This window comes from Paenibacillus agricola (assembly GCF_011440305.1).
Classification (GTDB): Bacteria; Bacillota; Bacilli; order Paenibacillales; family NBRC-103111; genus Paenibacillus_S; species Paenibacillus_S agricola.
Map to the genome: position 1 here is coordinate 173,014 of NZ_JAAOIW010000004.1, position 230,686 is coordinate 403,699.

Sequence of the window (230,686 nt, forward strand, 5' to 3'; positions counted from 1 at the left end):
GTCGATTTACCGGAGCCGCTTGGTCCCACAATCGCCACGAATTCGCCTACACCAACGGATAGTGAAATGTCCTTCAATATGTGGAGCTCCTCGACACCTCGAAGATACGTTTTTTTAATTTGCTTCAGCTCGATCATTTTCATAGGTTCTCACCCTCCCTTCATAGTAGAAGCTTGATAATTAGCAGCCTCATCACATACTGCTTAGAAGCCTGCTGGAGGACCTCCGCCGCCTGGGAATCCGCCTTGACCGCCTCCGCCGCCACCTGTTGCACCTCCGTTACGAGCTCCCTGCTGATATTGATTCCTCAAGGCATCCGTCTCAGCTTGAGTTAGTTTTTTGGTCGAAGCGGCAGCTTGAGTCACCAGGATATCGCCTGCTGCTAGTCCCTCTGTGATTTCGATTAGTGTAGAGCTGTTAGCGCCTATCTTTACTTCGTGCTCGGCTTCAATCGTACCGTCCGCCTTTTGCAAGGAGACCACTTTTTTACCATTTCTTGTTTTCACATTGGACACGGGCACCACAATCACATCTTTTTTGTCCTCAATTAAAATATCGGCTGTTGCCGTCATTGTATATTTAAGCTCACTGGCATTCGTCAAAGTAACTACAGCGGTATAAAAGGAAACCCCGTTCGTCACGGTTCCAACCGTTGAAACCTGTGTAACTTCGCCAACAAACACTTTTCCGGCAATGGCATCGACCTTAACCTCTGCCTTTTGTCCAACTTTAATTTTCGGCAAATCCAGCTCATCCACCTTCACAGGCAACTGCAAGGTATCTAGGTTTGCTACAGCCCCCAGCTGAACGTTGCTCAGGATTGTCGTTCCCACTGGGTAAGAAGCCAGCACATTTTTTTTCTGATCGACAAAATCTGTAGAGAACACGCCATCAAAAGGTGCATAAACTTTCAGCTTTTCCAACTGCTCCTCCATGTCTTTAATGCTTTTCAACGATTGGTCGATTTGATTTTGTTTATTGGTGATATCCTTTTGCAAAGTGTCACTTGCAATGGTTGCAATCAGGTCACCTTTATTAACAAATTGATTTTCTTTAAATTCCATGCTGTCGATCGTCCCAGACACACCCGCCATTACATTGACCGATGTTTTATACTGTAGCACTGCTTGTGTTTTAGATTCGATTTTTAAGCCGCCAACGGTGAGCGAGCCTTTGACAATTTGTCCGGCATCCAGCGTTCCGTCGTTGTCTACCCGTACCGTTACATCCAGAAGATGATTGCCTTTGGTATCGGATTTCACTGCCTGGGAGATTGCTGTAACGGCACCCGACTTCGTCAATAAGTAACCGTCAAGCGTTAACTGTACCTGGTCACCTATTTGAATTTGCGCCGCTTCCTCCTGCATGAAAGGTAGGGCTACCGTTAAGTTATCTTGACTGGATATGGTCGCGATCTTTGTGTTTTTGGATATACCCGAGCCCTCACTGATGGTAGTGGATAAAATCAATTTCCCGCTAGCGGGCGCAACGGCTTTAAGAGAGGCGGATTGCGCCTGTAGGTCCTGCATATCCGATTGGTAGCCGCTAAGCGTTAGCTTCGCAGCATCAAGCTTTTCATCTAGGCTCGAATCCGATATCTCTAGGAGAAGATCACCTTTCTTAACCGTTTGATTCCTTGTCAGGTTTAACGTCTTGATCATGCCTTCCTTCGGCGGGACAATCGTCTGCTGCTCCTGGGGCTCTAACTGCGCGGTTCCCGAAATCGCGGTGCGGACATTTCCTTTTTTCACTGTATAAGTAGTTTGTTGGACAACGGCTTGCTTCGTCCCGAAAAGCTTATCTTTTTTCACGTAGGCATATGTACCGCCACCGCAAACGAGCAGTGCCGCGAGCGTTACTATGATTACTTTTTTCATCTTCATATGAAATGCCCTCCCCGACTGTCAATGATAATAATCCACTTCAATTTCACTCCACTTGGTTCCGAGCGAAGCTTTATTGCCATAATAATGAAGCTCACTTTCGGTTGTCAGAAGCAGAGCTTCACAGTGCGCTGCTTGCTGTGCTAGCAGCGTCAATCCCTTATCAACGCCTAGCTTTCTGACCGCTTGTGCCCAAATCCCACATTCAACGGCATCATTACCAGTAACCGTAATTTGCTTTAGCTCGCCCCCGTCGTAGTTGCCTACATTTTGTTCATCCAGCATCCTATTTTCTTGCCCCTCTACGATGTAAGTAACAACGGCTCCTTCTGATATAGACAATGAAGCCGTAACCTCCATACTTCCTTCAGGCTGATGAATCTCAATTAACCAGGGATCGAAGCTTTCGCTCGGCCTCCCCCACACTTGATAGGAACCGCCTACCTGCAGCAGCCCTTGCTTTAACTTCAAACGGTGCTGCAATAAATCAGCAAGCCGCTGTAAAATCCAATTTTGCACGATGCTATCCAAATTAAGCTGTGCCTCAGTGGGCAGTCGAACCGATTTCGTATCCGAATCCAGCGACAGATGCAACGAGGTATCAGCAGCCGATAGGACTAAAGGATTAAAAGCATCATGTGTTATTTTTCGATAGGTTTCGGTCAATGCCAGAACCTCTAGCATCATATCGGAAACCTTGCACCGTTCACCTGCTAATGTATTTAATAGGTTCAACTCACTTTGAGGATGATGGCGGCTAAACCTGGCTTCTGTATCCCGGAACCATTCAATCGCCATTCTCTCGATAACGGCTATTTCATGCGATTCAGCCCAAATCAACAGATCCACATTCGTGTTTAACGCTTGAAAATGAAACCGGTAAAATCTTTCAGAAGATTGATCTGATGGTTTGGCTATCATGGCCTTCCCCCGCTTTCCTGTTGACATTGCTCAGCTGATAAACTCATTATGAGCGGTGTAGCTGAATTAAACTTGATGATTGCCTGAGAAGTTGCTGAAAAGATTTAGGCATCCCATCAACTAACATTCAGCTAACGTTCAGCTAACGTTCAGAAAACTCAAAAAGCCCGGTCTGTGTAGACCGGGCTTCTATGTATTTCTGCTTAAATTCTTACATCAATCGTTGAAGCATAGGCCGGATCTTTAATGGCATTTGCACTTACATCGGTCGATTTATTTTTGGCGCTGCTGCTTTCGCTCTGCGCCGCTGTGCTTTCACTGCTCATTTTAACTGCGCTGTTTGCGTTGCTTCCACTTTCTGTCGTGCTGGCACTCTTACTCTTTTGGGCAATCTGGCTATCAATCTGTTGAATTTGTGCTTGCAAAACCTGAACCTTCTGCTCTTTGGTTTTCGCGTCACTTTTACTATCCTGCACTTTCTGCAATTCACTTTGCAGGGTTGCCTTCTTTTTCTCAAGAGCGTCTGTGTTGGTACTCCCCGAAGTATACGAGGCTGAGTTACTTGATGAAGCAGATGAAACATTCATGGATATTACCACCTTGTCGTTGATGTATGTAGCACTTGCGATTAAAGTGTACGCCAATAAATGCTTCTTAACCTGAGTCCCCGCTGAAACTTAGCTGAACGCTGGCTGAATTCTTATTTTCAACGTATTTTCAGTTATCATTCAGTGGTAATTCAGTTGAGAAACAGATACTATTACCATAGGACTGACTTTCTCTAGGAGGAACCCGTATGCAACCGTTAAAAGGGATTAAAATATTACTTGTAGATGATGAACCGAACATCCTCCAATTTCTGGAATTGGGTTTGCAAAATGAAGGCTTTGAGGTCAAATGTGCACCGGATGGTATTACAGCTATTAATATGATTAAAAATTTCCAACCCCATGTCGCTATTTTGGATGTGATGATGCCGGGTATGGACGGCTTTGAGGTATGCCGGATGTTGAAAAAAACAGAAACCATCGCCGTTATTATGCTAACAGCCAAGGATGAAGTCGACGACCGTGTCAAAGGGCTTACACTTGGTGCTGATGATTATATGGTCAAGCCGTTCAGCTTCGATGAGCTGCTTGCTCGCATTCATGCCCGGATCCGCAACCAATTCCCGAATTTATTCGGCGAGGTCGTGATTGGTCCCTTCCGTATCGATGACCGCCGCAAAGAAATCAGCCTGGAAAGCCGGGTGCTGGAGCTGTCTCCTACCGAATATGAGCTGCTTAAATTTCTTGTGCTAAACCATGGGCTCGTTCTAAGTAAAGCTATGATTTTGGAAAAGGTGTGGAGCTATGATTTTGGAGGCGAGGAAAATATTGTGGAGGTTTACATTCGCTCCTTGCGCGATAAATTGAACGATAAAGACCGCCAAATTATACGTACCTTGCGGGGCTCCGGATACCGAGTTGATCTTTCATGAATGCCAAAAAAGGATTTCAATGGAAGCAATTTTTTGCACCCCATTCATTGAAAATTCAGCTTTTATCCCGTTCTTTGCTGATTTTGGGAGCGCTCTTGGTGCTAATTGGCCTGCTGCAATATGTATTTATGAAGGAAATTATTTATAAAAATAAAGCAACCAGCGTGCAGAGCCAAATCATGTCGATGCCCCGCGATGCCTGGCTGCAAACTACTAGGACAGAGAATGGCGGCATCTCGCGGGCTCCCTTCTTTTTTATGCCGGAAACAACAATGGCTTTCATTGATACTAGCGGCAATCACACAGTATTTCCCAGCCGTTCAGGCAATGGTAACCCGCCTAAGCTGAGTACAGAAGATTACCTCGAAATTCTGAATGAAAAAAGAAGAAGGCCCGGGCCGATCTACCGAATTATGTATGATGATAAAGATGTTGAACAATTGGTTGTTCTTCAACCGGTTTCCACATCTCCTGGACAAATCAACGGGATCGTTCAAGTCAGCACAATGACAGGACCACTTAAGGAATTGCTGATTGGACAGATGCTTACATTTTTATTGCTATCTCTGGTGGCTATGGTGTTTGGCTTGCTCGGCTACTTGCCCGTGCTTCGCAAGACGCTAGTCCCTTTATTTAATATGGTCAACACTGCAGAACAAATTAACGCTGGCAACCTAGACAAAAGGTTTCCAACCCGGCAAGGACAGCAGGAAGTCGACCAATTGGCGGAATCCTTCAACGGCATGTTAGAGCGGCTCGAGGATTCCTTTAAAGCCGAGAAAGAAACTCAGGAGCAGATGCACCGGTTCATCGCCGATGCCTCCCATGAGCTGCGTACACCACTTACCTCCATCCACGGATTTCTGGAGGTTCTCCTGCGGGGAGCAGCCAACAATCAGGAGCAGCTTCAGAAATCGTTGAAAAGCATGCATGGAGAATCAGGGCGGCTCAATAAGCTGGTTAATGATCTGCTCATGCTGGCCAAGCTTGACCGTGACCGCAGCCCGCAATTCCAGCTTAAAGAGGGCATACTGGACACCGTGATCCGGGAAATGGAGCCGCAGCTGCGCATTTTGGCTGGCACCCGCAAGCTTACATTTCATATTGAACCCAATATGAAATGCCGGTTTGTTACCGACAAAATGAAGCAGGTTGTGTTAAACCTGTTCCAGAACGCAGTCCAGCATACGGAGGCGGATACAGGACATATCAAGGTTGCCTTAGTAAGTAAGGATTCAGGAGTTGAGCTATCGATTAAGGATAATGGACCCGGCATAAGCGCCTCCCATCTTCCCCATGTGTTCGAACGGTTTTATCGAAGCGATTCATCCCGCGCCCGCCAATATGGAGGAGCTGGATTAGGTTTATCGATCACCAAATCCATCGTCAATTCGCATGGAGGGAAAATCCACGTTACCTCTAAGGATGGTGAAGGCTGCACCTTCTATGTTTGGATACCCCAGTGATTAAGGGCGTTAATTATTAATGCTCTTGCTACATTTAAAAGAACCGTTCAAGGAACATATGACCCTTGGACGGTTCTTTATTATACTACATAGCTATACTTTCCTAATTAAAAAAGAGGACGCCAGTGCAAACAAACTAGCAATAAAGCCATAAACGAATAAGGCGTGGAAGCCGCTATACACATCGGCTCCTCTGGTAAGAAAGGCACCCATCACAGTAACACCAACCGCTGTGCCGATATTACGCGAAAACAGCTGGAGAGAGGTTGAAATGCCCTTCTGGTCGGCAGCAACCATCTGCTGCGATCCAATTGTAGACACTGTAAAGATCAAGCCAAACGCCAGCCCTTGGACGACCATTACCGCAAACACATACCAAAACCCCGTACCCTGCTTCATAACCAACAGCATCGCCCCAGCGATTACACTTAAGACATTACCTATCCTGACCAGCCTTCCGTAGCCCCACCTCAACGTCCATTTGCCACTAGGCACCGCCACTACCATCCAGCCGAAAGATACCCCCAGCAGCGCTAACCCGCTCACAAACAAGGAATAATTTTCTTCCTGCAAAAATAACGGCACATAGCTGGATACCCCAAACAACGCGGCGCAGGACAGAAATCCATTGATATTAAGGGCTGCAATCGGACCGTTGGCAAGTAAGCTTAAAGGCACAATCGGTGATGAGTGCTGCTTCTCATAGAAATAAAAAGCTACCAGAACCACAATACCAGCTGCCGTATAAGCAAACATATAGCTCTCTACAACCGTAGTGAGCAGCAATAAACTAACACCCGTTGCAAATAGGCAAGCGCCAAGTACGTCCACTCTGGATTTCCGCGGCACATATTGCTCTTTATATGCATACAGCAACGCCAAGGAAATCAAACAAAGCGGAATATTGATATAAAAAATCCACCGCCAGCTCGCGTATTGGACAAACAAAGCTCCTAGCAAGGGAGCCAGAATTGCTGACAAAGCCCACATCCCTGTGAAGACGGCCTGCACCTTGCCTCTCTTTTCCGGTGGGTATAGATCTCCAGCAATAATATTGGGAAAAGGCAGCATCACGCCGGCCCCGATTCCTTGAACTGCACGAAACAGAATTAACTGGATCATGGTATTCGCAAATCCGCATAATAAAGAGCCTAACATAAAGATTAAAATGCCAATCGAAAAAATAGTTTTTCGCCCATATAAATCAGAAATACGCCCAGCTACCGGAGCCACAACTGTCGAGACTACCATGTACGAGGCAAAGCTCCATGCATATAACTGAAAACCGCCTAATTCCTTGGCAATAATCGGCATGGTTGTATTAATTATAGTCGTGTCCATAGAAGCTACTAGCATAGCAATAACGACACTTGCCATAATGGGCAGCTTACTACTACTAGCCAGAACACTTACTGCTGGTGCTGGTGCTGACAACAAAAGCTTCCTCCTTCAATCCGTATGTGACGGTTAAAGCTCATCATATCTAGCTAGCTAATTTTATTAAGCCCAGCATATTTGGAAATGACCAACAGCAGCTCGTCCAATATAGGCAGAATAAATTGGACATGGCCCATCTGGAAAATGCCGCTACGATTATGCAGCGATGCATCCTGCACATAAAAACGATAGTGGGGGATGCCGTAAGACATATTAATAATTTCACTGCCCGAGGACCTGCGGTTATGAAAGGTGATCGCTTTGAATTCGGAAGTATCAAAGGGCATAATGCTAATAATATTTTCCAGCTTGATAAAATAATTGGCATGCGGCTTTTGGTAAACCAGCTCTTTAGTGGAAACCGTGATCCCAAATCCGCTTTTTTTGTGGGAAATTTTCAAATCGCCCTCAAGTGATTTAATTTGAATAAAATGCTCGCTCATGGTTCCTTCCTCCTTTTGCGCCTATCCGCGGGATGGAGAAGCTTGTCTACCTTTACGGAAAAGCAAATAACCCGTTTGGCTTAGTTCTGGCTCAGTTCTGGCTAAGTTCGTTTGCCAAAAAGCATACCATATTACGAGTTAAGACGCTACATGTCTCTTATTACCTTTTGCATTCGCTCTCCCTATGCTACAATACTTGGATTAACGAGAGCGATTATTCATTGAATTCGGGAGGCTTCACCCATATGCTCATTATCGGAATTGCCGGAGGTACCGGATCAGGCAAGACTACCGTAGCCCGCTCCATAATTGACAAGCTCGGCAGCGAACTTATCACTTTTATTTCCCAGGATAACTATTACCGGGATGTTAATGAGCTTGATTTTGACCAAAGGGCAGCCATTAACTATGACCATCCTTTGGCTTTTGATAATGAGCTTCTGCTCCAACAGCTCCAGCTTCTGAAGGATGGCGTGACTGTACAGTCTCCCTCGTATGATTTTGCCAATCATTCACGGGCGGTTCAAACCTTTGAACTGATTCCCAATCCCATTGTGATCGTCGAAGGGCTGCATGTCTTATATGACGAGCCTGTGCGGGGATTACTCGATATTAAGGTTTTCGTGGACACCGATCCCGATGTACGGATTATGCGCCGCGTGCTGCGGGATATTCAAGAACGGGGGCGTAGCATCCAATCCGTGTACGACCAATATTTATCTACGGTTAAGCCGATGCATGAGGCTTTTATTGAGCCGTCCAAAAAATATGCCGACATCATCATACCCGAGGGTGGGCACAACGAAGTCGGCATTAGCTTGCTTACGATATTAACGGAGAAATACTTGCAATACCCGACTGCTTAACTTCGTCCCAGTGAAGCTTGAACTTAGGGTCATTTTTAAGCTTTACATTGCACATCTTTAGCTGGTTCTCTGAGAGCTCCAGCAGTTCCCATTCCTCCAGCTCCGCTTCGCCTTGGGCGACCAGGAATTGAGCGTAATCCGCCTCTGCGTCTTCTACATACTCCCAGTTTTTGGTGCCATAATAGGGCAAGCGGTAACCATTGACCATGGTACAGGTGTATAGCTCGGATGTTTGCTTATGCTTGATCACATAGGGCAAGCTACTCGCCTCCATTTACAAATGCGGATTCTCGTGCTTCGCTTTCAGCATATTCCAGCGGCGCTCGACCTCACGCTCGAATTCTTTGTAGGAATCCTCATATTCCGGCTTCGTCATATGCTTGGTTTTGCCCATCGTCGTTAACCATTCCGAAAGCGGAATTTTTTTGCTCTTCTCTTCCGGGTTATACGTCAATGTGGTTACCCCATGCTCGACCTCATACAGCGGGAAGAAGCAGGAATCGACAGCCGCGCCCACGATATTGGAGCCCTGCTCGTCATCAGACAGCCAGTTCAATGGGCAGGCAATCAGGATCTTGCCGTACACCAAACCTTCGTTCTGCGCATACCATTGTGCCTTCGCACCTTTGCGCACCAAATCCTGCGGGAACGCCTCTGACCCCGTGAATACATAAGGGATATGCGTGGCAGCCATAATTTGCGCGGTATCCTTGTGGTGGAATACTTTGCCGCCTTGCTTAGAGCCTACATTAGAAGTAGATGTACGGTGCCCCATCGGGGTCGAATAGGATAACTGGGCTCCTGTATTCATATATCCCTCATTATCATACTCAAGAATGATCATCTTATGGTTTCTTAGTGCAGCCCCGATCGCAGGCCCCATGCCGATGTCCATACCGCCGTCGCCAGTAATCATTACAAATGTGAAGTCGGCAGGCAGATTGTAGGCATCCAGCTCACCGCGACGTTTACGCTCCCAGAACATCTCCACGACACCTGACATCGTCGCTGCTCCATTTTGGAACAGGTTATGGATGTATGTCGCTTTATGGGACGAATACGGGTAGCCCGTTGTGACTACCATCGCACAGCCCGTGTGGAACAAGGCGACTATATCGCTCTCGATCCCTTTGAAAAACAATTCAAGACCCGAAAAGATCCCGCAGCCCGGACAGGCTCCATGACCTGGTGCAATCCGCTTCGGTTTCTTCGTTAAGGAGCGCAGCGGCGGGATGCGGACATTCAGCTTCTTGGTCGTTTCGTCTTGTTTCACGGTAATTAAGCCTGTATTCAAATCCTCGTATTTCATCGGGTTTAATACCCGCTTCATCGCCCGGTTAGGGTCACCTACCGAATGCCCGTAATAATCAAACGGCACCTCGACCTTACCTTGGTTAACGGCATCAATCGCAAACTGGAACATGGCATGCCCGTCCTCATTGTAGAAATCTTTGCCGCCAAGCCCATAGATACGACTAATGACCATCGTTGTGCTGTTGCCATGCGTGAACAGTGCCGCTTTAATCTCATTGACCATATTGCCGCCATGACCGCCATAAGAATCGGCACGGTCACCTACTGTAACCGCTTTAACGTTCTTCAAGGCTTCAGCAATCGCCTTTTGTGGGAAAGGGCGAATAATATTCGGCGCCAGCGAGCCCGCTTTAATGCCTTGTGCCCGCAATTGATCCACCACGTCTTTAATGATTTCTGATGCTGAGTTTAGCAGAAATACAACAACTTCGGCATCCTCCATACAGTATTGGTCCAGGATCGGATAATCCCGTCCTGTCAGCACTGCGTATTCCTTGCGAATCCGGTCAAATACATGCTCTGCATTATACATCGCCATCGATTGCTGGTAGCAGTTATTGATGTAGTCCGGCTCATTCATGTACGGTCCAACCGTAATCGGGTTATTGCGATCCAAGGTATCCGGGTAGCCCATCGGTGGCTGCGGCCCGACAAATGCCTGCACGTCCTCACGTTTAGTAAATGTTTGCACACGACGCTTTTGATGGGAGGTAAAATAGCCGTCAGAAGCAACAAGGACCGGCAAACGCACTTCCGCATCCTCTGCAAGCTTAAGTGCCATAATATTCATATCATAGACGGCCTGCGGATCACGGCACATCAGAATCGGCCAGCCTGTATTCAGAGCATAATACAGATCGGAATGGTCACCATGAATATTCAACGGACCGGATACCGAGCGGCATACTAAATTCATGACCATTGGAAAACGAGTACCTGATTGCACAGGCATTTGCTCAAGCATATACAAATAGCCATTCGCGCTTGTTGCATTAAATACACGTCCACCCGCTGTAGAAGCGCCGTAGCAAATGCCTGCCGAGCCGTGCTCACCATCCGCGGGGATCAGCTTGATGTCATGCTGGCCATTGGCCTTCATCATATCAAGAAATTGTGCTACCTCTGTAGAAGGCGAGATCGGGAAATATCCCATAACATGATAATTAATCTGGTGTGCTGCATAAGCTGCCATTTCATTGCCGGATTCATAAACCATCCGTTGCTCCACTGTTCCCTGAGGCATCTCTTTATTAATCTCAATAGCCACCTGCTTCTCCACCCTTCAGTTTGCGTTTGTCTGATAGACCTTTATTCGCTTCCTGCACTTCTACCCCATTAGGTAGTAGCTAGATCAAACCGATGCGGCATGCGATGCTCATCAGCATAACCATCGGCTTCCCGCGCACTTGTTAGCGCTTCCGTAGGACAGGCCTGGACACATTTCAAGCAGCCTTTACAGTATTGGTAATCGATCCCTTGAAGAAACATTTGCTGCCTGCCCTTTTTATCCGCTTGCTCATCCCACACAAAGCAGAAATCTGGACAGACATTGTCACAGGCTGCACAGTGGATACATTTATCATCATCGAAGTGAGGCATCATGCCCGCACGCGAAATACTAAGATCCTTCAAGATGCTATTGCCAGGATTCGTAATAACGCCTCCCATCGCCTGTGTAGCATAACCAAGCACCGGAGTATCCTGACGTAAAAAAGATGGCATCACGTCCCCTTCATCCAGAGTAAAGGTTTGGAACACAACCTCATTGTAACCCCTTTCAAAAGTATTAAGTGCGGGCTGTACGGCGAGCGGGTACTTCTTCTCCAACGATTTACGGATGACGTTTTTCATCGTATCGGGATTTAGGAAGGGACATAGCCGGAATAATGCACCCAGCATCGCCATATTCACCCTGTTTTTTTCTTCAAGTGAAATGCCAATTGCATCAATAACAGCTACCGTTCCGCCTTTCATATTCATCTTTTCTTTTAACTGCTCTGGAGTTTTGGTCGAATTGACCAAGACCAGTGAATCCTCGTAAATGCCGCTGGTGACATTAATCGTTTTGGACAACGCCTCATGAAAAACACCTACCACATGTGGGCGTTCTACAGGTGATGTATCCCTGATGTTGGTATTGATTTCACAGAATCGGATATGCGCCTTAACAGCAGAGCCCTTCTTCTCAGAGCCGTAGGAGGAAAAGCTCACTCCATTTAATCCTGCCCCGACTACACCTGCTTCCGCCAACATTTTTCCAGCTAGATTGGCGCCAAGCCCACCTATGGATTCCAATCGGATTTCAAAAAAGCCCAGCTCATTCGTTCTTGGTAGCGTAACCATTGCATGACCCCTTTCGAAAATAGACTGAAATAATAATTAGTTTTCCAAATACTTATTATATTCTGAATAGAACGACAAATTCCTCTATTAAAAAAATATTTATTTGTTAATAGAGGAATTGCTTTGCCTACAAAACTCTAAAAAAGCCGTTCCCATTCGTTGGCACAATGGGCTCTCGATCATGCATGAGGCCTGCACCTTTGCCATTAAGCGCTGCATCAATCAGCCACTGTGTGAAGCTGGCCACCTTCATCGTCTGCATATCCTCAAGCGAATAAAACCCTGCCGCATCAACCTCTACGCCATCGGGAATCGGCTCGCCGCTAATATAATCCATCTCAAAGGCGACATATAAATTATGAACGGACGAACGCGGCTGGTCACGCAAAGCAATAATGCCTTTTACACGGGTTTCCACGCCTGACTCTTCTAATACCTCACGAACAACGGTTTGCTCAATAGGCTCCAACTGCTCGATATAACCACCGGGATTTGTCCAATTCCCTTTGCCTGGCTCCTGCGCTCTGCGGACTAACAGCACTTTATCATCTTTAATAACAAGAGCGCCAACGCCAATACTGTAAGATCCCCAATGGACATACGTGCAATTGGTACATGCTCGCCGCTCTACCCCATCCATGGTGCGGACTACCATGGCATGTCCGCATTCTGTGCAAAAATTAATCGACATTGCTTTATTCCACCTCTCTGTAAACATCGCTTGTCTGTGCCACTAGTGGCAGCTATCAGTAATAATAGCTTTTTTCAGGTTATCTTTCTAGTACCTTATTAGCATAACTCCCTACCATGGAGCGTTGGCGATGGCAGGCGGAAGTCATAACTTCTACATGGAGCGTTGACGATGGAAGGCGTATGGGATTCCAGCCGTTCTTGGAGTCATGTCCCCTTGATTAGACTTGGTGGTGGGAAAATGGCTTTAAAGACAGCCCGCAAGCTTTCCATCCCTCACGCCTGCCCTCTTCTCCCTCGTAAACCCAAGGTCTGCTGAGTTGATTTTGCTAACAATTCTGCCATTTGGCGATTTCCCTAGTAAAGACAACATTGCTTTTGTCACAGCAAACATGCCAAAAAGCCTTACGCAGAAAAGAGCGCAAGGCTTTTGTATCATTCATACCTCATACCATCCAAACCTGATAAAAACCAAGCTCTGGCACAGGCGGATTACATCATATAAGGCTGATACTGGGAATTTCCATTGTTACTGTTAGTGTTAGTGTAGCCAAATACCGAAGTCTGGCTGTTAACCGATTGCCTTTGCAACCTAGCTTGTACAAATTGCTCGGTTTCTTGCTGCTCACGCTTGAATTGATTGAATTGCTTCTCCATTTCCTGGCGAAGCGCTGGTGAGGAGGTATTGTACATATTTTGCTGCTTCATACATTGATATACCTCTTCTTGCATCTGCATTGTGCTTTGCAGTAAGCCATTAAATACTTGACGGATATTGCTGCAATTCGATTCATTGGCGGCAATCGTATATTCTCGGCTTGTCCGTTTTAATTCACAAAGAATCGTATAAAGCATATCTTTCTCCGGCAGCATATGTTGCTGTTGTTGCTGTGTTTGTTGTTGTTGATTAAACAAAGCCTTCACCTCTTTTTAATTTTTCAATTCATTATTGCGTTGGTTGGGTTGGAGCCATAGCGATATGCTCGTGAAGGGTCTGCATAAGCTTATGGTAATGCTGGTTATGTACGTTTAACATTTCCATACATAAGGAATAAGTAGCAGCCTGCTGGGTGGATGCGGCAAGTACCGTGCATTGTTTAATAATTAAGCTTTCATTAGACATCGAATCCGCTACATACTCTAATTCCTTGGCAGTCATAGGTTGCATCATCACAATTTCCTCCTTGAACAAATTTAATCCCTAGATTATAATGCCAACTCCCGGCAATTTTTATTCTTACGATAGTGACAAATCGAGATAAACTTCATATTTTAAAACACTTTTGTTCAATTTTCTAAAAAATCAATTAGGCGAAAAGCCGTTTTCGTAGTATGATAGACACTAATAAAAGCACTAGGTAATGAAGGACAGCAGGAAAAGCCAGACTTTAGTCTAGTAGGATATGGTACTCTGGTCTATTGGCAAGCATTAACAAACTAGGTATGCTTACAATTAACTGTATAGAGCCGAAAAGGGGATATCAACAATGAACGCAAATGAGACAACGACACTTCAAAAGATGTTGTTCTTGTATAAATTTATACGAACGCCCAAAGCAATTGGAAGCGTTACACCTAGCTCCCGCTATTTGGCAAATAAGATGGTAGCCGCTGCACAGTGGGATGAGATTCATAGCGTCGCCGAGCTTGGAGCAGGAACCGGTGTTATCACCCAAGCGATCCACCGCTCACTGAAAAATGATACCAAGGTCATGTTATTTGAGCGGGATTCGCATCTCCGTGACCAATTAGAGCAGCAGCATCCAGGATTTACTACCCATTCAGATGCCAAAAATATTCATGCTGTCGTCCGCAAGCAAGGCTTGGAGCATGTTGACTGTATTATTAGCGGTCTTCCTTTTGCGAATTTTCCACAATCGTTTCGTGATGACCTGATGGAGGAAATCGTCAAATCGTTGAAGCCCAATGGTCTTTTTATCGCTTTTCAATATACGCTGCAAATGAAAAAGCAGCTTAGCCAGCATTTCGATATCGAAGCCATTCAGTTCGTTATGCTGAACGTACCTCCAGCCTTCGTCTATGTATGCCGCAAAAAACAGTCCAGCACCAACTAAACTCACAAGCCTGAGGCTTAACTGCCAACACTTCCTTGACTTGACTGTAGCATCCTATTCTCGAATCGGTTACTATGGAATTTGAAGCTTGTAGCTTCACTCTATTCCCAATCGATTACTGACGAAATGAGGTGCTTGCTTTGGAGGAAGTTGTCATTATAGGGGCAGGACCCTGTGGACTTTCAGCAGCCTTAGAGCTGCAAAAATTAGGGTTTGACCCTTTAATCATTGAAAAGCATTCAATTGCTCACTCCATCTATTTATATCCGACTTATATGCAATTTTTTAGCACCCCAGATTTACTTGAAATAGGTGGCATTCCTTTTACTACCCCCAATGAGAAACCATCGCGCTTAGAAGCGCTGCATTATTATCGTAATGCTGCATTACGCAGCAGCGTGCGTATTCAATCGTATCACGGTGTAGAAACCATAACCAGACAAGAAAAAGGATCTTTTGAGCTTATGCTTTCCAACCGTTTTGGAGCCACTTCTGTGATCGAAGCCCGTTATGTCATTGTAGCAACTGGTTATTTTGATTATCCGAACTTATTGGGAATTCCAGGTGAGCAATCGTCCAAAGTCTCCCATTATTATCGGGAGGCTCATCCCTACAGTGGAACCAAGGTAGCGATCATCGGTGGTAGCAATTCAGCCATTGATGCCGCTATGGATTTACTGCGTGCTGGAGCCCATGTAACCATTGTTTATCGGGGTGAAGGGTACTCGCCAAGCATCAAGCCATGGGTTCGCCCAATATTTGAAAGTATGGTCAATAAAGGCAGGATCACGATGCTGTTCCGTTCGCAAATCGTCCAAATCGACGACCGTACCATAACCGTACGTTCCGCAGAAGCCGAACACATACTCGATAACGATTTTGTATTGGCCTTAACCGGATTCCGCCCGGATCGCGGCTTACTTTTGTCAGCAGGTGTAGCGATGGATCCAATCTCAACAGCTCCCGTACATAACCCAGCAACAATGGAAACCGCCGTTCCGGGATTATTCATTGCTGGTGTTGCCGCCTCAGGCAGCGATGCCAACGAGGTATTTATCGAGACTGGCAGGCTTCATGGCGGGATGATTGCCCAGCGTATTGCCGAAGCGCGCCTATAGCTGCATTTTGAGCTTCTGCACGTATCTTGAGCTTCTGCACGCGCCTGCGTGCAAGCCTCCTATTAGAAATAGCAAAAAAAGCCTCAACAACCACAAAATGAGCTAGGTTCCATTAAATGAGCTTTTGAAAGCTCTTCTTTTGGATGAAAGTTCAATGTGGTTGTGAGGTTTTTATTTGGGATTAGTTAATTTGGGAGCGCTTAACCAAAAACCAGGTTTTTTTCGTGTTGTGTTAATCTTCTGCCAGCAATGTCCACCACTAGCCTGCCTTCAGCAAGGCCCCAGATACGTGATCCGAATTTCTCTGCCATCTCCACCTGGTGAAGGCTGCAAAAAATCGTAACTTTGTCTTTGACACAAATCTCTTTTAAATCCTCCATAACCCTTAAGGCTGCCTCAGGATCCAGCCCCGAGATCGGTTCATCCGCATAAATAACCTTGGCGCCTCGAATTAGAGCCTTAGCAATTGCAACACGCTGCTTTTCGCCACCACTCAACCGTTCAACAGGGTCATGCGCTTTATCCAACAGACCGACCTTATCCAAATAATCCATCGCTGTCATATGATCATCGCCAGAGGTGGTACCCGAAAGTATGCGCCACCAAGCCTTGTGAAAAAACAAACCACTCAGCACGTTTTTCAAAGCGGATTTACGCGGATTCAAATTCGGTTTTTCCTCCAAAAATGCCCAATCCTTGCGTAGCTTAAATTGCTCCAGGCCACGCACTCCCGAGATATCATTACCTTTGTATATATACTGCCCTTCATCCCATGTAAGTTTTAAAGATAGACAGCGAAACAAGGTAGTTTTCCCACTGCCGCTGCCTCCGATTAAGGCAATGAGCTCTCCCTCATCAGCCTGAAAGCTAAGCCTGGATAATATTTCATGATCCGGTGGAAATGATTTAGATAAATTACGTACAATAATCATCCGATTCCTTCTCCCTTTCCTTATAACCCAACATTTCCTCATAACCCATCACTAATCTTTATTATATAACATCTTGGCCCTACAAAAAAACCTTATTTATAAAACACCACCAAATCAGCTCCTGCACACATAAAAATCGCCTAACAACACACAGTAAAGGCAACCGCTCTAAAGGAAGGATGAACTGGCTATGAACCATGCCACATTCAAAAAGGGTTATATGCTCGTCGCAGCCTCCATCTTATTATGGACAACAGGTGCTTGCGGATACAAGCCACCACAGCAGGCAGGGCCAAGCCCACAAAGTCAGCAGCAGCCTACAACTCTTGATGGTAATTCGACCTCCTATGAATCTTTAAGTGAAGGTGGGCCACCCAAGGCATTGCCCAGCACCCCTGCTACTTCACCAAAACCAACACCCAAATTACAGGAGGGCAAGGAAAATCAAGAGCGGGAAAACGTGCCACTCACATTGGCTGATCTGCACCAAAAATATCGAAGCACCTTTTTGTTCAATGGACCGTCGGATGTGCGCCAAGCCGCACTAACCTTCGATGATGTCCCTGATACGGTTTATACGAATCAAATATTGGATGTACTTAAACAATATGGGGTAAAAGCGACCTTCTTCGTCGTGGGGAATCGAGCCGAGGCACATCCCGAGGTCGTCACGCGTATTATGAAAGAGGGCCATGCCATTGGCAACCATAGCTATAGCCACCCGAACTTAGCCAAAACCGATGATGACAAATTCCGCGATGAGGTTTTGCGCACGGAACAGATTCTTGCCGGGATAACCGGCTATACCCATAAGCTGTTTCGCCCTCCCTATGGCAACGTTACGGAGCCACAGATCCTTTGGCTCGCCAGCCAGAACTATCATATCATTAACTGGAATGTGGATTCCTTGGACTGGAAAGGACTGACCGCTGAGCAGGTTACCGCCAATGTCCTTGGCCATGTTGTGCCGGGAGCTGTAATTTTGCAGCATGGCGCTGGTGGTGAAGGCGAGGATTTAACCGGCACTGTACAGGCACTGCCGATCATTATAGAAAAGCTTATAGCTTCCCATATCCAGCTGGTTACGGTTCCCGAAATATTCAAGCTTAACGAAAGTACGAAGGTAAACAGCCCGATCCGAAATCCGTGATACTATTAAAAAGGAGAACAGCCTAGTGTTTAGTCTAGGAGGCTCTCCTTCCTTTTTTTGTTCGAGCATGCATTAAGCTTATTTACTCTCTTTATTTATCCTCTAACGGATAAAAAATAATATCTACCGGAAATGCGGAGCCGGCTGCAGGCGTAAATTCAATATCCAATGATGGCTCCGTGCCATCTGTTCTTGCTAGTATGGTATAGCCTTGGTAATCCATCATGATGCCTGATGGCGGTGCTTGAATGATCGCTCCATTAATTTCGAAGGGACCACGGAATACCCCGCCGCGCGGCAGCAATAACAGTGACATTTTCGGTGGATTGGGAATATGGATTTTGTACACAACCCCATAGTTGCCCAAGTTTAATGATTTCTCTTTTTCGTAAAAGTCCGAGCCTGTAACGAACATATCTGAAGTCCCGTCGCCAATTGCAAGCGAGGATGGCTTAGTAAGTGCTGAAGCATCCACCTCCCATGATACATCCGAACCACTGAAGGTTCCCCTAACATTACCTGAGAAGGGCAATTGCTTGTACATCCCAACAGATTCAATACCTGCTCCTGCATCCATCGCGACAAATGAAAAATATACCTCGCCATCGGTCTCTACATCGTACATGACATTCATCCCTTGGTCTGGGTAAAATTCAGGCATTTTTTTATAATAAACCGTTTGATAGGGTCCTACTGTAATTGATTCTGGTGTACTATCGCTTTGCAGAAACTCAATGGAAGCTTCATTACCGATCAGATTGGCATAAATGGACGGATATACCTCGCCGTGGCGGGTCGTCTTAATCGTTACCGTCTTATCGGGATTTGGGTTACGAACGATAATGGCGAACTGTACCTTTTCCTTCATACCATTTACATGGTCTGCATACAGCCTTGCTTTTCCATTCACTTTTTCCTGATATAGAAAGCCTTTTTCCGTAAAGGTTTCCGGGCTGTCGCTAACAATCAACGGCCGCTCCTCATCCAGCTTAGCAATATTGGGCAGCTGTGGAATGCCGCGTAAATAAGCGCGGAGTGTTGGCTCCTCTTCCTTCACATAGGTGCCGACCGGCTCGTGATACACCTTATAAACGAATTCATCGAGGTATGGCTCATCCACGATTTCGACATTATACGAAAAAGGCTCACTGGCAGTACCTTTGCTATCGGTAACCGATAAAGAAACCTTGAATAGCCCTGGCTGAAAAATGGCATCGGCCTTGCCTGTCCATTCGACGCTTTTAATGATATCGCCATCCGGGTCAAAGCTCAGATCCGTATAAACGATGGGTTCTCCCAAACGATAGGATTGTTTATTCACCGAGAATGTAGCGATCGGCTTCGTATTAGGCATCGTGTCATTGAAAAAGCTGCCGGATTCAGAGTGTTTGATGTACAACAGCTCCAGCCGCTTCAGATCTTCGTTGAACGTAGCTTTAAAGCCGATAAAACGGTTAATCCAATTTAACTCAACATATAAACGATTATTCAAGAGGAAGGCTGCCTTCTCAAAGTCTTCAAGCTGCCCATTGACTCGCAATTGTTTGCCTGATAGCTGCAGTTGGATAAAAGCGGATGGCGTAGTGATCTGGACACTCCCTGTAGAGTCTTCCCATTGCACAGGTATACCCAAGTAAGACTGGAGGCTTGCTGCTGGAAGGTAGGTGCGATCTTTTAGCCTGATCACTGGCGCTTCCATCTGCACCTTTGCCCCGCTCAGAAATGCCTCGTTACTTCCCACATACATAAGCAAGGAAATGCTTTCGGGTGCTAACGATGTAAGGGATGGGGCGGGTGCTTCTGAAACGCTAGCGTCTGCTGCAGGCGCTGTTGTTGCAGCTCCTAGAGTTGCTGTTGTTGGTGCTGTTGGTGCTGGCGTTAAGATTGCAGCTTCAGCCGCCGCGGTGGCTGGAACTGTCGAGACTGGAGGTGTTACAGCCGTAGATGTAGCAGGGGCTACTTCAGCAGCAAAGCCGGGCAGTAGACTGCCAAGCGACATCGTGAACAAAGCCAAACCCGTAAAGCCCAATTTATATACAAATGAATTTATTAATGATTTCACTGCGAGAACTCCTTTATAATGAAATACTATCGCTCCGATTACGATTATTGCTTATCTACGAGTGGAATTAACATCATATCCAGCGGCAATTGGTTATTGCCTGCAGCCAGCAATTCGAACTCAACCTTTTGCTCAGTGCTCGTTGTCCGATGAATCAGGATCGCCTCATTGGAGGTGATCCCACCCGCTGGCATTGTGATCAGGCTGCCATTTACACGAATGGCTCCTTCAAAAAATCCGCCTCGTGGATAAAAAGCAATCGCTGTTTTGCCGCTCACATTAAGCGTAAACCGGTAACGGACCCCTGCATGGCTCTCATTCACAACCTCTTGTAGCTCCATGTCTTTTCCTTTAACAAACCCTTTTAATAAAGGCTCCACCGATAGATCGCCGATTCCTAGTGCAACAGGAGCGTTTAGACCACGTGAGTCGATGTCCCATGTCACCTCAGAAACGGGATACGTACCCCGAAACGTGTCACTTAATTGAATCTGGCGATATCCGCCCAATTCATAAGGCTGCTCTCCTGGCGAAACCATCGCATAAGAAACATCGACTAGCCCGTCTGTTTCCAGGTCATAGATCGCTTGGAAGCCTTGTCCCGAGCTAAGCGTCGGGCTAACCTTGTATAAGACGGCTGAACCCGGGTTCACCACAAGCGGCTCGCCTATTGATGCTGCGGGGGTAGCCAAAAAATTCTCGGCCAGTTTATGCCCAAGCAAGGGCGTATATACAGAAGCTTGTGATTCAGATACAGCGGTTGTCCCTACGTTCACTGCATAAGTATCACTAAGATTGCGAATCATAATAACAAGCTGGGCATCATTGGCCATCCCATTCACATAACTTGGATACAACCGGGCATGCCCTTTTATTTTTTCTTGATACAGGAAGCCTTTTTCGAGGATGGCTTTGGAGCTAGTACCTCTTAACAGCTTCCTATCTTCGGAATGCTTTACGAGGACTGGCACCGTTCTGTCCATCGTCGTTTGCTTAGGAATCGCTGAAATCATCTCTTTGGGCAATAGGCTGCCAATCGGTTTGTAATAAAAAGCATATTCCTGCTCCGTCCTATATGGAACATCCAGAACGGTCACAGTTTTGGAAAAAGGCTCACTTACATTTCCCTTCCCATCCTTAACCGTAAGCGTGACATTATAGATGCCCGCTTTAAAATAGGCATCTTTTTTGCCAGCCCAGTCGTAGCCAGGAAGGCCTTCAGAATCGGGATCATAGCTTAAATCTGTTATATGGATAGGCTCTCCAAGTCGGTAGCTGGCTTTTCCAAAAGCAAATTTGGCAACTGGTCTTGAATTTTGTTGGGCATCATCATTACGGAGCGTCGACTCCTTATATGGAGTTAACGGCTCGCCGAGATCATTAATCTCCACGCTTTGCGAATTTGCATGGTACACGTAAGTCATATTCGTATAAGTAGCCAACCAAGACAGCTTCACTAGCAGCCGTCCATTGCGTATTTCTGCAACCGTATGAAAAGGAACCGAATTGCCGTTAACTTGAATCCGGTCATGGGAAGGATCAAATTGAATGTAGGCTTTAGAGGTGAGCAGATGCGCAGTCTCCGTTAATGAATCCCAATAAAGCTGAATATTTAATGTGTCTGAAACCCATTTGGCGGGTAAATAGAATTGACCATCTATCAGCGTGGGTGGCTCGTCCAATTTGACCTTTTGGGTATTCACGAAAGCGTCGTAATTTCCGGCAGTTAACTGAATTTGGGTTGAGGATACGGATACAGCCGAAACGGTTGTCAAAGATGTAAAGCCTATAGCGATTATAGTACCAAGCAAAGCCCCTGTCTTGGCAACAGCAGCAACAGTTCGAAGCATCTGCGGTAACTCCTTTTATTCCAAAATTTTGTTTTTACTTTTTATTTGGGAAGCACTATCTTCTAAGAATAGTACCATGTTCGAAATGAGCGCGTCTACTGAAACGAACAAACCCATGATAAGGAAAATGATACCGGCTATATGTAAACGTATCCATTTTTGGTTTGAAGATTCGTCTGTTCCTCTTGCCCGTGCAAAAAACAGGCATATTTATCTTAAAAATAATTTCGAAAAACATTCACTTTATTTCAAGAATCACTTGCAAAACATTACATGGTATGTTATATTGAAATCAAGCAATACCAAGCTTTTCTTACAAATTCAGCACTCTACTCGTCGCTATGAACCTATATGTTTTTGCAGCAATATTGTGTATTTCAAATAGCTTTTAAGGGAGAGATGACTTATGACTATGAACCAACAAAATGCCCAAGAACAAACCATTTCCGTTGAGCTTACTTTGAACGAGGCGCTTGCATTAACGGGTGTTCGTTTTCGCGAAAATCACCAATTTGAAATTGATGGCATGCACAAAATCAAACGCTCTTTGGAAGACCGCCTGATTACCGAACCTAATCGCAAAAATATTCAATAAGATTAAATCATTATTCAATAGATTTGATTTGATAAAACTAAGACCTGCGCAGCTCTTGTTCCCACGAGCTATACGGGTCTTTTTTGTGTTCACTAAACTCCTTTTGTATAATAGACGAAAAGCTGGAATGAAGGGCGGGTTACCAATGAAACAAACCATCTCCGATACGATCGATGAACACGCCGAAGCGTTAATTGAGGTTGCCCATTTTATAGGTGAAAATCCGGAGCTTGGCCATGAGGAATGGCTGGCCTCAGCAAGGCTTATGGAAGAGCTTACCGCATCTGGCTTCCACATCGAGAGCCCCGTTTTGAATTTGCCAACGGCTTTTATTGCATCCTACTCGTCCAGCAAGCCAGGCTCTACTGTCGCCTTTATTTGTGAATATGATGCTTTGCCCGAGCTAGGGCATGCATGCGGCCATCATTTGATTGCAACTATGGGCTTGGCCGCCGCCATTGGGCTTAAATCCGTCATCGACGAGATTGGTGGAACCATCCGCGTATATGGTACACCGGCCGAGGAAACCAAGGGTGCCAAGGTTCCCATGGCGGCAGCTGGCTTATTCGATGATGTTGATATTGCCTTAATGGCCCATCCTTTTCATTCCTATGAGAAATCGGGTCAATCGCTGGCCATGGATGCTTTGCAATTTGAATTTACGGGCAAATCCGCCCATGCAGCTGCGAGCCCTCACGAGGGCATCAATGCGTTAGATGCTGTTTTGTTGCTGTTCCAATCGATTAATGCGCTTAGGCAGCAGTTCGAGAGCCATGCACGTGTCCATGGCATTATTAGCGATGGCGGCAAAGCACCTAATATCATTCCCGATAAAGCGGTCGCGCAATTTTATATCCGTTCCTCCAATCGCCCTTACACCGATCAACTGGTTCAAAAGATTAAAAATTGCGCAGAAGGGGCAGCCTTGCAAACCGGATGCCGCTTGGCGATCAGCAATTATGAGTATTCCTATGATGAAATGATTACGGACGAGGGATTATCCGAGCTCTTTACCGCCAATTTAATGGCGCTCGGCATTGAACAAGCCGACATCCGCATTGGCAAAGACCATGGATCGGTTGATTTGGGCAATGTATCCCGCCGTTGCAAGGCGATCCATCCCTACGTCAAGGTGGTTGATGGCGGTGAGCTGCTGCATACTAAGGAATTCCGCGACCAAGCGATGGCCAAGCGTGCCTTTGAAGGTATGCTGCTGGGTGCCAAGGCGCTGGCTTGGACGGGGTATGATTACGTTGTTGCTCACCCTCCCAAACCCTCCCTGTAGGAAGGGCTTGGGAGGGCTGTGCCCTCTCTCTGGACTCCCCCCGCTGGGGCGAGGCTGTGGTGTTCTCGGGGCGCTTTCGTCCCTACGGGACATGCTTGGGTTGGGTGGTAGGCTTGGAGTGTTTCTGCGCGTGCTCGGGACGCTACCATCCCTTCGGGACACGCTTAGGCTTAGGTGGACAGGCTTGCTTCTTAAGGAGACGCTGTCCCTGCGGGATTCGCGAAGTGCCTGCGGACGGAGCGGGTGTTGATTCGCTTGCTCGGGGCGCCGCGCTTGGAGTGGCGGCTTGGGATTGCTTTCTTTCTCACCATTCTTTAATATGTTGCTTTAAAATATGGAAACATCCTTTTTGCTTGCATAAACATACAGGCCGTTGTTTGCCTAAATCGCTTTATATCAGCTTATTCGCGGACAGAGATGCCTCTATCATAGGGAAATCTCGTTATTATTCCTGCCTAAAAAGGTGAATAACGGCTTCTCTGTCCGCCAAACCTTTTAAGGATGACAATACCAACTTTAAGGGCTCAACAGTCCGCCTCCCTTATCTGACACGCCATTAGTTACTCTTCACCCGTCATTATCGCCTAACTCTGCCTACTCATTAGCTTTAAAGCCTGCATAGATACAGTGGTTTTTATTAAAGATAATCGCCTCTTGTTCTTTTGTGAAGCCAATCTTTTCTGCCACACGAATAGAGGCGGTATTTCGGGGATCTATGATACTGACTAATTTGCTCACACCCATCTGCTCAAAACCGAAATCCCTGCAAGCTAATGCCGCTTCCGTTGCATAACCGTTTGACCAAAAGGCTTTGCTGATATGGTAGCCAACTTCGATTTCGGTTTTTCCTTGGATTTGCTGCTTAATGAGACCACAATCGCCAATACATTGCTTCGTCTCCTGCAAACAGACTGCCCACAGTCCAAAGCCATCCTTGTTGTATCTTTCGATATTTCTTTGAATCCACGTTTGTGTTTGTTGAAGGCTGAAAGCCGCCGGATAATATTGCATGGTTACCGCGTCTGAAAAAATAGGATACAAAGCATGAATATCCTCGTGGGTATACGGTCGTAGAAACAATCTGGCTGTTTGCAGTAGGATCATATTCATATATTCCCTCTATTGATTAATTTGGATTTTTAGCTGATTGGTTAAATCGTCTTTATGGATGGTTTGTGATTCGGAATTGACTAAAATTTGTAAGGAGATTGTATAATTACCTGACGGGACTGGCTTGCCTTGATCATCTTGGAGATTCCAAACTTCCGTATATGAAAGCTTTTCATCTTTTTTCAAATCCAGCTTGCTCAAGGCCGCGGTAAAAGCTTTGTTATTGGACCATCGGTATACCTCTTTATTTTGCTCGTTGTACACGAAAAAGTCATATTTTTTGCCTATCTTGCTCTTGTAAGAATTCCGATGAGGTTTTGAAAAGACCGGAAACTGGCTGGGCTCGTTGCTCTTTTAGCTTCCGTAATTGGTTTTGCTGAGTAGGCTCGATCTGTACGCCCTTTTGCACTCCCTCAGAGCAGCTAGCTAAAAAGACGCCTATTATCCCGGATACCAATAATTTGCTCATCATGTTTAATACGACGAAAATCAATTATTTTTAAAGTCTTTATAAAATGAACTTTGTAATACATCAGCAAGGAGGCACTGGCAAGCTATACGTTGTTTGATTATTCTTCCTCTCCGTAAAATATTTGGAACAATTGCCATACCTCTTGCTGCTTCAATCCTAGGGTACGACTTTCTGCAACAATTCCCTTAATTTGCTCTTCGAGCTGCCGATATTTAATTTCACGGATGGCTTCTTTATTAGCGCCTGACACAAAGGTTCCTTTACCCAAAACCGAAGCAACAAGTCCTTCCTGCTCTAATTCATCATAAGCACGTTTGGTGGTAATTACGCTAATTTGCAATTGCTTGGCCAAGTTGCGGATCGATGGCAAAAGCGTCTCTTGCTGTAGTTGACCTGACAAAATCCGGTTCTTGATCTGCTCCTTAATTTGCACATAAATAGGTTCTCCGGATGTGTGGGATACAAAAAAATCCATGATATCACTCCCTACCAACTGTATATGTCGTATATGTACAGTATATGTGAAGCTGCAAATTTATCAATAGCTCTTTTTCAAAATCCAAACCTGATGCTTAAACACAAATAACGGCCATCCCTTTACGGATGTCCGCTATTTGTGTTTTAAGCATGGTTATATGATTTATCTTAATTCATAGTTGAAATATTAATAATATTGCCTGGTCCTCTAGTTCTCATAAAGTGAAGCAAGAGATTTTCTTAACTCACTGTGCACCTCAACCTCAGGTCTAATTCCCCTTACCTTGGACTCTGCGTCTTTCACACTGTCGCTTAGCCCTAATGCAAGAAGGACACCAACAGCCACACTACCCGTTCGGCTTCGCCCTGCTGCACAATGGATCGCTACCTTCTTCCCTTGGCCCACTCCTTCCACTACTCCATCGATCGCTTTTTTCAATAGTGCTTCCTGTCCAGCTAAGCGATCTACTAAAGGAATGTGAACCCGCGTAATTCCATCAGGCTGTTCTTCATTACCATGCTCTACCTCAGCACGAAGGTCAATGATAATGTCTACCGCTTCTTTATCTATAAATTGTGCTACGTCCTTTTCTCCGCCAATAAAAATTTGTTGTTCATATAAAGATTGATAAGTTTGTTTGGAATCGGGCATGCGAATCCTCCTTATTAACAGTTAGCTGTATAAAAATACGGACTTGGGCAAATGAATAAAATCATGCAGTTGTTTGGTTAATCCACCTTTACCGAAGCGCAGAACGTTGCTGCGGTCTTTGCCATGCTTGTTGTGGATGTCTTTCAAAAAATTGACCGTAATTTGTCGGCGGCCGATAATCTCTTTGTATCCAAAGGAGAAAAGCCACTGATCTATTGTATTATAGATACCGCGGTTTAAGCCATACTCCTGAAAGCAATAATTCACAAACTGGATATCCGGCAAATGCAAAGCCTCAGCTTCGTTCACTTCTGTGATCAGATTAGTAGAGATCATCATACCTGTCAACTCCTTAAATGTAATAAGACCTCGCCCTGCGAGAACTAACCTCCCGCAGTTCGAAGCCTCCCGATTCCAGGTGGGCAAGACCGTTCCTTTGCATCGCAATCGTTGGCAGCGTCAAGACGAGCATTATGAGACCGGAAGCTCATTAACGGTCGTTACTGTATCTGCTCTTTGCTTACGCCATATCGTTTCAGAAATAAAGGATTGCACCACACCGCCAAGCCGCTCCTCAATTTCCGGAGCTAAGCTGAAGCTTCCACCTTCACCTTTTAGCACTTGGCTGTCCAAGATGAATGCCCCTGATAAAATATGATGGGCCCCTAGCGCCGACAGTACAGGCTTAAATGCATGGTCGATCGCCAGCAGATGGGCAATCGTTCCGCCAATCGCCAAAGGAAGAACCACCTTGCCATCAAGCCCCTTTTGCGGAACCAAATCCAAAAAGCTTTTGAACACGCCTGTGTAGGAAGCTTTATAAATTGGTGAAGCCACCACCACGCCATCGGCCTCGGCAATAATCCGGTTCGCTTCTGTTATCGAAGGGCTGTCAAAGCGTGTATAAAATAAATCCTCCGGCGGCAAATTTCGCACATGAATCCATTTCACTTCCAAGCCCTTATCCAGAATAGCTTGGCTTACAAAATTAAGAATTCCATCCAAGCGTGAGGTAGCTGACGGACTTCCTGATACGATCGCTATATGCGCCATAACCTTTTTCCTCTTTTCGAATAATATGTAAAGCACTCTGCAACGCGAAGACTCTGAGTACTAGTTGTTTCGCTACAGTTGTTTCTTCGCCTGCTGATGCCGACCCACGACTGATTGCTCGCGTTCACGTGAACCCGCATCCCCTTCAAAGCGTTTGCGTTCGGTTCTTTCGATCTGTACAATTCTGCCATCGTGAATAACAATTTGCACGGTACCATATTCAAGCCCGTTCACTGAACCAATAATACGTTGTACCCACAATTCGTCTACTTCCAAAGGTTTAGACATAAATTCCCCTCCTATCTCCTGACTTATGCCTGCTTTTAAGCTTCTATCCATGTCCGCCTCTAAGCTTCTGGCTGCTTTTATATTAAATCGTCCAATCATGCCATTCACTTTTTTGCTTTTCAATCGTACTTAACCAATCCTTGGTCGTGGATATGAGCTTGGCATAGGCTGTGCTGGAGGAATACGTATGGTCTGCCTGAAAAATCACTTCTTTATCGCACTGCCCCTGGGATCGCATCCAGAACAGCTTTTGATATAAAAAGCAGTAGTCAACAGGGATTAGCTCATCATTGGTTCCATGCACCACTAATACATCGCCAGTAAATTTCCGCGTCTGCTCAAGGGGTTGATGCTTAGTTAAGGAATCGAAAAATTGCGGCTCAAAGGTATAACCCAAATAGTCTGCGGTCCCAAACTGCACGGCGTCCTCATACAGCTTTTTACCGGTTATTTTAATAATATCACTGAACGGATGGGCTACCGCCGACCAAAGAACGAGTGATTTGATTCTTTTATCCCTTGCGGCCGTTAACACCGCAATGGCACCACCTAAGCTATGCCCAAGCAGGATGACACGTGTCGGATCCACGCAGCCGATTTGCAGCGCATAATCAACCACATGGCGCGTTTGGTCGATCATCGAATCCACGCTGCTGGCTCCGTATTGGCCTGTGCTTTCGCCGCAGCCAGCATAATCAAAGCGCAGTACCATATAACCCGCTTGGCTTAACTCACGCGCCGCCTTAATAAACAAGCGGTCAATTCCAATTCGATTGCCGATAAATCCATGGGCAATAATAACAATCGGATTTTTGTCAGCTGTAGTTGGTGGATAATGCAAAGTCGCGGCTAGCTCTACCTCGTTGCTACGAATAGTTTTATGATGCTCCATGGAATGCCCTCCTTCATTTTTGTGTGAGCCTGACAAATTTATATTAAATATGAACCGGCATCGGATCGGTTTTGAGTGTGTTTTCAACTGTAAGATGCTCTTGGTCATGGAATAAATAAACCCGATGGATCAACACGTGGACAGAATCAGAGGGCGTCAAAGCACCAAGCTCCAAGGAGCGGTAAGCGAATAAGGATTGTCCGTTGACCTCTACCTCTACTTGCCAGTTCGTACCACGGAAATAAATGTTTTTGACGGTACCACGCTCCGCAGCAGATGGAAATGAAATCTCATGGGCAAAGCCGATCTCGACAAATTCGGGTCGTATCGTAGCTTGCGCATCCTGGACTTCGACCTTCTCAAAGCCTTTAAATTGGTGGATATCGTTAACCTGGTTGGATTCCCCAATGAAGCTTGCGACAAATGGAGTTTGGGGATGCTGATAAATTTCGATCGGTGAGCCTTTTTGCTCCAGCCTGCCTTGGTTAATGATCATGATCTGGTCGGCAACCTCAACGGCTTCCTCCTGGTCATGTGTAACAAAGATGGTCGTAATGCCCAAACGGTTGATCATGCTTTTCAGCCAGGTTCTTAGCTCTTTGCGAACCTTGGCATCAATAGCGGCAAACGGCTCATCAAGAAGCAGCAGCTGCGGCTCTGGAGCAATCGCTCTGGCGAAGGCTACCCGCTGGCGCTGCCCGCCGGATAGCTGATGCGGCAGCCGCTTCTCCAAGCCATTAAGTCCCGTCAGCTCAACCAACTCAGTGACGCGTTCTTTAATTTGTTGCTTCGTGCGCTTTTGTACCGTCAAACCAAAAGCAATATTATCATATACGCTCATATGGCGGAACAACGCATAGTTTTGAAAGACGAGCCCGATCCCACGCTTTTGTGGGGGAATATCGTTGACTTTTTGTCCGTGAAACAGAATCTCTCCCGAATCCGGATCCTCCAGCCCTGCAAGCATACGGAGAACGGTTGTTTTACCTCCGCCGCTCGGACCCAGCAAGCCAATAAGCTTCCCTTTTTCGATTTCAAAACTGACATCCCTGGTAGCCTGAAAGCTGCCAAAGCTTTTCATCAAGTGTTTGGCTACAATATGCATGCTCTCCTACTCCCCTTCCTTATGCCGCTGTCCGTCATATTTCCATTCAATAATACTTTTGACCGCTAGGGTCACTACCGCTAATAAAAGCAATAAAGAAGCCATAGCAAATGCTCCTGCCGAATTGTATTCGTTATAGAGGATCTGGATGTGTAGCGGCATCGTATTCGTTGACCCCCGGATATGTCCGGATACAACCGAAACGGCGCCAAATTCGCCCATTGCCCGCGCATTACATAAAATAATTCCGTAGAGCAAGCCCCATTTAATATTGGGAAGTGTCACCTTCCAGAAGATCCGCCAGCCTTTGGCACCAAGCGTTACGGCTGCTTCCTCCTCCTGCACGCCTTGTGCCTGCATAATCGGCAGCAGCTCACGGGCAATAAAGGGAAAGGTTACAAACACAGTCGCTAGTACAATACCCGGTAAGGCAAAAAGGATTTTAATGTCATGGTCAGACAGCCAAGGTCCAAACCAGCCTTTGGCACCAAATAATAGTACAAACACAAGCCCTGAAATAACGGGTGATACCGCAAAAGGCAGATCAATTAATGTGATAAGCAGGTTTTTTCCTCTAAAATTAAACTTGGTAATCGCCCAAGCTGCGGATACGCCAAATACCAAATTTAAAGGCACGGCAACGGCTGCGGTTAGCAGCGTTAATTTGATCGCAGAGGCCGCATCTGGATCCACCAAAGCTTTTACATACACATCGGCACCTTTGCGAAAAGCTTCAACGAATACCGAAACGAGTGGCAGCACAAGCAGAAATCCGAGAAATAATAAAGCAATACTGATTAATATCCATTTTACGACCGCCGGTTCGGTGACATGCTTCGGTCTATCCCGAAACCCCAAACCTGTCTTAGCGGTTGCCACATACCCGGCCATGGTGTTTCCTCCTTAGGTTACATTAAAACGATTAGCCCGCCATTGCAGGAAGTTAATAACCAGCAGCAGCAAAAAGGAAACGACCAGCATCACTAATGCTATAGCTGTGGCACCTGTGTAATCGTATTGCTCAAGCTTGGTCATGATCAGCAAAGGGGCAATTTCTGTCTTCATCGGCATATTGCCTGAGATGAAAACTACAGAACCATATTCGCCGACCGCCCGGGCAAAGGCTAAGGTAAAGCCTGTCAATGCTGCAGGCAAAAGCTCAGGAAAGATGACTTTCCTAAAGGTTCGCCAGCGGCTGGCTCCTAGGCTAACTGAAGCTTCCTCGGTTTCCTTTTGTAATTCTTCAATTACCGGCTGCAACGTCCTGACGACAAAAGGAATACCGATAAACGTCAGTGCGATCATGATTCCTATGGGGGTATAAGCTACCTTGAAGCCCATCGGCTCAATAATGCGACCTATCCAGCCATTTTGCGAGTAAATTGTGGTTAAAGCTATTCCAGCTACTGCTGTAGGCAAAGCAAAAGGAAGGTCTACCAACGCATCAACAAAACGTTTACCAGGAAATGAATATCTGACCAATACCCATGCTACAATAAATCCGAATATCACATTAATAATGGCGGCACCGAAAGAGGCTCCAAAGCTGATTTTGTAAGACGCTACAACCCTGGGATCACTGATCGTTTCCCAGAATTGCAGCAAGGTCAAACCGGATGTTTTAATGAAAATAGCGGATAAAGGAAATAAGACAATCAAGCTAAGGTAAAGCACGGTAAATCCCATTGATAACCCGAATCCGGGCAATACACTTCGTTGTTTCCATTTGCTTGCCATGGATTCCTCTCCTCTGACTCAAGAGTTTTGCTTTTAGCAAAACTCACATCGTAAGCATCTTCTTAGCTTTGCTTCAGCAATACTTACATCGTAAGCTGCCTCAAATTATGGTTTGTAAATTTGGTCGAAAATCGCTTTATCGCTGAAATGTTTCTTTTGTGCTACTGTCCAACCACCGAATAACGGATCATCAATCGTGATCAGGTTTAATTTCGGGAATTGGGCTTCAAATTTCTTAGCTACTGCTTCCAAACGTGGACGATAGTAGTTTTTGGCAGCAATATTTTGCCCTTCTTCGGTATACAGGTATTCCAGGTAAGCTTGGGAAACCTCGCGTGTTCCTTTTTTATCTACAACCTTGTCAACAACAGCTACAGGAGGCTCTGCCAAAATACTCATCGAAGGATAAATAATTTCAAATTTATCTTTACCAAACTCATTGATCGATAGATAAGCCTCGTTCTCCCATGCCAGCAATACATCACCAATACCGCGTTGAACGAATGTATTTGTGGAATCACGCGCTCCTGAATCCAACACCGGTACGTTTTTGAACAGCTGTTGGACAAATTCTTGAGTTTTCGTTTCATCTTTGTTAAATTTCTGCGAGGCGAATGCCCAAGCTGCCAAGTAGTTCCAGCGTGCGCCACCTGATGTTTTCGGATTCGGTGTAATGACTTGCACGCCTGGCTTGATCAAATCATCCCAGTCTTTGATCGCTTTGGGATTGCCTTTTTTGACTAGGAACACGATTGTCGATGTGTAAGGTGTACTATTTTGCTGCAGCTTTTTTTGCCAATCCTTTTGGATCAAGCCTGCCTCTTGCACCGCATCGATATCATAGGCAAGTGCCAAGGTGACAACATCGGCTTCCAAGCCATCAATGACAGAGCGCCCTTGCTTGCCAGATCCACCGTGAGAGGCTTTAACGGTTACTTTTTGTCCAGTTTTCTTTTCCCAGTAGGTGGAGAATGCTTTATTATATTCTGCATATAATTCACGGGTGGGATCATAGGATACGTTCAGAATTTCTACGGGTGGTTTGGGTGTAGCTGCTGGAGCCGGTGCTGGTGTAGCAGCGGATTTGGTATCTGTTGTCGCGGCAGGTGCGGCAGCCGGTGTTGGTGTGGCAGCTCCCCCGCAAGCTGTAAGCCCGAATAGTGATAAAGTAAGTGCGCTCAGTAAAGTTAATTTTCCCAATCGAATGTTCATAAGTGATCTTCTCCCCTAATATAAACTTATCTTATAAATAAACCTTTTAAAATAGTGCCCACTAAGCTTCGCAAGCTTTGGATGGATCAGATACGGTCTAGTATAAAAAGATTTTAGCTGGCGTCTCCGGCTGTCCGGTAGTCGTTTGATAATTCCGATCTGTTTACTATGTTTTATAAAAGTATATTAGCATCGCAGAAGAATTGTGTCAATAAGTTTTGGAAATTATTTCGTAATATCAATAACAGCGCTTAAGAAGCACTGGTTACTTTAGCTTATAAAGTAATGAAATACGCTCATAATGCAATATATATTGTACATATTGCAATTTTCAGTGTATACTAACAGTAGCTTAGTAACGAAAACAAAGGAGATGACTGTAATGAAATGGTTCAATTTTGAGAACAAGCATACTGACGAAAGGATCATAAATACCCGTAATTCGATATACAAAGAAATATATAGTCTTGTGGCGATCCTTTGTATAGCTTCAGCTATCTTTAAAACCATTAAATATGGAACGCAAATAGAAGTTATAGCCACCGAGCTCCTAATTTTAATCGTATCTGCTCTTTATTACACCTACCGCTCGGTACGACTTGGCGTATATTCAGATATAGTTGAGGTGCATGATCGAACAAGCAAATATCCGATGAGTATTAAAAATGTCGTTATGGGCTTAGGCTTGGGTATAGGTTTAGCTATTTATTTCGGGGTAAGAAGCGCTCTTCTTTATGCAGAAGGAGGCCCACAGGCGTTGTATTATTTCATGATTGTGTTTGTTGTGGCTTTGATCATTTATATTCCTTTTCTCGTTACAATTATGACGCTTCCTCATGCATGGGCTAATAAGGTGAGCAAACGTAGGAATCGAGAGGAGTTAGATGAGTAGGTACGCGATAAAAAGAGGTGAAGTCACATGAAAAACATTAAATTAAAGCTGGCCCGTGTTGAAAAGGATTTGTCCCAAGAGGCACTCGCGCAACTGGTCGGGGTGTCTAGACAAACTATAGGGCTTATAGAACTGGGCAAGTATAACCCGAGCCTATCCTTATGCGTTTCCATCTGCAAGGTGTTGTCCAAGACTTTGAATGATTTATTTTGGGAGGAGTAGGAATACCTCCAACACTGTTCGCTAGAGGCGGTAATTGCCTCCAGCGATAAATGATTGGTATGCAAGCAGGCCATAGTAAAGCGCCACTCTTCTAGCTTTCCACGGATACTGCTTGCTCCAAGGCTATTAAATCTGCTGCCAGCTTCGATTTGGAAAAATGCTCGCCAATAAATACAGCCACATTGGGAACCTGCTCTTTAGGCGTAATTTTCACAAAATCCATTTCTCGATAGGCAAATTGAAATAAAAACAAGCTCGACGTATCCGTAAACTGCAAAATGCCCTTTGCCCGGTAGATCTCAGCCGGAAGCTTGCTGACCAGCTCTTCAAACTGTTCACTATTCACAGGGTTGGCAAAATAATGCGTGTATACCATGACGTGATCATGGGAGTGGTGGTGCTGGTCTTCTTCCGCGTGAGCGTGCTCATTGTGGGAAGGGTGGGTGCAGGCAGCACCTTCATGATCATGGTCGTCATGCTTATGGTCATGTGCATGGGCATGCTCCATAGCCGGCTGCTCTGCTAAAGCGCCTGTAGCTTCATCCAAGCGATCCAGCATCGTCAAGTCGATTTGGCACTTAACCGTTGCTGTCATTGGAGCTACCTGGTTCCATTCACGAATCGTATGCTCCAGCATAAGCAGGTCGGCTGCACTGACCAGATCCGTTTTATTTAAAATCAGCTCGGAAGCGCAGCGAATTTGATCCTGCATTAAGCGGTACGTTTTGCCTTGTCCCTTCTTATGCCGCTCCAGCAGCTGTGCAGCGTCTACAATCGTAATAAGCGACTTCAGCTCCATCTCTGTAAGCAACGAGGCATCCGTCACCCCATCAAGGATTTCAATTGGATTGGCCGCCCCTGTGCATTCCACGAAAATCACATCAGGCTTGTGCTCCAGTATCAGCTCACGTAGCTCCATGCCCAAGTCGCCGCGGATCGTGCAACAAATGCACCCGCTCAGCATTTCCGTCATCGGTACCTCATCATCCACGAGCATGCCGTCCAAATTCACATCACCCAGCTCATTCATCAGCACAGCCGGCTTTTTCCCGCTAAGTCTATAATAATCTAAAGCCTGTGTTAAAAATGTCGTCTTACCGCTTCCCAAAAATCCTGATAATATATGTACAGGCACTATTGTATTCATGGTTAGTCTCCTCTATGGAATATTGTGGAATGTGGTGAATTAGTTGCGCTGCGTGGCCAGGGTTTTCCTCCGACTGCTGTTGTTCAAGGATTTTTTTGAATATATAAATGCTTTAGCGGTGAAAAAGCCATGAACAAAGGCAACGCTACGCTATCTCCAGAACACCCTGGCCACTCCGCTATTATTCACCGCACTTCTAAAATTAGTGATTCATCGTACTTTTAAAAGTGTAGCTATGTATGCAGGGAAAGTCAATTAAATGTAATTGTTACATATACCGTACGGAAAGGCAGGGAGCCCATGATTCAAACCTTACAAGGATCGTCTATACAAATCGACCCCGTCTTCCCCTACTACCAAAACCGTTCGGAGTCAAGCATTGTAGATGAACTGGAGCTGGCAGGGTATCGGACTGTGCATTATTTTGTTACTGATGAGAAAAAGGTAAACATCAAGCTAGTCGAGCTGCTTCGTGCGCGTGGCATGATGGTTTGGGCTACAATACTTGGGAATGGCACTTATATAACCGACCATTTGCCCAAGGATTGGCCGGATTGGCAAATGGCTCTTCTAAAGCCGGTCAATGACGGGTACGTTCGCCTCTCCCCTTTTAGCTATCGCTATGTGGAATGGAAAAAGCAGGCATTAGCAAATTTGGTGAAAACCGTCCCGTTTGACGGATTGGAGATTGCCGAGCCTTATTTCCCAGAATGGAACGGGCTTTCCAGTGGCACCTATGGCGATGTGGGCCCGTATGCGCGGGCAGCGTTTAAGCAGCAATTTGGCAGTGATATTCCCGATTTTAAATATTGGACATCCGCTAACTATTACAAAAAGAACACGGCGCTCTACAGACAATGGGTCGAATTCCGGGTGACTGCCGTCAATCGATTTTTGAATGAGCTGATCAATGGGTCTAATGGCGTCCGGGATTCAAGACCAGGGATTAAGATTGCGACGTGGTCGCTCGGCGTACAGGCAGGAGCGGCTTCTGTTGAAAAAGTGCGTGAATTTCACGGACTCGACGCTGCCGCGATGATATCGATTGTAAAGCCTGATATGCATGTCATTCAGACGCATTGGCCAGATTGGATGCGCTGGTGGCTTCCTGCCGATTATATTAAGCATTATGAGCCCTTTGTCGCCCAAATCCGTTCCTGGCACCCTACATTGCCCCTTAGCGTACAAACAGATGTTGGTTCACTTCGCCCTATGCGGCGCAGCCGTGCATGGCTGGACGCATTCTCAGCATGCAGTGAACAGCTTGGCTATCTCAGTTGGACAGCCTATGAATATCATTTGGGTACCTATATGTATGAGGAGAAGCCCGCCTTACAACGTGTTAAACGGCTAGGAGCTCATCAATTGCTGCTGCAATTCCAAAAAAGAATCGATTCTGCCGCAGCTGAGCATAGTGGAAACTATTCCATTATTTTTGAAGGAAAAGTGTTATCTGATATCAAGGTCAAAGTCTTAAAGGTCGATGGCAGCAATATATGGCTGGAAAGTGCACAATTTCCATTGGAGCGATTCGAGCTATCGGTAGCCAAGCTCAAGGATACGCCAGCGCTTTGGCTATTTCCAAGTCAGAAGGCTAATGAAATGAAGGAGCCTTGTGTTGTTGCTGTTGAGCGGTATCGATAGGACTGCGCATACACCCCGCATCCAGCTATGTAGCAGAAGATGTTTATCAGCTATATTAGAAGGTAGAATGGGTTGGGCGTTAGCTGGCGAATGTACATGTTATACGATTGGACTTGCCTCTATAAAAAAAACGCTAATCTCCTTTTACATACGGAGATTAGCGTTTTTTTGGAATAATGGAGATCTGCGTTATCCAATACAAACAATAAAATCGGATACGATGTTTGTGAAAAGCTGATGCTTATCGGATGTTATTAGCCACGCAATTGGGGCTTATTTTTATTGTAAGCAGCCCTAATTATCTGAAACTGCGCTTCCACTGATAGTATAGAAAGCAGCCTACGCAATAACCGCAAATAGCGATAAAAGCAGCTACTGCGACCATGCCAGCAAATATATAACCCGCGATAGAGCTCGAATTGATACCAAAGCAGATGACTGAAATGGATAACAAGGTTACAGCAATCGAGTTATTGAAGCGCAGCAATTCTTGGGATTCCGTAGACGCCCCACTAATCCTTTTTGTTAAGAAGGGCTTAGCAATAGCAACAAATAGGTTGGCGCGGATTCCCAGCACCATTGGTAAAACTTCAATAATCCATAGCAGGGCAATTAACAAAGGCTCCTGTAATAATATTGCACAAAGGACGAATAGCACTATGCCTACCTGGTTAGCACGGACATAAGGAATCGGTATCTCTTTCATTAATCCTTCCACCTCTACTTCATAGATAAATCCGGAGCCAAAGTAAGCTCGCCGGTATTTCGGTTTGCCAGATACAGCCGGGCTTGCTGCGAATTGCCGTTTTCATCGACCAACGGGATAGGCGCGGTATTGCCCCGCTCGATTAGAGAGCGGGCATCTGCTTCAGACAGCGAGGCGCCGAGGCTGTCCTTCCAGATCACAAAGCCGCATCCGGCTTTGTAGGCTGTGCAGCCATAGCCGCGCTTGCCGGCTATGATGCGCCCGGTGCAGCCGCTGCGCGGGCAAGCCGCGAGGCTGGCGCGCGTCGCGAGCGCGCTGCTTTGCGGCGGCGCGGGCTCGCCTGCGGCTGGCGCAGCGCTGCTGCGCTTAGCGCGCGGCGGCTTTGCCGCCGTGCTCGCTCCACGCGTGCGCACCGCTGCTTCGCCGCTTGCGCTAGCCGTGCTCGCTCCTCGCGTGCGCACTGCTGCTTCGCCGCTTACGCTAGCCGTGCTCGCTCCTCGCGTGCGCGTCGGTGCTTCGCCAGCGGCCGCACCGCTGCGCTTGCGCACAGGCTTCGCCGCACCAGCGGGCGCAGCCGTGCTCTCGAAGGCTTCCTTCGCCGCCTTCGACTGCACACGAACCTTATCGATGATCAGGTTCGTAAACTTCTTCACGTTTTCCATAAACGTTTCGTCAGAGGCAGAGCCACGGGCAATTTCATTGAGCCTGCGCTCCCATTGCCCCGTCATCTCGGGCGATGTCAGCAGATCGACACCTGCCGAGCGGATGAGCTCTACTGCCATTCGCCCTTTTTGCGAAATAACAATCCGCTTGCCTTGCATTGTAATATACTCCACCTGCTTCAGGCGCTCAATGACCGAGGCTCGCGTGGCCGGGGTGCCAAGACCTGAATCCTTCATCGCATCACGCAGCTCTTCATCCTCCACCTGCTTGCCTGCACCCTCCATAGCTTTCAGCAAGGTGCCTTCCGTATAAGACTTCGGTGGTTGTGTCTCCTTCTCCTTCGCCGCAACCTTCGCGCATTTTACAGCTTCCGCTGCCTTCAAGCTAAAAGGTGTCGTAATCTCCTCCTCTGCCACTTCGTCGTCGTCCGTCTTCTCCGCCTTGCCGCGAGGCGTCGGCTTTGCCTTCTTTTGGTCGGAATAAATGATTTTCCAGCCAATTGACAGCAGCTGCTTGATGGTGCTCTTGAACATTTCCCGCTCAACCTCGGTCAAAACAGTATGAATTTTATATTCCGCAGGCGGATAAAACTGTGCCAAAAACCTGCGAACTACCAAATCATAAATTTGCTGTTCATCGGCTGAAAGCCCGCTGGCTTTTTTATGTGTTGGTAAAATCGCGTGATGGTCCTCAACCTTTGTCGGATTACAGATGCTCCGATTATTTTTGTGCACAAGGCGTTTGTCTGCCTGTTCCGCAAGGTCGCCATAGGAGGTTCCGCGCAGCTGGTCCAATGCCCGGTGCATTTCCGGAATATTCGCTTCGGTTACATAGTTCGAATTCGTTCTTGGGTAGCTAATTACCTTATGCTTCTCATAAAGCGCTTGGGCGGTGTCCAGCGTTTTTTTGGCGGAAAAACCAAGCTTGGCATTAGCTTCCCGCTGCAAAAGCGTCAAATCATATAGCTTGAACGGATACTCCTTCGTATCCTTTACCTCGTAGCTGGCAATTTTGCCGATTTTGCCCTTCACCTTTTCCACAATTGCATTAGCCTTCGCCGGGTCGGTCAGCCGCTCACCCTGCCACATGCCTTTATACTCGCTTTCATCCTGCTTAAACAAGGCCTCCACATCATAAAATTTAGCGGAGCTGAACGCCTCAATCTCTTTTTGCCGGTCATATAAAATTGCCAGCACTGGCGTCTGGACACGCCCCACAGACAACAGCACCTGATGCTTGGTTGTAAAAGCACGCGAGCCATTCATCCCAATGAGCCAATCTGCCTCACTGCGGACGCGGGCTGCCTTGGTCAAGTTCTCATATTCTACTCCCTCACGAAGCTCGGCAAAGCCTTTACGAATGGTCTCGGGCGTCAAATCCGAAATCCAAAGCCGCTTAACCGGCTGCTTCAGCTTCAAATGCCGCTGGATCAAGGAAAAAATATGCTGTCCCTCACGCCCAGCATCACAAGCATTAACAAGCTTCTCGCTACGCTTGGCCAGCTCCCCAATCTGCTTGAGCTGATCCTTGGTCCTAGCGTTTGGAATGAGCTTAAATGCATCCGGTATAATCGGCAGATCATTAAAATTCCATTTTTTATATTTATCATCATAAGCATCCGGCTCGGCCAAACCGATCAAATGCCCGATCGCCCAAGTTATAATATAGTGCTCGCCTTCTATATAAGTTCTGAAGTTCTTAGCCTTTGGGTCGATGGCGGCAGCAATATTGCGGCCCATGTCGGGTTTCTCAGCTATAATTAACGTTTTAATATCGATTTCGCTCCCTTACACCTACAAGGTCATGCTGAGCCCATCGTATCGGAAAATAGACGGCTTGTAAACATCAACCAACAAAAAACCATCTGGAAAGCTCGCCAGACGGTTCTAATCTAAACGAATCTCTTAGCATTTCCCCTAAGTATGATAACTGCCTGTTGGCTCATTAAGCACCCATTCCAGCAGCGTTACCATCGACTCAAGCTGTTCGGCTCTTGCCCGGAGCATATGGGCTCTTGTTTCATTTCCTGGGTCTGCCTGGGCACCTTTCTCCACTTCCGGTTCTGCTAATTTCAATTGGGCCTCTGCTGATTTGAGCTGTACCGTCAGCTCGTTTAGCTTTCTTTTGATTTGATTTTCGGTTCTCATGCTCTGTTCTCCTCACATTAGATTAGCTACTGTGCCTGTGACCCGCACCTCGCCGCCCATTTTTTCTATCGATGCTACAAGTCCTTTAACTGTTTTAGAAGTCACCGTTTCCAATTGGGTCAGCTCCACAAACCGGAAGGATACCTTTAAATGGGGCTCGCTGGAAAAGGCTTGGATAACATCCTTCATTTCACTAGCTAAGGCTGCGTCTAATTGTTTATAAATGGCTATCAAATACCAGCCGTTTTCTTTTTCCACAGTAAATGGCACTATGCTTACAGGCTCAAGCGGTACAGATTCTGCACTTTGCGATGCTTCCAAGCCGTTGAGTTGGCCACTACTTTCTGCTGTTGCTAGCTCTTCCCGCGCTGGTATAAAGACGGTCTTTCCGACGATTTCTTCAGGCAATTGCAGCACCTTGTTGATCTTTTCCAATATGACCTTCTCGGTAACAGGTTTTATCACATACTGCTTAGCGCCCAGCTTAACAGCCTCGAACACACTGCTTTTTTGGTCAATCGCGCTAACAATAATAATATTTGCCAACGGATCCATAAGTATAATTTTTTTGATGGCCTCCAAGCCATTTACTCTTGGCATCGTAATATCCATCGTTACCAGATCGGGCTCTGTCCGCACATATTCTGAATAGGCTTGAACACCATCACTCGCTTCACCTACAACCTGATGGCCGGCGTTTTCCAATATATACTTTAAATTACGGCGCATTAGGCTCGAATCATCGACAATAAGAATTTTGGCCATCTATTGGTCTCCCCCTAAATGTATCATTATTTCAATCGGAATAATTTTCACTCATCAGCACAAGCCTGATCCCCATTTGGCTATGGGCTTGCCCACTGGACAATTCAGAAGTCCATATCTCGGCTGACGGATAGGTAAGTGCTGCCGTAAGAGCGGCAACAGTGACAGGCGGATCGATTTTGACATAAGGATCATAATCCTCGAACGCGGCCAGCGAGTTGCCCACAATCGTATTGACGGCTTCCGCCATGGCATCCTCCCTATCGCAGGACTTGATCTCTTGACCCTGAGTGCCCCCGATAAGAAGCTGCTGAAATAGCCGGTTGGCCGTACCCTCATCTGCTGTCAGCACGAACAAGCCTTTTAAGGTTCCCTTTAATTTAACATAAGCTGTAACCGGAAGCAGCATTAGCTTGCCGGCTGGATCACTGCGCAGGTCCTGCTTGTAGACCCACTCCTCCTCCTCCATCGCCTCATTGAGGTAGGAAACGGTCTTTTGGAGCAACGGCTGCATAAGATCAGGTACAGCTAGATTTGGAATATCTTTCATCTCCATATAGGGAATACGGATAATAAATTTCGTACTGGTACCCGGAAGTGTTACAACCTCAATGGAGCCACCCAGCTCATCCGTCTCTGCGCGGACTGCAGTTAACCCAATCCCTCTGCCTGATAATTCCGTAATTTGGTCGTTTGTCGATAGCTCCTCGCGGAATATAAGCTGGCTAATCGCTTCCATCGTCATATGCTGTAATTGAGCCTCTGTGACAATCCCTTTATCCAACGCTTTCTTCATGACCTTGTCCAAATCCAGCCCATTCCCGTCGTCTTCCAGCTCAATGATGATATGCTCCTGCTCGATAAAAGCAGCACATCGCAGATTGCCCGCTGGCTGCTTACCAACAGCAGCCCGATCTTCCGGCGTTTCGATACCGTGGTCTACCATATTGCGAATGATATGGATAAGCGAACGCGCTAAGGGGTGGTAGGTTCCATAATCGACGTAAAAGTCGCCCCCCTCAATCGTAAATGGCTTAATTTCTTTATCATTGCGCTCTGCCAAGCTAACCGCATAATCGGGATACATTCTCAGCAGCTCGGTAAACGGCTTATGGCGCAGGCGGCGAAGCTCGGGAACCAGCTTACGGGATTGGAGCGGGTCCAGCTCCTCAAGAATGAGATCTTCAATTTTAATGAGCTGCTCCTTGTCAATAATAAGCACATCGCGCCGCTCAGCCATCGACTCACCTAAGGTAGTGCTTAAAATATCGATATCGGTTTCCGTCCAGGCTTTAGGGTTCAAGGCTTGCATCCGTTCTGCTAAGATCCGCGGTGTCAAAGCCTCCTCGTCCTCATGCATCCAAACTGAAAGCTGGTCTTCTGCCTGGTGTAACTCCTTAACGGTATGGACAAGATTAAATATAGCGAAATTCCCTTTATATGTATGTAATTCGCGGTAAAGCTCGGAAAGAATGGTTTCCATTGGCTTATTCGAGATTAGCAATTCGGGAATTTCATGGTCGCAAAACGATTCATAATCGGCAAGGCATTCTGTAAAATCCTTATAATGGCCAACAATGCTTACGACCATTTTCAATCTTTTGCTTTCCTCCTCCATCAGCTGCTCCAGCCGTCGTGTCTCGGTTATATCTGTAAGGATGACCATCATCGTCTTCTGCATTAGAGCGGCGCCTTCGTGCTGGAGCTCCTCCGTCAAAAGCTTGTATTCAAAATGGATCACTTTATTATGCAATTGCATTTCCTCGGTAAGCAGCCCCAAATAAAGCTCAATCTGAAATTCCTCGGGCTCTTCAAAAATTTTCAGTAGCAGCTCGCGCAGGAACGCAATCTCGCTATCCTCCTTTAATAGTAGCTCGGGAAATAGCTGGTTGGCAATATCGGCTTGTAGCATATCACGGCATTCAGCGCTATATTCGGAATGGATCAACAAATTGCTGCCAAAGCTCAGGAAGCCTTGGCCCGCATTGTCCAGCAGCCTGCGGACGGATTGCTCCTTAGCTCGTACCAGCTCTTGGGTATTCCTGATCATCGCCTGAGAGCCTTCGAGCGTTTCATTTTGCGCCTCCAGCTCTTCTTTCTGCGCTTCCAGCTCCTCTTGGTGTGCTTTCAATAATTCAGTTTGCTTGCGCGCTGTTTCGAGGTATCCCCGAATATTGGTCACAATTTTGTTGGCTTCCTCAGCAATTTCCAAGGTTTCCACATAGGGACGGTCCAGTTGAATACCTTTCTCCATGAAGACGGCTGCATCCTCAGAAGCAACCTTGCGGATTCGGTCACGCAATTGCTTCAGCGGGCGGACCATCGGAACGGTCAAATATTTGCATAACAAATAATTGATCAGGAAAGACAAGGACCCAAGTGCTACAATACATGCAGTGATCAGCCATAATATCTGCACCATCAGCGGTGGATAGATACCAGCAATGACACTGCCCACCTCTCGTCCCTCTGCATCCATTAACGGGATCGTTAATTCGGTGCTAAAATACTGGATAAGCCATTGGTTCCATGGCAATGAAGAAGGTTCTGTCAGCAAGGCGACACGCTCCGGGCTTTCGTAAAGGATACGGCTTTGTGCTGTAATTTTGAAAGTAACTGTATAAATTTCTCTCATTGGATCACTGGATTTATCAATAAAAGGAAACCGATATCGTGTTCTTTCGTTTTTTTGCAGCACATCTAACCATGCCTTGCCAGCCAGCGTATCTGTGGATAGCTGTTCAAGGCTTTGTATGGATTGCTCTCCCAAGAAGGATGGGGCATTCATTTCACGGGCTACGGACTTGGCAACCAGCTGCGAGCCGAGCTGGGATAAGGGCTGCATCAGCCATAATAAGATGAGAACGATCATGGCACTAAAAATAAGAATCGTAAACAAGGTGGAAACATTCATCAGCCGCCTGATTAGTCTTTTTAGGCTTCTTCCTTGATAGGATTTTTCCAATGTGCAACACAATCCTTTTTTAGATAGTCCAGTTGAACTAATTTTGTTGTTTGTCCTATGTATTGTAATACGAAATGATACTACGTTATCTTAAGTTTTCATTAAATGCAGCTAATTTCTGTTTAAGTTTGTCAATTCCGTGCAATTCTTGAAGCAATAGCTAATAGGCACCTACCCTTTTCTGAAGGTTTTCGTCTCTCAACCTAACTCCCGAAATAGACGTTGCCAAACATTTAAGCGTTATGATATGATATAAGATCGTGAAATCAGAAGTATTCGGAAAGAGCGGAGGTTATTTCTTGGAAATCAGTGTGCAAAACGCGTATGACGAAGAAATGAAACGTTTGGAAGACACATTCACCGAGATTAACCGACAGCTGGCGGAGCTTAAAAACATACCGCCCTACACAGGACATGACCATACAGAACAGGTTCTTGATTCGATCCGCGACTCGCGGCGGCGCAGCCTGGCTGTAGCCCAGACAGAGCCTTATTTTGGCAGGCTGGATTTTCAAGAAGCGGGGCAGGAGCAGCCCACTCCCCTCTACATCGGCAAGGTCGGGGTCGAGAAGGACACCACGCTGCAGCTGCTCGTAGTCGATTGGCGCGCCCCGGTTGCTTCGTTGTTCTATTCCTATACAGGAGGGCTGGACCCGGTTGAATATGATTCACCCGATGGGCTTGTAGCGGGCCTGGTCTACCTGAAGCGAAATCTGGTCATACGCAAACAAATCCTGCAGCGTGTGGTAGATACGTTCGACCGTACCGGCAATAACATGGCAGTAACGGATGAATTCCTGCTCTACCGCTTGGGAGAGAACAAAGACAATAAGCTGCGGGATATTGTATCGACGATCCAATCCGAGCAGGATTCGATTATACGTGCTGTGAAGAATAGCGCTATGCTTATTCAAGGGGTCGCAGGCAGTGGGAAAACAACGGTTGCTTTGCATCGGCTTGCTTACCTGTTATATCAATACCGCGACCAGGTTCGCGCTGAACGGATGATCATATTTGCACCCAACCGGATGTTTCTTGATTATATATCTGGTGTATTACCTGAGCTTGGTGTTGGCGATATCCAGCAAACCACCTTTGCGGATTGGGCACTTGAGCTGTTGGAGCAGGAGGTTAAGCTCGTCGATCCCGTGGAGCAATTGCGCTACTGGTTCCAAACCGGCCCAGCGCGCCCCATCATGGATGATTCGGCCGCCGGTCGTTTTAAAGGCTCGGTTCGCTTTATGCAATGGCTAGAGCAGGCAATAGGGCAATACGAGGCTTCGGCTGCTCCTAAGACGGACTTCAGCCCTTGGGCTGGCGCCAAGCTAAGCCAGCAAACGATGCAGGAATGGTACGATGTGGAGTATAGATTCGAGCCTTTAATGAAGCGACGCGATCGGGTGCTTGCCCGCGTCAAGCGTTGGCTGGAGATGGAGCTGGACAAAGTTTGGGAGACCAGCTTAAAGAAGGACTATAAGAAGAACGGCTCTGCTAGGCTTCGTGAGTTTACCAAAAGCTGGATGGGTTACACGCCCTTCTCCTTTTATAAGGAGCTGTTCCAAACCGCAAGCAAGGCGAAGTTCCTCACGGCAGAGCTTTACAATGAAATTCCACAGGAACTGCTTGCTTCCACGGAAGCGCTTCTTAAGAAAAAACGGGTGATGCCTGAAGACTTGGCTGCCCTCTTGTATATTCGCAGCAAATTTGTTGGGATTCATGGAGATCTTACCTTTGACCATACCGTTATTGATGAAGCACAGGACTTTTCGCCCTTCCAGGTGGCTTTGTTAAATCTGCATACACGTAACCAATCTTTTACGATCCTTGGGGACCTGTCACAAGGCATACATGCGTATATGGGCATTCGGAAGTGGGAGGAATTTACAGCTCTTTTCGAAGAGGGAAAAACCGCCTATTTCCAATTAAACCGCAGCTATCGGTCCACCTTGGAAATCATATATTTCGCCAATGAAGTGCTAAAGCTTGGGCTAGAGCAGCCAGTGGCTTTGGCAGTTCCTGTATTCCGCAGCGGGGACGCCGTGAATATCGTACAAGTGGAAGAAGCGGCGTTGATCCCTTCTCTGATTGCAGCTATCCATAAGCTTCAGACGGGGGATATTACAACCGTTGCCGTTCTGGCGCGAACCGAGGCGCGGAGTGAGGCTTTATTCAAACAGCTAAACGCCGCTGGCTTGCCTGTGAATTTGATCTCGGCTGGCCAGCAGCATTATGAAGGTGGCATTTCTATCGTGCCGACGTTTATGTCCAAAGGCCTGGAATTTGATGCCGTTATGATTATGGATGTCGACGGCCTGAATTATCCGGCCACCGAGCAAGACGCCAAGCTGCTTTATGTTGGCTGTACCAGGGCGCTTCATTCTTTGCAGCTTTGGCATACTGCTACAGCTTCGCCCTTGATTGAGACGATCCAAGGTGATTTTGTAGTCCGTTAAAAAAAACCGTCCGCTTTGGTCAGGGAGCCACTACAATTTCGTGTGGCGTCCTAACGCAGCGGACGGTTCTTTTATGGTCATCTTATCATCGATTAAGATTTAACCAAACCTTTTAATTCTTCAACGATATAGGCTTTGCCGCCAGTTAGAGCACCGACCAAATTTTCGGCAGCCAGCATCGTCATATCATAACGTGTTTTCTCAGTAGCAGAACCGATATGTGGCAGCGTAACCACGTTAGGCAGCTTAAGCAACGGATTGTCGATTGGTGTAGGCTCCTGCTGGAATACGTCCAGGCCTGCTCCGCGGATCGTTCCATTTTGCAATGCCTCAATCATCGCTTGCTCATCCACAGTCGCTCCACGCGATGCGTTAATAAAGAAAGCGCTTGGCTTCATCAGGCTGAATTGCTCCTTGCCAATCATATTCTCCGTTTCTGGCGTTAAAGGCGTGATCATGACGACATAATCAGATTCCTTGAGCAAATCCTCTAACGAGCGATATTGGGCACCATAAAGCTCTTCAACATCAGGCTTGCGGCTGCGGCTGTAGTAAAGCAGCTCCATATCAAAGCCGTTAACTGCTCTCTTGGCAATCGCTTCGCCGATTCTTCCCATTCCAATAATGCCCACTGTTGCGTGATGAACATCCATCCCAAACAAATCATTTCCTTTAACGGCACCTTTTTGCCACTTGCCTGCTTTGACAAATGCGTCTAACTCCGCGATTCTTCTTCCGGCGCTCAGCATAAGGGCAAGCACCAAGTCCGCTACCGTTCCATCCAGCACATAAGGTGTATGCGTGCCAATAATTCCTTTGCTTTTCATAGCCTCAATATCAAAATGATTATAGCCAACAGAAGCTGAGCTTACTGCCCGAAGCTTGGGCGCATGCTCAATAAATTCAGCATTAACAGGACTCCCAGATAAAAATACTCCCTGGACCTCCTTCAGCGATTCCAACATTTGGGCGCGTGGCATAACACCCTCTTGTTCCCAACAGGTACAGTCAAAATGCTCGTTTAAATAGGCTTGAATGTTCTCGTGCACCTTCTGCGTAATTAATACTTTCGGTTTACTGGACATGGTTATCCCTCCAAATGTAAATTTACATGCAAGCTATCGTTATTAAACGGTCTCGGCATGAACCGATTGCTGCTCAGGGCTTAATACTTCATTCAAGCTCCCGGAGCGGTAGCCTTTCAAATCCATCGTTACATAAGCGTAACCAATTTCTTTCAGCTTGGCATGTACCGTTTCAGCTACCGTTAAAATTTCAGCTAAATCGGCAACAGGCACTTCGATCCGCGCTAGGTTTTCATGTTGTCTAACCCGCACCTGGCGGAAGCCTAGCTGGATCAGGAAATCCTCGGCTTGGTCAATCATCGACAATTTCAGTGCGGTAATGGCTTCACCGTATGGAATTCTCGAAGAAAGACAAGCAAAGGAAGGCTTATCCCAAGTGCGAAGCCCAAATTGGCGGGACATATGGCGAATTTCCGATTTCTTAATACCAGCCTCTAAAAGAGGAGCGCGTACGCCTTGGTCATGGGCAGCTTGAAGGCCTGGACGGTGCTCGCCCAAATCATCGGCAATCGCTCCAAAAATAACATGGTTGTAGCCTTTTTTCTCGGCAATCGGAATTAAATGCTCGAACAATGAATTTTTACAAAAATAACAACGGTTCGTCGGATTCTCCGCATAACCAGGAATATCCAATTCACTTGTATGAATAACCTCATGCGGTGCGTTTAGCTCCTTAGCTAGCAGGATCGCCTCATCCTTCTCGCGCACGGGATACGTTTCTGAATCTGCTGTTATCGCCAGAACCCGCTCAGGACCTAGAAACTCCAGTGCTGCCTTCAACAAAAATGCACTATCCACACCTCCGGAAAAAGCGACGACTACCCGATCCATATCCTTTAAAATACGGCCAAGTTCAGCGTATTTTTGTTCAATTGTTTCCATTTGGGCTCCTCCTAAGAGTTTTTGCCTTTAGGCAAAAACTGGCATCTTCAGTATTTACTTTGTTTTTGTCTTCATAAAAAATCTGCATCGCAAGCATTTATTTAGGTTTTGCCTACATACAAATCTAGCAAGGTAAGCGCATACGTTAATAATACCGCTTTATTATAGTCCTTTTTGTGGTTAAGAAAAAGAGCTTATTCCACTTTAGCAGCAAAAATTCTGCTAAAGCGGCTCTTTTTTCAATAGAATCCGCTCAAATTGCCCAGCAGGCAATGGTTTGCTGAAATAATAGCCTTGGGCATGCTGGCAGTTTTGCTGGAGTAAAAATTGCAAATCCTGGATCGTTTCCACGCCTTCAGCCACGACCTCCATACGCAGATGGTTCGCCATCGCAATAATCGTCGTAACGATTGCCGCATTATCATGGTCCTCATTGATCCCACGAATAAAGGACTGGTCAATTTTTAGCTTATGTAATGGCAGCTTCCGCAAGTACTGCAATGAGCTATAACCCGTTCCGAAGTCATCCATCGAAATCTGGATACCCAAATCCTTCAGCTCGTTTAATTTGTTGATTACACGCTCGACATTATCCATGGCCATGCTTTCGGTAATTTCAAGCTCCAAATAGGAGGGATCCAGCCCCGTTTCCTTTAATATTTTTACAATATCGCCGATGAGGCTATGCTTCTGGAACTGGCGCAGCGAGAGATTAACGGAAACGGATAATTTCTCGTAACCTGCTGTTTGCCAAGCTTTATTTTGCAGACATGCTGTACGAAGCACCCATTCCCCAATGGGTACAATCAGCCCCGTTTCCTCCGCAAGCGGGATAAACTCAGCAGGAGACACCATGCCATGCTTTGGGTGGAACCAGCGAATAAGCGCTTCAACCCCAACCAGCTTATTATTTTGGATATCATATTGAGGCTGGTAGAACAGCTCAAATTCATCCTGCTCCACTGCTTTACGTAGATCATGCTCGAACTCCAGCCGCTTCAAAGCCTTCATTGTAAAATCCTCATGCTGGAGGGTATACATGCCTTCCCCATTTTCTTTCTCCATCACTTGGACAGTAGCTGCATGCAGCAGCAGCCCATTCATATCCAAGCCATCCTGTGGATAAAAAGCCAGCCCGATATTGCCAACTACAATAATCTCCCGATCTCTAATAAAAAATGGGCTCAGTAGCTTCTCATGAAATTTACGCGCCTTCTCTACAATGCTGTGGGTGCTCTCGATGTTTTTGAACAAGACGGCGAACTCATGGTTACCCAGCCTGCTAACGATATGCTCGCTTCCAACCAGCATTTGCATCCGATCGCTGACCTGCTTGATTAGCAAATCCGCCAGATTATGCCCTAAGGAATCACTTACGATATGGAAGCGATCCAGATCAATTAATAAAACCGCAAAATGCTGCTCCACCGATTTATTAAAGGACGCTGCGATCAGCTGCGTTAATTGAATTTGGAACATGGTGCGATTGGGCAATCCGGTTAATGTATCGTGATAAGCCATATGCTCGATCAGCTGTAGCGCTCTTTTCAGGTCCGTTATATCTCGCAATACCAAATAAACGAACTTCCCGCCACTAGATTCCACCGGGATAAGCCGCAAGCTTAGCTGCAGGGATTGACCACTGGACTGCGAAAAATCCACCTCCATATTGCTGGATAATCCACGTAAAGCTCCTTGTAAATGGCTCATAAAAGAGTTGCCATCGTCCGGCTTTAATAAAAGCTTAAAGGGGTGGCTCAGCATTTCCACAATCTGAATACCTAATAGCCTGCTGCTCTCCTCATTAAACTGTACAACATTTCCATTTTCATCCAGCAACAGCATAGCGTCGCCACTGTGTAAAAACAAAGGCTGCTGAATTAGCGACGTCCACAACTCCGAAGGCTCCATGATCATGCTCTCTCCCAATCTGATGCTAGCTCAGCTTTTCAGCGTCCATTATAACACAGAAAAAGCCAAAAAAGATTGTGCTTCTATGCACAATCTTTTTACATGGGATCGCAACGGTTACAGCAATTTTTCGATAGCACCTGTTAATTCCGCATCCTCTGGAGCTACTTTACTGGAAAAGCGGCCGGCAACTTCGCCGTCTTTGCTAATCAAAAACTTTTCAAAATTCCACTTCACATCCCCTTGCGGCTCAGCCTTTTCAGTCAAAAGTGTATACAGAGGGTGCTTATGATCACCCAAAATGCCAACCTTTCCCAGCACGTTAAAGGTTACCCCATAGTTCAAGCTGCAAAATTCCTGGATTTCTTCAGATGTTCCCGGCTCTTGGCCTCCAAAATCATTGCAGGGCAGGCCTAGAATAACTAAGCCTTGATCTTTATATTGCTGATGAAGCTTTTCAAGCCCGGCATATTGAGGAGTGAAGCCGCATTTGGAAGCCACGTTCACGAGTAAAACAACCTTACCCTTGTATTCACTTAGCGACTTGCTACCGCCGCTTGCAGTTGGTACGGAAATATCATAAATAGTGGACATGGTCGAACCTCCCTAGAGTTTCGCGTAGCCAAGTTTACTTTGTAAGCATCCGCTTGAGTTTTCGCAGAAGACTTACTTCGTAAGCATACGCTGAGTTTCCCTTTATCATAACATGATGTTGCTACTTAATAGAAATCCTGCGTTATTCGTATAAGTAAACCTAATTTGTTACAATAATAGCTGAGCTAAGCAATTTATGACACATTCGCAGGGGAGGCACCGACCGCTCACAGTCCGAAACAGCGGGCTAGCGTTTGGTAAACACATATGAATGACATTCAAATGATCCAACATAAATTAGAGCAGGCCATGGAATTACTGGAAAGCCGCTTTCTGGAACGAGAAGAACTAATACGCCTGCTTGTGCTTGGATTGATGGCCAACGAAAATGTGCTGCTGATCGGTCCGCCAGGCACCGCCAAATCGCAGCTGGCAAGAGCGATCTCACAAATTTTCGGCAGCGGCCAGTGGTTTGATTACTTGCTTACACGCTTTACGACACCCGACGAATTATTTGGTCCTGTTTCGTTGCAAAAGCTAAAGCTGGATCAATATGTACGTCAAACCGAAGGCTATTTGCCAGCCTCAAATTTCGCCTTTTTGGATGAAATCTTTAAAGCAAACAGCGCTATCTTGAATGCGTTGTTATCTATATTAAATGAGCGAATCTTTTTTAATGGACGGGAAAAAGAGCAGTCCCCTCTTCTCTTCCTAATGGCCGCTTCCAACGAATTGCCGGAAGAGAACGAGCAGCTCTCGGCGTTGTATGACCGCTTTCTTATTCGGTATGAGGTCGGGTTTCTCAAGCATATGTCTAGCTACGAGCAAATGTTTCAATTGCCCAGTGAGCCTTTACCAGCCCTGCTCACGCTAAAGGATGTGGAAATCGTAAGAAATGCCGCTGAGCGAGTGCGTATTCCGGAAACATTGATTTATATGCTGTACCAGCTGAAAACAGCGATGGATGCCAGACAGTTCACCCTCTCTGACAGGCGATGGCGCAAGATAGGGCAATCCTGGAAAACGTCCGCGGCCTTAAACGGACGCGAGGTTGTGAATGTATGGGATACGGTATATACGCCCCATATGCTATGGGATTTCCCCGAGAATCTGGAGGTGCTCCAAGAAATGTTCCAAAGCGCATTTCAGGAAGCGCTCAAGCAGCAATCCGAGCGCGAGCTTCCTTTACGTGACTATGACCTCACTGCGAAGCGGTGGCTGGACATGGAGGATGAGCTCCATGCCTTCCAATTCAAGAAGGAGGTCGGCGGCTCCTTAACCAAGGAAGCGCAGGAGCAAACCAAGGAGCGGCTGGAGCAATGCCGGCACGAGCTGGAGGAAACAGCGCGGAAGCTGCGCGGTCAATTGGTGCAATGGCAGCAGCGTGAAAAGGATTGGCCCGGTTATATCCGCAACCAAAATTTCCTGCTGATCCACACCGATCGTTACGCGGTAAAATATACACATTTGCGTATTCAGGGAGAGCGTATTTTGCAAACGCTACAGGGGCTGTTTCGGACGTTGTTTGACCGTGAAATTCCCGGAGTTCAATATGACTATACCTTATAAATGATCCGCATTCCGCAGCGAAAGCCTTAGGATCTGCAGCTGCTTTCCTACCTTACCAAGACCCCAATAGGCGGTGACTAATCATGATCATCCAATGCGCTCGGATCGACCGCTTTGTGTTTGATGGATATGTACACTCTTCTCGAACGGCACAGGAGTGGATGCGCGAAACGAAAAAAACGGCAGCCTGGTTTTCAGTGGAGCTGTTTGCCGATTTTTTCATGTGCTTTTATTTGGCAAAGCCGGATATCGACCGCTCCCAGGAGGCTACACCGTTCCATCGGTGGCTGGTTGGCCAATTGCGCAAGCAGTTTTTTTACCGCACGATCCGCCCACGCACCGTTGGCGAGGTAAATGCCTCCTTTAAAACCGCGCTGAAAGCGCTCATGTGGCTAACTGCAAGCTACGCCGACGAGGTGAAGCAGCGCAAGCAAGACGAGCAATTGCTGGCCGTTGGCATGCAAAACAAGCAGCTCGGCCAGGGCCAAAACAGCACGGACAGCGCACAAATAAGCGAGCATCTGTCCGACAAGCAGATGGAGCAGCTAAAGCTGGTTGGCTACACCTTGCAGCAAGGTAAACGCAACGTCGAAGACAAACAGGCGTTGCTGGATACGAGGCCTTTGGTGGAGGCGGAAATTCACTTATTAAAGGAGCGTATCGTATCCTTGCAGGATGAAATGCGCACGGATTACATCAGGCGTGATAAAACCAAGCTGAAGCTTCGCAAGTCCGAAGCCGAGCTTGAGCAGCGCGTACGCCAGCTTGAGCGGCTTACGAAGCGAGAGCAGGAAACGTTTCGCCAGCTTGAGGAGCAGCTAGGCGCTTGGCTGAACCGCTCCCTCAAGGAGTCCTTGGAGCTTGAGGAGCAGGAAAGCCTGGATGTCCATGAGCTGCTGCAAGCTAGCCAGCGTGTTGCCAACAGACAGTGGGGCCAAGACCTTGGACGGCTGCATCGCCAGGAGTTTGCCCATTATATGCAATGGCTCGATAAGCTTAAACGCCATCCCGAGCTAATTGCGTTCCTTCAGGAGGTTGGCCGTAATTTGCAGCATTTAAAGCTGCAGCGCAAAAAGATGCGTTCTCCGCATATTCCAGAGGCTTATGACAACCTGCGGCAATCAGGCGATATTTCGCATATGCTGCCAAGCGAAGCGAGCCTGCTCGCCGATCCCGATTATGAGGCTTATTTTACGATCAAATGGTTGGATCGCAAGCTGTTGACCTACAATATAAGCGGACGTATGGAGGAGCCGCAAAAAGGCCCGGTTGTGTGTATGCTCGACACCTCCCACTCGATGCGCGGCAGTAAGCTTCGGGTGGCGCAGCTATTCGTCGCCACCTTTGCCTCCTTCAGCCTATTGGAGCGCCGCGACTTTGTGCTGCTTTTGTTCGGGGCGCGCGGCGAGCTGATCGAGCAAGCGTTATATTGGCGCAAGCCGGATTGGCCCGGCTTTTACGCTTTGGCGCAGCTGGCGTTCGGCGGCGGCACGCATTTCGATGCGCCGCTTAGGCGCGGCATCGAAATCGTAGAAGGCAATCCCCGCTTCGCGGATGCCGATTTTGTGATGGTGACCGATGGGATAGGCACCATCAGTGCTCCCTTACGGCAGCAATTGGCCGAGCTTGGCGCGCTCAAGCAAGTAAGGCTGCACTCGCTTATTGTCGGTAATGCCCGCCAGCACCTGGTCAACCGCTACGATATTCTCGGCGTCTCGCACCAGGTCCGCTTTGCCGCAACGTGGGAAGCACAATCCTCGGCCAGCAATGAGCTGCTGCTTGATGTATTTCGCAAGCGATAAGGAAGCATTGAGCCTGACCGCTTGAGGGAGTGTCGACGAGAGCAGGCGTAGATGGTTCCAGCTGCCCTTAAGGTCATGTTGCTTAGATCAATTTTGGAATTTGGTAATGAGGATACGACTTCAAACCCAGTGATTGACGAATGCTAAGTACCTTGTGGAAGGTAAACTGGAAAAGCTACCGCTATATATGCTGAAATAAAGAAAAAATAAGAAAGTAAATGGATAAACTCCAGCTAAATCACCTCTGTCCTTCCACTTTCTTACTATTCATCACCACTTCTAGCCTCCTTTTCCTCCGTCGAGCACTAATTGTGGCAAGAGCCAAAAAAGCCTTCGTCCCACCGTTTGTCACAGTGGAGGAAGGCTTCTTCGCGTAGATTTCCTTTTCTTTTACAGGCTTCTTACTTCTTATACTTGCTTTGCTTTATGTGCTTATTATGCTTGTTTCGTTTGTTTACTTGCTTCAACTCTTACTCTTCTTGCGCTTCTAACACCTCTCACGCAGGCTTCGCGGTAGGCATAATCTTCGCCTGCTTCCATTTCCCAAACCTGTAATACAGCAGGTTGAGCAGCATAGCTATGCCAAAGCTGGCTGGAAAGCTCCACCAAATGTAATCAAAGCCGAATTGGTACCCAAGGAAATAAGCGAGCGGAATGCGTATAAGCAATAACGCGATGAATGACACAACCAACGGTACAATAACCGCGCCAGATGCCCTTACAACACCCGCTACCACACTAAAAACCCCAAAGAGGATAAACGACCACAACGTAATATTGTTAATATGTACGCCAAGATCAATCGCCTTGCCTTCAACCGGCAGGAACAAGCCGACAGCTTCACGGTTGAAGAAGTGAATACAGATCACGACCAGACCTGTTAGCAGTACATTGAACCCAACCCCTGTCCAAGTAATGCGATTGACTCGATCCCAGTTGCCCGCACCTATATTTTGCGCTGCCATCGAGGTTACCGCTCCTCCGATCGCCATTGCTGGCATTTGCACATAACTGGAAATTTGTGTCGCCACCCCGAATGCAGCAGACGCTTCAGAGCCATAGGAATTCACCAAATGAATCAGGAAAAGGTTACTCACGGAAACTACCACCATATTCAAGCCCATCGGCAGCCCCTTTTGAATGAGTGAACGCACAATATCCCATTTTAAACGAAGCATATGAAGGTCGTCCTTCGTGATACGTAAAAAATACTTTTTCCAGTACAAATACAGGAGCAGCAGCGTAAAGCTGACAAATTGCGAAATAAACGTCGCCAACGCCGAACCGGATATCCCCATTTCAGGAAAAGGTCCCATACCTACGATTAACAAAGGGTTCAAAATAATATCTAACCCTGCCGAAAGCAGCAGGAAGTAAAAGGGCGTTTTGGCATCACCAGAGCCACGCAATACAGCCATCACCAGATTATAGCCAAACATAAAAGGAACTCCGGCAAAAATAATGCGTGTATAATCAATCGCAAACTGTCTTGCATCCAAAGGCGTATTTAATAAATCCAAAATTTCGGGTGAAAAAATTAAGCCTATCGCCGAAACAATAATTGAGAGCAATAAAAAAAAGACAGCACTGGTGCCGACTACTTTCTTGGCCTCGTCTACCTTTTTGGCTCCCAAATTTTGCCCAATTAAAATGACTGCCGCCATAGCAATCCCGAATATGGCGCTTATTAACAAAAACATGATGATATTTGCATTTGAAGTAGCGGCGAGCGCCTGCTCCCCCAGAAACTTGCCAATCCAGATCGCATTGATCGATCCATTCAACGACTGAAGCACATTTCCCATTAGTATAGGCAACGAAAATAAAAAAAGTGTTTTAGCAATCGGCCCCTCCGTCAATGTAGGGCTTGCTTTTTTGGGTTCTGCAGGATTCATAATAACGCTCCTTTGCTTTCTTGTAGCTTGCAATCGAATACTTATTTAGAAAAGGGTACCTCAATAAATCGGACAATGCTATAATACCTAAAGTATTCATTTTAGAGAAAAATAGATAGGAGAACAACTGTGGTTAACTTCAGGATTCAGACAGCCAGACCCCTGCTTTACACATTATTAGTTGCGAGCTTTATTATCCAGACCTTAACCGGTCTGCAATGGGTGCAATTTATTGAAGGTATTCTGGCTCTTATTTGCTTCTTTATTTCCATTCGGGATGCACGCGGAATGTTTCAAATCGCCGCTATTGTTTTTATTACGGCAGGTATAGCTTGCATGATTTGGGGGCAAATTCCGCTATCACAGCTTCCCTTGCTAATGACATCCAATGTGATGCTCATTTCTTTATTGTATATGCTGCCCTTCATTAACCGAGTCATTCGGGTTGGTGGCTATGACCGGCATTTAAGCCGCTGGCTTCACGTTAAGTCCGGAAATCTCGGAAATTTGTACGTGCGTTCATTAGCGGTCAGCTACTTGCTCTCGCTTTTTTTGTTTTTCGCTGCACTTCCCCTGCTACACCGAGTGCTAAGCAAGCATTTACAGCATCAGGAGCAAGAGCTTAAGAATCGTTTCCTGGGGATTTCAATTCTTCGTGGCTTTGGTATCGTCGCCCTCTGGAGCCCTGTCGAGCCCTTGGTTGCAACAGCCGTTGTGCTGACCGGTGTCTCCTACATGTCTTTGCTGCCATGGATGTTCGGATTGTCGCTTGTATTGCTTGCTGCCGGCAGCTTATGGGGGCTGAGCTTTCGCCACGTCACGCTTGCCACAACACAAGGAACCGAGCCCAAGGCTCCTTCCTGGTCAAAAACCATCACTTTTTTATTCGCGTTGGTATTGCTCATTACAATCGCCTTTGGGCTGCAAGCGGTTATGCAGATATCCTTTTTCGCGGCGATGACGTTTCTGCTGCTGCCTTTTTCCTTAATATGGGCAATCACTTTGCGTCGATTTAATCGCTATATAGGCTCAATTCGCTTGCACGGAAAAGAAAGCATTGATGGGCTGCGCCATTTATTAGTATTGTTTCTGTCCTTTGGTTTCTTCAATAGCGCGGTTACCCAGAGCCCCCTGTTTCATTTGGTTGAAGGCTATGTACAAGCTATTGCCCATTTCCCGGCACTGCTATTAATTTGTATTTTCCTTGCCTGCTTTCTATTACCCGTTGCCGGTATCCATCCGTTGGTCGTTATGGGCTTGATCGGCTTTATGCTCCAACCCATTTTGGCAATCATGAACCCGCTAAGCATCGCCATTGTGCTGATCAGCTCATGCCTAAGCGCTTCCTTTATGGGCACCTTCAATACGACAGTTACGATTATGAGTGGTCTCTTACGGGTCAATCCTTTTCGCATTACCATTTGGAACTTTGGCTACGGGTTGGTGTTCGGAGGCATAGGGGTTATCGTCGGTTTATTGCTGCTGTAAGACAAACAGCTTCTTACATTCTCTCCGAATGTAAGCCATACATGCAAGTGCTTCCTGCTTACGTTTTACCTTAGAGCGGTACAACGAAAAAGAAACCCCTCGCCTTGCTAGGATCGCCTCCTCAATAACGCGGTGCCACTGCCCAGGAACATGTTCCAAGGCGTAGTGGCCAGCCGCTGCTTTGGTCGTAACATCCCGCTCACGGAGCGTATAAAATAACCGGCATATGCCAAGCACGCCCCATTCCAGATCGGCTCGCCGAAAAAATTTCCGTTCCGCATATGGCGAGCTAAGCCGGTGCGCTCGGTGGATCCAGCCCTTCCAATAGGTATCGAGATTGGTCAACAAACTGCTCATCAGCTGCTGCTCATCGACCTGGAAAGGCAGCTCTGAGGTTAACGGTCCCTTAACCGCTATCCCATATTTCTTCAGCTCAAACCATGTTACCAGATTTAGCTCAAAATATCCCGCTTCGTGCATCTGCCCATCGTGAAAATAAGGAAAAGGAGCCATTTCGTGCTGAAGCTTACCCAAGTCCGCCCAGGTTACATAAATACCACTTAAGCTAGGCAAAGCATATTGGCGCTCTACATCTTCATGAATGGATCGTATAAGGGCTATTTCCGCTGCTTCCAGTCGCTTGCCTGTAACAGCAATAAAATCAATATCACTTTTTTCGATCGAATAATCGTCCAAAGCGACAGAGCCATATAAATACCAGCCTTCCAATAAAGCTGGGCTAGCTTCTTCTATTTGTCCCATATATAATTGTATAATTTCCGAAAAACGCGGATGGAGCTTGGAGATCATGCAATTACGCCTCCTTTCAATCATGGCTAATTATGTGTTTCTTATAGCCCGCTCAGTCGTTCAATTCTTCCTCTGCTCTGCTTGTGATACGCTCTACAATCTGCTCCAAAGGCTCAGGCTGCAGCAATTCAATAGGCAAGATGCCTTTGTCAAACAGCAGGTCCTCGCCCTCCAAAACCACCACATAACGATTTCCCAGCTTCGCAATATGCAGCCTGTCTCCGAAATCTGCCAATAATGCGCGTACGGTCATATTACCCAATTTCAATTTCATTTCAATCTCCGGCTGCTGCTCAATCAGGATCGAAGAAGCTTCCATAACCTGCACAGGCGACCACTTTTCCTGAAGCTCTCGTTTCTCGCTATAAGCCCATGTTTCCATCTCCAACGTTTCCTGCTCGCGTCCTTGCACATTATCCACATAGGCCTCTTCAATATATTGATGGACAAAGCCCAGCACCTGTTCATTCAAAATTTCCGGCTGCGACTTCTCATACTCCACATATTTCAAAAAGTCCTCGAAGTAACGTGCGTGCGAGGATTGATGGATTTTCAGCTCCCATGGCTCCAGCATACCTTCCTCAGGCATATGTGGATACATAATCGACTTCATATTTTTCGCATTTATGGCCATTTCCACCTTTTTCAAAAGGCTGCGTTCATCGGTTATGCGGGCGATTTTTTGCTCAAAGTCACATTTGAGTACAAAAATAAAAGGCTCATCAAAAAGCTGGCTTAGTTTAGCGCGAGCAATAAATACGGCTCCTCCACGAATCGCACTCGTATCCATATAAGCTTGGACAAAAGCTTCCGCATGCTCAATGTAGGCATCCTGTGTCTCGGCAATACGCAAGCGGGCAAATAAATTATAGTTGGGGTTGCTATCCAGCTCAAAGCCAGGCTCAACAACAAAACGTCCGATCTTGGTCGGCACCTGCTCGGCTTTCGGATTGCGTTCGGCATGGCGCTTGGCGATTTTGGCGAATTCTCCGCCCAGGAACGAGCTCAGCTCACTCTCCGCGTAATCCTCACCATCCATCGTCTGGTAATGCTTGCAGCGCTTCGTGCCCTGCTCTTCTTCACCCTCGGCTTGTATTACAAAAAAAGATATCGTATCGATGTCAAACTTCATCTCTGCAGCTCCCTAACGAGAATAAACGGCTATGACCACATATAAAAACCCACCCCTAGGCATAACAAGCCAGCAAGGCGGGTTTTTACATTTTAACATAGGTTTAATAGAGGCGGCAATGCCAAGTAGACACCCTGTTAGACAATGGCACCACAAGCAATACGCGCTCCGGAGTTGCCTGCAGGATCTGTTTTATAGTCGTCAGCGGCCTCATGAATAATCAATGAGGTGCCACCCGCCTTCAAAAGTGAATTCGCCTTGTCCTTGCTTAATGTCACCATCTTGTTCAGAAGCTCAGCTTTGCCGGTGCCATCTGTCCCAACCTCAAGGTTCATCAGATCTCCGATATGCGGACCTTGCGGATTCTCAAAGCCATGCTGTTTCCCGGTTGGGTTCAAATGTGCTCCCGCCGATGTAAAGTCGGGGCCGGTGCATACGCCATTCTGGTGAATATGGATACCATGCTTACCGGGTGTTAAGCCCATAACCTCGACCTGTATCTTAACGCCATCAGCTACCGCGGAAAGCGTGGCTGTTCCGGTCTTGGCTCCACTGCCGTTTACAATGTCGATATGCTTGACCATCTCCGCCGACTCCTTGCGTTTGCCCATCTCCGTTGAAGCAGACTCCGCTGATGTCGCCTTACTCTCGTCATGCTGCCCGGTTGGATGGCGTTCAGCCATTGTAGGCTGGTTCTTCCATTCACAACCCGAAAAAAGCAGGATACAGCTCAGCAGCAAGACCCCTTTTGTAGTCTTTGTGTTCATCATTCTACCTCCATAGGTTCAATGTACCGTACCATTGTTGACCTGTTGGAGGTGAAATAAACCCTAACCCTCGTGATAAGTCGCAGCGAAGGTTTAGTTTTCGTCGATAATCGGCTCTGGTGCTAGCTCCTCAATCGGATCAAAAAATAAGATATGTGGCTTTTTCAGCACCCAGGTCGTCATACAACGCTGGTTGGCTACATTGACGGTTTTGATGGGGTCAAGTAGGATGCCTTGCAGCTTATCCGTTGTTTTCATCAAGCGTCCTTCATCGACCAAGTAACGGATACTGCGGTCCGGTAGCCGGTAACGGTTTTGCCCAAGCGGAATCACCTTCTCCTCGATCCCGATCGAAGAAGCGAGCCGCACGAATAACAAGCCGCCCGGCTTTAGCACCCGCCACAGCTCATGAAGCATCCGCTGGAAATGCGCATCATGGTCGGCAAAATGTAGCACGGCGCTACTGATCACTACATCAAAGCTATCGTTGGCGGAGTTGATTTTCTCAAGCGATTCGACCCGGGCATATTCATCCTTCCAGCCCGGGGCAAGCTTGGCTCCTAGCCGCCTTACCTCCTCGATCGCTTCCTCCGAACGGTCAATCGCGTTGATTTCAAAGCCGTTACGCATAAAATAAACCAGGTTGCGTCCCGTACCGCAGCCCGCGTCCAAAATGCGCATGCCTTTAATAATTCGCCCCTTCAAAAGCTGGTCGAACAAATAAATATCGATATCACCGAACAGTTCACGAGGGTTCATCCGTTTATCAGCCCGATTCTACTAATTTTCCATATTTGGTGCTGATATTATATCATCTATAAACGAAGAAAACTATGCTTACCCCAGCAAAAGGTGTAACGGTACAGGGGAACAAGAACGTTTCAGACAGGATACCCAACAAAGGGCTGCTAAACAATCTTAGCAGCCCTTTGTTGGGTACGTGTAAGGATGAAATCTCAATTTGCCAAACGCTACGCTCTGTGAAGAGCCGCATGCAATTGGCCCAATAAGCCCATTCCCATCTGCGATAGGACGCGATAGCCGCCACGCTGGAGCTCTTCGCCGTTGCGGTTGCTCTGGGCAACTCCCTTAAGTAGGCCGTCAGGGGTGAGATAAGCCGGCAGTGCAGCATAAGCGGCTTGAGCGGCTTGCTGGGATAACTGCGCCTCCGCTAAGGCTGCGGTGCCAAGCGTTTCCTGAGCCAGCTTCCCGCGCAGAAAACGACTTCCAATCGCCAAGGCTGCGGCAATACCTGAGCTGCCTGACGTATCCACGCCTGTTTCCGGCTCTCCAACAAATACAGCCCAGCATCCATCCGCTTGCTGGCTTCGTCTTGCCGCTCCGGCAACACGTACCCACTCCTCCAATAATGTGCGGAAAGCGGCAGAGCCGGCTACCTCCTGGATCGCGCTCGTCGCACCCTTGTCGGTGAATACGGCGATTGAGCGGCTCAAACCGAGCATATACCAAGCATAGGCTCTTGCCCAGTTTCGAAATGAACGGTTGCCGTTGGTATGCCAGCGTAAATAGACGTCATCGTCTATGACCAGCAGCTTTTGGCGGACCGTTAGCTGGCGCACAGCTTCCTCAGCCAAATCCTTGCGATCCCATGCCGCAGCAAACTGGGCTAAAGGATAGGCGATTGTGTACGAGCCTTCTGCCGATAACGTGCTGCCATCCATAATCGCACCACCCTGCTTAAGCTCCCTGTAAAAGTAATCAATCGCCATTTGAATCGAAGGATGTGCTGGCCAGAGCATCGCCACAGACGCAAACGGCAATGTGCCTTCGATGCCATAAATATGGCCGTCGACAGGCTCGCTTCTTGGATTTTCGTACACAAGCTGTCCCTGAGCATCGAAAAAATGCTGCAGATGAAAAGCGGCGGCTTCTGAGTAGAAAGCACGTTCTGCTTCGCCTACAGCTGCTGTGGATAAATCCAGCAGCCCATCAAGTACGCAGCCCTCCATCCATCCAAAGGTTTGCAGCGAAGCCGTACTTGCAAGCGCAGATAATAACGCTTCTATCCGTTGCTCATGCGGGCCTTCATGCTGTGTTAGCAGCACATGCGGCTGTAACAGATCAGGTGCATCTGCTGATGCGGTGTTAGCCTCTCCTAGATTGGCAGCAGCTTCATTGATCCCACGAGTGCCACTTTCATACCCATCGCCACTTACATCTTTGCTGCTTCCAGCCATCATGCCATCGTCCCCATCAAGCTTCGCGAATATCCAAAGCGGCAGCTCGCCCTGCACCATCCGCAGTGCAACCCCCTCTTTGAGGGCAACCTCAACAGCTTCCTTAGGTAGCTGTATTTCAAATGGCTGGAGTACATACGCATATTTAATGTCGAAGCTTCCCAGATAAGCCCCACTAACAGCGCTTACAACATCAATTATTTTTTCTTCACGTACATCCACGGCCACAGTTATACGTAAAAACGCCGAGAAGGACTGCTGCGCATACCATGCGCCAGCAGCCTTCTCAGGATGTACCCAATGGATGTGTGTGGACTCATTCGCGGAAGCCTGCAGAATCGGAACCGCCGACCAGCCAAAGGGTACTCTTTTCCCTTCGGGCTTATTATCAAATGGTCGTTTCCCTATACATGGAGCGTCGATGCTTGCAGGTCGGACATACTTCAAATTGGCATTCACAGTTTCCATTGCTTCACACTCCATTGGGATAATTAGGCTGGCCTTAAGCAAATTGTAAATAAAGCTGGTCGCCTTCAACTTCCACTTTACAGCCGCGAAGCTTGACGGAGCCATTAACCAAATGCTGACCTGTTATCAAATCGAACTCCCAGCCATGCCATGGGCAACGAACGATTTCCTGGTCACGTCCATATTCATATTCATAAACAAGAGAAGGCAATCGCGTTCCGCAAACCGTGCCTTCACAAATAGGAGCCGCTGCATGCGGGCATACGTTACGCCAGGCATAGTAATTGCCATTAACCAAAAATATGCCATATTCCATATTTTTGACTGTTACGATTTTCCGACCTTTTTCAGCTAATTCCTGCACAGTTGCGGCTGCGAATCTTGTGGATGTTGTCATGCTGGTTATACCCCCTTGGCTGCTGCTGGCTTGGTATGGAGGCCATAAAGTGCCATTGCGTTTTCAACTAATATTTTTTTTCGCAATTCCTTACGAATAGGCTGCAGCGCCATCTTCGGGTTATCAAAATCCCAATGCGGATAATCCGATGAGAACAGGATCATATGATCGCCACCAATCATATCGAAAATTTGGTTCAAATGGTCAGGATGGGAGGGCTCTTCGATCGGCTGCGTCGTAACATAAACATGCTCACGAATATACTCGGATGGCAGCTTTTTTAACCAAGGCACCGTATCGCGCAGGCCTTTAAAATTTTTATCCATCCTCCACATCAAATGCGGCAGCCAAGCGATTCCGCCTTCGATCGCAACGAATTTAAGCTTCGGAAACTTCTCGAATACCCCCTCACAGACGAGGCTATTCACATGGGCCATATAGTTGGTTGGCAATATATTATGCCATTCCAAATATTTGGAGGGATAACCCGATGGCGTAGGTGCACCCGAGATGCCTCTGCCTTCCGTTCCTGGATGAACCGCAACAGGCAATCCATTTCGTTCTGCGGCTTCATAGATCGGATGATAATACCGATTTCCATACAACATTCTTGATCCGCTGCACATGATAATTTGCACCATATCCTTATGCTTGGCCATCCGATCAATTTCCTTGGCCGCTTCCGCAGGGTCGGAATTGTTGATCAGGATGGAGCCTTTGTATTTGGGACTAGCTTTCAGCCAGGTTTCTACCAGCCAGTCATTGTATGCGCTCGCTACGGCAGTCGCATAATCCGTATCCGGGTTAAGCGAGATCCCCAACACACCCGATCCCGTCAAGATGCCATAGTCGATTCCGAATTTGTCAAAATGATGCCTAATCATGTGGGCTGGATCACTGCCTGGTATCCCGCCGTCATCAGGAACAGCATCCTTGCGCATCACACCAATGGGTGAATGCCAACCTCCCCCATATCCTGGACCACTTGACAGCCATTGCTCATGCCAAGCTCTCGGTAAATATGGAATTAAATCCTTTGAATTCCGGATGGCGTTATGAACGTCTGAATCGATAATATTCGGGGCTTGTTCCATAATAATTCCTCATTTCTCACTATATAATATACATAAAACCGTTATATACGTATTGTACTGTGAGCCGACTGGAAGGTACATGCAATTCCATTCTGAATTATCTGGATTATTGTTAGATGACTATTTCATTCTTTTCATGCAAAAAAGCTATCGGACTGGCTCCCCGATAGCTTTTTCGCACTCATATCTTATTGATTTTTCATCGATCTGGCTAATTGCTCCATCCGTTTATTACTTTTCGCTTCACTTACGACCATAATTGCATGAATCACGCCTGGCAGCCAAAAGCATAACGTTAAGATTAAATTAAGTACCGCTTGAATCGGCTTGCCGGATAATAACACAGCAACGGGTGGAAGTAGAACGGCCAATAAATACATGGTAGACCCCCCTTTAATGAATCAAATCATTACGCATTTCTGTAATCCCTCGGTGACATTCCTGTCTCTTTGCCGAAAACTCTGGAAAAGTAAAACGAGTCGGAGAAGCCGACCAAGGCAGCAACCTGTTTAATCGAGATTCGGCTTGTTCTTAGCAGCTCCTTGGCGCGATCCATTCTTATCTTATTCAAATAATGGATCGGTGAGATCCCGGTGTGCTTTTTAAACAAAATGGAAAAATAGCCTGGCGATAATGCAGCATGCTGCGCCATACGGTCACGGTTTAAGCTTTCGTCCTCAACATGTTGCTTAATATAATCTATCGAAGCCTGGATAATTTGGCGCGCTTGAAGATCCTCATCGTTTTCCAGTAGCTTATAACGGGTTAACTGGTACAGGATATCAAGAAATCCGACCTTGACTTGCCACACATAACCGCTATGCTTCTCCTGCCAAATTTCATATAAGCGAATGAATGCATCCCTCAATACCGATTGCTCACCCATGTGCTGGTATTGCTCCAAAGGCACAGGCGAATCGGATTGCTTCCATATGGCCTCCTGCCCCTCCCACCGAAGCAGCCCCGATTGGTAATGAATCGAATAAAAAATCAGGGTATCCACGGGTGAGGTAGTAATAACCATTCGGCGTCCAGGATGAATATGGAATAAATCGCCACTTTTTAAATCCGTATGCGTTTCATCCAATTGCATATTTCCACGGCCCGCATACACCCATGCCATAATATACAGCCCTGTTTTTTCCTTCGCCAGCACATACTCAAACGATTCAAAGAAGCTGGCATCCCGTTTGACCACATCCATGATGCGCGGCGTGAAGGCGTTAAAAAAATCGTAATCCATCCCTTTACTCCTTCAATTGTTGATGCTTAAGCTACACCAGCTCCTTGTTATCCTTTGGAAGCAGCAGTGCAAGGATTCCCAAAAGCGGCAAATAAGAGCAAAGCTTCATAATAAACGTAATGCTTGTATAATCGGCAATCCAGCCTAGCGCCGCCGATCCCAAACCGCCAATCCCAAACGCCAGCCCGAAAAACAAGCCGGAAATCAGGCCCACCCTGCCAGGCAGCAGCTCTTGGGCATACACGACAATAATCGAAAAAGCCGACGATAATACAAAACCGGCACAAACGCATAACACACCCGTCCAAAATAAATCGCCATAAGGCAGCAATATCGAAAAAGGTGCAGTTCCAAATATCGAAAACCAAATAATATTGCGCCGTCCATAACGGTCAGCGAGTGGACCTCCGAGAAAGGTGCCTGCTGCCGATGCAGCCAGAAAAGCAAATAAAAACCATTGGGCATTCGCTACGCTGACCCCATAATCCTCAATCAAATAAAATGTATAATAGCTGCTGATCCCTGACATATATACATGCTTCGTAAATACAAGAAATACAAGAATCACGATTGCCCATGTAATTTGCGTTTGTGATAAGCCCGCTTTACTGTCTGTTGTTGTGGGCTTTACGCTCCTCACCTTTGGTTTAATATCCTGCTGGCTGTACCAGCGAGCTACATAATATTGAATAATAATTGCCATAATCGCGGCAAAAGTAAACCAGATCACGCCGAACTGTCCGACTGAAACGAAGAAAACGGCCGTCATAATCGGCCCCAGTGAGCTTCCAATATTACCGCCTACCTGGAAAATCGATTGCGCCAAGCCTCTTCTTCCACCTGCTGCCAAGTAGGCAACCCTTGAGGATTCCGGATGAAATACCGCAGAGCCTATACCCATGGCAATAACCGCGAGCAATATAATCGAATAATAAGGAGCCAATGCCAAACCAATGACACCAACCAGAGTAAAGCAGACGCCTATTGGCAAAATATAAGGCCTTGGCCTAATATCTGCGTAATAACCAACGAGCGGCTGGATCAGAGAGGCGGTTACATTCATCGCCAAGGCGATCATGCCAATTTGGGTGTAGCTAAGTGCCAATGAATCTTTCAAAATAGGGAATAACGCAGAGACGCTGGATTGCATCGCATCATTCAATAAATGCACAATACTGATTGCAAATAAAATAGGAAAAACGGTGTTCATATTAGCTGATGCTTTCGTTTGTGCGGTGGCCATGTTGGTTCTTGTTCCTTCTTTCTATGGTTTATACTTAAACATCATGGCCCACTAACCAATCCAGGCGCTTTATCTGCATGGACGCCGGGATCATCCGCAGCATGAGGTTGCGTACACCGATGAACGCAGCGTTATCCATTTGCACGAGGCGCGCCATACGCCTGGATTGGACGACCACCTTCGTCGTACGTGGGATGCGCTGCTGCTCGTAAAGCTGCAAGGCGGCTGGCACATCCGCAGCAGATACCTGTTCCTGCAAGCATTGGGCAAGCACCCAAGCATCCTCCATCGCTTGCGCGCCGCCTTGCCCCAGATTAGGCAGCATCGGATGGGCGGCATCGCCAAGCAATGCTACCCTGCCTTCTGTCCACCTGCGGACAGGAGCGCTATCGTAAATATCATGCGAAAGGATGCTGGACTCGTGCGTTGCGGCAATAACAGCCTCGATGGGCTGAACCCATCCACGTAAATGTCCGAGCGCCACCTGTTTACGCACACCAGCGGGGCAAATAATGCCGGCTGGCGAATTAATCGCGGCAAACCAATAAATTTGCCCACCCCCAAGGTGGGTGTAGCCAAACCGCTTGCCGGGTCCCCATGCTTCAAATCCGCCCCCTACCTTCATCGGGTAACGTTCGTCAGCGAAATCGGAAATCCCGCGAAGCGCCGTAAAGCCTGAGTATCGCAGTGGCGCGGCACCTAGCAGCTGCTGCCTTACAACGGAACGAATACCATCCGCGCCGATCAGCAAATCACCTTCGGCATGGCTGCCATCTGCAAATTTCACGGTTACATTGTGCCGCTCCTGTTTCCAGGACACCAGCTTTTTATTAAATTGCACCACAGGCGTATCCCCTAATTGCTCCATCAATATCGCTTGCAGGGCGGCACGATGAATGATGTAGCTGAATGTCCCATAAAGCTCGGATTGCTGCTTCGTTGGCAAGTCAACAAGCAGCTTGCCTTGCCAGGTGCGAATTTCCGCCTTGCCTACAGCAGCACCTTGTGCACGAACCTGGTCGGCCACACCCAGCTTCTGGAGCACCTTCATCGCATTCGCAGCCAGCACAATTCCAGCTCCTGCCTGTCTTATGGCAGAAGAACGTTCATAAACGGATACCTGCCACCCAGCATCCTGCAGAGCGATAGCGGCACAAAGCCCGCCAATTCCAGCTCCAATAACCAATACTTTGGGGGGTGCTGGCCTGCTTCTTTCCATGATTAATCCTCCTGCTTGGCTAACAAAGCTTCGTTTTCCCCTTTAGTTTACCACAGGATGGCTATCCAGTCTGCCCGAAGACTCACGAATCATCAAGGTTCCTTCAAGCCGTTTGATCGGCGATGCCAGCTCATGGGTAGGGTCATCCATAATCGCAAGCAGGCTTCGAGTAGCAAGCTCAGCGGCTTCGGGACGCGGGAAATGGATCACTGTAAGCGGCGGGTTCGTCTGCGACGACATCAATATATTCTCGCAGCCAGCAATCGCCAGCTGTTCAGGCACTGGCACACCCAGCTCACGGCATGCTGCCAGGCTTCCTGCAGCCATCAGGTCGTTGGCGCATACCAACGCCCCAAAGGGCAGCTTTCCAGCGCCATTAGCCAGCAGCCGCTGTACGCATTCCTGCGCGTTTTCGAAGCGCCCTCCGCCATCAAGCCTGTCCTCAGCATGAAAAACCAAGCCCTCACTCGCGATCGCAGCCAGAAATGCGCGGAACCTGCATTCATTATAATGGCGAAGATTGCCACCACCCATAAAGGCAATACGTTTATGCCCCTGCTCACGCAAATGGTTGATTAGCTGCCGCATCGCAGCCATCCAATCGATATCTACAAAGCTTTGCTGCTCCAGCAGCTCTCCCGGCTCCATAATCGAGACAACGGGAATATCCATCTCCGTGAAATAGTCAAGGGTAGCCCTTTTCATCGATTGTCCCAAGAGTAGGATGCCGTCCACGCGTCCCATAAACAGCTCTTGCAGCTGTTCCTCCTGTTCCTCCTCATAGGTTTGGAAAAACACAAAATAGCCGCTAGTCTTAGCTACAGATTCGATTCGCAGCAGCAGACCGGCTTCGAACGGGTTACCTAAATATTGAACCAGCACGGCAATTTGCTTGGACTTCTTCGTCTTAAGGCTGCGCGCCAATAAATTAGGCTTATATTTAAGCTCGCGTACAGCATCCAGCACTTTTTGCCGTGTTTGCTCCTTCACGATTTTGCGGTTGTTTAAAACATAAGAAACGACCGCAACGGAAACACCCGCGCGGTCGGCGACATCTTGTCTTGTTACCATATACTAGCCACCTTACTCCTTAAATTCCGAACGTATTGCCTCCATTAACGGATAAGCATTGACCCGTAATGAATTTGGCTTCCTCCGACGCAAAAAAAGCGACTGCAGCGGCAATGTCCGAGGGCTCGCCCATTTTTTTAAGCGGTACCCGTTTTTGGTATCCCTCTGTATTCGAATCTTTATGCCGTTCCACAGGAATCCAGCCCGGTGCTACTAGGTTAACACGAATTCCAGCCGGAGCCAATTCGTTGGCCCAAGAGCGGGTCATCCCGATCATCGCCGATTTAGCAGTTACATAGCTGGAAAAGTTCGCATTGCCCAGTTGCACAACTTCACTGCCAATATTGATGATGCTGCCGGAGCCTTGCGACTTCATGCCCGGTAGCACCGCCTTCGTCAACAGCAGAGGCGCTTTGACGAAAAACTCCAATTGGTCCGTGAACGCCTGCCAGCTGATGTCTTCGATCGACAGCTCGGGCTGAGGCCCGGTCGCATTGTTGACCAGCACATCCACATGGCGCCCGAACCGCCGAACCGCTTCCTGGATAAGCGATTGAACCTCCGCTTCCTTTGTAATATCGGCACGAATCGCCTGCGCGGTTCCACCCGCCTCGGTGATGAGGCGGACTGTTTCCTCTGCGTCTGTGGTGCTGTTCGCATAATTAACGGCTACAAGCGAGCCGTGGCTTGCCAATTCAACGGCAATCCATCTGCCTAGTCCACGGGAAGCTCCCGTTACAACGGAGAGCTTGCCTTCAAGCTTGCCAATCTTCGTATGATTAATGAGCATATCCACCCCTGCTAACCTCACCCTTATATAAAGCTTTTAATGGTACCATAGATTCGTTCGGAACGTAATTTTTAAATGGATTATCGTCGATAACGCCCAGCAGCTGCTTGCGGAACGGGCTGGCATCCTTCAGCTGCTCCTCAGATGCAACGCGGTAATCGATCGGACGCATCCAGATCGGGCTGTAGCCAAGGAATAGCTGTCTGCGTGTGAAGCTGGATAGGTTAGGTGCACCCGCATGCCATATATTTTGGGCAAAAACAAACACGTCGCCCGGTTTGCCGCAGACCTGCATTTCGCCTGGCAGCTGCTCGCTCACATTTTTCGTATCGGGCTGGTAAATGCGGTTGTGCGAGCCAGGAATAATCTTCGTATTGCCGCGATCTGGCTCCGACATATCGCTTAGGATGTAGCAGGTTTTGATATAGTAAAGGGGCGTAATGCCGCCGATTGACGGGAATTTGGGATGCGGGCCATCCTGATGCCAATTGATAAAGCTGTTGGTTTCCGTTTGCACTTGCTTAGGATTGGGATGGCGGATCGTTAAATGTGAAATATGCAGCTGTATATTGTAGCCCATCAAATTGACGATTAATGGCAATATACTAGGTTCCTCCATCAAGGAAGCTATCTCTTCGTCGCGTGCCACACTGTTGTATATATTATGGGCTAAGGTTTCCGGCTCTTGGGTAACCAATTCGTCAATCGCGGCGTTCAGGCGTGTTACTTTTTCCTGCGAAAGTACGTTTGGTATCAATAAGTAGCCTTGCTCGTTAAATTGCTCCATTAGCTCCGTGATATTCAATTGCGTTGTTTGGGTTGTATCCATCGTTAAACACTCCTCATTTTCATATTATTTACTCGTGTAAATTTTATTCTAAAAGATAAGGGAGGATAAACCTCCCTGAAAATCTCAGACTGATTATAGCATGCTTTTTTTAAAATAACAGCCTTAATTTTTATCCATATTTATTTCAGAATTATTTCAAATAACCGAGATCTTTGATTTGCTTTTGTGCACCATCCATATAAGCTTTATAGTTCATTGAGGTTTCTAGCGTCTTTAGGAAGCTATCATATTCCGTTATCGGACGTTTGCCATATACGAACTTGGCCAGCTCCTCCTCAATATAACGCCCAGCATCTGCTGCGTTGTAGCCCGCCGGGAAATCAACAAAGCCATTTAATGCCTGGATTCGAGGCTGCTTATTGGCGAATTCGATAAAAGGTGTCTGCTTGGCAAATTTCACCTGCAAATAGTCCATTTCAGGTCGACCGGTAAATTGGTACAGCCAGAAATATCCGCCTTCCTTGCCCATCAAATCCGTAGGTACCACCTTCGTGCCCTCCAGATTGTAATGCTTGCCTTTTACGCCATATTGGACGAGAGGGGAGCCTTCTTTACCGGATACATAATTCAGTAAATCGAATACCTTTTGCAGCTTTTCCGGATTTTTCTCAAGCGCTTTCGGGATTGCATACAAACCAGGCGTTTTTCCGATATCCCAAGCACTGGCTGTTTGGCCGCCTGGACCTTTAACTGCATCCATCTGCACCCAATTGGCGTTAGGATTGACCGCTTTGATTTGCTCGACGAAATTATCCTTGGTCATATTCGGCCAGTCAATATAGATGATGCCTGCTTGCCCTTTGATCGCTTTTTGTTGGTGCTGTAAGCCAGTCATAGCCAGTATCTCGGGATCAACTGCCCCAGCATCGGTCAGCTTTTTAATAAAGCTAAGCGCATCCTTCATATTAGGATCATAAAGCGCATTGACGAGCTTATTATCGCGTACGTACAAGCTTGGTGTATTCTCTGCAAAACCAATACCATAAGCACCAAATATGGTGTTAAAGGCGGAAAGCTTGCTGCCCGTAATGCCAAAGGTATCTTTTTTTCCATTGCCGTCAGGATCTTTTTCCCCAAAAGCTTTAGCCGCCTCTAACAATTCCTCGGTAGTTTTGGGTACCTGCAAGCCCAGCTTATCCAGCCAATCCTTCCGTATAAAATACGTATCGTAAGGGATTGTAGGCGTTTTCGAAATCGCATATACCTTGCCATTCATCGTGCCCTTCTTCAAGCTATCCGCACCAATGAAATCGGTAACAGGCTTCAGTTTATCCATATACGCTGTTAAATCAAGCAGCAAGCCTTGCTCGGAGAACTGCTTCAGCTGCTGGCGGTCAACCGCGAACAAGTCAGGAAAGTTAGCTGATGCCATACGTACGTTCAACTGATTTTTATAATCATCCCCGGAAGCGTATACCGTCAAGTTCAAATCGGTATTTAATGCCTTATCTATCTCTTGTTTAATAATATCCTGGTCAGGCGACGGCAGCCCGTTACCTGTTTCTATGATGTCAATTTTGATTTTTTTTGTACTAGCAGCTGGTGCTACAGGTGCAGTTGCATCCTTGGGCGCCATCGTTTGCTCTGGCTTTGCCGTAGTGCCCCCGCAGCCAGACAGTATCATGCCACCCATCATTAAGAATGCTAACGAACCCGTCAATGTTTTCTTTTGTATCATGGACTAACCCCTTCTTTCTTTCAAAGTTGATAGTTATATATTGAAGCGGAGCTGCCCCAGCTGCAGTCCGGAGCAATCAATCCGTGGTTCAACCCTTTACGGAGCCAAGCAGCATCCCATTCGTGAAATGCTTTTGTATAAACGGATAGACTAATATAATCGGTAAGCTGGCCATAACGACCGAAGCCATTTGGATCGTTTCTGTAGGCATCATATTTTCCGCATTTTCCATCGGCTGCTGAGTGAGCATCAGAATTTCTCGAATGACAATCTGTAATGGAAACAAGCTGCGGTCGGTTACGTACATCATGGCTTGGAAAAACTCATTCCAATGGCCCACCATATAAAACAAGCCAATGGTTAATACAGAAGGTATCGATAACGGAATGACGATTTGCCATAAGATACGGAATTCCTTGGCACCATCCATTCGCGCCGATTCGAACAGCTCTTCAGGTAAATTTTCGAAAAAGCTTTTCATAATCAGCACATTAAAGCTCCATACCGCATTAGGCAATATCATCGACCAGATCGAATCCAGTAGCCCAAGCGATTTTACAATTAGGTAAGTCGGAATAATACCGCCGCTGAACAGCATCGTGAATACAACCATAAGCAGGAATATATTGCGGCCTGGAAGCGCCCTACGGCTGAGTGGATAAGCCATAAGTGTGGTCAATATCAGATTAACAATCGTTCCGACCACTGTGATCACTATCGTAACCCAGAAGGCATTGGGGATATTCGATTCCGTAAATAGCTTTTCATAAGCGCTGAATGTGATTGCTTTGGGTATCAATATAAAGCCGCCATTCTTAAGCACCTCGGTAAAAGGCGTAATCGATACCGTCACTACATACATCAATGGCAATATAGCAGCCAAGCCTGCTAAGCCAAGCACGGTATAGACGATTGTGTTCATAATGCGATCCTCTATGCTTTTTACCATATGCCATCACCCCATTTCTTGGATAAATGGTTGGCGCCGAGCACCAGCACTAGACCAATTGCTGATTTGAATAAGCCAACTGCCGCACCCAGACTGAAATTCAACTGCTGTAAACCGGTTCTGAATACCCAAGTGTCGAGAATATCGGCAACCTGGTACACCTGAATATTGTACAAAATATAAATTTGATCAAATCCAGCGTCCATAATATGACCAAGCTTCAATATAAACAGCAATATAATGACATTGCGTATACCCGGGAGCGTAATATGCCAGATCATCCGTAAGCGACCTGCGCCGTCAACGCGAGCAGCCTCATATAAGGTGGGATCAATCGCTGTCATGGAGGCCAAATAGATGATCGCTCCCCAGCCAAGATCCTTCCATATTTCCGAACCGACAAGGATCGAGCGAAAATAATCAAGTGAGGTCATAAACCCGATCGAAGTACCGCCACTTTCTTGAATCCAACGGTTGAATAAGCCGGAGCTTTGGGAAAATAAGGAAATCAAGATGCCGTATATAATGACCCAGGACAGGAAATGTGGCATATAGGTTAACGTTTGGATCAGCGTCTTCAGCCAGCGCACTCGGCATTCATTCAGCATTAACGCCATCATAATCGGTGGAATCATTCCGAAGATGAGCTTGTAAAAGGAAATGAGCGACGTGTTCACCATCAGCTGGACAAAATAAGGTGAATTGAAAAAGATTTGAAAATGTTTGTACCAAGGGTCCGCCCATGGGCTGCTGACGATCCCTTCAAGTAAATTAAAATCCTTAAACGCGATAATCACGCCATACATCGGCACGTAGCGGAACAAGATGTAATAAATAACTCCCGGCAGCAGCATCATATAAAAGGCTCGGAAGGCCCATATATTTTTGCTGGCTAGTTTAAGCTTGGCTTGTTTATTTTTGGCTTCGGCCACGTTTCTCATCGATAATTGCTCCATATATGCCCCTCCTAAAAGTTTTCTGTAAGAAAACTCACTTTGTAAGCAGCAGCCGAGTTTACTATGCATACTTACTTTATAAGCATCTGCTGAGTTGCTTAGCAAACCTGCTTCGTTCGAACTCGCTTACATACTTTCTATATCTGTAGTATAGCAAGCGCTTTCTTTAGGGAATATACAGCAATTATGCGAAAGTGTTTGAATTCTTGCAAACGCTTTATTATTTACTGATATATGGCAGCTTGATACGGATTAAGGTGCCTACCTCTGGGATACTGGCAATACGAAGTCCAAACTCTTCGCCAAAATGCAGCCGGATACGCTCCTGTACATTCATAATGCCAATGCCCGTAAACCGATGCTTGCTGGGAGTCCGGTGGCGCTCGCTAAATACGCTGCTTAGCTGTTCGGGGTTCATCCCCAAGCCGTCATCCCTAATAACAATACAGAGCCGTTCTCTTCTTACAATCGCATGGATACGAATATGACCCTGCACCTTCTGGGGAGCGAGGCCGTGAAAAATCGCATTTTCAACCAAAGGCTGCAGTGTAAGCTTTAATATTTGGCAATGCAGGGTTTCCGGCTCTGCATCAATCGTCATGACGAACTTTTCCCCATAACGAACCTTCTGGATATAGGCATACATCCGCAGTCCCTCAATTTCCTCCTCCAGCGTTACGAACTCGCCGCTTTTATCGAAGCTAAACGACAATAGCCCCACAAGAGCCCGAATCGTTTCGCGCACGGCTTCAATTTTTTGCTGCTTGGCCAAGCTGCTTATGCAGGCTAGCGTATTATACAGAAAATGCGGCGCAATCTGGCTTTGCAGCATTTTTAGCTCATATTGATTTTTGCGCTTTTCCATTTCCTTCGTTTCCAGCAGCAAATGATGAATTCGCTCCATCATCGCGTTATAGCTCCTGGCGAGCTTGCCAATTTCGTCCTCTCTGGTTACCGATATGCTTGGGAGCACCTCCATGTCGTAGACGCGGTCCATTTTGGCTACCAGCGTACGAACCGGATAGGTTATATAACGGCTCATCATATAAGAGCTAATGAGCAGAATCAGAACCCAAACCACAGCAGCCGTTTTATAATTATTGTAAAGTATGAGTATATTTTGGTAAAAATAGCTATCCTCGATAAAAGCAATAAAATACCAGCCCAGCTTGTTCATCCCTGATTTAACGGCAACGAGCTTGCTTTTAGCTCCTTCAATTTCAGTAATCCCAACGGGCAGTTCTTGGATCCTATCAACAAAATCCTCATTCAATTCTGGCGGATACACACGAGTATTGTAGGGCAGCAGCTTATAATAATCCAACGGCCAGCTGGTGTCTAAGGTATTGACAATATTACTCTTGTTCGTAATGATCGCGAATGTCTGGTTGCGCGTGTTCATAAACTGGGACAGCAGATCCGTGAGCCGAATCAAATCGATTTCAACCACGGCTATGCCTTTGATCGTATCCTCTCCTATTGCGCTGATCGGCAATACAAAAGCAACGGTTTTGCCGGATAGCGGTGAGTGGTAAGGCTCGCTGATCATCACCCCATAGTTAGCCGTGGACATCTCGTACAGCTTCGCCAAATTCGGATTTCCAATAATGTCTAAGTAAACCTGTGTATTAGACATGACCTTGCCATCAGCCCGCACCAAATAGAGCGTTTTGTAGAGGGTACTGTTTTTTTCAGCATATTTGCGCAATACCTTGACAGCCTCTTCTTCCATTCCTTGGTCTAATAAATCATCACGAGTTGAGAGCAGCAGCAAAATATTTTGCACATTGTCCAAATAAGCATCCAAATATAGATTGGTACGGTCGATAATGACCGTCGCATCTGAGAGTACCTGCTTGCGGAATAGCTGCTCCGCTTCCTGCAGATTATTCCATGCAAGCAAACCGAAAAGCACCAAGGTCCCTGCAAATAGAAACAGGAAATGCTTAAAGACCATGCTGCGGCTTTTCATCCAATGGTTAATCCGGCTTAACACTAGGGCCCACCCTTTCTCCTTGGCTTTATTCAATTAATTTTTTTGAAATCCGTAGGTGCTACACCGGTACGGTTACGAAACAGCACAGAGAAATAGCGGTAGCTTGGGATACCCACCTGCTCGGCAACCTCGTACACCTTCATATTCGTCGTTTGCAGCAGTTGGATCGCTTTGTCCATCCGCAGGCTGGTTACATATTCATTAAAGGATTCGCCAACTTCCTCACGGAATATACGACTCAAATAATAGGAGCTTAGCTCCACCGCTTCAGCAATTTGTGTCAAGGTAATCGGCTCCGCCAACCGTTCACTTATCAGCTGCTTAGCGAACTGTACCTCCTTGCGGCATTTACTCTTCAAACCCGCCGCCGACTCCAGCTGATGGCTAAAAGCAGCCGTTAATTCCGATAAGGTTCTTGCTTGAGTCAGCTTTTCTACGCTTTTGTCGTCCGCCGCATAACCGCCTTGCTTGAGTAGCTCCTTGCACATCGCCACACTCCATGCCCTTAATGGCTCTGGGTCTGGCCGTTTGGCATACATCGAAGCTGTAAAATCCTCGCGGATATGGCGGAATAACGCCTCCTGCGATCGGGCTAATGCGGAATGAAATTGCTTGGCATGCTGCTGCTTCTCGATTTCATCCATAACATTCGGAAGAGCTTTTGCGACAGTGGACGCTTCATATACCGTTCCCGGACTATCATAAAAAATAGCAGCGGGATTGATCTGTGTTTCATTTAATGCTTTAAACAATACTGAAAAATCCGTAATTTCATTATTTAAAAGTGCGTAAATCCGCACGGCCTGACTAATAAAAGACAACCGCTGCTCTAACGCAGCCTGTATAGTTTGCAGAGCTTGTGCGATTTTAACCGGCATCGGCTGCAAGGCATCGGTAACCCATTGGTGAAGGAGCAAATAAGTCGATTTATTCAGCTGCACCCAACGAAACGAAAGCTTGGAGGTCTGCTCCCATTGGCTAAACAAGGCTTGCAGCTCGTGGTGCACGAATATTTCATCCTCGGCTTTTGTGCTGATATGCAATTGGGTAACCCGCAATGGAAAAGAAAGCCGCCATTGGTCGAAAATTTGCTGTGCCTCCTGGGTGGCATGCTGCAGTGACGTTTGCTTATCTGCCGTTGCACTTGTCGCCCGATTAAAGCTTTTCACTAGCTGCCAGCGCTGCTTATCCAGCTCACTGCGTTGATGGCTTTGCTCCCTTAGGATCGTTGAACGGGCTTTATCCAAGGCCTGCTGCAAATCCGAATCCAATAAAGACACTTTGATCAGGTATTCCAAAGCCCCTAATCTTAAAGCATCTCTTACATATTCAAAATCATTATGGCAGGTCAAAAGAATAACCTGGGTAAGCGGAAATTGTTTTTTAATCGCGCGGAATAGCTCGATGCCATCCATCTTGGGCATGGTAATATCCGTAATCACAACATCAGGCAATAGCTTGTGGCAAAATTCCAAAGCCTCTTCCCCATTCTCGGCTTCACCTACCAGCTCAGCATTGCAGGTAGACCAAGGAAATAGCCGCAGTTCTTCACGTAATGGCAATTCGTCGTCTACGACCAACACTGTCAAAGTATTTTCCAGCATACTCGCCCTCCTCACTTAATTGCAAGCGCTTCCATCAAGTATTTCTCATCATAGCATAAGTTTTCTAGCCCTCCTATACATAAATCATGCTAAAAAGTACAAAAATTCTGAATATCCAAGACAACATTTGACGTATTTAGGGGTTATGAAGGACGATACATCTTTGCCATCCTCTCGACTACCTTTTCCACTAGCTCTACCATAATAGGGGGTTGTATAACCTGTATCTCTGCCCCGAATCCTAGAAAATAAGAGGTGAAATATTCAATTTCAGTTGGACTAATAACCATCCTGATCGTCCCCGTACCGTCTTCATTCACTTCCATACCAGAGTCCATCCCTGACTCCCGTTGGTACTTACGGACACCTTTACTAGAAAGAATAGCTTCTACCTGAAGCTTATTATCCATTGATCTTTGCTTCTGCTCCGGTGGCTTGAACCAGTCCATAATCGGGAATCCACTTAAATCAACCGTCCTATGCCCTTCCGGTGCAAGCTCTGCGGCTAAAACCCGGTCGATGCGGAATAACAAATACCTCTCCTTCCAAAAGCAGAAAGCAGGGCAATACCAATACCCATTATAGGAATAAACACCGACTGGTTGGATCGTCCGCTCATTTACCCCTTCCTTGGAATCATACTTAATTTGTGTGGGCAGCTGCTCCAGAGCAGAGTCCAACAGAAATTGCAAATAAGGTGTAGGCGCATGCCGTTTTGATGTCCAAAAAACAACCCGCTGCTTCATTTTATCGATTTTCAGCTTCGTATCGTCAGGCAAGTAATAATAAAATTTATTTAAAGCCGAGACCGATTCAGCTGCGAAGGGCAGCGCTCCATAATGCTGCAAGGATTGATATGCAAAAAAAATCGCCACCGCCTCTTGCTCAGAAAATGTGATCGGCGGCAGCTTCCGCTCTTTCAAAACACGATAACCCCCATGCGGCCCATATTCGGTGTAGAGGGGCACGCCCAGTTCACTTAACACTTGTAAATCACGCATAATCGTTCTTACGGATACGCCAAATTCCTCCGCTAATTCACGCGCAGTAAACTTTTTACGTTGATTAATAGCTATCATTAGCTCCATGAGCCTTTTGGATTTCGCCATTCTGGAATCTCCTACTTACTTTGCATTTATAGTTTATTATATCATAATTCCATGACAAATAATGACATAGATATACCAAAAGTTAGATATTCCTTTCTTGAGCGATGATAGGGTTAGCCGATTTATAACTATCGGTTACTGGTTTATTTGCTTCAGAAGATGGAGATGATGGATGGTATTCAATGAGTGGAGGGTACAGGATGGGCTTAACGTCAACGATAAAAAAAATGTTAGGCTCCACTAGTCATTCCATCCAACCGCAGCCACTCCCTCAAGAAGTGACTACATCTCTGCACAAAGAACTTGCCCTTAATATAACGGATATTCAGCTAACGATGGGACACAGTCCGGATCTCGTTATACGAGAGCTTAAATTTGGACAAAACAATATTCAATTGGCGCTACTGTACATTGAAGGCTTAGCCGAGCCTAAGAATGCTTTGGAGTTTCTTATGAAAAAAGCTTCAGAGCCTGAATATAAGGCTACGATTGCGAATTCTGATTTTTTCACCTTGTTAACCCATAAACTGCTTGCCGTCGGGGAGCTCAAGCAGATCTCTACCCTACAGATGCTGTGCCAGTCTATCTTAAATGGTGATACTGTCTTGATGTTAGATGGTTTTGCGACTGGTTTATCACTAGGAACTAAACAATCAAAGGATCGAAATGTAGAGGAACCGGGCGCACAAACTGTCGTTCGGGGTCCTAGGGATGGGTTTACGGAAACTCTCCGCACCAATATAGCTCTAGTTAGGCGGAGAATCAAAAGCACGGATTTTAGAATGGAAATAAAAATCATTGGCAGGGTTACAAAAACGGATATCGCGATTATTTATATTCAAGGAATCGTGAATGAGAAGGTTTTGAGTGAGGTTAGGAAACGAATCGATCGGATCGATATCGATGCCATACTCGAAAGTGGTTATATCGAGGAGCTCATTCAAGATGAAACTTATACGCCCTTCCCAACGGTTTATAACACAGAGAGACCCGATACTTTGGCTGCTGGTATTTTGGAAGGCAGAGTAGCCATACTCGTTGACGGAACACCATTTGCATTGACGGTACCCGCCTTGTTCACCGAGTTCTTTCAATCTGCTGAGGATTATTACCAACGAGCAGATTTTGCAACATTACTACGTATATTGCGATATTTTTGTTTTTTCATTACATTGCTGGCTCCCTCTATGTACATCGCGATCACGACATTCCACCATGAGCTGCTGCCGCCGGAACTATTGATCAGGCTTGTGGCTGCTAGGGAAGGGGTTCCTTTTCCCGCCTTCGTTGAGGCTCTACTCATGGAAATCACCTTTGAAATCCTAAGGGAAGCCGGAGTTCGTATGCCTCGGACGATTGGGCAAGCGGTTTCTATTGTCGGGACGCTGGTCATCGGTCAAGCGGCTGTTGAGGCAGGTCTTGTCTCCCCGGCTATGGTTATTATCGTGTCCATCACGGCTATTTCCAACTTTGTTATTCCGTCTTTCAATATGGGGATTTCACTTCGAATTCTCCGCTTCTTCATTATGTTTCTCGCGGCTTCCTTTGGATTGTTTGGAATCGTTGTTGGATTGATAACCATCATTCTGCATTTATGCAGCTTGCGTTCCTTCGGAATTCCTTATATGAGTCCATTCGCGCCCTTAATTTTCGAGGACCAAAAAGATTCTATATTTCGATTCCCGCATTGGGCTCTAGTTTCAAGACCACATTTACTCAGTCAAAAAAATAACAAACGCGGGCAAACTCCCAAACCAAGTCCGGAGGAACAAACATGAAAACTCGCACAATTGCCTTATGTTGTGTAATGCTTCTAACCTCATTATGGACTACCGCTTGCTGGAACCGAAGAGAATTAAATGAGCTCTCCATTGTGATGGCGATGGGTATTGACCAGACTAAGAATGGTTTTTTGATAACCATTCAAATGGTCAATGCTCAGGAAATCGCATCCAAAGGGGGAAGTGGGTATTCAACGCCGATTACTGTTTACCATGCAGAAGGGGATACTATTTTTGAAGCCTTACGGCGATTAACGAGCAAAATTGGTCGTGAAGTATATCTTTCTCATATCCGGGTTATTGTGATTGGTGAAGCGCTGGCACGAAAGGGTATTGCAGAAGTACTCGATTTTCTATCAAGGGACCATGAAATAAGAACTGACTTCTATATGACGGTCGCACGTGAATCACGAGCCGAAGAGGTACTTAAGATACTGACTCCGGAGGAGAAAATACCTGCTAATAAAATGTTTTCTACTCTCGAAGTTAGCCAGAGAAACTGGGCTGTGGTCTCGAAAGTCACGATCGACAACCTGCTGTCGAATATACTAAGTGAGGGCTCAAACCCAGTCTTAACCGGCATACAAGTTAACGGGGACCCAGAGGTTGGCAGAAATAAACAAAGTGTAGAAATGACCGATCCTGAGGTTATTATTCAATATATCGGCATGGCCGCTTTTCAGAAAGACAAATTGGTTGGGTGGTTGAATGAAGATGAAAGCAAAGGATTGAATTATACCCTGGGAAAAGTGAAACGCACTGTGATTAATGTGGCTTGTCCTCAAGGTGGGAAGGTAGCCGTCCAATTGATACGTACAGACCGAAAAATAAAAGCTACAGTAAGCGAGGGAGAACCAACGATTCTCATTGAGCTTAAAGCGGAAGGGAATATAGGGGATGTGGAATGTCAATTAGATGTAACGGACGTCAAAGCTTTACCAGAAATACAAAAAGAGATAGAGGATTCCATACACAGTAAAATACAGGCGGTAGTTAATAAATCGCAACAAAAATTAAAAACCGACATTCTGGGTTTGGGTGAGGCGCTACATCGTGACCAACCGAAGCTTTGGAAGCAATTAAAAGAAAATTGGCAACAATCCTTCGTAGATCTTCACGTTGATATTGAAGTCAACGCAAAAATCCGAAGAATTGGGACCGTCGCGGAACCTATCTTAAAGAAAAAAGAAGGCTAACGGGATGATATGGCCTATTTTGGGAGTACTGTCTGCCACTGGACTCATGATCTGGGTTGAAGTACCTGGATTATGGAAGAAACAACAGTTCAAAGAACTCCTTATATTTAGTGTTCTGCTCATAATGGGAACTAGTTTAGGCATTGCACAAGCTGCAAAAATAGAAATAGCAAGTCCTCTGGATTGGATTAGCTATGTGTTCGAACCTGTGGGGGAATGGATTTTACGTATGCTCAAGTAAAGGGAAGGTGCTCTATGCAAACGGTTCGTATTGGGATCCGACAATTCACGATTCTTGTGATTCTGTATACAATCGGCACTTCCATCCTTATTATTCCGTCTGGATTAGCGATTGCAGCCAAACAGGATGCCTGGATTGCTGCAGTTGCGGGGACATGTATCGGAGTCGGGTTAGCTTGGTTCTATGGGATTCTGGGCAATATGCTGCCAGGATTAGCCCCAGTCCAATACTGTAAGGTGGTATTCGGTAAATGGCTGGGAGGGCTTGCAGCGATTTGGTATATCCTGTTCACCTTTATTTTAACAGCCTTGGTTACAAGAAATCTAGGCGATTTTTTAATTACTGAAATATTGCCGGATACCCCTATCCAGTTTATTCATCTCCTTATTTTGATGTTGGTCGTATTAGCAGTCAGACTGGGACCAGAGACGATCGCGCGAACAGCCGAAATATTTTCACCTTGGGTAATGCTGTTCGGGATCTTGCTTATCACCCTGCTATTGCCCAAAATAGAAATGCAGCGGATCATGCCTGTCTTTGAAATGGGGTTCAAAGGCGTGATGCGGGGAGCCTTTACATTAATTGGGACTCCATTTTTGGAATTGTTCCTCCTTTTGTCCATCTTCCCCTCCAAAAAAGGTAATATCCAGGCTTTTGTTATTGGATGTCTCATAGCCGGTTTATTGTTGCTCATTGTATCCTCACTAGCCATATTGGTGCTTGGTGCTGATTTGACGGCAAGACAAATCTACCCCACTTTTACGCTTGCGAAGAAAATCAGCATTGGAGATTTTCTACAAAGGCTTGAGGTCATCTTATCCGTGATGTGGTTCATTACGATATTTTTCAAGATTACCCTTTGTTTTTATGCAACTGTACAAGGAATATCCCAGCTATTGAGCTTATCTGATTATCGTGCGATTACACTCCCACTTGGCATGGTATTGCTCAGCTTATCAATTATTGCTTATCCGAATACCCCCTACTTCATGCATTTTTTTGCCGTGGTATGGATGCCCTATGCGCTTACTGTTGGTTTTCTGCTGCCTCTGCTTCTTATAGCTACTGCCAAATTACGGGGAGTCAAATAAGCAATTATCGTCCGCTGACTTTTCCACTCGACATGGTGCTCGTGATATTGCCATTACACCCTTATATATAAACAAATAAAGAAAAAACCTGCAAATAGCAGCCGCCTTAAAGGCTCGCTATCAACAGGCAACTATTAAATATAAGCAATTTAAATATTTTCCAACCAGCTGACTTCGTCAGCCGTCAGTTCAATTTGGGCTCCATCTACGCAGGATTCCAGCTCGACTTGGTTCTGGGCACCAATCAATGCTGCGGTTGGGAAGGGTTGGTTCAACACGTACGCCAAAGAAATTTGCACGGTGCTGACGCCCTTCTTCTCGGCGAGTTCGGCTGCGCGGCGCAACCGCTCCCAGTTAGCGTCGCTATAATAAACACGAACCGCTTCCTTATCCTCCAATTTGTCAGGGGCGAACCGGCCAGTGAAAAATCCGCCGGCCTGCGATGACCATGACAATAACGGCAGCTGTGTAGCTTCATGCCAAGCACAATCCTCAGCTCCAGCGGATACGCAGCCTGCCCAGCGTGGTTCGTTGGGCTTCGCCAAGCTCAAATTCGGGCTGCTGAATGAGAAGCCCACCAGACCATTGCTGGCTGCATAATCATTCGCCTCTTGCATCCGCTGATGGGTCCAATTTGAGGCTCCAATCGCCAAGATCCGTCCGGCCTTGATGTGCTCGTTTAACGCGTCAATGATGACGCTAACCGGGATGTTCGTATCATCACGGTGCAGAGCGTACAGATCGGTATAGCTGGTTTGCAGCCTGCCCAAGCTGATCTCCAAATCCGCTGCAATCGCTTGCGGATTTACGCGTGGACCGTCAGCGTTATGATGTGCGCCCTTGGTCAATATTACGACTTGATCACGATTATCCCGTTCCTTCATCCATTTGCCAATCGTTTCCTCGCTTTGTCCACCCCGGTAAACATAAGCAGTATCAATCGTGTTGCCACCAATCGCGAAAAAATTGTCCAATACACTGCACACTTTATCATAAACCTCATGGGTAAAAAAATCGGAGCCTTGAATCAAATGAGTAACCGGCTTTTGCAGCCCTGCAATCGTTAACGTTTTCATAATATGGATAAACTCCTCTCAAAATTAAGAAATAACTACACGTGCACGGTCTCTAGCAGATTTTAGGCAGGCGTCAACGACACGCATGTTAAGAACTGCATCGGATGGCTCAAATTTAAGCGCTTTACCTTCAAGCACACTACGTCCAAAATCATCGGCTTGCAGCGCATATTGATTCCTATAGGGCACTTCCACTTCTCTTCGCTCGCCTTTGACGGTTACAAAGAAATGGTCCTCTGCATTTTGTTTCGTTACATAAGCACTCGGCACTTCAATTCGTCCCTCTGTACCCAGAATCTCAAGCGTATTCCGGTTGGCTGCCCACATGCCACAATCAAAGGTTAAGGCTACGCCACCGGAAAATTCCAGAATACCCGAAGCCATCATATCCACATCATCATGCTCAGGCGAAAAGAAAGCGTGGACCGTTGCAGCCTCTGGCTCTTGCCCAAGAATCATGCGGGCGGTACTGATCGGGTATACACCCACATCATATATGGAGCCTCCGCCCATCGCTTTATCAAATCTTACATTACCGAGATTGCTTGAGCTATTAAATGTAAACGCTCCATGCATGCCGCGGATTTCGCCAATTTCACCGGACTTAATGATCTCTTTAATCCTTACATAACGTGGATGCTGGCGGTGCATAAAGGCCTCTGCCAGCTTTACTCCAGCCTTCGCGCAGGCGGCTACCATTTCTGCTGCTTCTTCAGCATCCAAAGCGATTGGTTTCTCACAGAGGACATGCTTGCCAGCCTCGGCAGCTTTAATCGTCCATTCCTTATGCAAATGGTTAGGCAGCGGTATGTAAATCGCATCTATACTATCATCATTTAAAAGTGCCTCATAACTGCCGTATGCGGTTGGAATATGAAGAGCCTCCGCCGTTTTCTTGGCATTCTCTTCGTTGCGGCTGGCAATTGCAGCCACTACACCTGTTTCCGATTGTTGAATCCCCGGAATGACAGCCCTTTTTGCTATGCCTGCACATCCAAGTATTCCCCAACGTAGTTTATCTTGACCCATTTCCCTTACAGCTCCTTTTCAAAAAGTTATAGTAAGACTATATTGCTATTATATTGAAAGCTAATTAAAATGAAAATAGTAGTTTTTTGCACTACACTAACACAATATTGTTCTTTAGAAAGGCAAAACATATGAATAAACAGATGAATAAACAACGAATGCTTCCGACATTGGCAGACCATGTTTACTTTTGCTTGCCTGAATCTGTAGGCTGGTACCAGCAGGACCCGTTTCACTCCGTGGAACGCCATGTTGGACTGCAAAACAACTTTAGCCTGCATCTGATTATTAGCGGTAAAGGTTATGTGGAAACGGAGCATGATACCTATACCTTAACCACTGGCGACGCTTTTCTCTACTTTCCCATACAGCGGCAGCGCTATTATTCCTCCAAGGATGATCCTTGGGAGGTTCGATGGGTGCATTTTTACGGCTCCAAGGTAGGCGACTATTTACTGGAACGAGGCCTTCACCAATCGAATTTATGGACGACCCGCCAGTTGAAGCCGCTGGAGCAGGCGCTGTGTGAGCTATTGCTCGAAGTCGAGGAAAGCACGCTGGCGCACTTAACCAAGCTGTCCACGCTAACCTATGCGGTCATCGCCGAGTTTGTCAACCAAGCGATCCCTTTATCCACCCAGAAGCAAGCCGCCACCTCCGAGCTTATTTTACAGCTATTGCCGCGGATCCAACAGGAGGCCTGCAAGCCCTTCGAGCTTGATTATTGGTCTGATGCGGCTGGAGTCAGCACCTATTACTTTTGCAAGCTGTTTCGCAAGGTGACCCAAATGACACCTATGACTTATGTGACGTTATGTCGCCTGCAAAAAGCCAAGCAATGGCTGCTGGAGAAAAAGGATACCACCATTCGCCAAATTTCCATCGATGCAGGTTATCCAAGCACCAGCTACTTCAATAAAAGATTTTTGGAGCAAGAGGGCATGACGCCTACGGCGTATCGGGAGCTATGGGGGAATTTTTCACCCACCCCACCCTCCCTGTAGGGAGGGCTCCAAAGGGCTCCGCCCTCTGGACTCCCTGCTGGATGCGATACGACCGTGTTCTCGGGGCGCTTTCGTCCCTATGGGACACGCTTGGGTTTGGGTGCTGCTGGTCCGGGTGCAGGCGCTGGTGTTCTCGGGGCGCTTCCCTCCCTTTGGGACACGCTTGGCTCCGAGGTGGCGCAGAAAGGGAGTGCACAGGTGGTGAACGGCGCATCGTCCCTGCGGGACATCGCTTGGTGCAGTGCTGGGCGGGGCTAAGATTAAGGGCAAGGGCGGAGCAGGGCGAGGCGGGCTGCGGATACGGCGGCATCGTCCCTGCGGGACATCGCTTGGTGCAGTGCTGGGCGGGGCTTGGATTAGGGGCAAGGGCGGAGCAGGGCGAGGCGGGCTGCGGTTACGGCAGCATCGTCCCTGCGGGACATCGCTTGGTGCTGTACTGGGCGGGGCTTGGATTTGGAACAAGGGCGGAGCGGGCTAGGGAGCGGGTGTGAAGTCTGGACTTTACTTGGGTTTTTGGGTAAGGTAAAGTTCATGGGATACGACTTACTATTAATGAGTATGAAGGAGAACGAGATGAAATCACTTATACTGGCTGAGAAGCCGAGTGTGGCTAAGGAAATTGCGCGCGTTCTGGGCTGTACCCAGAAGCAAAAGCATTATATAGAAGGACCTAATTATGTGGTGACCTGGGCGTTGGGGCATTTGGTGACTTTGGCGGAGCCTGAGGATTATGATACTAAATTTAAAGCTTGGGAGCTTGAGCATTTGCCGCTGCTTCCTGACAAAATGAAGCTTAAGGTCATTAAAGAAACGACGCCACAGTTTCGGGCGATAGCCCAATTGGCTAAAAGAAGCGATTTGAAGCAGCTTATTATTGCTACTGATGCGGGGCGTGAAGGCGAGCTTGTGGCGCGGTGGATTATGGAAGAGATCAATTGGCGCAAGCCTTTTCAACGACTATGGATATCCTCGCAGACGGATAAAGCGATTATCGAGGGATTTGCCAAGCTGAAGCCGGGCAAGGATTATGATAGCTTGTATCAAGCGGCGGTATGCCGCGCAGAAGCAGATTGGCTGATCGGGCTTAATATGACGCGGGCATTAACGTGTAAATATAATGCGCAATTGGCTGCGGGAAGAGTGCAAACCCCTACCCTATCGATGATGATGGAGAGGGAAAATGAAATTCGCGCTTTTCAATCCAAGGATTATTGGCTGCTGCATGCACATCTCAGTGGTTTTCAAGCGATGTGGCGCTCGAAGGAGCATCCAGATGGGCGGTTATTCGACAAAGTTCAAGCCGACATCCTGTTAAATAAGATGAAAAGTGAAAAAGCGAAGGTGACGCATTTAAGAATGGTGGAGAAGTCTGAGCCCCATCCATTAGCTTACGACTTGACTGAGCTGCAGCGTGATGCCAACCGCAAATATGGCTTTACGGCCAAGCAAACCTCCAACCTGCTTCAGCGCTTGTATGAGCAATACAAGATCGTGACCTATCCACGAACCGATTCCAGATATTTAACATCGGATATGATCCCTACATTGAAAAGCCGCTTGGATAGCATCTGTGTACAAACGTATTCGGCTCTGGTGAGGCCGTTGTTGAATAAGCCGCTGCCTGTGACCAAACGGATCGCAGACGACAGCAAGGTGTCCGACCATCATGCGATTATTCCAACGGAGCAAACGCCGTTATTGCATATCTTGAGCCATGACGAGCGCAGGCTGTACGATTTAATCGCAAGGCGGTTTATCGCTTTATTTTATCCGGCTTATCGTTATGATGAGACCTCAGTAACTGTTGAGATTACAGGCGAGAGCTTTTATGCGAAGGGGCGGGTCACGAAGGACGCTGGCTGGAAAGCCGTCTACGGGCATGATGCCTCTGGTTCCCTGATTAGTTCTGGATCAGGCGAGGAAGACGACTTGGGTGACACGGATGCAGGTAGTTCACAGAACCTGCCCAAGCTGCAAATGGGAGATGAGCTGAAGGATGCCCGCCCTTCATTAGATAAACATATGACCAAGCCGCCTTCCCGTTACACCGAAGCTACGCTGCTGTCCGTTATGGAGCAGCATAAATTAGGTACACCAGCGACTCGCGCCGATATTATCGAGAAGCTGCTTTCGACCGATACCATCGAACGAAAAACGAACGTGCTCCAGCCCACGGGTAAAGGCGCGCAATTGATCGAGCTGGTAGTCCCTTCGTTGCGTTCACCGGAATTAACGGCAAAATGGGAATTGGAGCTTGAGAACATTGCCAAAGGATCGGGAAATATGAAAGCTTTTTTACAAGGGATCCGTGAACAAACCACCGAAATGGTACGCACGGTCAAACAAAGCACAACCGAATATAAACCGCATAACCTGACTCATTCTAAATGCCCGGACTGCAGCAAAAATCTTCAGGAAATTAAAAGCAAACGGGGAAAAATGCTCGTATGCATGGATCGGGAATGTGGCTATAAACGGGCTGCAGAGCCTATGCTTTCCAACAAACGTTGTCTGCAATGCCACAAAAAGATGGAAATTCACACCGGGAAAGCGGGTAAATATGCACAATGCCGCCATTGCAATATTATCGAAATGCTGGGCGATGAGCCGCGTGCAGGTGGCAAGGCTGCCAAAAGAAACAGCGCTCAGCTCATCAACCAATTTAGCGACAAAGCCACAGGGGGGTCGAGTCTAGAGGAAGCACTTAAAGCTGCGATGCAGAAGAAAACAGAGCCTAAACAAACATAGACCCAGATTGAACATTTCTTATTTCTACTTTTAAAAGTGCGCCGCTTCATTGCCATAAACAAAATTTTCAATTATGGAAAAGGTAGCTTCAGATAAAGGCTGGGAATTGTTAAAATAAAGGATGGAGGAGCCAGGCAGCTCCCAATGGATTTGACGGATTTGCAGGGATTGGCTGAACTCGCTCCAATTGCCCAGCTTCCAATCATCCAGGGAGGAGCCTCTTTCCTTGATCCTTTTTTTATAGCTTGCAGCACCATCTAAATGAACAAAAACGACCTTGACATCAACATCATGGATGGAGGCTCCAATCCGCTTAAGTTCATTTTCGAGCCAGGCATGGGAATCGCTCTCTTTGGTGAAAGGACCGACTACGTATGCATCTGACCCCAGCTCTATATTTTCCAGCGCTGCATCCATCGTAATCCGGTAGCCCAAATCCCGGCAATGCGCCTTATACGCAACAGAATCGCGGTCTTGCGGATCAAGCCCGGCAAGCGCCATAATAGCCTCGGCCGCAGGTCGGCTTAACGTATCCATATCAAAAAAAGCAGCTTTCCGCTTTTTCGTTAAGGCTTTGGCCAGTGTGGTTTTCCCGGCTCCGGCGGGGCCTAAGAAAAATACAAGTTTTCGCACGCTGCTCCGATCCCCCTTGATGTTTTTATTGAAATTAGCTTGGAGCATCATTAGTCTTAGCTTAAGCTTTAGCAAAATTGCGCTTGAAGCTCCTGCTTGACGTTTTGCTCATAATAGCCGAGCAGTTGCTCCTTCTCATCTTCCGTAAATTGAAACTCACAATCACGACCTTCATCCTGCGGCACAATTTGTGCCACTGCACCTGCGTAGGTACAGATAATTAAGGCACTCAACTCCGTTAAATCCTCAGGCAGCACAGATCCCTGCTTTAGCTCGAAGCGGAGCAGCACATCAATCCACTGGGCATCACGCAGCTCAGTCGTGGCGCGGATTTGCTCAAATTTTAGTTCTGCATAATGTAAAGATCCAAATTGGATCATACTTGCACCTCCTTATGGTTTCTTCACAATTTCAGCCAAAGCCATATCGATTGTTGGGTATAAGTACTGGAAATCATAGTCAATAGCTAGTAACGGAAGCACTCGTTGTCCTTCTAATATCAGAATGGACATTTCCCCGAAAAGTAGTTTCATCATAAAAGCAGGTACCGGAAACCAATGCTTAGTGTGAAGCGCTTTAGCAATTGATTTTCCCATATCATCAATGGTAACAGGCTGCGGGGCAGTCGCGTTCACTTGCTCTATAATATCTTCATTGTTGATGCAAAAATCAATCAGACGACAAAGATCTTTAACATGGATCCAGGATATCACCTGCCTGCCGCTGCCAATCCGCCCGCCTACTCCGAGCTTGTAAGGCTTCATCATTTGGGGAAAGCTTCCACCATCACGCCCTAGTACAATTCCTAACCGCAGCTTAACTAATCGCGTTTGTTGAATAGCATCCATCGCCGCTTCCCATTGCTCCACAACCCCAGACAAAAAGTCCATGACATTCGGCTCACTGTGCTCAACAAAGCTGTCAGTTTCCGAGGTTCCGTAAATTGCCACGCCTGAGGCGTTGATCACAACAGCCGGCTTCTTTTCCATCCGCTCGACAATACTGGCAATCCAGCCTACGGTATCCAGCCTTGATTGCAAAATTCTTTCCTTTGCCGCATTGGTCCAGCGCTGGTTAATGGTCTCGCCAGATAAATTGACAATTACATCGGTGCCCGTCATCAGTTTTACATCCACTTTCAATTCATTCCATGTCACATGCCGGATCAATGGATTCGTGGACACATTTTTTTTGCGGGAAATTAATATCAAAGAATATTTGCGTTCCAAAAAATATTGCGTCAAATGCTGTCCGACAAATCCGGAGCCGCCTGCTATAGCAATTTTCATTCGTGCTACCCCGCCTTCGAAATATATATGTGCACCCTATTATATAACAAAAAGCTATTGGAGCAAAAACGAATAAAAACCGGTGCCCTGGAAAACAGCATACTCAAGTTAACGAAACTAGAAAGTACAACAAGCAATAAGAAGTAAAAAAAGCCCCCGTTTTGAAAAGAGAGGGCTGTTGGAGCATCGTAAATTTAGGATTTCACGTCAGGTGTCTCTTATTTTCTCAACACAATTAGCTCAACACAGCAGAGATATGCGCTTCGGTAACCGCCCAATGGGAAGTATTCCAGACCGTTTCTTTATTTTTCACATATAAAATTTGTGGGGAAGCATGCTTGACGCCAGTGTCCTCAGCGATTTGATTGGATACAGGACGCGATTCAATCACTTTAACCAGCACATAATCAACATCGGCGTTAGGCTGCTTTTTTAAATAGTTTTCATATTCCTGAAGGGCATTGGCGCTCACTGGGCATGTGGTGCTGTGCTTAAGAACGACAACGGGTTTCTCCGTCGATGCCTCAAAAAGTGTGTCCCATTCGGCTTCTTTAGTAATTTCTTTCCATTCGATCATTGTCATTACCTCCATAGGTTTGTTGTAGCTACTTGATTAAAGCTTATTTGTCATAATAAAAGTGCTCAGCGTCTATAGCTTCTTCCAAACTAAGGATCGCAAAGGAAAAACGCGGCTGCCGCCTTTTGTCGGTAGGTGAGCCGGGATTCAACAGTAAAATACCTTGATGAACCGCTTGATAAGGAATATGGGAGTGGCCAAAAATAATACAATCGACCTTGGTATCACTGAATTCATCCATGGCGCGGTCCATCGTGGTTTTTCGCCCACCATCTCCATGCACAATCCCGATCCGATATCCCGAAAGCTGGAGTATTTTGCTACGGCCAAAACGCTGTACAAGCTCTATACCGTCGTTGTTGCCGGCAACTCCATCTACAGGCGCGATGCGCTCGAATAAATCCGGAATATGCTCATCCATCCAATCCCCGGCATGAAGGATCAAATCGACACCCTGAAGTCCCTCAGTAAGTGCTGACGGCAGCTCCCTGGATCTGCCATACATATGCGTATCGGATACAACGCCTACACGCACGACGATCCCCCCTTTACTCCCGTTATCGTTTTATTTTAACATAATACATGCATTAATAAAATTATTCCGTTACGCCGAACCAATTCATCGTTTGCGACCCCAACAATTTGCGTTTCCCTTGAAATTCATGGTAAATATGAAGCTTAAACTGCTTAAGAGATTCGATTTTAAAAACAAGGCTTTCATCCTGCCTCGTTATCCGGTAATCGTGCTCGCCAAGAGAAAGCCGTTTATCCTCATCCTCTGGAGCCGTTTCCAAATAAAACACTTCATCAATATGCACGTTGCCATTGCCATCCTCGAATTGAATAATCAGCTTGCTGCCCTCGTTGCTCGTTTCGTAATAGCTGTCTTTCACCAATTTATATTGAAAATTAACCCTTAGCTCTTTGCGGTCTAGCCACGTATTGATATTGCTTAATGAGATCGTATACGGATAAAAGACAAGCTCCTTCAAGATCGGACTGACCGTTGTATGCTCGATCGGCAGCTCCATTTGCACAACGTTCATATAGGCATCGGCTTTATCGTCCGGACCGCTAATTCTTTGATCCGTAATCGATTCGCCAATTACCAGCTTCATATTAGTCACATCCAAATCCTTGGGCAGCTTATTGGAAAAGGATAAAAGTGCCTTGCCTTGCGGGTTTAGCTTTTGCTTGATTTCACGAATTTTCGTCGGATACATCGAATCATCGGCTGTTTTGAAAAAAGCGACCAGCTTCGGGATGGCATTGGAGCGCTTCTCCAGGTTAGAAACCTCCACTTGGACTTCAAACAGGTTGCTTACCCCATCTGTGAAGGTATGGATTTCACGAGGGGCATAGCTGGCGGCACGACCGGCACCTACAATTCTTTGTGAATCTCCAAAGGCTAATGTCGGGAGATCGATCCTAGAAGGCGGCAGCTGGAACTGGGCGATGTCCTCGCTTGCCGATTCACTTGTTTGTTCCTTAAGCACCAGCTTGGCTGAAGCAAATGGATAGGTGTACGGAATTTTGGAAACCAGCTTCACATGGACGCTCGTTGTGGGAGGAACACCAACAGCCCGATCGATTGGCACCACCTTAGCCTCTACTTTCACTCCCCCATCCAGCTCAAAGTAAGCGATAAGCTCAGGATACGGCAGCGCCTCCTTATAAGGATGGGATAAGGAGACATCCGCTGTCAAAATATCTTGATCCTCCCAAGGTAATCTATCTACTTGATTGGCATGGAATGTATAGGTTCCATTCGAGTTGGTATAATCAACACTTCCACCGAGCATAGGCACGACGGGCGGCTCTGTCGAAATCCTTAAAGCAGCTATCGGATACTGAAGCTTGGTATCGGCTGTAAGGACCAGTGGCTGGGTGACTACCAGATCCCAGCTATGGCCCTCAGGGGGCGCTGGCAGCTCGTTAGCCTTTAATTGTAGCTCCACCGCCATATCTGGCTGTAGCGACTGTTTATCGCTGTCAGGCACGATTTCTAGTGGATACATCGCCCCGCTGGATGTGCGCAGCACATATTGATAATCAACCATACGAATACTGGCTTTGCCTTTATTCAACAACCGTAAAGCCAGCTTGGGTGAAGTATGGCCGTTCACTAAGGTCTCTGCCCAACGCACGACCTCTAATTCAACCGGCATTCCGGACATTTGAACGGTTTTGGTTGCTGTGGTCGGTACCCATAAAGCAGAGGCGGCTTCTGGGAATTGAATCTCGCCAAGCGTTTGCTCAAGCTCGGCGCTTGTATAGTCCCAGCGTATAACGCGGTAAGCAAGTGATTCCAGCACTGTTGAATCGTTAACAGGTGCATAAAAGGAGAAATCCACCCGCTGTCCTGCTGGAACCTCCTTTTTCAGCTTATCCTGCAGAAGCAAATCCGCCTTATATTCGGCCCCACCAGAATCGAACACGCGGATCCAATAATCGAGGAAGGACAGCTTGCTGCTTCCGCCATTGGCAACTGACATGGTGAACAACAGCACCCTACCCTCAACTGACTGGATGATTGTGGCACTTTTCAGCTGGATAGAGCTATCACTCCCCAAGGATAGGCCTTCAAGCTGTAAAGTGCTATCCAGCTCATCCCTTTGGTAGATCTCCCCCTCGGCGAATACCGATGGCGGGATCGGCCCCAGCAGTATCGCTGCTGCCATTAGAAGCAGCAACCCCTTGGGGATCCCCTTGTATAGCTGGCGTTGCTTCTGTTGCCTTTGACGGTATGGAAGCTGCAGCAGACGTTGAAGGCATAATTGCAGCAGCTCGCGTAGTGATTGCATTGATATTCCCCTCCTTCTCCTCCGGTGGCAGCAGGACAATTCGCCCTTCCTCCACCTGGACTCTAACTTTATTCGTCGATTGGATGCCGATTGATTTCAGCATCTCTGCCGGTATTTGCAGCCGCCCGGCTTTGTCCAGCACTGCATACTCCGTATGGGTCTCCTCTTCGGCCTGCTGCATCCCTAATTCCAGCTCAGCCAATTCGGCAGCATAGGATTTGCGCCGAATCATCTCGGAAGACGTCTTGCCATCACGGATGGCGACGACCCGGTCCACTTTCTTCGCGAGCAGCGGATCATGTGTCACGATAATGACGGTCAGCCCCATCCTGCGGTTCAAGTCACGGAATAAATCAAGGATTTGCTCCGCCATCTTGGAGTCGACCGAGCCTGTCGGCTCATCGGCAAGCAGCAGCTTCGGATTGTTCGCCAAGGCGATTGCAATCGCCACACGCTGCTGCTCGCCGCCAGATAGCTGGTTCAGCCTGTTTTTGATCCGATGGCTCAAGCCGACGGCTTCCAGCAGCTCCAGCGCCCGCTCACGCTTGCGCTTTCCTTGAAGCAGGATTGGCAGCTCCACATTTTCCTGGGCGCTCAGGTAAGGGATTAGGTTGCGAGCATTATTTTGCCAAACGAAGCCGACAATTTCTCTTTTATAACGAACAAGGTCGCGCTCCTTGAACTTCAATAAATCTTGTCCTGCCACCTGTAATTGCCCCGCTGACGGGCGGTCCAATCCTCCCAGCATATTCAGCAGCGTGGACTTGCCGCTCCCGCTGTTGCCGATAATCGCCATCAGCTCACCCGTCTCAACATGCAAGTCAAGCCCTTGCAGGGCTACAACTTCAAGATCAGCAACCTTGTATATTTTCACGAGGTTATCGCAGTGAATCATCTTAATCCTCCCCGAGCTTAACAGCCTGATGAATTTTGATCCGGGACAGCATCGTGCCCAATATGAGCAGCCCTGTGCCTAGCATCACCGTAACAATAAGGTAAAGCTGAAGCTGATCACGGGGGTCGAATATAACCTGGAAGGGCGGAACCTGGCTTGTTGTTTGCATCGATAATTGAAACATCGGTACGAATAAACGGCTTGTCAAATTGCCGATAACCAACCCGATTCCGATCGCCGCGCCTGAGGTAAGCAGTTGCTCCCCAACCAGCATCAGGACCAGCTGCCTGAAGGAAATGCCCATCGCCCGCAATATCCCGAACTGCAGCACGCGGCCTGATAAGGATAAAACCCAATATAGCAAAAATCCACAAAAGCTGATCACCATCGAAATGATAAAACCAAGCGTCATGACGCCATTAATCGCAAGCAGGAAGGGGTCGTTTTTAGAGCGGATCAGCTCCTGCTTAGCATCAACCAGCTTCGTAATCGGTATCTTTTTATCCTCAATGGACTGATATAGCTCTTGGCTTGTCGCTTCGGGCTTCATTTTCATCCAAACCTCATAAGGCTCCAGCGCCATATTGTTCTGCATATAAGATAAATGGCCAACGACCAGCATCGGGTCCTTTACCTTTTTATTGTTCGCAGCATTAGCAGAGCCTGAGCTTGTATTATTACTTCCGACTGCCGATTTGTCGCTAAACAGCGGGTTAGGATTCCACGAGGGCCAATACGAAATAATGCCATAAACTTGAAACATCGTGCTTTCCACGCCGCTCCAGCTCACATATAACGTATCACCGACCTTGAGGCTATGCTGCTCAGCCATCGACTCGGAAATGAGCACAGCAGCGGGATTACCCGCCATCAGGTTCAAATAATCGTTAAAATGATGCTCAAGCAATCCATCACGCAGCCATGCGGTTTGCCCGAATTCATCGGTATCGATGCCCATTAGCGTGACGGTGCCTTTTTCTTTACCTGCGTTAAAGGCTGCTTCCTTCTTCGTAAATACCTTGGCGGTGGTTTCGGCTCCTGCCAGCTGGGCAAGCGGCAAATAAGGCGGCTCGGAAAATTGCACCTTTTTCGGTGCCATGGGAACCACAGCCTGTGCTTCGGCGGGGTCACCCCCGCCTCCTTCCCCACCCATATCAGGTGGAGGGGCATCATTCTCCCATTTGAGCTGCAGCGCAATGTCTGCCCCGTTGCTGTACATAATTTTCTCGCCAGCATTGTTATTGATCGTCCTCGCCGCACTGGCACTGAATAAGCCGGTGGCTAGTGTAACACTCAAAAACACCATAATCGCCTGGTATTGCGTAGGCGACCTGCCCACCTGCAGCAACGTCGCATATAGGGCTGGTGGCCACCATCGCCGCCCAAGCCTATATAGCAGACGAACCAAATACGGATAAATCCGCAGCACGAGGAAGCTTGCTCCTAGCACAAAAAGCGCAGGCACCAGAAACAGCAACGGATCCATCTGCAAATCCGTCACATCCAGCCCCAAGGCCTGCATATCGGACATTCGGCGGCGAAACGTATACAAGCCGTACAAAGAAATCGCCAGCAGCACCACATCAATCCCATATTTATGCCAAAATGAGAGCCCGGATTGCCTTGCCATCTGCTGTTTATGTCCAACAATCGTTGCTTTCATTGCAAAAATAACAGGCAAAAGCGTCATCACAACCGAGCAAAGCACCGCGTATAAGCCGTATTGAAAAGCTTCTTCGTTCAAGCGGACATCCAATGCAGCACGCTGGACAAATTCAAGAAAGCCATTAGAGGCTCCCAGTGCTTTGGTCAGCATCAAGCCGATAAAGGGGCCGCAGACAAAGGCGATTCCGCCCAGGAGGGCTCCTTCGATGACGTAGCCCATTACGATTTGTAAGCGGCTTGCACCGCGGCTGCGCAAAACGGCGATTTCCGTTTTTTGCCGATCCACGATCAGGTTCGCTACCATAAATAAATAATAAGCAAGCATAATCATCACAGGTACATTCAGCGACCAAAGCATCAACCGTAATTTTTCTTCTTTGGCATAATAGCCCGTTAACGTTTTCAATCCAGGAGCTTTGATGGATAAGTTCGTAAAGGTGTTGCTGAAATAGGCTTCCGTACGCTGGTAGTTGTTTATAAAGCGCTCAATAGAATCCAGCTTCATTTCGCTGTAATCGACCGCCATATACCAGCTGCTGGAACGTAGCATAAGCTGTTGCTCCTGCGTAATCGCTTTTTCAAACCAATCATAGGCTACGAGCAGGCTCGAATTGTAGCTCGACAAAGCGCTGTACCAATAAAGGTCATCATAGCTTTTCCGATCGATCACACCAACGATAGTGACAACAAGCGGGGTTTTCGCATCATCATCTTCAATCTTATACTGCTGCCCAACGACCAGCTTCAGGTTGGTTAGCCCTTGGTCCACAACAACCGCCTCCACGGCGCCATCGACAGGTTCGGCAGATGGCAGTCTGCCATCTATAAGCCTTACATGCGCATCCATCCCACTTAATGCGGCAATGTTCGCTGTGCGATTGACCTTACTATCATTGCGGCTGGCATCGACGGGAATCCATTTCCAGCTATCCGTCGACCTTTCCGTTACATAAGCTTTTAGCGGAAGCTGAAACCTTTGGGCGACCACATCTCTCATATAAGCATCGGCATCAACAATTTCCTGCTTGGCTTGCTCAGGCTTCATCTCACCGGTAAGATAAACCGAATTCCAAAAGATGCCCGAATATTGCTGGTTATTCGTTTGCAGCTGCTCCAGGTCTTTAATCAGCAGCCGCTGAAGAATCGCGCTTGTATAAATCGGCATGCTGCTCACAAGGCCCACAGAGATGATCAACCCAAGCAGCAGGCTAAGCTCCAGCCATTTGTTTTTGATCATTTTGCGCATGATCATGACAAGAATTGCCACAAGGCACCACCTTAATTGTTTAAAATCACTTTTTGGCCTTCCTTAAGCCCTTTACGGATTTCCACCTCGTTTGCCGAAACGATCCCTTTCTCGACATCAATCTCCTTGCGCACCTCGCCTTCAAGCACCTGCACATAATCCCGACCCATATAAGATCTTAAGCCCACCTTGGGAATGAGCAATACATCGTCTCGTTTTTCCGTCACAATGGTAATATCCGCGCTATTGCCAATTTCAATAGTATCCGGCAAGCCTTCTGTCACGACCACAATCGACTTGGCGTTTTTCTCCGCAATTGCCTTTACTTCATTAAACGGTGCCGTTGCAGGAATTTGTGCGACTTTCCCCGTATAAAGCCCATCTTTGATTTTAACCGCCGCTGTGAGGCCAACCTGAATCCCGGTTAAGTCCAACGCATTGTTCGTCTCATAGACAAGCTTCATCGACTTGGGATCAGACACCGTGAACAGCGTTTTATAGGCGACTACAGCATCGCCTTGCTTGATCGGATCGATATATGTGACAATACCTGAGACATCGGACACCAGCTTGGTTCTGTTTAATTGTTTTTTTAACATATCCAGCTGAATTTCTTCCTTTTGCATTTCAAGCAGCTTAATACGGATTGCAACCGGCTCGCCGCGCATCTCGTCTTTGGCCTGCTCCAAAATAAGCCTTGCCTTCTCGACCACCAGCTCCTGCTGCTGAATTTTGCCCTCGATCTCGCCTTTATCTAATTCTGCTACCACATCGCCCTTGCTTACGACTGAACCTAACGAAACGTTAATGGCAATAAGACGCCCTCCAGATTCCGCATAAAATAAGGATTGCATTTTGTCGGAAGCAAATACGCCTATCCCGCTAATCTGCTTGGTGATACTCCCCTTCTTCACTTCAAACAGCTCGAAGCTTTCCTTGACTGGCTTCACTAGCGGCGGCTTTAGCGCCTGCTCCTCCTGAGGCAAAAGACTGCATCCGGTAAACATGCACGCAATCACTAAAACAAGGAATGTAAGCGCGGCCATTCTAATCCTGTAAGTAACGCTGCAGCTATGATTGACTTTCTTCCACAATGTGCCCATCCTCCAATGCATAGACTTGATCTACAATTTCCATTATCGCCGGATCATGTGTGGTTAAAATAATGGTCATCCCTTCGCTCTCTACCAAATCCTTGAACACCTTCATCACCTGCAAGCCCATCCGGCTATCCAACTCGGCCGTTGGCTCATCGGCGAGCAGCAGCTTCGGCCGATGGGCAATGGCTCTGGCAATCGCCGTCCGCTGCTGCTCCCCGCCGGACATTTCGTAAGGCCTATGCTTCATCCTCGGCTTCAAGCCAACAAAATCCAGCGCTTGCTCGGCATATTCAAGGTGCCGGGCTGCAGGGATACCTGCAATACGCAAGCCGAATTCGACATTCTCATAGGCTGACATATAAGGAACCAAGGCAAAGGATTGAAAGATCAGTCCAAGCTCTGTACGCCTCAGCACATTGCGTTTTTTATCGGATAAAGCGGTTACATTTTCTCCTGACAAATAAATCTCCCCATCTGTAGGCCTGTCCAGTAATCCGAGCATATTTAACAGAGTAGTTTTGCCTGACCCTGAGCGGCCTCGAAGTGCTACCAGCCTTCCGCTGGTGATGCCGAGGTTAACTCCACGAAGTGCATGGACCGCACCTGCACCTTTTCCGAAGGTACGGGTTACTTGGGCCGCGCGGAGGATTAGATTAGGTTCAGCTGGCGATTCTTTATTGAACACAGGCTGCATAAGGACCTCCATTGGGCTGCTTGTTTGGCAGAGATCGTATAAAAAACCCATGAGCTGCGAGCCCACGGGTTTCTATACTTGATGTTTTCATGACCTGATGTTGTTACGGGGTTCCCACTAACTCTAAGGCTTGCTGTGAAATATCTTCCTTGTACTTATTCATGCAGTTACACAAAAAGTCTTTACGGCAAATCGGGCAAGGCTCATACAACAAACGGTTAATATGTGAGGCAACTGCGGTTCCCGTAGCTGTATCCTTTCCATAAGTGAGTCTGCAAGAAGTCCGATCTTTCAGATGGACTAAGACTTCAAACAATCCATTTTTGGTGTTGTTGCTTACGATCTCGGCTTTCATTACTTTGGGTTGATATGCCATGAATTTCGGCACCTCTCTTTATATGGGTTGTCTTGTATCATGTGTATCTTGAATAATAGCTTGTTTTAGTTCCCCGCGTCAAGCAAACGAGACTAGACGCGTTGAAAAACCTTTTGCCAGCCTACCTTTTACTCACTAATCTTTTATTCATTAATGCTCATAATTCAGCTTTAATTCCCCAGCCGCGTCGGCTGCAACCTTGCGCGCTTCCTCAACATTGTCCGCGGTGCTGAGTGTTACTGCCATCCTACGCCCCACCTTGGTCTCCGGCTTCCCAAAAATACGAACCTGTGTATACGGATAACTCATTGCCTTTTCTACACCCTCAATGCTGAATACCTCGCGTTCCTCTGTCGCTTTTAAGGTGTGCGAAGCACCTGATGACAGCAAGCGGATTGTTGGAATCGGGAAGCCAAGAATCGCCCGCACGTGAAGTGCAAATTCAGACAAGTCCTGGGTAACCATCGTGACCATACCCGTATCATGCGGCCGGGGCGAAACTTCGCTGAAATAGACTTGATCCTTAGCCAAAAAAAGCTCAACCCCATAAATGCCGGTGCCACCCAAAGCGTCCGTAATGGTTTTGGCGATATGTTGGGCCTGCTCGATTTGGGCATCAGCCATCTCGTGAGGCTGCCAGGATTCTATGTAATCCCCTTCCTTTTGCACATGACCGATAGGCGCACAAAAGGTCGTTCCCGAAACGGAACGTACCGTAAGAAGGGTAATTTCCGACTCAAAGTGAATAAATTGCTCAACAATAACCCGTGTTTTTTTGGCTCTTCCGCCTTCCATCGCATAACTCCACGACTCCTCCACATCAGCAAGCGACTTACAGACGCTCTGCCCTTTACCAGAGGAGCTCATAATAGGTTTAATTACACAAGGTGTACCGATTACTGCAACTGCCTCCTGAAGCTCCTCCAGGCTGTCTGCGAACGCATAGTTAGCGGTTGGCAGATTCAATATTTCTGAAGCCAGCCGGCGAATGCCTTCCCGATCCATAGTTAATTGTGCAGCCGTAGCGGTTGGGACAATACGTATGCCCTCCTTCTCCAGTTCCACTAGGACTTGAGTAGCGATCGCTTCGATCTCCGGTACGATTAAATCAGGCTGCTCTTTCCTGATCACTTCCCTTAGCTGGTCTTCATCCAGCATGTTGATAACATACGAGCGATGGGCAACCTGCATAGCTGGCGCATTGGCATAACGATCTACAGCAATCGTTTCAACTCCAAGTCTTTGCGCCTCTATAATTACTTCTTTCCCTAGCTCCCCTGAACCAAGAAGCATCATTTTTTTAGCTAATCCTGACAATGGCGATCCATACATAATTTGAGTTCCTCCTATAGATAAAAGCTAAATATTTTACGCTCTATCGTTGTTATACTTTACAATGAGATATTTTTCAATCTTTCTTGCAAAAAGTCATTAAATTTGCTTTAATGATAGCTTAATAATAGCTTACTTTTATTGAGTAACTTATGCTACAATGTATGTAGAGAAGGAGATGATAGCAATGGCTGATCATCAGCTTTGCCCAAAGTTTGAAGCAGCATTCGGAATATTGGGAAAACGTTGGACTGGCTTAATCATTGAATCCCTGTTGCATGGTCCAAGAAGGTTCAAGGATATTTCTGAAATGATACCCGGCATGAGCGATAGAATGTTGGCTGAGCGGTTTAAGGAGCTGGAGGCCGAAGGACTTATCCATCGCCATGTTTACCCGGAGACTCCTGTTCGCATAGAATATGAATTGTCGGAAAAAGGAAAAGCACTGCGTCCTGTTATGGAAGCCGTGCATAATTGGGGCGAGCATTGGGTTATGTAAGTAGTCAAGGAATGCACGAACAAAAGGCCATTTACTGGAGATTCATACTAATCCGAGTATTGGCTTCTTTTTTGTGCTGTAAGCGCTTATAATCTAAGGACATCGCTGAAATAATTAATAGATCAAGCTCCATCAAGCTCCATGCTTTTGTCAACCACTTTAGAATGTGTTAATTCATAACCGTTTAGAGTGACCAATTCATACAATACTTTATTGAGCATTTGGATCTCCTGTTCAATATGTGGGGCAATATTCATTTTACTCGCCTCCTGCTCGTAGATGTTTTCCTATTGAGTTAATTTCAGAAAATTTAAGTTTACGATATGCTTGTCCAAAAACCACTTTTAAGATAAAGTTATTAATGGCAGTAATTTGTTTCCCTTACCATCAATTGTCTATCTATCTATAAAACATATTATGAACCATTTCTTTTATAAAAGTTGCAAGCTGCTGTTAAATTATTATTAATTTATCTAACCATTTCTTAACAAGTAGGGAGGAGGGAACCCATGTCTACCGTCTTGCTTATTGAGGACGATCAAAGCATCGCTGAAATGATCTCCATTTATTTATCAGAAGAAGATTATTCGGTTCATTGGGGTGCAAACGGTAAAGAGGGAACGAAATTGTTTCATAGCATCGAACCTGATGTTATTATATTGGATATTATGCTTCCAGATACGAATGGCATGGAATTATGCAAGGAGTTTCGAACCGTATCGAATGTCCCAATTATGATGATATCTGCCAAAAGTGAGGTTTCTGAAAGAGTGAAGGCACTTATTATTGGTGCTGATGATTATTTATGCAAGCCCTTTAGTATGCGTGAGCTCGCTGCCAGGACAAACGCACTATTAAGGCGGTCATCTTTAACTAACACCGCACAGTCCCATGCTGTAACTCTCGAAGAAGAGTCGACGATTGATATGCAATCCATTAAGATTGATATGGAAAAACGATGTATTTACTTGCTTAACCATCCGGTCGAAACGACATTTTCGGAATTTGAGATTATGAGGCATTTTTGGATGCATCCTGGAAAAGTGTTTTCAAGAGAAGAGCTTCTGAATAACATACGTGGCATTGATACCTTTGTTACCGAACGCTCGGTTGACGTCCATATTACTAACCTTCGCAAAAAAGTTGAAATCGATCCTAAAGAGCCCAAGCATATTAAAACCGTTTGGGGGGTAGGTTACAAATTCGAACCTTAATATAAGCTCCTGCAAAGTTTGTGCATCCCCGCACCTTTGATCAGGAGCTTTATTTATTTTTCAAAGCGCAAACCCCTGCTGTGGGGCGTGAGCGAGGGCGTAAGGGATTGAAACGCCCTTATTTTTCATTTTGTCCATTTTAAACAACTCGCTTATTTTTCTTTCATACTGTAAAAAATATGGAAACATCCTTTTTGTTTGCATATTTTCATCAAACAAAAAAGAGCCGCTTCCTCAGCAGGCTCCCTTCCTAACTAATAACGCTCGACTATTACTTATCCAGACCGTCACGGGTACGATCCAGCTCTAGTAGCAACTTTCTTACGCCTTCTTCGGTCAGCTCAGAGGATTGCTTAAATTGCAGCAATTGCTCGCGAAGCTTGCGTCCAATCTGCTCATTGTCCTCTTCCTGATCGGTATAAGCTGGATCAAACCATACGTAATCGCCATCCGGTCCATTTCTTAGAAAGGCTTGCGTCCAGCATTGTGGATAGCTGTAATCCTGTTCGCCTAACACAATAGCAAGCACATCGTCATTTTCAAGCGGCATCAGCTGGTGGAAGGTTTCTTCACCGTTGCTCTCTGGCCCCAGCGCCGCGACCTGCTTGTGCATATAAGCATAATGAAGATAATGCTCTCCCGTCAATTTGTCCTTGGATACCTCGTATCGCTCCAAGCCATCATCCGCAAGCTGTTTAACCATCTCCAACCGCTCCTGCAGCAGCTCGGAAGGCACTCTTTTGATAGACTGCAATGATTCAATCATTTGTGACCCTCCTTAGAGTTTTCGAAGAAAACTTACTTCGTAAGCATAAGCTAAGAGTTTTGCTTGCAAAACTTACTTCAAATTAAGGCTGCGTTTGGGCAGCCGCCATTTAAAAAATACGGATACCATCCGAAGAAAGACAATCAGCACGAATAGGGTAAGCAAATGGTAGGAGCCTTGGAACCAGCCGAGACCGATCAATAGCCCCGACAGCATACTCCATACCGCATAGATTTCATCCCTAAACACCAATGGCTTGCGTCCTGCCAGTATATCTCGGATGATGCCTCCACCAATGCCAGTCATAACGGCAGCAACAATGATAGCGCTAATCGGATGCCCCATATTACTGGCGTATAAGGCTCCTTGGATGGAGAAAGCACCTAGCCCTATCGCATCAAAAATCAATTCCCATGTTTTCCAGCGGCGTATCCAGCTAGTCGGGACAATAAAGACAAGTGCAGCAGCGATTATTGCCGTGTTTAAATACAAGCCTTGTTCCCATAAGGTAGTGACTGGAATGCCAATCAGTATATTCCGCACGACACCCCCGCCAAAAGCGGTCACAAGCGCCAATACAAAAACACCCAATATATCATAATCCTCTTCCATCGCCACAATAGCTCCGCTAACTGCAAAAGCGACCGTTCCGATAATGCTGAACAGCTGCAAATTAATTTCCAATAAGTTCATCTTAAAAAATACCCATATCCTTCGCTCTTTGTGCCGCTTCTTTGCTGCTACTGCTACCCAGCTTACGTAAAATATTGCCGACATGAACCTTGATCGTCCGGATAGAAACGACATAAATTTCAGCAATTTGCGTTTGCGTATGGCCTTTTTCAATTAAATCTAAGACTTGGATTTCCATGGGTGTAAGTAAGTCACGTAGCTCCTTGACCCTTACTTCATGCTCCATATGCTTCAATCGTCGGAACTCCTCACGCATTTTCTCAGCCACACTTGGGTGGATCGGACTACGGTTCACATAAGCATTACGAATAGCCTGTGGGATTTCTGAAAAATTGGATTTCACCATATAATCGACGGCTCCAACCTTGAAGGCTTCAAAGATCAATTCCTTTTCCTCCATCGAGGTTAACATAATAACCTTGGCGCCTGTACACTGGACGATCTCTGCTGTTGCCCATATACCCTCAGGACTATCCGACATCATAATATCCATTAATACCACATCAGCCTCCACACGCTCCAGCAGCTCTACGCCTGATTTTCCGGAGGAAGCTTGGCCCACCATTTCGAAATCGGGTTGTTTGCCCAGATAGCTCACCAGCCCACGTAGCCAATCCGGGTCATCTTCCACAATAGCAATTCGGATCTTGTTCATGTGTTGCTGACTCCTTTCCGATTGGGGAAATTGATGAATACCGATGTCCCAACACCCAGCTTGCTATGCATGGTCATCGATCCCTTATGCTTTTGAATAATGGTATGACAATAAGAAAGTCCAAGTCCAAAATTCATTTTTTTGCCGCCCTTGGTCGTATAAAAAGGATCGAAGGCCTGCCTAAGCTGGGTTTTGTCCATCCCGATCCCGCTATCTTTTATTTCTATCGCAATGTTACGTTTCGTCTCTGACAAGCGAACCTGTAATTCTCCGCCCTGTGGCATCGCTTCCAGCGCATTCATCAAGACATTACTGAAAACCTCAACCAATTGCACCTTATCTCCCCACATTGCTCCTTGGCAACGATATTGTTTAATAAGGTCTACGTTTTGTAAGCTGGGTGCAAGCATTGCCAGACACTCATCTATAAGCTCTGTTAGTACGATGGCCTCTTCTTTCAAAGCTACATCCATCGTCTGACCTTGTATACGGTAAATCATATCATAAATATGCTGGGAAGCATTCATAATCACATCAATATCATGAACAAGCTGCTCAGGATCGGGCTTTTCGGATTCGGATTTTATTTTCTCACTAAATAAACGAATTTTGCCTACATCATTTTTAATCGCATGGTTAAGAATAGAGGTGCCTGATGTGATCGCCCGCAAGGTATAATCCAAACGTTGATTTCGAATCGAAATCTGCAGACCCATAAAGCCATAACGAAAGCTGGAAAAGAAAATAACGACTAATGTAAATCCGATCAACCATGCGTTATAGCGCCACCACTCACTATTCCCATAAACAGCAGGCAGCACATAAAGGGTAAAAAGCGCAAAAAACATCGTAGGTGCCGCGGCTATCGTCGTCAGCATCCGCAGCTTGCGCAAATAGGAATTCCGTTCCTTCCATGTCGCATGGACGAGCAGTCCGATACCAGCCAATATAAAAGGCGCTGTCCATACAAGCACCATCCGATAAGGAATAGGATCATTGACATCGGGATCAAAAGCGAAGGAAAGCAGGGCGGGCAAAAGCAGTAGCCAAGCCATCCCCTTTCTCCAACGCCATCCTCCACTGTCTGGGTGGTACACGGCAGTAAACATGATGAAGGTATAGGGCAAACCGTAGTAACAAATAAGCGAAGCTACGCGCTCAGCGTAGTTGATCATTTCCTCCAAGGCTGGCGTTAACCAGCCCATGCTTAATAAATAAGGGGAAATTTCTTCATTTAAGACAGCAGACAAGCCACCAAAGCCGCCAGTAAAAGCAATACTCGCTATCCATCTAGTTGTGGTGCGTCTTGGATCTGTAACGATCAGAAGTGTGCCAATCGTCCATAAGCCTATCAGTACAAACATCATAAAGATCGGCACATCCGTTCATTTTATAGATTATATTCCTGCTTGAGCTGTTCCAATTCTTGCAGGGAACGCTCGACCCATTGGGCATTTTGCTGTAGGCTGCGAATCTCTGCATAAAGCGCACGTTCGAGTGATAACCGGTATTCTTGTACAATGCCATTAAAGGGCTTCACTGTGTAGAGCGGCATCAAGGCAATTTCTCCATCGGCTAATGCTCGGCGTTGGTGAAAGAAAGGAACATTCGGATCCATAGGGTTATGTAAATCACCTTGCGTAGGATGCTTTAGCACCGCTTTAATTTTAACAGCCGCTTTACCGGAGCTTGACATTTCAACGATTTCGCCTAAGTATTCGCCTGTTTTGTATGTAGCACTAACGATGGTTCCGATTTCAAATTGACCGGCCATGATTTGGGCCTCCTTAAGGTTTCAAATAAAGTGATTTCACAAGCTTATTCTTCGAAGTGCGGTGATGAGCGGCTGATGCGTTGGTGCGTGGCCAGAGTATTCCTACGATTGCTGTTGTTCTCGAATTTCTTGATTGGATAAGAGATTTAATGGTAGAAATTAATGAACAAAGGCACCGCATCGCTATCTCCAGAACACTCCGGTCACTTCGCTGGATTATTCACAGCATAATAAGCCTTTATTTAATAGTGTCCTGGAACCAGCGGAGTAAATCGTCCACGCCCTGCATCCGGTAGCGTTTATCTGTAATCCTATGCTGATGAAGGCTTACAATGCAAGGAACGCTCTCGATCTGCCAGCTTTGCACGAGCTGCGGGCAAAAGTTCACATTGCTTTTGACTATGGGCAGATTGGGCATGATGGCCAAGACCACACTTAACATTCGATCGGTCATTTTGCAGGTACCACACAAAGGGGTATACAAATAAACGAACTGGCGATCTGCAGATAAGCTTATTCTTGTCCGCACCTGCTGTTCCGTCCATTCCATGATAGCCGTCATGATACATCCCCCTTTTTATGAATTAATCAAGCAGCTTATCCAATCGCTCCAGGCTAAGAAGCATATGGTCGAGCAGGCTTGGAATATCGTCGATGTGGCTTTCATTCAGCTTAGCGGGAAAGCGCAGCACCAATTTACTTTTCATTGGCATGGGCTGCTGTCCATATTCCATAATTACATGCTGGGACATTTGCGGGTCTGTTCCCCATATGTCTTCAAGCAATAAAGCGGCATGGGCACAATCCCGATCGGCATCACCAACGCGGAATACAAACATAAGCTCCAGGCTACAGCCTGGCTTTTGCCGGGGAAGCGCCATCAGCTCTGCGGATAAATCGGCTACCGTTGCCATTAAGCTGAAGCTGCCTTCGGCTAGCCCGCCTTCAGCTCGTTTCATTGCCATTTCGAAGCTGCGGGACATGGAGGAAAGCTCGACACGATCCATCCGCTCGACAATTTCAATGATCCCGCCGAGATCCATGTCATACACAGCCCCTTCAAACACTACCTTTAGGTTGTCAAAAATCGTCGGGTCAAACATCTCATTCTCCCTTATTTTAATTTAAACTTGCTTACAGCTGGACAAATCAGTACAATGAATTCAGTATGAACAAGGAAGAAGGTGCAATCCATGTCCGACGAAAACCAAACTAACGACTCCGTTCAAGAGGAGCCAAAGAAGGTCAGCTTGGCTGACGCCATTAAAAACAAGCTTGCCCAGAAGAAGCAAGAGCAAGCTGATGAAAAGGCGAACGCCCAGCTACGCGGTGGCAACAGCGCCGTGATGAGAAACCAAAATAACAAAAAGCCGAATAACCAACGGCGCCGCACGGGCGGCAGTTAAAGAGAAGGATGAGCCTTTACAAGCTCATCCTTTTTTTATTACCATTCCTTATACGTACAGCAGCTCGCGTTGTTTTTTCACATCTTCATTTTGCAGGTATTCATCATAGGTTGTCATTTTATCAATGATGCCATTTGGAGTAATTTCCATAATTCGGTTCGCCACAGTTTGGATAAACTGATGGTCATGGGAAACGAATAACATCGTGCCGTCAAAATCGACCATGCCGTTATTTAATGCGGTAATGGACTCCAAATCCAAATGGTTCGTTGGCTCATCCAACAGCAATACGTTCGCGCCGCTCATCATCATTTTAGATAACATGCAACGCACTTTTTCGCCCCCGGACAATACGCTGGCCTTTTTCAAAGCTTCTTCGCCCGAAAACAGCATACGTCCTAGGAAGCCGCGAAGATACGATTCGTCTTGCTCCTTCGAATATTGGCGCAGCCAATCCACAAGATTAATATCGGTGTTAAAATAGGATGCGTTGTCTTTAGGAAAATAAGCTTGGGTCGTCGTTACTCCCCAATTGAACTCACCGGAATCGGCCTCAGCCTCGCCCATAAGAATTTGGAACAGCAGTGATTTGATATTGCCGTTAGGACCCACAAGTGCAACCTTATCCCCTTTATTCAAGGTAAAGCTAATATTGTTCAGCAAGATTTCACCGTCGATCGATTTGTTCAGCTTATCAACCGTCAATAGCTGCTTACCCGCCTCACGCTCAGGAGAAAATTTAATAAATGGATATTTACGTGTAGAAGGCTTAATGTCCTCAAAGGTCAGCTTTTCCAGTTGTTTTTTCCGGGAGGTAGCTTGCTTCGATTTGGAAGCATTCGCACTAAAGCGTTGAATAAACGCTTCTAGCTCTTTACGCTTTTCATCGGTCTTTTTGTTGGACTCGCGGCTTAGCTTTAGCATCAATTGGCTGGATTCGTACCAGAAATCATAGTTACCTACATATAATTGAAGCTTGCTAAAGTCAATATCGGCAATATGCGTACATACTTGGTTCAGGAAATGCCTATCATGGGATACAACAATAACGGTGCCTTCAAAACGGGAAAGAAAGTTTTCCAGCCAGTTGATCGATTCGATGTCCAAGTGATTGGTAGGCTCATCCAGCAGCAAAATATTCGGGTTACCGAACAAAGCTTGTGCCAAGAGAACACGAACCTTCGCGTTACCATCCAGCTCCTTCATCTTCACTTCGTGCATATCCTTGTTGATTCCTAATCCAATCAATAGCTCAGCTGCGTCTGATTCAGCCTGCCAGCCATCAAGGTCCTGAAATTCACCTTCCAGCTCTGCTGCACGCATACCATCCTCCTCAGAGAAATCAGCTTTGCTGTACAATGCATTTTTTTCCTCAGTAATCTGAAACAACCGCGTATGACCCATAATCACGGTTCTCAAAACCTCAATATCATCAAATTCAAAATGATCCTGCTTCAGTACAGCCATGCGCTCGCCTGGGGTAATGCTAACCTCCCCTTTATTGGCATCCATTTCACCGGATAAAATTTTCAAAAAGGTTGATTTCCCTGCGCCGTTCGCACCGATCAAGCCGTAGCAATTGCCAGGCGTAAACTTAACATTAACGTCCTCGAAAAGTGCTCTTTTACCATATCGTAGTGTCACATTAGAAACTGTAATCATTGTATTCCCTACTCTCTTAGATTTAGGAGCAACCGGATCATTCTCAACAGTTGTTACCAGTTGTCCTTAGTGCTGAATAAATCCTGATCATCCGAACATAAATTATACCATAAAAGCCTTATTCCTTCACCCTATTTAGTGCCGGAAATTTGCTCAACAAGCTCGGATAGCTCCGCCCATCGATTCATTGCTTGCTCCATCTGGCTATTTACCTTCTGCTCCTCGGCAAAAAGCTCCTGCACCTTGTCATAAGCGCTTCCCGCTTGTTCAATACCCTTTTTTATTTGAATCAGCTTTTCTTCGAGTGAGGCGATACTTTTTTCGATTTGATCCCATTCCTTTTGCTCTTGGAAAGTAAGCTTTCGAGGACGTACTTCCTCTTTTTGCTCCGTTACCGCGGGCATGACGGCATTCAGCTTTTTGGGCTCAGGAGATGGTTTGCTGGTTTGCTGCTTGCGCTCATTGGCAAGGTCTCGTTCTTCCTGCTTGGCTACCGCCAAATAATCGGTATAATTGCCGATAAACCGGTTGATCATGCCATCCTCAAATACGAACAAATGGTCAGCTGTCCGATCCAGGAAATACCGGTCATGGGATACCGTAATAACAGCTCCCGGGAAATCCTCCAAATATTGCTCCAAAATGGTCAGCGTCTGAATATCCAAATCATTCGTAGGCTCATCCAGTATCAGGACATTGGGCTCGCCCATTAAGGTGCGCAGCAAATACAATCGGCGGCGTTCCCCACCGGAAAGCCTGCTGATCGGCGTCCATTGCAGAGAGGAGGCAAACAAAAACCGTTCCAGCATTTGTGAAGCTGTGATGGACTCGCCGCTCGCTGTTTTGATCACCTCGGCGCCTTCCTTGATATATTCAATAACCCTCATCTTCTCGTCCATTTCTACACTTTCCTGGGTGTAGTAGGCGAGCTTAACGGTAGTTCCTACATCAACAGTACCTTCATCCGGCTGGAGCCTGCCTGCCAGCATATTCAGCAGCGTCGATTTGCCACTTCCGTTGGGGCCAATAATGCCAAGCCGATCGTCTTTCATCACGATATAGCTGAAATCCTTAATAAGCTGGCGGCCTTCAAAGGATTTGCTCACGTTTTCGAGCTCCATCACCTTTTTGCCAAGACGGCTTGCACCCAGCGCCATATCCATTTTCTCAGCTGGCCCATCTACCTTGCGGTCGCGTAATTCGACCGTCCGGTCGATACGGGCTTTTTGTTTGGTCGAGCGTGCTTTTGGGCCTCTACGCAGCCAAGCCAGCTCATGCCGCAGCAGGTTTTGGCGCTTATCCTCCTCCGAGGCTTCCCGCTCCATACGCTCTGCTTTTTTATCCAAAAATGATTCATAATTGCCCTCATAGCTGTACAGTTTGCCTTTATCGAGCTCAAGGATACGATTCGTCACACGATCCAGAAAATAGCGGTCATGCGTAACTAATAAGAGCGCGCCCTTCCACTTCGACAAAAATTCTTCCAGCCATTCTACCGTAATATGGTCGATGTGATTGGTAGGCTCATCCAAAATGAGCAAGTCCGCTGGTTGGATCAGTACTCTAGCCATCGCAACACGCTTGCGCTGCCCGCCGGAAAGCAGGCCGACCTTTTGGTTGAAATTGGTGATGCCCAGCTTAGTCAGCACGATTTCGGCGGTTGTGCTGGCTTCCCAGGCATTCAACGTATCCATCCGATGCTGCACGGCATAAAGCCGGTCCAGCATTTTTTCATCTTCAGGTGAAGTCTGCAATTCCGCTAACGCTACCTCGTAGTCGCGCAAGGTTTTCATAAGTGGGGTATCTCCGTAAAAAACCTGCTCCAATACGGTAGAATCCTTATCAAACTGCGGATTTTGTGGGAGGTATTCAGCGCGAAAATGGTTCGAATGCGACATTTTCCCGGAGTCGACAGGCTCAAGCCCAGCTAGCGCTTTTAATAATGACGATTTGCCGGTACCATTTACACCAACGAGCCCAATACGCTGCCTTTCGTCAATTCCGAAGGAGACATCATCGAAGAGCACCTTTTCTCCATAGCTTTTGTTAAAATGTTCAATTGACAATATATTCAATGGATACAGCTCCTTAGTTTCATTCCTTATAGGGATGGATTTATAGTCTGTGCAGGCTCCTGGACATAAGCGGCAAGCAATGCTGCTGTGCCCACAATCGCCTCGATATGTGTACGTTCCATTCCATGTGATGCGTGCACGCCAGGCCCGATCAACGCCGCCCTTATATCGCTTCCGCCGCGAAGCGCAGCAGATGCATCGGAGCCATATTGCGGGTAAATATCTACGGCATACTTAAGCCCTTCACGCTTGGCTAGCTCGATTAGCTTGGAGGTCATATGAAAATCATAGGGACCGGAGGAGTCTTTGGCACATATTGAGACATCATGCTCGGTGCAGGTAAGGTCATCGCCCATCGCCCCCATGTCAACAGCCAAAAGCTCATCGATCTGAGGCGGCAAATAGGCGGCACCATGCCCGACCTCCTCATACGTGCTAATCAGCACCATCAAGGTATTAGCCGGTTGGGTCGCTGTTCTTGCCAATAGCTCCAGCAGCCCGAATATAGCGGCAACTCCTGCTTTATCGTCCAGATGGCGGGATTTAATAAATCCGTTGCCCATCACTTGTACACGTGGATCGAAGGAAATAAAGTCTCCCACGCCAATACCCAGCTTAGCCACATCATCTGCGCTTCGTACTACTTCATCCAACCGTACTTCCATCGCCAGCTCGTCTCGCTTTAGCTCCCTAGCCTCTGGATATACATGAACGGAAGGCTTCGTAGTTAAAATAGTCCCTTCATAAACGTGTCCATCTCTCGTATGCACCTTGCAATACTCATTCTCGATGGAGTTCATCATATAACCGCCAACCGCTGTAAGGCGCAGCATGCCGCTCTGCTTAATCGATCGGACCATCGCTCCTAGAGTATCCACATGTGCAGACAATCCAGTGACGCGATTGGGGTTTGCTCCAGGTACCGTAATTAACCCCCCGCCTTTATTCATATAGCTCATGCCCAAGCCCAGCTTTTTCGCCTCTCGTTCTATTACCTGCATAATCTCATGGCAATAGCCGCTGGGGCTTGGTATCTGCAAAAGCTGCTCCAAAAAAGCAGTAACATACGCTTGGTCAATTCCCTGTTTCATAGAGCAACACTCCTTCATAGATTAGTTTCCTAACTTGCGTAAGGCAATTTTTTCATGTAAGCTTACTCTTGGACAAAAATTTTAGGAGGATTACCCCATGACCGAAGTATTAGCACCTAAGACCTGTACCATCGAAAGACTGGTAACTGTAGAAGATGATGTGAAGAAGGTGATTGCTGGCGAAAAAACAGCAACACGACGTAACGGCCGTTATGCCGATATTGGAGAAATTATGGAGCTTCAAGGCCATAAATTCGAGGTTCATAAAGTATACCAGCAAACGCTGGGAGAATTAACGGATGATTCCATTCAATCCGAAGGTTTTGCTAATGTGGAAAGCTATAAAAACTATATTCTTTCCATGCATACCGGGATGCCATGGCTGCCTCATATGAAGGTATGGGTCCACGAATTCCGCGCACTTTAAAACCAAGATACAAAAACAGTGTAGTACTCATTAAAATGAATGCTACACTGTTTAATTTATCTTTTCAAGTTTAGGAGGCATTCAACTTGTATCCCTGGCTCGTCTTTATTCACGCTGTTAGCGCTATGGTTGCTATCGGTCCTTTTTTTGTGCTTATTCCTATGCTATCCAAAATGCGCCAAGCTGAGGGCACCTTGCTTAGCGCCTATCTGGATTCGTTCCATTTTACCGTCCGCCTATCCAAGCATACCGGCCATGTCCTTGTAGGCTCAGGGCTGCTATTGATGTGGCTAGGTGGATGGCCTTGGACTACTCCTTGGGTCGCAGGTACTTTCATTGTACTAATAGCTTCATTATTTTTTATGGCTCGCGCTTTTTCACCGACAATCCGGCGTTTGCGCCAGCCCGACCACGACCGGGGCCAGCTCGTCAATAAGCTGTCCAGAGCTTTGTATATGTATATGTTTGTTTTATTTCTGATGCTGTACCTGATGATAATGAAACCGGCTCTATGGTGAAATTTATTCACCTTGGCCGTTTTTTTGTGTTCTAAAATTTAGGATTGGAAATCAACAACAACACTTGTGCCATCCAATACTTTCTTCATATGCTCTTTGACTGTCAAATGTAGCGGATGGATATCATAGGCGGCCAAATCATCCAATGAATCGAACTTAGTGATCAAAGCGATATCGTAAGAGCGTGCAGAATGGATCACGTCTTTACCTACCTCAATCGATTTCAATACAGGAATTTGCCCTTCCATATTGCTAAGCACCTGTGCGGTTTCTTGGATAGCTTCTGGGCTGCGGTCTTTTAGCTTGAAAAATACGATATGAGTAATCATGTGGATTCTCCTTTTGTGCCGTGTCAACGGCGGATTTTCACCCTCCCAAACCCTCCCTCTAGGGAGGGCTCCAAAGGGCTTTGCCCTCTGGACTCCCTATTGGGGGTGGGACCGTGGTGTTTTTGACGCGCTTACCGTCCCTGCGGGACACGCTTTACTTTTGGTGCGATGGTGCTTGGAGTTGCTGGCGTGTTCTCGGGTCGCTTACCGTCCCTGCGGGACACGCTTGACTTTGGTGCAGGTGCAATACCAAGTGCTTAAGGGCAAGGGCTCTGGGTGCGAGACTGCGGCAGTTGAGCGACGCATTGTCCCTGCGGGACTCGCTGGGTTGGTTCAGGTGCGGTCATGCCGGTAAGAGACTGCGGCGGTTGAGCGACGCATTGTCCCTGCGGGACTCGCTGGGTTTTGCAAGTGTGAAACTTAAATATTTAATTGCCTAAGGCTTTATTGGACCATTCTTCGACGTCCCATACCTTGGTTACCCAATCTGCATAGAAATCAGGTTCGTGGCAAACGAGTAGAATGGTTCCTTTGAATTCCTTTAGCGCTCGTTTTAATTCATCCTTGGCGAAGACGTCCAAATGGTTCGTGGGCTCATCGAATAGGATCCAGTTGCTTTCAAGCATCAGAAGCTTGCATAGACGCACTTTAGCTTGCTCGCCGCCGCTTAACATGCTCATTGGGCGTGTGATATGCTCGTTCTTCAAACCACATCGAGCTAAAGCGCCACGTATTTCATTCTGAGTCATACTGGAGAACTCGTTCCATACATCATCGATAGGTGTAAGATTAGGCGCTTTGACCTCTTGCTCAAAGTAAGCAGGGAACAAATAATCGCCACGATAGGTTTTACCGTCAAAGACAGGTACTTTGCCTATGATTGTTTTCAATAGCGTTGATTTCCCGACCCCGTTACAGCCGACGATTGCGATTTTATCGCCCCGTTCGATGATCATATTCATTTCAGGCAGAAGTGGACGGTCATAACCTATGACCAGCTTTTCGCCTTCAAATACAACTTTACCACTTGAGCGGGCATCCTTGAACTGAAAGACCGGTTTGGCCGCTGTTTCTGGGCGATCTATACGATCAACCTTTTGCAGTTGCTTTTCGCGGCTCTTTGCTCTTCCCGAAGTAGAAGCACGCGCTTTGTTACGCTGAATGAAATCCTCTTGCTTTTTGATGTATTCCTTTTGTTTCTCATAAGCATCTAGATGCAGCTGTTTATTAACCCCTGCCATTTGCAGAAATTTTTCATAGTTAGCGGAATAACGAGTAAGCTTGGAAAATTCCAAATGGTAGATGATGTTAACTACCTTATTCATAAATTCCGTATCATGCGAAATCAGCATAAAAGCATAAGGATAATTTTGCAAATAGTTAATTAACCAATCGATATGCTCTACATCCAAATAGTTCGTTGGCTCATCGAGTAATAAAGCGGTTGGTTGTTCAAGCAGCAGCTTCGCCAGAAGCACCTTCGTACGTTGTCCACCACTTAATTGGGAAACATCGCGATCAAGACCAATAGCATCCAAACCAAGGCCATTAGCCATTTCTTCAACCTTGGTATCCAGCAAATAAAAGCCGCTGTTTTCCAAACGATCCTGAATTTCGCCCATTTGCTCCAATAACACTTCAAGCCGATCTGGATCGGCATCTGCCATTTGGTCTGTAATGCGCATCATTTCTTTTTCTTCTTCATACAACAGTAAAAAAGCGTCCTTGAGTACATCGCGGATGGTTTTGCCTGTTGTCAGCTTCGTATGCTGATCCAAATAACTATATTGAACACGCGGAGTCCATTCGACCTTCCCGCCATCCTTAAGCAGTTGTCCAGTTAATATATTCATCAGCGTCGATTTGCCCACACCATTCGCGCCTACGATCCCAATATGCTCGCCTGCAAGCAACCGAAAAGAAACGTCCTTAAACAATACACGATCGCCAAAGCTATGGCTTAAATCTTCTACAGTCAACAAACTCATTGTGCTTCGATTAGCTCCTGTCCAGTAATTATAAAATGTCTGACACTTTATTATATCACTTTCGCCATTGAACAGGGAATAGCATATGAAAATTTTTCGTGCGATACCATAATCTTTCCCAAAATGAGTAGCTAGAGCTTAAGGAACGTACTAAAATAACGCTAATATTGTCATTGGAGCGTTTATCCAGTGCCCGATCAATCAGCATATCGCTCATTTGCTGTAAATCCTGCCCTTCCTGGTTGCCCTCTTGCAAATATCGCTCGATTCTCGGATCTGGAAGGCGATCATAAAACCCGTCACTGCATAGTAAAAACAGATGATCCTCCGTAAAAAAACCGGTGCGTTGCACCAAGTTCAGTTTTTTCTGGTAGCCCAGGCAATGCATGAGGATATGGCGTCTTGGATGCGTTCGCGCCTTTTGCTTGGACAGCCTTCCTTTTCTTACCTGCTCAAATATCCAGGATTGGTCCCGGGTGAGCTGGTGAATGTTTAGTTTGTGATTAGCTTTGTAAATACGGCAGTCACCAATATGGCATATGTAATAGGTTTCATTCAACAGAAAAAGCAGGGTCAGCGTTGTACCGATCTGAGTCCCTGCATCCTCACCAAGCCGAATAAGCCTTTGATTAATCTCATAAAAAAGCTGTTCGATGGAAATATTTAATTGTGGGAATAAGGTTTTACGGCGCAGTAAAGCAGGAAGCTTCTCATCCAACCAAAGCCTCGCAATATCTATCGCCACTTCGCTGGCCTTTTCTCCATCACCGCTTCCACCCATGCCGTCAGCTATAACAGCAACTGCGTACGGCTCCCCACTATGAGTGGAACCAATTCTTAGAAGCGATCTGTCTTCATTAACCATCCGAAACCAGCCTGGATGGCTCGCTACTCCATACTGCCAGTTTACGGCAAAGGTTGTTTTCAAGCCAATAACCCCATTTTACATACAAATTCAGTGCTAATTATCTTAACTATATCACCTTCCTGCAAATTATACATCCGGTATGGCACCAATATTTCACCGTTTATAAAAGTTCCATTTCGGGAGCCCAAATCTTTGATTGCCGTTTGTTCATTCTCTCTCGTAATTTCTGCATGAATTCTTGAGGTTCCTGTTTCCTTGTGGACGTAGTCTACTCCCTGCCCTTCCCGACCAATAACAAAAGGGGACTTGCTGATATGAATCGTATTTTTTGCTCCGTTTATGGAGACTTCTAAATAAGGCTGGGCTCGCTGTTTATCAAGCTGCAGCATAGAACCATCTAGCAAAACTGTTGCATCCATTGGAGCCAGCAAGGTTGTACGCTGCTCAAGCCCTGAATAATAGGATTCAGGAGTCTTGGCTTCTGTAGTGTCCTGCCCCAGCCTATCCAGCCTGGACTCTGACCGGGATTCCAACCTGGGGTCCGATCTGGAGTCCGACCTAGAATCCAGCCTAGATTCAAAGTCGGATTCTTCAAACGCTGCAGCTTCAGTACCAGGACCATATCCATTAAATAATGGGGCTTTAGCAGTTTGCGGCGTAAAAAAAGGCAATAGGGGAGCCGAGTTCGGATGCTGCTGCCTTTCCTTGGACAAATTCTGGTGCACATCAGCCCATGTTACAGCTTCACTATCCTTGGCCGCAGGCTTCCAGATCTGCAAGATTACATATACGATATCGACCACAAGCAACGACAATCCACCACATATCAACAGCCAGCCTTCGCTGGAATGATCCAAATACAGCTTCCATATGAGCACCAGAACAAGAAAGCAAACCAACAGCACAGGCATCCGCAGCTTTTGGCCCTGTTTGGCCAGTTCCTTCTGGTCATCCTCTTCGAACCAAGAAGGTGAAAAAGCTGGCGGTGTCAACGATGGCTCGGGCTGTTTGACAGCTGTATCAGCAGCGGCAGTAAATAGCGGTTCGGGTGTTGGAATTGTAGCCGTAGAACCGGCTGCCTGAGAAATTCGCGAATTCAGGACACTTTCCTGCTGACCAGCCGAAGCTTCAAGGCGGTTTCTATGTTTCTGAAGCAATTGCTTACAGCCAGTAATCGTAAAGGATTCTTCCATCAAGTAGCTCATAAGCTCTTGGTAGCCACTACCCGACAGCTCGGACACTTTATGGATGAGCCTTGAAGCCAGCTGCTGCAAATCTACAGCCAAAGGGCTTTTATCGGGAAGAACTTCTTTTGGGAGGTAAGTCAGATGAACGTCGGTGATTTGCTCCCCGCAATATATGTAATCTTCTTTGAGCACATAACATCCTTCTTGCAGCATATAAATGTTGCTTTGGCTTATGGTATCAACAATTGCGTATAGCAAGGAATAAAATTGCTTGAGGCTGATATTGCCCATCCTTAGCCAATGTGCCAGCATCTTTTTGTCAGAAATCGGATAATAAAGATATACCTGATCGTTACGTTCCTCCACCTGCAAAGCGAGCAGATGAGGAATTTTATTGGCGATTAGCATATTGACTTGAAACGTTGCTAAATGCTCCTTCCTCAATCCCTCGTCCGGAGCCGAGAGAACCATATAATGCCCGTTGCTTCTGACGAAATCTACCTTTAAACCATATAAGAGTGGGTTCAAGCCCCCGCCCTCCTTTCCTCTAGCTGAATTGCCAAAAAGCAGTTGCTGTCGCCGGAAGCACAGCCCACATAAAGGGAAAGCGGAGATGGTACACCGAATTTCGATAAGCGGCTAAGGGCTCCACCTGTTTCCAAATCACAAAGTGCATCAGCATCTTCCATGCACCTCCACCACGAGACTTCCACTCTCGCCTCCAGCATAAAATAAAGCAGCCAATCAAAGCAGCATAGAGCAGCGAATACATAATGCTTTGCAGAACAATTTCCGCACCCGTTAATGCGCCAATTGCCGCAAACAGCTTAACATCACCCGCTCCCACCGCGCGCATCCCATAGAGAATAAGCAAAGGGACAAAGCCAAGCAGCGAGCCGAGTAGTGCATAGCCAATTCCTGCTGTACCTGAATTAACCGTTTGAAGCACTAGACCTGCAAGGAATCCGATTGCACATAGCAGATTAGGAATTTTTTGCTTGGTTACATCCGACATAAAAGCGAGCCCCAGCATACCTCCAGTCAGCAGCATCACGTCCATCAGCTTCCCCCTACCCAAGCATGCTCATAGGCATGCTTACGAATCTGGATCGATTTGTTGAAAAATGGAATAGCCAACTTAAGCTCATATTGTGCCTCTATGCCGATAAAAGCCTGCTCTTTATCATTTAAATCAGGAAGAATCACCCTCGTTACTTTCAATCGCTCGGGCTTTAACCGAGTCTTATTCGCATAAAGCACAACCATCGGTGTCAAAGCAGCGTTTAACCGCGGCTGGTAGAAGTCTTTGATTTGTTGCTTGGCCTCCTCGGTACCTGCTTGGCTGAGCGCCTCCAGCTCTGCTCTTTGATTTTTTTCCCAGCCCATTAGCATAACAACTGGCTCGGGGATCCATCGCTCATATTCGTCAACGAATTCCTCGGCTTGGACGACTTTTTCCTTGGCTGTACCGATCTTCTCCAAGGCTTGGTCCATCCAGCCCTTGGCAGCGGTTTGCTCCCACCTGCTTTTAGCCTCCTGATATACTAAATCCAGTGGGTACATATTGGCTGCAATGACCTTTGTTGTGTCCGAGACTGCCGATTGTAGTGCCATCTCTGCTAAGGAAACCTGAATAAATCCAACTAGTAATAAAATAAAAGATAAAAATAAGGGCAAAACAATCGCAGCCTCCAGCACGATGCTTCCTTCCTCCCGACGAGCTAGCCTCATGGCTTCTCTTCCCATGTATAAAGGCGAACCCTTAATAAGCCATCACTCCTGTACGAACCATTTGACATCGATTACCAACTACCTCACATGGATAGAGCCCACTGATTCCCAAAATTTTGCTTAAGCCTGGTACAAACCATAATTTAATCGAGGTTCCTCCCGTTCCTGAAACATAGGTTGTGCTTTGCAGCAAGTCCATTCCCGTGTTTAATTGGATCAAGGCTTGCATTCGGGACAGCAATACCTCGTCACGGCTATGCAACAGCAGAAAGATCCGCAAATAATCTTTGTACGTCAAAGTTACAAGACTGCCCAGCTTTTTGGCGAGCGGAACGGCATCCCCCTGCACAAGCTTGACCATATCCAGTTGGGCTTTAACGGCACCTTCTGCCACAGCAGCCAATAAAACGAGCAGCGGTGATCCCACATTCATAGCTTGAATATGCGGCTCCAGTAACGCCTCAGCCGTACCTATCGCCAATCGAAAGGCAAACATCTCTCCATAAGCCAAGGAATAATTGCCCAGGCAAGAATTGGCTCCATACAACAAATATTCGACCTCTTGATTGGTAAGAGGATGGCTATCGGGACGCGAAGCTTCCTTGGACTGTTTAATATTTCCACCGAGATCCTTCTCCATGCCCAGCGTCCGGTAATTGAATTTGCTAAGCGCATATTCATCCACATAAAATTCATCCCGCACATCCGTCAAAATGGACTCAAACCCCGTCAACAGACTCATAGCGCTAGCATTCGCCTTGTCTGCATCTTCAAAATCCAGCTCAGGCACGGGCTGAGCCAGGTCTGCCTGCTGGTTCGTTTGCATATAAGCCTGATAATAACCGACACTTCCTTGGGAAGGCTCCCCCTGCAAGGCCGCATAGCTTGCTTTAAATGGGTCTGTCGCTGCCACTAGGCTGCAGCTGCCCATCGCTTTCATAATTTGATCCAGATACGGCTGTGCTTTGTTTCTTTGCTCTCTTTTTGATGTCTTCGCACTTGCTTTATTCGCATTGCGCTGTGCTTCCTTGGGGCTCTGCCCGATAAAAAGCCCATTCTCCTTTTGCCAAAAGGCTTCAATCGCCTGGCTCGCATTATTATAATTAGCTGCGTCGAATAACCAAACACTATTAAGCTGCGCCTGCAAACCGGAAAACAAGGCCACGCTTGCCGCTGCTTGCGCACCGTAATCATCCAGTTCCTCCCGGCTAATCAAATGAATGCTTTCGAAGACTTGATTCGCAGAATACGTAGAGTCGCCGCTATTATTCGATGTTACCGTTCGAAGCTCCTCATTCAAACGGTCATTCGCAGTTTTGGCTCGGTTAAGCGCTTTGTCGAACTGCTCGATCGTTTTCTTTAGGAAGCTCGCATCTGATGTCGAACGTACCTTGAGCAGCGTCAACAGGCTGGCATAACGGATCGTATCATTCAAAAGCTGCTGTAAATCCGCTACCTTGTCGAACATTTCATCCACCTGTAGATTAACTTGGTTTCTGCTCTCCATCAGTCCTTTTATCGCATCGGCAGCGCCTTGCGTCGCCTTGCTGACCGATTGAATATTGTCGTCAATGCTCTCCAGCTGCTGCTCCAGGCTTTTTAAATGATCCTTGGCATCCTGCAAGGATTGCCTGACCTCATCCACTTGATGAATCCCCACGTTACTGCTTAGCTGGTTCAGATCAGCCAATTGAGTCTGGTAAAATGGATAAATCGCAGTTGCCTTTTGATGGATCGCTTTCCATTCCTCCCACGTCTCATCCATCGCTTCATCCCGCTCATCCAATACCTTCTCAACAGAAACTGCATGTTTGGAAAAGCTTTGCGCCTGTGACAACACCGTGGAAAGCCCTGTTTTTTTGAATTTATCGACCAGCTCCAACGAATAAATCATCGGCGCCCGATATTTCATATCCTCCAGAATTTGTTTTTTGAACACCGTATGGCTCGCCAAAGTGTACATGGAAGTCAAACTGGAATTCGTCTCTTCCAAACGTTGGTCAATAAATCGGAAATGCTCCGCTTCAATCGTGCCCGACAGGTTGCCTGATACAGCCTTCAGAAAAAAAGCTTCAGCGTTGTCCTGCGCTTGATCCAATGCAAACAGCCCATAATCATGAAGCGAAAGCGAAAATGCAGACAGTACAGAGCGAACGCCCGTTTTCACTGCATTCTCGGCCTCTTTCTCGGCAACCTTAATTCGCGAGAAATCAATCAGCAGCGCACAAAATAAAAATATCGGCACCAAAATCATTATTAAATATAAGGAAACCGCACCTCCCTGCTCTTTTATGAGCCGCCGCAGCCACTTCACAGAACTACCTCCCAATACCAATCTCCTAATACCGTTCTTTAGAATGCTCATATTGCAAGCTTAATCTGCCTCTCCCCTTACTCATGGATCACAATAACGATACCTTTACGCTGTAATTCTTGCCGAAAGCTTGCGGATAAAGTAACGGTATCCTTGCTCGATTGCTTAAAAAAATGCCAGACCACTCCTTTTATTTGTGTACCCGCCTGCAGCAGTTCGGCATCCTTAGGCATTTGGACATTACGCAATTGGCTTTCATTAAATGTATAAAAAGCCTGGTGCGCGACCTCATTGGCATCCAATGCGTCTACCTGCCGATCCGTTGTGCCGTGGACTCTGACCGTCTGCTCCGAACCATTCACAAGGGCTTGCAAATATCTTGCAGCACTTGCATGGCTGTTAATGACCGTCCGCTGCTGCGGCGCTGAGCGAGGCTCCACAAAGGTTGCCAATGCCGCACGTGGCGTGATTCTTCCTTTGACCTCACTAATAAAGGTTCGTGTAAGGTCGATGATGCGGATGGATTCCACCGGGTCAACCACCTGCGAATAAGCACCCGATTGCACCTCGCTAAGCAGCCATTTGTCCGCATAAGCTGGTTTATGGAATGGCCTATTCACATTAACAGAAACTTCTCGGGATAAGCCTTTATTGCTGTATTGCATCAGCCCGCTCCAATCCTTGGCAATGGCTGCACCCACACGCCGCAGCTTGTTTTCCGGGCTGCTGTCATTGCTTGCACCCGAAGTAGGCAATACGATTTGAGCACCCGCATTCGGAACCAAAAACGCAAACAAATCCGAGACACTGTCGCTATGCAGCCGCCAATAGAGACCGTCATCCTCGCCTGGATTAAAGGCGCCTGTAATAGGGTCTCGCCTGCTATTGTCCCATATAAAGGCAGTCCGGTCAGCAGCGATCCCCGCAGTATGTTGTGCGGATGAGGATTGGAACACAAAAAGCGCCAAGAACAATAAAGAAAGCGTGCAAATGAGTATAAGTGGCATAACAAAGCTGGCTTCTATCGTAAATGTACCTCTGGAATCAAGGAGTAGGCGACGTATACGACGTAGCTTGTTCACTTTGGACTAATGGAGGTGGCATCGCCCTTAATAGTCGTCGATTGGTCCGTAACTTCCGATTGTGTGGCATTAAACATTTCCAGCACCCATTTCATAATCCATTTTCTAAACGCGATCGCTATAATAACTAGAACAGCGACAATCAGCAGGATCTCCAAAGTGCCTAAGCCGTCCTCGTCCCTCCAAAATTTTTGCATCATTTTAAAGCTTCTGCTTAGAATCATCATTAACATCCACTCCATCCTTATATTATTGCTCCATCATCAAAATAGCGGGAGCGGCAACCACAACCATAACGACAAGAAATATAAATACCATCGGAAACACCATTTTGGAGGAGGCTTCCTCGCCAAGTGTTTTGGCAATGGCCTTTCGTTTCTCCCACAGGGTAAAGGAAAGCTCCTTCAGCGACATCACAAGCTCATCGCCGCCGCGTTTATAATTGAGCAAAAGGGTAGTCGTAAATAACGATACCTCCTGGACGCCACAACGTTTATTAAAGTCCTCCATCGATTTGGTGAAGGAAGCATTTATGCTGATCTCATAAGCAACGACCGCCAATTCCGATAGCAGCGGACTTTTCATGACGTTGGGATTACGCTCGATGCAGCGCATTAGTGCCTTTTGCACCGATTCTCCAGCATTGACAAGCAATACAATTTGATTGACCATTTCCGGCAGGTCGAGCAGCATTTGCCTTTTTTTCTTTTGCAATTGGCTTGCCAGATTTTTGTACATCAGAAAGGGTAAAAATAACATCAGCCCTCCACCATAAGCCAGCATCTCTGCACCGGTTTCCGTCACCCATCCGAGTAAGGTGCTCCCAACAATAATAAGCAAGCAAAATGATAAAATCTGGACGATAAAGCATTTGGTGCGAACCACTGCTACCTTGCTCCCATGTAGACCAAACATCAGATGATGAACATTGGAGATGCTCTCTGGAATCCGATCCGTTATTCGAAAATAATCAATTAGCCATAGCGATAACGGCGCTAGCCAATAAGGATTAAGATAGGACTGGTATTCCTTCGAAAAATGGCTGTAGGATCGATATACCCGCGCCAGCAATGTCACCATGACCAGCAGCTCGACAACTAATAAAATGAGCATAGTTTTGCTTGCTCCCTCACACCTTAATATTCATAATCATTTTTGTGATGCCAAAGCAGCCAAGAAGCACTACAAGGGCTACAGTCATAATCAAATAGCCGGTTATCCCTTGATAAATGGGTTCCATGTAATCCGGTGAACTAAAGCTGAGCACAGCAATCACAATAACCGGAGCAAAGGCGAGAACTCTGGATTCGAAGCGCTTTTGAGCCATCATCACGGAAATCTCCTGCTGAATATCCAGCTTCTCCTGGATAATGGAAGCCGTCCGCCGGATCACATGGACCAGATTGCCCCCTGTACGTTTGCAGGTGACAAATACTTCGGTAAATTGTCCGATATCATCGATCTGCGATCTTTCGCTTAAATCCTTTAGGGCCAGCTCGATCGTCTCCCCATTTTCAATGCGCCGGTTGATCGTTTCAAGCTCCCTCACAATAAGCGCACGGGGGTCAGGATATAATAGCCTTAAATCAATAAGCGTGTCCTGGAAAGCATTTTCGACCGATTTACCGGCACTAAGTGCCGAGGATAAAGAGGCTAATGCTTGCTTAAACTGCAATTGAAGCAGCGACTTACGTTTAATAACTAGTTCTTTTTTACGTAATCTCGGAGCATACAGACCCAGCATGGCCAGGAAAGCTGCGGCAATCAGATGCTGGTAAAACACATAACCAATACCACCTAATAGGAACATCGCGACCAATATCGTCAAAGCGGTTTCCAGCGTCGTCATTTCATAGTCGTTATATTGGATAAAAGTCGGCCCTTTGGACGTTTTTGCTCGTTTGGAAATAAAAAGCTCCATATACACCTCCCCCATTAACTAATAAAATTAGGCAGCCTGACACAGCTAATTATGGCATTATTGTAATTCCCGACATCCTTAGCTTCTCTTGTTGAAGCAGCATTTTTCCGGTTGGCTGAAGCTCGCCCATGACCCGCCCCTCCTTGTCCTCCCCGCTTTCAACAAATTCGAACAAGCGATTTAACTTCACCTCGCCCCCTTCCATCCCGATAATTTCATTAATTTCGGTAACTCTTCGTGTGCGGTCTCGCAGCCGCTGAAGGTGAATCATCACATCGATAGCCGAGCAAATTTGCTTGCGCACCACCTCAACCGGCAGCGCCGCGCCGCTCAGCACCATCGTTTCTAGCCGGCTTAGCATATCTGTGCTTGAGTTAGCATGGCCAGTCGATAACGAACCATCATGCCCCGTGTTCATCGCCGATAGCATATCGATCGCCTCCGCTCCACGAACCTCGCCCACAATAATTCGATTCGGCCTCATCCGCAGCGAGGAGCGGATCAAATCACGGATCGTAATTTCCCCCTTCCCTTCCGTGTTGGCATTTCTTGTTTCCATGCGCACCAGATTGGGCACCGTAAGAATTTGCAGCTCGGCCGAGTCCTCAATCGTAATAATTCGTTCATCGTCAGGAATATATTGCGATAAGGCATTGAGAAAGGTCGTTTTTCCTGAGCCTGTACCTCCTCCAATAAACAGATTGTATTTGGCTTTTACCAGATCGATCAAAAACGCTGCGGCTGTGGGGGTTAGCGCCCCTTTGGCAATCAGCTTATCAAGCGTTAAGGGAGACTCCGGGAATTTGCGGATCGTCATCGCCGGTCCCTCTAGAGCGACAGGAGAGAGCACCACATTAACCCGCGAGCCATCCATGAGCCTTGCATCAACAATCGGATTCGCTTCATTAACCGCCCGATTGACCTTGGCGACAATCGCTTGGATCACATCTTCCAGCTTTTCCTTGCTCTCGAACTTTACCTCTGACAGCCTTACACGCCCACCCTCCTCTATAAAAATTTGATCATGGCGATTGATCATAATTTCGGTTATGGCCGTATTGTCCACCAAGGGCTGCAATACATCCAAGCCACGAAAGGAATGAAACAGCTTGAGGATGAGCGTACGCTTGCTTCCAGCTGTTTGGTATTGGTCAAACGAGAGCTGGAATACCTCATGCTCAATCATCTCCATTAGCTGTTGGTCGGTGACCGAATAAGAGAGGTCCAGCTTTTCTTTGATCAGCTGCTTCAGCCCAGTAAAGATATCATCTTGCAACATACACTTGAGCCTCAGCTTTCTTTAAGCCAAGCTCGCCAAGCTTGCTGAGGCTTTCACTAAAGGCTCCTCTTGCCTGCAGCGCTTCAATGCTGCCGTAAGCCTTCCATTCAGGAACATAGGGCAGGAACCCGGATATGGCAGCCGGAAATGCATCGCGGTTATTAAGCAGCACCCCATTGAATTTATTCACTAGGATCGTGATCTTACGCAGCCATTCTTCATTCTCTTGTGTTGCCCTCAGCTTAAGCTGCTTCATTAAAGCATCCGTCTTCTCCAGGTGGACACGGTCATCGACAACTAGCCACATCACCTGGTCACTTAAGCGAAGGGCGGCTAGCGTCCTTGGCTGCACGGTCGAATCCAAATCTATCACGACCTTATCGTACACCCCGGTTGCCAGGATAGAACGTATTAACGATTCCGTATCCTTCGCGGTCATTTCCTCCATCTCGGCCGGCTCCACCATGCCGGGGAAATAGTCAAAGCCCATCAGGGGATGGCGTCTTTTATAAAGCTCCACCTTTGCCGTTTGCAATTGCACATCCGCTTTTCCGTAATACAATATCCTGGAAAAATACGTTTCCTCCGGCTTTGATCCCCCCTCAATCCATGAACGTGAAGGTAGCTGCTCCAAATTCAAGTAAAATACACGTGCTCCCTGGTGAAACAGCTCGCGGGCAAGATGGACGGCGGTTAACGTTTTACCGCTTCCACCAACTGCTGAATACACAGAAATGACAGCAGCAGATCGATTTCCTTTTAATTTCGAGCTGCTTGTATACTCGTTAAAATGTGAAATCATATGGGACAACAACTGGTTAAGCGGCTGGTATTTGCATAAAACCGGATATTCGACAATATCTGCTGCCGTAAAAGTATCGCTCAGGATGATCAAGCATCCACTTCGCTGTTGGAACACCTGCTCAGGCAACGGCAAGAAGCCTTCATGGACGAGTAAAATATAGGGCTCCTTCGTTTGCTCCACATAAGCAAAGCCTTGCTCCTTATTCGTAAATACGGCCAGCATAAACGTTTCGGCATGCTCTGAGGTACGAATATAGGAGGCGCACATATCAACAAAATAATGATCCTCTTCCAGCAAAACCAGTTTCATTTTGACCATAACACCACTCCTTGATTGTTGGCTTTATTGTTTCGTTCTCGTCACACCTCTCCCATTAGCTGCATCACTCCACTCACCACAAGCACGACTCCAACAATAGCCAGCACGATGGCTACACTAACCTTACTGGAAATTCGAACACCCCCATGCCCAAATGTGGACGCAAAAAAAGCACACGCTGCCAAGAAAAATCTCTTGAACAGCGGTGCTTCCGCGTTTGCATTTCATATTTACGTTGATTATAACATAATTTATGGGTTTATCAACTTATTTTTGGAAAATGATGAAGGCAAGCTGATTACATCATAATTTGAATGAGCAATCCAAATAGCAGCTCTAATTCCTGAACTGAAATATTAAGCGTTTTGGCCTGCAAAAAAAAGCTGAGCTCAGGATTTTCTTTGAGCAAATTCATTAAATCCAGCAGGTGGTCTATGGGTGTTTGTTCATATTCGGAGATAACTGTTTTGTAGGTAAAGCTATTACCAACCTGCTTGATAATGCCAAATTCAATTAATTTTTCAAGCCATTTTTGAATATGCTCTTGGGTAGTATCGAGGAAATTAGCCATTACTTTATGTGGAAGCGAGCACGCTCCATCCTCTACGCTTTTGAGCTCGATTAATTTAATCAGTCTGCGATAATTTTGAATACGAACCACGATTTGATCGACACTATCTGCCGAAAACATTTCCTTCATGGCCTAATACAACCAAACGAATAAAAAAGTAATAAACGCAGGCAAGCCTTGAACGACAAGGATCGAACGTTTCGCCGTCATTCCCCCGAAGATGGCTGCAACCATAATACAGCCCAAGAAAAATAACTGAAGCTCGCGCGCTACCAAGTCATTGCTATAGAGCAGGCTCCAAATTAAACCCGCGGCTAAAAATCCATTGTACAGTCCCTGGTTAGCTGCAAGCGATTTGGACGCCTCTGCGACCTGCTGGGTCATTCCAAAGGTTTTTAATCCTTTAGGCTTCGTCCATTGGAACATTTCCAAATACAAGATGTACAAATGCTCAAGCGCAACAATGCCAACTAAAATTGGGGTGATCAGCACGATACTCCTCCTTCAAATAATTTAGAGCCGAGCTCGAATGTGCGTAGAGGAGCACTAAGTGGTAGGCGGACTTGCTTCCTGTAAAAAATAAATGGCTTTATCATATCCATCAGGTGTCATATAGTTTAGGGCAAGCGTGTGTTTCTTCGATTGAAAAAACATCCTGACCAAAGAGCTGCTTGTTTGCATATAAGGTGTATAGGGAGATAAGTAAATCGTGTCTGCCTCAGTGGAATTGCGTACAAACTGCTCAAGCTGCAGCTCATAATCCAAATCAGTGGCATTGCGAATCCCCCGTATCACAACATCGATCTTTTGCTCATTAATGTAGTTGGCCACTATGCCTTCGAAGGGTACAATATGGGCCCGTTGCCGAAATTCCGCAGGAACCGAAACCTCCACCAGCTCCGTTCTTTGCTGTAGGTTGAAATAATGCGATTTGGCCCGGTTGTTGGCAATAATAATATGAACCTCATCAAACAGGTTAAACGCACGCTCAATAACAGACACATGCCCCAAGGTGATCGGATCGAAGCTTCCTGCATATACGGCTTTCATTAAGAGCCCTCCCCAAACAGCTTATGACTTAATAAAAAATAAGGTTAATTCCTCGCGGTTATGGAAAAGCTGCTTTCCTTTTTGCAAGGAAAGCTCCGGCGACAGGTCGCCCACAAGCTCCCGCACCGTTTGGAACGCTTTTTTGTGCATTAGCTTAACAGTCAAAATGGCAGTGCCGCCCGTTCTGAGCGATGGCAGCAGCTCTTTAATAAGCCTCGCCATTTGTCTGGGGCTCCAGCTCATATCGCAAACGAGCAATTCATAGGCATCGGCCAACAGCTTCACATCAGAAGCATTTTTCTGGTGGAAGGTCAGGTTCGGGTGCTTCAATAAAGCTTTATCCAGCTTGGCTGGATCAATCGCCGTTACCTTCACTCCCCGCTCCAGCAGCAGAGATGTCCAGCCTCCAGGGGCTGCACCCACATCGAGTGCCATCTTGTATTGCGAGAAATCCAAGCCAAATACCTGCTCAGCCTCCAACAGCTTGAACTTGGCTCTGGAAAGCTGCCCTTCCTCTTTGCGAAAGCGAATGGCTCCACCAGACCAGTCCGACAAATTGTGCTCTGGCGCAGACAAGCCGATATAAGCTTTCTCAGGTGTCAGATAGAGCGACAGGATGAATTCGCCGCCTTTGGCTACAGGCTCCGTGGCATAAGCTTTGGTCAACGCAAGATCCAGCGCTTGCTTGTATTCGCCTTGAGACACCTTGGTAGCTAGCTGCTCGGTTTTACGAACCTGCACGGCAATAAGCGTGCCTGCCTCCAGCTTGATGCTGCTTGTCGCCCATTCCAGCAAGGAGTCCAGCTCGCCATCCCAATCCAGCTCTGCATCAACCGGTTGAATGTGGCGCAAAAACATCGGCTCCTGCTCCACCAGCCTTTGGGTCGCTTCGGCTTTGCCAAGTGGAAGCTCAAACCGGAAGGTTTCATTCGGCACCAGCTGGCTAAATTTGAAAGGAGGACCAAACAAGCGGATGATTTCCTCCTGTGCCTGTTGTCCATAACCACGGTTAGCTGTACCAATAAAAGTGCTGCTTTGCAGCAGCTGCTCCTCCATCATAGCACCTTGATCCAAGGGCGTCCTTGGAACCATTCCAGTGATACCGGCACCTGGAAGGCTTTCAGCAAATTGTCTTCATTCAGTACATCTTCCTTACGGCCTGATGCTACGAGCCTGCCTTCATCAATCAACGCCACATGCGTAAACATCGGCATAATTTCTTCAATATGATGGGTTACATATAAGACGGTAATATTTTGTTTGCCCAGCTGGTTAACGGTTTCCAGCAACCGCTCCCGCTCATATAAATCCAAGCCTGAGCAAGGCTCATCCAGAATCAGGATCGAAGGGCTGGTCATCAGTGCCCGTGCCAGCATCACTTTTTTGCGCTCACCTTGGGATAAGGTCCCTAACGGCTGATTAGCAAGATGGGAGAGGCGAATTTCGTCTAGCATGCCAAGCGCCTTGGTACGAACCTCAGGCGAAATTTCCTGGTAAAAACGCAGAAACGCATACTCACCTGTAGCAATAACTTCCCAAACCGGGTCAGCTGGATTTAGCTTTTCATATAAAGATTGGCTAATATAACCGATTTGCTTACGTACTTCCCGAACATCGCATTGTCCATAAATATGGTCCAATACTTGAACCTCGCCTTTGCTCGGAAATTGATAGCCGTTAATTAATTCCAGGATCGTCGTTTTCCCTGAACCGTTCTTGCCAAGAATAACCCAATGCTCGCCTTGCTGGACATGAAGTTCGATTTCGGACAAAATCGCCCGTTCCTCACGTATAAAATGAATATTGCTTAATGATATCACTTGCTGCATAGTACAAGATCACAACCTATTCTTTGCTGTTTTGGCTAGCTTACGTACATATTCTACTTCCTGGGCATGTGATCCGTGCTCATCCTTTGGTGTCTCCAAAAAGATCGGTATTCCCTGAAGAGCTGGGCTCTGAAGAAATTCGCGAAATCGCGCTTCACCAATAGTCCCTTGTCCAATTGGCGCATGGCGGTCCTTCTTCATGCCACCAGCATAAAGTGAATCGTTCAGATGGATAGCTTGTACATGGTCAAAGTAGCCTAAAAGGTTTCCTTTGGCCTCTAATTGGGTCCAGCCTTCCTTATGTGATGGCCATAGTCCACAAGCATACGCATGGCAGGTATCGAAGCAAAAACCGATATGCTCGCGATGCTCGGATAAGCTGCGAATTTGCACAAGCTCCTCCAGCATCGTTCCCATTAAGGTGCCTTCCCCCGCTTGATTCTCAATCAGTAGCTTGGCTTTACCTTTCCAATCTACAAGCACGGCATGTAAACATTGTATAATATTTTTGTAGCCTTGTAACGGGTCTACGCCTTTATATTTGCCAAAATGCACCACAACCCCAATCGAGCCGCAGGCTTCAGCGATTTCAAGATCATTGCGTAGCGAAATAATGGTAGCTTCTCTTAGCTGCAAATCCTCGGAAGCCAGGTTCGTTGGGTAAGGCGAATGGGCTATAGAAACGATCCCCTGCTGGTGGCAATAATCGGCGCAAGCCTGGGCATCTGGAGCATTCCAGCTTTTGACGCTTAAGGAGCGCGGATTTTTCGGGAAATATTGAAAAGCATTGGCATTTAATGTTTTCGCTATCATAGCGGCTTTAGTAAAGCCTTGGCGAATACTGAGGTGGCAACCGATATTCATCCCAACCCCCCTAAACCTGGCATAACAAGCAGCAAAAAGATTTTTTGGACGAAACGTCCATACGGCTCAATGGAGTGCCGCAATTCACGCACGGCTCTCCTTCACGGTCATACACACGGCAACGGGCGTCCGCCCCTCCGGTCAGGGTATCGCCGACAAATAAAGGCATTTCCATATAACCGCCATATTGTATGGCCTCGTGCAACACATTCTGCATCGATTCGTACAAACGCCGAAGCTCGTCCTGATCAAGCTGGCTGCAGTGTCTGGCTGGAAGCAACCCGGCTTTAAAGCAGATTTCATCCGAATAACAATTACCGATACCCGATAATACGCTTTGATCCACTAATGTGGATTTTAAGGTGCCTTTTTTCGTATGTAAGAGCTGTATACATTTGTCCTCAGTAAACTGGCTGACCAATGGCTCAGGACCCAGCTTGCTGAGTAAAGCATCTACATCTTGAGAGCTATGCAAGTGAAAGTAGCCTAGCCTTAAGCCGATAAAATACAGATGCTGCTCATTCCAGCTTATCGTTATTTGTACGGTTCGTTCAGGCTTCTGCGCTGAAGTTCCATAAAACATCATACCTCCAAGCATCAGATGCAGCACAAGTACTTTAGAGCTGCTCAAATGAAAGAGCAGATGCTTCGCTCGCCTTTCAATTGAAACAATGGCAGCCCCAATTAATTGCTGCTGAAATTCGTCCACAGGGACGTTAATCGATTTCTCGCGCTCCACTTCGACCCCAGTTATGGGCTTCCCTACTATTCTCTTGGATAACAGTAGCTTATAGTTTTCCATTTCAGGCAATTCCGGCATAGGTATCCACCTCCTTACTAAACTGTTTGCCCAAAAAGGCCACATTTTAATATAGGAGGCTATTCCTAATTTGCGTATGGCTTCGCTTAAATGAGGCTATCCATCACGGCAACTGCCTCAACTGGATTAGTGGCCACGCGACTGCGGCGGCGAGCTGGCGGCTTGCTATCGGATAAGGCAGCACGACTCTCGGCCTTAGCTATTTTTTGGCGCAGCCTCTGGATTCTTTTTTCCAAATTAGCTGCTTCAGCCAGTTGGGCCTTATCCACGGCCTTGGCAGCTTGCCCTCTTCCCTTAGCATGAAACCCATTGTCTTTAGCTTGAAGCCTATGCCCGAAGGAGCGTTTTAACGCTTGCTGGCGCCAGCATTGGTCGACGGCCTGCAAAGCATATTGAAGAGCTAAGCTATATTGCTTCTCACGATGCTCATAATGCATAGATAGCTCGATATAGGGCTCTACAGAAGCGGTTGTCCTCTCGCCTTTGCGCTCCACATACAGCATCCACAAGCTCCGGGCATCCGCATATCGCTGCCGCTGCTTATACAGCTGTGCCAGAGGCAGCAAATAGCTATCGGAGCCCTCCTGCGGTTCTGGAGCTTCCGTGCCGCAGATCCGTTGCTCCAGCAGCTCCAAGGCTTGAGCCGCTAACTCGGACAAGCTTAACTTATCCAGCCAGACCCCTAAGCGGTACAGCTCTTCAAGCCCCATTGCCGAGAGCTTGCTTTGCCCGCTCAATACCTTGGCGAAATGGACAGATAAACCTGCTAAAGATAAAATATCAAGCTCGTTATGGATAAATACCCCTTCAACGATTGAGACATCACGCTCAGCCAAATATTGAAAATACAACGCAGGTGCCAATGAGCCAGGCACATCGTCCTTTCTAATAACGCCCAGCTGCTCCTCCTCTACCTTGCCTAGACGGCATGAAGGCATGGTATGCTTCCACAAGCTTCGGGAGGGATATAAAAAATCAAAATGTCCGGCAATCGGAATTTCCGCTCGAATCCGGTTTAAAATATAACGATTTTTAATAATTGGCCAATCAAAGGTTTTGCCATTATAGGTGACCAAGTAAGGATGGCTTCCAAGCTTCTCCTTCAAGTGATGGAGCATGCTGAGCTCCTCGCCGGGGTCGCGTATAAACATTTGCTCGACAATGAATTGCTCGCCTTCATAGAACCCGATACCGATCATAAAAGCAACATTGCCTGCACCAATACCTAACCCCGTTGTCTCAATATCCAGATAAAGCAATTGCTCATGGGAAAAGCCGGCAGTAGCTTCCGGTTCACCGCCATTTGCCGGCAGGAGAGCTAGCAGTAGCTCGGCTCCGCCTGCCAATTCACTAAGCATATAATCGCCGTGCAAGGTTTGGCTTGCATAAGAGCATCGCCGCATAACGAACGAGCCCCATTCATTACATTCCATATGTGCCCCTATCGTTGCCCATTCACCACCTTGGGCCACATCCTGCTCGTTGCTTAAAGCCTCAGCCTGCAGGCTATTTGCCGGCACAGCCGTTGCCACAGCCTCCAATGCGCCAGCCTCCGCTCTAGGCGAATTGCCAGACGGCTTATTATGTCGCAGCAGCCTTTCACGCAGCATACTCATGGAAACACCCCCAGCTTATTTATTAGGCTTAAGCCGACCCCATAAAGCGGCGCAATATACACCGGCACCTTGGAGTGGCCGAGCAGGGCAAGCTGCAAATCATTCGTTGAGCTGCCTGCTGCTACTTGCACAGACCCTCGTAATTGTATGGTTATCATAAGAGCTCCAATAACTCTATACTTTTTATCTTAGCGTTAATACCTTCTATTTCAGTTCCTATACAGGAGGGGCAACCGTCTTCGCACGGGCATTTATTTATGAGATTTTTGGCAGCGGTCTTTACTTCGTCGAATCGTTTAAATACATCTTCAGCTAAACCGATACCGCCAGGGTAATGATCGTAAATAAATACGGTAGGCAAGCCCGTATGCGCCGCCCGTATTTGGGAAACGACGTGGATATCATTACGGTCGCACATGACATGGATGGGTACAATATGGCGTAAGACATTAGCGATTCCCAGCAATAATTGCTCTATGACCTTTACTCCTATTTCCGGGTCTACTTCCTTCAACTCTACCCAGGCGGCGCTAGTATGCAATTCTTCTTCAGGTAACGTTATGGGGCCATACCCTATATTTTCAAAAGTGGTAAGCTTGATTTTTTTAAACATAGTAGGCATGACATTGACTACCACATCCCCATAATTTACAGTTGTCGTTCTTCGGCTAACGGTCCTGTCAATTTCTAAAACCTTTAATTGCACCGCCAGGTTAGCGTCTGTGTAATATTCTACATCCACTTGTCTTACATAAGCCTTTTTATGCTCCCAATCTAGTTTCTCTACCTGGAATTGCGTGCCCTCGTGTAAATAGATCGCTTCATCATGAAGCAGGGTCATAGCGCTAAAGCGGTCCATTTCCCCAATAATCCGTACGTTAGCGATATCCGATTGGTCCACAATAACTACATTCTCCTGGGCAGCCGACCGCAGACTAATATTACTCGCTGGGAAAGAGTCGCTAGCCCAATAAAATGTCGCATTGGAATGGTGCAGCACACGTTCTTCTACCAAATATTCCATAATATCTGTTACGTCTAAAGGTCCAAATTCTTCCCCTCGTTTAAACGGAATTTCATATGCCGCGCACCTTAAATGATCCACTAAAATTATTAAATTTTCGGGGTTAATCCTAGCGGATTCTGGCGACCTATCAAAAAAGTATTCAGGGTTCTGAATAATATATTGGTCAATAGGCGTGGAACTAGCAATCATTAAAATTAGGGCTTCTCCATGCCTTCTTCCCGCACGACCCGCCTGCTGCCAGGTACTAGCTACGCTTCCAGGATATCCAGTCATGATACACACTTGTAATTGCCCAATGTCTACCCCTAATTCTAAAGCGTTGGTACTGACCACTCCCAGAATGTCGCCGTCCCGTAATCCTTTTTCAATTTCTCGCCGTTGCTTGGGCAGGTAGCCCCCGCGATACCCTCTTATAGTTTTGGCGCCCAGCTCGTTTTTAACAAGCCCCTGGAGGTGGCTGAGAATAATTTCTACCCTCACCCGACTCCGGGCAAAAATAATAGTCTGTATGTTATTCTTCAAAAATTCTTTGGCAAGAAGATTAACCTCCACCGTAGCACTTTTTCGAATGTTAAGCGGCTTATTAACAATAGGCGGGTTATAAAACACAAAATGTTTACGCCCCCTTGGCGCCCCGTTATCGTCAATCAACCTCATGGGGGTACCCGTCAATTGTTCCGCTAATTCCTTCGGATTTGCAATGGTGGCGGATGTACAGATAAATATAGGCCGGCTGCCGTAAAATTCACATACCCGTTTAAGCCTTCGTACCACATTAGCTACATGGCTACCAAAAACCCCACGGTATGTATGTAATTCGTCTATCACAATATATTTTAAATTGCTAAACAGGCTAACCCATTTTGTATGGTGTGGTAAAATCGCCGAATGCAGCATATCGGGATTTGTTATAACAATATGCCCTGATTTTTTTACGATTTGGCGTATTGCAGGGGATGTATCCCCATCATAGGTATAGCTTTTTATATCCATGCCCATTTCCTTAATGATTTCGTTTAGCTCGCTTTTCTGATCTTGTGCCAGAGCTTTTGTTGGGAATAAGTATAAGGCGCGGCTGGTATCATCTTCAGCAATAGCTTGTAACACAGGTAGGTTATAGCATAGGGTTTTACCTGAAGCTGTTGGGGTTACCGTAACAATGTTCTCCCCTTTTTGCAGCGTTTCGTAAGCTGAAAACTGGTGAGTATAGAGTTCTTCTATGCCCCGTTGGTTTAAAGCTGATTGTATTCTAGGATCTACGCTTACGGGGATGGGTCTGGTTTTGGCTGCTTGCGGTTCAATTTCATGCCAATTGCTTATATTGTCGTTGGCTCTTAATTCAGTTATCAATTCGGAAAGTGACTTTTTTCTCAGCATGTGATTTCACCTCTTAAAGATACAGTTTACCGAATATTTGTTCGGTTGAACAGACCTTTATTAAACAAACACAGCTTTACGGCAATAACGGCATTTTTTACAGTCTATAACAACGGGCTGCTCTCTGTAATCGTACTGAAATAGCCCTGAACGGGATCGCTGATCCGCCAGGGCTTGAAGGCAAATCTCGACTTGCGAGAGTTGCGGGCTGGTATACATATGGGGTCACATCACAATTACAATATGGCACAGTTACAGCCTTACAGTAAATCCGAGGAGTCGTCATAATCGTACCTAATGCCATCTTGCTCAACCTTTTGTAAGTAGGATACACCTTGTGCGGCAACTGAATTATTTTGCAGCTTAAGTAATACCTCGCGATACTGCTGGGCTCTAGAGCCATTCGATTCTTTACTCATAGCCAAATGCAACGCCTGCTCGATTACGACAATATCATGACTGGTAAAATCCATACAGCAGCCCTCCTGGGTGTTGTTTTTCACCTGAGCTAGTATATCCCTGGAGGGATGGGGATATGCATTTCCCGCTTGATCCGCAACTTATTTCCTGCTTACTGTCCACGCATCAACGCTAATGGTTGGACGTGAAGGTATAACCGGGTCTGGTACAGGTAAGGGTGTAGGTGTAGGTAAAGTACCCCCACCTGCAGTTGCATTTGCCGGGGGATGATATTCCAGATTTATCCAAGCATTTTTATCATTTTTTGCCCAGTCTGCAAAATTGATATTGCCGCCTGTAGTAATTCCACCGAATAAAGGCTTTGGACTGGTTCCTAGACCACTACTAAAAGTAATGCTTCCAATAGCCCCCATAAAATCGGATACCGTCATATTGCCAATCGACTTAAAGTTTAATGAGCCTTTAGTCAAGATCGAACCTTTAATATCCATATCCGAAATCGTGTTGTTAGTAACAAGGGCTGTCGCATAAATATTCCCTGTATCCATACTTGTTATTGCATTAAAGGTTAGCGTCCCTCCTGTATATATTGAACCCGTCATCGCCATCTTTTCAATTGTATTGCTAAAGTTCACATTGCCAGGCGTGCTTATACTCCCAGTCATAGAGATATCTTTAATGGCATTAAATACCGTCTCGCTCCCTGAAAGTATCGACCCTGAGCCCGTCATTTTCAAATATTCAATGGTGTTTGAGAAATTCACTTTGAGCTTGCTGCTAATATCTCCAGCTACATGAAGCTGCTTCACAGCATTAAATACAACATCACCGCCAGAAATTATCGAACCGTCTAATACATTAATAGTGTCCAGCGTATTTGCAAAATTCACCTTGGTCAAGCTACTAATATTTTTCCCGACATCCAGCCTTGTAAAGCTATTAATAATAAAATCTTTACCCGTAATGATTGATAAACCTACTTTATTAGGGGGAGCTATATTACCTAGCGTATTGGAAAAGTTAATGGCTGTAAGGCTGCTGAAATACCCATCAATCTTTAGCGCATCAATCCCGCTGAATCTAATCCCATCATTTCCCGATACCGGGGTTCCTACTATAACGGAATCCTTTACATTCAATTGGTTTAATGTATTGGTGAAGTCGATATTTTTTTGTGTGCTTAAGCTTCTTCCCACGGACAAAAGCGCTACCGTATTAAAGCTCATTTGCCCACCACTGACCATGTTACCGCTTATTTGAATCGTTTCGTTCCAATTAGTCATCCTAATCTCGTTTTTGGCTACCATATTGCCAGTCACATTGATTATACAATTGTTACAATCCAATATAATATCGTTCCCAGATACGATATCACCTGTAATTGTAACGGTTTGATTGCTGCCTGAAATCGTAATATTGCCCGTGTGTAAAGCAGAGCTCTGAGAGCTGCTGATCGTCTTGGTTCCTGGGGTTAGTGTATAGGAAGCAGGAACTATATTCAATGTAGAATCATAAACAACAGGCTGCCGATAATTGACCGTAAGTGTATTTCCACTAAGGGTTAGCGGAAATGGGATTAATGGGGTTAATGGCTCCCTAGGTAAGGGTCTTATCACCATCTGGGCATCAAAATATTCATTAAATTGTGTTGCAAATTGTTGGGCGGTTATCGTTTTTATACGCGTCACACTAGTTCCGTCTTGACTGCCCAGCTTATCCTCACTATATCCTACGGGTGCGCCATAATAGCTAGGAGTTGGCGTTATAGCGCCAGATACCCCTTCTGCACCAAAAATCCCCGTTGCCGGATCCGTATATTTACTTTGTGTTGGGGTTGGTGTCGGTGTAGGCGTTGGTATCGGTGTGACAGCCTGTGCAATAGCTTGCGTACAAACTAATGTTAAATTAATATTCTGGGTTGATGTAATATGGGCTCGATTGCTTGTCCCTGCCGAATTTATTGCAAAGGTATCGCTGCAATCTCTGGCACCGACAATAGGGATCGTCCATACCGGTTTATTAGTATTATTATATAAAAAGTTACCCTGCGCGTTTAGATCCTCCACCATTCTCGCAACATTATTAGGTCCGAGATTAATGGGGTCAACTGCACGGCCAACGGCTTCGAGCATAATACGATTCGCCACAAGCGCTCCCGTTTCGGCAATATAATAGGCTTGCTCCTTAGTTTCCCCCTTTACTGTATTATTGGCTCCCTGTAAGGTGCTCATAATCAAAGGAGTGGAAAGCAAGCCAACAATAGCGACCAGAAATAAAACTAAAATCAACGCTGCTCCACGTTCATTTTTCATAATATTCATACGCTTCCCCATTCCTTCTTTGCAAATTTTCGACTATAGTTAGTTTATACTACTTTTGAACTACGCATAAAGGAAGTGCTTATCATGAATAATCAAAAAGGCTTATCATTATTGGAAGTGCTTGCTGCTGTCACTATACTTGCCATGGTTATTTTATCAATATCCTATTTTTTCACAAAAAATTATGAATACTCCAACCGTGAAGAAAGCAAGGATATTTCGGTTAATGTTGCCAGAAATGTTATTGAAGATTTAAAACCAGGTTTAATGAATGGAACTGCTGTTACCTTATTTAGCAATAGTGAAGCCGCCCATGCTTTAGCTTTAAATGAAATTGAATTACTGCGAGATAATCAGGATAACACCTTTACCTTTGACTATATTACCGACCCTATCAGCCATCTAAAAGTAGCCATCCGCGAAATCAATATTCCTAATAATAGAACCTATACGATAACCGACGAATTAAATACTGAGATCAGATTCCCGTTCGTGATGAACCATTATTTCTCTCATATTGAGGTTACAGTCACAGATACCTTATTGAACAATACAACCTACACCTTGCAGAGCTATCTAGAAAAGAGGCCAAGATAATGAAAATACTCAATCAAAAAGCCATTTCATTGATCGAGGTTCTAGCAGCTATTACATTAACAGCCATCGTTATCGGGGTGATTACAGCAGTTATTTACCAAACAAATCAAGGCTTTTCTAAGATTACTACGAGGGAAAGCGTTCAGGAAAACGGTAGAATAATTACTGAGCATATTGTTAACCAGGTACGTTCAGCTCGATATTTGGTTACTAGTACTCATGATGAAAACAATCATCGCCACAGTGTACTAACACTTCAAGCCATTAATGCTCAAGGGGCAGCAACAGGAGATACTGTTCGATACAATTTTGTCAGCCCCAACCTGACTGTAACCATCACTATAAATGGGGTAGCCCACACGATGACTCTAACGACTCAACTAGAGCAAGCGGATTTTATTTATTTAGCTCCAAGTGTAGTTGACATTAACCTACAATTCAAAGCCAATAGCAAGCCTTATTATACTAGTGTCAGGCTTCCTAGTTGGTAATACCTTATTTTGTAGTATTCGCAGCACCAGTTGAAGCAAACGACGAACTATTTAATCTTTCCTTCAGCATCTTGTTCATCAGATCCGCATTAGAGCCGTAAATTGACCAAGCCACCGCGTAGCCATCTAAATTTTTGCTCTCCCAGCCGCCTCGTAGCAGCTCTACAGCAACCCCAAGCTTATTAAGTGCCACCTTCATCTCTTCATCCTTTAAATCCTCTGCCACAAGCTGAAGAGCGTGATAACGGTCGCGCATTCTCCCCATGTTCTCTCCATCATTCGTTTTCAGCGCTTTGATCAAATCCGTCATAATGCCATTATTCTCAAGCGCGATATATTGATAAATCCCATACTCCGAGGAAGCTAGCACCTCTTTGGTTTTATCAGCAATAAAATCCAGATTGACCGTTCGCGAAGTGTTATTCCAGCTAACCTCTGCCCCAAGCATTTCAGACATACTACGCAAAGGCACATAAACAGAGCCATTATAAACAATCGATTCCTTCGCTAATTCGGCTTGCTGGCCGTTGATCGATACATTTAATTTTTCCATCAACACTTGGATCGTTTGCAGCTTTCCTTCCGCCCACGCAGTAGCTCCGAACAGCAACAACGAACCACCTACAATTGCGATCATCCATTTTTTGTTCATCATGTCGCCTCCTCTGTAAACAAATGATGCTAATTATTAGTTTCCAGCAATCTCATAAATTGTTGCTCCGACCAAGTTGGATCAACTCTTCGTTCTACTTCTTTAGTTGGAATTGGTGCTGCTTCCTTAAATTTCCCTACATATCCATTGGCAGCAAATAACGAAAGCTTAAGATTCAAACTAATCTTATCTATAACGACCGAATACGCCTCATTGGCTACGAATTCATTAGAGGATGGTGTCGACACAGTCCCTGCTGTAGCTTGGTCACTGCTTTTACTCACCTGCAGACTCCACTCGCGTATGGCAATTAATCGTTCCGATTGATCCAATAGCTGGATAAATGAGGTGATCTGTGCGTACGTTCCTGAAACTACAGCCGTCATATGGATCTCTTGAATAGCTGAGCCTGTATTAGGTGCTACCGCTCCCGTCGCAGCATTAGGTGCTATATGGGCCTGAGGAGCTTGGTTGGCGCCGGCAGCATTCTTAGCTCCTGCGCCATTCATAAGCATGGCCAGACCATCCGAGCCCTGGTTGCCCTCCCCATATTGGATATTATTTAAGGTTACACCCGATTGTTTCTCGATCTCCTTGAGATTCAGATAAAACCGTGGCATTTCCTCTTTGATGGGAACCTGGCGCAGCTGGGCTTCAATTTCTGCATCCGTTGCTTTCATGGGTGTCGGATTGCGCAGCTCGTTCTCTTTAAGTTTGGCAAGTGATTGAACCCGTGTATCGGCGGTTTCATGTCCAGTTAATACAGGCAGGACAAAAAAACTGAGTACATACACATTAAGAAATAACCCAATAACGATACTAGCACCTATTAAAAAAGCGGGGGATCTTAGCGTTTGTGCATATTCTTGAAGTTTTTGCTTGTTCATAAGCTCCCCCTACTTTATTTGGTTTGGTACCTTTAAGGTCAGCTCCAATTGGACTTGAAACTTCGTATATTTTTTAGTTTGGACAACCGTAGGAGCAACTGCCACTGGTGGCAAGGTTGTTACGGGTTGCTCGGGAAGCTTATATTGTTTGAAAAGCTCGAGATTTTTTTTAGCCTCATTAAGCTCCTTTAATGTAATGGGGGAGTCTTGAATGATTTCCTCAAAAGACATACTCACGTCAGCACTAGTATCCTCTGGGGTAATCAAGCTTTGGTCTGGCACTTCAATGCCAAATTGCTGCTCAACCATCTGTTGGTTAATCGTCCAGCTTAGCTCATTTAACAGCTCATCCCCCTTGCTTTCTGCAGGGGTGAGCTTGGTCTCCATGATTCGCTTAAATTCTTCTTCCGGGGATAAGGTTGTCCCACTTGAAGGAGGAATCGGCGGAATAACTTCGATAGGTGCCGGAGGTATCGGGATTTCACCATCAACACGCTGGATGCTTTTTATTAACACATTCTCAAGAAGCGGAGATTGCTGCAGGCGCAGCACGTATTCAGCGGTTTGCTCCAGTGCTCCGAATTCAGCCGTTATCGCCAATTTTTGTCCAGTACCCGCCACTTGGCTGCCCGCTGCAGCCGCTTGAGGCGAGCTCACCGCTATCTTGCCATCATTAGCTCCAGCCACTACACCCATAGATTGAATGCGTGCCACCTCTGGAAGCTGGATTGTAATAAGCTCAATCAAAGGCAGCCAAAATTGCCGCTCCTGTTTGAGCTTGGCAATATCTGCTGTTAAAGCCTGATAATTTTTCGTTTGCTCATCCATCGTTTTCTGCAAGCGCAGCGATTGAATCGAGTTGCTAAGCTCCTTCGACTGGGCTTCCTTCTGAGCAATGCCCGCTTTTAAATAAACACCATATAACATCAGACCTCCGGCAAAAAGCACAGATACGGCCAAAGTGCTAATAACAAGCGGAATATAAATGCGACGAATGATGGGGATTTTGGGCAACAGGTTAATATTTCTCATCGTCCCGTACCTCTTAAAGCCAATCCAATCGTAACCGAATACGTAGAAAACAGCAGATTCAAGGGTGCCGCAGCGTTCGTAATCTGGTCGGTTCCGAATAAGGCTACTTCAATTCCGAGCTTTTCTTGCAAAACCACAGCCAATTCCGGCAAACCATTGACATCACCGGAGAGCAGCACACGATCAAATACTTGGGTGCGGTTATTTAAGGTATATCGATAAAAATTCAACAAGCGCTCCAGCTCATGAGCCAAATCATTGCTTGCATGATGCGTAGCTGAAAAATCTGTATTAAAATCAGTAAACAAGCTGTCAAGCGGTGAACCTTCTTCGTGAGTAACCTCTGCCTTTTTCTCCTCAAAAAGGATCGGGAGATTACGGGTTATTTTCAACTGGCTTTCATGAAAAATACTGACATCCGTAGCCTTCGGATTCACATCGACAACGAGAAACGTACCATTGGAATTGGTAATCTGGATTTGATGGATAAGCCGAAATAGCGATAGCGCTTTGATTTCCAGGCTCTTAAGCTTTAATCCAGCCGATTTGGCGATCTCCGAGTATTCGTCAACCAGCGCACGCGGTGCAGCGATAAGCATCACATCACATTGCAGCTTTTCCAGCGCTTCTGCATCCGCTTCAGGCTGCTTCGAATTACCGAATAAAAGATCATGTTCCCCACCCAGCCCTAAGCTGTCCTGCTTGCCTGTAGCAGCTTGACCTTGCCAATCCCCATCAGAGCCTTTGGGCGATTTTTTAGACTCTTTTTGCTTCTTAATGGCCGATTTGGGCTTGGCAGCGCCCTCCTCCGTTCCGTTTAGCTTGACGAAATCGTAAACCGGTTGGTCAAAAGGCAAATGGATATTATGCTTCACTTCAAAATCAACCAGCTTTTGCAATTCTTTTAAAGGAATATCGGGAAATTTCAAAAACCGCACCATGATGGATTGGCTCGGTACAACCATATGCACATGTTTACTTTTCGGATTGAGTTTGGCAACCAATGTCTGTATCGTACGAATAACGCTATACAGCTCCTTAATACGTCCATCGTCAATAGCCTGGTCGGGCAAATATTCCGTCTCATAACCGTGTAGGATCGGCTTGCCTTTGGAGCCAGCCGTCATTTCTACGGCTTTTATAGAGGAATCAGTAATCTCGATACCTAAGGAGCGTGTCATAGGTCGTACAAGTTGTAACAAGCTAGTAAAGTGTCCCAATGATGACTGACCCTCCTTTGATTCTCAGGAAAACTGCTAATGATCGAGCATAGTGTTAACTGCGAATGAATTGTACGTAAAGCTCAATGAGGTCCATACCCCACACATACACGAACAAAGCGCCTAGTGCTATAAAAGGAGCAAACGGTAAATGCCGCTCTCGGGACCAACGTCCAGATACCAGCAAGGAGCCGATAATAATAGTGCCTAAAAAACAAGCTATAAATAAAATAAATAAAGCCATTCCAGGTCCCACGATTAATCCGATAAACGCAAACAGCTTAATATCGCCGCCGCCCATTCCTTCTTTATGCAGCATATTTTCAGAAATCCAAGCAATTCCATACAAAACCCCGCCGCCCACAACAAAACCAAGCGCATATTGCCATAAAGGCAATGGATGAATAAACAGCCTCAGCAGCAGCCCAACGCCCATTGCAAAAAAAACAATACGGTCAGGAATTAGCATATACTTCAAATCGGTTAAAGTTACAGCGACCAGCACCATTACGAAAAAAAGTCCCACGAACAGCTCGGCTACAGGTCCAAAATAGGCTGCCAAAATCGCAAACCAGACTGCAGTAGACAGCTCACCTATCGGGTAAATCGGAGAAATCGGCTTGCCGCAATAACGGCAGCCACCACGAAGATATATATAGCTCAGTACAGGGATAAGATCCCCTGCCGATAGCTTGTGCTGGCAATGCACACAATGCGAGGGTGGGTATACAAAAGACTCCTTCTTAGGCACACGCAACGCAACCACATTCAGAAAACTGCCGATCAATAGCCCAAACAGCCCGATACAAGCAACCCAAACGAAGGGATAACGTATAAAAAAGTCCACATAGAGCTGAGTAATATTGTGCAGCGAGTTCATGTTGAGCCCCCTTCGTGGGTGAAGCAGTTAGTGAAAGAAAGGTAACCCGGTAAAGGGTTACCTTTTATTAAAAGGGAAATTAAGTTGTTTTATTTAAGGTGCCAATGGAGCATACGTAAATACAAGAGTAAAATCAGTTGTACTCGTATTATTCATGGATACACTTGTTATAGCCACGCCATTACTCCATTTAGGTACTGAAACAAGGTTACCTGCTGCTATAAGCTCCGCCATAGTTATCACAGATGGAGTAGTTCCTAAAACCATACTTTTATCCATGATATAACGTTGTGCAGCATCCGCTACAACAGATTTTGTGGTGGCATCTGCACTCGTTTTAGACTTATCAAACCCACCCATAACCGCAGCCCCCGCTACCGCTGCCAAAATCCCCAAAATAACAACGACCGCCATTAACTCGATCAACGTCATCCCTTTTTGATTACGTGATAATTTCCATTTCTTGCGCATAATTGCTTGCATGCTGATTCCTCCTTTGGATGTGTAAACCACTCTCTATATTTTGTTGCATTGAAGCTTGAATTAATGAAGATTTTCCATCAGCTTAAACGAAGGCAGCATCACAGCTAATACTATAAATCCGACAACTACGGCAAGGATTAGAATCATAATGGGCTCTAGCAACGACTTTAACCTGTCCGCCATGGCATCCACATCCGCCTCATAGAAATCGGCTACCTTTTCGAGCATCGTATCCAAGGCACCCGTCTTCTCGCCGACCTGGAGCATCTGTACAACCATCGGTGGAAAAAGCCATGTATGTTTAAAAGGCTCGGCTATGGAGCTACCCCCACGAATGCCTTCACGAGACTCAAGAATTAAGCGGGATACCGCTTCATTGCCTACAACGGACGAAACAATCGTCATCATCTGGAGCATCGGAATTGCAGCTGCGAATAAGGAGCAAAACGTTCTGCTAAAACGCGAAAGTGCTTGCTTATGCCACAGCCTGCCGAAAACCGGCAGCTTCAGCTTGGCGTAATCGAGATAATACACACCATTCGGCAGTTTTTTAATAATCGCCAGCAGGAGGGAGGGAATAAATAAACAAGCAATAGCCATATACCAATACACTTGCATCCACTTGCTAATCGCTATGACAACAAGCGTGGGAAGCGGCAGTTCAAGTCCCATCGTCGCAAAATTGCCAACCAGCTTAGGCACGACGAATATCATCAGAATAATAACGACAATGACCGTCACGATCGCCATAATGACCGGATAAACCATCGCGGATTTCACCTTTTGCTTCGTGTAATATTCCTTTTCGTAAAAGATGGATAAACGGTTAAGCATCTCATCGAGATTACCACTCGCTTCACCTGCACGGATCATATTAATGAAGATGCCGGAAAAAACACTCGGATAATGGGAAGCCGCCATCGAAAATTGGGTACCTCGCTTCATATCCTCGGAAACACCCAAAAGCACCTTTTTAAACACCTTGCTTTCTGTTTGTTCACCCAGCACCTGAACGGCTTCAACCATATTGATTCCAGCTTTATATAAGGTTGCTAGCTGCCTGCAAAACACCGTAAAATGCTCGACCTTCACCTTGGGTCCGCCGCCAAAATTGATTTCTTTGCGCAACAGGCTTTTGCTCTGGTCAACAAGGTCGAGAATCCACAGTCCATTGCCCTTGAGCTCCTCCATCGCCTGTTGGAAGTTAGGGGATTCGAAGGTGCCTTTGGAATAGTTGCCGTAGTCGTCCACAGCTCGATAATTAAATTTCGGCATCACGTTCAACTCCAGATGTTATGATTGCAGGTCCGCAAAGCCGAACAACGCCTCTTTCGCTGAATCCACTGTTATTGCCCGTCTTTGTAGCAGCTCACGCAATGCCATCTCCATCGTTTGCATGCCTTGGGCTTTGCCTGTTTGCATGGTAGAGCGAATTTGATGCACCTTCTCCGAGCGGATCATATTGGCAATTGCTGGTGTGTTCACCATCACTTCGATCGCTGCCACTCTGCCCAGTCCATCCACCGTAGGCAGCAGCCGTTGTGCCATCACACCTAGCAGCACCGAGGCAAGCTGTACGCGTACCTGCTGCTGCGCTGCGGTGGGGAACACATCGATGATGCGGTCAATCGTCTGGGGAGCATCGGCTGTATGCAGAGTGCCGAACACAAGATGTCCAGTTTCCGCTGCTGTGATCGCCGTAGAGATTGTTTCCAGGTCCCGCATTTCGCCAACCAGGATAACATCCGGATCCTGCCGCAAGGCAGCGCGCAAGCCCGAAGAGAACGAGTCTGTATCAATGCCAACCTCGCGTTGGTTCACGATACAGGACTTATGGGGATGTACGAATTCGATCGGATCTTCCAGGGTAATGATATGGTCATGACGTGTGCGGTTAATGTAGTCCACGATGGCGGCAAGCGTAGTTGATTTCCCACTACCTGTAGGGCCAGTGACGAGCAGCAGGCCTTGTGGCTTTTTGGCAAACTCCTCAGCCATTGCCGGCAAGCCCAATGATTCCATCATGGGGATTTTAGTCGGAATAAGACGAATCGTCATACTGACAAAGCCCTTTTGCTGAAAAACATTGACGCGAAATCGGGATACATCGGGAATCCCATAGGAAAAATCGAGATCGCCCGTGCCCATAAACATTTCATATTGCTCGGTGGTCATCAATTCTTTAGCTAAATCCAAAGTATCAGACGGCGTTAAAGGCTTGTCGTTAACCGGTTTTAATTGGCCATGAATCCGCAGCATCACCGGTGAGTATACCGTAATATGGATATCCGAAGCTTTTTGTTCAAAAGCGAGATGTAATAAAGCTGTCATACTCATCGTTCCGGCAACCTTTCTGCTAGGGGAATGCTATCATAAGATGGGACTATTTACTCAATTATACTACATCAATCTACCAAATCATAGGTATATATAGGAAATTAGAACTAAACATATAACATTTTATGTAAGATATAATTTCATTCATTCTTTTCCTGTAACTCTAAACACCTCGGCAATCGTTGTATGGCCCGCGACCACCTTTTTCAAGCCATCTACCATCATAGGTATCAAGGATTGTGATAACCCATAAGCACGGTATTCACTATCCGATCTTTTTTGTAAAATCATCGACCGCAGCTTATCATCCAGCATCAGCACCTCGTGGATAGCCATCCGCCCCCGATACCCCGTCCTCCCGCACTCCTCACAGCCTTTGCCTTTATGTAGTGTTATAGCTCCAGACAATCCGTGATCGCCCAGTAATTTAAGATCATCTACAGATGGAGTGTAAGCAGCTGTGCAGCTGGAGCATATTTTACGAACAAGTCGCTGGGCAACGATACAATGCACGGAGGATGAGATTAGGAAGGGCTCGATGCCCATATCCACAAGTCGTGTAATGGCGTTAACTGCGCTATTCGTATGTAAGGTGCTCAGCACCAAATGCCCCGTCATTGCCGCCCTAACCGCAATCTCTGCAGTTTCCGAGTCACGGATCTCACCGATCATCACAATGTTGGGATCCTGCCGCAATATGGCCCTGAGACCACGGGCAAATGTCAAACCGGTCACATTGTTCACCTGCACCTGATTGATACCATGAAGCTGATACTCAACAGGGTCTTCAACGGTAATCACATTGACTTCATCATTATTTAAACGGGACAAGGCTGAGTACAATGTGGTCGTTTTACCGCTGCCTGTAGGTCCTGTTATTAAAACAACGCCATGGGCGTTATTGATTCCATTCAGAAATAGCTGGTAATTATGCTCAGAAAAATTAAGCTTTTCAATTTCAGTTAAGGTGCTGCCCATATCCAGAACCCGCATAACAACCTTCTCGCCATGGATCGTGGGCAAGGTCGCGATTCGAATATCTACCTTGCGGAATTCGATATCCATCTCGACCCGCCCATCCTGGGGCAGACGCCGCTCAGCAACATTCAGGTTGGCCATAATTTTGATCCGTGCAATAATTACGCTTTGCATCGTAGGTGGCAAGGTTCGCTCGGTTCGCATCACACCATCCACCCGGTAACGGATACGCAAGCTATCCTCTTGGGGATCTATATGGATATCACTCGCACCGATTTGTACGGCTTGAATAATAATTTGATTAACTGTCTTGACGACCGGAGAATCCTCTTCCTCCTGCGTAGTCTTTACCTCTTCCGTTTCCCGCCCTTGCAAAATTTGGTTGATTTGCTCAACTGACTCCTGAAGCCCGTAATACCGTTTAATGGCCCTTTGCAGCTCATCTCTAGCGGCGATCGTAGGTTCAATCCTCATCCCAGTGCTCATGCGAAGCTCATCTATGGCAAAATAATCAAGGGGATCTGCCATCGCTACGATTAATTTATTGCCTTCTGTCCGTATCGGCAGCACCTGATGCTGCTCAGCAAGACGTTGGGAAATAATGTTAATCACCTTGGTCTCTATTTTCTGGCGGTACAGCTGAATATGCGGAATGCCTAACTGGAATTCCAGCACCTCAATCAACTGCTGCTCCGTCAAATATTGCCGGTCAATTAAAAATTCGCCAAGCCGCATTTTCGATTCACGTTGTTCCTTTAATGCATGTTGTAGCTGCTCTGCCGACAATAAGCCCGCTTCAACCAATAAATCACCAATACGTTTGCGTGGAGCCATATTTAATCCCCCAATCAAGACTAAAAAAAAACTGCCGCAAACAGGCAGGTTGAAGATTAAATATCTCATGCTGCCCATGCGTTCTCATCGTGTAGGAATGCTTATTTATTCCATTTAAACACAGCATATGCACAATGGTCAACGGGTTTTTTAAGATAAATAATTGGAATTCGACTATTTACGACAAAAATTAAAGTCTAAACACGAACATTTTTTGGGTGATTACCAATAAACATACGGATACCAATGAAATTCCGGGCAAACCTTAACACCGCCTTAACACTCTTTTATTTTTGGCCTCTGATGGGATCGTTCAGAGAAACGAAAAAAAGAACGCATCCCTGCGCTCTATTCTCATAATTTCCTATAAAACACCTAATGGCAGTCCCGTTTTGGCTTCGCCACCTCGAAGCTCCAGTGGTCGCGCGCCAAATAAACCTCTGGAAACGTTTGTTTAGCCTCATCAACCAATAGCATGGCTTCGTCCTTCTGGTAACGGGAGCTGATATGGGTCAAGATCAAAGCTTGTGCCCCCGCATCCCGTGCTGTTCGTGCCGCATCAATCGCTGTTGAATGGTCATAGGCTACTGCCAGCTGCTTTTTCTCTTCGGCAAAGGTCGCTTCATGCACTAACACATCAGCATCCCTGGCAAGCTCCAGTGAATATAAGCAAGGCTGCGTATCCCCAAGTATGGTTATTATGCGTCCCGGAACCGGAGGGCCAATAAAATCCTTTGCGCGTAGCACCGTGCCGTCCTCAAGCGTAATATCCATGCCTTGCTTGATTCGGCCGAGCATGGGTCCAGACGAGATGCCAAGCTTTTTTAGTTGATCTGCACGCAAGCTGCCCTGCTGCTCCTTTTCAACAATACGGAAGCCATAGCTGCTGACGCGATGCACCAAAGGTGCCACATAGACAGCAAACTCCTGATCCTCGTGTAAGAGCTCCTGCTCCTTGGGCGCAAATTCTATAACCTTCATTTCATAGGTTAAATGTGCCTGGCTGACATCAAGCGCAGTGCGGATGAACAATTCCGTGCCTACCGGCCCGTAGATGGTCAAAGGAGCATCTCCGCCTTGGTAGGAGCGGCTGGTGAGCAGCCCGGGAATCCCATATATGTGATCACCATGCAGATGGGTAATAAATAATTTTTCCAGCTTGCTGGTACGTACAGGCGAACGTAAAATCTGCTGCTGGGTTCCTTCCCCGCAATCAAACATCCAAAAGCTATTATTTTCGGCAAGCAGGTTTAAGACGATAGCGGATACATTCCGCTCCTTGGAAGGCATTCCTGCGCCTGTTCCGAGAAAGTAAATTTCCAACCTCATCTTCTCCCTTTCATTCGCTGGGCTTGGTTAGCTTTGTTGGTGCTTGTCCCTAAACATAGGGAAAGAGTGGAGCCGCTGTGCCTCCACTCCTCCTAGTATAACCTAAACTTTATCGACATTAAAATAACGTGCCTCTTGATGTGAGAATACAATAGCGGACACGGATGCCTCCGGCTCCATCATGCAGCCCTCGGTTAATTCCACGCCAATATCCTCCGGCTTCAAGAGCTCGAACAACTGCTGTTGATCCTCAAGGTTAGGGCAGGCCGGATAACCAAACGAAAACCGTTGTCCACGGTATTTGGCTCCGAATAGCTCGCCCATCGTCATATTCGCTGGATCCGGGAAGCCCCACGCATCGCGCATCATCTGATGCACGCGTTCAGCCAATGCTTCCGCTGTTTCGAGCGCAGTAGATTGTAATGCATGCGACCGTAAATAGTCGCCCTTAGCCCGCCAATCTGCGGCAATTTCATTAATGCCATGGCCCGCCGTAACGACCATAAAGCCGATGTAATCCATCTCGCCGCTTTCTGTCGATTTCAAATAATCGGCAAGGCAGAAATACGGGTCTGTTTGCTGCCGTGGAAATGAGAACTTCTGTAAAACCTTCGTTGTATCCGCAGGATCATAAACGAAAATATCGTCGCCCGAGGATTGCGCCGGGAAAAACCGATAAATCGCGTGTGTCTTAATAATGCCCTGCTTTTGCGCTTGAGCCAATATTTCATCGACGGTTTCTTTTAGCTGCACAGCTTTAGGCTCTTTATCAGCGAGCATTTTCTCAACCTTGCCCTTTAAGCCAAGATGATGGCCTAGCAGCATTTGCATATTGATATAAGGCATAACATGGCTGATCGGGTAATCGCGGATGACCCGCCGCTCCAGGCTATTAGGCACTTGAACCGGTAACGTGCGGTCGATCGATGATTTAAGCACTCGTGTCAGCACAGGCATGGCTTCCTGCTTCTTACCGGATTCCATCACATCGGACTCCATGCTCTCCCGCAATTCCTTGATCAATTGCACCTTTTGGATCGGGTCGCTCAGCTTGTTCGCTATGTCCAAGCCGTCCATCGCATCCTTCGCATATAGCACTACACCTTCATATTCCGGTGCAATCCGCGTTTTCGTGAACTTGCGTGTAAGCGCGGCGCCACCGACCAGGATCGGAACATCGATACCGGCGCTTTTTAAATCCTGCGCGGTAATGACCATTTGCTGTGCGGATTTAACCAGCAAGCCAGACAAGCCAATCGCATCAGGCTTCTCCCTGTGGAAAGCAGCTATAATTTGATCAGGCGGTACTTTAATGCCTAAATTTATGATTTTGTAGCCATTATTCGACAAGATAATCTCAACGAGGTTTTTACCGATATCATGGACATCACCCTTAACAGTAGCAAGCATAATCGTCCCTTTGACGGCACTATCCGCTTTTTCCATAAAAGGCTCCAAATGGTTGACTGAGGCCTTCATCACCTCCGCGCTTTGCAGAACCTCCGCAACGATCAGCTCATTGGCGTTAAAGAGACGTCCCACCTCTGACATCCCGGTCATCAAAGGTCCATTAATGATGTCCAGTGGTGCTTTTGTTAACATCGCTTCATTCAGATCGGGAATTAAGCCTTCTTTGGTGCCTTCAACGACATAGGAAGCCAAACGCTCTTCAAGGGTCAAATTGGAGATTTTTTCCTTCTTATCGACCTTTTTCTCACGGAAATGGGCTACGAATTCAGCCAAGGTGTCATCCGTCGTGTCAAAGATCAGCTTTTCGGCAAGCTCCTTCTCGATAGCACCAATCGAGGCATACCGTTCCAGATTTTCCGTATTAACGATAGCAAAATCAAGCCCAGCTTTGGTAGCATGGTACAAATAAACCGAGTTTAATACCTCGCGTCCAGCCGGCGGCAGCCCAAACGATACATTACTAAGCCCAAGAATTGTTTTACATTCCGGAAACCTTTCCTTGATCATTTTTATGCCTTCAAGCGTCTCAACGGCAGAACCTATATATTGTGGATCTCCAGAGCCTACCGGAAACATATTCGGATCAAAAATAATATCCTGTGGGTTCATACCATACTTCTTGGTCAACAATTCATAGGAGCGCTCTGCTACCTCTAACTTAGCTTGGCGCGTTACAGCTTGTCCTCTTTCATCAATGAGAATCATAACGACAGCAGCGCCATAACGGTGAATTAACGGAAGAATCGCTTCGAACTTAGCTTCGCCATCTTCAAGGTTAATCGAATTAATAAGCGCCTTGCCTTGCGAATACTTCAGACCCAGCTCAATAATATGGTCATAGGTAGAATCGATCATCAAGGGAACCTTAACTTTTTTGACGACTTCCTTCAAGAAATTTTCCATCGCATAAGCTTCATCAATATCGGTATCCTGAACGTTGATGTCGATAATATAGGCACCATTTTTAACCTGTGCGCGGGCTACCTCTGCCCCTTCCTCGAACTTACCCTCTTTCATTAATCGCTTAAATTTGCGTGAGCCGGATATATTGGTACGTTCCCCGATCATGTAGGGGCGGTTCGCATCCTCGATAAATACCGTTTCTATGCCTGATACAGCAGATAAGTGAGCTTCTGCGTAGACCCTTGGCTTAAATTTGGATAATTCATCAACCATCGCCCGGATATGGTCAGGCGTCGTTCCACAGCAGCCACCTGCAATATTCAACCAGCCCTGCTCGGCAAAGCCGGATAGCTTTTTGGCCAAGGAGTCCGGCGTTTCGTGATAGTTACCGTTCTCATCGGGAAGCCCAGCATTGGGGTAACAGCTTACGGCTGTCATAGCCAGCTCGGACAGCGAGCGAATATGGTCACGCATAAACTCAGGTCCTGTTGCGCAGTTAAGCCCGATAGAAATCGGTTTAAGATGCTCAAGCGAGATATAAAAGGATTCTATATTTTGCCCAGCTAGCGTTGTGCCCATCGGCTCAATCGTACCGGAGATCATTAAAGGCAACGTAATGCCAGTCGTTTCAAAAGCCTTGTGAATACCGATGCTGCCCGCCTTGACATTCAGTGTATCCTGCGAGGTTTCAAGCAGCATCGCATCCACTCCACATTCAATAAGAGCTACAGCCTGCTCATAATAGCTGTCGATCAATTCCTCAAACGTAACACCGCCAGTTACAGACAATGTCTTCGTAGTGGGCCCAAGCGCACCAGCGACGTAACGCGGCCATTCCGGTGTGCTGAATTTTCGGGCAGCGTCAACAGCCAGCTTGCCGGCGATGAGATTAAGCTCCCTAGCCCGATCCTGCAAATCATATTCGGCCAATACGACACTTGTCGCACCGAATGTATTCGTTTCAATAATGTCGGCGCCAGCTGCAAAATAAGCCTCGTGTATTTTGGAAATGACATCAGGCCGAGTAACGACAAGGTATTCATTACAACCATCCAGGTCTTCCCCACTGAAATCATCCTCGGTCAAGTCTTCCTGTTGGATCATGGTACCCATCGCACCGTCCAAAATCATTATTTTATTTTTCAACTGTTCTACTAGTGGTAATTTATGCATGATAATCTTCCTTTCAGGCGATATCCGTCCAATTGTAAACCTAAGTGTATCAGAAACCACTCAGCATGAAAAGGTAATGCCTAGGTATGAGATAAAATCTATGTAAAAAGACGGTTAGAAGCTGGTTTAAATGGACAATTTTAAAATCTTATTATTCGCATAGGTTTTATTTATTCAATCAATCGACAGAATACTGAATTTCCATTATACTATAGGGTAGAAACATACAATGGAATGGAAAGAGGGATGATCGTGGCTGAAATCCGCATTCGCAACAGCAATGAACGTATATCCGGTGAACATAATGTAAAATCCTTTTTAGAAAAACAGGAAGTTCTTTACGAGCATTGGGAAGCCAGCAAGCTTCCTGCTGAGCTGCATGAGAAATTCAAGCTTACTGATGAGGAAAAGGCGCAAATCCTATCCACCTTTGATGAAGAAATCAAAGACCTGGCCGCAAGACGTGGCTACAAAACCTGGGACCTGATCGCTTTATCCGATGCCACTCCCAACCTCGATGATCTGCTGAAAAAGTTTGAGCAGGTGCATACGCATGTCGAAGACGAGGTTCGCGCCATTACTGCCGGCAAAGGCATCTTTATCATTAAAGGCACCGATGATGTTGGTTACTTCGATGTGGAGTTGGAAGCCGGGGATGTAATTTCGGTTCCTGAGCATAAGGCCCATTTCTTCACCCTTATGGAAAATCGTCAAATCGTGGCAGTACGCTTATTTATTGAAACTGAGGGTTGGATTGCCCACCCTTATGAAGATGCGACCTTCCAAAAAGCTTAATTCTTTATTAGCATATTCTCAACAAAAAACCCGCCATTTTACATGCAAATGTTGGCGGGTCTATTCATGTCCACGAGATGCGTAATGGATGAGCAAAACTAGTCCATAGAATCGATAATGCCTTGAATTTCACGAAGGCTGCCTATCTCATAACTTGCCCTAATCTCATTATCCCCTTGCATCTTATGCCGGTTGACCCACATATTACGCATCGAAACTTTATTAGAACCCAATATATCCGTTGTCAGCTTATCTCCGATCATAACGGCTTCATCCGCATGAACTTCTAGCAAGCTTAGGGCATGGTTAAAGATCGAAACTGCCGGTTTACCTTCGCCATGATTGCCGGAAATCACAATATGGTCAAAATAGGGGGCAAGCTCAGGCACGCCTGCCAGCTTTTCCTTTTGTAAGTCAGGCGAGCCATTCGTCAGCAGCAGCAGCTTGTAGCTGCCTTTTAACTGCTGTAGCACTTCAAAGGTTTCTTCATACACAATAGGACGCGCCCGCCGTTCAGCCGGGAATCGTTCTCCAAGCTCGTAGCCAAGCTTAGCATCATCAATCCCCAGCACCTTGAGCCCTCGTGTCCATGATTCCGTTCGGTAGCCTGGTGCTAAACGCTCCAGCTTGCGAAAATTATCATTTTCACCTTCAGTAAAATGAGCCCAGAGCCCCTCGAAGGGATTAATCCCAATCATTTTCGTAAATTCATAGGTTTCGTAAGATTCGTACAGCTTCCTTGCCTCTTGGCGTACCGCTTGCTCCAATTCCGCAGGATTAACACCCGTTTCATCGGCAGCAAACCTACAAGTAGCTTCAAACGCTTCTTTTACACTGCGGTCATCCCATAATAACGTATCATCCAAATCAAATAATAGTGCTTTAATAGCCATTTTGATATCTCTTCCTTATCCGCTGAAATTATAATAGTTTGTTTCTTATTTTTCCATTTTCAAGGTTACTGCGTTGTTCTCGGCAAATTCCTTCAGTTTCTCGGAAATTTCAGCGATATTCATCCGGTGGTAAAATCGGGTAAATGCCCATTTCCCTTTGTTGCTGGTAAACGATATCGATACCGTATCTTTCGAAATTGCAATGTCTTTAATTTCTTCAGCTTTCATTCTTTTGTCTCCCGTAAAACGCCGGGTTCCCAAATAATCCTTGCCGATCTTAAGATGAGGACGCCTTACAAAATACATAAATATGCTTAATAGTATGTAGCTTCCGCCTGTAATCCAATATAAATTATCTTCTTGTGATGTACCTCTGAAGGTTATGAAGCAAAAAATGCCGACACAAAATAGCAAGAGCGACAATGTCCAGTTCCGCCCCTTAAGCGTGATCGCACCATCAGCAGATGTGGCTTGGCTAATCGTTTCTTTGCCTTGTTTGACCCTAGTTTTATTGATCGTTTTCGTATTCTTCTTCACCATGCGTTCCCACTTACGTGACATAAGCAATCTCCTTTACCAATCCCACTTAAAATTCGCGTCTAAACTTTTTAATAAAACGATAGGGATAATCATCCTCAAGCGCACTAATTGTATCCAAACGATTCCAATGGTCATTCGACAACTTCCAACCCACAGCGCCCATGTTCTCGTCAAATTGCTCCAATGTCCTTGCCCCAAAAATAGGCGAAGTGATTCCTTGTTTATGGATAAGCCAATTCAGAGCAACCTGTGCCGGTGTTTTGTCCAATTCCGCAGCCACCGCAAGCACTTCATCCAAAATACGGAAATTTTTCTCGGAATTGCGTAGATCCCAGCTGCTTTCGCCCGCTTTGGAAGTTAGCCTTCCTTCAGTTGGAGCTTCGCCACGGCCATATTTACCTGTCAAAAAACCACCGCCAATAGGTCCCCAAGGCAATACAGCGACATTTTCCTCTATGCATAATGGCAGCACTTCTCTATCCATCTGGCGAGAAACTAAGCTATACTGAGGCTGGTTGGATATAAACCGGGTATATCGGTTGTGGTCGCTGACCCCAAGAGATTTCATAATTTGGTATGCCAAAAAATTGGAGCAGCCGATGTATCGGACTTTGCCTGAGCTAACCAAGTCATCCAAAGTTCGCAGCGTTTCTTCAATAGGCGTGATATGATCCCAAACATGCATTTGGTACAAATCAATGTAATCCGTATTTAGCCGTTTTAAGCTGGCTTCTACCCCATCTAGAATATGCTTGCGGGAAAGCCCAACATGATTAACATTATCGGCCGTCGAAAACCGTACCTTAGTTGCTAAAATCAGATCGGAACGCCGGCTTTGAATCGCCTTGCCCACAATTTCCTCAGAACGGCCTGAGACATAGACATTAGCTGTATCCAAAAAATTACCGCCTTGATCCAAAAACCGGTGGATCATCGCCATTGAGTCTTCCTCATTCGTTGTATTGCCAAATGTCATCGTTCCCAAACATAATTCCGATACGACAATGCCACTTTTGCCCAATACGCGATACTCCACTGCTCGTCTACCTCCGTTTCATTTCTTTTGTTCGTCATCTGCTTCCACTTCGACCTCATCGACAAATTTAATCGATTCCAATTGGTTGCGAAGTGAGCCTCTAAATGCTTCAATGTAAAGCTTGCGAAGCTCATTACGCTCTTCCAATTCCTCATCGGTTAAGCCTTCGGTCTTGGCTTTATTGGCAAGTTCATTAATGCGTTTAATATACTGTTCGGTTCCCTGATTCATGCGAACACTCCCGGTTATATTATTCTCAGCGCATAGGAAGCCGCTGGACTCTACGATAACAAAATAATTCTTCGTTATTGCATCAAAGTATACTTTGACATTGTAGGATTGCATTGTCAAGAGTCAGGCTAAAAGGAAGCGGGTTATCTGTACTATTGCCAAAAAAAAGTCATGGCTCAACCCCCTACAACGGAGTGTCGGCGAGTACAAGCGTTGGGGATTTCAGCCATTGTTGAAGCCTTGTCCATGCAAATAGACAACAAAAAATAACCATCAGGACAGATCATCCTAATGGTTATGGGGGGCCATATAATAAGAAAGCTTCAAGGCAGCTTTAAGATTTGCCCTTCCTGGATCACACTTGAGGTTAGTCCGTTCATTTTCTTAAGTTGATCCAAATATTCTCTGATCTTTTGTCCTTTATGTACATGTTCACTTGCTATAGCCCATAAGGTATCACCTTTTACAATTTCAACAGTTTGTGCAGTTAGTGGTAGTTCGGAGGACGCATATACCTCCTGCTCAGCACCTATCAAAGATAAGGATAAGGTTATAACAAGTATCAATAAAATGGCAGCAAATACACCAATGATTCTAGCTTGTTTTTTACGGGATAAAGAGAAAGTGAAAAATCTCGGAAAACTAGTAGGCTCTGGCTTGGATAAAAGTTGTTCATTCATATACATAGTGTTGCCTCCCCAAACGTTTGTTCTCCTTTTAAAATAACACGAACAAACGTTTGTGTCAATGCAAAATTAGAACTTATGTTTGTACGAACCCGAGTTCTATGTTATACTTTCGGTAGTTATTACCAAGCACTGGAGTGATACTAATGAGTAAGCTATCCATTCGGCAATTGGCTATCCTAGATTTTATTAAGAATGAAGTGAAAGATAAAGGCTATCCGCCTTCCGTGCGTGAAATCGGTGAAGCAGTAGGTCTGGCTTCAAGTTCTACCGTGCACGGCCATTTAGAGCGATTAGAGAAAAAAGGTCTTATTCGCCGCGACCCGACTAAACCCCGAGCAATTGAAATTACCGATGGCTCTTTAACAGAAGGCAGCAGCTTCGCTTTATCCGTTGTTCGCGTTCCTTTAATAGGACGAGTTACTGCTGGTCTACCCATTACCGCTACAGAAAATATTGAAGATTACTTCCCTCTTCCAAGCCATTATGTCGGTGATTACAACGTATTTATGCTTAGCATTGTAGGAGACAGCATGATCGATGCCGGTATACATGACGGCGATTATGTCATCGTAAGGCAGCAACAGGCTGCTGACAACGGCGATATTGTTGTTGCTATGACCGAGGATGATGAAGCAACGGTTAAGCGTTTTTTCAAGGAAAAGGATCATATCCGCCTCCAGCCAGAGAACAGCACTATGGAACCCATCCGCTTAAAAAATGTCAGCATTTTAGGCAGAGTAGTCGGATTATTTAGGGATATTGTATAAGTCATAACACCATCCAAAAAGCCAGCAAGCAGGTTTAATCCTGCTCGTTGGCTTTTTTATGTGTGACTCCATATTCATTCCTCAACCACTATAACTTTACCAATAGATTGCAGAGATGGGCTGGGTACCTTTCAATCACAAAATTTTCCTCTTTTTAGCATCACAAAAATAGAATTGCCATACCTAGATACCTATTTACATATAAGTACGGGGATAGTAAATTGAATAATATGCTATACCTAATTCGTCGATATTTTAAGGAGAGTGCTGAATACTACCTCGATAAATCTACTATATAATTTGGCTATTCAACTAACTATGGAGGAATTATACGGATGGAAATGAACAGCAATGATCTAGGGGAACCATACAGAAATCACACAATAGAGGAATTTCATTTTATTAGACTACTACAAAATAACCAGGATAGAATCATACATAAATGGATTAATGAGTTTTATCAATGCTGTCCTGAGATTTACGATGAAACTAGCCTGTATCTGGGAGCGCGAAGATTCTTTTCGTTTATGATGGATATAGACATACCTATTGAGAAACATGATCATATTAAATCCGTCCCCGATTTTTGTGAGGCTTATTTATCAAAAAACTTATCGATCCGCCATGTCCTGCATAGCGTTCTAATATGGAGAAATTCAGTTTTGTTATACATTGAGGAAGAACAAAATAATCAGGTAATTCCATTTCGTGTAGTAAGGAAAATTAACCTGCGATTGGATCAGTACGCCTTGTATATTTTTGATTATTATAACGAAATGACTAAGCGACAATTAGAGGAAAAAAAGAGCACAATATCCAAGTTGCATGAAGCTCGAATGACCGACCTCGGAAAAATGGCTGCAAGCATGGCACATGAAATTCGGAATCCTCTCACTTCGATTCTTGGATTTGTAAAATTAATGCGCGAACAAATATCCAGCCATTCTTATGAAAAATTAACCTCATATTTAGATATTATTGAAGTTGAGTTTCAAAATATACAAATGCAAATCTCTGGGATGTTAAGCTTTTCAAAAAAAGAACTGAAAGAAGAGCCTTTTGCTGATGTATCTTTGACAACAGTGATCGACAGTGTAGTTTCACTAATCATCCCACGTCTTGTTAATGAAAACATCTCACTCACCATAGAAACTATTCAGAATGTAAAGATAAATATTCAAAAAATCGGGATTCAACAAGTCCTATCAAATATATTAAATAATAGTATCGACGCGTTATACCAGACCACCAAAGTTGAAAGGGAAATTACGATTTCGAGTTGGATTGAAGGAGATATTTATAAACTTGCTCTTTCTAACAATGGGCCCGAGATACCTTCAGAGATTAAAGACTCCCTCTTCTTTCCTTTTGTAACAAGTAAAACCGATGGTACTGGGCTTGGATTAGCGATCTGCAAACAGATCATGAACAAAAATAATGGAGATGTAACTTTTACATCTGACACTAAACAAACGGTTTTTGTTATCTCGTTTAAACTTAAGGGAGATCTTACTAATAGTGAGTTCGGATAATTCCTCAAGTTGGAATAGATTCGAATATAAATGGAAAATCTACGGAAGACAAATAAATTCGAAGGAGTTTTCAACGTGACTGACAATAAAATTACTGAACAAACAGCTTTTGAAACAGCAGGTATTCCAACTCCATCTGATCAAGAGAATATTTCATCAACAGATAAAATTAGTGAAGTGATCGAAAGTATTATGGATAATATTGAAGATGCCATTTACCCCGAAGCAGATAGGAAACATCGATAGATTGATATTATGTAATTGACAACACTGTTAAATTTCCACAAATAATATAAGCGCAAGCAATTAGCTTACGCTTATTTTCTCATTCTTATCCACTTATAGAACAGGCTGCTCGTCTTCCCCATTCTAGCGGAAGAGTACTCGGGATTTTTTACTGATTTACTTACCTAATAATTAAACGAAAAAGAATGGTAAGGCGAACAAAAATGCAAGTGCTGCAAATGGTAAGATGAAGCTATTAAATCCAAATCCAGGAAAAAATGCTGATGTTTTAACTTTCTTAGTCTTTTTATTGGATTGCTTATTCTTTAAAGCAAGTGTTCCAACTTCACCTGGTTTTCTAATGAATCCGTTAATATATATTTGATCACCGTCAATTTTCTCAATATTTCCAAAATATTGCGTTCCGTCATGTAAGACTGCGCAAATTTGTCTCCCTACGTAAGGCGTTACAGTTTCTTTACAAATAGGAAATATTCTCTCCACCTTATATCTTACCTCCTCTAAGATAAAATCCTAATCTTATCTTATGTCAGCAGTTACTTGGTGGTTGGATACTAGCCCTTCTCTAATGCCCAATTTGATCGATATTTCATAATTGTTTACAAATTCGTAATTTTTGACGATATCCATCAATGAAATGTAGCTACTTAAGATCCTGATCTTCATCCCCTTTAAATACCTGTTATTTGATTAAAACACCTTTAAATTGGTTATAATTTAGAATCATCTCAAATAAGGGGTATACAAATGGACATCATTTATCACTGGATTACTGTAATAAAAAACGCCTATTTATTGATTGGAGTAGCTCTAGTTATTTTGTTCGTATTAAAGTCTCTCGCAGGCAACATACTGAATAAATTTGCAGAGGTAAAGAAATTGAACAAAGATAAGAATGAATAATTTATCACCACGTAAGAGGCAACTGGTAGGTAGGATCTCAGATTTACCCTCTCCGATCCCCATTTGTTCTCCTTCCAAGGCAGTATAGCCCTGTTCGTTTACTTGCTTCTAGAACATTAGCTTCCCAAACATCTAGTATACGAAAAAAATACTTTGTCTTAGTTCTTCTCAATCTTTTCAGTATAATATCCCAAGTATTAGATTAGACTACGTGAAAAGGTGGTGATTATTTTGAAAGAAACAGAAAATCATGAACCAACAATTGCACCTGGTTTGAATAATTATCAAGAGTTAGAAGAAAAAGCTACAGAAGAGGAAATTGAAGACGATGATTCAACCTCAGTGACTCAACTATATTTGGACCGTACTCCAGATAAATGATTAATCATCGAAATGACCATATCCAAATGGTTTGTTTAAGCATGAACCCACCAAACAAAAAAAATCCCCCAACGCTTAGAGCGCCAAGGGATTCCTCGATTTAGTAAAGCGTCAAATATTGCTCGCGCTCCCAGGTATGAACCTGTGTGCGGTAAATATCCCACTCGATCTCTTTAAGCTCAATAAAATGAGCCAACGCATGGTCGCCCAATGCATCGCAGATCACATCATCGCGAAGAAGGTCTTCAAGTGCAACCTTCAGGTTTTCTGGCAAGCTTGGGATGCCTTGATCTTCACGTTCTTCTTCCGTCATCACATAGATATTACGATCTGTCGGAGGAGGCAATTGCATTTTATGCTTGATGCCGTCCAATCCAGCTTTTAACATAACAGCCAATGCTAGGTATGGATTAGCTGCCGGATCGGGATTACGTACCTCTACGCGTGTGCTTAGGCCGCGTGATGCCGGGATACGGATCATTGGGCTTCTGTTGCTTGCAGACCAAGCTACATAACAAGGTGCTTCATAGCCAGGCACCAGACGTTTGTAGGAGTTGACCGTTGGGTTGGTAATCGCTGCGAAAGCACGTGCGTGGCGCAGGATGCCTGCCATATAATAACGCGCTGTTGAGCTTAAGCCTAGCTTATCGCTCTCATCATAAAACATGTTCGCGGATCCATTAAACAACGATTGGTGACAATGCATGCCTGAACCGTTAACCCCAAATAACGGCTTGGGCATAAAGGTTGCATGTAAGCCATGTTGTCTGGCAACGGTTTTGACAACCAGCTTAAAGGTTTGGATTTGGTCGGCAGCTTTGACCGCATCTGCATATTTAAAATCGATTTCGTGCTGGCCAGGTGCTACTTCATGGTGAGAAGCCTCGACTTCAAAACCCATTTCTTCAAGCGTTAAGACGATTTCACGACGGCAGTTTTCACCCAAATCCATAGGAGCTAAGTCAAAATATCCGCCTTGGTCATTTAGTTCCAACGAAGGATTGCCTTGATCATCCGTTTTGAACAAGAAAAATTCAGGTTCTGGTCCTACATTCATCGCGGTGAAACCCATTTCTTGGGCTTCCTTCAACGCATTTTTCAAAATGCCTCGTGGGTCTCCGGGGAATGGGCGACCATCTGGAAGGTATATATCGCAGATTAGGCGGGCAATGCGGTTTTCGACTACCCATGGAAATACGACCCATGTGTCCAAGTCCGGATATAAGTACATATCGGATTCTTCGATACGAACATAACCTTCGATGGAAGAGCCATCAAACATCATTTTGTTATCTAAAGCTTTTTCCAGTTGGCTAATTGGAATTTCCAGGTTTTTAATCGTGCCTAACAAATCGGTGAATTGTAATCGGATAAATCTTACGTTCTCGTCCTTGGCAAACTTAATAATATCTTCTTTGCTATAATTTTTTTCAGTCAAAGTGAATTCTCCTCCTTAAAATTAGGCAAAACAAAGTTACGCCCTACAAATGTTGGAATAGATGCGTTTTCAATACGCCCATGCTTATTTTTTGAAAAACCTTGAGAGCTCACCCTGAATCAAAGAAACTTGACCCAAACGTTTGCCTCCGCCGAGCAATTGCTGCTTCAGCATTCTGTGGAGCTGTGAATCTGTCATTTCCCTGCGCTTAACCTCGGATTGCTCGTTAAGGATCGTAGCATCTTCCGAATCTTTGGAAACAGGCAATAAAACTTGTTTAATCCCGGCTATATTTACACCTTTTTCAATCAAGTCTTTAATTTCCAACAGCCGCTCTACATCATTAAAAGAATAGAGCCGTTGGTTACCGCCTGTTCTTGCCGGTATAATTAATTCGTGCTGCTCATAATACCGGATTTGCCTTGCTGTTAAATCAGTCAACTTCATTACAATACCAATTGGAAACAGCGCCATATTTCGACGTATATCATCAGCCATGATTCATCACCTCTGCGGACTTATAACCTAACTTCATTCTACTCTCCCAACATAAACGTGTCAAGTTATGTTAGGTTCATGCAACATCTAGGTTATAATTCCAACAGGTTTTGATCCAGCATATTTTGCAGTGCAGTCAGCACACCAAGCTTGCAATGCGAATAAGTAAGCCCACCCTGCATGTAGGCAATGTAGGGTTCCCGGATCGGTGCATCTGCCGATAATTCAAGGCTGCCACCTTGAATAAACGTGCCAGCAGCCATAATAACCGGATGCTCATAGCCGGGCATCGCCCATGGCTCAGGCACCACATGCGCGTCTACAGCCGAAGCCTGCTGAATCCCTTGAACAAAGGCAATTAAATGCCGATCGCTGGTAAAGCGGATCGCTTGAATTAAATCGGTGCGGCTATCGCTCCAGTGGGGATGTGTTACAAATCCTAATTGCTCGAATACGGCCGCCGCGAAGATTGAGCCCTTCACAGCTTGTCCCACCATATGGGGGGCTAAAAACAACCCTTGAAAGATGGCGCGTGTAGCGTCCAGCATCGCTCCAACCTCGCCGCCTATGCCTGGGGCGGTTAAGCGATAAGCAGCAAGCTCCACATAGCGCTGCTTGCCGGCAATATAGCCACCAGTGGCAGCTATGCCACCGCCGGGATTTTTAATTAAGGAGCCAGCCATTAGGTCTACGCCCACCTCTGTAGGCTCTTGAAGCTCTGTAAATTCGCCATAGCAGTTATCCACAAATGTAATTAGGTCAGCTTTTACTTCCTTGACAAAACTGCACATCTCAGCGATTTGGGCAACATCAAAGGAAGATCGCCACGAATAGCCGCGGGAACGCTGAATACCGATAACTTTTGTCCGGGGAGTGATGCTTTGGCTAATCGCTTCATAATCGGGGGTACCATCCTCCAGAAGCGCTACCTCGGTATAAATGATGCCCCAATCCTGCAAAGAGCCATTGCCATCACCTGGCTTGCCAATCACCTTGTGGAGCGTATCGTAAGGACGCCCTGTGATCATCAGCAGCTCGTCACCTGGGCGTAGGACGCCAAATAAGGCAGTGCTGATCGTATGTGTCCCTGACACGAAATGAGGCCGCACCAAGGCAGCCTCTGCTCCGAACACATCTGCATACACCAGATCAAGCACCTCGCGGCCACGGTCGTTATAGCCATAGCCGGTAGAGCCGGCAAAGTGGTAATCACTTACTTTATGCTTTTGAAAGGCACGAATCACCTTCCACTGATTCTGGTCAATGATCCGCTCCACTTCCTTAACTCTGCCTTCAATTTGTTGCTCGGCATGCTCCATCCATGCCGTTATGCGTTCATTAAACATACAGATCATTCTCTCCCTTAACTACCAGATCCGCATCTAATGTATAAGAGGCTAGCAAATGTCCGATCTTTTCGTATTCATGCTTGTCAATCCTTACTTGAAACAGCATGTCACTGCCATCCACTTCATTTTCCAAAACCTCGCCAACCCGATACATCAGCGATATTATATCACCCTTCTCGGCAGGGATGCGAAAGGCAATGCTATCTCCCATCAAGCGGGATTCAATCTCATCGCAAAGCATCGCCAGGTCATTGTCATTGTAAGCGGAAATTCGCATAAAATCGCCTTCCGTAGACAGCAATTGCAGTTGCTCAGGTGTACATTGGTCAATTTTGTTAAACAATGTTATTTGGGCTTGGCCATGCGCCCCCAATTCTTCAAGCACTTGAGCCACTACGCGCATCTGTGTTTCCATCATATCGGAGGAGCTATCTACCACATGCAAAATAAGGTCTGCCTCACAAACCTCCTCAAGCGTAGCGCGAAAAGCAGCGACCAGCTTATGGGGCAAATTTTGAATAAAACCGACCGTATCTGTTAAAATAATTTCTTTGCCGCCTTGTAGCTTAAGCATCCGTGACATCGGATCCAGCGTAGCGAACAGCTGGTTTTCTACATAAACATCTGCACCCGTTAACTGCCTTAGCAGCGTCGATTTACCCGCATTCGTATATCCAGCGATCGCCACTTGAAACACACCGGACTTCTTACGGCGTTCCCTATGCAGGCTGCGGTGCTTATTAAATTCTTGCAGTTGCTGATGAAGCTCGTCAATGCGGTCTCGAATATGACGGCGGTCGGTTTCCAGCTTGCTCTCCCCCGGTCCCCTCGTACCAATTCCCCCGCCCAGACGAGAAAGATTACTTCCTTGGCCAGAAAGCCGCGGCAGCAAGTAGCTGAGCTGCGCCAGCTCGACCTGGATAATACCTTCACGCGTCTTCGCCCGCTGTGCAAAAATATCCAGGATCAGCTGCGTCCTATCGATAATTTTCACATCCAGAAACTCTTCGAGATTCCTTACCTGGGCTCCAGATAACTCCTGGTCAAATATCGCAGTATTGGCTCCATGCTCATCGATTAGCTCCTTTAGCTCAGCGGCTTTGCCTTTGCCAACAAACCATTTAGAATCAATCTTTTCTTTATTCTGTGAAAGGGAAGCTAGTACTTCAACGCCTGCCGTTTCAGCCAGGCTGACTAGCTCCTCCAAAGAATATTCCGCCGAGTACGATTGCTCCCTCTTTTGCTGCGGGGTAACAAGGCTCATTAATATCGCCCGTTCCTTTTCAATTTCGTTACTATGTGTAGTGGTTTTCATAATTATTTAATGGTCTCCTTTGATGTTTTTCTATCAAGCTTTATATCCTCCGCACGAAGCGTCATCAGCTCCTGCTTGCTGGGGTGTTGGATATGGCTATTTAATAATCGGACGGCATGGTTACGCATCGCTTTTTCAATCATATTGCGCACGAAACGGGCATTGCTAAAGGAGGCGTCGGAGTCCAGCTGCTTTTCACTTATAATTTGCTGGCGAATTTTACTCTCCGCTTGCCCATTTAACACATATTCGCGTTCCTTGATCATCATATCTGCAATCTGCATAAGCTGGTCCACCGAATAGTCGGGAAATTCCATATGGATCGGGAACCTGGAGGGCAACCCAGGGTTTGTCAGCAAAAACTGCTCCATTTCCTCCGAATACCCCGCCAAAATCAGAATAAAGTGATTTTTGTGATCCTCCATCGCCTTAACCAACGTATCGATCGCTTCTTTGCCAAAATCTTTTTCCCCGCCGCGTGCCAAGCTGTAGGCCTCATCAATAAATAATACGCCACCTAATGCTTTTTTAACCATCTCTCTCGTTTTTAAAGCCGTATGGCCTATGTATTCGCCTACCATATCAGCACGTTCCACCTCGATCAGATGCCCCTTGCTTAATACACCCATCGTTTGCAGCAGCTTGGCTACGATCCGGGCTACCGTTGTTTTACCTGTACCTGGATTTCCTTTAAAAACCATATGATACACTTGCGTATTGGCAGTCAAGCCTATTGCGGCGCGGTAACCGGCAACACGTAGCAGCGCATAAATTTCAAACACTAGCTCTTTGATGTTATCGAGCCCGACCATTTGGTCTAGCTCCTTCATAATTTCACCAAATTGCCCTTGCTGTGATAAAGGTTTCCCATAAAACTGAGGCTCGGATTCAGGCGTGACACTCGCTTCCGAATTACGCAAGATCACATTGATTTTATGGGCATTTTGGGTTATTTGGATCTGGTCTGTCGGCAAGACACGTCCACTCATGCGTATCACCTCTTTACTTGGTGTTAGCAGTATACGCAGGAGCCTAGGCGAATGTGCTCTTTTTCTTCTTCTATTGTATAGCGAAACGTTGAAATTTCAAAACCGGTCTATTCTTACCAAAAGCCCCTGGCAAAAGGTTAGTCGATATACATCCGGGTTGCTTAAGCTTTTCCATGCTGAAAAACCAAATTGATCGTCATAATAAGCCAAGAGCAAAGACAGGAGGTTGCCATGGGTTGATAAGATAAAGGTTTCCCCCGCGGAAGCAAGCACATCCTCTACTACCGATACAATCCTCTGCATAGCAGAGCGGCTGGACTCTCCCCCTGGGTAACAAAGCTCCAGATCATTGAAGGTTTGCTCCAAGGCTGTTAACCAATCCTCCATCTGTTCACCGCTCAACACCCGTTCTGCAAGCCGCTCATCTGTTTGAATGGGCAATCCCGTACGGTTGGACACATTCAACATCGTTTGCACAGCCCGGGTGAAAGGACTCGATAGGATGCTATCCACTTGACAGATCGCTAACCCTGTATCCAGCAGCTGTGCCTGAGCCCAGCCTTCAGAGGTAAGAGAAGCTTCTGGAGCCTGCCCTTCTGCTTTGCAATGGCGGATTGCATAGACGGTCTTAAAGCCTGCTTGCGACCTGTTGTATGCTTCCCAGACGGGACGTGTCCATGCATCCCACCTTTGCTCATCTGAAAGCAGCACCCACTCTGCTGATACAATGTCCGCATTATCAGGATTCAGGGCATCTGTCTCCAACTGGCCGCCAACGATTTGCACTAAATAAGTAGCCTTTTGCGGTGCGTAATGAAGCAAATGTGTGATTAACACATCATAACCGGTTTCTTCCTTAACCTCGCGTACACAAGCTTGCTCAGGAGTTTCCCCTTGTTCGACCCCGCCACCAGGGAAATTCCAAACAAGCTCACCCCGTTGCACATATTCTTGCAGCATCAGCACCTGATGATCTTTTACAATAAACGCTTGAGCCTTCATTTAATTCGCCTCCACCTTGACTACACCCTCACGTGTTCGAGTACATTTGAAAATATTCAATTGTTATAACTCTGCTGCATATGTCGGTTCCATCGTCTGGAAGGAATTTTCGGGGACAGCAGAATAGCCGTAGCAGACAAAGCTTTGGTAAAATCATCGTACATGGTTCCCGCCGAAGATGCTAGGGATTTTTCTTATATAAGCATGTCCGCACATAAAATTAAGTTCATTAACATTGAACAAATATTCATATAATAGTATATTTATTCAAAGATGGTTATTGGAGGGTTATTTATGCAGCAAGAAATTGAACGTTATGCCTACCATACTTGGCCAGCAGCCACGACCCTTCCTTACGGAGACTGGATTTTGCGTGCTTCGGGCGGCATCACGAAAAGAGCGAATAGTGTTTGGACAGCATCGGGGAACGAAATGCCACAGGGAGATTGGCTTAGGGAAGTCGAGCAGTTTTATAAAACTCAAAACCTACCTGCCTGCTATCATATTAGTGATGCCTCTCCTAAAGGTATTGAAGCTAGCTTGGAAGTCGCGGGCTACAGCAAGCTATTCCCTTGTTCTGTACTCGTTGCTGACACGAAGCAGGTTATCCAATTAAGCAGCTATGAGCCCAAAGCTATCACCATTCACTTTCAGCCTTTATGCGCTGATCGATGGCTTAGCGACTTTTTGCGATTGGAAGGGTTCTCTATGGACAAATATGATTTTTATAGTGCACTCTTCTCACGTATTACCCAGCTTAAAAGCTTTTGCAGCCTATACCTGGACGGGGAATGTATCGCTATTGGAACCGCGGTTGTAGAAAACGGCTGGGCTGGTTTTACGAACATAGCCGTAAAAGCTGAGCTGCGCGGCCAAGGGATTGGCAGGCTTTTGCTTCATTCACTGGCACAATGGAGCCAGAGCCACGGGGCTGATCGACTTTACCTCCAGGTGTTGGATAATAATCGACCCGCACATCGGCTGTATCATAAATCAGGCTTTTCCCCTCTTTTTCACTATCATTACCGCGTGAAAGATTAAGCTAACGGCTTCCCTACCTTATCCATGTCAAGTCGTAAAAGTAAACAACCTACTATTCCTTGTCCGTATATAACGAAGAAGGAATAGTAGGCTGGATTAGGCTTGGAACCCCATCAACAAGAATAGCTGATCCTGCAACCATTTCACGTGTGCCGCCGTTTCATAAAGCTTGCTCCAGAACTTTGAAAGCACCTTGGAGTCAACCGGTGAGGCCTGTGGTTGGTCATAACCTAGAAATTCGGCCATTTCCATAGCTCTTAGCATATGGTACCGATGGGTAATAATGACCGCAGTATGCCAGTTGTTCTGGCTCATCAATCGCTTGCTGAACCGTAAATTTTCATAAGTGTTGGTAGCCTTCTGTTCCATGACAATATGGGAATCCGGGATACCCCGTTCAATCAAATAGGCTCGCATGCCTTCTGCCTCTGAAAGATCAAACTCGGTGCGAGTCAGCCCTCCAGAAACAATAATGGAGCTTATTTTCCCTCCCTGAAATAGCACAACAGCACGCTCTAAACGCTCCTGTAAGGATGGGCTTGGTTGATTCTGCTTTAATGCAGAGCCTAGTACAATGCCAACATCACCATCCGCTGAAGGGTTATCCGGGAATGTCTCCATCCGATATTGCAGCACAAGAACCCACAACAATCCCAATACAGCCAATAGGATACCAGCTCTTCGCATCCACTTCCATGGTGTCCTTTTATTACTCATTTAGTCAAAAATCGTTCCACAGAACGAAATACATCCTGAGCCCCAGGCTCAAGGCAAATCAAATGGCGTGCATCCGCAAAAATCTCAAGCTGCTTCTCACCTTGTAGCTGTCGATATAAATATTGTGCGCTTTTGGGATGAATAATTCCATCCATTCCCCCTTGTGCAATCAAGGTTGGCACCTTGATTTGCGGTAATTCTGGGCGCATCTGCTTATTTAACGCAATAAATTGTTGGGTAGCTTTTAGAGGCGTCCTCTTGACCTTGCTCCAATGAGCCCAATCATCCGTGCGAATTCTTCTCACTACATCCTTGACGAACCGTAAAGGGCTAAAATAATACACGGCCGCATTCAATAACACCAGCCTGCGAATCGGAAAGCGGTTCGCTATATAAGCGGAGAGCAGCCCACCCATCGAAAAGCCCACCAGATCTATTTCTCCATACAAGGTCGTCAATCTGGAGGCTTCATCGGAAGCGGCAACAATCCACTCCTTCCATTGGGTTTGCCCTAATGATCGGAGATCAGATTCATGCCCGGGCAATGTAGGAACATGGCAAATTTCACCCAGACTCGTTAAATGCTCGGCAAGTGGAGTTAGCTCATAAGGACCGCCAGTAAAGCCATGAAGCATTAGACAATGTCTGGATTCCATATGCAAACCACCTCTTTTAGATAAGTTCCCCTTACTTTTCTGCGATTGTTACGGTTTGAATGAACACTTTTTCAGTAGGTGTACTGCCTTTAACCGGTGTTGCTGCGATTTTTTTGACAACATCCATACCTTCTACCACCTTACCAAAAATCGAGTAGTCTGGTTTTTGATCCAAATTGGCACAATCCGCACCTGAGCATATGAAAAATTGGCTGCCATTCGTATTCGGTCCCGCATTTGCCATTGCCACGGTTCCTGGCTCATATTTGTAAGGGCTTTTCAGCTCATCCTCGAACATATAGCCCGGACCACCCGCACCTGTGCCCAATGGGTCACCCGTTTGCACCATAAAGGTATCTATAATACGATGGAAAATAATATCGTTATAAAAGCCCTCTTTGGCTAAAAAGACAAAATTATTAACCGTCTTAGGAGCATCCTTGGCATATAAATCGATCTTGATCGCACCTTTATTGGTTGTCACCGTTGCTTGATAATTTTTGGCAGTGTCAATGGCCATCGCAGGTGGAGTTGTCCAGCTTTTCTTGGCAGGAGCAGCAGGGCTACTGTTAGCCGGTGGTTGTGCGCTGCTAGCGGCAGGCGGGGTTGCTTGGTTTGCTGGCGGTTTACTTCCACAAGCCGATAGCATAAGTGTGCATACCACAGTAAGCGCGGCCCACTTGGCGATTTGAGTTACAGCTTTTAATTTCATCATTGTTTCCTCCATATTTCTCTACTTGTATTTTTGGGAACACCCCAATCGTATTATACTACGACCTGGTACCTATAACAAAGACTACGAAGGAAGCACACCGAAGGATCGACGAGGTGGCAGATAGTGACAAACTAAAAACCCCCACCTCGCAGAGCTATCAAGGTTCACGAAGTGGGAATATCATATTATGCAAGCTGATATTGATGAGCTTCTATAGCGTGCGTGGTAGGTTACATGGGCAGATGGGCCTTTTGTACCCGCTCCAAGCTTCAGAAAGCGAAAAAGCCTCCAATACCACAGTAAAGTGGAGTTGGAGGCTTTTTTGATTGTATAAGCACCATAGTCACTGCTTAGGATTAGGAAAGGTGGAGCTCATCGAATTCACGCTGACCAATGCCAACTCACAAGAACGCAGGGTTTCGATTCAGGCTTCGATTTAACTGGAAATCCTCCCGTTTTTCAAGTTTGAATAAGTTTTAATATCGATATAAAAGGGGAAAATCCTGCTAATTTGCCTCCTTTTCGAAATCCCCTCTAATTGGGCTTGAATGAACAGGATTTTGTCCAGATAATTGGATAAAAAGATCGTTTGGTGTAGGATTAACTGGAGGTTTTCCAGCTTCTCTACAAGATGATTAACGTGTAACATTATTAATGGTACCTGTAGTCCCTGTTCCCGCCGGTGTTGTTGTGTTCTGCTGTTGTGGAGAGCTAGTGCTTGCTCCATTAGTAGGTGTCGTGCCCGTAGGCGGCACCGTCCCTGGCGTTGCCCCAGTGCCCGGCGTGGTGACCGTCCCCGGCGTCGTTCCCGTCCCTGGCGTTGTACCCGTACCCGGCGTCGTTCCCGTACCTGGCGTTGTACCAGTACCCGGCGTCGTTCCCGTACCTGGCGTTGTACCAGTACCCGGCGTCGTTCCCGTACCAGGTGTCGTACCAGTACCCGGCGTCGTTCCCGTACCCGGCGTCGTTCCCGTACCAGGTGTCGTTCCCGTACCCGGTGTCGTTCCCGTACCCGGCGTCGTTCCCGTACCAGGTGTCGTTCCCGTACCCGGCGTCGTTCCCGTACCAGGTTTCGTTCCCGTACCCGGCGTCGTTCCCGTACCAGGTGTCGTCCCCGTACCCGGCGTCGTTCCCGTACCTGGCGTTGTACCAGTACCTGGCGTTGTCCCGCTGCCCGGGGTTGTTCCCGTCCCTGGCGTTGTCCCGCTGCCCGGCGTCGTTCCTGTCCCTGGCGTCGTTCCCGTTCCTGGCGCATTATCCGCAGGCACTGCCACGGTCACAGGCGAGGATTGATCTCCAGCCTTGTTCGTTTTCGCATCAAAAGGCACTACAATATATTGGTAAGTTTCCCCCGGCTTCACCAAATAATCCTTAACTTCCGTTGCCGGTGTAGCTATCATAGGCTCCTGCGGATAGTCCTTATCCTTGTCCCCTTTTCGGAACAATTGATAAGTTACGCCTTCACCCACTGCGGACCAGCTTAGCAAAACGGTTCGCGAATTCTTGTCATACTCACCTTTGATTTCACTCACATTAGTTGGTGCTGGTGCTACTGGTTCAGGCTTTACCAAATCTGGCACGCCCTCCGGTTTCACAAATTTCGTCATCGGTACCTTTGCCAAAGCCTTTTGCATAACCTCCTTGAAAATAACGGCAGCACTGCCGCTGCTCATGGTCACATAATGCTTGGCATCGGATTTATCAAAGCCTATCCAAACAGCCGCGCTCCATTCCGGCGTATAACCGGTGAACCAAAGGTCACGATTGTATTTCTCTAGACCTTTAATAACGGTTTGTGTCGATCCGGTTTTACCCGCTACGGGACGCTCGAATTTCGCCGCTGTGCCTGTCCCTCCCGGCTCTACAACGCTTTGCATCAGCAGCGTCATATAGTAGGCGGTTTTAGCGCTCATCGCAGGTGTACCGCGTTCCTGCTTAAACTCTTGAAGCACAACCCCTTCATCATCCACAATTTTCACAATCGAATGGGTGGTGTTCAGGTAACCATTATTGCCAAAAGCACCATAAGCCGTTGCCATTTGTAAAGGGGAAGCTCCCTTAGTCATCCCACCCAGCGAGATTGCCAAGTTATTATCCTTGCCCGCCTCAAAAGGAATACCTAGCTTGGAGGCGAAGTCCATCCCGGTTTTCACTTTAATTTCATTAAATAACCAGACTGCTGGTGCATTGATCGATTTTCTCACGGCTTCAAACATGTCTACCTCGCCTCGATAAACACCATCATAGTTGCGTGGGGCATAGCCGTTATAATTGCGTTCATTATCCTGCAGCATGCTGTAAGGTGTATATTTGCCACTCTCAATCGCTGGTGCATAAATCAATAGCGGTTTAATGGAGGAGCCCGGCTGCTGCGGAATAACCGCACGGTTCAGACCCGTTTGCACATAATTACGTCCCCCAATAATGCCTACTAAGCCACCATCCTTATGGTTAACAATTGCCATTGCACCTTGCATTTTTTGCTCGGGGCCATCCTTTTGAAAAAATTTATCGTTGGCAAAGGTTTGCTCCATAATTTTCTGGGCATTGGCATCCATCGTCGTATAGATTTTATAGCCCCTACGAAGCAATTGATCCTCAGGAATTCCATACATGTTCTCGGCTTCACTAATTACATAATCGATAAAGGTTAAATAATCCTTATTCCCTGTTGCTGCCGGAGCTTCATAATCAACTTCAGCAGCCTCGGCTCTTTCGGCCTCAGTAATATACCCCTGATCGGTCATCAGCCGTAGGACAACAGCGCGACGCTCCTTTGATTTTTCGGGATTAGCAATCGGATTGTATACACTAGGCGCCTTGGGGATCGCTGCCAAAGTAGCCATTTGCCATATTTGCAGCTCCTGCAGGTTCGAGACGCCAAAGTACCTTTTTGCCGCAGCCTTCACGCCAAATGTCCGGTTACCAAAAAAGATCCGGTTTACATATAGCTCCAATATTTGATCCTTTGTGCGCTGGTCCTCCAAAGCAACCGCAATGGACATTTCCGTTGCTTTACGGAAGAAGGTTTTATCGTTATTTAAAAACATATTTTTGGCAACCTGCTGCGTAATGGTGCTGCCACCTTCAACAGCACTGCGAGCGACCACATCCTTAACCAAAGCGCGTCCAATCCCCATGAAATCGACACCTGTATGCTGCTCAAATCGACGATCCTCCGTGGCTATAAAAGCCTTCTGCAGCTTAAGAGGAATTTCATCAATCTTGACGATTTCACGATTATCCGCCTCACGGTACAGAACAGCCACTTCGGCTTCCTTATTATCGTAAATATGGGAGGCCTCATCCATATCCAATTTATCTATATTTGCTGCCAGTATTTTGTTGCCGTTAATAATAATCGCGATATAAACGCCTAAGGCACATATGATGCCGAGCACTGCCGTGACAAAAGCAAACATGAAAAGCTTTCCAATGCTAAACTTCTTTTTTTTCTTGCCTGGAGGCTTTTTAACCGTTGTTTTAGTTGTAGTTGATTTTATTGGTGTCGGTTTTTTGTCAGTTGCCATCCTCTGCCACCCCTATTCTCTCTTTAACAGTAAAAGAACAACCCTAACGGATCGGGTTGCTCTCAATAGTTTATTATATTCAATATGACGTTATATCTGCATAAAAGGTTGCTCTCCATAAGCAGATAAAGTTAGCTGTCCGAACCGTGGTCTGTTTGTTGCATTAACGAAACGGAACGTTGTGGTGTAAAGGTCGAAATCGCGTGCTTATAAACCATTTGCTGGCGGCCTTCGCTATCAATAATAATGGTAAAATTATCGAACGCACGTATGACCCCACGGATCTGAAACCCATTGGTCAGATAGACGGTAACCGGAATGTTTTCCTTGCGCAATTGGTTCAAAAAAGTGTCCTGAATATTAATTGATTTATTCATCTTGGGCCCCCTTGTAGGTTTAACGTTCGATTGTAAACTTATCTGCTATTATAGCATGAACTGCATCGTATTGGGCATCAGAATTTGCCTGCCCATCCATATCTACCCACTGAATATCCTTCATGTGGCGAAACCAGGATAGCTGGCGTTTGGCGAATCGGCGGGTGTCTCGTTTCAACAATACCACCGTTTCTTCCCAGTTCGTCTTGCCTTCCATAAAATCAATAATTTCCTTGTAGCCAAGTCCCTGCATCGATATGTATGGCTTGCCATACCCTTGGTTTACGAGCTGCTTTACCTCAGCAACCAAGCCTTCCTGAAGCATGAGCTCAACACGTTCTTCTATACGTTTATATAGCAAAGCTCTATCCATTGTCAATCCAACGATACATAGTTCGTAGGGAGACTCTTTTTTCTGTACCTTCAACCGCTCAGACAGCCGTTCACCTGTCAGATGAAATAATTCCAAGGCCCGAATAATTCGCCGTTGGTCATTTGGATGCAAGCGCTCCGCACTTTCCGGATCTACAAGCCTGAGCTTCTCCAAAAGCGCTTCAGCGCCGAATTGCTCTGCAAACTGCTGCTGGGCTTCACGAAATGGCTCATCAGAGCCTGATTCGCTGAATTGGTAATCGTAGCAAACCGATTCCACATAAAGCCCAGTGCCACCTACGATAAAAGGCAGCTTGCCCCGGCTATGAATGTCAAGGATCAGCTGGCGCACCGTTTCCTGAAACTCAGCAACTGAAAAAGGATGATCGGGATTATGGATATCAATCATGTGGTGAGGAACAAGCTGCCGCTCCTCTTTTGTTGCCTTGGCTGTACCAATGTCCATGCCGCGATACACTTGCATGGAATCCCCGGAAATAATTTCCGCGTTCCATGCCGCAGCAAGCTTTAGACTCAGCCCGGTTTTGCCAACCGCTGTGGGTCCTACCAGCACTAGCAATTGGGGCTTTGAAAAATCTTGCCGCTTAGCTGGATCTTGTTGTGTTATCACAATGTTATCACTCCGTAAGCTATTTTCGTGGTGGAACGCTTAACTGCTGCAAAGCCCAAGCGAGCAAATTCCCCACTGTCCCGATGCTCCTTCAAGATGATAACACGCTTCGCAACTCGCCTAGCCTCTAAGATCGTTAGTTCTGTAACCGCCCTAGGATCGGCAAGAAACCGGATGGCACTAATCGAGCTGGATTCATGGATCGGCTTGCGAAACATAGGATCCAGATACACAATATCATAGCTGTTATCTGGCTGCTTTTGCAAATAGTCGTAATGGTCTGCCTGTACAACCTCAATCCGGCGCATTGCCTCATCCATGCCAGGCACTTCAGAGTGATACATGCCCAAACCATGCTTAAGCACCAGATAAGGGATAATTCGACTCTCTAGAGCAGTCACTTGTCCATTACCCTGAGTAGCAAAAGAATAAACAAGCGCATCAGAGCCCAGCCCTGCTGTACAGTCAAGAATCCGGTCACCTGCTTGGATCGCAGAGAGCTCCATTAGGGGGTCATGCTCTCCGTTAATTAACCTTTTAATGCGAATCGCAGCTGTGCTTGGATGGAAAAATAACACAGGCTGATGCTCCTGATAATACTCTATCCGCTCGCGTGAAACAAGCATGATATCGGAATCGCTATACCGTTGGCGAAGTCTTGGCAAGGAAAACTGCTTCCGCTCCACAAGCCGAACAGCCATCTGAGAGCCATCAAGCTGTTTAAGTTGTCCAGAAAGCGCTAAGGCAGCTTCCCATTGCTCAGGCTGAGGGTCGTAAGAGGTCGTTATGAGCACTTACATCACCCTTTTGAATAGTTTTTCTAGCTCGTAGGTCGAAAAGCTGATCAGGATCGGCCGCCCATGAGGACATGTATAAGGATTATGGCAGGCAGCCAAGCGATCAAGCAAAGCTTCCATTTCATTGGTACGCATGCTTTGGTTCGCTTTTATCGAAGCTTTGCAAGAGCACATAATCGCCGCCTTTTCGCGCAGCTTGCCCATATGGATGCTTTTACGCTCCGATAATAGCCAGTCGCTCATCTCTTCAATTAGCGCTTTCTCCTCACCGTCTGGAAACCAGTGCGGATAGGCTCTTACCAAATAAGCATTACCCCCAAAAGGCTCTACATATACACCAGCTTGCTCCAGCAACGGTAGCTTATCCTTGATCCGTTCTGCATCGGACGGTGTGAATTCCAGCGTAATTGGCACTAGCAGCTCTTGGCTGGCTTCTGCCGGGTTGCCGAATTTCTCAAAATAGTATTCATAATTGATCCGCTCATGCGCAGCATGCTGGTCAATTAAGAACAAGCCCTCCTCGTTCTGGGCTATGATATAAGTGCCATGCATTTGCCCGATAGGCGACAGCTTTGGAAACGAAGGCAGCGAGGGTGCTGCCTTCTGGTCGTCTACAGCCAACGAACGCATCAAGGCTTCATTGGCTGCTGCCTGATCCTTAAAGCTAACCCTTGTATGAGGTCCAGCATCACGGGAACCGTCCTGGTAGCCACGCGAGCTGTCTCCGGTACTGCCAGCCCCTGATGAAGAATAAGACGATACTGATGGCGATGATAAGGGCGCTGGCGACTTGGCACTTGGTGCTGCATTAGCATAGCTGTTGGCGAATGTCCCATCGGCAGGTTTATTTTCCCTATTCGAATAGGAGCGGTCATTTCCAACCGAAGGGGTCGTCCGTTCAGGCGGAACCGAACGATACAGCTCCAATTGCTCCTGGATAACATCGGGTGCTTTCGATTTGGCAGGAGCTCCTCCAGACGGGATCAGCACCTGCTGGTTCAGCACATTCCTGACCTGCTCTTCAACGAATTGAATCAGCTCCTGCTCCTTGCTAAAACGAACCTCCAGCTTGGCCGGATGGACATTGACATCAACAATAGTCGGATCCATCGTAATATGAATCGCTGCAACAGGGAACCTGTTAATCGGCAAAAAGGTATGATAGCCTTGCAGCAGCGCATGGATCAAGGTGTAATTACGAATATACCGTCCGTTAATAAAGGTTGAGATGCCATGGCGGTTAGCCCTTGTCGTCTCCGGCTTGCTAATAAAGCCGCTGATTCCATAATCCAATTGCTCGCCTTGGATGGGCAGCATCGTTTTGGCAACGGTAGTTCCATAAATCGCTGCAATAACACCCAGCATATCACCATTACCCAGCGTCTGGATCAAGGTGCTCCCATTATGCTTAACTGTAAAAGCGATCTCTGGATGCGCCAGCGAAAGCCTGTACATATAATCCGATACATGCCCAAGCTCGGTTTGCACCGTCTTCATATATTTCAGCCTTGCTGGTGTATTATAGAACAGGTCACGCACCTGGATATCCGTGCCACGACCGGCTGCTGTATCCTCTGATGCTTTGACCGTGCCGCCTTCAATCACGAAGCGATGGCCTAGCCCGCTTGAATCAGTAGCTGTTATCACTGTTACCTTGGCTACGGCAGCAATACTGGGCAATGCCTCTCCTCGAAACCCAAGCGTGCGAATCGAGAACAAGTCCTGGCTGCTCACAATCTTACTTGTGGCATGGCGATAAAAGGCGGCTTCGCAATCCTCGGGTACCATCCCCGAGCCATTATCGCTAACTCTTATAAGTCCGAGTCCTCCGTCCTCGATTGCTACATCGATTCGGGTGCTGCCGGCATCCACTGCATTTTCTACAAGCTCCTTGACGACAGAGGAAGGACGCTCAACCACTTCCCCTGCTGCAATCTGGTTGGCAATATGTTCATCGAGTATTTTGATTATTCCCATAGCCCGATACTCCTATCTCACTTACTTAGTTGCACTTAGCACTAACTGCTGTCCGTTATCCGTCCAGCTCAATTGCGGATAGCTTTTGGCAAACTGGTCTACATTTACATAACCAAAGCCATCCCGAAGCAGCAAATCACCTGAAGCTACCGAATAGGCTTCAATATGGCTATAAGCGGATACTTCGATAGCTTGATTATCCTCATTCCAGCTTATGTTACCACCAAGCAATGAACTTAACACTCTTGAAGGCACATAAACCTGGCCGTCCTCGCGGATCACCTTAAAGCCATCTGCCACAGCAATTCCGTTAACAGTAATTCCTGTTGTACTTGCTGTAACATTTAACTGGGCAATTCCCGCTTCATGCAGGGCAGTGACCAGCTGTGGAAGCTCACCATCCACTTCCACATCCGGCGAGATGCCAACCTTATTGACTTTACGCAGCTTTGGCGTTAAGTATTCTTCAATCGTAATTTTCATCGCACCACCACTTGACATGGGAACGACTTGCTGGACGCTGCCTTTTCCATAGGTTTTCATCCCGATTACTTTAGTAACGGCATTATAATCCTGCAATGCGCCTGTCAGCACCTCAGAAGCGCTAGCGCTATATTCATTGACCAAAATGTACAGTGGAAACGGTTGTGTCGTGCCATTGCTGAAGGTTACAGGCTCATCGACATTATCTTTATCCTTGGTATGAATCAAAATGCCTTCTTTGACGAACAGCTTGGCCATATTAATCGCTGTATCCAACAAGCCTCCTGGATTGTCGCGCAAATCAAGGATCAAGCTGTTAATGCCTTGGCTTTTCAGCTCTGCAAGCTGGCTCGCAAACACTTCATCCGCCTCACTGGAAAACGTTGTTACCTGCAAATAACCAACACCAGGATCAAATCTTTTATGGATAACGACCGGAAGCTGGATTTGCTGGCGTGTCATCGACATGGCAAGGCTTTCCTCGCCTCGTTGCACAGTTACCGATACCTCAGAATTTTCGGGACCCAATATCTTTTTTATCATATCATCAACGGGTAGTCCAGAAACGGATTCACCATTTACAGCAATAATGCGGTCACCTACCTTAACTCCCGCCTTTCCAGCCGGGCCGTCAAAAACCTCCATCACATAAACACCCTCAGGCTGTTCAGTCACACGGATCCCGATGCCTACATAATTATTCTCAACGGAGCCCTGGAACTGCTTAAGCTCCTCAGGGGTAAAATAAACGGTATAAGGGTCACCAAGGGATTGGACCATCGCTTTGATCGCCGCATCAGATAAGTTCTGCTTGGAAGGACCACTTACATGGTTATTCTCTAATAAGTTCAGTGCCTCCAAGATACGTGTTGATGCAGCATTATTAACCTCCACCTTTACCTCCGCAGCAAAAGCACCTGCAGATGAGGAAAGCAGCAAAGAAAGTGTGAGGGCGATCGATGTGGTGTGCCGCCAAAAAGCGCGGTTGCTTGTTATTTTCATATAGTTCATCCTCTCATTTACAAAAGCTGCTTTTTTAAATCAAATAAAAAATTCATCGCCATCATAGGCGTCATGTTCATCAAATCGACGGTTTTTAATTGCTCAACCAATTGCTCAGCCTTCGGGTCGGGCTTCTTTTTCGAACGGCCTGCAGCGGTTGCATCCTCTTGAAACAAACTAAGCTGGACAGCCGCCGTTTCCTTTATTTGGGGCTGGGCTTGTACCTGGACTAGCTCCGTTTGCACCAATGTCGCTGTTGCTGAAGAGGAATATGAGAATCTCGCCTCATGATCATCTGTCGGCTCCTCCGATTCTATTGGCTTGTCTATCGATGGCTTGTCTATCGATGGCTTGTCTATCGAATTCCCTGCTAAATGCTCAAGCGGCTTGGCCACCGCCTCCTGCAATAGCTCTGATCTTTGCTCAAATGCATGCAACAGCTCATAGGAACGGTCAATAATGCCACTAGGCAAACCCGCAATCTGGGCGCAATAGATACCATAGCTGGTGCTTGCCGCGCCTGGAATCAGCTTGCGCAGGAAGGTCACCTGCCTGCCGCTTTCCTTGACCGCCATGCAATAGTTGCGCAGTGAGGGCAGCGTATCCTCGAGATGGGCCAATTCGTGAAAATGCGTCGATACGAGCGTCTTGCAGCCAATTTGGTCATGTAAATGCTCAATAACCGCTTGGGCAATGGCCATGCCTTCACCTGTCGAGGTGCCCCGGCCCAGCTCATCAATAATGACCAAGCTCCGATCCGTTGCTTTATCCGTCATCACTTGAATATCCATCATTTCGACCATAAAGGTGCTTTGCCCACCGATCAAATCATCAGCTGCGCCAATCCTCGTGAAAATGCGGTCAATAATCGGTACTGTCGCTTTATCCGCGGGGACAAAGCAGCCAATTTGCGCCAGTAGGCAAATAATCGCTACCTGTCGCATATAGGTGCTTTTCCCGGCCATGTTGGGCCCCGTAATTAATAGCATGCTGCCATCCGCTGCATTAAGCACCGTATCATTGGCGATAAAATAACCATCCTCCATGACGGCCTCCACAACTGGATGCCGCCCCGCTTCAATATGCAGCTCGTAATAATCGCCAATTTCCGGCTTGGTATAACGATTGGTCGCGCTGACTGCCGCCATCGATTGGTATACATCGACAGCCGCAATCTGCTCGGCAAGCCGCTGCAGCCTTGAAATATGTAGCGACAGCTTGTCCCGCAGCTGCATGAATAGCTCGTATTCCAGATCGACCATTTTTTCCTGTGCTTCGAGAATAAGACCTTCCTTTTCCTTCAGCTCCGGTGTAATAAACCGTTCGGCATTCGCCAAGGTTTGCTTGCGCTCGTAACGGCTTGCCTCCAGTGTTGACAGATTCGACTTGCTAACCTCAATATAATAACCAAACACTTTGTTGTAGCCGATCTTCAACGACTTAACGCCCGTTCGCTCCCGTTCCTGCTTCTCAAGAGCCGCAATCCACTGCTTGCCATTCGTGCTGGCTTCACGCAGCTGGTCCAAATAAGCGTGGTAGCCGGGCTTAATCATCCCACCATCACGAATCGATATCGGAGGCTCTTCTGTAATCGCCTCTTCAATCCAAGCGAGCACATCGTCGCAGGTATCCATCCCCGCTGCAAGCTTGGCAAGCGTCGCAGAGCCCGAGGCATCACATTCCTGCTTTAACACAGGAACCTGAAGCAGCGTTGCCTTCAGAGCGCACAGATCACGCGCATTCGCATTTCCATAGGCTATTCGCGCTACAAGCCGCTCCAAATCATAAACTTCCTTCAGCGATTGCTTCAGCCCGTCACGGACAATCAATTGGTGGTATAAGCGATCTACCGCTTCCAATCGATCTTGAATCGCCGCAGCACTTGTTAAGGGCTTTTCAATCCAGCGGCGCAAAAGCCTGCCGCCCATCGCCGTGACTGTTTTATCCAGCAGCCATAGCAAGGTGCCTTTTTTGGCACGGTCACGAACCGTTTCGACCAGCTCCAAATTACGGCGTGTAAAAGGATCCATAATCATATACTGGTTTTGCTCATATATGCGGATATGCTTAATATGGCCAAGCGAGCGCTTCTGGGTCTCCACTAAATAGGCCATTAATTGCCTCACGCAGGGCAGACCGCCAACAGGCAAGGCTGTCAAATCCGCTTCGGAAAAATACGTGTTTAACTGCAAGTCAGCCTGGCCACGGTTATGCTCCCGCGGGGTCAGTACCATTGTTCCTGCCCAACCGGTACCTCGTTCGCCAAGCTGAGCGAGCAATTCCGGAGTTGCTAATAGCTCGGATGGATGATATACATTGATTTCATCCAATACGAGTGCCGCCGTTCCCTCAAGCCGGGTAACAAATAGCTCACCCGTGGAAATATCGCAAGCTGCAAAGCCAAAGCTTCCGTCAGTAGCTTCAACTACTGAGATGATATAGTTGTTGGTTTCGCTTAAGGAGCGGGCATCCATTACCGTTCCCGGCGTAATAATCCGCACAATCTCGCGCCGCACGACACCTTTAGCCTGCGCGGGATCCTCCACTTGCTCGCAAATCGCAACCTTGTACCCTTTTTCAATGAGTCGGGCGATATAGTTATCTGCGGCATGATGGGGGATTCCACACATCGGAATTCGTTCCTCGCCCCCACCTTCCCTGCCGGTCAGCGTAATCTCTAACTCTCTTGATGCTAATATCGCATCCTCAAAAAACATTTCATAGAAATCGCCTAAACGAAAAAACAAAAAAGCATCCAATACCTCAGCCTTAATGGCCAAATATTGCTCAATCATCGGCGTATATGTCGCCATCCTTGCAACCTCCATACCTCTACATGTTCAATAATAAGTTGCCAAATAATTATCCACCTCCACTTATTATATCATGAATGAACAGTCGATTCTTCTTTTCTATGAAAAGGACCGATTTGCCAATTACGGCGTATATCACGCTGCTCATCCCAGGCTTGCATGCGCAGCAGCATCGATTTAAATGTGTTCAAGGCGACCTCATGTTTGCGATAGGAAGGAAGGCGCACCAGATCGTTCCAGAGAGCGGGCAGCAACGGACGGATTAAAGACTTGTTGCCTTCATAATAGGCGGCCTGGATCACAGAGTCCTCCAGCGGACGGGCAGGCAGCAGCCTGTAATGGGTTACTACGAGCTTGGCTATAGCGAATACCCCTCTAGTAACCCTCGGGGATACAAGCCAGCTTGGCAGCACGCGGTATTCAAAGCCTCCATGGCGCTGCTTACGAAAATCGCCAAGGAAGCCATATTTGGGCTTCCTATCCGCTGTTGTCGTATCCTCGATAAGCACCAGCGGCAAGGCCAGGTAATTATCCAAAACGCGCAGCAATTCATGGTTTAGCCAGGCACCGCTAAAGTGCAAATGTCCGCCCAGCGGAAATCCCTTGACCGGCATGCCGCCAGCGAGCCATTCAAGCGAGCTGTCCGTTATTCGGCGCGTTGCCTGGTGCATCGTGCGATGCAGGTGGTTAAGCAAGCGGTCCAGCTCCATGCTGGGCTCAGGGCGCAGCTCGGCAAGCGGGTATATTTTGCGGAAGCTTGGCAGGACAATCGCATCACAGCCTACGGCGCCCTCTTTTTCGAGAAACTTCGAGGCAAAAACGACCTTCCCCCGCTGATCGCGAAGTAAAAATTCAGGGTCAGCTCCAAGCATGACCTCCTCTTTCTGCAAATAGGAGGAGGCTAATTCATCCGCAAACCGTTGCAGTGCTTCGGCAAAAAGCTCAGCAAGACGCACAGTTAGCTCAGGGACAGCCTGCACCTCCAATACAGCAAGCTCCCCGCTAGACCGAACCCCGATCCGCACCACCCCATAATCCAGCCCCAACGCATAAAGTGCTTTAACAGCCTCACGCTTCGAGCGAACAGCGTGGTAAGAGAGCGTCTCGACGACGATTTCCTCAAAGCCTCCCAGCTCTGGTTTCTGCATCGATGTCGGCAATTGCCTACCATAAAAGGCCGCGGTTTTTTTCTGAAATAAGGCAAGCGCTTGTAAATGGAATACGGGAATCATATATTCATAGCTAAAATGCTGCCGCTTCCCATCAAGCTCGCTTTGGATGCCATGCAGCCTAAGCTGGACGGCGGCTTTGTCCAGGGCTGCCGCCCGTAATTGGTTTTTCACGGGCTGTAATGTCAATGGCTCCTGCCTATGCGGGTGGAAGCATCCCCAATAAATCAAGCAGGTCGATTCCAGCCTAGCTGGCAGACGTGTCCCATGAGGGATATGAATCCGATCCAAAAGCAATTGCAGCGTTGGCTCATTCGAATGTAACAGCCAAATACGCATGGTCTTTCACCACCTTCATCCTCGCTTTTGCCCAAATAACAAAAAGAGGGCTGACGCCCTCTGCCGAAATGAACTTTGTGTCATATACTAAAGTAAACCCATTAGTTCAAGTCGTCATCCAGCAGGTCAGGGTCCAGATCCTCATAATCGTCGCTGCCTGCATCATCAAATTCCAAATTTTTCTCGTCGAAATCATTGCCACCATTCGGGGACACCACGACCCAGACCTTGGTTTCGGCGATCATTTCCACTTTAAATTCCCTTTCCACACGAATAATAACACTGTCACCATGCGAAGAAACACTGGCTTCAACACAGTTTGGCTCTTGCGTAGCGACAGCAGACACCTCTGCTGTCACTGGCTTATGCCGCTTATCCAGGTAAGCGAGGCCCACGACCTCCACATAGGAAATCGTTTCCTTGGCGACATCAGTTTTGGTATTTTTATTGTACGAATACCAAATGTTAATGTCATAAGTACCAACCACCTCGACATTGTCACCTGATTTCACCGCTTCATATTGGTTGTTGATTATCCAAGCACCCAATATACTCGTCGGAGCATGAGGCGGAGTGACCGTATTAGTGACCTGCGAAAATTTGCGCCCTTTACCGCAGACAGCTTTAGTATAGATCTCTCTGGTTTGCAAATCTTTATCTATTGACATCCTTTCTACCTCCTCCATTCAATCATTCATTACATTTGTATGCAGGACGTGGGCGAATGTTGATTAAATATACGCAGATAAATGTAGATGATTATTAAAAATCATACGCGATAACACTTCTATTTATAACTTGGATACTTGAAAATATGTGAGAGTAAGGAGTTCTCTATAAAAAATGGATCTTTTGTTAGGACTCCATATCTACTTATATGTAACAGATAGTCAACTTGAGTCCTGTTAATCTGGCTGGTAGGCTAACAAACCACAAAAAATAAATCCCCTCATCATTCAAGGGGATTTATTTTTTATATTTTCTTGTGAGTCCCCACTGCCACCGTTTGTTCACAATTAGTACTTCTGCGTATGAATCCTCTTGTAAAGGAAAATAATAACATCCTTCCCTTTATGATTCCCAGCTCCATCATTGAAGCCCCAGCTATCAGGAACGGATGGAAGTAGCCACACCACACTATTCAAGGAGGCTTAATCTATGAATTCTTTTATTACACCGGAGCTACTTAGAAATCCATATCCTATGTATGAAAATATGCGAGCTAACCAGCCGGTCATTTATATGGATGGTATGGGCTTTTGGTCAGTTTTCCATTATGATGATGTGCGCACCGTACTATCTGACCACGCCCGATTCTCATCGGGGCCAGGGGCTCCTCCTCCATCCCAGATCGCCGCAGCACCGCCACAAGCTGAATCCCGTGGAGTAGGCTTCTCGCTGATTACTTCGGACCCACCCAAGCATACAATGCTCCGTTCACTTGTAAGCCGCTCCTTTACTCCCAGAGCAGTCGCCGCTTTGGAACCGCGCATCGAGAGCATCGCCAATGAGTTGATTGACCGTTGCGAAGCAGCCGGTGAAATTGACTTAATCCGCGATTTTGCCTACCCGCTACCCGTTATCGTAATTGCCGAATTGCTTGGGATTCCGAGTGCCGACCGCGATCAATTCAAGCTTTGGTCCGATGAAGTTGTTGCTTCTGCCAATGCAATAATGGGAGATGTAAATCCCCAATCACAAAAAGCACTCGCAGACATGCATATGTACTTCCGTGATATTATTGCCAAACGGCGTATCCAGCCTGAGGATGATCTGATTAGTGCCTTACTGCTGGTAGAGGAAGAGCGGCAGCAGCTTAATGAGCATGATATCTTGGCATTTTGCTCGCTGCTTCTAGTTGCAGGTAATGAAACGACCACTAACCTAATCGGAAATGCAGTCCTCACCTTATTGGAGCATCCTGAGCAATTGGACAAGCTTCGTGCAGAGTCAGAGCGGCTAGCTCCTGCAATCGAGGAGGTATTGCGTTATCGCTCCCCTGTCCAAGCAATGTTCCGCACAGCCAAGGAGGATATTTCGTTAGGCGGGCAAATCATACCGGGAGGAAGTCGGGTTGTGGCGTGGATTGGATCGGCGAATCGGGATGAGCAGAAGTTTGATCGTGCAGGGGAGTTCGATATAACCCGAGAGTCAAATCCACATATTGCTTTCGGGCATGGCATTCACTTCTGTCTGGGTGCCCCACTTGCCCGCTTAGAGGCACGGGTCGCACTTATGGTGATCCTTAAGCGCCTTCCCAACCTTGCCAGAATCAACCACGATCCCCTTCAGCCTGCTCGTGGATTTATCGTGCATGGAGTGGAAAGCTTACCTTTGCGCTTTGGTCCATGAAAAGAGCTGGAAAATCTCCCGCTCATCCTTTCCGAAAAAAGAGCCGTACCCATCATTTATAGGGAACGGCTTTTTGGGTTAGAAACACTTTGGTATAGCAACTTTTCTTTAGTTAATTTGGATTTTTTTGACGACTGCTGCTTCCTTGGCTTTCTTAGGGATTTCGAGCTTCAATACGCCGTTCTCGAAGCTGGCAGTGGATGGAGCTTTACCTTTTCAAACCGAGATTATAATATGGTATAGTCGCTAAAAGATATCACTGCACCCCATAATCAATAATTACTAATCTTCTAAACGGAGGCCTAAAGGATGGATCAAGAAATTTTTGTAGCATGGCTCGACGAGAAAATTAAGCAAATCAACGATACGCCCGTTGCTGTAGTGGATACGAAAGAAAAACAGCATTATTTGTTAGGCAGCTTGAAAACCTTGGAATTAATAAAAGCCCAAATCATCGAAGGCAAATTTAATGGTAGTAGGAATGGCTCCTAGCGTTTAAATATCCAGACATCGGGTAATACATCTTACTAGTAAAAAAATGATCAAGGGGGTGCTGGATATGAGCGAACTATACGAATATTTTCCGGTAGTATTTGCCCTTATTGTTGCAGGCTTAATATGTATGATGGCTTATGATCGATCCAACAGCAGAGTATAGCACCCCGTTTTAACCTTTGTTAATGATGCAGTTGCTTATTCAGCAGCTGCTTTTTGCTTTTTCTCGCGTTTGGCCACATCTAAGAAAGAATTTAGTTCCACAACAAGCTGCAATAAAGCCGAACGCCCTTCAAATTCCTCCCGGGTAGCAGGCAAAGGCATTTGGCGAAAAGCGCCCTGTAAAGCGTTTAGCTTGGTTTGGGTTCGGCCTGTGTAATATTCATTTTTGACATTCTCGCTTAGCTCGTCAAAGACGGAGGCCAACAGCTCCCCGTGCGGAAGCGTCTGGTATATTTGCGCTACATATTCCAGCATACGAGTAATCGAAGCCAGCTGCTGCTTGCGCATATAGTAATAAACAGCCCATACTGCATCCTGCTGGAGCAGATTATTTTCCTTCGACCTCTGTGCCACATGGAGCGCCTCCTGCAAAATCTCATGCGCCTCGAGCAGCTCGCTGCCGCTCCAGATATGGCTGTTATCGCGCAAATGCTCAGCGATTTCGGCAAAAATATGCGAAAAGCACACCTCCAGCCTATTCCTTAAGTCGATTAATTGCTTATCTGCCTTCGGCATATAGGTGATGTTAATTAATGTGGCTGCACCGAGACCTACGAACAGTAAGGCAATTTCGTTCAAAATAAGTTCGAGGCGGATCTGCTGGTCGGTAAACACATGAAACATAATAACCGAGCTAGAGACAACCCCTTCCTTTAATCCAAAACGGGAAAGAATCGGGTATAAGATTAGTATAAAAAGGCCAATGACCCAAATTTCAAAGCCCAGCAGCCAAAATAAACCTATAGCCAGCAGCAAGCCCATACATGAGGCGATCAGCCTTTGAAATGACGTCTGTAAGCCACGTTTTTTCGTCACATCCACACCAAGAATCGCCAGCAAGCCAGCTGAATTGGGCGTATGCAAGCCTAACCAATGAGCTAATGAAATAGCTGCCATCACGGCGACGGCTGTTTTAAGTACGCGAATTCCCATAGTCGCCCCCGTTATACATTTATGAAAGTATGTAATTTGCTGTATAGTTATTTTATCTTTAATCGTTGCATTCGACAAGTATTCGACAACCTGCAAGCTTCCTGTGTATGATATGGATATAGTTGCAATTATAGGAGGAGAACCATGTCTTTTGGTGCCAGAGTATTAAAAACAGGGATTGCAGTAACCTTATCCCTTTATATCAGTGTATGGCTGCAATTATCGCTGCCGGTTATTGCCGCAGTAGCCGCGATTTTTGCGATGCAGCCTTCGATTTACCGTTCATGGCGCTATTTTCTTGACCAAATTCAAACCAATACAGTCGGAGCCGCATTAGCAATGCTTGCAGGTACGTTCCTCTCCAAGGAGCCCATTGCGATTGGAATTGTGTGTATCCTTGTTATTATGATTTGCTTGAAGCTGAAGATGGAGGAAACGATCGGGCTTACTCTAGTTACGGTAATTGCCGTTATGGAGGCCTCCGGCCAATGGGACTTTGCGCTTAACCGCTTTATCCTTAGTTTGATTGGGATCGGTTCTGCCTTTTTGATTAATATTTTATTTTTCCCGCCTAATCCCAAAGAACAAATCGTCAAACAAATACATACGGTTTTTGCCAAAATGTCTTTGCTCCTGCGAACAGCCATTTCAGATGAAATTAAGGAAAAAGTATTCCGCGATGAGAAACAGGCGCTAGATGACTCGTTCAACTCCTTGTCGCAAAAATATAATTTATTCGAGGAAGAATTAAAAAAGCTGCGGCGCGCCAAATATAGCACTAGCCAGCATCTGGTTGTGTATAAGCAAATGCTGTTTACGCTGCAAAAAGGGCTGGAAACGCTGGGCTCCATCGAGCAGCATTATTTCCAATCGGAGCGCTCTGCCGATCTGAATCTTTATTTTGACGAGCATATGGAAAAGCTAATTAAATACCATGAGCATGTACTGCTCAAATTCGAAAATATGCTAAAGCCGGAAATTTCTGAAGCCACTCGTATGGAGGAGGATAATGACCGGTTTATGGAAAAAATGATTGGCAGTTATACTCAAGGGCAATACGGGGTGCTTCGGTTATCCATTGTCGCAGCAAGCATGTACGATTATTGCATTCAAATCGCCCGGCTCGACAAGCTGATCGAGCAGTTTAATCGGGGATCGGATGAAAAAGAGCCCTTAGGTGCTTTGTTTTTTTGGATGAAAAGGTAACGCAAACAAGCGGTTAAGAATCACCTATTGACGCCGCCACGAATTCGTGGCATTAATATAGTTAGCCGACTAATCAAAAAGAGGTGACCCATGGATATTTACACGTCCGATTCGCTGCATTTTGTATTTTCCAAGGTTATGCGGACGCACTGGCATAAGATGCACGAGCTCTTGCAGCATCAAGAGGTATTCCCCGGCCAGCCGCCTTTGCTGTTTGCGTTATCACGCAAGGACGGGCAAAGCCAAAAGGAGCTGGCCGAGCAGCTCCATATCCAACCGGCTACCATTACAGTCATGCTGAACCGGATGGTTAAAACCGGGCTAGTGGAGCGCAAACAGGATGATAAGGACCAACGGGTGTCCCGCGTATTTCTCACCCAAAAGGGCAAGCTGGCGCACACCGAAGTCAGGGAAACCTTCAAAGCGATGGATACCCAATGCTTTGGCAATTTTTCCGAAGAGGACAAACAATTGCTCCGCAGGCTGATGTTACAGGTATACGATAATCTTGTTGAAAGCAAGGAAGCGGATTGTACAGGCAAGCCTGGTGAATCACCAGCAAATACTTAAACATTCCGTGTGGTTGAATGCCAACACGTATCACTCAGTAATTCCGCTATTCGCAAATCTACACTACAAAATGAGGTGTTACCAGATGCTAAAGCTTTTACCTTATTTAAAACCTTATTGGAAAGCTACCCTGCTGGCTCCGCTGTTCATGCTGTTAGAGGTCTACATGGATCTCCTGCAGCCTAGGTTTATGGCCAGTATTGTGGACGAAGGCATTATGAACGGCGATATCGCCCATATCCAAAAAACAGGTGCGCTGATGCTGGGTGTCGCCTTGATCGGTTTGATCGGCGGCATCGGCTGTACCGTATTCTCCAGTACCGCGTCACAAAACTTTGGCGCTGATGTACGCAAGGATTTATTTACCAAGGTGCAATCGTTTTCCTTTGGGGTGCTGGATACCTTCAAAGCAGGCTCGCTTGTTACTCGCCTGACGAATGATGTGGTGCAGGTGCAAGGTGTTGTGCTAATGACGCTGCGAATCCTAGTTCGCGCACCCCTGCTTGCTATCGGCAGTGTCATTATGGCGATTATGATCAGCCCGCGGCTTGCCTTAGTATTGGCGGTCGTTATTCCCCTGCTCATTCTTGTGTTAGTGATCATTATTCGCAAGGGCTTCCCGCTGTTCAGTATGGTGCAGAAAAAGCTGGATACGGTCAATACCGTGCTTCAGGAAAACTTGACGGGTATCCGCGTTGTTAAAGCCTTTGTACGCGCTAATTTTGAAATTAAGCGCTTTCGCAAATCCAATGATGATTTGATGGATATTTCAATCAAAGCAACCCGGATCGTTATGCTTATTATGCCCATTATGATGCTGATCATGAATGCCAGTATCGCTGCAGTCCTCTGGTTCGGCGGCTTGCAAACCTGGCAAGGCATCTTGCAGGTAGGCGACCTGGTCGCTTTTATCAATTATGTGACGCAGGTATTGTTTTCCTTAATGATGGTCAGCATGATGCTAATGAATGTCTCGCGAGCGAAAGCCTCCGCTGAACGCATCAATGAGGTCATGGAAACAGAGCCGGAAATCGCTAACCGCCCTGCAGCTAAGACTAATGTGATTCGTTCCGGCAAGATTGTATTTGAGGATGTTTCCTTCGCTTACGATACTTATACTGAAGGCAGCAAGCAAGATGTTCATGCACGCCAGGAGAATGTGCTGAAGGGCATTGATCTTGAGTTCCAGCCGGGACAAACCGTCGCTATTCTAGGGGCAACCGGATCAGGCAAAAGCACACTCGTAAATCTCATACCGCGGCTCTATGATACCACCGGCGGCCGAGTGCTGATCGATGGCATTGATGTACGGGATATTGACCTTACGCATCTGCGCAATGAAATTGGTGTTGTGCTTCAGGAAGCGATTCTGTTCACAGGTACCGTTAGTGAAAATATAGCGTTTGGCAAGCCGGACGCTTCGCAGGAGGAAATTGAAACGGCGGCCCAAGCTGCGCAAATCCATGACTTTATCATATCTCTTCCCGATGGGTATATGACGCTGATCGGCCAACGTGGTGTTAATCTCTCTGGCGGGCAGAAGCAGCGGATTTCAATTGCACGGGCCATTCTTGTACAGCCCGCCATTCTTATTTTGGACGACAGTACAAGTGCGGTCGATCTCGGAACCGAATCGCGGATTCAAAAGGCTTTGAAAAGCCAGGCTAGGCGAAGCACCCGCATCATCATCGCCCAACGGATTTCCTCGGTGTTGGAGGCCGATACGATCGTTGTATTGGACGAAGGCACCGTTGTAGCGCAAGGCACACATCTTGAACTGATGGAAGCAAGCGACGTTTATCAGGAGATCTATAGATCCCAATTGGGTAAGGAGGCGGTTGTCATTGGCTAAGGAAAACAATCAGCATCATGGACATGAAGAAGCGCCGCCAAGGGCTAGTGGCGGCGGTGCGGCTGGCGGGCTGCCCCCAATGGGCATGGGTGGCGGACCAATGGGCGGCGGACCGGGACGCGGTATGATGATGTCCAAGGCACGCGCCAAAAACACCAAAGGCACGCTGCTGCGGCTATGGAATTATTTGCGCCGCCAGCGTAATGGGCTTATTGTCATTGTGCTATTGACGATTTGCAGCACAGCATTGACGCTTTCCGGTCCCTATTTGATCGGCGTTGCGATCGACCAATACATTATTCCGCAAAATTATAGCGGCTTGCTCTGGCTCTGCCTCGCGCTGCTTGGTGTGTATGTGCTCGGCTCTGTGATGTCATGGATCCAGCTCTATGTGATGACTGGCGTATCACAGCGGACAGTCTGGGAGCTGCGTAATGACTTATTCGCCCATTTGCAGCAGCTGCCGCTCCCTTATTTTGATAGCAAAACACATGGCGAGCTGATGAGCCGCACCACTAATGATATTGAAAATGTGAGCAATACCTTAAACCAGACCGTCACCCAGCTATTATCCAGCTTTTTGACGGTAATTGGTGCGATCATCTTGATGCTCAGCTTAAATGTATGGCTGACTCTTGTTAGCTTGGTCATTATTCCGATGGCGATGCTGCTTACCGGCCAAATCGCTAAGCGAACGCGAAAATATTTTTCCAGCCAGCAAAAAAGCCTCGGCGAGCTAAACGGCTTTATTGAAGAAACAGTGTCCGGGCAAAAGGTAGTTAAAACATTCAACCGTGAGGAAAAAGCTACTGCGGAGTTTCATGAAATTAATGCCCAATTGCGGGACGTTGGCAGCAAGGCACAAATTTTGTCCGGCTTTATTGGACCAGTAATGAACGTCATCAATAACTTCAGCTATGCGCTGATCGCGGCCGTTGGTGGTTGGATGGCGATCAACGGGCTAGTTTCGATCGGCGTCATTGTCAGCTTTCTAAACTATTCCAAGCAATTTGGACGACCGATTAATGAGCTCGCCAACCAATTTAATATGATCCAATCGGCACTAGCCGGTGCGGAGCGCGTGTTTGAGGTTATGGACACTGCCACCGAATATGAAGGGCTGTCTGCCGATGGCAAGGAGCTTCGGGAAGTGCATGGTGATATAAAAGGCGAGGTTATCTTTGATGATGTCTCCTTTAGCTACAAAAAGGATGTACCGATCCTCAAGCACGTATCGTTAACTGCGCTGCCTGGACAAACGATTGCGTTGGTCGGCCCGACGGGAGCCGGCAAAACCACCATTGTCAATCTGCTTACGCGCTTCTACGATATCGACAGCGGCGCGATTACCATTGACGGCGAGAACATTCGCAATCTGGAGAAAAACAGCTTGCGCAGCAAGCTCGGGATTGTGCTGCAGGATGCGTATTTATTCTCGGATACAATCCGTGAGAATATCCGATACGGCAGGCTCGACGCCACGGATGCCGAAATCGAGCATGCCGCCAAGCTGGCCAATGCGGACAGCTTTATTCGCAAGCTGCCCCAGGGCTATGACGCGTTGCTTGCCGCTGAGGGCAGCAACCTTAGCCAAGGGCAACGCCAGCTGATTACGATAGCACGGGCGATTCTCGCCGACCCCGCTATCCTGATTCTCGACGAAGCGACAAGCTCCGTCGATACGCGGACCGAGATGATTATCCAGGAAGCGATGAATGTGCTAATGAAAGGGCGCACCAGCTTCGTAATCGCCCATCGGCTAAGCACGATCCGTGAAGCTGATGTGATTCTCGTCATGAATGGCGGCGAAATTATTGAGCGTGGCTCCCACCAGGAGCTGCTTGAAAGCAAAGGCTTTTACTATAACCTCTATACAAGCCAGTTTAACCGGGCAGGTTAGAGCCAGGCAGCTTACGAGCACACGAGTAACCAAACAGGTAACAAACAAAAAACGCGAGTGCCTCTTCAATTAAGAGGACTCGCGTTTTTAATATTGCTTTTTATGGCTTTACTTCATACAGCTTATATAGGTCATCCAACATCATATTCGCTGATTTTACACCGCCTGAAGTATTCCAGGTCGCATCACTTACTTGAATCAGCTTATTGTTTTTCACAACGTTGAGGTTTTTCCAAAGTGGATCATTCATCCACTCCTCCTGCTGCTTTTTGCCCTTTCCGTCGCCAACATCGTAAGTAAAGTAAAAGACTTTATCTGCTGTATCCAGCTCTGTCAAACGCTCCTTTGTGATATCCTCGAACGCTTTTTCGTCGCTCTTCGGATCATTGCGGACAATTCCAATTTGCTTCATGATGACGCCTGAGAACATGTCGCCGAAATAATATCTGGTTTTACCGCCCATAAAACGCACAACGGCTACTTTCTCTTTTAGCTTGTCGCCTGCTTTGGATTTGAAATCATCAATACGTTTGTCGAATGCGCTAACGATTTTATCGCCTTCCGCCTTCTTGTTCAAAGCGTCTGCGTAGACTTGAAAATTGCTTTTCCACTCGCCGCGCAACGTTTCGGTATAAACCGTCGGGGCAATCGCCTTAAGCTGCTCATAAATTTTTTCATGGCGCATTTTATTGCCAAGAATTAAATCCGGCTTCAACGAAGCAATAAGCTCCAAATTCGGCTGGGATTCGCCGCCGATATTTTTGACGCCTTCCATATCCGCTTTAATATGGTCATACCAAGGGCTGCCATAATAAGAATCAACCGCAGCAATCGGCTTTACACCAAGCGCTATTAATGCTTCCGTTCCTTCATTAGTAAGGATAACTACTTTCTGAGGGTTAGCTGGAACCTCCGTTTCTCCCATAATGTGCTTGATTATACGTGGACCATCTTTGGCAGCGGCAGCTGGTGCTGTAGTTGTAGGCGCTGCTCCTTGCTTGGGATCAGCAGCTGGTTGAGTTGAAGCTGCTTGTTGGGAACCACATGCCGACAAGACAACGGACAAGACAAAAGTAGCAGCCAGCATCGCGACCGGCTTCATTCTAAAATTTCTGACTAACATCGGTGAACCTCCCTGTTTGATCTGTTGTAAAATGATTTATTGATAACGGTTATCAGCTTTATGTCAGGGTTAATTTTAGGGGAAGTGTATCAAGGTTGTCAATCTTTTTTTGATAATGATTCTCAGAATCATTGACAGCGGATAACCGCCTCATTACAATATACCTATTGGACGTCTTTATCGGATCGGTCTTTATTCAATTTCATTTGACACAGGGAAGCAGGCCAAGCAACTTCATGAGAAAAGAACTTCTTAACCATTCCTCCAAAATTGCCGTTTTGCTCGGTTCGCTCCTTTTAGTGGCTATCGCTTTTGTTTGCAGCCTGATGTTTGGGATCAAGACTTATTCCTGGGATCAAATCGTCGCAGCTTATACGGTCTATAATGGTTCTAATGAACACATTATTATCCAAACTACAAGGATGCCACGTGCATTAATTGCCGCTATTGTTGGGGGCAGCCTAGCTGTTGCCGGTGCTTTGATGCAGGCCATTACCCGCAATCCACTGGCTTCTCCGAGTATATTCGGGGTTAATGCTGGCGCAGCCTTTGCCATTGTAATTGCAGTCGTATTGTTCGATGTATCGAGTGTCACCCAATATACCTGGATCGCTTTTTTGGGAGCTGCCGTGAGCGCCGTTGGTGTGTATATGCTCGGCTCTATCGGTCGTGACGGGTTGACACCTATTAAAATCACACTTGCCGGCTCGGCACTAACCGCCTTTTTCGCTTCATTGACCCAGGGCATCTTGTTATCCAACGGAAAAGCATTCGATCAAGTGCTGATTTGGTTGGTTGGCTCTGTCTCTGGGCGCACGATGGAGCAGTTCGATTCTGTCTACCTGTATATGCTCGCTGCGTTAATTGGCGCCTTCCTGCTGGCTACGCATATCAATGTACTTGCCATGGGCGATGATGTTGCCAAAGGGCTTGGGCAAAGCACCGTATTTATTAAAGCCGCTGCGGCAATAGTTATCGTCGTTCTGGCGGGCGGCTCTGTCGCTTTGGCGGGCCCAGTCGTATTTATTGGCATTATTATTCCGCATATTGCCCGTTTTTTTGTGGGTGGCGACCACCGCTGGCTGCTGCCCTATTGTGCTGTGTTAGGGGCACTTTTGCTTATTAGTGCGGATGTAGGCTCACGCTTTATAGCGATGCCCAAGGAAGTTCATGTCGGCGTAACTACTGCTTTGATCGGCGTTCCCTTCTTTGTTTATATCGCCCGCAAAGGAGGACGCTTCTAAATGAATACCAAAAGCTTATATGTAACTGTCCGCGGTAAAGCTTATTCCTTTCTTGTCAGTAAAAAAGCGGTATGGGTTGGGATGCTGCTGCTTATCACTACGGCAGTTATTATGGTGCTCAGCACGGGCATCGGCAGTGTATACATATCTCCCATCCAAGTTATTAAGTCCATATTCGGCTTTGGGGAGAGCTCCAACGAAATGATTGTCCGCTCACTCCGGCTGCCGCGTATTGTCGTTGCCGTGCTAGTCGGCGCTGCACTTGCCGTTTCAGGAGCCCTCCTGCAAGGTGTTATCCGTAACCCGCTCGCTTCTCCCGATACCGTAGGTATTACAGGCGGTGCTACACTGGGCGCGGTTTCGTTCTTTTATTTCTTTTCCGATAAAATCAGTATTCATTTACTGCCCGTATTTGCTGTAGTCGGAGCCTTCGCCGCTTCGCTGATCGTTTATACGCTGGCATGGAAGCAGGGAGTAACCCCGCTCCGGCTCGTGCTAATTGGCATCGGCTTCTCGGCGGCGATGAGCGCACTTTCTTATATGATGATGATTTCCGGTCCCATTATTTTGGCCAACCAATCCATGACGTTTATGACGGGCAGCGTCTACGGTGTCTCCTGGGCTAAATCGGTTGTGCCGCTGCTGCCTTGGATTATCGTGCTGCTGCCCTTGATGTTCGTTTTTTCCCGGCATATCAATATCCAGGAATTCGGGGAGGATGTAGCTCGCAGCGTAGGCAGCGCTGTCCAGCGCCAGCGGTTTCTGCTGATGCTGTTTAGCGTAGCGCTTGCCGGAGCAGCGGTTGCCTTCGGCGGGGCGATCGGCTTCATCGGGTTGATGGCGCCGCATATCGCCCGCAAGCTTGTAGGTCCAAGCTTTGGTGCGCTGCTGCCAGTCTCGGCGCTTATGGGCGCGATTGTGCTGCTGGTCGCCGATTTGATTGGGCGTACCCTCTTCTCGCCGCTGGATATACCGGCGGGTGTGTTTACAGCATGCATCGGTGCACCCTTCTTCGTGTATTTGCTTTACCGCACACGAAGCCATTAAATGCTGCCCTATCAGTTGCGAATAGACATAACCAATCGGGTATAAAGCCCCAAAGAAGGAGCTCTTACATGACTGCTATTCAATCTAAAGACTTAAGCTTATATTACGGAGATACATGTATATTCAAAGACCTCGATATTTCGATTCCCAAAGGAAAAATCACCGTGTTTATCGGCAGCAATGGCTGTGGAAAATCTACTTTACTACGTTCACTAGCCAGGTTATTAAAGCCAAAAAGCGGACAAATTGTGCTCGATGGCAGCGATATTGGCTCACTTTCAACAAAAGAAGTAGCCCGGCGTATGTCTATCCTGCCACAAGGACCTTCGGCTCCAGAGGGCCTTACTGTGCTTCAGCTTGTTAAACAAGGCAGATACCCTTACCAAAACTGGCTCCAGCAATGGTCGCTCGAAGATGAAACGATGGTACGACGTGCTTTGGAATTAACGCATATGGATGAAATGGCTGAACGTACCGTTGATTCGCTCTCAGGGGGACAACGCCAACGTGCCTGGATTGCGATGACGCTCGCTCAAGGAACACCTACTATTATGCTGGATGAACCAACTACCTACTTGGATCTGGCCCACCAGATTGAGGTGCTTGACCTCTTATATGATTTGAATCAGCAAGAGCAACGAACCATTGTTATGGTGTTGCACGATATTAATCTCGCCTGCCGTTATGCCCATAATGTTGTCGCCATCAAGGATCGTGCCATCTATGCCCAAGGACAAGCCAACACGGTCATTACAGAAAAGCTAATTCTTGATGTATTCGATCTTCATTGCCAAATCATCAAGGATCCGCTTTTCCAAACACCCCTTGTTGTTCCTTTTGGCAAAGGAATTAAACCGGTAATCGAGACGCTACAGCCTGTAACGGTATCTTGACTGCTTCATAACGTAAAAGAAGCCTCCATATCTTGATTATGGAGGCCTTTCCCTTTTCTAAACCCATTACCAAGCAATCAAGCCCTTGTAATCAAAAAAAACCATAAGTCACATCTATAATTATGCCAGTTTGGTTTATGACTCATCGCCTTATAGCTGATAAATATCGCCATATTTCTCCGTGAAATATTCAACCAAATAATCAGGGTTCAATTCCTCGCCTGTTACATCAGTGATGATCTCCGTTGGAGTTAGCAGCTTCCCGTGGCGATATACCTTGAGTGCCAGCCAGTCCTTGATAGGAAGCAGGTTCCCCGCTTGCACCAGCTCGTCAAAATGCGGAAGCTCCTTGCGGATCGTGCGCATCATTTGTGCAGCGTACATATTCCCAAGCGCATAGGAAGGGAAATAGCCAAAGGCGCCGCCTGCCCAGTGTACATCCTGCAGCACGCCTTCTCCATGATGGGAAGGGGCTATCCCTAAATAATCCCGATACTTTTCGTTCCAAGCCTCTGGCAGGTCAGCCACACTGATGGCTTCGCTGAATAGCTCCTTTTCCAGCTCATAACGAACCATAATATGTAAATTATAAGTAAGCTCATCGGCTTCAATCCGAATTAACGAAGGCTTAACTTCGTTGGTACCCCGATAAAAATCCTCAACGGACACAGCGTCAAATTGGCCGGGGTAATGCTTTTGCACATCCTTGTAATACCGATTCCAGAATGGGCGGCTGCGACCGATCATATTTTCCCAGAAGCGCGATTGCGATTCATGAATGCCCATCGAAGTTCCCGTGCATAGCGGGGTGCCGATGTATTCAGGTGAAATGTTTTGCTCGTATAAAGCGTGTCCGCCTTCATGAATCGTTCCGAACAGCGCGCTGTTCACATCATCCATCAGGTAACGTGTCGTGATTCGCACATCGCCTGGGCTTAGCCCTGTAGCGAAAGGATGAACGGTCTCATCCAGCCGACCCGCTTCAAAATCATAGCCCATTTCGCCAAGGATGAATAAGCTGAATTTCTTTTGCTGCTCCTTGTCAAAGGATTGCCGCAAGAAGGCTGTTGCTGGTTTAACGGGGGAGGCTTTGATCGCATTTAACAACGGAACTACCTTTTCGCGCAAAGCACCAAACACTTGGTCTAGCTTGTTTACCGTCATGCCTGGCTCATACATATCCAATAACGTATTGTATTTATGGCCCTCATATCCCCATAGCTCGATAAATTCAAGATTGGTTGCCACGATTTTTTCCAAATAGGGTTGGAACTTAGCAAAGTCCGAAGCATCCTTCGCCTCCTCCCATACCGATTCTGCTTGCGACGTTAAAACCACGTAATCTTCATACTTTTGCTGCGGGATTTTTTTGCTGCGGTCATATTCCTTTTGGCATTCGGCTACGATCTTGCGATCCATCCGGCTCAGCCGGGCGTCCTGCTCTGCCTCCGAGAAATAACCCAGCCATTCGCCCATCTCATTGGAAACGGACATTTTGAATTGCTCGCCCGAGAGCATTCCCACGACCTCCGAACGATTGGCGATCCCTTTTTTCGGTGCTCCCGTACGCATATCCCAATAAATGAGGCCAATTGCTTCTTCGTAGCTTTTCATTTTTTTGAGATATAATTTGAAATCCTTCATCTTAGACTCGAACCCACTTGATATCATTGCCGATTCCCCCTTTATTATTTCCGCCATTAATACGCAACCGAGTGTTAACTGCTCCAAAAATGAATGAGTTGCTCTCTTGATCATACTTGTATCGGAAAAGAGAAGCAAACCATTCGCGCTTGTGGTAAAATAAACGGATATGGGTTGCTGCTTATTGCAACTAATATGCTTACGATGCTAGCTTCCTTTGGAAGCTTTTTAGGAGGGAAAACAACATGCAAATCACATTCACCAATGAAGCGATCGAACAGATGCACCAACAGCTACCTGCAGGCTCAGGCGAGCTCAAGCTGGTGTTTGACTCCGAGGGCTGCGGCTGTTCCGTTAATGGCGTTCCTACCTTATGGATTGTTGATCGGCCCAAAGATCGTGATTTAAGGGCAGACGGTACTCCTTATGAGCTGCTTTACGAGCCCAATCACGAGATCTTTTTCGAGGATAAGATGACTGTGGACTATAGCCCAAAAAGCAGAAATTACGTCCTCAAAAGCAATGGACAAATTTATAACGCCAATATGCAATTGATCGATAAAAGAGTGATGTAAAGAGAGAAGTAAAGAGAGTAGTACAATCGGAGAAATAGGATTCAGCTGATTCTACCCAAAACAGCATACGGAGGAGAAAAGTACTATGGCTTCATTACTATCCACGATTATTGACCACAACCAGCAGTTTGTTGAAAATAAAACCTATGAGCAATATCTGACCACTAAATTTCCAGATAAACGGATGGTTATTGTCACTTGTATGGATACACGCCTCACAGAGCTGCTGCCAAGAGCGATGAACCTGCGCAATGGCGATGCCAAAGTCATTAAAAATGCCGGTGCTGTCGTCACTCATCCCTTCGGCAGTATTATGCGAAGTATTATTGTCGCCGTCTATGAGCTGAATGCTCAAGAAATCCTGGTTGTCGGCCACCATGATTGCGGGATGATCGGGCTAAACGCCTCGAAGGTACTGGAAAAAGCACAGCAGCGTGGAGTGAGCAAGGAAATGATCGAAACGCTTAACCATGCAGGTATCGATATGAATCGTTTCCTGAGGGGCTTCGATAACGTCCAGGACAGTGTGATGAGCAGTGTCAGGCTGATCCGCAACCACCCCTTGCTGCCCAAAAACCTTGCTGTCCACGGCTTAATTATGCATCCGGAGACGGGCATGCTGGACATGATCGACAGTGGCTACGAGTGGGCGAGCGAATCCAAGGCTTAAACTTTAACATATACCAAATGGGCTTTTCTTCAAGAGAACGCACAAGACAAACAACAAGCACCTCCACAGCCCTTCTTGAAATTGGGTGTAGAGGTGCTTGTTTGCCCTTTTTAAAGCTAAGGCAGGTTGCTTTTCTTAATCTTCGCTTCGAGCAATTCGATCAGCTGCTGCTCCACATTTTTGGGGTTGCCAAATCCCCCACCCGGCGGCGGGGGCGGTGGCCCCAAGCTCATATCAGTGGGACTGGGGGGATTCCCCTCCCCTGATGCGGCGAGGCGTTCCGCGTCTTTTTCCCGCCGCCTTGATTCAAATTCGTGGATCATCGCCTCTCTTTCCTCGATGCTTAGCGACGCTTTTTTCTTGAATTCCATCATCGCCTGCTCTTTTGCACGCAAACGCTCTTGAAAATCGTCAAAAAATTCCTTTTGCTCCGCCGTCAATAAATGCATGATAAGCTGCTGGTCCGCCTGCTTCAGTTCGCCTATGCCCGTATTAATCTCGACCAAGGGCAGCATCTCCATAGCCTGCTTGGTGCTTAAGCCAAGATTCTCGCGACGGTCCATTTGCAGCAGGCCCTGAAATAAAATAACCATTTGCTTCTCCAGATTATTTTGAATTTCGTCACTTTCCATTGTTGCCGCCGCGGCAGGTACAGGAGCAATAAGCGGTGCTGGATCAACGCAACCGTTTAAACAAAGTAATAAACCGATGCTAACCCAGCTTAACCGCCAAATTCCCATGCTATGCCCTCCTTCGAACTATCATCCCTAGAATAGAGCATAATTTAGATGAAACTATGCGTGATTTGTGAAATATGTGTAAAATTAAACGCTCCCATCTGTACTCAGCGGAAATGACACTCTGAATTCGGTACCTACCCCAACCTCGCTCGTGACCTCGATGGTTCCTTTCATCCCATTTACCAAATGTTTGACGATGGTGAGCCCCAATCCTGTTCCCTCCGAGCGGGAGGTGCGGGAATGCTCGGCCTTATAGAAGCGTTCCCAAATCCGGTGCAGCTCCTCACTGGATATCCCAATTCCCGTATCCTGGATATAAATAACACCATGGTCGTCTTCCACCTCTAAACGGACAGTCACCGTACCGCCAGAAGGCGTGAACTGGATCGCATTATAGAGCAAATTTTGCAAAATTTGCGCAAAGCGGTCATCGTCCAAATCGGCAAGTATCGGCTCCTCCTCCCCATCCGGCAGAAGCTCCAGCAGCGCGATTTTTTTTTCGATCAGGGTTGGCTTTATAAGATCCAACACCTCATGGGTTTTGCTGGCCAGATCAATAGGATACGTACGGAATACATCCATCCCATTCTGGATACGTGCCAAATCAAGCAGGTCATTAACCAAACGCTGTAATCGTTGAACCTCATAATCACATATTTTTAAATAGTGGCCATATTTATCCTCGGGAATCACCTTGTCGTTCATCGCAATAATCAGCCCCCGCAACGAGGTTAAAGGCGATCGTAATTCATGGGATACATTGGCCAGAAATTCCTGTCGGGCATCCTCCCAATTAACCAGCTGATCAACCATGAAATTAAAGCTTTGCGCTAGCTCCCCTATCTCGTCCTCGGAGGTGACAGGCACCCTTACCGTAAAATCACCCGCAGCGAGCTCCAAGGCCGCCCGATTGATCTGCTGCAACGGACCTGCCAGCTTACGCGACAGTACATACAAAATCATCCCAACCGTCAGCAAGGAGAACAGCAAAGGCACCACTATATTCCATCTCACCGCCGCCAACGCTTCGCTAACCTCGATTGCAGGCACGTTGAGAAAAATAACGACCGGCTTGCCATTCATTTGCGAAGGCGCATAATAGGTCAGGGTCCCTCCGCGTTCACGCTCATCCAGCTTATATTCGCCGGCAACAAATCCCGATTGCCCCTTCAGGCCTTCGATAAAATACGCATCAACCACCTTCGGTATCAATGTGCCTTCCCGTTCCGAGGAGCCATTAAGAATCGTACCTGCAGCATCTACCAGCCATACGTGTCCGTTAATGCTGCGGGCAATAATTCTTATGCCAAACCGCATTTCTCGCGTGGAAATGGTACCTTCCTGGATGGAAGGCAGCAGCTTCGCCACCTCGCCAAATCGGGAGGAAAGCATCTCTTTTTTATCCTTATAAAATAAATCCGTAAAATAGGCATTCCAAAAAAAGGCCAAGCCCATAAAAAATAAAATACATGTGACAAGAAACGAAAGAAATATTTTAATGTAAAAGCTGCTGTACCATTTTTTACGCATGGCCGGTGACCTCGAACGAATAGCCGATCCCCCATAACGTTTGAATCGCCCAATCCGAGCTGGCGCCTAGCTTTTTTCGCAGATTTTTGACGTGGGCATCGACCGTCCGTGTACCTCCGCTGAAATCGAAGTTCCAGACATAGCCCAGTAGGTCTTCCCGCGAATACACCCTGCCTGGGTTGGAGGCCAGGAAGTAGAGCAATTCGATCTCCTTGGGTGTTAAATCTACCCGTTTCCCTTCGAGGGTGACTTTATATTGGCCGGGATCCACATTTAAAGAGCCGATGCGCAGTAATTTATCCCGCTCCGCCTCAGAGCTGGCATGACCTGTGGCTTGCTGCTGCTGCTGGGTACGGCGAAGCACCGCCTTGATCCTGGCGATTAGCTCATTAGGATCAAACGGTTTGACGATATAATCGTCGATACCCAGATTAAAAGCGCGCAGCTTGTCAATCGACTCTCCCTTGGCCGTCAGGAAAATAATCGGCATCGACGCGAGTCCACCTGGCTCACTGCGAATCCGGCTGCAAAGCTCAAAGCCGGAAAGATCCGGCAGCATCACATCGAGCAGCACCAAGTCAGGCTGGTGGAGCTTTAATACCTGCATCACCTCTCCACCCCGATAAACGATGACCGGTTCGTAGCCCGCATGCTCCAAATATAAACGGATCACCTCTACAATATTCGGTTCGTCATCCACGATGACTATTTTTCCAAGCTTTGCCGTCTTATTCATTCTGATCCCTCTTTGCCTCAAGCTTCATTTGCAAGCTGCGCTCCCGCTCTTTAATAACCGCACTGCGATCACGTAATGTATGCTTATTGATCAAATGCGTATCGCTGAAGTTGCTGGCGCCCTGCCAGACCAACTGCTTTACCCTGCAATGCTCCACGCATAACGCTTGCAGCCCCGCATCAGCCAGTGGAATATCCATATCCACGTATTGGAACTCGGCTGGGCTTTCCAGTCGTTCCAAGCATAGCAACAGCAGCTTGCGGAATGCCGCTCCGTCGATGCCAAGCTTAAGCATATCCTCATCCTTTAATAGATGGGTTGCGCTGCGCAGCATTTTAAGCGCCCCTGCTAGATTATGTCTGCGTTGGTGGTAGAAGGACACAGCAACCTGAATCAGGCCTACATACGCACTGCCTAGTGGATCTCCTGGATGCTCCTTCCAATACTCTTCCAAAACCTCATGGCATTCAAAAAAATCACGTTCCGCATGAAAGTAAATTAAATAGTCCATATATGCTTTTGGGTAACTGGACATCCCGATAACCGCCTTTACTGATCCTCTGATATAGCATTTGCTACTGATACTCTTATTGTAACAAGAAGGGAAAAGAAACGAAAACTTTTATTCGCATAAATTCACAAAATCAACGCTTTTGGAGGGAAAAATTTCCTTTCTACTATTTTCCTCGCAACTTACTAGGCTTTTGTAACGTTTAATAGTGTAGAATATTAATAGATTCCAATAATAGTAGAAAGAGGTAGATGCATGTTGAAGCGCAATATCGTTCTGATCTTATCCGTATTGGTCCTGCTCCTCACTTCATCCGGTTCGGTTTTGGCCGCAGATAAAACTTCCAAATACCGGGTCTATCAGGATGACCGTATTTTACTAGAAACACCCGATTATTCCACAGCGGAAAATTACGCTAAGCAATTCACTAGCACCCACGTTGAAGACATCAGCTCACGAAAGTGGCTGTGGAATAATTATCCCCGTTATAAGCTTTACCAAAATGGAGTTAGCAGCACAGCATGGGATTTCACTACACTGGAGCAGGCGATTCGCGAAGGGTCCCAGTGGGGACATGCCAGCGTCCGTGATCTTAGCTCCGGTGGCTGGGTTTGGAATAACTATCCGCAATTCCGCTTGTACCAAGGGGATATTACCTTGGATGGCTGGGAATTTACAACCCTGCAGCAAGCTATGGCAGAGGCTCGTAAATGGGGCAATGTGCATATTATTGATCTTCGTAATAACCAGTGGACTTGGGATAATATTACCGATGACCGCAAGAAGGAGCTCCGCGCAGGAACTAAGGTTTACCAGGTTTATCAAGGGAAATCGACGCTGGATAGCTGGGCTTTTTCCTATTTGGAGGATGCTGTCCGTGAGTCCTTGTTATGGGGAGACTCCTCCGTTGTGAGAAGCGACAAAAACAACCAGATCGTGTTTTCCAATAAAAAAGTATACGATGTGTATCAATTTTCTGCAATTCTCAATTCCTTTGTAAGTCTTGATGATGCTATTGCGTATGCTAGCCAATTTGATCATACGAATATTTTCAAGACAGGAAGTACGGATAATGCTATATGGACGAATTACCCGTATTACCAGGTTTTTCAAAATGATACGTGGATTTCCGATTCCTCCGTGCTGCCTGATGCTGTAGGTTACGCACTCGCCTTCAGCAATACATCGATTCGTTTATTAGATGACAGCTTTAAGGTATGGGACAATTTCCGGGAGCTGCAATTCTGGGGCTGGAATGGTAGCGCCAATAACGATACGATTCGCGGCCATGTGAATAATACCGTAGGTCTTGATGTGGTATCACCCACCTACTTTTCCCTTGCTGATGCCTCAGGTACGTTGAAGGATACGTCCAATAAAGATACGGTCGCCTGGCTACAGAACCAAGGCATCCGAGTCTACCCGCTGATCGATAACCAATTTGACTCGGGACTGACAACCAAATTCCTTGCCGATGCCCAGGCACAAACTAAATTTATTGACGCCTTGGTCGCAAAAGGGGCGGCCTTAGGGGTTGAGGGCTTAAATGTCGACTTTGAAAGTGTTTCTGCCAAGGATCGCGCCGCATTAACGGCATTCATGAAAAATTTGACAGCTGCTGCTCATGCAGAAGGCTTAAAAATCTCGATTGATTTGCCACGTGGCAGCGTGAAATGGAATGCACAAACCGCTTATGACCATGAAAAGCTGGGCGAAACCGTCGATTATATCATTACGATGACCTATGACCAGAATTGGCGAACAGGTCCTTCTGCTGGCTCAGTCGCCGGTATGCAGTGGGTAGAGGAGGGCGTGAAGGAGTTCCTTTCCTATGGAATTCCGCGAGATAAATTAATTATGGGCATTCCCTTCTATGTTCGCGAATGGCAGATTGACGAAAACGGCGATTTAGTCGATAATCGTGCTTTGCTGATGAAGGATCTGCCGGCATTGATCAAAAGCAAAAATGCAACCCAAACTTGGGATGATCAATACGGTCAATACAAGGTAGAGTATAGCCAGGATGGCAATACCCGTGTATTTTGGCTGGAGGATGAAGCTACCGTCAAGGCTCGTTTGGCAATTGCCAAAAAATACGATATTGCTGGTGTTGCGGCCTGGAGGCTTGGCTACGATTCATCCGATATCTGGAAGATGATGATCCAAGAAAAATAAAAGAAGAAGCAAAAAGAACCTTCAAACCCACGTTCCTGTGGCGATGGAGGTTCTTTTACATGTAGATCCGCAGCCCTCATAGGCTGCCCGTATCCAATTAATTATGCTTGGTATGCTGCAAGGTTTGCACGAAAATTTGTTCAATATGCACATCATCCAACGAATAAAAGACGGTTTTACCCGCTTTTCTGCGCTTTACGATCCTCATATTACGAAGGTATCTTAGTTGATGGGAAACCGCGGATTGTCCCATATCCAAAAGCACGGACAAATCGTGGACACATAATTCCTTTTGAAGCAGGGCACCAATTAATTTAACTCGGGTGGGGTCGCTAAATGCTTTAAACCAGTCGGCAAGCTGTACGGCGGACTGTTCATCAATCATTTTCTCGCGAACCTGGTTTAAGTCCGCTTCCGTACCGAAGCAAGAGGATTCGCATTCCTCGATTGCAGTAAGAGATGGATCCATTCGTTCTCACCTTCCTGTCCAAAACGGTTATCTCTTCATTATAGCAAAAGAATAGCTGTTACGGAATCCTTCATCCTCGGAAACCTGCCGGAAACCACGGGGAAATGAAATTCGAAATGAATCCATATCTAACGTCAAACAGCCCAGGCAAGCTCGGACCCTGAAAAGGCTGCTCCGGCGCTATTACCTTATTGGCATATTGGTATAAGCCCGTACCTGCAATCACCTTATTCCCCCACGAATTCTACCCCCGGACTGCATTTCATATTCCAGCCTTCTCTGCCTCAAGACATCATCACATAAAGCTGTCCATCCTCCACCTTAACCTCAAAGCCCCTTAATTTCGCATTGGAATCAGGAGCCAGATGATGCCCGTTAACCAAGTCAAATTCCCAGCCATGCCAAGGGCAACGCAAAATCTGGTTTTCGCGTCCAAACTCATATTCATATACATCCTTCGGAAGCGTGGTTCCGTTAATAAGACCCTTGCAGACCGGCGCTGCTGCATGCGGACATACATTACGCCAAGCATAAAAGCTGCCGCCCACATAAAAGATACCCATTTCCATATTTTTCACAACGACGATTTTTTTGCCCAGTGATTTCACCTCGTCCTCGGAAGCCGCCAAATACGCATTCACGGTTCACGCACCTCCTGCCCGTCATCAGGCTCCTCAGCCAGCTGCGGAAGCTTATACAGCTCCTGCGCGTTTTCGCCCATTACGCGCCGTTTCATCTCTCGCGGCATCGGTGGCATTGCCATCATCGGATTATCGAAATCCCAATGCGGGTAATCCGTAGAGAACATTACCCGTTTGTCAGCGCCTATCATTTCAAAAATTTGCACCAAGTGCTTAGGATCATCCGGCTCTTCGATCGGCTGGCTGGTCAAATAAATATGCTCGCGAATGTATTCGGACGGGCGACGCTTTAGCCACGGAACGGTTGAACGTAACGCCTTGAAATTTTTGTCCATCCGCCACATTAGATGGGGCATCCAGGAGATGCCGCCTTCAATCGCGACAAATTTCAGCTGCGGAAATTTCTCAAACACTCCTTCGCAAACGAGGCTGTTCACATGAGCCATATAATTGGCTGGCAATATATTATGCCATTCCATATAACGGGTCGGATAACCCGAGGTTGTTGGTGCCGGAGAAATGCCGCGCCCTTCACCGCCCGGATGGACAGCAACGGGCAGGCCATTACGTTCAGCCGCTTCATAGATCGGATGGAAGCAGCGCTGTCCCAGCAAGGTGCGGGAAGCACTCGACATAATGACTTGGACCATGTTCGGGTTCGCGGCCATACGGTCGATTTCTTTGGCGGCTGCAAGCGGATCGGCGCTATTCACCACAATCGATCCCCTGAATTTTGGCGAAGCCTTCAGCCATAGCTCATTCATCCAATCATTCCATGCGGAAGCGACCGCATTAGCATAATCGGGATCGGGATACAGCGAGATTTCCACACCTGAGTTGAGGATTGCATAATCAATTTTGTAGGGCGCAAGCAAATGCTTGAGCATAAATTCAGGATCACTTCCAGGCCCGCCTCCATGCTCAGGAACGGCATCCTTCATCGCGCCGCCCACTGCGGAATAGTAAACACGTGCAGCGCCAATGCCCATTTCCAACCATTGGTCATGCCAGACCCGCGGGAGAAAGGGCAACAGCTCCTTTAAGCTTTTCATGCCATTGTGTACATCTGCATCAACGATGATCGATTTTTGTGCCATGCTTTTTTCCCATCCTTTTACGATAGTATAGATTCAGCTCTGGTAAGCTACTCCTTAACACTCCCCAGTACAATTCCTTTCATAAAAAACCTTTGGATAAACGGATACACCAGCAGGATCGGCAACGCACCCAGAAACAGCTGCGCCGACTTTGCCGTGCGGTCAGATACCTCAGCCAGCATTTCCATATCTACACTTCCGGCCAATAACGTATCAACCGCTGTTACAACCGTATACAAATAGCTTTGCAACGGGTAATTGTTTGGCGAATTCATAAAAATAATCCCATCAAACCAAGCGTTCCACTGGCCAACAATCGAGAACAGCAGCAGCGTAGCTAACGAAGGTGTAGACAGCGGTACAAAAATGCGCCATAATACCGTCCAATGCCCGGCTCCATCCATAAAGGCCGCTTCTTCCATTTCCTTGGGCAACCCGCGAAAAAAGTTCAGCAGGATCAAAATATTGAACACCGGCAGAGCGTGGTGCAAAACAAGCGCCCAGATCGTATCGAGCAAGCCCAGAGCTTTAATCGTCATATACAAAGGGATTAAACCGCCGTTGAACAGCATCGTGAACACGAAAATCCATGCGTAAAATGTCCGCCCCTTTAGTGCCGAAGCTTCCTTGGACAATGGGTAAGCAACGAGAATAACCAACACCATATTCAAGGTAACGCCAAGCAGTACACGCTGCAAAGTCACACCAAGTGAACGTAGAAACTCCGGCTTTTGGACAATAAATTCATAGGCCTTCCAAGTAAATTCAACTGGCCATAATTTGACGTAGCCCGCGGCAGCCGCTGAGCTTGAGCTAAGGGAGATCGCAAATACATTAACAAGCGGCAAAATGCAGAGGATAGCGAGTCCCACTAACAAGGTGTAATTGATCAGCACGAATAGCTTTCTGGGCAGTGACTGATGCTCAACCATCCATCTCCACTCCATTCTTTTAGAAAATCGGTTAGAAAATTCGATAGTTTGCGAAACGGTAGGCCATCAAATAAGAGGTAGAGAGCAAAATAAAGGAAACGATTGACTTGAACAGCCCGATTGCTGTCGCCACCCCATATTGGGCATCAACAATCCCGATTCGGTAAACAAAGGTGTCAATAATATCGCCGCTCTCATACACAACAGGGCTGTACAAATTAAATACCTGCTCGAACCCTGCATTTAACACATTACCAATACTTAACGTGACCATCAGTACAATAATCGGAGCCATCCCCGGCAAAGTCACATGCCATGCTTGCTTCCAGCGGTCAGCACCGTCAATAACTGCCGCTTCATATAGCGATGGATTAATGCTTGTAATGGCAGCCAAATAAATGATCGAGCTAAAGCCAAATTCCTTCCATTCATTCGAAAGCACAAGCGTAAACGGAAACCAGTTATTATCGGCCATAAAAAAGATCGGTTCAATGCCCACCCATTGCAGCCCCTGATTAATAATGCCGGTAGACGGGGATAAAATATCCATTAATATACCGCTTAAAATAACCCAGGATAAAAAATGCGGTAAATAAATTAGCGTCTGCACCGCACGCTTTACGAATTCCCGGCGCATTTCGTTTAACAAAATCGCAACCGTCAGGGGCACGATCAGCCCGGCAATAATTTTCATTACGGCAATAAAGACCGTGTTCCAGATGACCTGGTAAATGCTTGGCAGCTTCATCACATAGATGAAATTGTCCAACCCGACCAAGGGCGAGCCCATAATCCCCTTGGCAGGATTAAATTTTTGAAAAGCAATAATGATGCCCAGCATCGGCCCATAGCAGAAGATTAAGACTATCAACAGCCCTGGTATAATCATCAAATGCAGCGGAAGCTGCAATCTCCATCTCGTATTCATTGGAAGCCATCTCCCCTATGCATGTAGTAGAAAAGGGAGGGGCTGTGAAGCCTGCCGCCTCACAAGCCCCAGCTTAACTATTTATTTTTGTTGTAATAGTCGTTTACTTCTTTTTCAATCGCATCGCCGCCAAGGCTTTTCCATTCAGCAACGAACTTATCGAAATCGCTGATTGGTGCCGCGCCCATGATCACCTTGGTCACCATTTCGTTTTGGATCTTCTGCAGGGTGGCATCCTTCTCAACCATCGTTGCGGTCGGCGCGCCTGTGAATGCGTTGAATTGGTAGTTTTTGTTTTTCATATACGTGGCGATCACCGCGAAAGCACCTTCGGGACCAAACGTCCGCTCCGAAAACCACATGCTATCGTCTCCCTTGCGGAAAGCGTCAACACGTCCAAAATGCAGGGAGGCTGGAAAATCGAGCTTGCTGCCGTCACCTTTGTTTTTCACCTCTTCGGCTACTTTAAGATGTGCGTTAATATTCAAATCGACCGGATTGATCAAAACCGGGAAATATTTGGCCGGGAATATGCTTGTTGCCGTATCAATAACAAATGGATTTTTGGATTTGCTATAGTCGGTTTGGAAATAATGCTTGTTATACAGGTTTAATAATTTCACAACCGCTTCCGGATTTTTACTGCCTTTTTTGACTACGAAGAAAGTTGTAGCTGCATCATTGGCTTGTAAAATGACCGGTTTGCTGTCAGCGGACAGGATAGGGTAGGCCTGCCAGTCGGCTTTTGGATCGTTTTTGCGGTTGTCCTTGAAAAATGTCGTCGCATCCGCCACATAACCAAACGCCATACCCAGCTTGCCCGCCGCTGCATCCTCGCCTACCTTTTTCCAAGGTTTCACTGAAAATTCCTTGTCAATAACGCCATCCTTGTACAACTGCTGAAGCTTTTCCAGCGCTGGCTTCATCTCGGGCTGAACCGAGCCGTACACAAGCTTACCGGAGGCATCCTTTACCCAGAAGGTCGGGTAAGCGTGGTAAGCGTTAAACAAACCGATAAGTGAAGCAGGCGTCACACCATTATTCGATTCCTTAAACAAATCCTTGCTGATGCCTAGGCCAATCGTATCGGCTTTACCGTTGCCGTCTGGATCATTTTTGGCAAAGGCTGTCGCTATATTCAGCACATCCTCCATCGTTTTGGGCTCAGCCAGCCCCAGCTTCTTCATCCAATCCGTGCGGATCCATACCATGCTTGCCGAGGCGACGCCATTGTTCTCAAACATTTGTGGAATACCCATCAGCTTACCGTTTACAGTAACCGATTTCAGCGCAGCACCACCATCCTTTAGCAGCGCTTCCTTCGTAAAAGGCGTTGCATATTTATCATAAATCGTGGTCATGTCCTCAACCAGATTCGAATCGATCAAGCGCTGCATGACCACCCGGTCAACCGCCATAAAATCGGGCAACTCACCGGATGCGAGCGTAACATTCAGCTTTTGTGAAAATTGCGAGCCATCAACAACCCAAAGGTTTTTCACTTTGATGCCAAGCTCGTTTTCCATAATCGGTGTCCAAATGTTTTTGTCAAGCGATTCACCTGCGGCAAATTTGTAGCTGGCATCAATCGAGCGGATCGTGGAAACCTCAATCGTTGGGCTGTATTTGCCCAGTGGATCTGCTGGTTTATTGTCTGTAGCCGGAGCCGTTGGAGCGGTTGTATTCGGCGCTGGTGTCGTAGTTGTAGGGGCTGCTTCTTTAGTTGATGTACAGGCTGTAAGCAACACGCTCAATGATAGCGCTATCATTACACTTGAATTTCGGTTTATTTGTTTCATGAATAATCCCCCTTATGTTTGTTCCTTACCTGTTTATTGTAAAACGAATCCAAGCTGAAACATACGGGATTTTCTTAGCTTCGTTATCTTATCTTATCCACTTTGGCTTAAGCGACCACTTGGCTATCTATATCCAGTTTGTAGGCATTAGGTAAGCTCGCGGTATTCGAGTGGTGTGCTGTTCGTAATTTTTTTGAAAAGCCTTGTAAAATAAGGAGCCGAATCAAAGCCGACCTCAGCGGCGATTTCATGGACTTTGAGCTGGGTGCTTTTTAACAGATGCTTGGCGCGGTTGATCCTTACCTCCGTAATATAATCCAACAGATTCGAACCCGTTAGCTGCTTATATAAACGCGACAAATAGGGCGAACTGAGATGCACCACCTCCGCTAAGCGGGTTAGCGACAGCTCCTCACAAAGGCAATCCTGCACATATTGGTGGATGCGGCGAATCATTTCATGGGTACGCTCCTGCTGGAGGCTGCCGTTATGCTCGGCAATCGTTTCCCCAAGCTGGCGAAAATAGCCAAGCGCTCCCTGCCATGAGCTATGGTTGTCCATATGGATAAATGTATCCAGCTGTACCTTCGCTCCAAGATCGGCAATCAGATTGCGGCGATTCAAATAAGAGAGAAAAAATGCGGACAAATGCGCAAACATTTCCAGCGCTAAATAAGTGATCTTTGTCTCGCCAAGCGCCAATTCGTCAAATTGTGTGTATTCATCGTAAAGCAGCACAAACGGCTCCGTTTCACCGTTATCAAGATGGGGCTCGAGCAAATCCAGCTTGTGAATGTGGTTACGAAACGTTGACTCGGCAGTAAACGTGCGACTGGATCGACCCTCCTCCTGATCCCTGTTGGCGGATTCGGTAACCAGCATTTCTTTGCTGCGGATCAAACCGCTGCTCAATTGCAGCTTAAGCGAATCGAACTGGCGGGCGGCATGCTCCCAAGAGCTGTGCTCTGAGCTTAAAATCAGCGAAATCGGCAGCTTTAGCAGCTTGCGGCAGGTTTCCTGCACCGATTCGGATGTGCCACGCACAAATTGCGCCAAGCGCTCCCACTCCTCATCCGAGTATGGCAAGGTTGTGGGGGGGGAGGCAGCCTGTGTGCCGGAGCTTGTATGTAATGCTTTCGGTGAAGCATCTATCTTTTTTTCAGAGGCTTGTTGACTGATCAGCTCATCTGATGTGTACAAAAAGGTTTCTTTGGAGGAGACAATGTTGCCGCTTGTGTCTGATGCTATTGGTGAAGTATCTATCTCTTTTTCAGAGGCTTGCTGATTGATCAGCTCATCTGATGAGTACGAAGAGGTTTCTTTGGAGGAGACAATTTTACCGCTTGTGTCTGATGCTATTGGTGATGCATCTATCTCTTTTTCAGAGGCTTGTTGACTGATCAGCTCATCTGATGACTTGTAGGCATTTTTATTGGCCGAGTTAAGAGAATATGGCTGGAATTGGGTCTGCTGCTGCGACTGGATCTGGGACTGTGACTGTGACTTTGATTGGGATTGGGATTGGGATTGTGGCTGCCACTGCGATTGGGTTTGCGCTTGAGGCTGAGATGGGTTCTGGGATTGCAGATGGGACTGAGGTTGCACCAGCCACACAAAACGGTATTTGTCATAAGGCACGAACATAAATCGGGATTTTTCGCCCAAAAATTCCTCTGCAATATTTTGCAGCGAATACAGGATCAAGGATTTGTCGGACATCGACACGTAATTGCCCCAATCGTCCACACGCCCAACAACGAGAAAAACCGGTTGATCGGGGGCTAACCCAATGAGCAGCTCTGGAAAACGCTTGGCACGGACGGCTGCGGAATCCCCTTCTCCTTTGAGCAGGTCAAGCAAATAGTCCTTTCGCAGCGTGGGCAATGCCTGCTGGAGCATTTGACGGGATTTTAGCGAGATGTCCCCTTCATGAAGCTCCATACGGATTTCTTCGACAGCCTTGTCGATCGCTTGAAAAATCAGCTCGTCTCCTTCGGTTTTCAGTACGTAGTCCGTTCCGCCTTTACGAATCGCCGTCTGAATATAATCGAAATCGCTGTAGCCTGACAAAAAAATAATTTTGCAGCGCGGCCATTGCTCCCGCACCCGATCCGCAAGCTCCAGCCCGTTCATGCCAGGCATCCTAATATCCGTGAGCAGGATGTCGAGACGCATTCCGTTCATTTTTTCTAAAGCCTGAATGCCTGTATATGCTTTGGAAATTGTCAGTTCATAAGGATCCCATTCGTGAAGAGTATCAGATAAATAGTCTAACGCCATCGGTTCATCATCGACCAGCATTAAGTGTAGCATAGGTTTCTCCCTCAGCTTTCCCATTGCGAATTTTCATAACGACCTTTAAACCACCGGCGGCACCCGCAGCTAAAATAAGCCCGGAGTCCTCGCCAAATTTCAATTGCAGCCTGCGATGCACATTCATAATACCACTTACCTCCGCGTTCACCTTTCGCGACGCCAAACGGCTCGCCCACTGGGTTAGCTCTGCCTCCGGCATGCCCGTCCCATTGTCTTCAATGAAGATCCGCAGCTCGTTCACATCCTGCTCCAGCGTTACAGCTAACAGACCGTCAGAGGTAGTATGCTCAAGCCCGTAATTGTACGCATTCTCCACCAACGGCTGCAAAATAAGCCTAGGTACCATCACCGATCTGGCCGCTTCCGGCAAATCGCCAATCATCACCTCAACGCGGTTGGAAAACCGCACATTTTGGATTTCCATATACATACGAACGTGATGCCATTCCTCTTCAAGCCGCACATCATCGCCGGTTTTTTTCGTAATATACCGGAAATAGTCACCCAAATATTTGGTGAATTTCAAGCTGTTCTCATAATCCTCAGCCTTCGTCATTCGGTAAAGCAGGTAGAGGCTGTTATACAAAAAATGCGGATTTATCTGCGATTGCAGCTGGTTCAGCTCCGCTTGCTGGGTTTGCAGCTTTTGCTCGTAAACCTCATAAACCAGCGTATTCAGCTTCGACGTCATCTCGTTAAACTGCACATACAAATAGCTGAATTCATCTCGGCTTTTATGATGCAGGGAAACGGATAAATTGCCGGATTCGACCTTGCGGAATGCGCGCACCATTTTGGTCAACGGCTTATGGATCACCTGGTAAACCCAGTACGAAACAATAACGATCAACACCGCCGTTACGATGGACATCACAATAATAAAGCTTTTGTACTTATTCAGCGGGCCCAATACCTCGACCTCCGGCACATACACTATCAAGGTCGTATCCATCTCCGGTGAATATTCATAGGCGGTAATATACGTTTGCTTGTTCAATTCGATGGATTCAATGCCTTGCGCGGCATTTCCCTTGCCCTTGACCCATTCACGCACCTTGGCCGCAATCGGCTCCTGCTCATACTGGCTATCGCTGCTGGAGATGATCCAGCCATCATTAATAAGCGCGGCTTCACCTTTGGCACCAGCAATCTGCTGTAGAAATTGCTGCAATTGGCTGACGGAAACCTCCGTTTCCAGCACAAATAAAGGATCGCGGAGCGGTGAAGCCGGCAAGCTTGGATAAAATTCGCGCAGCAATAAAACACCATCCGCATAATAAAGCGGGGAGTTGTGCGGCATCTCCCTTGCTTGTTTCAGGTTTTCCACGACCTCCGTCGAAATCGTATCAGACAGCTCCTCTGTTGAAATAACCCTGCGAATCGGCGGAATGTATGCGCTTGCTTTTTGCACATAAATGCCTGAGCTTTTCATCAAATCCAGCTTTCGCTGAAATTGCTTCATCATCTCCGAGCGCTCATAAAAGGTTAAGCCTTCGGCAATCACACTTAAAGAGGTGAGGTCATTATCATTGACATATTCACGCTGTAAGCGGATTATCCTGTCCATTTCCTTAGTGAAGGTATTATTGTAGAAGTGAAGCTGCGAGCGAAGTGAATTGGAAACCTCGTCCCTGACGATCCCCGAGCCCAAGTCGTTCATCTGCAGCGCCAAGGCATAAACCGGAAGCACGACAATAAAAAACATCGCCAGCAGCTTCGTAAAAATCGAAAACCACCACGTTCGCCCGTTTAATTTGATGGCCATGTTGCATCCCCTTTAATGGTTACTTTCGCTAAGTATAGCTTTAGTAGCCATGTTACCACATAAGTGGGCCTAAGAACCAAAAGCCCTCATTCCGAATGGAAAGAGGGCTGTGGGACAGCCAAACGACTCTCTCCGATCAGAGTGCCATCCAGGCTTCCCATGTATATGTTTCGCGTGTTAGTCTTGAATATCTTCTAATTCATCCAATTCGTCTAAATCGGTTACAGGCGTTTGGCAGGCAAAATTCTCGCAAATATAAGCGGTCGCCTTGCCACCAAGCGCTACTTTGTCCTGCAGCAGTGGGATCAGCTTTCTTGCCGCCGCGCCCTGCTCCCCGCTTGGATGCAGCATATAAATTGCATTTGGTCTAAACTGCCGTTGCAGCTTGCTCGCCATTCCCTGCAAGTCTGGCTTCGCCGGGTCGCCAGCCAGCACGATTTCCGAAGGCGCTCCGACAATATAGTCCAAAGCGATCAGAAACAACGAGTGGCCTGCCGGATACTTCTCCACGGAGCCCGCAAAAGCTTTTAACTGCTCGTCAGTTTGCTGCGACAAAGCGGCGTTATACGTATACCGTGCCAGCTTGGCCATATTAAGCGCCGCCGCCGAATTGCCAGATGGCATCGCCCCATCATAAATTTCCTTGGGGCGTGTGAATAGCTGCTCGCCATCCTCGCCATAGAAAAACAACCCGCCTTGCTCCTTGTCCCAGAACAACCGTAGCATCTCCGCATTAAGCTCAACAGCAAGCTCAAGCAATGTAATATCGAAGGTCGCTTCATATAGCTCAATCAGACCCCAGACGTAAAAGGCATAATCGTCCAAATATCCAAGAAAAGCCGCATCCCCGTCCCGGTAACGGGCAAGCAGACGACCATCCTCGCGGCGCAGCTCCTTGGAGATAAAATCTGAAGCACGCTTGGCTGCCACCGCATATTCCGGCTTGTTCAGCGCCTTCGCCGCTTTGGCTAACGCCATAATCATCAGGCCGTTCCACGAGGTGAGGATTTTGTCATCCTTATGCGGGTGAATCCGCTGCTCGCGATGGGCGAACAGCTTTTGGCGCGAAGCCTCTAGCCTTGCTTGCAGCTCTTGGAGCGGAACTGTGCTCAGCCTGGCGTAATCCTCTACTGTTCTTTCGATCAGGTTCGGTATATTATGCCCCTCAAAATTGCCACTGTCGGTTATATCGTAAACGGTGCAATACAAGTCGCCATCATCGTTGCCCAGCACCTGACGGATTTCCTCAGGCTTCCAGACGTAAAACTTGCCTTCCTCGCCCTCCGAATCCGCGTCCTCCGCGCAATAGAAAGCACCTTGGGCATCGGTCATATCCCTCAGCACGTAAGCAATGATCTGCTCAGCTACATCCGCATATTGCTGCTTGCCAGTCACTTGATACGCCTCGATATACGTCATCGTCAGCAGCGCGTTATCGTAGAGCATTTTCTCAAAATGCGGCACCAACCAGCTATTATCCGTCGAATAACGGGAAAATCCCCAGCCAACGTGGTCGTACATACCACCGCGGTACATACCATTCAGCGTCTTCTCCACCATTGCCAATGCCTGCACACTGCCAGTCCGTTTGTGGTAACGTAGCAGATAGGACAAATTATGAGAGGTCGGGAACTTCGGCGCATCCCCAAAGCCGCCATATTGCGGATCAAACAATTGCTCATACATCTGGTAGGCACGATCCAGCGATTCCTCGGAAATGTCTCCTTGCAGGTTCGCAATTAACCGGCTCTGCGTCTCTGCAATAATCTGGTCGCCGATCTCCGAAATCTTGACGCTGTCCTCATCCCATTTGCTCGTAATCTGCGGCAAAATATCCATCAAGCCCTTGCGGCCATATTTACGCCCCTTCGGAAAATATGTTCCCGCGAAGAAAGGCTTTTTCTCCGGCGTCATAATGACCGTAAGCGGCCATCCGCCCTGTCCAGTTAATGCCTGGCAGACGGACATGTATAAATGATCGACATCCGGCCGCTCCTCGCGGTCGACCTTGATCGATATGTAATCCTTATTTAAAAGAGCAGCGACTTCCTCGTCTTCGAAGGATTCGTGCTCCATGACGTGGCACCAATGGCAAGTTGACTTACGCCTCACTACGAATACCCAATAGATAAGAAAATAGGCTTATTTTCTCTTCTCGCTGTATCAAATGCTTCATCACTCCACGGGAACCATTTCACGGGGTTGTAGGCATGCTGGAGCAAATAGGGGGATTTCTCAGCGATTAATCTATTGGGTATGGAATTAGTTGTCATAGGGCATCACCTCCTTGGGTGCTGGGATAAATTTGGTGTTGATGGGTTTAGTTTAGCATAGAGTTGGTAAAAAGGAAAAACCTGCTATCCTTGCTAGTAAAGTAATATCCTAATCCCTATTTTTAACAACTGCCATGGTTTCACCTCATTATTGTTTTCAGATATATCCTTAGCCTATTACATTTTTTTAGTACTTGCACACTCCCTTTGGTTATTTGTTTTTGGTTTGGTTTAATAATCAGTCACCCTCAATGGATAGATCATACTGTTAAAATCAGGTATACGAAATGGAGAATGCAGAGGGTTGGTCATTGTGTCAAACGGTCGAGTAGACCGGGGGGATTTCATCCCCAGTCTCTCACATAAGGTCTCCCTTCATTCGGCTCTTGTTATCCAATCGCGGGCAATAGCCCTATCTGCCAGTGGTAAAGAGATTCGGGTTGCACTTTGCAATACGTTTCAAAAATCTCATTGCCTTTAACGCTTTCATTGCTGCTTTTCTTCAGTACACACTAAAACGTCAAATAGTCCCCATCTTGTGATAAGGAAAGGGATTTCTTTCATTCAGCCTACTTATTTGCAGCCGATTCAAGGCAATTGGATCGGCTGCAAATAAGTAGGCCTTTTTGTCGTAGGATATTACAAATCAGTGTTCCGCTATTATAGGAAGGTAATTTAACGATTGTCCAAATGCAGAAAACGATAAGTGATCGACGAAATCAAACGACGGAACGCTTTGTATGTTGGGATAGTGCTTTATAAAAGCTTTAAGGGCAATTTCAACCTCTAATCGCGCAAGAGGTGCACCTAAACAGAAATGAGGACCATTTCCAAAAGTTAAATGCTCACGATTGTTCGGTCGAAAGATATCAAATTGTTCGGGATGAGGAAATACTGCTTCATCCAAATTCGCCGCGCTCGTCCATGCGATGATCATTTCTCCCTTTTTCATCTTAGGACCAAATAAATCAGTGTCTTCTTTTATTGTCCGTTCTAGTTTCATTATATTGAAACGATAACGCAACACCTCCTCAATCGCCTTTGGAACAAGGTCTATATCCTCCCTTAATGTTTGATAAATACCTGGCTTGTCATATAGAAAGGAGTAAAAACAATTAGCAATTAAGTGAGACGTTGTTTCCAGACCAGCGCCTAACAGACCCCTGGTCATTTTTATGATTTCATCATCTGTTAATCGGTCCTCATCAACTTCAACGTTAATTAGATCCGAGATAATGTCATCTCCAGGATTTTCCCTTTTCCCCTTAATAACAGGGTGAAGATATTCAGAAAACTCCAAGGCTGCCTTCGCTTTCTTCTCATTTTGCTCAGCTAAATTCCCGCTGCTAAAAGGAAGGAAAATGATATCTACCCACTGCTTAAATAATTTACGATCTACAGCTGGGACACCTAACAATTCAGCAATAATTGTGATTGGAAGAGGGATAGCAAATGATCCCACTATATCAATTTCACTCATTTGATCCATATCTTGGATTAACTCATTGACAATCGTATTAATTCTTGGTTCCCAGTTTTTTAGATGTCTAGGCGTAAAGGCTGCTGAAAGTAACGACCGCCGTTTTCTATGCTCAGGGGGATCGGAAAAAATCACAGTCGTTCGATCCAATTCACCCGAGTCTTGGCTGAGTGCAGCGATTTGTGTTCGCTCGCTTTTACTTGAGAACAGTTGATAATCCGAAAGCACACGTTTCACATTTTCATAAGTAAAAACATTCCAGACTTGTTGACCCTCATGGTAATAAACAGGATGATTGTCTCTCATCTCTTTATACCAGTGATACGGATTCCAAAATTCCTCTTTTGTTTTGAAACCGGGTATTTCATGTGTTAGTATGGCTTGTTTCATTGCTTCCACTCTCTCTTATTTGGGCTTGATGAGAAGGACACGCATAGATGTAACCCTACCTCAGTCCATAATAAGGTAGCCATTAGAGAGGAACATTATTCAGTTCTAAACCAGATATTTTCCGGTGGAGGTCTGTAAAATAAAATGTGATACTTTTAACGTTAACGTCTTAATCTTATGTAATAGATAAGCTAATCGCTTATCCTTTTATTCTTGAGTATTCTAAAATCCTCTTATACATGGTTTTATTTTTCAAAGTGTTGAAGATACTCATATCAGGCCTAGTATTAATCTCTAGAATCCACGGTTTCATTTTAGAATCAATAGCTATATCAACCCCAAATGCTCTCTTGCTTCGATAATTTTTACCAAGAACATTGCTTGCTTCTTTCCCTAATATCTCCATTCTTTTAATATACTTCTCTCTCTTGTCTCTCTTAAGATGTGAGACAAGCAATGAGTCGATTGGTAATGGAGTACCTCCAGAATGGTAATTAGTTACTATCTTTCCAGGTTTCGCTAAGCGTCCAATAACACCTGTCACCACTAGTTTTTTGCTTCTGTTCTTTTGCACCATGACTCTAATGTCGAAAGAACGTTTGTTATGTTTCAATAGATCAATGCCTTTTTGAACGATATATTTGTTTCTAGAAAATTGTTTATGAAGAGAACTATATAATGCATCGAGTGAATTAAATTGTTTTGAAGCAGTTCCACTTCTTAAAGTATACTTATTCTTGATTTTAGTTATTTTATATATCCCATGACCTCCTGTACCCTCATCAGGTTTTAAATACAGCGATTCATATAATCTCAACATTGCTCTTATGTTAGATTTAGTTGCTATTCGAGTATCAGGTAAGAATGTATTTATACTGTTAAATCCTTTCATGAAATAATATTTTCCTAATTTCCCCATTTTGTACTTTACCTTTTTCATATCATCAACCTCCTACATCTTCGCAAGAGTAATATATGTATACTGATAAATGTATGGAACAGGCTATCGTTGGTTTTAAAAAAAGAATTCGTGGTTCCCTGAACGGGTATTCAGAGCCGGCATAGGTTTGTACACAGAACTCATCCTTACAGTTTTGACGGGGTCAAACCACCATAAAAAAACAACGTATTACGCGTCATGTTATTAGCAGTATGGGTAAATGGTGAATCTAGTAAACATTTGCTATTTTCATGCTAGGTTTGCGAGTGAAAACTCATGAATGTTGGACTTTTTAGGTCTCGATATCCTACCAAGAGTACCCGTCCACTGAAAAAGTCAATTCGAGCTCTGAACCACAACCTGCCATAATGGCTTCCTTGGAATATTTATACTGAGCATTTTATCGAGAGGCTGACGCTTGGATCAATAGCAAATCGTAAGTGGCGGCAACGCCTCCCTGTGTGCTGAACCTATCCTCGTATTCCTTATACATGCTGGCGAACAGGCGACGCGTGCTGAGACCACGAATAGTGGCGGCTTCTGAATTGCTAGCTCCCATTGCTTTAACCGAATGAAGAAAATCTCTTGCTGAAGCATACTTTTCCATTTGAGTCGAACGTTCATATTGAATATTTGAAAAACCTGCTTCCTTGAGCAGGTTTTTCCACTGGTCCATGGATTGAAACGACAGTCCGTGCCGCTGTGGCTCCATTCCGTTAGCTCGATAAACTTCATTAAATGCCTTATGCAGCTCGTAGAACGTATCTGGCCCGAATGTCGTGAACACTAGCAAGCCTCCAGCGCGAATCATCCTCCGAAGGTGACCTAGCGTTTGCCTTGGATAGCTCAGCCATTGAAAACAGGCGTTGGAGACGATGAGGTCCAACGAGGCCGTCGGAGCATCTGCCGCCCACATTTCGACATCAGCAAGAAGAAAGTGCAAACGAGCCGGTCGACTCTTACTGTAACCCACATGGTTTGCTGTACTTGATAGGACATGTTGTTCAGCCGCTTTGATCATCGCGGATGCCATATCAAGTGCAGTAATAGATGCGTAGGGATATTCGTTCAACAAAATTTCAGTCAGAACACCGGTGCCGCAGCCGATCTCTAGCATGTTGAGCCCGTCTGCTTTATCTTCGCGCTTCCACCCTATGAGGGATTGTACAAGTCGGTCTGCCATCATTCGCTGCACATGGGCGTGAATGTCATACGAACCTGCTGCACTGCGGTTAAATTGACTGCAAATCGCTTTTTTCCTACTGCTCATGCCACCATCTCCTCAATACTTCAGCTATGTGAACTTCCCTTCCCAAAAACGGTGCATGCCCGCTGACGGGTATTGTAAGTAACTCTGCTTGAGGCAAATAGGCTACAAGCTCTTCCGCAGCGCCGTAAGGACAAATCTTATCCTCAGTGCCGTGGACAAGAAGAACCGGACAATTGATTTCCGACAGCTGGGACTTGCATTCCTCACTTCGCAAAATCTGAAGACCGGTGATTAACGCCGGGGTTGTCCAGCTGCCTATTGGGGAAAGGCTTTGGCCGAGACCGGCCTCCCATTCCGCTTCCGTAAACATGAGCTGTCGAAATTTTGTTTCAACAGTCTGTCGGTCCTTCGTAAGCCCTGTAATCATCTGCCTAACGTATGCATCTGCCCAGCCGCGGTCCGTCTCTTCTTTTGAACGGGTAAAACGAGCAGTCGCCGCAAACAATACAAGGCCATCAGCGTAACCTTTGACCGCTAGTTTCAGCGCCAGTAATCCGCCGAGCGACCAGCCTCCGATCAACAGTGGACCGCAGTTAACCCTTGTCATACAAGCTGCTACTTCCGAAGACTGGAGGTTTAATGCCGCTTTTTCAGTCAGATACATCAATTTCTCAGGAGTATCGGCAGCACTGTAATCTACGGAAACATGATAAAAATCGGGCAGTAACTCGCGAAGCCGTTCAAACACCGTATCCGGCATGCTCCATCCAGTCAGCCAAAGGATGGTGCCACTTGTCTCTCGCTGAATGTTAGACGGATGGTTACCCGATACAATCATGGATGCAGCACCCCTTGTTGAAGTCCTATGGTGCGGATTAGCGTGGCGGTATCGGTCAGTTCCTTATCCGTATGAATGGCTGATAAAGAAAATCGGATTCGTGCGGTGTTATCAGGCACAGTAGGTGGACGGATGGCCACTGATGCGATACCTGCCTTTTCAAGAGCGCCGCTAAAGCGCAAGGTCGCAGCGTTATCGCCGACGATCACAGGTACTATAATAGGTGAGTCTCCGGCACCTATTTTAAAACCGGCATTGCACAGGGAGGATCGAAACAGCTTGCTTGCCGCGTACAACCTCTCTCGGCGCCAATGCTCATTTTGTACCAAGACTAACGCCTTTGAAATACCAGCTATGATAGAAGGAGGCAGCGCGGTTGAATAGATCAGCGGCCTTGCCTTGTTCACCAGCCATCGAATTAGCGTACGGCTACCACAGATATAAGCACCGTAAACACCAAACGATTTGCTGAACGTTCCCATATGTATATCCACATCATCCTGCAGCCCGAGCTCATGGCACAATCCCTCGCCACGCAACCCATAAATCCCCCCGCTGTGTGCTTCGTCCACCATTAGCATCACTCCGTGTTCACGTTTGAGCTCAGCGAGTTCACGCAAGGGTGCCTGATCGCCATCCATGGAGAAGACAGCGTCTGTAACGATCAACTTTCGCCTTTTATCTCGGTGCTTTTCCAATAACGTACGCAAATGCTCCATGTCATTATGACGGTATCGGGCATGCTCCGCTCGGCTCAATACAATGCCGTCCACAATGCTCGCATGGTTCATCTGATCGCTGAAAACAACATCACCTCGGCCTACTAGCGCACCAATAACACCCGAATTAGCCATATAGCCATTTGCAAAAACAAGCGCCGCTTCGCAATTCTGCCAATCGGCCAGCTCTGCTTCAAGACGGCCATAAGCTGGCCGGTTGCCGGTTACAAGCCGCGAAGCGCCGGAGCCGGCTCCTTCGGTGAGAAGCGCCTCACGCATCACTTCAATTATGGCAGGATGTTGGGCGAGTCCAAGGTAGTCATTGGAGGACATGTTGAGCAGCACTCGTTCTCCACGTACCGTATAGCCAGGAGATTTGGAGACCGTGCTACTTTCACGCAAGGAACGCTCCAACGAGGCACCAGCCCATAATTCAAGTTCTTTTTCAATCCAGTACATGGTCGGAACCACCATTAAGGGCGTTTAATTCAATCTCAAAGCCCAAATCTTCAATGAGTTGATGATCAGCCGAAACGTCTTGGCCTGCTGTCGTTAAATAATCACCTACAAAGAGTGAATTTGCAGCATACAGAGACAGAGGCTGCAGTGTACGAAGGTTGACCTCCCGACCTCCCGCCACGCGGATTTCTTTAGACGGACAGATGAAACGGAACAGGGCTAGGACCTTTAACGCTTGCATCGACGGCGTGCGGCCTGCATGCTCCAGAGGGGTTCCCGGTATCGCATTCAGGAAATTAATGGGAATCGAATCCGCATCAAGTTCGCGGAGTGCATAAGCCATTTCGACAATTTCTTGATGGGTCTCGCCCATGCCGATAATGACACCGGAGCAAGGAGACATGCCGGAGGTCTTTACCTTTTCCACGGTTTCAATACGTTGGTCGTAGGTATGGGTCGTGGTGATGGATGAATAGTTGGTTTTGCTGGTGTTCAAGTTGTGGTTGTATCGATGTACGCCCGCTTCTGCAAGACGCTCGGCTTGATCGTCCTTCAGAATGCCCAGACATGCGCAAATTTTTAGCGGCATCGTTGCACGGATTTCTCGAACCGCATCCACCACTTGATCCAGCTCCCTGCTTGTCGGGCCTTTCCCGGCCGCTACGATACAATAGGTTCCAGCTTTGCGTGCCATAGCTTCACGTGCACCGGCAAGCAATGTGTCTTTATCGAGCAGGGAGTATTTTTTAACTGTTGCCGTCGAAACGATAGATTGCGAGCAGTAGCCGCAGTCCTCTGGGCAAAGACCGCTTTTGGCGTTGATGATCATATTCAACTTTACTTTTTTTCCGTAAAAGTGTTTTCTCACCTTAAACGCAGCGTGCAGAAGTGGCAGTACCTCATCATTGTCGGCTTCGAGTACAGCAAGCCCCTCCTCTAACGTTAAGCATTCCCCACTCAACGCTTTTTGGGCAAGCCTTTGCCACCCCAGATCGACTGAAATTGTTTTCATCTCTATCATCCTCTCATTGGTTGGACTGCAAGTGCCTGTCTGATAGGCTCGAATTGTATGGTTTTTCGTATGGTATGTATCAACATCTCTGAATTCGCTTCAGCGTGCAAGCAAGGAAACTGGCCAAGGACCTTAAGACCGCTGTAATGCTCGATTAGTTCCGCATTCGTAGCAATGCTCGGATCGTCATTCGGCTCCGTTACTTCGCCGTCGTTCATAATGACGCCTACAATCGGGACAGCGTGATAACGCAGGAATGAGGCAGTCAGAAGCGTGTGGTTAATCGTGCCTAGGCTGGAACGGGCTACAATCAGAGCAGGTATACGAAGCTCCGCGATCAAGTCCACCACGAGGGCGTCATCGGTCAGCGGAACAGCGACGCCCCCTGCCCCTTCGACGAGCAACGCTTCATAACGTTTAATAAGCGGAATACCTGCTGCAATCAATTCCTTGAGTCTAAGGGTCACACCATCCTGCTTGGCAGCGAGCATCGGCGTAAGCGGAGCTTCAAATGTAAAGGGTGCCACAGCCTCGGGCCGCTCGTCGATTCCCGTGATTTGCAGCAGCCGTTCAGCATCGGTTACTCCTTTGCCAAGAGGTGCACCGGACTGAACCGGCTTCCAGACACCTACATTCAGCCCTTCGGCACGAAGCATAGCGGTAATGGCCGCTGTCACAATCGTCTTCCCAACGCCGGTGTCCGTGCCTGTTACAAATAATCCGCGTATCGCTTCGGGGTTCACTTTGTTCATGTAACTGAACCTCCTTCGGTGACGTTACGTATCGATTCCGCCAAAATATGGGCCATGGCATCCAGCTCAGCTTCTGTACTGGCAAGCGGAGGGATGAAGACGATCACGTTGCCGAGCGGCCTTGTTAGCATTCCGAGCTCTCTGGCCCGCAGGCTCGTTCGAACGCCGATTCGTTCTACCCAATCGTACGGCTCGCGTGAAGCTTTATTGCGTACGAGCTCGATTCCGAGCATCAACCCCTTTTGCCGGATTTCACCAACGTGCGGGCGATCCTTAAGCGCTGCAAGCTTATGCTCGACAAATGATGCCTTTGCATTTACACCTTCAACCATGCTCCGCTCTCCAAGCAGCTTCAAGCTGGCCAAAGCAACGGCACAACCAAGCGGGTTGCCTGTGAAGGAATGACCGTGGAAAAATGTTTTCTGTTCCTCGTAATCGGCATAAAATGCATCGTACACCTCATCTGTCGCAAGCGTTGCAGCCACAGGCAAATAGCCACCGGTCAGTCCCTTCCCGATCACCATCAAATCTGGTGAAACGTCTTCGAGATCACAAGCGAACATTGCGCCCGTCCGACCAAAACCAGTCGCCACCTCGTCAGCGATGAGCAGCACGCCATGTTTGCGGCACAGCGCAGCCATCTCGCTTAAACAGCCCGGCGGCATGACAATGATGCCACCAGCCCCTTGCACCATCGGCTCCACAATAAGAGCCGCAATCTCATCGGCCCGCGTTTCGAGCAAATTACGCAGGGCGGTTAGCGTAGCTTCCAACGCTTCCGCCTCACCACCCTCATGGCGATAAGCATAGGGATATGGAATGACGTGTGAAGGAAATAGCATAGGGCGGAACACGTCATGATACAGCGGAATCGCACCGACACTAACCGCGCCAATCGTGTCTCCGTGGTATGCTTGATTCATGGTAATAAACTTCGTTTTACCCCTTACCCCCCTGTTGTGCCAGTATTGAAACGCCATTTTGATTGCAATCTCAACACCAGTTGCTCCTGAATCAGAGTAAAACACTTTGTTTAATCCTTTCGGAGCAATCCCAACCAATTTCTCTGCAAGCTCGATGGCCGGCACGTTGGCCATTCCGAGAAGGGTGGAGTGGGCGACACGCCCTAACTGGTCCGTGATCGCCTGATTCAGCTCTGGTACGTTGTGTCCG

At 46.6% G+C, this 230,686-nt stretch carries 217 protein-coding genes and 2 pseudogenes (2 of these 219 running past the window's edge); 48 read left to right on the plus strand and 171 right to left on the minus strand.

Going from position 1 to position 230,686, the window contains the following annotated elements; translation table 11 throughout:
- The 4 genes from G9U52_RS12210 to G9U52_RS12225 form a co-directional block, all read right to left on the minus strand.
- Positions 1-143, minus strand: the 5' portion of a protein-coding gene (locus tag G9U52_RS12210; protein WP_166149834.1) for an ABC transporter ATP-binding protein. 598 nt of this gene lie to the left of the window's left edge; only the first 143 of its 741 coding nucleotides appear in the window; it begins with the start codon at positions 141-143; its stop codon lies beyond the left edge, outside the window.
- A 60-nt stretch (positions 144-203) separates the two neighbouring features.
- Positions 204-1,883: a permuted SH3 domain-containing protein gene (locus tag G9U52_RS12215; protein ID WP_166149836.1), complete on the minus strand. Its 1,680-nt coding sequence runs from the start codon at positions 1,881-1,883 to the stop codon at positions 204-206.
- A gap of 21 nt (positions 1,884-1,904) precedes the next feature.
- A complete protein-coding gene (locus G9U52_RS12220) occupies positions 1,905-2,804 on the minus strand; it encodes an FAD:protein FMN transferase (RefSeq protein ID WP_166149838.1) in 900 nt (299 codons plus the stop codon).
- Between the two features lie 203 nt (positions 2,805-3,007).
- Positions 3,008-3,391: a FlxA-like family protein gene (locus tag G9U52_RS12225; protein ID WP_166149840.1), complete on the minus strand. Its 384-nt coding sequence runs from the start codon at positions 3,389-3,391 to the stop codon at positions 3,008-3,010.
- Between the two features lie 209 nt (positions 3,392-3,600).
- Here G9U52_RS12225 and G9U52_RS12230 point away from each other — a divergent pair, with 209 nt between their 5' ends.
- Positions 3,601-4,284, plus strand: a complete 684-nt coding sequence (locus G9U52_RS12230; protein WP_166149842.1) for a response regulator transcription factor — start codon at positions 3,601-3,603, stop codon at positions 4,282-4,284.
- The gene (locus tag G9U52_RS12235) at positions 4,281-5,750 is read left to right on the plus strand and encodes a sensor histidine kinase (RefSeq protein WP_166149844.1); all 1,470 of its coding nucleotides are present in this window, start codon (positions 4,281-4,283) and stop codon (positions 5,748-5,750) included. Before G9U52_RS12230 ends, G9U52_RS12235 begins: the two co-directional genes overlap by 4 nt.
- 93 nt (positions 5,751-5,843) lie before the next feature.
- Here G9U52_RS12235 and G9U52_RS12240 read toward each other — a convergent pair whose 3' ends face one another.
- Both G9U52_RS12240 and G9U52_RS12245 read right to left on the minus strand, forming a co-directional pair.
- Positions 5,844-7,127: an MFS transporter gene (locus tag G9U52_RS12240; RefSeq protein ID WP_166150706.1), complete on the minus strand. Its 1,284-nt coding sequence runs from the start codon at positions 7,125-7,127 to the stop codon at positions 5,844-5,846.
- 110 nt (positions 7,128-7,237) lie between these two features.
- Entirely contained in the window at positions 7,238-7,630 is a 393-nt protein-coding gene (locus G9U52_RS12245; RefSeq protein WP_166149846.1) for a hypothetical protein, read from the minus strand.
- 245 nt (positions 7,631-7,875) lie between these two features.
- Here G9U52_RS12245 and udk point away from each other — a divergent pair, with 245 nt between their 5' ends.
- The gene (gene udk / locus G9U52_RS12250) at positions 7,876-8,496 is read left to right on the plus strand and encodes a uridine kinase (RefSeq protein WP_166149848.1); all 621 of its coding nucleotides are present in this window, start codon (positions 7,876-7,878) and stop codon (positions 8,494-8,496) included.
- Here the strand turns inward: udk and G9U52_RS12255 are convergent.
- The 6 genes from G9U52_RS12255 to G9U52_RS12280 all read right to left on the minus strand — a co-directional run bounded on the left by G9U52_RS12255 (position 8,453) and on the right by G9U52_RS12280 (position 14,014).
- The gene (locus G9U52_RS12255; protein ID WP_207952934.1) at positions 8,453-8,770 is read right to left on the minus strand and encodes a hypothetical protein; all 318 of its coding nucleotides are present in this window, start codon (positions 8,768-8,770) and stop codon (positions 8,453-8,455) included. The two genes, udk and G9U52_RS12255, sit on opposite strands and share 44 nt — an antisense overlap.
- Positions 8,771-11,077: a thiamine pyrophosphate-dependent enzyme gene (locus G9U52_RS12260; RefSeq protein WP_166149852.1), complete on the minus strand. Its 2,307-nt coding sequence runs from the start codon at positions 11,075-11,077 to the stop codon at positions 8,771-8,773.
- 68 nt (positions 11,078-11,145) lie between these two features.
- On the minus strand, positions 11,146-12,153 hold the full coding sequence (locus G9U52_RS12265; RefSeq protein WP_166149854.1) for a 2-oxoacid:acceptor oxidoreductase family protein: 1,008 nt from the start codon (positions 12,151-12,153) through the stop codon (positions 11,146-11,148).
- 127 nt (positions 12,154-12,280) lie between these two features.
- Positions 12,281-12,844, minus strand: a complete 564-nt coding sequence (locus G9U52_RS12270; protein ID WP_166149856.1) for an NUDIX hydrolase — start codon at positions 12,842-12,844, stop codon at positions 12,281-12,283.
- Positions 12,845-13,335: 491 nt separating this feature from the next.
- Positions 13,336-13,758: a spore coat protein gene (locus tag G9U52_RS12275; RefSeq protein ID WP_166149858.1), complete on the minus strand. Its 423-nt coding sequence runs from the start codon at positions 13,756-13,758 to the stop codon at positions 13,336-13,338.
- Positions 13,759-13,789: 31 nt separating this feature from the next.
- The gene (locus G9U52_RS12280) at positions 13,790-14,014 is read right to left on the minus strand and encodes a hypothetical protein (RefSeq protein ID WP_166149860.1); all 225 of its coding nucleotides are present in this window, start codon (positions 14,012-14,014) and stop codon (positions 13,790-13,792) included.
- Between the two features lie 316 nt (positions 14,015-14,330).
- Here G9U52_RS12280 and G9U52_RS12285 point away from each other — a divergent pair, with 316 nt between their 5' ends.
- Together G9U52_RS12285 and G9U52_RS12290 are read left to right on the plus strand one after the other, a co-directional pair.
- Positions 14,331-14,918, plus strand: a complete 588-nt coding sequence (locus G9U52_RS12285) for a class I SAM-dependent methyltransferase (protein ID WP_166149862.1) — start codon at positions 14,331-14,333, stop codon at positions 14,916-14,918.
- A 140-nt stretch (positions 14,919-15,058) separates the two neighbouring features.
- Positions 15,059-16,036: a YpdA family putative bacillithiol disulfide reductase gene (locus tag G9U52_RS12290; protein WP_166149864.1), complete on the plus strand. Its 978-nt coding sequence runs from the start codon at positions 15,059-15,061 to the stop codon at positions 16,034-16,036.
- Positions 16,037-16,236: 200 nt separating this feature from the next.
- On the opposite strand, the gene G9U52_RS12295 is transcribed toward G9U52_RS12290, so the two are convergent.
- A complete protein-coding gene (locus G9U52_RS12295; protein WP_166149866.1) occupies positions 16,237-16,968 on the minus strand; it encodes a phosphonate ABC transporter ATP-binding protein in 732 nt (243 codons plus the stop codon).
- Positions 16,969-17,158: 190 nt separating this feature from the next.
- Here G9U52_RS12295 and G9U52_RS12300 point away from each other — a divergent pair, with 190 nt between their 5' ends.
- The gene (locus tag G9U52_RS12300; protein ID WP_243767300.1) at positions 17,159-18,118 is read left to right on the plus strand and encodes a polysaccharide deacetylase family protein; all 960 of its coding nucleotides are present in this window, start codon (positions 17,159-17,161) and stop codon (positions 18,116-18,118) included.
- 91 nt (positions 18,119-18,209) lie between these two features.
- On the opposite strand, the gene G9U52_RS12305 is transcribed toward G9U52_RS12300, so the two are convergent.
- Entirely contained in the window at positions 18,210-20,180 is a 1,971-nt protein-coding gene (locus G9U52_RS12305; RefSeq protein ID WP_166149868.1) for a copper amine oxidase N-terminal domain-containing protein, read from the minus strand.
- Positions 20,181-20,224: 44 nt separating this feature from the next.
- Positions 20,225-22,030, minus strand: a complete 1,806-nt coding sequence (locus G9U52_RS12310; RefSeq protein WP_166149870.1) for a copper amine oxidase N-terminal domain-containing protein — start codon at positions 22,028-22,030, stop codon at positions 20,225-20,227.
- A gap of 406 nt (positions 22,031-22,436) precedes the next feature.
- Between G9U52_RS12310 and G9U52_RS12315 the strand changes: the two genes are divergently transcribed.
- Together G9U52_RS12315 and G9U52_RS12320 are read left to right on the plus strand one after the other, a co-directional pair.
- Positions 22,437-22,625: a hypothetical protein gene (locus G9U52_RS12315; RefSeq protein WP_166149872.1), complete on the plus strand. Its 189-nt coding sequence runs from the start codon at positions 22,437-22,439 to the stop codon at positions 22,623-22,625.
- 145 nt (positions 22,626-22,770) lie between these two features.
- Complete coding sequence (locus G9U52_RS12320; RefSeq protein ID WP_166149874.1) at positions 22,771-23,910, plus strand: M20 family metallopeptidase; 1,140 nt, start codon at positions 22,771-22,773, stop codon at positions 23,908-23,910.
- 594 nt (positions 23,911-24,504) lie between these two features.
- Here the strand turns inward: G9U52_RS12320 and G9U52_RS12325 are convergent.
- From G9U52_RS12325 to G9U52_RS12380, 12 genes are all read right to left on the minus strand, one after another.
- The gene (locus tag G9U52_RS12325; protein WP_166150708.1) at positions 24,505-25,014 is read right to left on the minus strand and encodes a GNAT family N-acetyltransferase; all 510 of its coding nucleotides are present in this window, start codon (positions 25,012-25,014) and stop codon (positions 24,505-24,507) included.
- A 15-nt stretch (positions 25,015-25,029) separates the two neighbouring features.
- Entirely contained in the window at positions 25,030-25,308 is a 279-nt protein-coding gene (locus G9U52_RS12330) for a BsuPI-related putative proteinase inhibitor (RefSeq protein WP_311764868.1), read from the minus strand.
- 281 nt (positions 25,309-25,589) lie between these two features.
- Positions 25,590-25,967 carry a GntR family transcriptional regulator gene (locus G9U52_RS12335; protein WP_166149878.1) on the minus strand — a complete coding sequence of 126 codons (378 nt, stop codon included), beginning with the start codon at positions 25,965-25,967 and terminating at the stop codon, positions 25,590-25,592.
- Between the two features lie 210 nt (positions 25,968-26,177).
- On the minus strand, positions 26,178-26,621 hold the full coding sequence (locus tag G9U52_RS12340) for a protein-tyrosine phosphatase family protein (RefSeq protein ID WP_166149880.1): 444 nt from the start codon (positions 26,619-26,621) through the stop codon (positions 26,178-26,180).
- Between the two features lie 21 nt (positions 26,622-26,642).
- On the minus strand, positions 26,643-26,960 hold the full coding sequence (locus tag G9U52_RS12345; RefSeq protein ID WP_166149882.1) for an RNA-binding protein: 318 nt from the start codon (positions 26,958-26,960) through the stop codon (positions 26,643-26,645).
- 132 nt (positions 26,961-27,092) lie between these two features.
- Positions 27,093-27,674, minus strand: coding sequence for an NADPH-dependent FMN reductase (gene ssuE / locus G9U52_RS12350; RefSeq protein WP_166149884.1), 582 nt, complete (start codon positions 27,672-27,674; stop codon positions 27,093-27,095).
- 72 nt (positions 27,675-27,746) lie between these two features.
- The gene (locus G9U52_RS12355; RefSeq protein ID WP_166149886.1) at positions 27,747-27,962 is read right to left on the minus strand and encodes a YezD family protein; all 216 of its coding nucleotides are present in this window, start codon (positions 27,960-27,962) and stop codon (positions 27,747-27,749) included.
- An 82-nt stretch (positions 27,963-28,044) separates the two neighbouring features.
- Positions 28,045-28,854: an alpha/beta hydrolase gene (locus tag G9U52_RS12360; protein WP_166149888.1), complete on the minus strand. Its 810-nt coding sequence runs from the start codon at positions 28,852-28,854 to the stop codon at positions 28,045-28,047.
- Between the two features lie 43 nt (positions 28,855-28,897).
- Positions 28,898-29,959 carry a sulfate/molybdate ABC transporter ATP-binding protein gene (locus G9U52_RS12365; RefSeq protein ID WP_166149890.1) on the minus strand — a complete coding sequence of 354 codons (1,062 nt, stop codon included), beginning with the start codon at positions 29,957-29,959 and terminating at the stop codon, positions 28,898-28,900.
- A 6-nt stretch (positions 29,960-29,965) separates the two neighbouring features.
- Complete coding sequence (cysW, locus tag G9U52_RS12370) at positions 29,966-30,850, minus strand: sulfate ABC transporter permease subunit CysW (RefSeq protein ID WP_166149892.1); 885 nt, start codon at positions 30,848-30,850, stop codon at positions 29,966-29,968.
- A 12-nt stretch (positions 30,851-30,862) separates the two neighbouring features.
- Positions 30,863-31,696 (minus strand): sulfate ABC transporter permease subunit CysT, encoded by an 834-nt coding sequence (gene cysT / locus G9U52_RS12375; RefSeq protein WP_166149894.1) that lies wholly within the window; start codon positions 31,694-31,696, stop codon positions 30,863-30,865.
- Between the two features lie 105 nt (positions 31,697-31,801).
- The gene (locus G9U52_RS12380; protein ID WP_166149896.1) at positions 31,802-32,908 is read right to left on the minus strand and encodes a sulfate ABC transporter substrate-binding protein; all 1,107 of its coding nucleotides are present in this window, start codon (positions 32,906-32,908) and stop codon (positions 31,802-31,804) included.
- Between the two features lie 382 nt (positions 32,909-33,290).
- On the opposite strand from G9U52_RS12380, the gene G9U52_RS12385 reads away from it, so the two are divergent.
- Both G9U52_RS12385 and G9U52_RS12390 read left to right on the plus strand, forming a co-directional pair.
- Positions 33,291-33,800 carry a DUF6773 family protein gene (locus tag G9U52_RS12385; RefSeq protein ID WP_166149898.1) on the plus strand — a complete coding sequence of 170 codons (510 nt, stop codon included), beginning with the start codon at positions 33,291-33,293 and terminating at the stop codon, positions 33,798-33,800.
- Between the two features lie 27 nt (positions 33,801-33,827).
- A complete protein-coding gene (locus G9U52_RS12390; RefSeq protein ID WP_166149900.1) occupies positions 33,828-34,022 on the plus strand; it encodes a helix-turn-helix transcriptional regulator in 195 nt (64 codons plus the stop codon).
- Positions 34,023-34,113: 91 nt separating this feature from the next.
- On the opposite strand, the gene G9U52_RS12395 is transcribed toward G9U52_RS12390, so the two are convergent.
- Complete coding sequence (locus tag G9U52_RS12395) at positions 34,114-35,169, minus strand: CobW family GTP-binding protein (protein ID WP_166149902.1); 1,056 nt, start codon at positions 35,167-35,169, stop codon at positions 34,114-34,116.
- Between the two features lie 300 nt (positions 35,170-35,469).
- Between G9U52_RS12395 and G9U52_RS12400 the strand changes: the two genes are divergently transcribed.
- On the plus strand, positions 35,470-36,813 hold the full coding sequence (locus G9U52_RS12400) for an N-acyl-D-glucosamine 2-epimerase (RefSeq protein ID WP_166149904.1): 1,344 nt from the start codon (positions 35,470-35,472) through the stop codon (positions 36,811-36,813).
- A gap of 298 nt (positions 36,814-37,111) precedes the next feature.
- Here G9U52_RS12400 and G9U52_RS12405 read toward each other — a convergent pair whose 3' ends face one another.
- From G9U52_RS12405 to G9U52_RS12425, 5 genes are all read right to left on the minus strand, one after another.
- A complete protein-coding gene (locus G9U52_RS12405; RefSeq protein WP_166149906.1) occupies positions 37,112-37,519 on the minus strand; it encodes a DUF4395 domain-containing protein in 408 nt (135 codons plus the stop codon).
- 14 nt (positions 37,520-37,533) lie between these two features.
- Positions 37,534-39,954: a type IA DNA topoisomerase gene (locus tag G9U52_RS12410; protein WP_166150709.1), complete on the minus strand. Its 2,421-nt coding sequence runs from the start codon at positions 39,952-39,954 to the stop codon at positions 37,534-37,536.
- Between the two features lie 144 nt (positions 39,955-40,098).
- Entirely contained in the window at positions 40,099-40,329 is a 231-nt protein-coding gene (locus G9U52_RS12415; RefSeq protein ID WP_166149908.1) for a hypothetical protein, read from the minus strand.
- Between the two features lie 12 nt (positions 40,330-40,341).
- Positions 40,342-41,094, minus strand: a complete 753-nt coding sequence (locus tag G9U52_RS41355; RefSeq protein WP_166149910.1) for a response regulator — start codon at positions 41,092-41,094, stop codon at positions 40,342-40,344.
- Between the two features lie 31 nt (positions 41,095-41,125).
- A complete protein-coding gene (locus tag G9U52_RS12425) occupies positions 41,126-44,008 on the minus strand; it encodes an ATP-binding protein (RefSeq protein WP_207952936.1) in 2,883 nt (960 codons plus the stop codon).
- A gap of 350 nt (positions 44,009-44,358) precedes the next feature.
- Between G9U52_RS12425 and G9U52_RS12430 the strand changes: the two genes are divergently transcribed.
- Complete coding sequence (locus G9U52_RS12430) at positions 44,359-46,512, plus strand: HelD family protein (protein ID WP_166149914.1); 2,154 nt, start codon at positions 44,359-44,361, stop codon at positions 46,510-46,512.
- A 92-nt stretch (positions 46,513-46,604) separates the two neighbouring features.
- Here G9U52_RS12430 and G9U52_RS12435 read toward each other — a convergent pair whose 3' ends face one another.
- The 4 genes from G9U52_RS12435 to G9U52_RS12450 form a co-directional block, all read right to left on the minus strand.
- Positions 46,605-47,597 carry a 2-hydroxyacid dehydrogenase gene (locus tag G9U52_RS12435; RefSeq protein WP_166149916.1) on the minus strand — a complete coding sequence of 331 codons (993 nt, stop codon included), beginning with the start codon at positions 47,595-47,597 and terminating at the stop codon, positions 46,605-46,607.
- Between the two features lie 42 nt (positions 47,598-47,639).
- Positions 47,640-48,479, minus strand: coding sequence for an ATP-dependent sacrificial sulfur transferase LarE (gene larE, locus G9U52_RS12440; protein ID WP_166149918.1), 840 nt, complete (start codon positions 48,477-48,479; stop codon positions 47,640-47,642).
- A 222-nt stretch (positions 48,480-48,701) separates the two neighbouring features.
- On the minus strand, positions 48,702-50,390 hold the full coding sequence (locus tag G9U52_RS12445) for a GGDEF domain-containing phosphodiesterase (RefSeq protein ID WP_166149920.1): 1,689 nt from the start codon (positions 50,388-50,390) through the stop codon (positions 48,702-48,704).
- Between the two features lie 117 nt (positions 50,391-50,507).
- Entirely contained in the window at positions 50,508-50,984 is a 477-nt protein-coding gene (locus G9U52_RS12450) for a glutathione peroxidase (RefSeq protein ID WP_166149922.1), read from the minus strand.
- 267 nt (positions 50,985-51,251) lie between these two features.
- Between G9U52_RS12450 and G9U52_RS12455 the strand changes: the two genes are divergently transcribed.
- A complete protein-coding gene (locus G9U52_RS12455; protein ID WP_166149924.1) occupies positions 51,252-52,553 on the plus strand; it encodes an AAA family ATPase in 1,302 nt (433 codons plus the stop codon).
- A gap of 83 nt (positions 52,554-52,636) precedes the next feature.
- A complete protein-coding gene (locus G9U52_RS12460; protein WP_166149926.1) occupies positions 52,637-54,355 on the plus strand; it encodes a vWA domain-containing protein in 1,719 nt (572 codons plus the stop codon).
- Positions 54,356-54,852: 497 nt separating this feature from the next.
- On the opposite strand, the gene G9U52_RS12465 is transcribed toward G9U52_RS12460, so the two are convergent.
- Entirely contained in the window at positions 54,853-56,250 is a 1,398-nt protein-coding gene (locus tag G9U52_RS12465; RefSeq protein ID WP_166149928.1) for an MATE family efflux transporter, read from the minus strand.
- Between the two features lie 129 nt (positions 56,251-56,379).
- Between G9U52_RS12465 and G9U52_RS12470 the strand changes: the two genes are divergently transcribed.
- Positions 56,380-57,738, plus strand: coding sequence for a hypothetical protein (locus G9U52_RS12470; protein ID WP_311764854.1), 1,359 nt, complete (start codon positions 56,380-56,382; stop codon positions 57,736-57,738).
- On the opposite strand, the gene G9U52_RS12475 is transcribed toward G9U52_RS12470, so the two are convergent.
- The 20 genes from G9U52_RS12475 to G9U52_RS12570 form a co-directional block, all read right to left on the minus strand.
- On the minus strand, positions 57,724-58,548 hold the full coding sequence (locus tag G9U52_RS12475) for an aminoglycoside adenylyltransferase domain-containing protein (protein ID WP_166149930.1): 825 nt from the start codon (positions 58,546-58,548) through the stop codon (positions 57,724-57,726). The genes G9U52_RS12470 and G9U52_RS12475 overlap by 15 nt on opposite strands.
- Before the next feature lie 52 nt (positions 58,549-58,600).
- Entirely contained in the window at positions 58,601-59,680 is a 1,080-nt protein-coding gene (locus G9U52_RS12480) for a DUF3900 domain-containing protein (RefSeq protein ID WP_166149932.1), read from the minus strand.
- A gap of 137 nt (positions 59,681-59,817) precedes the next feature.
- A complete protein-coding gene (locus tag G9U52_RS12485) occupies positions 59,818-60,450 on the minus strand; it encodes a superoxide dismutase family protein (protein ID WP_243767301.1) in 633 nt (210 codons plus the stop codon).
- 90 nt (positions 60,451-60,540) lie between these two features.
- A complete protein-coding gene (locus G9U52_RS12490) occupies positions 60,541-61,206 on the minus strand; it encodes a class I SAM-dependent methyltransferase (RefSeq protein WP_166149934.1) in 666 nt (221 codons plus the stop codon).
- A 212-nt stretch (positions 61,207-61,418) separates the two neighbouring features.
- Positions 61,419-63,113, minus strand: a complete 1,695-nt coding sequence (locus G9U52_RS12495; RefSeq protein ID WP_166149936.1) for a glycoside hydrolase family 88 protein — start codon at positions 63,111-63,113, stop codon at positions 61,419-61,421.
- Between the two features lie 34 nt (positions 63,114-63,147).
- Entirely contained in the window at positions 63,148-63,510 is a 363-nt protein-coding gene (locus G9U52_RS12500; RefSeq protein WP_166149938.1) for a Rieske (2Fe-2S) protein, read from the minus strand.
- Between the two features lie 5 nt (positions 63,511-63,515).
- Positions 63,516-64,604: an amidohydrolase family protein gene (locus G9U52_RS12505; protein ID WP_166149940.1), complete on the minus strand. Its 1,089-nt coding sequence runs from the start codon at positions 64,602-64,604 to the stop codon at positions 63,516-63,518.
- 188 nt (positions 64,605-64,792) lie between these two features.
- Positions 64,793-64,984, minus strand: a complete 192-nt coding sequence (locus G9U52_RS12510) for a YqaE/Pmp3 family membrane protein (protein WP_166149942.1) — start codon at positions 64,982-64,984, stop codon at positions 64,793-64,795.
- Between the two features lie 29 nt (positions 64,985-65,013).
- Positions 65,014-65,847 carry an AraC family transcriptional regulator gene (locus G9U52_RS12515; RefSeq protein ID WP_166149944.1) on the minus strand — a complete coding sequence of 278 codons (834 nt, stop codon included), beginning with the start codon at positions 65,845-65,847 and terminating at the stop codon, positions 65,014-65,016.
- A 31-nt stretch (positions 65,848-65,878) separates the two neighbouring features.
- Positions 65,879-67,090 (minus strand): MFS transporter, encoded by a 1,212-nt coding sequence (locus tag G9U52_RS12520; RefSeq protein ID WP_166149946.1) that lies wholly within the window; start codon positions 67,088-67,090, stop codon positions 65,879-65,881.
- 34 nt (positions 67,091-67,124) lie between these two features.
- Entirely contained in the window at positions 67,125-68,309 is a 1,185-nt protein-coding gene (locus G9U52_RS12525; RefSeq protein ID WP_166149947.1) for an FAD-dependent monooxygenase, read from the minus strand.
- A 42-nt stretch (positions 68,310-68,351) separates the two neighbouring features.
- Positions 68,352-69,380 carry a LacI family DNA-binding transcriptional regulator gene (locus G9U52_RS12530; RefSeq protein ID WP_166149949.1) on the minus strand — a complete coding sequence of 343 codons (1,029 nt, stop codon included), beginning with the start codon at positions 69,378-69,380 and terminating at the stop codon, positions 68,352-68,354.
- A 19-nt stretch (positions 69,381-69,399) separates the two neighbouring features.
- Positions 69,400-70,170, minus strand: coding sequence for an SDR family oxidoreductase (locus tag G9U52_RS12535; RefSeq protein WP_166149951.1), 771 nt, complete (start codon positions 70,168-70,170; stop codon positions 69,400-69,402).
- Entirely contained in the window at positions 70,160-70,999 is an 840-nt protein-coding gene (locus G9U52_RS12540; protein ID WP_166149953.1) for a phytanoyl-CoA dioxygenase family protein, read from the minus strand. The genes G9U52_RS12535 and G9U52_RS12540 overlap by 11 nt, the downstream gene beginning before the upstream one ends.
- A gap of 151 nt (positions 71,000-71,150) precedes the next feature.
- On the minus strand, positions 71,151-72,698 hold the full coding sequence (locus G9U52_RS12545; protein WP_166149955.1) for an extracellular solute-binding protein: 1,548 nt from the start codon (positions 72,696-72,698) through the stop codon (positions 71,151-71,153).
- 88 nt (positions 72,699-72,786) lie between these two features.
- Positions 72,787-73,647, minus strand: a complete 861-nt coding sequence (locus G9U52_RS12550; RefSeq protein WP_166149957.1) for a carbohydrate ABC transporter permease — start codon at positions 73,645-73,647, stop codon at positions 72,787-72,789.
- Positions 73,641-74,504: an ABC transporter permease gene (locus tag G9U52_RS12555; protein WP_375790250.1), complete on the minus strand. Its 864-nt coding sequence runs from the start codon at positions 74,502-74,504 to the stop codon at positions 73,641-73,643. The genes G9U52_RS12550 and G9U52_RS12555 overlap by 7 nt, the downstream gene beginning before the upstream one ends.
- A gap of 319 nt (positions 74,505-74,823) precedes the next feature.
- A complete protein-coding gene (locus G9U52_RS12560) occupies positions 74,824-76,599 on the minus strand; it encodes a cache domain-containing sensor histidine kinase (protein ID WP_311764855.1) in 1,776 nt (591 codons plus the stop codon).
- A 29-nt stretch (positions 76,600-76,628) separates the two neighbouring features.
- Complete coding sequence (locus G9U52_RS12565) at positions 76,629-78,203, minus strand: response regulator transcription factor (protein ID WP_166149961.1); 1,575 nt, start codon at positions 78,201-78,203, stop codon at positions 76,629-76,631.
- 143 nt (positions 78,204-78,346) lie between these two features.
- Positions 78,347-79,312 (minus strand): helix-turn-helix transcriptional regulator, encoded by a 966-nt coding sequence (locus G9U52_RS12570; RefSeq protein ID WP_166149963.1) that lies wholly within the window; start codon positions 79,310-79,312, stop codon positions 78,347-78,349.
- 200 nt (positions 79,313-79,512) lie between these two features.
- Between G9U52_RS12570 and G9U52_RS12575 the strand changes: the two genes are divergently transcribed.
- From G9U52_RS12575 to G9U52_RS12590, 4 genes are read left to right on the plus strand one after another with little or no spacing between them, the layout of a single operon-like run.
- Positions 79,513-81,090, plus strand: a complete 1,578-nt coding sequence (locus G9U52_RS12575; RefSeq protein ID WP_166149965.1) for a spore germination protein — start codon at positions 79,513-79,515, stop codon at positions 81,088-81,090.
- The gene (locus G9U52_RS12580) at positions 81,087-82,289 is read left to right on the plus strand and encodes a Ger(x)C family spore germination protein (RefSeq protein ID WP_166149967.1); all 1,203 of its coding nucleotides are present in this window, start codon (positions 81,087-81,089) and stop codon (positions 82,287-82,289) included. The genes G9U52_RS12575 and G9U52_RS12580 overlap by 4 nt, the downstream gene beginning before the upstream one ends.
- A 4-nt stretch (positions 82,290-82,293) precedes the next feature.
- The gene (locus G9U52_RS12585; RefSeq protein ID WP_166149969.1) at positions 82,294-82,530 is read left to right on the plus strand and encodes a hypothetical protein; all 237 of its coding nucleotides are present in this window, start codon (positions 82,294-82,296) and stop codon (positions 82,528-82,530) included.
- 14 nt (positions 82,531-82,544) lie between these two features.
- On the plus strand, positions 82,545-83,621 hold the full coding sequence (locus G9U52_RS12590) for a GerAB/ArcD/ProY family transporter (protein ID WP_166149971.1): 1,077 nt from the start codon (positions 82,545-82,547) through the stop codon (positions 83,619-83,621).
- Between the two features lie 149 nt (positions 83,622-83,770).
- Here the strand turns inward: G9U52_RS12590 and G9U52_RS12595 are convergent, their stop codons facing one another.
- Entirely contained in the window at positions 83,771-84,697 is a 927-nt protein-coding gene (locus G9U52_RS12595) for an aldo/keto reductase (protein ID WP_166149973.1), read from the minus strand.
- A 24-nt stretch (positions 84,698-84,721) separates the two neighbouring features.
- The gene (locus G9U52_RS12600; RefSeq protein ID WP_166149975.1) at positions 84,722-85,726 is read right to left on the minus strand and encodes a Gfo/Idh/MocA family protein; all 1,005 of its coding nucleotides are present in this window, start codon (positions 85,724-85,726) and stop codon (positions 84,722-84,724) included.
- A 143-nt stretch (positions 85,727-85,869) separates the two neighbouring features.
- On the opposite strand from G9U52_RS12600, the gene G9U52_RS12605 reads away from it, so the two are divergent.
- From G9U52_RS12605 to G9U52_RS12615, 3 genes are all read left to right on the plus strand, one after another.
- Complete coding sequence (locus tag G9U52_RS12605) at positions 85,870-86,730, plus strand: helix-turn-helix domain-containing protein (protein ID WP_166150714.1); 861 nt, start codon at positions 85,870-85,872, stop codon at positions 86,728-86,730.
- A gap of 152 nt (positions 86,731-86,882) precedes the next feature.
- Positions 86,883-87,221 (plus strand): hypothetical protein, encoded by a 339-nt coding sequence (locus tag G9U52_RS12610; RefSeq protein WP_166149977.1) that lies wholly within the window; start codon positions 86,883-86,885, stop codon positions 87,219-87,221.
- 82 nt (positions 87,222-87,303) lie between these two features.
- Positions 87,304-89,478, plus strand: coding sequence for a DNA topoisomerase III (locus tag G9U52_RS12615; RefSeq protein WP_166149979.1), 2,175 nt, complete (start codon positions 87,304-87,306; stop codon positions 89,476-89,478).
- A gap of 30 nt (positions 89,479-89,508) precedes the next feature.
- On the opposite strand, the gene G9U52_RS12620 is transcribed toward G9U52_RS12615, so the two are convergent.
- The 12 genes and pseudogenes from G9U52_RS12620 to purT all read right to left on the minus strand — a co-directional run bounded on the left by G9U52_RS12620 (position 89,509) and on the right by purT (position 102,089).
- The gene (locus G9U52_RS12620; protein ID WP_166149981.1) at positions 89,509-90,111 is read right to left on the minus strand and encodes a P-loop nucleotide/nucleoside kinase family protein; all 603 of its coding nucleotides are present in this window, start codon (positions 90,109-90,111) and stop codon (positions 89,509-89,511) included.
- A gap of 68 nt (positions 90,112-90,179) precedes the next feature.
- Positions 90,180-90,491, minus strand: a complete 312-nt coding sequence (locus tag G9U52_RS12625; protein ID WP_166149983.1) for a hypothetical protein — start codon at positions 90,489-90,491, stop codon at positions 90,180-90,182.
- Between the two features lie 12 nt (positions 90,492-90,503).
- The gene (locus G9U52_RS12630; RefSeq protein WP_166149985.1) at positions 90,504-91,400 is read right to left on the minus strand and encodes a TIGR01777 family oxidoreductase; all 897 of its coding nucleotides are present in this window, start codon (positions 91,398-91,400) and stop codon (positions 90,504-90,506) included.
- 235 nt (positions 91,401-91,635) lie between these two features.
- Positions 91,636-91,977: a bacillithiol system redox-active protein YtxJ gene (ytxJ, locus tag G9U52_RS12635; RefSeq protein WP_207952937.1), complete on the minus strand. Its 342-nt coding sequence runs from the start codon at positions 91,975-91,977 to the stop codon at positions 91,636-91,638.
- 43 nt (positions 91,978-92,020) lie between these two features.
- Positions 92,021-92,512 (minus strand): metallophosphoesterase family protein, encoded by a 492-nt coding sequence (locus G9U52_RS12640; protein WP_166149987.1) that lies wholly within the window; start codon positions 92,510-92,512, stop codon positions 92,021-92,023.
- Between the two features lie 61 nt (positions 92,513-92,573).
- The gene (locus G9U52_RS12645; protein WP_166149989.1) at positions 92,574-94,781 is read right to left on the minus strand and encodes a hypothetical protein; all 2,208 of its coding nucleotides are present in this window, start codon (positions 94,779-94,781) and stop codon (positions 92,574-92,576) included.
- A 19-nt stretch (positions 94,782-94,800) separates the two neighbouring features.
- Positions 94,801-95,676: pseudogene (locus G9U52_RS12650) on the minus strand (ATP-binding cassette domain-containing protein); the annotation flags it as partial.
- A gap of 1 nt (position 95,677) precedes the next feature.
- Positions 95,678-98,608, minus strand: coding sequence for an FtsX-like permease family protein (locus G9U52_RS12655; RefSeq protein ID WP_166149991.1), 2,931 nt, complete (start codon positions 98,606-98,608; stop codon positions 95,678-95,680).
- Between the two features lie 11 nt (positions 98,609-98,619).
- The gene (locus G9U52_RS12660; RefSeq protein WP_243767302.1) at positions 98,620-99,681 is read right to left on the minus strand and encodes an efflux RND transporter periplasmic adaptor subunit; all 1,062 of its coding nucleotides are present in this window, start codon (positions 99,679-99,681) and stop codon (positions 98,620-98,622) included.
- A complete protein-coding gene (locus tag G9U52_RS12665; RefSeq protein ID WP_243767303.1) occupies positions 99,659-100,381 on the minus strand; it encodes an ABC transporter ATP-binding protein in 723 nt (240 codons plus the stop codon). The genes G9U52_RS12660 and G9U52_RS12665 overlap by 23 nt, the downstream gene beginning before the upstream one ends.
- 103 nt (positions 100,382-100,484) lie before the next feature.
- Entirely contained in the window at positions 100,485-100,757 is a 273-nt protein-coding gene (locus G9U52_RS12670; protein WP_166149993.1) for a hypothetical protein, read from the minus strand.
- A 150-nt stretch (positions 100,758-100,907) separates the two neighbouring features.
- Positions 100,908-102,089, minus strand: coding sequence for a formate-dependent phosphoribosylglycinamide formyltransferase (gene purT, locus G9U52_RS12675; RefSeq protein WP_166149995.1), 1,182 nt, complete (start codon positions 102,087-102,089; stop codon positions 100,908-100,910).
- A gap of 187 nt (positions 102,090-102,276) precedes the next feature.
- On the opposite strand from purT, the gene G9U52_RS12680 reads away from it, so the two are divergent.
- Complete coding sequence (locus G9U52_RS12680; protein WP_166149997.1) at positions 102,277-102,588, plus strand: winged helix-turn-helix transcriptional regulator; 312 nt, start codon at positions 102,277-102,279, stop codon at positions 102,586-102,588.
- Between the two features lie 122 nt (positions 102,589-102,710).
- On the opposite strand, the gene G9U52_RS12685 is transcribed toward G9U52_RS12680, so the two are convergent.
- On the minus strand, positions 102,711-102,845 hold the full coding sequence (locus G9U52_RS12685; RefSeq protein WP_166149999.1) for an aspartyl-phosphate phosphatase Spo0E family protein: 135 nt from the start codon (positions 102,843-102,845) through the stop codon (positions 102,711-102,713).
- Positions 102,846-103,097: 252 nt separating this feature from the next.
- On the opposite strand from G9U52_RS12685, the gene G9U52_RS12690 reads away from it, so the two are divergent.
- Positions 103,098-103,802 (plus strand): response regulator transcription factor, encoded by a 705-nt coding sequence (locus tag G9U52_RS12690; RefSeq protein ID WP_166150002.1) that lies wholly within the window; start codon positions 103,098-103,100, stop codon positions 103,800-103,802.
- Positions 103,803-103,862: 60 nt separating this feature from the next.
- On the opposite strand, the gene G9U52_RS12695 is transcribed toward G9U52_RS12690, so the two are convergent.
- From G9U52_RS12695 to G9U52_RS12730, 8 genes are all read right to left on the minus strand, one after another.
- On the minus strand, positions 103,863-104,021 hold the full coding sequence (locus G9U52_RS12695) for a hypothetical protein (protein WP_166150004.1): 159 nt from the start codon (positions 104,019-104,021) through the stop codon (positions 103,863-103,865).
- 52 nt (positions 104,022-104,073) lie between these two features.
- A complete protein-coding gene (locus tag G9U52_RS12700) occupies positions 104,074-104,568 on the minus strand; it encodes a hypothetical protein (protein ID WP_166150006.1) in 495 nt (164 codons plus the stop codon).
- A gap of 72 nt (positions 104,569-104,640) precedes the next feature.
- Positions 104,641-105,261, minus strand: a complete 621-nt coding sequence (locus G9U52_RS12705; RefSeq protein ID WP_166150008.1) for a trimeric intracellular cation channel family protein — start codon at positions 105,259-105,261, stop codon at positions 104,641-104,643.
- Position 105,262: 1 nt separating this feature from the next.
- Positions 105,263-105,916 carry a response regulator transcription factor gene (locus tag G9U52_RS12710; protein WP_166150010.1) on the minus strand — a complete coding sequence of 218 codons (654 nt, stop codon included), beginning with the start codon at positions 105,914-105,916 and terminating at the stop codon, positions 105,263-105,265.
- On the minus strand, positions 105,913-107,283 hold the full coding sequence (locus G9U52_RS12715) for a sensor histidine kinase (protein ID WP_166150012.1): 1,371 nt from the start codon (positions 107,281-107,283) through the stop codon (positions 105,913-105,915). Before G9U52_RS12715 ends, G9U52_RS12710 begins: the two co-directional genes overlap by 4 nt.
- 23 nt (positions 107,284-107,306) lie before the next feature.
- Entirely contained in the window at positions 107,307-107,690 is a 384-nt protein-coding gene (kapB, locus tag G9U52_RS12720; protein ID WP_166150014.1) for a sporulation phosphorelay system protein KapB, read from the minus strand.
- 238 nt (positions 107,691-107,928) lie between these two features.
- Positions 107,929-108,252 carry a thioredoxin family protein gene (locus G9U52_RS12725; RefSeq protein ID WP_243767304.1) on the minus strand — a complete coding sequence of 108 codons (324 nt, stop codon included), beginning with the start codon at positions 108,250-108,252 and terminating at the stop codon, positions 107,929-107,931.
- 22 nt (positions 108,253-108,274) lie between these two features.
- Positions 108,275-108,793, minus strand: a complete 519-nt coding sequence (locus G9U52_RS12730; protein ID WP_166150016.1) for a hypothetical protein — start codon at positions 108,791-108,793, stop codon at positions 108,275-108,277.
- Positions 108,794-108,883: 90 nt separating this feature from the next.
- On the opposite strand from G9U52_RS12730, the gene G9U52_RS12735 reads away from it, so the two are divergent.
- The gene (locus G9U52_RS12735) at positions 108,884-109,096 is read left to right on the plus strand and encodes a hypothetical protein (protein ID WP_166150018.1); all 213 of its coding nucleotides are present in this window, start codon (positions 108,884-108,886) and stop codon (positions 109,094-109,096) included.
- 48 nt (positions 109,097-109,144) lie between these two features.
- On the opposite strand, the gene G9U52_RS12740 is transcribed toward G9U52_RS12735, so the two are convergent.
- The 3 genes from G9U52_RS12740 to G9U52_RS12750 form a co-directional block, all read right to left on the minus strand.
- A complete protein-coding gene (locus G9U52_RS12740) occupies positions 109,145-110,758 on the minus strand; it encodes an ABC-F family ATP-binding cassette domain-containing protein (protein WP_166150020.1) in 1,614 nt (537 codons plus the stop codon).
- Between the two features lie 131 nt (positions 110,759-110,889).
- On the minus strand, positions 110,890-112,833 hold the full coding sequence (locus G9U52_RS12745; protein ID WP_166150022.1) for an ABC-F family ATP-binding cassette domain-containing protein: 1,944 nt from the start codon (positions 112,831-112,833) through the stop codon (positions 110,890-110,892).
- A gap of 26 nt (positions 112,834-112,859) precedes the next feature.
- Positions 112,860-113,924, minus strand: coding sequence for a M42 family metallopeptidase (locus G9U52_RS12750; protein WP_166150025.1), 1,065 nt, complete (start codon positions 113,922-113,924; stop codon positions 112,860-112,862).
- 97 nt (positions 113,925-114,021) lie between these two features.
- Between G9U52_RS12750 and G9U52_RS12755 the strand changes: the two genes are divergently transcribed.
- Positions 114,022-114,351 (plus strand): ASCH domain-containing protein, encoded by a 330-nt coding sequence (locus tag G9U52_RS12755; RefSeq protein ID WP_166150027.1) that lies wholly within the window; start codon positions 114,022-114,024, stop codon positions 114,349-114,351.
- An 86-nt stretch (positions 114,352-114,437) separates the two neighbouring features.
- Positions 114,438-114,869 (plus strand): DUF2269 domain-containing protein, encoded by a 432-nt coding sequence (locus G9U52_RS12760; RefSeq protein ID WP_243767305.1) that lies wholly within the window; start codon positions 114,438-114,440, stop codon positions 114,867-114,869.
- Positions 114,870-114,907: 38 nt separating this feature from the next.
- On the opposite strand, the gene G9U52_RS12765 is transcribed toward G9U52_RS12760, so the two are convergent.
- Positions 114,908-115,198: a Dabb family protein gene (locus G9U52_RS12765; protein WP_166150029.1), complete on the minus strand. Its 291-nt coding sequence runs from the start codon at positions 115,196-115,198 to the stop codon at positions 114,908-114,910.
- Positions 115,199-115,211: 13 nt separating this feature from the next.
- Here G9U52_RS12765 and G9U52_RS12770 point away from each other — a divergent pair, with 13 nt between their 5' ends.
- Positions 115,212-115,553: a hypothetical protein gene (locus tag G9U52_RS12770; protein WP_166150031.1), complete on the plus strand. Its 342-nt coding sequence runs from the start codon at positions 115,212-115,214 to the stop codon at positions 115,551-115,553.
- 73 nt (positions 115,554-115,626) lie between these two features.
- On the opposite strand, the gene G9U52_RS12775 is transcribed toward G9U52_RS12770, so the two are convergent.
- The 25 genes from G9U52_RS12775 to G9U52_RS12895 form a co-directional block, all read right to left on the minus strand.
- Positions 115,627-117,186 carry an ABC-F family ATP-binding cassette domain-containing protein gene (locus G9U52_RS12775; protein ID WP_166150033.1) on the minus strand — a complete coding sequence of 520 codons (1,560 nt, stop codon included), beginning with the start codon at positions 117,184-117,186 and terminating at the stop codon, positions 115,627-115,629.
- Between the two features lie 55 nt (positions 117,187-117,241).
- Positions 117,242-118,114 (minus strand): PP2C family protein-serine/threonine phosphatase, encoded by an 873-nt coding sequence (locus G9U52_RS12780; protein WP_166150035.1) that lies wholly within the window; start codon positions 118,112-118,114, stop codon positions 117,242-117,244.
- Entirely contained in the window at positions 118,111-119,769 is a 1,659-nt protein-coding gene (locus tag G9U52_RS12785) for a DUF6382 domain-containing protein (RefSeq protein ID WP_166150037.1), read from the minus strand. Before G9U52_RS12785 ends, G9U52_RS12780 begins: the two co-directional genes overlap by 4 nt.
- 19 nt (positions 119,770-119,788) lie before the next feature.
- Positions 119,789-120,301 (minus strand): A24 family peptidase, encoded by a 513-nt coding sequence (locus G9U52_RS12790; protein WP_166150039.1) that lies wholly within the window; start codon positions 120,299-120,301, stop codon positions 119,789-119,791.
- Complete coding sequence (locus G9U52_RS12795; RefSeq protein WP_166150041.1) at positions 120,301-120,972, minus strand: TadE/TadG family type IV pilus assembly protein; 672 nt, start codon at positions 120,970-120,972, stop codon at positions 120,301-120,303. Before G9U52_RS12795 ends, G9U52_RS12790 begins: the two co-directional genes overlap by 1 nt.
- A gap of 31 nt (positions 120,973-121,003) precedes the next feature.
- Positions 121,004-123,337, minus strand: coding sequence for a hypothetical protein (locus tag G9U52_RS12800; protein ID WP_243767306.1), 2,334 nt, complete (start codon positions 123,335-123,337; stop codon positions 121,004-121,006).
- 26 nt (positions 123,338-123,363) lie between these two features.
- Complete coding sequence (locus G9U52_RS12805; protein ID WP_166150043.1) at positions 123,364-124,368, minus strand: hypothetical protein; 1,005 nt, start codon at positions 124,366-124,368, stop codon at positions 123,364-123,366.
- Positions 124,365-124,595 carry a Flp1 family type IVb pilin gene (locus tag G9U52_RS12810; RefSeq protein WP_243767307.1) on the minus strand — a complete coding sequence of 77 codons (231 nt, stop codon included), beginning with the start codon at positions 124,593-124,595 and terminating at the stop codon, positions 124,365-124,367. Before G9U52_RS12810 ends, G9U52_RS12805 begins: the two co-directional genes overlap by 4 nt.
- A 22-nt stretch (positions 124,596-124,617) precedes the next feature.
- The gene (locus G9U52_RS12815) at positions 124,618-125,481 is read right to left on the minus strand and encodes a type II secretion system F family protein (protein WP_166150045.1); all 864 of its coding nucleotides are present in this window, start codon (positions 125,479-125,481) and stop codon (positions 124,618-124,620) included.
- A 16-nt stretch (positions 125,482-125,497) separates the two neighbouring features.
- Positions 125,498-126,289 carry a type II secretion system F family protein gene (locus tag G9U52_RS12820; RefSeq protein WP_243767308.1) on the minus strand — a complete coding sequence of 264 codons (792 nt, stop codon included), beginning with the start codon at positions 126,287-126,289 and terminating at the stop codon, positions 125,498-125,500.
- Positions 126,290-126,338: 49 nt separating this feature from the next.
- Positions 126,339-127,568, minus strand: a complete 1,230-nt coding sequence (locus G9U52_RS12825; RefSeq protein WP_166150049.1) for a TadA family conjugal transfer-associated ATPase — start codon at positions 127,566-127,568, stop codon at positions 126,339-126,341.
- Positions 127,555-128,691, minus strand: a complete 1,137-nt coding sequence (locus G9U52_RS12830; protein ID WP_166150051.1) for an AAA family ATPase — start codon at positions 128,689-128,691, stop codon at positions 127,555-127,557. The genes G9U52_RS12825 and G9U52_RS12830 overlap by 14 nt, the downstream gene beginning before the upstream one ends.
- Positions 128,692-128,732: 41 nt before the next feature.
- Complete coding sequence (locus G9U52_RS12835; RefSeq protein ID WP_166150053.1) at positions 128,733-128,876, minus strand: hypothetical protein; 144 nt, start codon at positions 128,874-128,876, stop codon at positions 128,733-128,735.
- A gap of 113 nt (positions 128,877-128,989) precedes the next feature.
- Positions 128,990-129,391 (minus strand): hypothetical protein, encoded by a 402-nt coding sequence (locus G9U52_RS12840; RefSeq protein ID WP_166150055.1) that lies wholly within the window; start codon positions 129,389-129,391, stop codon positions 128,990-128,992.
- 3 nt (positions 129,392-129,394) lie between these two features.
- Complete coding sequence (locus G9U52_RS12845) at positions 129,395-129,757, minus strand: DUF1304 domain-containing protein (protein WP_166150730.1); 363 nt, start codon at positions 129,755-129,757, stop codon at positions 129,395-129,397.
- A gap of 51 nt (positions 129,758-129,808) precedes the next feature.
- Positions 129,809-130,312 carry a pantetheine-phosphate adenylyltransferase gene (coaD, locus tag G9U52_RS12850; RefSeq protein ID WP_166150057.1) on the minus strand — a complete coding sequence of 168 codons (504 nt, stop codon included), beginning with the start codon at positions 130,310-130,312 and terminating at the stop codon, positions 129,809-129,811.
- 21 nt (positions 130,313-130,333) lie between these two features.
- Positions 130,334-131,404, minus strand: a complete 1,071-nt coding sequence (locus G9U52_RS12855; protein ID WP_243767309.1) for an SAM-dependent methyltransferase — start codon at positions 131,402-131,404, stop codon at positions 130,334-130,336.
- Positions 131,368-132,141: an ABC transporter ATP-binding protein gene (locus G9U52_RS12860; RefSeq protein WP_166150059.1), complete on the minus strand. Its 774-nt coding sequence runs from the start codon at positions 132,139-132,141 to the stop codon at positions 131,368-131,370. Before G9U52_RS12860 ends, G9U52_RS12855 begins: the two co-directional genes overlap by 37 nt.
- 9 nt (positions 132,142-132,150) lie before the next feature.
- Positions 132,151-133,005, minus strand: coding sequence for a deoxyribonuclease IV (locus tag G9U52_RS12865; RefSeq protein ID WP_166150061.1), 855 nt, complete (start codon positions 133,003-133,005; stop codon positions 132,151-132,153).
- Positions 133,006-133,015: 10 nt separating this feature from the next.
- Positions 133,016-133,825 carry an Fpg/Nei family DNA glycosylase gene (locus G9U52_RS12870; RefSeq protein ID WP_166150063.1) on the minus strand — a complete coding sequence of 270 codons (810 nt, stop codon included), beginning with the start codon at positions 133,823-133,825 and terminating at the stop codon, positions 133,016-133,018.
- Positions 133,826-133,911: 86 nt separating this feature from the next.
- Entirely contained in the window at positions 133,912-135,441 is a 1,530-nt protein-coding gene (locus G9U52_RS12875) for a ribonuclease H-like domain-containing protein (protein WP_166150064.1), read from the minus strand.
- A complete protein-coding gene (locus G9U52_RS12880) occupies positions 135,438-135,599 on the minus strand; it encodes a hypothetical protein (RefSeq protein ID WP_166150065.1) in 162 nt (53 codons plus the stop codon). The genes G9U52_RS12875 and G9U52_RS12880 overlap by 4 nt, the downstream gene beginning before the upstream one ends.
- Positions 135,596-137,842, minus strand: a complete 2,247-nt coding sequence (locus tag G9U52_RS12885; RefSeq protein WP_166150734.1) for a DEAD/DEAH box helicase — start codon at positions 137,840-137,842, stop codon at positions 135,596-135,598. Before G9U52_RS12885 ends, G9U52_RS12880 begins: the two co-directional genes overlap by 4 nt.
- A 263-nt stretch (positions 137,843-138,105) precedes the next feature.
- On the minus strand, positions 138,106-138,318 hold the full coding sequence (locus G9U52_RS12890) for a hypothetical protein (protein WP_166150066.1): 213 nt from the start codon (positions 138,316-138,318) through the stop codon (positions 138,106-138,108).
- Positions 138,319-138,405: 87 nt separating this feature from the next.
- Positions 138,406-140,577, minus strand: a complete 2,172-nt coding sequence (locus G9U52_RS12895; RefSeq protein WP_207952938.1) for a hypothetical protein — start codon at positions 140,575-140,577, stop codon at positions 138,406-138,408.
- 93 nt (positions 140,578-140,670) lie between these two features.
- On the opposite strand from G9U52_RS12895, the gene G9U52_RS12900 reads away from it, so the two are divergent.
- Both G9U52_RS12900 and G9U52_RS12905 read left to right on the plus strand, forming a co-directional pair.
- On the plus strand, positions 140,671-141,183 hold the full coding sequence (locus G9U52_RS12900; RefSeq protein WP_166150068.1) for a type IV pilus modification PilV family protein: 513 nt from the start codon (positions 140,671-140,673) through the stop codon (positions 141,181-141,183).
- Positions 141,183-141,674 carry a PilW family protein gene (locus G9U52_RS12905; protein WP_166150069.1) on the plus strand — a complete coding sequence of 164 codons (492 nt, stop codon included), beginning with the start codon at positions 141,183-141,185 and terminating at the stop codon, positions 141,672-141,674. Before G9U52_RS12900 ends, G9U52_RS12905 begins: the two co-directional genes overlap by 1 nt.
- Before the next feature lie 4 nt (positions 141,675-141,678).
- Here G9U52_RS12905 and G9U52_RS12910 read toward each other — a convergent pair whose 3' ends face one another.
- The 11 genes from G9U52_RS12910 to metH form a co-directional block, all read right to left on the minus strand.
- Positions 141,679-142,329: a stalk domain-containing protein gene (locus G9U52_RS12910; RefSeq protein ID WP_166150070.1), complete on the minus strand. Its 651-nt coding sequence runs from the start codon at positions 142,327-142,329 to the stop codon at positions 141,679-141,681.
- A 26-nt stretch (positions 142,330-142,355) separates the two neighbouring features.
- Positions 142,356-143,213: a hypothetical protein gene (locus G9U52_RS12915; protein ID WP_166150071.1), complete on the minus strand. Its 858-nt coding sequence runs from the start codon at positions 143,211-143,213 to the stop codon at positions 142,356-142,358.
- A gap of 9 nt (positions 143,214-143,222) precedes the next feature.
- Complete coding sequence (locus G9U52_RS12920; RefSeq protein ID WP_166150072.1) at positions 143,223-144,245, minus strand: PilN domain-containing protein; 1,023 nt, start codon at positions 144,243-144,245, stop codon at positions 143,223-143,225.
- Positions 144,242-145,465, minus strand: a complete 1,224-nt coding sequence (gene pilM, locus G9U52_RS12925) for a type IV pilus biogenesis protein PilM (RefSeq protein WP_166150073.1) — start codon at positions 145,463-145,465, stop codon at positions 144,242-144,244. The genes G9U52_RS12920 and pilM overlap by 4 nt, the downstream gene beginning before the upstream one ends.
- Before the next feature lie 55 nt (positions 145,466-145,520).
- Positions 145,521-146,345, minus strand: a complete 825-nt coding sequence (locus G9U52_RS12930; RefSeq protein WP_166150074.1) for a prepilin peptidase — start codon at positions 146,343-146,345, stop codon at positions 145,521-145,523.
- A gap of 93 nt (positions 146,346-146,438) precedes the next feature.
- On the minus strand, positions 146,439-146,828 hold the full coding sequence (locus G9U52_RS40870; RefSeq protein ID WP_279538614.1) for a prepilin-type N-terminal cleavage/methylation domain-containing protein: 390 nt from the start codon (positions 146,826-146,828) through the stop codon (positions 146,439-146,441).
- 60 nt (positions 146,829-146,888) lie between these two features.
- Positions 146,889-148,103, minus strand: coding sequence for a type II secretion system F family protein (locus tag G9U52_RS12940; protein ID WP_166150075.1), 1,215 nt, complete (start codon positions 148,101-148,103; stop codon positions 146,889-146,891).
- A gap of 18 nt (positions 148,104-148,121) precedes the next feature.
- Positions 148,122-149,165: a type IV pilus twitching motility protein PilT gene (locus G9U52_RS12945; RefSeq protein WP_166150076.1), complete on the minus strand. Its 1,044-nt coding sequence runs from the start codon at positions 149,163-149,165 to the stop codon at positions 148,122-148,124.
- 144 nt (positions 149,166-149,309) lie between these two features.
- Entirely contained in the window at positions 149,310-150,977 is a 1,668-nt protein-coding gene (locus G9U52_RS12950) for a GspE/PulE family protein (protein WP_166150077.1), read from the minus strand.
- Between the two features lie 375 nt (positions 150,978-151,352).
- A complete protein-coding gene (gene rnz / locus G9U52_RS12955) occupies positions 151,353-152,300 on the minus strand; it encodes a ribonuclease Z (protein WP_166150078.1) in 948 nt (315 codons plus the stop codon).
- A gap of 108 nt (positions 152,301-152,408) precedes the next feature.
- Positions 152,409-155,852 carry a methionine synthase gene (gene metH / locus G9U52_RS12960; RefSeq protein ID WP_166150079.1) on the minus strand — a complete coding sequence of 1,148 codons (3,444 nt, stop codon included), beginning with the start codon at positions 155,850-155,852 and terminating at the stop codon, positions 152,409-152,411.
- A 252-nt stretch (positions 155,853-156,104) separates the two neighbouring features.
- Here metH and mtnD point away from each other — a divergent pair, with 252 nt between their 5' ends.
- Entirely contained in the window at positions 156,105-156,647 is a 543-nt protein-coding gene (mtnD, locus tag G9U52_RS12965; protein ID WP_166150080.1) for an acireductone dioxygenase, read from the plus strand.
- 98 nt (positions 156,648-156,745) lie between these two features.
- Here mtnD and G9U52_RS12970 read toward each other — a convergent pair whose 3' ends face one another.
- The 5 genes from G9U52_RS12970 to G9U52_RS12990 form a co-directional block, all read right to left on the minus strand.
- The gene (locus G9U52_RS12970) at positions 156,746-157,540 is read right to left on the minus strand and encodes an HAD family hydrolase (RefSeq protein ID WP_166150081.1); all 795 of its coding nucleotides are present in this window, start codon (positions 157,538-157,540) and stop codon (positions 156,746-156,748) included.
- A gap of 45 nt (positions 157,541-157,585) precedes the next feature.
- A complete protein-coding gene (locus tag G9U52_RS12975; protein ID WP_166150082.1) occupies positions 157,586-158,101 on the minus strand; it encodes a hypothetical protein in 516 nt (171 codons plus the stop codon).
- Positions 158,102-158,126: 25 nt separating this feature from the next.
- The gene (locus G9U52_RS12980) at positions 158,127-159,116 is read right to left on the minus strand and encodes an aldo/keto reductase (protein ID WP_166150083.1); all 990 of its coding nucleotides are present in this window, start codon (positions 159,114-159,116) and stop codon (positions 158,127-158,129) included.
- 18 nt (positions 159,117-159,134) lie between these two features.
- Positions 159,135-159,347, minus strand: coding sequence for a DUF896 domain-containing protein (locus G9U52_RS12985; protein WP_166150084.1), 213 nt, complete (start codon positions 159,345-159,347; stop codon positions 159,135-159,137).
- A 323-nt stretch (positions 159,348-159,670) separates the two neighbouring features.
- Positions 159,671-160,033: a LysM peptidoglycan-binding domain-containing protein gene (locus G9U52_RS12990; protein ID WP_166150085.1), complete on the minus strand. Its 363-nt coding sequence runs from the start codon at positions 160,031-160,033 to the stop codon at positions 159,671-159,673.
- 146 nt (positions 160,034-160,179) lie between these two features.
- Here G9U52_RS12990 and lexA point away from each other — a divergent pair, with 146 nt between their 5' ends.
- From lexA to G9U52_RS13005, 3 genes are all read left to right on the plus strand, one after another.
- On the plus strand, positions 160,180-160,803 hold the full coding sequence (gene lexA / locus G9U52_RS12995) for a transcriptional repressor LexA (protein WP_166150086.1): 624 nt from the start codon (positions 160,180-160,182) through the stop codon (positions 160,801-160,803).
- Positions 160,804-161,138: 335 nt separating this feature from the next.
- Positions 161,139-162,335, plus strand: coding sequence for a sensor histidine kinase (locus G9U52_RS13000; RefSeq protein ID WP_166150087.1), 1,197 nt, complete (start codon positions 161,139-161,141; stop codon positions 162,333-162,335).
- Positions 162,336-162,410: 75 nt separating this feature from the next.
- A complete protein-coding gene (locus G9U52_RS13005; protein WP_166150089.1) occupies positions 162,411-162,581 on the plus strand; it encodes a hypothetical protein in 171 nt (56 codons plus the stop codon).
- Between the two features lie 171 nt (positions 162,582-162,752).
- Here the strand turns inward: G9U52_RS13005 and G9U52_RS13010 are convergent, their stop codons facing one another.
- Positions 162,753-163,064: a hypothetical protein gene (locus G9U52_RS13010; protein ID WP_166150091.1), complete on the minus strand. Its 312-nt coding sequence runs from the start codon at positions 163,062-163,064 to the stop codon at positions 162,753-162,755.
- A gap of 651 nt (positions 163,065-163,715) precedes the next feature.
- On the opposite strand from G9U52_RS13010, the gene G9U52_RS13015 reads away from it, so the two are divergent.
- Entirely contained in the window at positions 163,716-163,865 is a 150-nt protein-coding gene (locus G9U52_RS13015; protein WP_166149549.1) for a hypothetical protein, read from the plus strand.
- Between the two features lie 100 nt (positions 163,866-163,965).
- On the opposite strand, the gene glnA is transcribed toward G9U52_RS13015, so the two are convergent.
- The 6 genes from glnA to G9U52_RS13045 form a co-directional block, all read right to left on the minus strand.
- A complete protein-coding gene (gene glnA / locus G9U52_RS13020; RefSeq protein WP_166150093.1) occupies positions 163,966-165,303 on the minus strand; it encodes a type I glutamate--ammonia ligase in 1,338 nt (445 codons plus the stop codon).
- Between the two features lie 84 nt (positions 165,304-165,387).
- The gene (locus G9U52_RS13025) at positions 165,388-165,801 is read right to left on the minus strand and encodes a MerR family transcriptional regulator (RefSeq protein WP_166150095.1); all 414 of its coding nucleotides are present in this window, start codon (positions 165,799-165,801) and stop codon (positions 165,388-165,390) included.
- Between the two features lie 92 nt (positions 165,802-165,893).
- The gene (locus tag G9U52_RS13030; RefSeq protein WP_166150097.1) at positions 165,894-167,147 is read right to left on the minus strand and encodes a methionine gamma-lyase family protein; all 1,254 of its coding nucleotides are present in this window, start codon (positions 167,145-167,147) and stop codon (positions 165,894-165,896) included.
- A complete protein-coding gene (gene hflX, locus G9U52_RS13035) occupies positions 167,140-168,465 on the minus strand; it encodes a GTPase HflX (protein ID WP_166150099.1) in 1,326 nt (441 codons plus the stop codon). Before hflX ends, G9U52_RS13030 begins: the two co-directional genes overlap by 8 nt.
- A 2-nt stretch (positions 168,466-168,467) precedes the next feature.
- Entirely contained in the window at positions 168,468-169,454 is a 987-nt protein-coding gene (locus G9U52_RS13040) for an AAA family ATPase (RefSeq protein WP_166150101.1), read from the minus strand.
- A gap of 96 nt (positions 169,455-169,550) precedes the next feature.
- A complete protein-coding gene (locus tag G9U52_RS13045; RefSeq protein ID WP_207952939.1) occupies positions 169,551-170,456 on the minus strand; it encodes a histidine phosphatase family protein in 906 nt (301 codons plus the stop codon).
- Positions 170,457-170,750: 294 nt separating this feature from the next.
- Here G9U52_RS13045 and G9U52_RS13050 point away from each other — a divergent pair, with 294 nt between their 5' ends.
- Positions 170,751-171,497 carry a GNAT family N-acetyltransferase gene (locus tag G9U52_RS13050; protein ID WP_166150103.1) on the plus strand — a complete coding sequence of 249 codons (747 nt, stop codon included), beginning with the start codon at positions 170,751-170,753 and terminating at the stop codon, positions 171,495-171,497.
- Between the two features lie 96 nt (positions 171,498-171,593).
- Here G9U52_RS13050 and G9U52_RS13055 read toward each other — a convergent pair whose 3' ends face one another.
- The 12 genes from G9U52_RS13055 to cotE all read right to left on the minus strand — a co-directional run bounded on the left by G9U52_RS13055 (position 171,594) and on the right by cotE (position 187,743).
- Positions 171,594-172,214, minus strand: coding sequence for a YdcF family protein (locus G9U52_RS13055; protein WP_166150105.1), 621 nt, complete (start codon positions 172,212-172,214; stop codon positions 171,594-171,596).
- Complete coding sequence (locus G9U52_RS13060; protein ID WP_166150107.1) at positions 172,211-172,870, minus strand: alpha/beta hydrolase; 660 nt, start codon at positions 172,868-172,870, stop codon at positions 172,211-172,213. The genes G9U52_RS13055 and G9U52_RS13060 overlap by 4 nt, the downstream gene beginning before the upstream one ends.
- 31 nt (positions 172,871-172,901) lie before the next feature.
- A complete protein-coding gene (locus tag G9U52_RS13065) occupies positions 172,902-173,582 on the minus strand; it encodes a peptidylprolyl isomerase (RefSeq protein ID WP_166150740.1) in 681 nt (226 codons plus the stop codon).
- 638 nt (positions 173,583-174,220) lie between these two features.
- The gene (locus tag G9U52_RS13070) at positions 174,221-177,115 is read right to left on the minus strand and encodes a transglycosylase domain-containing protein (protein WP_166150109.1); all 2,895 of its coding nucleotides are present in this window, start codon (positions 177,113-177,115) and stop codon (positions 174,221-174,223) included.
- Between the two features lie 131 nt (positions 177,116-177,246).
- A complete protein-coding gene (gene hfq / locus G9U52_RS13075; RefSeq protein WP_166150111.1) occupies positions 177,247-177,492 on the minus strand; it encodes an RNA chaperone Hfq in 246 nt (81 codons plus the stop codon).
- Positions 177,493-177,511: 19 nt separating this feature from the next.
- Entirely contained in the window at positions 177,512-178,495 is a 984-nt protein-coding gene (miaA, locus tag G9U52_RS13080) for a tRNA (adenosine(37)-N6)-dimethylallyltransferase MiaA (RefSeq protein WP_311764856.1), read from the minus strand.
- Positions 178,492-179,289: a class I SAM-dependent methyltransferase gene (locus G9U52_RS13085; protein WP_166150113.1), complete on the minus strand. Its 798-nt coding sequence runs from the start codon at positions 179,287-179,289 to the stop codon at positions 178,492-178,494. The genes miaA and G9U52_RS13085 overlap by 4 nt, the downstream gene beginning before the upstream one ends.
- Positions 179,290-181,269 (minus strand): DNA mismatch repair endonuclease MutL, encoded by a 1,980-nt coding sequence (gene mutL, locus G9U52_RS13090; protein ID WP_166150115.1) that lies wholly within the window; start codon positions 181,267-181,269, stop codon positions 179,290-179,292.
- Between the two features lie 21 nt (positions 181,270-181,290).
- Positions 181,291-182,754: a S41 family peptidase gene (locus tag G9U52_RS13095; protein ID WP_166150117.1), complete on the minus strand. Its 1,464-nt coding sequence runs from the start codon at positions 182,752-182,754 to the stop codon at positions 181,291-181,293.
- Between the two features lie 17 nt (positions 182,755-182,771).
- On the minus strand, positions 182,772-185,567 hold the full coding sequence (gene mutS / locus G9U52_RS13100) for a DNA mismatch repair protein MutS (protein WP_166150119.1): 2,796 nt from the start codon (positions 185,565-185,567) through the stop codon (positions 182,772-182,774).
- 71 nt (positions 185,568-185,638) lie between these two features.
- On the minus strand, positions 185,639-187,075 hold the full coding sequence (locus G9U52_RS13105; protein ID WP_166150121.1) for a putative amidoligase domain-containing protein: 1,437 nt from the start codon (positions 187,073-187,075) through the stop codon (positions 185,639-185,641).
- A gap of 101 nt (positions 187,076-187,176) precedes the next feature.
- Positions 187,177-187,743 (minus strand): outer spore coat protein CotE, encoded by a 567-nt coding sequence (gene cotE, locus G9U52_RS13110; RefSeq protein ID WP_166150123.1) that lies wholly within the window; start codon positions 187,741-187,743, stop codon positions 187,177-187,179.
- A gap of 490 nt (positions 187,744-188,233) precedes the next feature.
- On the opposite strand from cotE, the gene G9U52_RS13115 reads away from it, so the two are divergent.
- A complete protein-coding gene (locus tag G9U52_RS13115; RefSeq protein WP_166150126.1) occupies positions 188,234-189,427 on the plus strand; it encodes a cytochrome P450 in 1,194 nt (397 codons plus the stop codon).
- A gap of 108 nt (positions 189,428-189,535) precedes the next feature.
- Here the strand turns inward: G9U52_RS13115 and G9U52_RS41665 are convergent.
- Positions 189,536-189,613: pseudogene (locus G9U52_RS41665) on the minus strand (Hsp20/alpha crystallin family protein); the annotation flags it as partial.
- A gap of 123 nt (positions 189,614-189,736) precedes the next feature.
- Here G9U52_RS41665 and G9U52_RS13125 point away from each other — a divergent pair.
- Complete coding sequence (locus G9U52_RS13125; RefSeq protein ID WP_166150128.1) at positions 189,737-189,919, plus strand: hypothetical protein; 183 nt, start codon at positions 189,737-189,739, stop codon at positions 189,917-189,919.
- 201 nt (positions 189,920-190,120) lie between these two features.
- Here G9U52_RS13125 and G9U52_RS13130 read toward each other — a convergent pair whose 3' ends face one another.
- On the minus strand, positions 190,121-191,077 hold the full coding sequence (locus G9U52_RS13130) for an aromatic acid exporter family protein (RefSeq protein WP_166150130.1): 957 nt from the start codon (positions 191,075-191,077) through the stop codon (positions 190,121-190,123).
- A 144-nt stretch (positions 191,078-191,221) separates the two neighbouring features.
- On the opposite strand from G9U52_RS13130, the gene G9U52_RS13135 reads away from it, so the two are divergent.
- From G9U52_RS13135 to G9U52_RS13150, 4 genes are all read left to right on the plus strand, one after another.
- Positions 191,222-192,283, plus strand: coding sequence for an FUSC family protein (locus G9U52_RS13135; RefSeq protein ID WP_166150132.1), 1,062 nt, complete (start codon positions 191,222-191,224; stop codon positions 192,281-192,283).
- A 90-nt stretch (positions 192,284-192,373) separates the two neighbouring features.
- Positions 192,374-192,853 carry a MarR family winged helix-turn-helix transcriptional regulator gene (locus G9U52_RS13140; protein ID WP_166150134.1) on the plus strand — a complete coding sequence of 160 codons (480 nt, stop codon included), beginning with the start codon at positions 192,374-192,376 and terminating at the stop codon, positions 192,851-192,853.
- Between the two features lie 85 nt (positions 192,854-192,938).
- The gene (locus G9U52_RS13145; RefSeq protein ID WP_166150136.1) at positions 192,939-194,705 is read left to right on the plus strand and encodes an ABC transporter ATP-binding protein; all 1,767 of its coding nucleotides are present in this window, start codon (positions 192,939-192,941) and stop codon (positions 194,703-194,705) included.
- 79 nt (positions 194,706-194,784) lie between these two features.
- A complete protein-coding gene (locus G9U52_RS13150) occupies positions 194,785-196,605 on the plus strand; it encodes an ABC transporter ATP-binding protein (protein WP_166150745.1) in 1,821 nt (606 codons plus the stop codon).
- Positions 196,606-196,705: 100 nt separating this feature from the next.
- Here the strand turns inward: G9U52_RS13150 and G9U52_RS13155 are convergent, their stop codons facing one another.
- A complete protein-coding gene (locus G9U52_RS13155; protein WP_243767310.1) occupies positions 196,706-197,728 on the minus strand; it encodes an ABC transporter substrate-binding protein in 1,023 nt (340 codons plus the stop codon).
- A 236-nt stretch (positions 197,729-197,964) separates the two neighbouring features.
- Between G9U52_RS13155 and G9U52_RS13160 the strand changes: the two genes are divergently transcribed.
- The 3 genes from G9U52_RS13160 to G9U52_RS13170 all read left to right on the plus strand — a co-directional run bounded on the left by G9U52_RS13160 (position 197,965) and on the right by G9U52_RS13170 (position 200,912).
- On the plus strand, positions 197,965-198,972 hold the full coding sequence (locus G9U52_RS13160) for a FecCD family ABC transporter permease (RefSeq protein ID WP_166150138.1): 1,008 nt from the start codon (positions 197,965-197,967) through the stop codon (positions 198,970-198,972).
- Positions 198,973-200,019 carry a FecCD family ABC transporter permease gene (locus G9U52_RS13165; RefSeq protein WP_166150140.1) on the plus strand — a complete coding sequence of 349 codons (1,047 nt, stop codon included), beginning with the start codon at positions 198,973-198,975 and terminating at the stop codon, positions 200,017-200,019.
- A gap of 68 nt (positions 200,020-200,087) precedes the next feature.
- Positions 200,088-200,912, plus strand: a complete 825-nt coding sequence (locus G9U52_RS13170) for an ABC transporter ATP-binding protein (RefSeq protein ID WP_166150142.1) — start codon at positions 200,088-200,090, stop codon at positions 200,910-200,912.
- A 150-nt stretch (positions 200,913-201,062) separates the two neighbouring features.
- Here the strand turns inward: G9U52_RS13170 and G9U52_RS13175 are convergent, their stop codons facing one another.
- The gene (locus G9U52_RS13175; protein WP_279538615.1) at positions 201,063-202,556 is read right to left on the minus strand and encodes a carboxypeptidase M32; all 1,494 of its coding nucleotides are present in this window, start codon (positions 202,554-202,556) and stop codon (positions 201,063-201,065) included.
- A 245-nt stretch (positions 202,557-202,801) separates the two neighbouring features.
- On the opposite strand from G9U52_RS13175, the gene G9U52_RS13180 reads away from it, so the two are divergent.
- Both G9U52_RS13180 and G9U52_RS13185 read left to right on the plus strand, forming a co-directional pair.
- The gene (locus tag G9U52_RS13180; RefSeq protein WP_166150146.1) at positions 202,802-203,131 is read left to right on the plus strand and encodes an iron-sulfur cluster biosynthesis family protein; all 330 of its coding nucleotides are present in this window, start codon (positions 202,802-202,804) and stop codon (positions 203,129-203,131) included.
- An 85-nt stretch (positions 203,132-203,216) separates the two neighbouring features.
- Positions 203,217-203,801, plus strand: coding sequence for a beta-class carbonic anhydrase (locus G9U52_RS13185; RefSeq protein ID WP_166150148.1), 585 nt, complete (start codon positions 203,217-203,219; stop codon positions 203,799-203,801).
- Between the two features lie 116 nt (positions 203,802-203,917).
- Here G9U52_RS13185 and G9U52_RS13190 read toward each other — a convergent pair whose 3' ends face one another.
- From G9U52_RS13190 to G9U52_RS13205, 4 genes are all read right to left on the minus strand, one after another.
- On the minus strand, positions 203,918-204,541 hold the full coding sequence (locus G9U52_RS13190; protein WP_166150150.1) for a hypothetical protein: 624 nt from the start codon (positions 204,539-204,541) through the stop codon (positions 203,918-203,920).
- An 84-nt stretch (positions 204,542-204,625) separates the two neighbouring features.
- Positions 204,626-206,071, minus strand: a complete 1,446-nt coding sequence (locus G9U52_RS13195) for a sensor histidine kinase (RefSeq protein WP_166150152.1) — start codon at positions 206,069-206,071, stop codon at positions 204,626-204,628.
- Positions 206,064-206,807 (minus strand): response regulator transcription factor, encoded by a 744-nt coding sequence (locus G9U52_RS13200; protein ID WP_166150154.1) that lies wholly within the window; start codon positions 206,805-206,807, stop codon positions 206,064-206,066. Before G9U52_RS13200 ends, G9U52_RS13195 begins: the two co-directional genes overlap by 8 nt.
- Positions 206,800-207,342, minus strand: a complete 543-nt coding sequence (locus tag G9U52_RS13205; protein ID WP_166150156.1) for a DUF309 domain-containing protein — start codon at positions 207,340-207,342, stop codon at positions 206,800-206,802. The genes G9U52_RS13200 and G9U52_RS13205 overlap by 8 nt, the downstream gene beginning before the upstream one ends.
- A 231-nt stretch (positions 207,343-207,573) precedes the next feature.
- Between G9U52_RS13205 and G9U52_RS13210 the strand changes: the two genes are divergently transcribed.
- The gene (locus G9U52_RS13210) at positions 207,574-209,493 is read left to right on the plus strand and encodes a glycosyl hydrolase family 18 protein (RefSeq protein WP_207952940.1); all 1,920 of its coding nucleotides are present in this window, start codon (positions 207,574-207,576) and stop codon (positions 209,491-209,493) included.
- A gap of 97 nt (positions 209,494-209,590) precedes the next feature.
- Here G9U52_RS13210 and G9U52_RS13215 read toward each other — a convergent pair whose 3' ends face one another.
- From G9U52_RS13215 to bioA, 18 genes are all read right to left on the minus strand, one after another.
- Positions 209,591-209,962 carry an ArsR/SmtB family transcription factor gene (locus tag G9U52_RS13215; protein ID WP_166150158.1) on the minus strand — a complete coding sequence of 124 codons (372 nt, stop codon included), beginning with the start codon at positions 209,960-209,962 and terminating at the stop codon, positions 209,591-209,593.
- A gap of 284 nt (positions 209,963-210,246) precedes the next feature.
- Complete coding sequence (locus G9U52_RS13220; protein ID WP_311764857.1) at positions 210,247-210,603, minus strand: Rieske (2Fe-2S) protein; 357 nt, start codon at positions 210,601-210,603, stop codon at positions 210,247-210,249.
- Entirely contained in the window at positions 210,600-211,700 is a 1,101-nt protein-coding gene (locus G9U52_RS13225; RefSeq protein WP_166150160.1) for an amidohydrolase family protein, read from the minus strand. The genes G9U52_RS13220 and G9U52_RS13225 overlap by 4 nt, the downstream gene beginning before the upstream one ends.
- A gap of 47 nt (positions 211,701-211,747) precedes the next feature.
- Entirely contained in the window at positions 211,748-212,632 is an 885-nt protein-coding gene (locus G9U52_RS13230) for a carbohydrate ABC transporter permease (protein WP_166150162.1), read from the minus strand.
- 31 nt (positions 212,633-212,663) lie between these two features.
- Entirely contained in the window at positions 212,664-213,560 is an 897-nt protein-coding gene (locus G9U52_RS13235) for an ABC transporter permease (RefSeq protein WP_166150164.1), read from the minus strand.
- A 77-nt stretch (positions 213,561-213,637) separates the two neighbouring features.
- Positions 213,638-215,359, minus strand: coding sequence for an extracellular solute-binding protein (locus G9U52_RS13240; protein ID WP_166150166.1), 1,722 nt, complete (start codon positions 215,357-215,359; stop codon positions 213,638-213,640).
- A 147-nt stretch (positions 215,360-215,506) separates the two neighbouring features.
- Positions 215,507-217,672 carry a response regulator gene (locus tag G9U52_RS13245; RefSeq protein ID WP_166150168.1) on the minus strand — a complete coding sequence of 722 codons (2,166 nt, stop codon included), beginning with the start codon at positions 217,670-217,672 and terminating at the stop codon, positions 215,507-215,509.
- Positions 217,647-219,440 carry a sensor histidine kinase gene (locus G9U52_RS13250; protein ID WP_166150170.1) on the minus strand — a complete coding sequence of 598 codons (1,794 nt, stop codon included), beginning with the start codon at positions 219,438-219,440 and terminating at the stop codon, positions 217,647-217,649. Before G9U52_RS13250 ends, G9U52_RS13245 begins: the two co-directional genes overlap by 26 nt.
- 177 nt (positions 219,441-219,617) lie before the next feature.
- On the minus strand, positions 219,618-221,516 hold the full coding sequence (locus G9U52_RS13255; protein ID WP_207952941.1) for a thioredoxin domain-containing protein: 1,899 nt from the start codon (positions 221,514-221,516) through the stop codon (positions 219,618-219,620).
- A gap of 35 nt (positions 221,517-221,551) precedes the next feature.
- On the minus strand, positions 221,552-221,713 hold the full coding sequence (locus tag G9U52_RS39240) for a DUF255 domain-containing protein (RefSeq protein ID WP_207952942.1): 162 nt from the start codon (positions 221,711-221,713) through the stop codon (positions 221,552-221,554).
- Positions 221,714-222,359: 646 nt separating this feature from the next.
- Positions 222,360-223,592, minus strand: a complete 1,233-nt coding sequence (locus tag G9U52_RS13260) for a cytochrome P450 (protein ID WP_375790248.1) — start codon at positions 223,590-223,592, stop codon at positions 222,360-222,362.
- A gap of 190 nt (positions 223,593-223,782) precedes the next feature.
- Positions 223,783-224,523, minus strand: coding sequence for a YheC/YheD family protein (locus tag G9U52_RS13265; RefSeq protein WP_243767311.1), 741 nt, complete (start codon positions 224,521-224,523; stop codon positions 223,783-223,785).
- A gap of 400 nt (positions 224,524-224,923) precedes the next feature.
- The gene (gene bioC, locus G9U52_RS13270; RefSeq protein ID WP_166150174.1) at positions 224,924-225,793 is read right to left on the minus strand and encodes a malonyl-ACP O-methyltransferase BioC; all 870 of its coding nucleotides are present in this window, start codon (positions 225,791-225,793) and stop codon (positions 224,924-224,926) included.
- On the minus strand, positions 225,783-226,571 hold the full coding sequence (locus tag G9U52_RS13275; RefSeq protein WP_207952943.1) for an alpha/beta fold hydrolase: 789 nt from the start codon (positions 226,569-226,571) through the stop codon (positions 225,783-225,785). Before G9U52_RS13275 ends, bioC begins: the two co-directional genes overlap by 11 nt.
- The gene (gene bioF, locus G9U52_RS13280; protein WP_166150176.1) at positions 226,568-227,749 is read right to left on the minus strand and encodes an 8-amino-7-oxononanoate synthase; all 1,182 of its coding nucleotides are present in this window, start codon (positions 227,747-227,749) and stop codon (positions 226,568-226,570) included. The genes G9U52_RS13275 and bioF overlap by 4 nt, the downstream gene beginning before the upstream one ends.
- The gene (gene bioB / locus G9U52_RS13285; protein WP_166150178.1) at positions 227,736-228,761 is read right to left on the minus strand and encodes a biotin synthase BioB; all 1,026 of its coding nucleotides are present in this window, start codon (positions 228,759-228,761) and stop codon (positions 227,736-227,738) included. The genes bioF and bioB overlap by 14 nt, the downstream gene beginning before the upstream one ends.
- 5 nt (positions 228,762-228,766) lie before the next feature.
- A complete protein-coding gene (bioD, locus tag G9U52_RS13290) occupies positions 228,767-229,513 on the minus strand; it encodes a dethiobiotin synthase (RefSeq protein ID WP_166150180.1) in 747 nt (248 codons plus the stop codon).
- Positions 229,510-230,686, minus strand: the 3' portion of a protein-coding gene (bioA, locus tag G9U52_RS13295; protein ID WP_166150182.1) for an adenosylmethionine--8-amino-7-oxononanoate transaminase. The gene runs 185 nt beyond the window's last position; the window shows 1,177 of its 1,362 coding nt (coding positions 186-1,362); the start codon falls outside the window, past its right edge; the stop codon is at positions 229,510-229,512. The genes bioD and bioA overlap by 4 nt, the downstream gene beginning before the upstream one ends.

What these genes read in the sequence shown, in the direction of transcription:
- G9U52_RS12215 (WP_166149836.1), bottom strand. Translation starts at nt 1,883, where the DNA reads ATGAAGATGAAAAAAGTAATCATAGTAACGCTCGCGGCACTGCTCGTT.
- G9U52_RS12220 (WP_166149838.1), bottom strand. Translation starts at nt 2,804, where the DNA reads ATGATAGCCAAACCATCAGATCAATCTTCTGAAAGATTTTACCGGTTT.
- G9U52_RS12225 (WP_166149840.1), bottom strand. Translation starts at nt 3,391, where the DNA reads ATGAATGTTTCATCTGCTTCATCAAGTAACTCAGCCTCGTATACTTCG.
- G9U52_RS12230 (WP_166149842.1), top strand. Translation starts at nt 3,601, where the DNA reads ATGCAACCGTTAAAAGGGATTAAAATATTACTTGTAGATGATGAACCG.
- G9U52_RS12235 (WP_166149844.1), top strand. Translation starts at nt 4,281, where the DNA reads ATGAATGCCAAAAAAGGATTTCAATGGAAGCAATTTTTTGCACCCCAT.
- G9U52_RS12240 (WP_166150706.1), bottom strand. Translation starts at nt 7,127, where the DNA reads ATGGCAAGTGTCGTTATTGCTATGCTAGTAGCTTCTATGGACACGACT.
- G9U52_RS12245 (WP_166149846.1), bottom strand. Translation starts at nt 7,630, where the DNA reads ATGAGCGAGCATTTTATTCAAATTAAATCACTTGAGGGCGATTTGAAA.
- udk (WP_166149848.1), top strand. Translation starts at nt 7,876, where the DNA reads ATGCTCATTATCGGAATTGCCGGAGGTACCGGATCAGGCAAGACTACC.
- G9U52_RS12255 (WP_207952934.1), bottom strand. Translation starts at nt 8,770, where the DNA reads ATGGAGGCGAGTAGCTTGCCCTATGTGATCAAGCATAAGCAAACATCC.
- G9U52_RS12265 (WP_166149854.1), bottom strand. Translation starts at nt 12,153, where the DNA reads ATGGTTACGCTACCAAGAACGAATGAGCTGGGCTTTTTTGAAATCCGA.
- G9U52_RS12270 (WP_166149856.1), bottom strand. Translation starts at nt 12,844, where the DNA reads ATGTCGATTAATTTTTGCACAGAATGCGGACATGCCATGGTAGTCCGC.
- G9U52_RS12280 (WP_166149860.1), bottom strand. Translation starts at nt 14,014, where the DNA reads ATGATGCAACCTATGACTGCCAAGGAATTAGAGTATGTAGCGGATTCG.
- G9U52_RS12285 (WP_166149862.1), top strand. Translation starts at nt 14,331, where the DNA reads ATGAACGCAAATGAGACAACGACACTTCAAAAGATGTTGTTCTTGTAT.
- G9U52_RS12295 (WP_166149866.1), bottom strand. Translation starts at nt 16,968, where the DNA reads ATGATTATTGTACGTAATTTATCTAAATCATTTCCACCGGATCATGAA.
- G9U52_RS12300 (WP_243767300.1), top strand. Translation starts at nt 17,159, where the DNA reads ATGAACCATGCCACATTCAAAAAGGGTTATATGCTCGTCGCAGCCTCC.
- G9U52_RS12310 (WP_166149870.1), bottom strand. Translation starts at nt 22,030, where the DNA reads ATGCTTCGAACTGTTGCTGCTGTTGCCAAGACAGGGGCTTTGCTTGGT.
- G9U52_RS12315 (WP_166149872.1), top strand. Translation starts at nt 22,437, where the DNA reads ATGACTATGAACCAACAAAATGCCCAAGAACAAACCATTTCCGTTGAG.
- G9U52_RS12320 (WP_166149874.1), top strand. Translation starts at nt 22,771, where the DNA reads ATGAAACAAACCATCTCCGATACGATCGATGAACACGCCGAAGCGTTA.
- G9U52_RS12325 (WP_166150708.1), bottom strand. Translation starts at nt 25,014, where the DNA reads ATGATCCTACTGCAAACAGCCAGATTGTTTCTACGACCGTATACCCAC.
- G9U52_RS12335 (WP_166149878.1), bottom strand. Translation starts at nt 25,967, where the DNA reads ATGGATTTTTTTGTATCCCACACATCCGGAGAACCTATTTATGTGCAA.
- G9U52_RS12340 (WP_166149880.1), bottom strand. Translation starts at nt 26,621, where the DNA reads ATGCCCGATTCCAAACAAACTTATCAATCTTTATATGAACAACAAATT.
- G9U52_RS12345 (WP_166149882.1), bottom strand. Translation starts at nt 26,960, where the DNA reads ATGATGATCTCTACTAATCTGATCACAGAAGTGAACGAAGCTGAGGCT.
- ssuE (WP_166149884.1), bottom strand. Translation starts at nt 27,674, where the DNA reads ATGGCGCATATAGCGATCGTATCAGGAAGTCCGTCAGCTACCTCACGC.
- G9U52_RS12355 (WP_166149886.1), bottom strand. Translation starts at nt 27,962, where the DNA reads ATGTCTAAACCTTTGGAAGTAGACGAATTGTGGGTACAACGTATTATT.
- G9U52_RS12360 (WP_166149888.1), bottom strand. Translation starts at nt 28,854, where the DNA reads ATGGAGCATCATAAAACTATTCGTAGCAACGAGGTAGAGCTAGCCGCG.
- G9U52_RS12365 (WP_166149890.1), bottom strand. Translation starts at nt 29,959, where the DNA reads ATGCATATTGTAGCCAAACACTTGATGAAAAGCTTTGGCAGCTTTCAG.
- cysW (WP_166149892.1), bottom strand. Translation starts at nt 30,850, where the DNA reads ATGGCCGGGTATGTGGCAACCGCTAAGACAGGTTTGGGGTTTCGGGAT.
- cysT (WP_166149894.1), bottom strand. Translation starts at nt 31,696, where the DNA reads ATGGCAAGCAAATGGAAACAACGAAGTGTATTGCCCGGATTCGGGTTA.
- G9U52_RS12380 (WP_166149896.1), bottom strand. Translation starts at nt 32,908, where the DNA reads ATGAACATTCGATTGGGAAAATTAACTTTACTGAGCGCACTTACTTTA.
- G9U52_RS12385 (WP_166149898.1), top strand. Translation starts at nt 33,291, where the DNA reads ATGAAATGGTTCAATTTTGAGAACAAGCATACTGACGAAAGGATCATA.
- G9U52_RS12390 (WP_166149900.1), top strand. Translation starts at nt 33,828, where the DNA reads ATGAAAAACATTAAATTAAAGCTGGCCCGTGTTGAAAAGGATTTGTCC.
- G9U52_RS12395 (WP_166149902.1), bottom strand. Translation starts at nt 35,169, where the DNA reads ATGAATACAATAGTGCCTGTACATATATTATCAGGATTTTTGGGAAGC.
- G9U52_RS12400 (WP_166149904.1), top strand. Translation starts at nt 35,470, where the DNA reads ATGATTCAAACCTTACAAGGATCGTCTATACAAATCGACCCCGTCTTC.
- G9U52_RS12405 (WP_166149906.1), bottom strand. Translation starts at nt 37,519, where the DNA reads ATGAAAGAGATACCGATTCCTTATGTCCGTGCTAACCAGGTAGGCATA.
- G9U52_RS12415 (WP_166149908.1), bottom strand. Translation starts at nt 40,329, where the DNA reads ATGAGAACCGAAAATCAAATCAAAAGAAAGCTAAACGAGCTGACGGTA.
- G9U52_RS41355 (WP_166149910.1), bottom strand. Translation starts at nt 41,094, where the DNA reads ATGGCCAAAATTCTTATTGTCGATGATTCGAGCCTAATGCGCCGTAAT.
- G9U52_RS12425 (WP_207952936.1), bottom strand. Translation starts at nt 44,008, where the DNA reads ATGAATGTTTCCACCTTGTTTACGATTCTTATTTTTAGTGCCATGATC.
- G9U52_RS12435 (WP_166149916.1), bottom strand. Translation starts at nt 47,597, where the DNA reads ATGTCCAGTAAACCGAAAGTATTAATTACGCAGAAGGTGCACGAGAAC.
- larE (WP_166149918.1), bottom strand. Translation starts at nt 48,479, where the DNA reads ATGGAAACAATTGAACAAAAATACGCTGAACTTGGCCGTATTTTAAAG.
- G9U52_RS12445 (WP_166149920.1), bottom strand. Translation starts at nt 50,390, where the DNA reads ATGGAGCCTTCGGAGTTGTGGACGTCGCTAATTCAGCAGCCTTTGTTT.
- G9U52_RS12450 (WP_166149922.1), bottom strand. Translation starts at nt 50,984, where the DNA reads ATGTCCACTATTTATGATATTTCCGTACCAACTGCAAGCGGCGGTAGC.
- G9U52_RS12455 (WP_166149924.1), top strand. Translation starts at nt 51,252, where the DNA reads ATGAATGACATTCAAATGATCCAACATAAATTAGAGCAGGCCATGGAA.
- G9U52_RS12460 (WP_166149926.1), top strand. Translation starts at nt 52,637, where the DNA reads ATGATCATCCAATGCGCTCGGATCGACCGCTTTGTGTTTGATGGATAT.
- G9U52_RS12465 (WP_166149928.1), bottom strand. Translation starts at nt 56,250, where the DNA reads ATGAATCCTGCAGAACCCAAAAAAGCAAGCCCTACATTGACGGAGGGG.
- G9U52_RS12475 (WP_166149930.1), bottom strand. Translation starts at nt 58,548, where the DNA reads ATGATCTCCAAGCTCCATCCGCGTTTTTCGGAAATTATACAATTATAT.
- G9U52_RS12480 (WP_166149932.1), bottom strand. Translation starts at nt 59,680, where the DNA reads ATGAAGTTTGACATCGATACGATATCTTTTTTTGTAATACAAGCCGAG.
- G9U52_RS12485 (WP_243767301.1), bottom strand. Translation starts at nt 60,450, where the DNA reads ATGATGAACACAAAGACTACAAAAGGGGTCTTGCTGCTGAGCTGTATC.
- G9U52_RS12490 (WP_166149934.1), bottom strand. Translation starts at nt 61,206, where the DNA reads ATGAACCCTCGTGAACTGTTCGGTGATATCGATATTTATTTGTTCGAC.
- G9U52_RS12495 (WP_166149936.1), bottom strand. Translation starts at nt 63,113, where the DNA reads ATGGAAACTGTGAATGCCAATTTGAAGTATGTCCGACCTGCAAGCATC.
- G9U52_RS12500 (WP_166149938.1), bottom strand. Translation starts at nt 63,510, where the DNA reads ATGACAACATCCACAAGATTCGCAGCCGCAACTGTGCAGGAATTAGCT.
- G9U52_RS12505 (WP_166149940.1), bottom strand. Translation starts at nt 64,604, where the DNA reads ATGGAACAAGCCCCGAATATTATCGATTCAGACGTTCATAACGCCATC.
- G9U52_RS12510 (WP_166149942.1), bottom strand. Translation starts at nt 64,984, where the DNA reads ATGTATTTATTGGCCGTTCTACTTCCACCCGTTGCTGTGTTATTATCC.
- G9U52_RS12515 (WP_166149944.1), bottom strand. Translation starts at nt 65,847, where the DNA reads ATGGATTACGATTTTTTTAACGCCTTCACGCCGCGCATCATGGATGTG.
- G9U52_RS12520 (WP_166149946.1), bottom strand. Translation starts at nt 67,090, where the DNA reads ATGGCCACCGCACAAACGAAAGCATCAGCTAATATGAACACCGTTTTT.
- G9U52_RS12525 (WP_166149947.1), bottom strand. Translation starts at nt 68,309, where the DNA reads ATGGAAAGAAGCAGGCCAGCACCCCCCAAAGTATTGGTTATTGGAGCT.
- G9U52_RS12530 (WP_166149949.1), bottom strand. Translation starts at nt 69,380, where the DNA reads ATGGTAACAAGACAAGATGTCGCCGACCGCGCGGGTGTTTCCGTTGCG.
- G9U52_RS12535 (WP_166149951.1), bottom strand. Translation starts at nt 70,170, where the DNA reads ATGCTCATTAATCATACGAAGATTGGCAAGCTTGAAGGCAAGCTCTCC.
- G9U52_RS12540 (WP_166149953.1), bottom strand. Translation starts at nt 70,999, where the DNA reads ATGGATACAACCCAAACAACGCAATTGAATATCACGGAGCTAATGGAG.
- G9U52_RS12545 (WP_166149955.1), bottom strand. Translation starts at nt 72,698, where the DNA reads ATGATACAAAAGAAAACATTGACGGGTTCGTTAGCATTCTTAATGATG.
- G9U52_RS12550 (WP_166149957.1), bottom strand. Translation starts at nt 73,647, where the DNA reads ATGGTAAAAAGCATAGAGGATCGCATTATGAACACAATCGTCTATACC.
- G9U52_RS12555 (WP_375790250.1), bottom strand. Translation starts at nt 74,504, where the DNA reads ATGATGCTGCTGCCGGGAGTTATTTATTACATCTTGTTCCGCTACGTG.
- G9U52_RS12565 (WP_166149961.1), bottom strand. Translation starts at nt 78,203, where the DNA reads ATGCTGGAAAATACTTTGACAGTGTTGGTCGTAGACGACGAATTGCCA.
- G9U52_RS12570 (WP_166149963.1), bottom strand. Translation starts at nt 79,312, where the DNA reads ATGGCGAAATCCAAAAGGCTCATGGAGCTAATGATAGCTATTAATCAA.
- G9U52_RS12575 (WP_166149965.1), top strand. Translation starts at nt 79,513, where the DNA reads ATGGGCTTAACGTCAACGATAAAAAAAATGTTAGGCTCCACTAGTCAT.
- G9U52_RS12580 (WP_166149967.1), top strand. Translation starts at nt 81,087, where the DNA reads ATGAAAACTCGCACAATTGCCTTATGTTGTGTAATGCTTCTAACCTCA.
- G9U52_RS12585 (WP_166149969.1), top strand. Translation starts at nt 82,294, where the DNA reads ATGATATGGCCTATTTTGGGAGTACTGTCTGCCACTGGACTCATGATC.
- G9U52_RS12590 (WP_166149971.1), top strand. Translation starts at nt 82,545, where the DNA reads ATGCAAACGGTTCGTATTGGGATCCGACAATTCACGATTCTTGTGATT.
- G9U52_RS12595 (WP_166149973.1), bottom strand. Translation starts at nt 84,697, where the DNA reads ATGAAAACGTTAACGATTGCAGGGCTGCAAAAGCCGGTTACTCATTTG.
- G9U52_RS12600 (WP_166149975.1), bottom strand. Translation starts at nt 85,726, where the DNA reads ATGGGTCAAGATAAACTACGTTGGGGAATACTTGGATGTGCAGGCATA.
- G9U52_RS12605 (WP_166150714.1), top strand. Translation starts at nt 85,870, where the DNA reads ATGAATAAACAACGAATGCTTCCGACATTGGCAGACCATGTTTACTTT.
- G9U52_RS12615 (WP_166149979.1), top strand. Translation starts at nt 87,304, where the DNA reads ATGAAATCACTTATACTGGCTGAGAAGCCGAGTGTGGCTAAGGAAATT.
- G9U52_RS12625 (WP_166149983.1), bottom strand. Translation starts at nt 90,491, where the DNA reads ATGATCCAATTTGGATCTTTACATTATGCAGAACTAAAATTTGAGCAA.
- G9U52_RS12630 (WP_166149985.1), bottom strand. Translation starts at nt 91,400, where the DNA reads ATGAAAATTGCTATAGCAGGCGGCTCCGGATTTGTCGGACAGCATTTG.
- ytxJ (WP_207952937.1), bottom strand. Translation starts at nt 91,977, where the DNA reads ATGATCGAATGGAAAGAAATTACTAAAGAAGCCGAATGGGACACACTT.
- G9U52_RS12645 (WP_166149989.1), bottom strand. Translation starts at nt 94,781, where the DNA reads ATGCAATCACTACGCGAGCTGCTGCAATTATGCCTTCAACGTCTGCTG.
- G9U52_RS12665 (WP_243767303.1), bottom strand. Translation starts at nt 100,381, where the DNA reads ATGCAGCCTGTGTTCAATAAAGAATCGCCAGCTGAACCTAATCTAATC.
- G9U52_RS12670 (WP_166149993.1), bottom strand. Translation starts at nt 100,757, where the DNA reads ATGGCATATCAACCCAAAGTAATGAAAGCCGAGATCGTAAGCAACAAC.
- purT (WP_166149995.1), bottom strand. Translation starts at nt 102,089, where the DNA reads ATGTATGGATCGCCATTGTCAGGATTAGCTAAAAAAATGATGCTTCTT.
- G9U52_RS12680 (WP_166149997.1), top strand. Translation starts at nt 102,277, where the DNA reads ATGGCTGATCATCAGCTTTGCCCAAAGTTTGAAGCAGCATTCGGAATA.
- G9U52_RS12685 (WP_166149999.1), bottom strand. Translation starts at nt 102,845, where the DNA reads ATGAATATTGCCCCACATATTGAACAGGAGATCCAAATGCTCAATAAA.
- G9U52_RS12690 (WP_166150002.1), top strand. Translation starts at nt 103,098, where the DNA reads ATGTCTACCGTCTTGCTTATTGAGGACGATCAAAGCATCGCTGAAATG.
- G9U52_RS12700 (WP_166150006.1), bottom strand. Translation starts at nt 104,568, where the DNA reads ATGATTGAATCATTGCAGTCTATCAAAAGAGTGCCTTCCGAGCTGCTG.
- G9U52_RS12705 (WP_166150008.1), bottom strand. Translation starts at nt 105,261, where the DNA reads ATGAACTTATTGGAAATTAATTTGCAGCTGTTCAGCATTATCGGAACG.
- G9U52_RS12710 (WP_166150010.1), bottom strand. Translation starts at nt 105,916, where the DNA reads ATGAACAAGATCCGAATTGCTATTGTGGAAGATGACCCGGATTGGCTA.
- G9U52_RS12715 (WP_166150012.1), bottom strand. Translation starts at nt 107,283, where the DNA reads ATGATGTTTGTACTGATAGGCTTATGGACGATTGGCACACTTCTGATC.
- kapB (WP_166150014.1), bottom strand. Translation starts at nt 107,690, where the DNA reads ATGGCCGGTCAATTTGAAATCGGAACCATCGTTAGTGCTACATACAAA.
- G9U52_RS12725 (WP_243767304.1), bottom strand. Translation starts at nt 108,252, where the DNA reads ATGACGGCTATCATGGAATGGACGGAACAGCAGGTGCGGACAAGAATA.
- G9U52_RS12730 (WP_166150016.1), bottom strand. Translation starts at nt 108,793, where the DNA reads ATGTTTGACCCGACGATTTTTGACAACCTAAAGGTAGTGTTTGAAGGG.
- G9U52_RS12735 (WP_166150018.1), top strand. Translation starts at nt 108,884, where the DNA reads ATGTCCGACGAAAACCAAACTAACGACTCCGTTCAAGAGGAGCCAAAG.
- G9U52_RS12740 (WP_166150020.1), bottom strand. Translation starts at nt 110,758, where the DNA reads ATGATTACAGTTTCTAATGTGACACTACGATATGGTAAAAGAGCACTT.
- G9U52_RS12750 (WP_166150025.1), bottom strand. Translation starts at nt 113,924, where the DNA reads ATGAAACAGGGAATTGACCAAGCGTATGTTACTGCTTTTTTGGAGCAG.
- G9U52_RS12755 (WP_166150027.1), top strand. Translation starts at nt 114,022, where the DNA reads ATGACCGAAGTATTAGCACCTAAGACCTGTACCATCGAAAGACTGGTA.
- G9U52_RS12765 (WP_166150029.1), bottom strand. Translation starts at nt 115,198, where the DNA reads ATGATTACTCATATCGTATTTTTCAAGCTAAAAGACCGCAGCCCAGAA.
- G9U52_RS12775 (WP_166150033.1), bottom strand. Translation starts at nt 117,186, where the DNA reads ATGAGTTTGTTGACTGTAGAAGATTTAAGCCATAGCTTTGGCGATCGT.
- G9U52_RS12790 (WP_166150039.1), bottom strand. Translation starts at nt 120,301, where the DNA reads ATGGACGTGATGCTGCTGACTGGAGGTATGCTGGGGCTCGCTTTTATG.
- G9U52_RS12795 (WP_166150041.1), bottom strand. Translation starts at nt 120,972, where the DNA reads ATGAGGCTAGCTCGTCGGGAGGAAGGAAGCATCGTGCTGGAGGCTGCG.
- G9U52_RS12800 (WP_243767306.1), bottom strand. Translation starts at nt 123,337, where the DNA reads ATGAGCATTCTAAAGAACGGTATTAGGAGATTGGTATTGGGAGGTAGT.
- G9U52_RS12810 (WP_243767307.1), bottom strand. Translation starts at nt 124,595, where the DNA reads ATGATGATTCTAAGCAGAAGCTTTAAAATGATGCAAAAATTTTGGAGG.
- G9U52_RS12815 (WP_166150045.1), bottom strand. Translation starts at nt 125,481, where the DNA reads ATGCTCATTTTATTAGTTGTCGAGCTGCTGGTCATGGTGACATTGCTG.
- G9U52_RS12820 (WP_243767308.1), bottom strand. Translation starts at nt 126,289, where the DNA reads ATGGAGCTTTTTATTTCCAAACGAGCAAAAACGTCCAAAGGGCCGACT.
- G9U52_RS12825 (WP_166150049.1), bottom strand. Translation starts at nt 127,568, where the DNA reads ATGTTGCAAGATGATATCTTTACTGGGCTGAAGCAGCTGATCAAAGAA.
- G9U52_RS12830 (WP_166150051.1), bottom strand. Translation starts at nt 128,691, where the DNA reads ATGGTCAAAATGAAACTGGTTTTGCTGGAAGAGGATCATTATTTTGTT.
- G9U52_RS12840 (WP_166150055.1), bottom strand. Translation starts at nt 129,391, where the DNA reads ATGAAGGAAATGTTTTCGGCAGATAGTGTCGATCAAATCGTGGTTCGT.
- coaD (WP_166150057.1), bottom strand. Translation starts at nt 130,312, where the DNA reads ATGAAAGCCGTATATGCAGGAAGCTTCGATCCGATCACCTTGGGGCAT.
- G9U52_RS12855 (WP_243767309.1), bottom strand. Translation starts at nt 131,404, where the DNA reads ATGGTTCCAAGGACGCCCTTGGATCAAGGTGCTATGATGGAGGAGCAG.
- G9U52_RS12860 (WP_166150059.1), bottom strand. Translation starts at nt 132,141, where the DNA reads ATGCAGCAAGTGATATCATTAAGCAATATTCATTTTATACGTGAGGAA.
- G9U52_RS12865 (WP_166150061.1), bottom strand. Translation starts at nt 133,005, where the DNA reads ATGAATATCGGTTGCCACCTCAGTATTCGCCAAGGCTTTACTAAAGCC.
- G9U52_RS12870 (WP_166150063.1), bottom strand. Translation starts at nt 133,825, where the DNA reads ATGCCGGAATTGCCTGAAATGGAAAACTATAAGCTACTGTTATCCAAG.
- G9U52_RS12875 (WP_166150064.1), bottom strand. Translation starts at nt 135,441, where the DNA reads ATGAGTATGCTGCGTGAAAGGCTGCTGCGACATAATAAGCCGTCTGGC.
- G9U52_RS12880 (WP_166150065.1), bottom strand. Translation starts at nt 135,599, where the DNA reads ATGATAACCATACAATTACGAGGGTCTGTGCAAGTAGCAGCAGGCAGC.
- G9U52_RS12890 (WP_166150066.1), bottom strand. Translation starts at nt 138,318, where the DNA reads ATGGATTTTACCAGTCATGATATTGTCGTAATCGAGCAGGCGTTGCAT.
- G9U52_RS12895 (WP_207952938.1), bottom strand. Translation starts at nt 140,577, where the DNA reads ATGAAAAATGAACGTGGAGCAGCGTTGATTTTAGTTTTATTTCTGGTC.
- G9U52_RS12900 (WP_166150068.1), top strand. Translation starts at nt 140,671, where the DNA reads ATGAATAATCAAAAAGGCTTATCATTATTGGAAGTGCTTGCTGCTGTC.
- G9U52_RS12905 (WP_166150069.1), top strand. Translation starts at nt 141,183, where the DNA reads ATGAAAATACTCAATCAAAAAGCCATTTCATTGATCGAGGTTCTAGCA.
- G9U52_RS12910 (WP_166150070.1), bottom strand. Translation starts at nt 142,329, where the DNA reads ATGATGAACAAAAAATGGATGATCGCAATTGTAGGTGGTTCGTTGTTG.
- G9U52_RS12915 (WP_166150071.1), bottom strand. Translation starts at nt 143,213, where the DNA reads ATGAACAAGCAAAAACTTCAAGAATATGCACAAACGCTAAGATCCCCC.
- G9U52_RS12920 (WP_166150072.1), bottom strand. Translation starts at nt 144,245, where the DNA reads ATGAGAAATATTAACCTGTTGCCCAAAATCCCCATCATTCGTCGCATT.
- G9U52_RS12930 (WP_166150074.1), bottom strand. Translation starts at nt 146,345, where the DNA reads ATGAACTCGCTGCACAATATTACTCAGCTCTATGTGGACTTTTTTATA.
- G9U52_RS40870 (WP_279538614.1), bottom strand. Translation starts at nt 146,828, where the DNA reads ATGCAAGCAATTATGCGCAAGAAATGGAAATTATCACGTAATCAAAAA.
- G9U52_RS12940 (WP_166150075.1), bottom strand. Translation starts at nt 148,103, where the DNA reads ATGCCGAAATTTAATTATCGAGCTGTGGACGACTACGGCAACTATTCC.
- G9U52_RS12945 (WP_166150076.1), bottom strand. Translation starts at nt 149,165, where the DNA reads ATGAGTATGACAGCTTTATTACATCTCGCTTTTGAACAAAAAGCTTCG.
- G9U52_RS12950 (WP_166150077.1), bottom strand. Translation starts at nt 150,977, where the DNA reads ATGGCTCCACGCAAACGTATTGGTGATTTATTGGTTGAAGCGGGCTTA.
- metH (WP_166150079.1), bottom strand. Translation starts at nt 155,852, where the DNA reads ATGCATAAATTACCACTAGTAGAACAGTTGAAAAATAAAATAATGATT.
- G9U52_RS12970 (WP_166150081.1), bottom strand. Translation starts at nt 157,540, where the DNA reads ATGGCTATTAAAGCACTATTATTTGATTTGGATGATACGTTATTATGG.
- G9U52_RS12975 (WP_166150082.1), bottom strand. Translation starts at nt 158,101, where the DNA reads ATGTCACGTAAGTGGGAACGCATGGTGAAGAAGAATACGAAAACGATC.
- G9U52_RS12985 (WP_166150084.1), bottom strand. Translation starts at nt 159,347, where the DNA reads ATGAATCAGGGAACCGAACAGTATATTAAACGCATTAATGAACTTGCC.
- G9U52_RS12990 (WP_166150085.1), bottom strand. Translation starts at nt 160,033, where the DNA reads ATGTATATGAATGAACAACTTTTATCCAAGCCAGAGCCTACTAGTTTT.
- lexA (WP_166150086.1), top strand. Translation starts at nt 160,180, where the DNA reads ATGAGTAAGCTATCCATTCGGCAATTGGCTATCCTAGATTTTATTAAG.
- G9U52_RS13000 (WP_166150087.1), top strand. Translation starts at nt 161,139, where the DNA reads ATGGAAATGAACAGCAATGATCTAGGGGAACCATACAGAAATCACACA.
- G9U52_RS13025 (WP_166150095.1), bottom strand. Translation starts at nt 165,801, where the DNA reads ATGGCTGATGATATACGTCGAAATATGGCGCTGTTTCCAATTGGTATT.
- G9U52_RS13030 (WP_166150097.1), bottom strand. Translation starts at nt 167,147, where the DNA reads ATGTTTAATGAACGCATAACGGCATGGATGGAGCATGCCGAGCAACAA.
- hflX (WP_166150099.1), bottom strand. Translation starts at nt 168,465, where the DNA reads ATGAAAACCACTACACATAGTAACGAAATTGAAAAGGAACGGGCGATA.
- G9U52_RS13040 (WP_166150101.1), bottom strand. Translation starts at nt 169,454, where the DNA reads ATGAGTGGACGTGTCTTGCCGACAGACCAGATCCAAATAACCCAAAAT.
- G9U52_RS13045 (WP_207952939.1), bottom strand. Translation starts at nt 170,456, where the DNA reads ATGAAGGCTCAAGCGTTTATTGTAAAAGATCATCAGGTGCTGATGCTG.
- G9U52_RS13050 (WP_166150103.1), top strand. Translation starts at nt 170,751, where the DNA reads ATGCAGCAAGAAATTGAACGTTATGCCTACCATACTTGGCCAGCAGCC.
- G9U52_RS13055 (WP_166150105.1), bottom strand. Translation starts at nt 172,214, where the DNA reads ATGAGTAATAAAAGGACACCATGGAAGTGGATGCGAAGAGCTGGTATC.
- G9U52_RS13060 (WP_166150107.1), bottom strand. Translation starts at nt 172,870, where the DNA reads ATGGAATCCAGACATTGTCTAATGCTTCATGGCTTTACTGGCGGTCCT.
- G9U52_RS13065 (WP_166150740.1), bottom strand. Translation starts at nt 173,582, where the DNA reads ATGAAATTAAAAGCTGTAACTCAAATCGCCAAGTGGGCCGCGCTTACT.
- G9U52_RS13070 (WP_166150109.1), bottom strand. Translation starts at nt 177,115, where the DNA reads ATGGCAACTGACAAAAAACCGACACCAATAAAATCAACTACAACTAAA.
- hfq (WP_166150111.1), bottom strand. Translation starts at nt 177,492, where the DNA reads ATGAATAAATCAATTAATATTCAGGACACTTTTTTGAACCAATTGCGC.
- mutL (WP_166150115.1), bottom strand. Translation starts at nt 181,269, where the DNA reads ATGGGAATAATCAAAATACTCGATGAACATATTGCCAACCAGATTGCA.
- G9U52_RS13095 (WP_166150117.1), bottom strand. Translation starts at nt 182,754, where the DNA reads ATGAAAATAACAAGCAACCGCGCTTTTTGGCGGCACACCACATCGATC.
- mutS (WP_166150119.1), bottom strand. Translation starts at nt 185,567, where the DNA reads ATGGCGACATATACGCCGATGATTGAGCAATATTTGGCCATTAAGGCT.
- G9U52_RS13105 (WP_166150121.1), bottom strand. Translation starts at nt 187,075, where the DNA reads ATGCGTATTTGGCTGTTACATTCGAATGAGCCAACGCTGCAATTGCTT.
- cotE (WP_166150123.1), bottom strand. Translation starts at nt 187,743, where the DNA reads ATGTCAATAGATAAAGATTTGCAAACCAGAGAGATCTATACTAAAGCT.
- G9U52_RS13115 (WP_166150126.1), top strand. Translation starts at nt 188,234, where the DNA reads ATGAATTCTTTTATTACACCGGAGCTACTTAGAAATCCATATCCTATG.
- G9U52_RS13125 (WP_166150128.1), top strand. Translation starts at nt 189,737, where the DNA reads ATGGATCAAGAAATTTTTGTAGCATGGCTCGACGAGAAAATTAAGCAA.
- G9U52_RS13130 (WP_166150130.1), bottom strand. Translation starts at nt 191,077, where the DNA reads ATGGGAATTCGCGTACTTAAAACAGCCGTCGCCGTGATGGCAGCTATT.
- G9U52_RS13135 (WP_166150132.1), top strand. Translation starts at nt 191,222, where the DNA reads ATGTCTTTTGGTGCCAGAGTATTAAAAACAGGGATTGCAGTAACCTTA.
- G9U52_RS13140 (WP_166150134.1), top strand. Translation starts at nt 192,374, where the DNA reads ATGGATATTTACACGTCCGATTCGCTGCATTTTGTATTTTCCAAGGTT.
- G9U52_RS13145 (WP_166150136.1), top strand. Translation starts at nt 192,939, where the DNA reads ATGCTAAAGCTTTTACCTTATTTAAAACCTTATTGGAAAGCTACCCTG.
- G9U52_RS13150 (WP_166150745.1), top strand. Translation starts at nt 194,785, where the DNA reads ATGGGCATGGGTGGCGGACCAATGGGCGGCGGACCGGGACGCGGTATG.
- G9U52_RS13155 (WP_243767310.1), bottom strand. Translation starts at nt 197,728, where the DNA reads ATGTTAGTCAGAAATTTTAGAATGAAGCCGGTCGCGATGCTGGCTGCT.
- G9U52_RS13160 (WP_166150138.1), top strand. Translation starts at nt 197,965, where the DNA reads ATGAGAAAAGAACTTCTTAACCATTCCTCCAAAATTGCCGTTTTGCTC.
- G9U52_RS13165 (WP_166150140.1), top strand. Translation starts at nt 198,973, where the DNA reads ATGAATACCAAAAGCTTATATGTAACTGTCCGCGGTAAAGCTTATTCC.
- G9U52_RS13170 (WP_166150142.1), top strand. Translation starts at nt 200,088, where the DNA reads ATGACTGCTATTCAATCTAAAGACTTAAGCTTATATTACGGAGATACA.
- G9U52_RS13175 (WP_279538615.1), bottom strand. Translation starts at nt 202,556, where the DNA reads ATGAAGGATTTCAAATTATATCTCAAAAAAATGAAAAGCTACGAAGAA.
- G9U52_RS13180 (WP_166150146.1), top strand. Translation starts at nt 202,802, where the DNA reads ATGCAAATCACATTCACCAATGAAGCGATCGAACAGATGCACCAACAG.
- G9U52_RS13185 (WP_166150148.1), top strand. Translation starts at nt 203,217, where the DNA reads ATGGCTTCATTACTATCCACGATTATTGACCACAACCAGCAGTTTGTT.
- G9U52_RS13190 (WP_166150150.1), bottom strand. Translation starts at nt 204,541, where the DNA reads ATGGGAATTTGGCGGTTAAGCTGGGTTAGCATCGGTTTATTACTTTGT.
- G9U52_RS13195 (WP_166150152.1), bottom strand. Translation starts at nt 206,071, where the DNA reads ATGCGTAAAAAATGGTACAGCAGCTTTTACATTAAAATATTTCTTTCG.
- G9U52_RS13200 (WP_166150154.1), bottom strand. Translation starts at nt 206,807, where the DNA reads ATGAATAAGACGGCAAAGCTTGGAAAAATAGTCATCGTGGATGACGAA.
- G9U52_RS13205 (WP_166150156.1), bottom strand. Translation starts at nt 207,342, where the DNA reads ATGTCCAGTTACCCAAAAGCATATATGGACTATTTAATTTACTTTCAT.
- G9U52_RS13210 (WP_207952940.1), top strand. Translation starts at nt 207,574, where the DNA reads ATGTTGAAGCGCAATATCGTTCTGATCTTATCCGTATTGGTCCTGCTC.
- G9U52_RS13215 (WP_166150158.1), bottom strand. Translation starts at nt 209,962, where the DNA reads ATGGATCCATCTCTTACTGCAATCGAGGAATGCGAATCCTCTTGCTTC.
- G9U52_RS13225 (WP_166150160.1), bottom strand. Translation starts at nt 211,700, where the DNA reads ATGGCACAAAAATCGATCATCGTTGATGCAGATGTACACAATGGCATG.
- G9U52_RS13230 (WP_166150162.1), bottom strand. Translation starts at nt 212,632, where the DNA reads ATGGTTGAGCATCAGTCACTGCCCAGAAAGCTATTCGTGCTGATCAAT.
- G9U52_RS13235 (WP_166150164.1), bottom strand. Translation starts at nt 213,560, where the DNA reads ATGAATACGAGATGGAGATTGCAGCTTCCGCTGCATTTGATGATTATA.
- G9U52_RS13240 (WP_166150166.1), bottom strand. Translation starts at nt 215,359, where the DNA reads ATGAAACAAATAAACCGAAATTCAAGTGTAATGATAGCGCTATCATTG.
- G9U52_RS13245 (WP_166150168.1), bottom strand. Translation starts at nt 217,672, where the DNA reads ATGCTACACTTAATGCTGGTCGATGATGAACCGATGGCGTTAGACTAT.
- G9U52_RS13250 (WP_166150170.1), bottom strand. Translation starts at nt 219,440, where the DNA reads ATGGCCATCAAATTAAACGGGCGAACGTGGTGGTTTTCGATTTTTACG.
- G9U52_RS13255 (WP_207952941.1), bottom strand. Translation starts at nt 221,516, where the DNA reads ATGGAGCACGAATCCTTCGAAGACGAGGAAGTCGCTGCTCTTTTAAAT.
- G9U52_RS39240 (WP_207952942.1), bottom strand. Translation starts at nt 221,713, where the DNA reads ATGACAACTAATTCCATACCCAATAGATTAATCGCTGAGAAATCCCCC.
- G9U52_RS13265 (WP_243767311.1), bottom strand. Translation starts at nt 224,523, where the DNA reads ATGAAAAAGGTAAAGTACAAAATGGGGAAATTAGGAAAATATTATTTC.
- bioC (WP_166150174.1), bottom strand. Translation starts at nt 225,793, where the DNA reads ATGAGCAGTAGGAAAAAAGCGATTTGCAGTCAATTTAACCGCAGTGCA.
- G9U52_RS13275 (WP_207952943.1), bottom strand. Translation starts at nt 226,571, where the DNA reads ATGATTGTATCGGGTAACCATCCGTCTAACATTCAGCGAGAGACAAGT.
- bioF (WP_166150176.1), bottom strand. Translation starts at nt 227,749, where the DNA reads ATGTACTGGATTGAAAAAGAACTTGAATTATGGGCTGGTGCCTCGTTG.
- bioB (WP_166150178.1), bottom strand. Translation starts at nt 228,761, where the DNA reads ATGAAAACAATTTCAGTCGATCTGGGGTGGCAAAGGCTTGCCCAAAAA.
- bioD (WP_166150180.1), bottom strand. Translation starts at nt 229,513, where the DNA reads ATGAACAAAGTGAACCCCGAAGCGATACGCGGATTATTTGTAACAGGC.